Source organism: Streptomyces sp. NPDC004111, assembly GCF_042874215.1.
GTDB lineage: Bacteria > Actinomycetota > Actinomycetes > Streptomycetales > Streptomycetaceae > Streptomyces.
Genome location: NZ_JBIAMU010000002.1, coordinates 101,897 through 332,582, shown reverse-complemented (window position 1 = coordinate 332,582; position 230,686 = coordinate 101,897). Strand labels below are relative to the sequence as shown.

Genomic DNA, 230,686 nt, shown 5'->3' with positions numbered 1-230,686 from the left:
CGCTGCGCGGCGGCGACACCGTCGAGGTCGCGGTGACCCTCACCAACACCGGGGACCGCGAGGGCGACGAAGTGGTGCAGCTCTATGTGCACGACCGGTTCGCGAGCGTCGTGCAGCCGGTGCGCAAGCTGCGCGGCTTCCGCCGGGTGACGCTCGCCGCGGGCAGGAGCACGACCGTACGGTTCTCGCTCGGCGCCGACGACCTCGGCTTCTGGACCAACTCCGAGGACGGGAGGTTCGTCGTGGAGGAGGGCGACTTCGACGTGTACGCCGGGACGAGCGCGCTGGCCACGGCCAAGGCGACGCTGAAGGTCACCTGACCGGCCCGGAGGGGGACACGGAAGGGGCCCGGCCCGCAGGACGTCCTGCGGGCCGGGCCCCTTCCCTTGGCTTCCCGTCCGGGCGTCAGACCCCCGGCGGTACCCGCGAGGGGCGGCCCGAGCCCCGTGTCATCGCGTACCCGGCGACACCCGCCAGTGCGGCCAGCACCGCGCCGCCCGCGGTCCACAGCCACCGGTCCGACCAGTTCCCCGAAGCCCAGCCGTCCTCCGGGGCGGCGGCCACCGAAGCCTGCTTGGGCGGGTTCTGCGCGTCCTCCTTCTCCGGGGTCGTCGCACCGGGCACCAGCGGCGCGGTCAGCGAACCGTCGACCGCCTTCGACCCGCCCGCGTTCACCACGGACGGCCGCATCTCCGCGCGCACCGGGAGCCCGAGGTCGTCGTCGGCCAGCGAGGTCACCGTCAGCCGCACGAAGTAGGAGCCCGGCAGCGGGTCGTTGGACGACTGCTCGGCCCAGCTCCGTACCGTGCGCAGGTGGCAGGTCAGCGTCGCGTCGGCGGTCTCCTTCGGCACGGTCACGGCCGAGGAGCCGTAGGTGCAGGCCTGCCGGCGGCGCAGCCCGTCGTACACGTCCAGCCGCCAGGTCTGCGCACCGTGCCGCTGCGCGGCCGGGGGCAGTACGACCTTGGCCGTGACCGTGGCGTCCTGCCCGGCGTCCGCCGGGAACACCCAGTACAGGTAGTCACCGGTCGAGGCGCCCGCCGTGGCGAGCTGCCCGGTCTTCACGGCGGTGGCGGTACGGAAGTTGGTGCCCGCCTCCGTCGGAGCGGCACCGGCGCCGTCGGTCGCACCGGGCGACGGCGACGGCGACTCGTCCGCCACCGCCCCCGGGGCCGAGGTGAACAGAGCGGCGGCGGCGAGCAGCACGCCCGTCAGCACACGTGTCGTACGCATCAGTTGGTCCTCCAGACCGCAACGCGCCAGCGCGAGATCCAGCCGAAGAGCAGACCCGCGAGGAGACCGACCAGGACCATCACGCCCAGCAGCCACCATCCGTGCCCGAGCCCGAACGACGCCACGTCGGAGGCCCGCTTCGGCGAGTCCACCAGGTCGATCGCGAGCTCGACCGGCAGGCCGGGCTCGGTCTTCACGTTCGGGGGAGCCGAGAACGAACTGCTCACCTGGAGGCAGACCGTCTCCGTCGGAGCCTCCTGCTGCCCCTTCCCGGTGGCCACCTCTGCCTTCGGGTAGCGCAGCCCGGACGAGATCACGTCGGTGCGCCCGTCGCCGGACTCCTGGCCGCGCACGATCTCGCGCCCGCTCTTCGTGGAGGCCCGCACCAGCACGCCGTAGTCGTTGTTGACGGCCCGGTCGGCACCGATGCTCACCGAGGCGCGCAGCTCCTGGCCGGACTTGACCTCGACCTGGTACCAGCGGTGCTCGCCGAACCGCTCCCGGTCGGTGTACAGGCCGGCGGCCAGCTTGGGCGCGTTCACGCAGGACGCGCCGCCCTTGGTGGCGACGGGCGTGACGACCGGGTCGGCCGCCCGGTCCACCAGCTGCTTGACCCGCTTGGAGAGCTGGTCCTTGTGCTGCACGGCGGTGTAGGTGCCGCCGGTCGCCTCCGCGATGCAGGTCAGCTGCTGGCGGATCTTCGCGTTGGGCACCAGGCCGAGGGTGTCGATCACCAGGTGGGTGCCCTTGGCGGCGATCTCGCGCGCCACCACGCACGGGTCGAGCGGACCGCAGGTGTCCTCGCCGTCGGTGATCAGCACGATCCGGCGGGTCGCGTCACCGCCCTCCAGGTCCTTGGCCGCGCCGAGCAGCGCGGGCCCGACGGGGGTGAAGCCGGTGGGGGCGAGGGTCGCGACGGCCGCCTTCGCCTCGGTGCGGTCCAGCTTGCCGACCGGGTACAGCTGCCGGGTGTCCTCGCAGCCGAGCTTCTTGTCGTTGCCCGCGTAGTTCGCGCCCAACGTCCTTATGCCGAGCCGGACTTCCTCGGGGGTGGCGTCGAGGACGTCGTTGAAGGCCTGCTTGGCCGCCAGCATCCGGGACTGTCCGTCGATGTCGCGGGCCCGCATCGAGCCGCTGACGTCGAGGACCAGCTCGACCTTGGGGGATTCCTTCGGGGTGCCCTCGCCGGTTTCCGGCCCGGCGTCGGCGAGAGCCGGCGTCGGGAGCAGCCCGGCGGCCAGAGCGGCGAGCAGTGCGCCGCACGCTCCGGCCGCCAGTCGTTTCCGTGTGATCATCGCCGGATCCTATGAAGGATCGTCCGCCATGCACAAAACGAGGGGCGTGCGCTAGCTCTGAGGTGGTATCAGCTTCACCAGGAACTTCTTCGCGGCGCCGATGTTCCCCGCCGCGTCGATGGTCCGGTACTCGACGGTGTGCGTCCGGTACTCCGGTGCGGCGTCGTCCCACGGCACCACCCGCGGCGTGCCCAGCTTGCCGTAGACGAGGTCGTCGACGTTGGTTCCCGACGGGGTGAACAGCCACGGCTTGGCGGCGTCGGTCGGCCAGCCGTAGTAGGTGTACCAGCCGTCCCCGTTCACCCGGAACTGCGAGACCACCGAACCCTGCTGGTCGTCCTTCGCGCTCAGCTTCATCGTGAACGGACCGTCGAAGACGTACTCGACGGGCCTGCCCGGCCGCTCGACGGTCCGCACCGGCTTCGACAGCTGGTACGAGGTGGTGGCCCCGGTGGCGTCGACCTGCCAGGTCAGCGACTCGTCCGTACCGGCGATCCGGGCCTTGAGGGTGTGCGTACGGCCCGCCGCGAGCGGCAGCCTGCCCAGGTCGAGGTCACGGTCGTTGCCGGGGCCGGTGGTGACCGGCCACCCGTCCAGGGTCCAGCGGACGGCGGGGGCGCGTCCGGTGGTGGAGGGGTGCGAGGTGTCCGCGTACACCACCGACCCGGCGCCGACCGGCCGGTCCGTGGCGGTGTGGCCGGTGAACCGGGCCGCGCCCGCCGTGTGCGCGGCTGCGGCGCCGCGTTCCACGGTCCAGGCGACGGTACGGGTCAGCGCCGCCGAGGCCCGTACCTTCGGGTCCCGTACGAAGGGCGTCGGGTCGCTCACCGTCGCGGTCAGGGTGTGCGGGCCCCTGCCGATGCCCAGGCGCCGCAGCTCCAGACTCCGGCTGCCGAACGTGGCCGGAACGACCTTGCCGTCCAGCCGCCACACCACGTCGAGCGCACCGCCCACCGGATGCAGGGTGTCCACCCACACGGTGCGGTCGGTGCCGAGCGGGGCGGTGTTCGGGGTGTGGTCCTGGACGAGGTTCACCTTGTTCGAGATGGCCTGCGTCATCACCTCGCGCTCGATCTGGTCGAAGTCGTAGCCGAGGGTCTTCATCATGGAGTGCCTGCTCGGCCGCCAGACGCCCTTCGTGGCGTACATCCCGCCCTCGAAGCGGCCGATGCGCCCGCCGGACAGGCTCTCCTCGCCCAGCCAGCGCCACCATTTGCGCTGCTCGGTGCGCATCTGCTGCTCGGTGAGCAGGGTGTGGTGCACGGAGTTCGGCTCGCCGCCGGTGTACGTACCGCCGGGGACGCCGCGCCCGTAGTAGTCGTACTCGTCGGCGAGGCCGCCGAGCGAGTGGCCAATCTCGTGCGGGGTGATCAGGGAGGAGAGGGCGTTGCCGCCGGACGCGGTGGCCCAGGAGCCGCCCGCGCCGCCGTAGGTGCGGCTGTTGGCGAGGGCGACGATCTGCCGGTTGGCGGCCCTGGTGCCCGGTACGAGGTCGGCGGCGGCGGTCGCCTTCCCCGTGTCCACGGTCAGCAGCCGCTGCACGCTGTTCGCGTCGCAGCCGCCCCAGAAGGCCATGTCGAGCGGGGTGTCGCGGCGGGCGTCGGACAGCCCGGGGTCGCAGTCGACGCCCGACTCCGGGGAGGGCGTCTCGACCGCCCACACGTTGATGTAGGAGCGGTAGGAGGCGAACGGTTCGATGCTCCACAGCACGTTCATGTGCTTCTCGACGTCGGCGCGGAACCGGGGCAGCTCGGCCGCGGTGTACCCGTCGCCGAGGACGACGAGGTTGAAGCGCTTGTCGGCGGGGCCGGTCGTCTGGACGGGGACGACGGTGGCGGCGTCCGGGGCGGCGTCCGGAGCGGTGGGGGCGGCCGTGGCCGGCGGGGAGAGGGCCGCGGCGAGGAGTGCGCCTGCCAGGGCCAGGAGTGCGGATCTCTTCTTGGTGCGCGAGGATCGCATGAGTCGCATGGGCGGGAGCGTACGACCGGCCTCAACTGAGCGTAAAGAGGCCGGAGTTGCGCAAGGGTTGCCTTCCGGACGTGCTTCGCGCGCAGAATTCATCGTCTCGCAACACATTCCAGGATGCGGACGAACACCAATTCGACGTGGACAAGAGCGCCTGCTCACTGCCACTCTCGCGCCATGCCTCCTGCCTCCTTCAGCGGCCCCGTCCGCCGTGTCTCCCACCCCTTCGGCCGCGGCGCGATCGCCGTCGCCGTCGTCGCCTCCGCCGTCCTCGCGGCCGGCTGTGCCCCCCAGCCGGAGCCGGGAGCGAGCGCGTCGCCGGGAGCGGCCACGGCCAAGGGCGGCTCCTGCGAGCAGGGCAGGCTGACCACCGAGACCGCGGGCAAGCTGACGGTGGGCACCGACAAGCCCGCGTACGCCCCCTGGTTCAAGGACGACAAGCCGTCCAACGGCCAGGGCTACGAGTCCGCCGTCGCCTACGCGGTCGCCGAGAAGCTCGGCTTCAAGAAGGACGACGTGGTCTGGCAGACGGTCGCGTTCAACAACGCCTTCGCCCCCGGCGAGAAGAAGTTCGACCTCGACCTGAACCAGATCTCCATCAGCGACCAGCGCAAGAAGGCCGTCGACTTCTCCTCCGGCTACTACGACGTGCGCCAGACCGTCGTCGCCCTCAAGAACTCCAAGGCCGCGAAGGCCAGGTCGGTCGCCGACCTCAAGAACGTCAAGCTCGGCGCCCAGGTCGGCACCACCAGCCTCGATGTCATCAACGAGGTCATCAAGCCGGCCGAGAAGCCGGCCGTCTACCAGAAGAACGACTTCGCCAAGGCGGCCCTGAAGAACGGCCAGGTGGACGGCATCGTCGTCGACCTGCCCACCGCCTTCTACATCACCGGCGCCGAGGTGCCGGAGGCCTCGGTGATCGGCCAGTTCGCCGACACCCTCGGCAAGGCGGAGCAGTTCGGCGCCGTACTCGACAAGGGCAGCCCCCTCACCCCCTGCGTCACCGCCGCCGTCGACGCCCTCCGCAAGGACGGCACCCTGGCGAAGCTGGAGAAGCAGTGGCTGGCGGACGCGGTCGACGCACCGGTGCTCAAGTGACGGTCCACAAGACGGGACCGGTGGCGGTGGCGGACGACACGTACGTCCCCTCCGCCCGCCGCCTCGCCCGCGAACGCTACAAGCGCGGCCGTGCCCGCCGCGCCACCGCCATCGCCGCGATCAGTACCCTGGTCACGGCGGCGGTCCTGTACGTCGTCATCGTCAACTCCCCGGGCTGGCAGCGCACCCGCGAGACCTTCTTCGACCCCGCCTTCGCCGCCAAGGCGTTCCCGGAGGTCATGAAGGGACTGTGGCTCAACCTCCGCCTCCTGGTGGTCTGCGGGGCCGCGGTCCTGGTCCTGGGAATGCTGCTGGCCGTCGCACGCACCCTGAAGGGTCCGGCGTTCTTCCCGCTGCGCGCGCTGGCCACCGCGTACACGGACTTCTTCCGCGGCCTGCCGCTGATCATCAACCTGCTGATCGTGGTCTTCGGCGTCCCCGCGCTGCGCCTGACCGGTGTGACGACGGACCCGGTGGTCCTGGGCGGCATCGCGCTCACCCTGACGTACTCGGCCTACGTGGCGGAGGTGTTCCGCGCGGGCATCGAGTCCGTCCACCCCTCGCAACGGGCGGCGGCACGCTCGCTCGGCCTCTCCAACCGGCAGACACTGCGCCACGTCGTACTGCCGCAGGCGGTGCGCAGAGTGGTCCCCCCGCTGCTGAACGACCTGGTCTCGCTCCAGAAGGACACCGGTCTGGTCTCGATCGCGGGCGCGGTCGACGCCGTGTACGCGGCCCAGATCATCGCCAGCCGCGACTTCAACTACACGCCGTACCTCGTGGCGGGTCTCGTCTTCGTCGCCCTGACGATCCCGATGACGCGCTTCACGGACTGGGTGACGGCCCGGATGGACAAGCAGAGGGCGCAGGGCGGAACGGTATGAGCGACACCTTCGAGAAGCCCGCGGACGCGGTGGGCGCGGCCGAGGACCCCACGAGCCCCGTGCTCCGGCTGGAGTCGGTCCGCAAGACCTACGGCAAGGACACCGTCGTGCTGCGCGACGTGGACCTGGAGGTCGCCCCGCACACGGTGACCGCCCTCATCGGAGCGTCCGGCTCCGGCAAGTCCACCCTGCTGCGCTGCGTGAACCTCCTGGAGGAGATCGACGACGGCGCGATCCTCCTCGACGGCGAGGACATCACCGACCCGAGGATCGACCCCGACACGGTACGGCGGCGGATCGGCGTCGTCTTCCAGGCGTACAACCTCTTCCCGCACATGACGGTCCTCGACAACATCACACTCGCCCCCAGGCGGGTGCACGGGGTCGCGAAGGAGGAGGCGGAGGAGCGCGCGCGGGAACTGCTGGAGCGCCTCGGGCTCGGCGCCAAGGCGACCTCCTACCCCGACCGGCTCAGCGGCGGACAGCAGCAACGGGCGGCGATCGTGCGGGCGTTGGCGGTACGGCCACGGCTCCTGCTCCTCGACGAGATCACGGCCGCGCTCGACCCGGAGCTGGTGGGGGAGGTGCTGAACGTGGTCCGCGACCTGAAGGACGAGGGCATGACCATGGTTCTGGCCACCCACGAGATGGGCTTCGCCCGGGAGGTGGCCGACCAGGTCTGCTTCCTGGACGCGGGCGTCGTACGCGAACGGGGCACCCCGGCCGAGCTCTTCGGGGCACCCAAAGAAGCCCGAACCCAGCAGTTCCTCAAGCGAATTGTGGAGGCCGGGCGGCTCTGACAGTGCCGCGTGCTACATCTTGAGCATGCGGGGACGACGACTTCTGAGTTACCGGGACGCGGTGGCGATCCTGGGCGGCGACAGCGAGGCGCTGGCGGCGGCGGACCAGGTGGTGGGCGGGGCGCTGAACCTGGCCACCGGGGGAGCGAGCGACACGGTCCTCGGCCTGGTCGGCGCCCAGGGCCGGCTGCTGCGCGCCGGACGCGACGCCCTCGGCGGACTGCGCGGCCGGCTGGGCACGGCGGAGCGGGCCGCCCGCACGGAGAAGATCGCGGCGGCGCACACGGTCCTCGTCGTGGTGGCCTTCTTCGAGTCGCTGGCGGAGGCGGAACTCCCCTTCGACGTGGCCGACCTGGAGGTCACCCGCAGCGAACAGATCGCCCTGACCGGCGGCGACGCGGAAGCGTCCGGGCTGCTGCGGCTGCTGCTCTCCGTCGAGGTGCCGCTGCCCAGCCCCGCGGAACCCTACGAGACGATGCTCGACCGGCTGTGCGCCTGGTACATCCGGCCTTCGCTCCGGCTGCTCCAGTATCTTCAGGGGCTGTCGGTGTGGGACGGGCTCGATACGGGCGCACGCTCGGCGACAGAGGCCGTACTGCGGGACCTGGACCGGCGGGCCGCGGCCCGGTACGACGAGCTGTACGCGCAACTGGCCCTGGAAATACCGGAATTCGGCTACTGGTCCGGACAGGTGGAACACCAGGCCACCCGCAACGAGGTCCGCAGGGCGCTGGCCGGAGTGGAAGCCGCGCTGCTGGGGCTGTCGGCCGCCCTCCCGCTCGGCCATGCCGCCGCCGCTCTGACCGCCGCCTACCAGGCCGCCCTGGACAGGCCGATCCTCTCCGGGGGCAAGACCCCCAGCGGCATCACCCTGCCGACCCTCACCGAGGGCTATGTCGACCCGGACTTCCGCGTCGCCCGGGTGGCCGGGGAGAGCAGCGGCCCGGCCGGGGAGGACTGGTGGGACGGTACCTACGTACGCTCCGACCTCACCGAGTTCTTCGCCGCCGCCCTGACCTCCCTCGGCTCGACGACCGCGCCGCTGCTGGTGCTCGGCCAGCCCGGCGCGGGCAAGTCGGTCCTGACGAAGATCCTCGCGGCCCGGCTGCCGGAAACCGGCTATCTGCCCGTCCGGGTGGTTCTCCGGGAGATCCGCGCGGAGGACGAGGTGCAGGACCAGATCGAGCACGCGGTACGACTGGCCACCGGCGAGCGGGTCTCGTGGCCCGAACTGGTGCGGTCGGCGGCGGGTGCGGTGCCCGTGCTGCTCTTCGACGGCTTCGACGAGCTGCTGCAGGCAACCGGGGTCAGCCAGACCGACTACCTGGTGCGGGTCGCCCGGTTCCAGCAGCGCGAGGCCGATCAGGGGCGCCCGGTGTACGCCGTGGTCACCAGCAGGACAGCCGTGGCCGACCGGGCCCGCTGCCCGGAGGGCACGGTCGCCCTGCGACTGGAGCCCTTCCGCGAACCCCAGATCGAACGCTGGCTGGACGTCTGGAACGAGCTGAACGCACCCCACTTCACCGCCCACGGCCTCAGACCGCTCTCCGGAGCGGTGGCCGGGAGGCACGTCGAACTGGCCTCCCAGCCGCTGCTGCTGCTGATGCTCGCCCTCTACGACGCCAACGGCAACGCACTCCAGCAGGACTCCGGCAGCGGGGAACCGCTCGGCGCTGCCGACCTCTACGAGGAACTGCTCACCTCCTTCGCGGTCCGCGAGATCGGCAAGTCCGGCGACAATCTCGACGCACGCCAGTTGGCCGAGCACACCGAACGCGAACTCCAGCGGCTCTCCCTGATCGCCTTCGGCATCCTCAACCGCCGCCGCCAGTGGATCACCGCCGACGAGCTCGACCAGGACCTCGTCGCGCTGCTCGGCCGCCCCGACCTGCGGGGTGCCGATTTCCGGGCCCCACTGGGGCAGGCCGAGATAGCCCTCGGCCGGTTCTTCTTCGTGCAACGGGCACAGGCCCTCCAGGACGACCAGCAGCTGATCACCTACGAGTTCCTGCACGCCACCTTCGGTGAGTACCTGGCCGCACGGCTCGCCGTACAGGTGCTTGCCGGGCTGCTCGCCCAGCGTCCCGCGCTGGCGCTCGGCCGGGTGAGCGTGGACGACGACCTGTTGTACGCCCTGCTGTCCTACAACCTCCTGGCCACCCGCCAGATGCTGCGCTTCGTCGACGCCCGGCTGGCGAAGCTGCCGGAGACGGACCGGCAGCGGCTGGGCGACCTGCTCGTCAGCGTGATGGACGACGCGCGCGAGCGCGGGGCGCACCAGTACTCCGACTACCGGCCGATCCGGCGCGCGACGGCAGCCCGGCACGGCAAGTACGAGGCGAACCTCGTCCTCATGGCGGTGCTGCTGCGCGGGAGCGTCACCGCGAGCCGGCTCTTTCCGGAAGCGGAGGACCCGGCGGGCATCTGGTGGCACCGGACCCAGCTGTGGCGCTCCGCGCTGACGGAGCAGGAGTGGACGGAGTTCGCGCTCGCGCTGAAGGTGCGGCGCCGGTGGGAGGGCGAGCGGCGCGAGCTGACGGTGGAGCGCTGGACCGGAGACGAGTACGTCGCCGAGGACATCGATCCCTACTGGCTGTTCCGTCACCCGCCGGGCAGCGAGACCTACGAGCGGGACAGTTCGTGGTGGCGGTCGTACTGGCAGGAGATACAGCACAAGATGGAGGTGGCGGGCGGCACCAACGACTCCGTCGTCCGGCACGCGCTGGATCCGATGTTCCGCCACATCGGGGCGTCCGTCGCCGCCTTCCACGGCGGGCCCGACGGTGGTACGGCCACGTCGATCGCGCACGACCTGATGGAGCTGTGGCTCCGCAGCAGCCTGGGCGGCAGCGACGCCGAACTGGCCGAGCACTACCTGCGGTGCTCGCACGTGCTGGAGCACGCCCGCTTCTTCAACGAGCAGTTCGGGCACCGGGCCGCCGCGCTGGTGGTGGCGCAACTGGGGGCGGACGCGCACCGGTTACCGGTGGACGTGGTCGCGAAGGTGCTGGTGGAAGCGCTCCCGGCCATCCCGGCCGAACTCGCGGAGAGGTGCGCGAGAATCGCCGTGGACCGATTGGACAGGGTGGAGACGAACGGCCAGGAGGCGCTGGTCGAAGGCGTCCAGTCCCTCGTCCGGGCGCTCGTGCGCACGCTGACGATGCTCAGCGGCGCACAGCGTCCCACGGCAGAGGTGAACCAGTGGATGGCGGAGACCTCGACCGGCCCGGCCCTGCGCTTCCTGGAACAGGACGAACTGTTCACCGCCACGTTCAGATCACGCGTGTACGGCGCGGGCCAGGACTGATCCGCCCCGGCCCGCGCACCCCCTACCCCACGTCCAGCGCGTTGCGCAGCCCCAGCCGCCACCGCGTCCGGTCGTGCCGCTTCAGTGTCTCGACGGCCGGGATCTTGTGCATCCCCCGCACCTTCACCCGGGGCGCGCTCGAACCCTCACGGTCGAGGAGCGCGTTGACCGCAGCCCGCGCCGACGCGTTCGCGCCCTCCATTGTCGCCAGGTCGATGTCCACGGCGACGTAGTCACCGGCCAGGTAGAAGTTGGGGATGGTGGTGCCGGCCGACGGGCGGTTGTGCAGCGTCCCCACCGGGTGGATCAGCAGCTCGTCCTCATTGGTGGGGTTCGGGGTGCCGAGGCCGTCGACGCCCGGGTCGAGGAACCACGAGTGCAGGGCGGAGTCCCGCAGCACCGTCTTCCCCGTGTCGTTCAGCGCCGCCTTCAGCTGCGCCCACACCTCCTTGGCCACCTCCTCCCGCGTGCACTGCTTCGCCGTCTTTCCGTACAGCATCCCCGGCTTGTCCCACTCCGAGATGTCCACCGACAGGCACTCCACCGCGACCCCGTCCCCGTAGACGGCGGGGAAGTCGCGGTCCGGCCAGTGGCCGGCCTGGGCGATCCCGGTGAGGGACCACGGGGAGTCGATGAGATTCACATGCCCGTCGACCATCTTCGGACGTTCCGTCAGATAGAACTGGATGCCCGTCATCCAGTCCGTCTCCAGCTTGTCGGCGCGCACCAACTGCGGCTCCAGCGCCCGCATTTCGGCGTTCCAGGTGCGCCGCGCGTGCTCCACCGGCATCGCCGAGACGTAGTGGTCGGCCATCACGGACTGCCGGACGCCCGCCGGGTCCTCGATCACCGTCGCGCTGATCCGGCCGCCCGCCGTCCTCAGCTCGCGTACCGTCCAGCCCAGCTTGAAGTCGACTCCCAGGGACTTCAGATGGGTCACCCAGGGGTCGATCCACGCCTCGTTCGTCGGCGCGTTCAGGATGCGGTCGGGCGGGCCGTCGGCGCCCTGGCCGAGGAGGTTGAAGACGAAGGCCTCGCCGAGGGTGCCGACCGTGCGGGTGCTGGCCTCCTCCGCCTTGGTGGCGACGATGTTGCGGGTGACGCCGATGGCGAGGATGCGCTGGTAGTCCAGGGACATCTTCGCCGCGCGCACGAACTCCCACCAGGGGGTCTTCTCCCAGGTGCTGTTGCGGCGCTCGTCGCAGCTGGTGAGGAAGACCAGGGCGCGGTTCACGAAGTAGGCGACCTCGTGGAGCGGGAGGTTGAAGGCCGTGTCGATCAGCCCGGTCAGGGCCCGGCGGAGGTCGTCGAGGTCCAGTTCGGCGGGCTTGTGGCCGGGCCAGGGGATAGGCATCCGGATGTCCTCGCGGCCGGTGCGGGCGAACATCATCTCCGGCGGCGCGACCAGGTTGTCCCAGACGCCGTTCGCGTTCCCGGGGAAGGGGATGCGGCGCATGGTGTCCGGGAGGTTGTGGTAGATGCCGGGGATGAAGCGGAAGCCGTGCTCGGCGGGCAGCGGGCGCCGACCGCCCTTCGCGCTGCCCGGCACGTCCATGCTGCGGGCCTTGCCGCCGAGGGCGCGTCTCTCGTAGACGGTGACCTGGAAGCCGCGTTCGGCCAGTTCGTGCGCGGCGGTGAGCCCGGCGACACCGCCGCCGAGAACGGCGACGGACCTGCCGGCGGCGGGGACGGCCGGTGCCGCCGGTGCGGCGGCGTGCGCGGCCTGGGCCACCGGGAGCGCGCCGAGCGCCGCGCCGCCGCCCAGCGCCGCCGCACCGGCCACGAACGTACGCCGCGAGGCCTTTGTGGCGTTCGTGGCGTCCGAGGTGTCCGGAGCGCCCGAGGTGTGTGCGGACGTGCCGACCGTACGATCCATCTGCCCAGCCCCTTACCAGTGGTAACCGCAACCTGAGTCGCAGGAGCATAGGACGGGCCCGCCCGGCACGGAAGTCATCTGTACCCACAACTGGTGCGCGGGCAAAGGCAGTTGGCCGATATCGGTCGCTCAGTCGGTCGTCCGGTAGCAGTACGAGCCGGTCTCCGGCAGGGCCAGCTCGGGACGCCATGCGCGCAGCACCGCCGCCGAGGGCACGAAGAGCGGCCCCGGGATCTCCCCGGGGGCGAACCACTCCCACCGCGCGATCTTGTCCGGTTCGGTCACCCGGGCCGTTCCTTCGGCGGCCTCGGTCACCGCCGCCGCCGAGATCCGGTTCAGGCCGTACGCGGTGTCCATCAGCAGGGCCACCACCCGCACCGAGTCCGCGGGCGCCAACAGACCCGTCTCCTCGGCCAGTTCACGGACCCCCGCCGCCTCGAAGCTCTCGCCCGCGTCGACCTTGCCGCCGGGCAGCTCCCAGTTGCCGTTGTGCCCGAGACCGAGCAGCACCCGGCCCGTCCCATCGACGACGATCATGCCGACGCCGGTGAGGCAGTTGGGCGTGGGAGAGACGCGGGCGAGGGTGTCGAGCGGGGCGGGGGAGGAAGAGGGGGCGAGGGGGGCGGTCCGGCCGTCCTGGGGGCTTTGTGCGGTGCTCATGATCCTCGACAGTAACGCCCACGGAACACCCGAAGGTCCGGCCCCGGGCCGACGGGTGGCCCTTGCGGAGGAGTTCGCACCGGACGGTGGGCGACCCGTGCGGTGTCCACCGGCCGACCGTGCAGCGCTGCGCGGCGGCGTCCGTACCGCGCAGTGAGCGACCTGGGCGGTGTCCATCGAGCCGTGCGCGGAACGCCTTCGCTTGAGTGCGCGCCCGCCCGGTTGGCGAACGCGGGTGGTGCCCACAGAATTGCCCGCTGGGCGCCCTGCGGAGGGGGCCGGTCCACCCGTCGGCGACCCGCGCGGCGCCCCCGAACCGCCCGCGCAGCGCCATGCGGTGGAGTTCGCGGCGTCCGGCGCCCGGCCGGTGTGCGTGGGGCCGTGCCGTCCCGGCGCGTGCCCGTCGCCGTGCGCGAGGGGCGCGGGGAGGTGCCCGTTACTCTGGGGCCCGTCGTGACTGATGCGTGCCCCGTGGCACAACCCCCGTGGCACAGGAGGAGCAGACCGTGGCCGAGTCCGTCATACCCCCGCCGGACCCTCTCGCCCCCCGGGGAATCCCCCTCACCGGACTCCGCCGCCGCCTCTCCCGCACGGCCGTCGCCCTCGTCGGGCTTCTCGCGCTCGTCCACTCCACCATGCTGGTGCTCTACGTCGCGACGGACTTCCCGCCCTCGAAGACGTACGCCAAGCAGATCGACTGGTGGATGCGGCCGATGTTCCCCCAGGACTGGAACATCTTCGCCCCCGACCCCTCCCACTACAACCTCCACCTGGAGGTCCGTACCCGGGTCGACGGGAAGCTCGGCGCGTGGACCGACCTCACCGCGTACGACAACTCCCGCTACCGGGGCGACCTGCTCCCCAGCATCGAGGACCAGCTCGTGCTGCGCCGGGCGGTCTCCCAGTACCAGACCAGCGCCCGCAACCAGGACCGGACCCCGGCGGCCGACGAGGCCCGCAGCCGCAACGCCCGCTACCTCCTGAACGTGATCCGCGTCCGCCTCGACGCCATGGGCAAACCCCTCGGCGACGCCGTCGAGCTGCGCACCCGCTCCACCCTCATCCCCGCCCCCGACACCCCCGGCGCCACCGAGCGCCCCACCTACCGCACGCTCGGCTACTGGACGGTGACCCCGTGACCGCCCGCCAGGCACTCCGGCTCGGCGGCGACCGGATCGGCTCCCTCGGCAGCCGCGTCACCGCGGCGCTGCGCGACCTCACCGTGCGCCCCCTCTCGCTCTACAGCGCGGCGGCCATGCGCATCGGGCTGGCCGGGCTGTACGTCGTCCACCTGCTGCGCGAACTCCCGCACGCCGACCGCCTCTGGGGGCCCGGCTCGCCCCTCACCCCCGAACTCTTCGACGACACGCTGCGGGCGCGCGGCTGGGACGGCGCGTTCGGCTGGTGGTACGGGCTGCTGTCCACCGACAGCTCCCTGGTCTTCTACGCCTGGTACGCCGTCGCGCTCGCGGTCGCGGTGCTGTACGCGCTCGGCTGGCACACCCGGGCGATGTCCCCGCTCTTCGTCTTCGTCGTGGTCGCCTTCTACATCCGGGGCACCAGCGCCAACAGCGGATGGGCCCTGCTGAGCCTCCTGTTCGCCAACTACCTCGTCGCCGTCGCCTCCGGCCGCCGCTGGTCGCTCGACGCCCGCCGCCGGGCCAAGCGGGGCAACGCCCCGAGCAGGTACGTCTTCTGGGGCGAGGAGACCGAGGAACTGCGCCGCCGCGCGGTGACCGTCCTGCACAACGCCGGCCTGGGCGTCATCGCCCTCCAGGTGATGGTCATCTACACCTCGGCCGCGATGTACAAGATCCGGGGCGCCTCCTGGCGGGACGGCTCCGCGCTCTACTACGCGATGATGAGCGACGACTTCTCGACCTTTCCCGAGCTGTCGGCGTGGATCGTGAGCCACGGGACGTTCACGGCGGTCATGGCGTACGTGACGGTCTTCTCCCAGGTACTCTTCGCCGCCCTGGTGTTCAACCGCCGTCTCAAGTACGTGATCCTCGTCGTGATGCTCAGCACGCACCTGGGAATAGGCCTGTTCATGGCGCTCCCGATGTTCTCGGCGATCACCATCGTGGGCGACCTGGTCTTCCTGCCCACCTCGTTCTGGCTGGCGGCGACGGCCCTCGTACGGACCTGGCGGGAGCCGGCGGCGAAACCGGGGGAGCGGCAGCCGGATACCGCCCCGGACTCCGTGCCCGACCCCGGCCCGGACACCGGAGGAAGCGCCGGGAAGGCGCAGGCCGGCACCCGGGCGGAGGTTTCTTAGCGAGCCCCCGCACACGCACCCATCAGGGCCCCACCGCAGCACGCGGTGGGGCCCTGATGCGTGTGCACGAGGTTTCGGATACACAGATCATTCGGATGATGGCATCATGTGAACGAGATATTCGAAGGGGAGGCACTCGTGCAGGAACAGACCAGGGAACAGGCCGGGCAACAGAGCGGGCCGCACGGACGGGCAGAGGTGCCGGAGATCCAGCTCGCCGATCCGGAGGTGGTGCGGGACCCGTTCACCGTCTACGGACGCGCCCGCGAACAGGGCCCCGTCGCCCGCTTGGTGGCCCCGGGATTCGGCGGGATGTGGGCGGTCACCCGGTACGCGGAGGCCCGCGAGCTGCTGAGCGACGCGCGTTTCGAGATCCGCAGCGACAGCTTCCTGCGGCCCGAAGTGCCGGACGACTGCGAGCCGTACATGCGGACCATGGCGGAGATGAACGGCCCCGAGCACCACCGGCTGCGCCGACTGGTGTCCCCGGCGTTCAGCGCCCGCCGGGCCGCCGCCTTCCGGCCCCGTATCGAAGCGGTCGTCGACCGGCTCGTGGACGAACTGGACGAGCAGCTTGCCCGGTCCGGCGACGGCACGGCCGATCTGCTGCCGCACTTCGCCGTGCACCTGCCCATGGACGTCATCTGCGCGTGGGTGGGCGTGCCGGAGGAGATGAGGCCGCAGTGGCGGGAGTTCGGCCGGACCGTCGTCTTGGGGGCGGGGGCAGACTTCGCCGCGGCGATCCCCGGGATCGTCCGGGGCGCGCGCCGCACGGTCGAGCTGCGCCGCTGCGAACCCGGCGACGACCTGCTCACCGAGCTGATCCGGGTGCGGGACGAGGACGGCGACCGGCTCAGTGACGTCGAGCTGGTGACGCTGGTGTGGCACCTGGTGATGGCGGGTCAGTCTCCGACACCGCTGGTGGCCAACGCGGTCGACGCGCTGCTGGCGAACCCGGCCGAACTCGACGCGCTCCGGGAGGATCCGACCCTGCTGCCCGTCGCCATGGAGGAGCTGGGCAGGCTGGCCGGGCCGACGATCCTGTCCATCCCCCGGTACGCGACGCAGGACCTGGTGCTGCACGGGGTGCCGGTGGCGAAGGGGGAGGCGGTCACGGCGGTCGTCGCCGCCGCCAACCGCGACCCCCGCGCGTACGCGTCACCGGACCGGCTGGACGTACGCCGCACGACACCTGCCGCGCCCCATCTCGGCTTCGGCCACGGCAGCCACTTCTGTCTGGGCGCCTCGGTGGCCCGCGTCCAGACCGAGGTGGCGGTCGGCACCCTGCTCCGGCGCTACCCCTCGCTGGCACGGGCCGGGGAGGCCGGGCGGGCGATGGACCCGGGGGCGTGGCGGCTGGAGAGCCTGCCGGTACGGGTCTGACGGACCGTCGCGGCGAAGGGGCGGGCGGGGCCGGCGGGGCTGGCGGGGCCGGCGGGGGAGCGCACCGGGCGGTCTGCTCCGGGCGGTGCGTTGCCAGCGGACGTACCGGGCGGTCCCTAGCGGGCGGACGTGCCGGGCGGTCCGCAGCGGGCGAACGTACCGGCCGGACGCAGCGGGCGAACGCAGCCGGCGGACCGCACCGCCCTGCCGGGCCGACGAGCGCGAGCCCCCACCGGCCCTTCCCCGCCCCCCCGTACCGCCCCGGGCCGTGTCACCGGCTCGGGCCGGTCCGGCATGCGGGAACCGCCGCCGGGTGTGAAGGTGCAAGAGTGACCACTGCCAGCGACAACGCCCACGAGTCCGCGACCGCCGTGCGGGCCGCCGAGCCCGTGCCGCCCGTCCTCGAAGGACGCAGGCGCAACATCGTCTTCGGGACGATCATGCTCGGCGTACTGCTCGCGGCCCTCGACCAGACGATCGTGGGCACGGCGCTGCCGACCATCGTCTCCGACCTCGGCGGAGCCGCCCACATGTCGTGGGTGGTCACGGCGTACCTGCTGGCGGAGACCGTCGCGACCGTCCTGGTCGGCAAGTTCGGCGACCTGTTCGGCCGGAAGGTGGTCTTCCAGGTCTCGGCGGTCATCTTCATCACGGGTTCGTTCCTGTGCGGCCTCGCGACGAACATGACGCTCCTGATCGTCTGGCGGGGCGTCCAGGGCATCGGCGCGGGCGGGCTGATGGTCACCGCGATGGCGCTCATCGCCGATGTGATCCCGCTGCGGGAACGCGGCAAGTACCAGGGTGCGATCGGCGCGGTGTTCGGCGTCTCGACCGTGGTCGGCCCGCTCCTCGGCGGCCTGTTCACCGACCACCTGAGCTGGCGGTGGGCGTTCTACGTGAACGTCCCCATCGCCATCCTGGTCGTCGTCGCCGCGGCCCGCACGATCCCGTCCGTGAAGTCGGTGAACAAGCCGACCATCGACTACCTCGGCATCGCACTCGTGGCGATCGGCTCCAGCGCCCTCGTCCTGGCGACCAGCTGGGGCGGCAACGAGTACGCGTGGGGTTCGGCCGTCATCATCGGCCTCTTCGTCGGCGGCGTCGTCGCGCTGCTGCTGTTCTGCCTGGTGGAAACGCGCGCGGCCGAACCCATGCTGCCGATGAAGCTCTTCGCCAACCCGGTCTTCACGGTCTGCTCCATCCTCAGCTTCATCGTGGGCTTCGCCATGCTGGGCGCGATGACCTTCCTGCCCACCTACCTCCAGTACGTGGACGGCGACTCGGCCACCATCTCCGGCGTGCGGACCCTGCCCATGGTGATCGGGCTGCTCATCGCGTCGATCTTCAGCGGCAACGTGGTCAGCAAGACCGGCACCTACCGGATCTTCCCGATCGTCGGCTCGGCCGTCATGGGCCTCGGTCTCTATCTGCTCTCGCTGATGGGCCCCGCCACCAGCACCTGGATGGAATCCCTGGACATGTTCGTGCTGGGCGTCGGCATCGGACTGTGCATGCAGGTCCTCACCATCGCCGTGCAGAACACCGTGGACTACGCGGACCTCGGCACGGCCACCTCCGGCGTCACCTTCTTCCGTACCCTCGGCAGTTCCTTCGGCGCCGCCGTGTTCGGCACCATCTACGCGAACTCCCTCAAGCCGAACCTGGAGACCGGCGTCGGCGCGGCCGTACGGCTGGCCCCGCCCGGCACCGATCCGGCCGCGATCGTGAAGGCGGCGCAGAGCCCGCAGAGCCTGCACTCGCTCCCCGCGGCCGAGGTGGCGCCCATCGCGCAGGCGTACGCGGACACCCTGAGCACGGTCTTCCTGTGGACGGTGCCGGTGGCGGTGCTGGGCTTCGTGGTCTCGCTCTTCCTCAAGCAGGTCGAGCTGCGGGACACCGCGCGGGTCGGCTCCGCGGACCTGGGCGAGGGCTTCGCCCAGCCGCGGCCGGGCGGTTCGGCGGGCTCGTCGGGCGCCCTGGAACTGGCGGTCGCCAAGATCGTACGGGCCAAGGGGCCGATGACCGCCCGCCAGGTCGTGGCCGACTCCGACACCCGGCTCGACATCGCGGGCGCGTGGGCCGTCATGCAGGTGGACCTCTTCACCCGGATGGTCGGCCACGCCACCCTCGGCCTCATCGCGGGCCGCCGCCACCTGCCGCCGGAGGTACTGCTCCCCGTCTTCGACCGGATGGTGGAGGAGGGCTACCTGACCCGCGACGGCAACTTCCTCTCCCAGACACCGGCGGGCGTCCGCGAGGCACAGGCGATCGGGCGCGCCTGGTCGGACTGGCTCGGCGCACAGCTGGAGAAGGACGTGGGCAGGCCGCGCAGCGCCGAGCTGAAGGTGGCCGCGGACCGGATCGCGAAGCGGCTGCTCGCGGAGGACCTGGCCGAGAACCTGCCGGTCCCCGCAGAGGTCGGGACGGGCGCCTCGCTGGCCCGCTAGCACTGCCACGACACAACAGCCGGCACTGCCACAACAGAATCCGACTGTCCGGCACCAATTGCCGCACAGACCCTGGCCGTCGCCCCTACGGGTCAGTAGGTTGTCCCCTCCCGGGGGCTCGGGCGTGCTCCGGAGATCCGCATTCGCTGGATGATCCAGGGAGCCGTCATGGGCGTACGCAAGGATCTGCGCAGGGCGCGGCAGCGCACGGACCTGGCCGACCGGGTCAGAGTCGAGGTCACCCGCGAAGGGGACACGGTGCGCGAGGCGTACGTCGCCCCGCTCGCCGGCCCGGTCACCACCGGCAGCACCGCCGACATCCCCCACGACAACGCCGCCGAGGCACCGCACGCGGTGGTGGTGCGCCGCAAGGACCCGGGCTCCGCCCACTGGCGGCCGGTCACCGCGGCGGCCTTCGCTGCCGAGATCACCGCCACCGCCAAGGGCCTGGTGGCCGCCGGGCTCGAACCGGGCGATCGGGTCGCCGTGATGAGCCGCACCCGCTACGAGTGGGCCGTGCTGGACTTCGCGGTCTGGGCGGCCGGCGGCCAGGGCGTGCCCGTCTACCCGACCTCCTCGGCCGCCCAGGTCGAGTGGATCCTGCGGGACTCCGGCGCCCGGTTCGTCGTCGCCGAGACCGCGGCGCACACGGAGGTCGTCGCGCGGGCCGCCGCCGAACTCGGGGCGCCCCCGCGCACCTGGACCCTCGACGACGGCGCACTGGCCCAACTCGCCGAAGCGGGAGAGGAGGTGACCGACGAGGAGATCACCAAGCGGCGCACCGCCCTCACCCCCGACACCGTCGCCACCCTCTGCTACACCTCCGGCACCACCGGCAGGCCCAAGGGCTGCGTCCTCACCCACGCCAACCTCCTCGCCGAGGCGGGCAACACCGTCAAGCTCCTGCACCCCGTCTTCGAAGCCGTCACCGGGCAGGCCGCGTCCACCCTGCTCTTCCTGCCGCTCGCCCACATCCTCGGCCGCACCATCCAGATCGCCTGCCTCCGGGCGCGCATCGAGATCGGCCACTGCCCCAGCATCAGGCCCGACGAACTCCGCCCCGAACTCCAGGAGTTCCGGCCCACCTTCATCGTCGGAGTGCCGTACCTCTTCGAGAAGATCCACGACACCGGACGGGCCACCGCCGAGAAGATCGGCCGGGGCGCCTCCTTCGAGCGGGCCGACCGGACCGGTGTGCGGTTCGCCCAGGCGTACCTCGCGAAGTTCCTCGGCCGGGGCAAGGGGCCCGGCCCCGCCCTGTACACCGGATGGGCACTGTACGAACTGCTGGTCTACCGGCGCATCCGCAAGGAACTCGGCGGCCGGCTGCGCTACGCGATCAGCGGCGGCTCCCCGCTCGACCGCCGCCTCAACCTCTTCTTCTACGCCGCCGGAATCGTCGTCTACGAGGGCTACGGCCTGACCGAGACGACCGCCGCCGCCACCATCGTGCCGCCCCTCTCGCCCCGCCCCGGCACCGTCGGCCAGCCCGTCCCCGGCACCGCGATACGTATCGCCGACGACGGAGAAGTCCTGATCAGGGGCCCGATCGTGTTCGGCTCGTACTGGAACAACCCGACCGCGAGCGGCGAGGTGCTCAGCGACGGCTGGCTGGCCACCGGCGACCTCGGCAGCCTGGACGGCGACGGCTACCTCACCATCACCGGCCGCAAGAAGGACCTCCTCGTCACCTCCGGCGGCAAGAACGTCTCACCGAGCGTCCTGGAGGACCGGCTGCGCAGCCGCCCGCCCGTCGGGCAGTGCCTGGTGGTCGGCGACAACCGGCCCTACGTCGCCGCCCTCGTCACCCTGGAGCCCGACGCCCTGCGGCACTGGCTCGCCGTCCGCAAACGCCCGCAGGACACCCCGCTCGCCGAACTCCTCGACGACCCGGCACTGCGCGCCGACGTCCAGAAGGCCGTGGACTACGCCAACGAGGAGGTGTCGCGGGCCGAGTCGATCCGCCGGTTCCTGCTCGTGGAGGGCGAGTTCACCGAGGAGAACGGCATGTTGACACCGTCCCTGAAGGTGAAGCGGCGGGCCGTGGAGCGGGCGTACGAGAGCCGGATCGAGGAGCTGTACCCGGGGGAGTGAGGAGGGTGGTGCCTCACAGATCCCTGCGGTGCACGAGAGCGAGCGCCAGCCCCACCGCGAGCACCGGCCAGAGCCCCAGGACGATCCACGAGTGGAGGTGGGAGGCGGTGTGAGGGAGGGCCGGCATCCAGTCGGGCGCGATCTGCGACAGGTTCGTCCAGGAGTTCAGCGGCATCGCGTACTTGACCGCGGCGGTCCACGGGTCGTTCTCGTTGAGGAACGAGGGCCCCAGGATCAGCACCAGCGCACACCCCGCCACCGTCGCCGCGGCGTGCCGCAGCAGTACACCGAGGGCCATCCCGACCAGCGCGCCCACCGGAGCCAGCGCCGCCGAGGATGCCAGCGAACGCAGCACCTCCGGATCGCCCAGGCCCACGTTCGCGTCGCGCCCCGCCAGGATCGCCTGCGACACCGCGAAGGAGGCGGCCACCACCAGCACCCCGAAGACGGCCGTCACCCCCGTGAGGACCAGCGCCTTCGCGGCCAGGAACGAGCGGCGCGCCGGGACCGCGGCGAGCGAGGTGCGGATCATGCCGCTCGCGTACTCGTTGACCACGGTCAGCGCGCCCAGGGTGCCGACGACCATCAGCAGGACCATGCCCGCGGGCAGCGGAAAGGCGTCCCGGACGGCCCAGGTGGGGACGAAGGTCTGCTCCCGGATGCCCGCCGGGTAGTCGGGCCAGTTCCGGTAGTCGGCGAACGCCCCGTTGGCGGCGATGGCGACGAGGACCAGCGCGGTCAGCGGAAAGGCCCAGCGGTTCGCGCGCAGGGCCCACAGCCTGAGCCACTCGGCGGCCAGCAGGTCGCGGAAGCGGGCGGGCGGGGCGGCGCCCGCACCGACGGCGGAGGGCGTGGTGCGTACGGCGGTCATCGGGCTGCTCCGGATCCGGGAAGGGGTGTCGTGCCGGGGGCGTCCGCCGAGGCGGGGTACTCGACGCTGTCCGCGGTCAGTTCCATGAACGCCTCCTCCAACGAGGCGGTGCGCGTGGTGAGTTCGGACAGGGGGATGCGCCGGTGGGCGGCGAGTTCACCGATGCGGCCGGCGGCCAGACCGGTCACGACCAGCAGCCCCTCGGCGGCCGTCTCCACCGAAGCGCCCTCGGCGAGGAGCGCGGGAGCCAGCGCCCCGGGGTCGGCGGTGCGCACCGTCACGCTCAGCCGGGTGCCGCGCGCCGCGAAGTCCGCGAGGCTCTCGGCGGCGATCAGTTCGCCCCGCCCGATGACGACCAGCTGTTCGGCGGTGTTCTGCATCTCCGACATCAGGTGGCTCGACACGAACACCGTCCGCCCCTCGGCGGCCAGCCGCCGCAGCAGGGTGCGCAGCCACAGCACCCCCTCCGGGTCCAGGCCGTTGACCGGCTCGTCGAAGAGCAGCACCGGAGGGTCCCCGAGCAGCGCGCCCGCGATCCCGAGCCGCTGCTTCATGCCCAGCGAGAACCCGCCGATCCGCCGCCCCGCCGCGCGGGCCAGCCCCACCTCCTCCAGCACCGAGGCCACCCGTCGCCGGGGCAGACCGTTGCCGCGGGCCAGCACCGCGAGGTGGTCCCGGGCGGTGTACCCCTTGTGCACGTCCTGCGCGTCGAGGAGCGCCCCGACGTCCCGCAGCCCGCGCGGGCGGTCCCGGAACGGGCGGCCGTCGATCAGCGCCGTGCCGGAGGTCGGGTCGTTCAGGCCCAGGATCGTCCGCAGCGTGGTGGACTTCCCCGAGCCGTTGGGGCCCAGGAAACCGGTGACGTGCCCCGGGCGCACGGTGAAGGACAGACCGCGCACGGCGGTGGTCCTCCCGAAACTCTTCGTCAGTTCGTCTACTTCGATCACCCGGCCCACGGTGCCGGGGGCGCCCCGGGCCCGGCATCGGCCCGGCGGCCCCCTCCCGGCGGCCCGGGGCAGCCCGTGGGCGTACGCCCCGGGGCCCATGACCCGCCGCCGGGGCCGCCGTACGATCGGCCCCATGTACGACAGGAGCACCGCCCCGAGCGCGCCGGCACGTCCGGGCCGCGGCACCCCCGCGCTGCGGCCGGCCCTGGCCTGGGCCGGGGCGGCCGTCTTCCCGGTGGCGCTCTACTTCACCGTGTTCAGCAGCGGAGACCGCCCCGCGGGGCTGCAGTTCCTGCTGCCCGCCCTGCTCTCCCTGCTGCCCGTCGGACTGCTGCTCAGGCACCCGCTGCCCGCCCTGGTCCCGGTCCTGGCGGGCATCTTCGCGGCCGGGACGGCGGTGCCCCGCCGCTGGGTGGAGTTCCCGCGCGGTTACCCGGTCCAGGCGATCGAACTGGAAGCGGAGTGGGCGGCGTACGCCCTGCTGGTCCCCGGCGTCCTCGCCGTGGGCATCATCGCGGCCACCCGGATGCCGCGGGCGGCGATCGGCGCCGCCGTCGCCGTGTTCACGGCCCTGGCGGGCACCGCCACGTACTACACCTCGGGCCGGACGCACTACACCAGCACCCTCGTGCTGTTCGTCCTCGTGCTCCTCGTCGCGGGCGTGAGCGGGTACGCGGTACGCGAGCGCAGACGGCACGCCGCGGAACTCGGCGCGCAGGCCGCCGCCCAGGCGGTCACGGCCGAACGGCTGCGCATCGCAAGGGAGTTGCACGACATGGTCGCGCACAGCATCGGCATCATCGCCATCCAGGCGGGGGTCGGCGGCCGGGTCATCGACACCCAGCCGGTGGAGGCCCGCAAGGCGCTCGGCGCCATCGAGACCACCAGCCGCGAGACCCTGGCCGGACTGCGCAGGATGCTCGGCGCACTCCGGCAGGCCGGCCCCGAGGACGGCCCGGCCGGCGAGGCACCGCCGCTCGACCCCGCGCCCGGACTCGCCGACCTCGACCGGCTGGCCGCGACGACGACCGACGCCGGGGTACGGGTCGAGGTGACCTGGGAAGGGGAGCGCCGCCCGCTCCCCGCCGACCTCGACCTGTCCGCGTACCGCATCGTGCAGGAGGCGCTCACCAACGTCGTCCGGCACGCGGACACCCCCAGCTGCCGGGTGACGGTCACCCGGCGGGAGCGGGAGATCGCCGTGGAGGTGGTCGACGACGGGCGCGGCGGCGCAGCGCCCGGCGCCGGGTACGGGCTGGCCGGGATGCGCGAGCGGGTCGCCCTGCTGCACGGCGAGTTCAGTGCCGGAGCGCGCCCCGGCGGCGGCTTCCGGGTGGCCGCCCGGCTGCCCCTGCCGTCCGACGCGGCCCTCCCCGCGGGGACGGCGGGCCGATGACCGTACGGGTACTGCTCGCCGACGACCAGCCGCTCGTGCGGGCCGGGCTGCGCGTCCTGATGACCGACACCCCCGACCTCGTGGTGGTCGGCGAGGCCGGGAACGGCGACGAGGCGCTCGCCCTGGTGGCCGAGACGGGCCCGGACGTCGTCGTGATGGACATCCGGATGCCCGGCACCGACGGCATCGAGGCCACCCGCCGGATCACCGTCGGACATCCCGGGGTACGGGTGCTGATGCTCACCACCTTCGACGACGACGCCTACGTCCACGGCTCGCTGCGCGCCGGGGCGAGCGGCTTCGTCGTCAAGGACATGGCGCTGGAGGAGATCCTCGCCGCGATCCGCGTCGTGGCCGCCGGGGACGCGCTGATCGCGCCCGGGGTCACCCGCCGGCTGATCGCGGAGTTCGCGGCCCGGCCCGAGCCCGCCCCGCCGGCCGCCCTGCCGCCCGCCCTGGGCCAGATCACCGGGCGGGAGCGGGAGGTGCTGACCCACATCGGACGGGGCCTGTCCAACAGCGAGATCGCCGCCGCCCTGTTCATCAGCGTCGCCACCGTGAAGGCCCACGTGGCACGGCTGTTCACCAAGCTGGACGCCCGCGACCGGGTGCAGCTCGTGATCATCGCGTACGACACCGGGCTGGTGGCCCCGCCCCGCTGAGGGCGTCCGTGCGGCTCCGTAATCCCGTTGACGGCGCTGGGAGACTGGCCCGGTGGACGAGACGAAGCAGGTGCACGAGACAGACCGCTTCCGGGCGGCGATCGTCGGCTGGGCGGCCGGGGGCCCCGGCGCCCCGGCCGCCGAGGCGGCGGCGCGGGACGTGGCGGCCGGGTCCGGGGTCCGTACGGTCGTGGTCGTCGAGGGGGTGAGCGACCGGGCGGCGCTGGAGGCCCTGGCCCTGCGGCGCGGGCGCGACCTCGGTGCCGCGGGAGTGTGCGTCGTACCGCTGGGCGGCGCCACCAGCATCGGCCGGTTCCTCGCCCTCCTGGGGCCGCAAGGGCTCGGCCTGCGGCTCGGCGGGCTGTGCGACGCGGCCGAGACGGGCTTCTTCCGGCGGGCCCTGGAACGCGCCGCGATCGGCAGCCCGGACACCCACGAGGAACTGGCCCGGCTCGGCTTCTTCGTCTGCGACGCCGACCTGGAGGACGAGCTGATCCGGGCGCTCGGCCCGCGGGGGGTCGAGCAAGTGGTCGCCGAACAGGGCGACCTGCGGTCGCTGCGCACCTTCCGCAACCAGCCCGCCCAGCGCGAGCGCACCGAGCGGCAGCGGCTGCGCCGCTTCGTCGGCACCACCGCGGGGCGCAAGGAGGCGTACGCGCGGGCCATGGTCGAGGCACTCGACCTCGACCGGGTGCCCCGTCCGCTCGACGACCTGCTCGCCCACATGTGAGAGCCTCCAGGACAATCAGCCGGATCGGGGCGGCGGCCTGCCGGGCCGACCCGGCGGTCAGCGGGCTCGACCGAACCGGAAGGCGGAAACATGGGTGACGGTGGCGTGGGACACGGCGCGGAGGCCGCACGCGGCGGGCACGAGGACGAGATCCGGGAACTGATCGGCCGGATGACCGTCGCCGAGAAGCTCGGCCAGCTCCAGCAGCTCTCCTGGACCGGTGCGACCGGCCCCGGCGGCAGCCAGACCGCCGAGGCCGAAGAGGCCGCCAGACAGGGCCGGCTGGGGTCCGTCCTCAACATCGTCGGCGCCCGGCACAGCAACGCCCTCCAGCGGATCGCCGTCGAGGAGTCCCGCCTCGGCATCCCCCTGGTCTTCGGCCTCGACGTCATCCACGGCTTCTGGACCACCTTCCCGATCCCGCTGGCCCAGGCCGCCGCCTTCGACCCCGAGGTCGCACGGACCGACGGGGAGGTGTCCGCACGGGAGGCCCGCTCCCAGGGCGTCCACTGGACGTTCGCCCCGATGATGGACGTCAGCCGCGACCCGCGCTGGGGCCGCATCGCCGAGAGCTGCGGCGAGGACCCGTACCTGACCGCCGCCTACGCGGCGGCCAAGACGCGCGGCTACCAGGGCGAGCACCCCGGCGACCTGGCCACCGCCGAACGCGTCGCCGCCTGCGCCAAGCACTTCGTGGCGTACGGCGGTGCCGAGGGCGGGCGCGACTACAACACGGTCGACGTGTCGGAGTCCCGGCTGCGCAACCTCTACCTGCCCCCGTTCAAGGCCGCCCTGGACGCGGGCTGCGCCACCGTCATGGCCTCCTTCAACACCCTCAGCGGCATCCCCGCGCACGCCAACACCCACACCCTGACCCATGTCCTCAAGGAGGAGTGGGAGTTCACCGGACCGGTCGTCAGCGACTGGAACGGCGTCGGCGAACTCCTCCCGCACGGCTTCGCCGCCGACGGTGCGGACGCGGGCCGGATCGCGCTGGCCGCCGGGGTCGACATGGAGATGGTCAGCACCCATCTCGCCGACCACGGCGAGGAGTTGGTCAAGGCGGGCCGGATCGAGGAGGAGCGGCTCGACGACGCGGTGGCCCGGGTGCTGCGCCTCAAGTACGCCCTCGGGCTGTTCGCGCGGCCCTACACCGACGAGTCCGCCGCCGTCGACGTGCCGACGCCCGCCGCGCGCCGGGCGGCCAGGGAGGCCGCGGCGCGCTCCATGGTGCTGCTGAAGAACGAGGACGGGGTGCTGCCCGTCGCGCCGGGGAAGGCGGTGGCGGTGGTCGGCCCGTTCGCCGACTCCCGCGACCTGCACGGCACCTGGCAGGGGCCCGGCGGGGAGAAGTTCCCGCCGGTGACCGTCCTGCACGGCATCCGCGACGTCGCCGGGCGCGGCGCCCGCGTCACCTACGGGGTCGGCGCGACCAAGGCGGCCGACCTCGTCGTCGTGGTCGTCGGCGAGTCCGCGACGCTGAGCGGCGAGGCGGCCTCCCGCAGCGACCTGGGGCTCCCCGGCGACCAGGAGGAACTGATCGGGGCGGTGGCGGCCACCGGCATCCCCTTCGTCGTGGTCCTCCTCAACGGCCGCCCGCTGGTGCTCGGCGACTGGCTGGAACGGGCGTCGGCGGTCCTGGAGGCGTGGCACCCCGGCATCGAGGGCGGCAACGCCGTCGCCGACGTCCTCTACGGCCGGGTCAACCCGGGCGGCAAGCTCCCGGTGTCCTTCCCCCGGAGCGCCGGGCAGGTCCCGGTCCACTACAACCACGAGAACACCGGCCGCCCCTACGACCCGAGGACCCCCGGCAACACCTTCGTCACCGGCTACCTGGACGTCGAGCGCACCCCGCGGTTCCCCTTCGGCCACGGGCTGAGCTACACGGCCTTCGAGACCGGCACCCCCAGGGCGAGCGTGCCGGACATCACCGTCGCCGGGCTGGAACGCGGCGAGACCTTCGAGGTCGAGGTGCCGGTGCGCAACACCGGCGACCGGGACGGCGACGAGGTCGTCCAGCTGTACGTCCACGACCCGGTGGCCACCCTCGTCCAGCCGGTCCGCCGGCTGCGCGGATTCCGCCGGGTCACCCTCGGCGCGGGCGAGCGGACCACCGTCCGCTTCACGCTCGGCGCACCGGACCTCGGATTCTGGACGAACGCGCCCGACGGGCACTTCGTCCTCGAACCCGGCGAGATCGTGCTGTACGCCGGGAACAGCTCCACCACGACGGAACACTGCACGGTGACCGTGCGATGAGCAACCGGCCCAAGGAGCAGGCATCATGACCGAATTCGCAGTGATCGGCGGGGGCGTCGCGGGGCTCGCCACGGCCCTGCTGCTCGCCAGGCGCGGCCACCCCGTCACCCTCTTCGAACGGGACGCCCGCGCCCCCGGCGACGACCTCGACGCCGACTTCTTCGACTGGCCGCGCCCCGCCACCGTCCCGCAGGCCACCCAGCCGCACACCCTGGTCGGTGCGGCCCGCGCCGTCCTGCGCGACGAACTGCCGGACGTGTACGCGCAGTTGCTGCGGCGCGGGGCCGCCGAGTACCACGAGCTCGACTGGTACGCCGAGCGCCCGCCGGCCCGGCCCGGCGACGAGGACCTCGTCATGCTCCAGACGCGCCGGATCCTCCTGGAGTCCGTCCTCACCGACGCGCTGCGCGCCGAACCCCGCGCGAACCTGCGCTACGGGGCCCGCGTCACCGGCCTGGCCGTCGAGGACGCCGGCGACGGCACGGTGCCCCGGGTGACCGGTGTGCGCACCGGCGAGGAACTCCACCCGGCCGATGCCGTCGTGGACGCCGGCGGGCGGCGGGTGCCCACCGGGCAGTGGCTGGTGGAGGCCGGGTGCCGGCCGCCCGTCGTGGAGCGCCACCCCACCGGGGTCGCCTACTTCTGCCGCTGGTACCGGCGGCGCGAGGGGCAGCGCGAACCCGTGCAGGGCGCGCTCGCGCTGTCCGGCGGGGCCTTCGGCGGCTGCGCGGTCTTCCCCTCCGACAACCGGGTGTTCGGGATCGCGCTCTTCCTGCACACCGACGACCCGACCCGCACCGCCCTGCGGGACCCGGCGGTCTTCGAGGCCGCGGCCCGCAGCTTCCCCTCCGGCGCCGACTGGCTCTCGCTGGACGCCGAACCGCTCTCCGGGGTGCTCCCGATGGCCGGGCTCGACAACAGGTGGAGCGCGCTGGCCGACGAGCAGGGACCGGTCGTCAGCGGGCTGATCGCGGTCGGCGACAGCTTCACCCACACCAACCCCACGATGGCGCAGGGCATCTCGCTCTCGCTGTGGTGCGCCCGGTGGCTGGCGGAGCGGGTGGCGGCCGGGGACGACCCGGCCACCGCCGCGTTCGCGGCCGAGTACCACGCGTGGGCGCTGCGGGAGCTGCGGCCCTGGTTCGACGTACAGGTGCAGACCGACGACGCGATCGGCGAGCGGTACGCGCGGCGGTCGGCGGAGCCGCCCGCGGGCCAGGCCAGGCAGCGGGCCGCGATGCTGGTCTGCGGGCTGAAGGACCCGGTGGTCGGGCGGGCCAGGGCCCGGGTGCGGCACCTGCTGACGTCGCCCCGTCAGGCGTACGGCGACCCCGAGGTCGCCCGGCACCTGGAGGACTGGCTGGCCGCGCACCCGGACTGGGTGCCCGGACGGGTGGGGCCCACCCGGGAGGAGTGGGAGAAGATCACCTCCCGGTGAGGGACGCGGTGCGGCGGCCTCAGCCCGCCCCGTCGAGCCCCAGCACCTCGGACAGGTCGTAGCGAACCGGTTCGTCCAGCTGGTCGTACCCGCAGGAGGCCGGGTCCCGGTCCGGGCGCCATCTGCGGAACTGGGTGGTGTGCCGGAACCGGGTGCCCTGCATGTGGTCGTAGGCCACCTCGCAGACCAGCTCGGGGGCCAGCGCCACCCAGGACTGGTCCTTGCCGGAGTTCCAGCGGTTCTGGCTGCCGGGCAGCCGGTTCGCCGCGTGGGCCGACGGGTCCTCCCAGGCCGCCCAGGGGTGCTCGGCCGGATCGTCCAGCCGGTACGGCGCCAGCTCCGCCACGAGCTCCTCGCGGCGGCGCATCGTGAAGGCGGAACTGGCGCCGACGTGCTGGAGGGTGCCCTGCGCGTCGTACAGGCCCAGCAGCAGCGAGCCGACCACCGGGCCCGCCGTCTTGTGCGGCCGGTAGCCCGCGACGACGCAGTCCGCCGTCCGCTCGTGCTTGATCTTGTACATCAGCCGGGCGTCCGGACGGTACGGAAGGGTGAGCGGCTTGGCCATCACCCCGTCGAGACCGGCGCCCTCGAAGCGTTCGAACCACACCCGCGCGCGTTCGGGGTCGGTGGTCGCCGGCGCCAGGTGCACCGGTGGACCGGCGCCCTCCAGCACCTCGGTGAGCGCCCTGCGCCGCTGTTCCAGCGGTACGTCGAACAGGGCCAGGTCCTCCAGGGCCAGCAGGTCGAAGGCGACGAAGCTCGCGGGCGTCCGCTCGGCGAGCAGGGTGATGCGGGAGTCCGCCGGATGGATGCGGTCGGAGAGCCGCTCGAAGTCGAGACGGCCGTCCTGGGCGATCACGATCTCGCCGTCGACCACGCAGCGCGGCGGAAGCCCGGCGAGCAGACCGGTCACCAGCTCGGGGAAGTAGCGGGTCAGCGGTTTGCCGGTGCGGGAGCCGATGACCAGTTCGTCGCCGTCCCGGTGCACGATCGCCCGGAACCCGTCCCACTTGGCCTCGTACTGCATGCCCGGCGGGATCCTCTTCACGGACTTGGCCAGCATCGGCTTGACCGGGGGCATCACCGGGAGGTTCATCCGGTGCGCGGGCTCCGAGGGCTTCGACGGTTTTGGTGCCATAGGTCCGACCCTGCCTGATCCTCCGATATGCGGCATATGTAGGCTCGGCCTACCGTGGCGCACATGGGCAAGACGGGCGAAGCGATCGAGCTGGATGCGGGAGGGCGGGCCGTGCGGCTGTCGAGCCCGGACAAGATCTACTTTCCGGAGCGGGGCTTCACCAAGGCGGACGTGGCCCGCTACTACCTGGCAGTCGGCCCCGGCATCCTGCGCGCGCTGCGCGACCGGCCGACCACCCTGGAGCGCTTCCCCGACGGCGTGGAGGGCGAGTCCTTCTACCAGAAGCGGGCCCCGAAGAACGTCCCCGACTGGCTGCCCACGGCCAGGATCGCCTTCCCCAGCGGGCGCACCGCCGACGAGATCCGCCCCACCGAGGAGGCCGCCGTGCTCTGGGCGGCCAACCTGGGGACCCTCACCTTCCACCCCTGGGCGGTGCGCGGCGGACGTCCCGACCACCCCGACGAGCTGCGCATCGACCTCGACCCGCAGCCCGGCACCGACTTCAGCGACGCGGTACGGGTCGCCCACCAGCTGCGCGCGCTGCTCGGCGAGCACGGGCTGCGCGGCTGGCCCAAGACGTCCGGGGGACGCGGGGTGCACGTCTTCGTGCCGATCGAGGCGCGCTGGGACTTCACCGCCGTACGGCGTGCCGCCATCGCCGTCGGCCGGGAGCTGGAGCGGCGGGCGCCGGACGAGGTGACGACCGCGTGGTGGAAGGAGGAGCGCGGCGAGCGGATCTTCGTCGACTTCAACCAGACCGCCCGCGACCGCACCATGGCCTCCGCGTACTCGATCCGCGCCAGGCCGCACGCGCCGGTCTCGGCGCCGCTGCGCTGGGAGGAGATCGACGACGTACGCCCCGAGGACTTCGACCTGGCGACCATGCCCGCCCGGTTCGCCGAACTCGGCGACGTGCACGCGGACATGGAGCAGCACGCCTTCTCGCTGGAACCGCTGCTGGACATGGCGGAGCGGGACGCGCACGACAGGGGACTCGGCGACCTGCCCTATCCGCCGGACTACCCCAAGATGCCGGGCGAGCCGAAACGGGTCGCCCCCAGCCGTGCCAAGCACACGAAGCAGGAGCGCGCGGACGAGGCCGCGCACGAGGACGAGGGAGCGGGATGAGCAGCGAGATACCCAGCACCGGAGCGGAACCCGGCGCCGGGCAGGAACGGGAGCCGGAGCCGGCGGACGGCCAGGGCAAGGCGCACGGACAGGCCCCCGCGCACGGGGCGCACGGTCGGGTGCCGACCCGGGCCGAGAAGTGGGCGGCCTTCAAGGAGTCGCCGTTCCTGCCCGCGACCGTCCTGGTCCTCATCCTGGCGGTCGCCGCCGGACTCTTCGCCGGTTCCTACACGTACTCGATGGCCAACCCGACCCCGCACCGGATCCCGGTGGCCGTCGCCGGTGACCCCGGTGCCCCGCAGATCAAGGCGCTGGTCGCCGGGACCGACCTGGCGCTGCCCGGCTCGCTGACCGTCACCGACTACCCGACGTACGCACAGGCCCGCGAGGCGATGGACGAGCAGAAGGCCTTCGCGGTGCTGCGCGCACAGGGCCGCGACGGACTCGCCATGGACCTCTCCGGCGCGTCCGGCGCCTCGGTCGCCCAGGTGCTCGACGAGACGGCGGTGCAGGTCGGCAAGGAGGCCGGCATCAAGGTCACCGTCAAGGACGTCAGACCGCTCCAGAAGGGCGACCCGCGCGGACTCGCCCTCTTCTACATCTCGCTCGCCGCGGTCATCATCGGCTTCGTCGGAGCCATCCAGCTCAGCGTGCACGCACGGGGGCTGAACCCGGCCGAGCGGATCGGCTTCACCGCCGCCTACGCGCTGCTCGGCGGATTCGCCGTCGCCGCGGTGGTGGACTGGCTGCTCGGGGCGCTCGACCTGCCGTTCGTCGAGTCCTGGCTGATCCTGGCGCTGACCATGTTCACCTCGGGAATGGTCTTCACCATGTTCAACACCCTGATGGGCCGCTGGGCGATGCTGCCCACCTGGGGCGTCATGGTGCTGCTCGGCAACCCCTCCTCGGGCGGCGCCGTGTCCTGGCCGCTGCTGCCCTCGCTGCTCGGCCACATCGGGCAGTGGCTGCCGCCGGGCGCCTCCGTCAACGCCCAGCACACCGCCGTGTACTTCCAGGGCCACCAGCACCTCAAGCCGTTCCTGGTGCTCGCCGGGTGGGCCCTGGTCTCCAGCACGGTGTTCTGGGTCTGGCGCCACCGCCACCCGGGCGGCCGGGACAGGGCCCCGGCCCACGCCGCGGCGCCCGCCGCGGCCTGAGCGGGCCCGGCACCGCACGGCCGCGACACGAGGACACGGCGCAATGCCTTGGGAATCCGCCAGGGGGGTGCTGCAATGGCGCAGCACCCCCCCCGTCCGTGGCAGGTCCGGACGGAGCCGTTGAACCCGCGTTGATCGATTGTTGATCGACGAAGGGCAACGTGTGGGCCATGCCGATCGACACCGTTACCCGAAAGCTCAGCACCACCGGCAGCGCACTGTCCTGGCAGGACGGCGCACTGTGCGCGGAGACCGGACCGGAGTTCTTCTTCCCCGAGCCCGGCAGCTCCACCCGCGAGGCCAAACAGCTCTGCGGAGCCTGCGACATGAAGCGCACCTGCCTCGAATACGCACTCGCCCACGACGAACGGTTCGGCGTCTGGGGCGGACTCTCGGAGAAGGAACGCAACGAACTGAGGCGCGCCCGCCACGGCGGGTGAGCACCCCTGGTCACAGCGGCCCCGTACGGTCATGCTGGGGACACAGTCGACACCGTGTCCAACAGCCTGTCAGGGGAGCCGCGTTGAGCCGCCGCAAAGACTCGCGTACGCCGGGACCAGGGACCGCCCTCACCTACGACTACCTCGTGGTCGGGGCCGGTTCGGCGGGCTGTGTGCTCGCCGCCCGGCTCTCCGAGGACCCCACCGTGCGGGTGGCGCTCGTCGAGTCCGGGGGCCCCGACCGGCGCGGCAGGCCGGAGATCCGGATACCCGCCGCCTTCCCGAAGCTCTTCGGCACGCCGTACGACTGGAACTTCCGCACCACCGGGCAGGAGGCCCTCGACGGGCGCGAACTGTACTGGCCGCGCGGCCACCTGCTCGGCGGTAGTTCCTCCATGAACGCCATGATGTGGGTGCGCGGACACCGCGACGACTACGACGCCTGGGGCGAGGCCGCGGGCCACGAATGGTCCTACGCGGAGTTCGTACGCTACTTCCGCCGCGCGGAGCGGTGGACCGGCGACGCCCCCGCGCACAGCGTGTACGGCACCGAGGGGCCGCTGTTCATCGGGCCGCCGCGCGACCCCAACCCGGTCACCGGGGCGTTCCTGGACGCCTGCCGGGAAGCGGGCATCGACGAACTGACCGAACTGAACGGCCCCGACCACAGCGGCTGCTCCCTGACCCCCGTCAACCAGCGGCGGGGCCGCCGCTGGAGCGCCGCCGACGGCTATCTGGCGCCCGCCCGGCGCCGCCCCAACCTCGACGTCCTCACCGGCGCCCGGGTGCGTGCGCTGCGCTTCGACGGCGACACCCGCCGGGTGTGCGGGGTCGACGCCGACGGAGTCGCCGGCACGCTCACCGCCCGCCGCGAGGTGATCCTCAGCGCGGGCACCATCGGCTCCCCGTACCTGCTGATGCGTTCCGGCATCGGCGACCCCGACGCACTGCGCGAGGCCGGCATCGTCCCGCGCGTCCCCTCGCCGGGCGTCGGCAGGAACCTCCAGGACCACCTGTCGACCGCGGTCACCCTGCGCTGCCCCGACCCCGTCAGCCTGACCGGCGCCGACACCCCCGCCAACCTCGCCCGCTACCTCCTGGCCGGGCGTGGCCCGCTCACCTCGAACGTGGCCGAGGCGGTCGCCTTCGTCCGCAGCACGCCCGAACTGGCCGCACCCGACCTGGAGTTGATCTTCGCTCCGGTGCCGTTCGTCAACCACGGGCTCACCCCGCCCACCGAACACGGGCTCACCATCGGCGTCGTCCTCCTCCAGCCCGCCAGCTCGGGCCGCATCACCCTCGACGGCCCCGGGCCCGCCGACGGACCCCGCATCGAGCCCGGCTACCTCACCGACGAGGCGGACCTGCGCCGGATCGTCCGCGGCGTGCGGCGGGCGGAGAGCCTGTTCGCGGGGCGAGCCCTCGCCCCGTACACCAGCGGGCCGATGGGGCTCTACCCGGGCGTCGTGGACGACGACGCTCTCGTCGCGGCGCTGCGCGGCTCCCTGGAGACGCTCTACCACCCCACCGGCACCTGCCGGATGGGCCGCGACGAGGCCTCGGTCACCGACCCCCGGCTGCGGGTCAGAGGAGTGGAGGGGCTGCGGGTGGTGGACGCCTCCGTGATGCCGAACATCACGCGCGGCCACACCCACGCGCCGACGGTGGCGCTCGCCGAGAAGGCGGCGGAACTGATCAGGGCGGACGCCCGCTAGAATCCCCCCGGCCGTTCCGGGTCGTAGCGCAGAGGTAGACGCGCTCATTCAGCGGGTGAGGAGACGCCGGTTCGAATCCGGCCGCCCGGAGCGGCCCTCGGACGGCCCCGGGCCGTACGGTGCCGCCCTACGGCGTCGAAGAGCTCCGGTACGGTCCCGTCGTGGTCCGGCAGCAGCCGGGCCAGCCGCACCCATGCGGCGGTGTCCGCGCCGAGCCGCCCGCGCACCAGCTCCCGCAGGGGCCCGAGGGCCTCCCGGCGGCGGGGGAAGGCGGTCAGGCCCTGGTGCAGCACCCGCAGCGCGTGGACCGAAGGCCGGCACATGTCCAGCAGCTCCCGGGGGCTGTCGTAGACGCCGGCCTTCCGCAGCCGTGCGGCGAACACCGGATGGGCACCGAACTCGCCGCGCGCCCAGCCGGGGCGGTCGGGCCGCACCGAGAGCGCCCAGCGGGCGTAACCCGGCAGCGGGTCCTGGCGGTCGGCCCCGACGACGGCCTCCCAGTCGTCCCGGCCCACCCGCAGCGCGGCGGCTCGGGCCCGCCGCACGGTGACGCCCGCCCGGAGCGCGGCGACCAGCTGCGCCGGGTCCGCGAACCGGGACTCGTTCTCGGGGAAGCCGGTGTCCAGCCGCACCCGGTCCAGCACCGGCACCCGCCCGCGCGCCCCCGGTCCGAACGGCAGCCCCTGCCGGATCTCGGCGCGGACGACCCCGGTCAGCAGCCGCGCCCGGTAGACCTCGGCGTTCAGCTCGGGGTCGTCGTGCTGGAGCGTCCACAGATGGGCGGAGACCGGGTGGAAGCAGCTGAGGCGCGGCCAGGGAGTGGGCGGGTTCCGCCGCCACTCCTCCCCGATCCGCGCCCCGGCCGCCTCGGCGTGCTCGGGCTCCGCCAGGGACAGCAGCAGTTCCATCGCGGAACGGCCCCGCCAGTAGCCCCCCAGCAGTGCCGCCCCCGCGCCGCCCGTCATACCCGTCGCACCTGCCCCGCTCGTACCGCCGGTCCTGCTCGTGCCGCCGGTACTGTCCGTGCCGCCGGTCCGGTCCGTGCGGGGTCCCGGCGGCGGACCCGGGGGTGCCTCAGTGGGTGATGGTGAAGTCTTCCCCGTACATCTTCCACTCCAGCGGCGGCTTCAGGTTCATGTTCCCCTTCTTGAGGAACACCCGCTGGGCGGTGTCGATCCGGGAGGTGTCGTTGAGCGTCTTCTTCGTCCGGAGCACCTCGCGGGTCTCGTCCAGGAAGGCGTTCAGATAGACCTGCTCGGCCTTCGCCTTGGCCTTGCCCTCGACCTCGGAGGGGGCCTTGGCCTTCTTGCGGGCGGCGTCGCGGATGCCGTAAAAGCCGCGCTTGTCGGTGCCGGGGCCGTGCAGCACCATCGCGTCGTAGTAGATGAACTGGCCGAGCGTGCCCAGGCCGTCCATCTTGGCCAGGTCCACCGCGGGCTTGAAGTAGTACTTGTCGCGGGCGTCGTCCTGCGCCTTGCGGAAGTCCGGCTCCTTGGCCGCGTGCTTCCACGCCTTGGTGAAGCCGGGGTCCAGGCCCTCGTGCGAGGCCGTGCCGTCCACCTCGACCAGCGCGGGCAGGAAGCGGGCCAGCGAGTTGTTCGGGTGGGTCTTGGTGTAGTCCTGGATCAGCTGGAGCATGTCGTGGGTGCCCGAGGTGAAGCCGATGACGCCCGCCGTGTAGCCGTTGCCGTCGCCGACGTCACGGATCGAGGCGTACTGGCCGCGCCAGTTGAGCGTGGAGTTCTCCGCGGTGGAGATGATCTGCGCGGCCCGCTCCTTGACGGCGGGGTCCGCGAGACCGGGAGGCAGCTTGGCTATGAGCTCCTGGTCGGTTTTGGGCTTCTCGGCCGCCGGGCCGGACGCGGCGTCGCCGGACTCGGAGGACTCATCGTAGATCGGGTCGTCCCCGCCGGGCGTGCCGCCGAAGATTGCGGTCGCCACGATGGCCACCGGGGCGCCGATGAGGAAGAGACGGGTCAGAGGTTTCACGCCGGACAGATTACGTGGCCCCGGGGGGCTTCCGGTGGGTGCACCCCTCCCGGATTCACCCCGGGTCTTCGCGCGGGGCGGACGAAATCGCCACAGGTCCTCCACGGTACAGCACGGGGGTGCGGGGCGTGGGGTCCGGGGGTGGGGTGCGTGCGGCTCCGCCGGGGTGGGCGGGGCCGGGGGGTTCGGCTCCGCCGGGGGCCGCCCCCTTGCCCGCCCGTTCCGCCCCCGGGGGCGGCCCCGTCGCCCAAGGGAGCTCGGCGGGCGGCCCCGTCGCCCAAGGGGGTGGGGGAGCGGGCGGGCGGGCCCGCCGCCCAGGAGAGGGCGGCGGAGAGGTGGGTCAGGGGTTTTGGCGGGCGGCTTTGCGGGCGAGGCGGGCGGCGAGCTTCTCGTCGAACTTCTTCGCCTCCGAGTCGAGGCCGCCCATGTAGAGCCCCAGCTCCTCCTGGGCCTTCAGGCCCTCCGGGCCCAGGCCGTCGATGTCCAGCACCTTCAGGAAGCGCAGCACCGGCTGGATCACGTCGTCGTGGTGGATGCGGATGTTGTAGACCCCGCCGATCGCCATCTGCGCGGCGGCCCGCTCGAAGCCCGGCATCCCGTGGCCCGGCATCCGGAAGTTCACCACGACGTCGCGCACGGCCTGCATGGTCAGGTCGGGTGCGAGCTGGAAGGCCGCGCCCAGCAGGTTGCGGTAGAAGACCATGTGCAGGTTCTCGTCGGTGGCGATCCGCGCCAGCATCCGGTCGCACACCGGGTCCCCCGACTGGTGCCCGGTGTTCCGGTGCGAGATGCGCGTCGCCAGCTCCTGGAAGGCCACGTACGCCACCGAGTGCAGCATCGAGTGCCGGTTGTCCGACTCGAAGCCCTCGCTCATGTGCGCCATCCGGAACTGCTCCAGCTTGTCCGGGTCCACCGCCCGCGAGGCGAGCAGGTAGTCGCGCATGACGATGCCGTGCCTGCCCTCCTCGGCGGTCCAGCGGTGCACCCAGGTGCCCCACGCGCCGTCCCGGCCGAAGAGGGAGGCGATCTCGTGGTGGTAGCTGGGGAGGTTGTCCTCGGTGAGCAGGTTCACGACCAGCGCGATCCGCCCGATGTCCGTGACCTTGGACTGCGCCGGGTCCCAGGGCTCGCCGTCCTCGAAGAAGCCGGGGAAGTTCCGGCCGTCCGACCAGGGCACGTACTCGTGCGGCATCCAGTCCTTGGTGACCTTCAGGTGGCGGTTGAGCTCCTTCTCCACCACCTCTTCCAGCGCGAACAGCAGCTTGGCGTCGGTCCACGCCTCCGAGCTGCCGAGGTGGGGAGAGGTGATCGTCACGGGTACTCCAGGGGGAACGGGGACGAAAGGCTGTACCTACGGATTCGTAGGTTACGAGACCGTAGGTTAAGCGCGCCGTGAGCGCTGAGCCAAGTCCCCGTCCGTCCCGTACCGCTACGTACCGTTATGTATGCAGGTCGCGCAGGCGCACGGAGAGACAAGTCACGCAACCCTCCAGCTTCTCGAACTCACCGATGTCCACCGGAACAGGCGTAAAACCGAGGTCCGAGAAGAGTTCCGCCGACTTCGGGGCGCTCGCCGCCATGAGGACCGAGTTCCCGTCCAGCACCACCACGTGCGCTCCCGCCTCCTCCGGTACGGACAGGAAGCGCGGGTACGCCGCCGGGCTGTCCACCAGCGGTTCGTACCCGATCACGGTCCCGTCGGGCAGCGCGGTCACCGCCGATTTCAGGTGCAGCACCCGGCTCACCGGCACCGCCACCACGCGCGCCCCCAGCGGCTCGAACGCCGCGCGCAGCTGACGTACCCCTTCCGCGTTGGTGCGCCCGCCCCGTCCCACGTACACCGTGTCGCCCACCTTCAGTACGTCCCCGCCGTCCAGCGTGCCCGGCGCGCGCACCCGGTTCACCGAGCACCCCAGCCGCTCCACCAGTACCGATTCCACGCCCGGCGGCTCCGCCCTGCGCGACTCGGCGCCGGGGCGGGCGATCAGGGCGACGTTGCGGAACATCACCACCGTGTCCTCGACGAACACCCCGTCCGGACAGTCGTCGGCCGGTTCCACCTCCCGCACGTCCCACCCGTACCCCTGGAGGATCGAGACGTAGTTCTCCCACTGGGTGAGTGCCAGTGCCACGTCCACGGGGCGGCGGTCGAGACGGGTCACGATCCCCTCGGCGAGACGCGGGCTCGGACGGCGGACGAGAGCTTTCCTGCTGGGCATACGGCTGCTCCGATACGTGGGTGCCACTTGTGGTGCCGAATCGCCCACGAACGTACGCCGATCAGTCGCGCAGGCCCAGATCGCGCCGCAAGTAGGCGCCCGTGCAGGAGGTTTCGTGGCGGACCAGCTCCTGCGGCGTGCCCGCGAAGACGAGTTCGCCGCCGTGCTTCCCGCCGTCCGGGCCCAGGTCGATCACCCAGTCCGCCCGCTTCACCACATCGAGGTCGTGCTCCACGCAGATCACCGAGTTGCCCGCGTCCACCAGCCGGTCGAGCAGGTCCACCAGGCCCGTGACGTCCGCCATGTGCAGTCCGGTCGTCGGCTCGTCCAGGACGTACACGCTGCCGGTCCGGTGCAGCTGGGTCGCCAGCTTGACGCGCTGGCGCTCGCCGCCCGACAGCGAGCCGAGGGGCTGGCCGAGCGTCAGATAGCCGAGCCCCACCTCGTGCAGCGTCTCCAGCCGCCGCACCAGCGCGGGTTCGTCGAAGAACTCCAGCGCCCGGCCCACCGGCAGGTCCAGCACCTCCACGACGGACAGCCCGCTCAGCCGGTGCTCCAGCACCTCGTCCTTGAACCGGCGCCCCTCGCACACCGGGCACACCGTGGTCACCGGGTCCATGAACGCCAGGTCGGTGTGCAGGAGACCGCGGCCCGCGCAATTCCCGCACGCACCCGCCGAGTTGAAGGAGAAGAGCGAGGCGTCGACGCCGTTCTCCCGCGCGAAGAGCCTGCGGATCGGGTCCATGACGCCGACGTACGTCGCCGGGGTGGAGCGGGACGAGATCCCGATGGCCCCCTGGTCGATCACGATCGCCTCGGGGTACGCCGCCGTGAACACCTGCGACACCAGCGTCGACTTGCCCGAACCGGCCACCCCCGTCACCGCCGTGAGCACCCCTGTCGGGAACGCCGTGTCGAGGGCCTTGAGGTTGTTCAGGGCGGCGCCGGTGACCGGCAGCCAGCCGGTGGGGGAGCGGAAGGCCTCCTTCAGCGGGGTGCGCCGGCGCAGACAGCGGCCGGTCGGGGTGTCCGCCGCACGCAGCTGCTCGTACGGCCCCTCGAAGACCACCAGGCCGCCGTCGACGCCCGCACCCGGACCGATGTCCACGACATGATCGGCGATGGCCATCACATCCGGGTCGTGCTCCACCACCAGCACCGTGTTGCCCCTGTCCCGCAGCCGCACCAGCAGGTCGTTCAGCCGCCCCACGTCACGCGGGTGCAGCCCCACGCTCGGCTCGTCGAAGATGTACGTGAGCCCGGTCAGCGAACTCCCCAGGTGCCGCACCATCTTGATCCGCTGGCCCTCGCCGCCGGACAGCGAGGTGGTCTCCCGGTCCAGGCTCAGATAGCCGAGCCCGATGCCCGCCAGGCGCTCCAGCCGCTCCCGGGCCGCCGCCGCGATCGGCGCGCCCACCGGATCGTCGATCCGGCCGAGCACCTCCACCAGGTCGAGGACCTCCATCCGTACGAGGTCGTGGATCGTGTGCCCGTCGATCCGGGACTTGAGCGCGGCCTCGTTCAGCCGGGCGCCCCCGCACGCCTCGCACGCGCCCTCCACCGTCAGCGCGGCAGCCGCCTCGCGGGTCTTCGCCGACAGCGACCCGGTGTCCCGGTTGAGGAACAGCCGCGCGAAGCGGTTCACCACCCCCTCGAACTCCACGTCCGCCGTGCCCGACCGCATCCGCAGCGTCACCTTCGGACCGCCCGCTCCGCGCTCCCCGTACAGCAGCTGGGCGCGCTCCTCCGCGTCGTACTCGCCCAGCGGTTTGTCCGGATCGAAGAAGCCGGAATGGGCGTAGATCTTCCACTGCCAGCCGCCCACCGAGGAATTCGGCACCCGCAGGGCGCCCCCGTTGAGCGACTTCGACCAGTCGACCGCCCGGTCCAGGTCGAGCCGGACGGTGCGGCCGACGCCGTCGCAGGCCGGGCACATCCCGGCCGGATCGTTGAAGGAGTACGCGTTCGCGCCCCCCGCGCTCGGCACGCCGCACCGGGAGAACAGGACCCGGAGCACCGCGTAGATGTCGGTGGTGGTGCCGACCGTGGAGCGGACGTTGCCGCCGATCGGCTTCTGGTCGACGACGATCGCCACCGACAGGTCGTCGATGGCGTCCGCCTGCGGCCGTTCGTACTTCGGCATCCGGTTTCTGAGAAACCAGGTGAACGTCTCGTTCAGCTGGCGCTTGGACTCGACCGCGATGGTGTCGAAGACGACCGAGGACTTGCCCGAGCCGGACACGCCGGTGAAGACGGTGATATTGCCCCGGGGGACGGCGAGGGAGATGTCCCGCAGGTTGTTCTCCCGTGCGCCCGTGACCGTGATGTGCGTTGCGCTGATAGCCATGACACCGACGCTAGGGTTCATACCCGACAACCTCTGTCGGGTATGAACCGGGCATCGCCCGCCCCGCGTCACCCCCGTGCCGTCATGCGTCCTCCGTCCCGGTCTCCTCGGCGGGCCCGGTCTCCCCGGCGCCCAGGTGGAGCCGCCGGGTGATCCCGATCGAGGCCAGGAACGGCTCGTCGTGGCTCGCCACGATCAGCGCCCCCTCGTACGCCTGCAACGCCTCGGTCAGCTGCCGCACGCTCGCCATGTCGAGGTTGTTCGTCGGCTCGTCCAGCATCAGCAGCTGCGGCGCCGGGTCGGCGAGCAGCAGCGCCGCGAGGGTCGCCCGGAAGCGCTCGCCGCCCGACAGCGTCCCCACCGGCTGGTCGGCCTTGGCACCCCGGAACAGGAAGCGTGCCAGCCGGGCCCTGATCAGGTTGTTCGTCGCCGACGGGGCGAGCAGCGCGACGTTCTGCGCGACGCTCAGCGCGTCGTCCAGCACATCGAGCCGCTGCGGCAGGAAACGCTGCGGAACGAGCCGCTCCACCTGCCCCGACAGCGGTGCCAGCTGTCCGGCGAGGGTCCGCAGCAGGGTGGTCTTGCCCGCCCCGTTGCGCCCGGTCAGCGCCACCCGCTCGGGGCCGCGCAGCTCGAACTCACCGTCCAGAGAGGCCCCGTAGGGCATCTTCAGATCCCGTACGTACAGCACACCGCGCCCCGGATGGACCGTGGTGTACGGCAGCTCGATGCGGATCTCGGCGTCCTCCCGCACCAGCTCCTCCGCCTCGTCGAGGCGCTCCTTCGCGTCCTTCAGCCGCTCCGCGTGCATCGTCCGGTGCTTGCCCGCCGACTCCTGGGCGGACCGCTTGCGCATTCCCATCACGATCTTGGGCTCGCGCTTCTGCTCGTTCATCTTCTGGCCGTACTTCTTGCGCCGCGCGAGCTTGACCTGCGCCTCGGCCAGTTCGCGCTTCTGCTTCTGCACATCGGCCTCCGCGACCCGCACCATGCGCGTCGCGGCCTCCTGCTCGACGGCCAGCGCCTCCTCGTACTGCGAGAAGGTGCCGCCGTACCAGCGGACCCCGCCGTCGCGCAGATCGGCGATCTGGTCGACGCGCTCCAGGAGCTCCCGGTCGTGGCTGACCACGACCAGCACCCCGGACCACGCCGACACGGCGTCGTACAGCCGCCGTCGGGCGTGCAGGTCGAGGTTGTTGGTCGGCTCGTCGAGGAGGAGCACATCGGGCCGGCGCAGCAGCAGGGCCGCCAGCCGCAGCAGGACCGACTCGCCGCCGGACACCTCGCCGATGGTGCGGTCGAGGCCGATGTGGCCGAGCCCGAGGCCGTCGAGGGTGGCGCGGGCGCGCTCCTCCACGTCCCAGTCGTCGCCGACGCGCGCGAAGTTCTCCTCGCTCGCGTCACCGGCCTCGATGGCGTGCAGGGCGGCCCGGGTGGCGGCGATCTCCAGCGCCTCGTCGACCCGCAGTCCGGTGTCGAGCACCAGGTTCTGCGGCAGGTAGCCGACGCTGCCGGCCACCTTCGCCTTGCCGCCGGTCGGGGTGAGCAGCCCGGCGAGCAGCTTCAGCAGGGTGGACTTGCCGGAGCCGTTGACCCCGATGAGGCCCGTGCGGCCGGGGCCGACGGCCAGCTGGAAGTCGTCGAGCACGGTCGTGCCGTCCGGCCAGGCGAAGGAGAGGGCGGTGCAGGTGATCGAGGTGCTGTGGGACGGGGTGTGGGAATAGGTGGACAAGGTGGCGGCCTCCCGGTTGCGGTGAATGGAGCGGGGCAACTGGTGGAGACACCGAAAGGAGTGCGACCTCGCGCCGGTCGGAATCACTCGGGGCGGGCTTCGCGCGGCGCCGTCGACAACGACGGACCGCGGGAGAACCGTGGAGAGGAGAAAAGCCCCGGAGGAAGGAAGACGGCTCGAACGCCGAGGTCGCACGCGGCACGCGGAAAATCGCAGCACACTCAAACGGGTGGCTGCCTCGCAGCACACTCAGGAGGTGGCTGCCTCGCGGCACGGTGTCCCGGACCTCAGACGAGCAACGTCCTTCTCCAATTCGACGACAACAGGGCGAGAGAAACTCTACGCGGGCCGCGCCGGCGCGGGCAACCGGATTAATCGCGGCGATCTGTTTCGCACGTGCATCGGTACGGGCCTGCCTGCGGCGGCTCAGCTGCTGAGCAGCTCGGCCAGGTCCTGGTCCACGTCCAGGTACCGGTGCTCGGTGCCGTCGGGCACCAGCTCCTGCGTCTCCTTCAGGAAACGGCGCAGCTCGGTGGTGCGGATGTGCACCATGGCCACGCCCTCCGTGGCGTGGAACTCCAGCACGGTCCGCCCGTACCCGTAGGGCCGTACCAGTACGTCACCGACGCCGGCCGACTCGTCGAGACCGGCGGCCAGCAGCTCCCGGGAGAAGGTCCACACCACCTCGATGCCCTCCAGGGTGGCCGGGGGCGGGAAGGCCATGCGTACGGCGAAGGGATCCGCGCGGTCGTAGTGGAGCGTCGCGGGGACGTTCTCCAGCTGTGGTGCGGAGGAGATCAGTCGGGCCTGTACGGCCTGCTCGATGACGGTGGACAAGGCCAGCACCTCTCATGCTCGGTGGATGCGTCCTGCCGCCCTGTAGGACGCGGGAACGCGCAGATCCGTGCACACGGCAAGGGCGTGAGCTGCATCACCAGGAACCGCCGGGTGCTCCCGGCCCACCTGCCCACCACTGCTCATGTCCTGCCGCAGGCACCTGTGTGGTCGCAGTACGGCTGGTTCCCACTGGCACCGCAGCCACACAGCATCACTCGTGTCTCATGGTGCGGACCCTGTGAAGTCTCCACCGTCAGCTCGCCCCGTACCAGGAGTTGCCCGGCCGTGTTGCGGGAGATCACCGACGGCCGCTCCGCGCTCTCCGGCGGCCCGCCCGGCAGCCGGTACTGCAGAGCGCCGCTCGGACACCGCCGGACCACCTCCGTCACCAGCTCCGGCGTCGCCTCGTCCGGCGCGATCCACGGCCGCTTGGCCAGGTCGAAGACCTCGGGCAGCCCGCGGACGCACTCGGCGGCGTGCAGACAGCGGGCGGGCTCGAAGGTGACCGAGACCTGCTCGCCCCGGTACTCCTTCACCTTGCGCGCCCGCGGCTCGCGCACTTCCTCGGCCATGGCGTCTCCTCCGCTCAAGAAGGGGGACACGGCCCGCACGCGCGGGCCGTGTGCCGCTCCGTGGCTCCCCACCACCTTAGGAACACCGCTCCCTCGCCGCACTCTGGACGGCGGGAGTCCGGTGGGCTAGCTTCCAGCGCCATGAGGGGTATGGGGAACACGAGACGAATGGTGTCGGTGGGACTGGGCGCGGCCGCTGTGACGGCGGCGCTGGTCGCGGTACCGGCACAGGCGGCGGACGGCGCGGGCGCCGCGGGCGCCGTGTCCGCCGAGCGCGCGCAGTCCGCGGCGGGCTGGCGGCTCAAGGACACCGGAGTGACGGACGTACGTTTCAGGGGGCTCGCGGCGGTGAACCGGAACACCGCCTGGGTGGCGGGTTCCAAGGGCACCGTGCTGCGCACCGCCGACGGGGGCCGCAGCTGGCTGAACGTGTCGCCGCCCGGAGCGGCCGACCTGGAGTTCCGGGACGTCGAGGCGTTCGACGGACGCCGGGCGGTGGTGCTGGCCATCGGTGAGGGCGAGGCGTCGCGGACGTACCGCACGGAGGACGGCGGACGCACCTGGAAGGAAACCTTCCGCAACTCCGACCCCCGGGCCTTCTACGACTGCCTGACCTTCTTCGACAGCCGCAACGGGCTGGCCATGAGCGACCCGGTCGACGGCAAGTACCGCATCCTGTCCACCGGCGACGGCGGAAGGTCGTGGAAGGTGCTGCCGAACACCGGCATGCCGGACGCCCTGCCGGGCGAGGCGGGGTTCGCCGCGAGCGGCCAGTGCCTGGTGAGCAACGGCCCGCGGGACGTGTGGCTGACCACCGGCGGCGGGGAGCGCGGCCGGGTCCTGCACTCCGCGGACCGGGGCCGCACCTGGAAGGTCTCCGACACCACCATTCCGGCGGGCGACCCGGCGCGCGGAGTGTTCGGTGCGGCCTTCCGCGACCGGCACCACGGGATCGCGGTCGGCGGCGACTACCGGGCGGGCCAGGCGTCGCCGAACGCGGCGGCGCTCACCTCGGACGGCGGCCGGACCTGGCGCGCGGCGGCGGCGTCCCCGACGGAGTACCGCTCGGGCGTGACGTGGCTGCCGCACAGCCGCTCGGTGGCCCTGGCGGTCGGGCCGACGGGCACCGACATCACGGTGAACGGCGGCCGTTCCTGGCGCAAGATCGACGCGGGGTCGTTCGACACGGTGACGTGCACGGCCGACTTCGGCTGCTGGGCGGCGGGAGAGAAGGGCCGGGTGGCCCGCCTCGAACCCTGAGCGGACGCGGCTCCGCGGGAGGAGGTGACGGGCCCTCTTCGGGCGGGTGCGTATCCGCGGCTTTACACAGGGCCGCTCGCGCGGTTCCCCGCGCCCCTGACAGGGGCGCGGGGAACCGCGCGAGCAACCGACGACGCTCCCGCAGAAACCCCACCCGCCCCCGCGGCCGGCGGTTCAGGGAAGGGGCGAAGACCCGCCGCAGGCGCCTAGCCCACCGGCTTCTGCCGGTACTCCTCCAGCCCCCGCGCCGTCTTCGTCGCCACGAACTCCGTGATCCGGTACTCGCACACCCCGCCCGTCAGGAACGGGTCCTCCGCCGCCACCGCCTCGATGGCCGCCCGGGACTCCGCGACCGCGAGGATCACCCCGCCGTCGCGCGGCTGCTTCCGGCCGGAGGCCAGGAAGTGGCCCGCCGCGTACTGCGCGTCCAGCCACGTCACGTGATCGCTCATCAGCGCGTCCACCCGCTCGACGGGTGCCGTGTAGGTCAACTCAAGTACGAACATGATCGCCAGCGTACCGACCGCACACGCACACCAGTCCCGCCAGCCCCCGGCACCTCCCACTGTCGGACCCACCTCCTACAGTGGCGAGCACGATGAACACGACGCCGCACCCCACCCCCGCCACGCCGGCGGACGAAGCCGCCGCCCGCGCGGTGCAGGACGAACTGCGCGCACGGGTGGTCCTGGACGAGACCGGCCCGCCGCCGGGAACCGGCCACGTCACCGGCGTCGACGTGGCGTACGACGACGAGCGCGATCTCGTCGCCGCCGCGGCGGTCGTCCTCGACGCGGCGACGCACGTCGTCGTGGAGGAGGCCACGGCCACCGGCCGGGTCGCCTTCCCCTACGTGCCGGGCCTGCTGGCGTTCCGTGAGATCCCCACCGTGCTCGCGGCCCTCGGCAACCTCACCGCCGACCCCGGCCTGATCGTCTGCGACGGGTACGGGCAGGCGCATCCGCGCCGCTTCGGACTCGCCAGCCACCTCGGCGTGCTCACCGGCCGGCCCGTCATCGGCGTCGCCAAGAACCCGTTCGCCTTCACCTACGAGCAACCGGGCCCCCGGCGCGGCGACTTCTCCCCGCTGCTCGACGCGAGGGACGGCGCCGAGGTCGGCCGGGCCCTGCGCACCCAGGACGGCATCAAGCCGGTCTTCGTCTCCGTCGGCCACCGCGTCTCGCTCGACAACGCCTGTGCGCACACGCTCCGGCTGGCCGCCGGGTACCGCCAGCCGGAGACCACCCGCCGCGCGGACTCGCTGTGCAGACGGGCCCTCGCCGAGGCACTCGGCGGGACGCACGGATGACGAAGCACGACGCACGACGCACGGATGACGACGCACGACGCAGGCGGGCGCGGGCCGCGAGGGGCCGCACGGATCACCGGGCCGCGCGGCCGGGCACGCGCAACTGAGTACACGCACGGATGTGGAAAACGATCAGAACGGGACAGGGTCAAAGCATGAGCATGCTGACGATGAGGATCAACAAGGACCACACGGCCGCCACCAGCCCCGCCGTCCCCGAGTACTTCGAGTCCGTCACCGTCCACCGGGCGGGCCGCCGGATGGCGGTGACCGTCATGGTCGGCGTCCTCGCCATGGTCGGCTGGACGGGCGGCATGATCTACACCATCTCGGGCTGGATATCCGGCCACTGAGCGGCCCCTCACTCCGAGTGCGCCACCCGGAAGCGGATCCCCGCCTCCTGCAGCCGCCCGAGCAGCGCGTCCCCCATCGCCGTCGCGGGCGTCACCTGACCCGCCGTCGCGGGCAGTTCGTCGAAGGCCAGACACAGCAGTGACTCGGCGAGGATCTTCGCCGTCTCCCCGTAGCCGGGGTCGCCGCCCGACACCTCGGTGAACACCCGCCTGCCGCCGCCCTCGCCGACGAACCGCACGCTGAACCAGCTCTTCGCCCGCGTCGCCTCGTCGGGCCCGGTGCCCGGCGCCACCAGCGAGCCCAGCCACCGCCGCGCCGCCGGCAGCTGCGCGAGCGCGACCACCGAGCCCGCGGCCAGCGCCCCGCCCGCCGCGACGGGCAGCCACTTCACGGCCGCGTAGTGCCGGTAGCGGAAGTCGGGCCCGTAGCGCTTCAGGGCGGACGCCGACCGCTCCACCACCTTCCCGTCGATCGTCGGCAGCGGCACCGCCCACGCGCCGACCTCCCGGCTGCGGTGCGGGACGCCCGGCACCGACCGCGCCCGCCGCCCGCCCAGCGGCCCCGGCTCCACCGCGCGCCGCTCCCGTGCCGCCGCCAGCATCTGCCGCCCGCGGCCCATCGCCCCCAGCGCCGACGCCAGCGTGCCGCCGGAGAACCGCGCCCCGGTCCTGACGAAGCCCGAGAGGCGCAGCGGCACCCCCTCCGGCAGCTGCCGCACCGTGTAGTACGCCCCCAGGTCGTGCGGTACGGAGTCGAAGCCGCAGGTGTGCACCAGCCGGGCCCCGGTGCGCCTGGCCTGCGCGTCGTACGCCACGTACATCCGGTCGACGAACTCCGGCTCGCCGGTCAGGTCCGTGTAGTCGGTGCCCGCCTCGGCGCACGCGGCGACCAGGCCCTCGCCGTGTGCGAGGTAGGGGCCGACGGTGGACGCCAGCACCCGGGTGGCGCGGGCGAGTTCGCGCAGGGACGCCGGGTCGCCGGAGTCGGCGTGCAGCAACGGGAGTTCCGTACAGGCCGGGTGGGTCTTCGCCAGCCGTTCCCGCAGCCGGGCCAGCTTGTCGGGCGAGCGTCCGGCCAGGGCCCAGCGGCAGTCCTCGGGGGCGTGCGCCGCCAGGTACTCGGCGGTCAGTTCGCCCACGAAGCCGGTCGCGCCGTAGAGCACGATGTCGTAGGGCCTGTCTCCGGACTTGTCGTGCGGACGCGGCATGCCGTTCCTCCAGTCGTCGGGTCAACCCACCGAGACAGGCTAAGCGCTTGCTCGGTCACTCGCCCCGAAGGGCTTGTGCAGAGTGGAACACGTTCTTAGCATCACTGCTGTTACATCAGTTGTGTCACAGTGCTGGGGGCTTGATGGCAGGGACAGCAGGCACGAAGACCGAACAGCCCGGTGCGGCGCCCAGAGGCCCGCTCGCAGGGGTGCGCGTGGTGGAACTGGCGGGCATCGGCCCCGGACCGTTCGCCGCCATGTGCCTCGCGGACCTGGGTGCCGACGTGGTGCGGATCGACCGGCCCGGCGGCGTCGGACTCGGGGTCGACCCGGCCCGCGACCTCACCAACCGCAACAAGCGCTCGGTCCTCGTGGACCTCAAGTCGCCCGAGGGCCCGGGACAGGTGCTCGACCTCGTCGAGCGCGCCGACATCCTCGTCGAGGGCTACCGCCCCGGTGTCGCCGAACGCCTCGGCGTCGGCCCCGACGCCTGCCTCGCCCGCAACCCGAAGCTGGTGTACGGGCGGATGACCGGCTGGGGCCAGGAAGGACCGCTCGCCCCGCGCGCCGGACACGACATCGGCTACATCGCCGTCACCGGCACCCTCGGCATGATCGGCAGGCCCGACGAGCCGCCGACCGTCCCCGCCAACCTCGTCGGCGACTACGCGGGCGGCTCGCTCTACCTCGTCATCGGCGTGCTCGCCGCCCTCCAGCACGCCCGCACCCCCGGCGGCGCGGGCCAGGTCGTCGACGCGGCGATCGTCGACGGCGCCAGCCACCTCGCCACCATGCTGCACGGCATGCTCGCGGCCGGCGGCTGGCAGGACCGGCGCGGCTCCAACCTGCTCGACGGCGGCTGCCCCTTCTACGGGACGTACGAGACCTCCGACGGCCGGTACATGGCGGTCGGGGCGCTGGAGCCGCAGTTCTACGCCCGGTTCACCGAACTGCTCGGACTCGGCGACACCGCCCCCGACCGCGGTGACCTCGCCCGCTGGGGCGACCTGCGCGAGGCGATCACCGTCCGCTTCAAGGAGCGCACCCGCGACGAGTGGACCGCGGTCTTCGCGGACTCCGACGCCTGTGTGGCCCCCGTGCTGTCCATGCGCGAGGCCCCGGCGCACCCGCACCTCGCCGCCCGCGGCACCTACGTCGAGCACGGGGGAGTCGTCCAGCCCGCGCCCGCACCCCGCTTCTCCGCCACCCCCGGCAGCCTGCGCCGGGGCCCCGCACTGCCCGGGGCGGACACCGCCGAGGTGGCCGCCGACTGGGACGTACCGCACCTGCTCGACGACACGGCGCGACCGGAGCCCGCGGGCACCGCTCGGGCGCCGGAGCACGACCGCACCGCACGACCTCCGAAGACCGAGAACGGGGCCGAATAGTGGAAATCTCCCTGCCGTTGACGTACGCGGGTGACCCCCGCGAGGCCTGCGACCAGGCGGCGGCCCTGGAGTCCGCCGGACTCGACGCCGTCTGGGTCGCCGAGGCGTACGGCTTCGACTCGCCCACCCTCATGGGCTACCTCGCCGCCCGCACCTCCCGGATGCGGATCGGCGCGGGCATCCTCAACGTCTACTCCCGCACCCCCGCCCTGATCGCCCAGACCGGCGCCGGGCTCGACGCGATCTCCGGCGGCCGGGCGCTGCTCGGCCTCGGCGCGTCCGGCCCCCAGGTCGTCGAGGGCTGGCACGGCAAGCCGTACGACAAGCCGCTGGGCCGTACCCGCGAAACCGTCGAGCTCTGCCGGCGGATCTGGAAGCGCGAGGTCATCGACCACCACGGCATCACCGACATGCCGCTGCCCAGGGAGAAGGGCGGCAGGCTCGGCAAGCCGCTGAAGATCCTCACCCGCCCGGTGCGCGAGAGCGTCCCGGTGTACGTCGCCTCGCTCGGCCCCGCCAACGTGCGGCTCACCGCCGAGATCGCGGACGGCTGGCTGCCCACGCTCTTCCTCCCCGAGAAGGCCCACCAGGTGTGGGGGACCTCCCTCGCCGAGGGCAACGCCCTGCGCGACCCCTCGCTCGGCCCGCTCCAGGTCGTCGCGGGCGGCCTGCTGGCCATCGGTGACGACGCCGCGGCCGTACGCGACCTGGCCCGCCCGCAGATCGCCCTGTACGTCGGCGGCATGGGCGCCAAGGGCAAGAACTTCTACAACGACCTGGCCGTCGCCTACGGCTACGAGGAGGAGGCGGCCAGGATCCAGGACCTCTACCTCCAGGGCCGGAAGAAGGAGGCGGAGGCCGCCGTCCCCGACGAGTTCTGCGAACTGATGTCGCTGTGCGGTCCGAAAAGCTACGTGCGCGAGCGTGTCGAGGCCTTCCGGGAGGCGGGCGTGACCATGCTCAACGTCATCCCGGTCGGCCCCGATCCGGCCAGGCTCGTCGAAACCGTGAAGAACTGGCTGTGACCGGCCGCGGCCGACCGCAGGGGACTGGAGAGTGATGAAGCGTCAGATATTCACCGCCGAGCACGAGGCGTTCCGGGAGACCGTCCGCACCTTCCTCACCAAGGAGGTCCTGCCGCACTACGAGCAGTGGGAGAAGGACGGCATCGTCAGCCGGGAGGCCTGGCTGGCGGCCGGCCGGCAGGGCCTGCTCGGACTCGCCGTCCCCGAGGAGTACGGAGGCGGCGGCAACGCCGACTTCGTGTACAGCGCCGTCATCGCCGAGGAGTTCACCCGCGCCGGGGCAGCCGGACTGGCGATCGGCCTGCACAACGACATCATCGGCCCCTACCTCACCGGACTCGCCACCGAGGAGCAGAAGCGCCGCTGGCTGCCCGGCTTCTGCACCGGCGAGACCGTCACCGCCATCGCCATGACCGAGCCCGGTGCGGGCTCCGACCTCCAGGGCATCCGCACCACGGCCGAGGACAAGGGCGACCACTGGCTGCTCAACGGGTCCAAGACCTTCATCTCCAACGGCATCCTCGCCGACCTGGTGATCGTCGTCGCGAAGACCACTCCCCAGGGCGGGGCGCACGGACTGTCGCTGCTGGTCGTCGAGCGCGGCGCGGCCGGCTTCGAGCGGGGCCGCAACCTCGACAAGATCGGCCAGAAGGCGCAGGACACCGCCGAACTGTTCTTCCACGACGTGAAGGTCCCCAAGGAGAACCTCCTGGGCGAACTCGACGGCGCTTTCGTGCACCTGATGACCAACCTCGCCCAGGAGCGCATGGGCATCGCCGTCGCCGGGATCGCCGCCGCCGAGCACCTCCTGGAGATCACCACCCAGTACGTCAAGGAGCGCGAGGCGTTCGGCCGGCCGCTCGCCAAGCTCCAGCACATCCGCTTCGAGATCGCGGAGATGGCCACCGAGTGCGCCGTCACCCGGACCTTCCTCGACCGCTGCATCGTGGACCACAGCAACGGGGAACTCGACGCGGTGCACGCCTCCATGGCCAAGTGGTGGGCCACCGAACTCCAGAAGCGGGTCGCCGACCGCTGCCTCCAGCTGCACGGTGGCTACGGCTACATGACCGAGTACCGGGTCGCGAAGGCCTTCACCGACGGCCGCATCCAGACGATCTACGGCGGCACGACGGAGATCATGAAGGAGATCATCGGCCGCTCCCTCCTGGGATAGCCCCACCGCGTCCCCCTCACCTCCCTCTCCAACCCTCTGAAAGGCTGCTGTCTTGAGCACCGAAGCGTTTGTGTACGACGCGATCCGCACCCCGCGCGGGCGCGGCAAGGCCAATGGCGCCCTGCACGGCACCAAGCCGATCGACCTGGTCGTCGGCCTCATCCACGCCCTGCGGGAGCGCTTCCCGACCCTCGACCCGGCCGCCATCGACGACATCGTCCTGGGCGTCGTGGGACCGGTCGGCGACCAGGGCTCCGACATCGCCCGCACCGCCGCGATCTCCGCCGGACTGCCCGACACGGTGGCCGGCGTACAGGAGAACCGCTTCTGTGCCTCGGGCCTGGAGGCCGTCAACCTGGCGGCCATGAAGGTCCGCTCCGGCTGGGAGGACCTGGTGCTCGCGGGCGGCGTCGAGTCGATGTCCCGCGTCCCGATGGGCTCCGACGGCGGCGCCTGGTTCAACGACCCGATGACCAACTACGAGAACGGCTTCGTCCCGCAGGGCATCGGCGCCGACCTCATCGCCACCATCGAGGGCTACTCCCGCCGCGACGTCGACGAGTACGCCGCCCTGTCCCAGGAGCGGGCCGCCGCCGCCTGGAAGGACGGCCGCTTCAACCGCTCCGTCGTGCCCGTCCGCGACCGCAACGGGCTGCTCGTCCTCGACCACGACGAGCACATGCGCCCCGGCACCACCGCCGACTCCCTCGCCGCGCTCAAGCCTTCCTTCGCCGCGATCGGCGACATGGGCGGCTTCGACGCGGTCGCGCTGCAGAAGTACCACTGGATCGAGGCGATCGACCACGTCCACCACGCCGGCAACTCCTCCGGCATCGTCGACGGCGCCGCCCTCGTCACCATCGGCACCAAGGAGGTCGGCGAGCGCTACGGGCTGACCCCCCGGGCCCGGATCGTGTCCGCGGCCGTGTCCGGCTCGGAGCCGACCATCATGCTCACCGGGCCCGCCCCGGCCACCCGCAAGGCCCTCGCCAAGGCGGGGCTGACCATCGACGACATCGACCTCGTGGAGATCAACGAGGCGTTCGCGGGCGTCGTCCTGCGCTTCGCCAAGGACATGGGCCTCTCCCTCGACAAGATCAACGTCAACGGCGGCGCCATCGCCATGGGCCACCCGCTCGGCGCGACCGGCGCGATGATCCTGGGCACCCTCGTCGACGAACTGGAGCGCCAGGACAAGCGCTACGGCCTCGCCACCCTGTGCGTCGGCGGCGGCATGGGCGTCGCCACCGTCGTCGAGCGCGTCTGACCCCTCGTCCCGCCACCCCTGTTACGGAGAAGCCAGAACATGAGCGAGTCCACCACCATCCGCTGGGAGCAGGACGAGACCGGCGTCGTCACCCTCGTCCTCGACGACCCCAACCAGTCCGCGAACACCATGAACGCCGCCTTCAAGGCCTCCATCGCGGCGATCGCCGACCGCGCCGAGGCCGAGAAGGACTCCATCCGGGGCATCATCTACACCTCCGCGAAGAAGACCTTCTTCGCCGGCGGCGACCTCAAGGACATGATCCAGGTCGGCCCCGAGCACGCCCAGCAGGCCTTCGACACCGGCACCGCCATCAAGAACTCGCTGCGCCGCATCGAGACCCTCGGCAAGCCCGTCGTCGCCGCCATCAACGGCGCCGCCCTCGGCGGCGGTTACGAGATCGCTCTCGCCGCCCACCACCGGGTCGCGCTGGACGCCCCCGGTTCCAAGATCGGGCTGCCCGAGGTCACGCTCGGCCTGCTCCCCGCGGGCGGCGGCGTCACCCGTACCGTACGCCTCATGGGCATCGCCGACGCCCTCCTCAAGGTCCTCCTCCAGGGCACCCAGTACAGCCCGCTGCGCGCCCTGGAGAACGGCCTGGTGCACGAGGTCGCGGCCACCCCCGAGGAGATGCTCGCCAAGGCCCGCGCGTTCATCGACGCGCACCCCGAGTCGCAGCAGCCGTGGGACGTCAAGGGCTACCGGATCCCCGGCGGCACCCCCTCCAACCCGCGCTTCGCCGCCAACCTCCCGGCGTTCCCGGCGAACCTCAAGAAGCAGACGGGCGGCGCCAACTACCCCGCCCCGCGCAACATCCTGGCCGCCGCGGTCGAGGGCTCGCAGGTCGACTTCGAGACCGCGCTGACCATCGAGGCCCGCTACTTCACCGAGCTGGTGACCGGCCAGGTCGCGAAGAACATGATCCAGGCGTTCTTCTTCGACCTCCAGGCCGTCAACTCCGGGGCCAGCCGTCCCAAGGACGTCGAGCGGCGCAAGGTGCGCAAGGTCGCCGTGCTCGGCGCGGGCATGATGGGCGCCGGAATCGCCTACTCCTGCGCCCGCGCGGGCATCGAGGTCGTCCTGAAGGACGTCACCCCGGAGGCCGCCGCCAAGGGCAAGGCGTACAGCGAGAAGCTCCTCGCCAAGGCGCTCTCCCGGGGCCGCACCACCGAGGCCAAGCGCGACGAACTGCTCGGCCGCATCACCCCGACCGCGAACCCGGCGGACCTCGCGGGCTGCGACGCCGTGATCGAGGCGGTCTTCGAGGACACCGGCCTCAAGCACAAGGTGTTCCAGGAGATCCAGGACATCGTCGAGCCCGACGCCCTGCTCTGCTCCAACACCTCCACCCTCCCCATCACCGGCCTCGCCGAGGGCGTCTCGCGCCCCGACGACTTCATCGGCCTGCACTTCTTCTCGCCGGTCGACAAGATGCCGCTCGTGGAGATCATCAAGGGCGAGCGGACCGGCGACGAGGCACTGGCCCGCGCCTTCGACCTGGTCCGCCAGATCAGGAAGACGCCGATCGTCGTCAACGACAGCCGCGGCTTCTTCACCTCGCGCGTCATCGGCCACTTCATCAACGAGGGCGTCGCCATGGTCGGCGAGGGCATCGAGCCCGCGTCCGTCGAGCAGGCCGCGGCCCAGGCCGGCTACCCGGCGAAGGTCCTCTCCCTCATGGACGAACTGACCCTCACCCTGCCCCGCAAGATCCGCAACGAGACGAAGAAGGCCGTCGAGGAGGCGGGCGGCAGCTGGCCCGGCCACCCCTCGGACGCCGTCATCGACCGCATGGTCGACGAGTTCGGTCGCCCCGGCCGCAGCGGCGGCGGCGGCTTCTACGAGTACGGCGAGGACGGCAGGCGCACCCGCCTGTGGCCCGGACTGCGGGAGCACTTCACCAAGCCCGGCGTCGAGATCCCCTTCCGCGACATGCAGGAGCGGATGCTCTTCTCCGAGGCCATCGACACCGTCCGCCTCTTCGAGGAGGGCGTCCTCACCTCGGTCGCCGACGCCAACATCGGCTCCATCATGGGCATCGGCTTCCCCGCCTGGACCGGCGGCGTCCTGCAGTACATCAACGGCTACGAGGGCGGCCTGCCCGGATTCGTCGCCCGTGCCCGCGAGCTGGCGGCGGCGTACGGCGACCGCTTCCAGCCGACGGCGCTGCTCGTCGAGAAGGCGGAGAAGGGCGAGAAGTTCAGCGACAACTGAGCCGCGCCCCGGTGCCAACACCCTTACGGAAAAGGGGTGTTGGCACCACCCCCGGTGGGGGCCCGCCCCTCCTGCGCCCACCCGCTCATCTGCCGCAGCATCGTGCGTGAGAGGAACGCGCGAACGACGGAGACGAGAGTGGGGACGCACCATGAGCGGACACACACGAAGGACCGTGCTGCGAGGGGCGGCCGTCGCGGCGGCGACGGGCGCGCTCGGCGCGAGCGGACTGCGCGCCGCGGCGGCCGGCCCGGCCGCCGCGCCCTCGCGGCCGGCCGCCCGGACCGCCGCCCGCCACCCCTTCCTGGAGGGCGCGTTCGCCCCCGCCACCGAGGAGCTGACCGCCTTCGACCTGCCCGTCACCGGGCGCGTCCCGCGCGAGCTGAACGGGCGCTACCTGCGCACCGGCCCCAACGTCCTCGGCCTGGAGGACCCCAACGCCCACCACTGGATGATCGGCGAGGGCATGGTGCACGGAGTGCGCCTGCGCGAGGGCCGCGCCGAGTGGTACCGCAACCGCTGGGTCCGCTCGGCCGCCGTGGCGGGCAAGCTCGGCGAACCGTACCCGGGCCCGGTGCCCGCCGACGACTTCGCGTGCAACACCCACGTGGTGGGCTACAAGGGGCGGATCCTGGCGCTCCAGGAGGGCGGCGCCAAGCCCTACCGGCTCGACGACGAACTGGCCACCGTGGGCCCGTACGACTTCGGCGGCACCCTGAAGGGGGCCTTCACCGCGCACACCAAACTGGACGCCGCGGCCGACGAGCTGCACGCGCTCGCCTACCACCCCGCGCGGCCCGACCACATCCGGCACGTGGTGGTGGGCCGCCACGGCAAGGTCACCCGCTCCACCCGCATCCCCCTCGCCGGCGGACCCATGGTCCACGACTTCGGGCTCACCGAACGGCACGTCGTGATCTTCGACGTGCCCGTCACCTTCGACCCCGCGGCGGCCGGGCGCGGCGACCTCGTGCCCTACGTCTGGAACGAGAAGCACCCGGCACGGGTCGGGGTGATGAAGCGTGGGGGAGGCCCGGTCCGCTGGTTCGAGGTGCCGATGACGTCCTGGTACTCGCACACCCTCAACGCCTACGACGAGGGCTCCAAGGTGGTCGTGGACCTCACCACCTTCCCCGCGCCCTTCCTCGTCGCGGGACGCGGCTCCGGCGGCCCGTACGCCCCGGGCAGTCCCTCGCTCGACCGCTGGACGATCGACCTCGCGCGCGGCCGGGTCACCCGGCGGCGGCTCGACGACCGGCCCCAGGAGTTCCCGCGCGTCAACGAGACGCTGGTGTCCCGGCGGCACCGCTACGGCTACACGGCGGCTGCCGCCACCTTCTTCGAGGCGTACCGGTCCGTCGACGGGGTGCCCCCGGACGAGGCGTTCAGCAGTGCGCTCATCAAGCACGACCTGCTGCGCGGCACCTCCCAGGTGCACCGGCTGCCGCGCGACGCGGCGGCGGGGGAGGCGGTGTTCGTGGCGTCGGACGCGACCGACGCGCGGGCCGCCGAGGACGACGGCTACGCGCTGGCGTACGTGCACAACCCCGAGCGCGGCGCCTCCGACCTGGTGATCCTCGCCGCCCAGGACTTCACCGCGAAGCCGCTCGCCCGGATCCACCTGCCGGGCCGGGTACCGCTGGGCCTGCACGGGAGCTGGGTGGCGGACGCCTGACGGCCGCGCCCCGGGCCGCGCGCACTCAGCCCTCCTTGACGAACGCGGCCCGCAGCTCCTCCTTCAGCGACCGCTGGAAGGCCGTCACCAGGGCCTGGAGCACCATCGGCTGCATATGGGCCGACAGCGACTTCATCGCCTCCACGTGCTCCGGGTCCGTCTCCCGCTCCCGGTAGGGGCTCCACACCTCGTCGCGGAACAGCCGCGTCAGCTCGCGGGCCGCCTCCCGGGTGTGCTCCATCAGGATCGTGCGCGCGGCGAGGATCGTCTCGTGCGCGATGGGGACCCCCAGCAGCTGCACGCCCAGAGCCAGCAGCCCGGGGTCGACCCTGAAGGCGTCCGGGTCGTCGGCGCGCTCCAGCACGTTCATCGCGGCCAGCCGGTCGATGTCCGTGTCGGACAGCGGCCGGCCGGCCCGCCGCTCCAGCTCCGACCGGGTGGCGTCCTCCGCCGAGTCCGGCGCCCAGGAGGCCACCACCGCACGGTGGATGGCCAGGTCGTGCGCGCTGAGATCCGGCGGCAGCTGCTCCAGATAGCGCTCGATGGCGGCCAGCGTCATGCCGTGGTGCTGGAGCTCCTCGATGAGGGCGAGCCGGGAGAGGTGCGCGGGGCCGTAGAGACCGACCCGGCGCGGGCCGATCACCGGGGGCGGGAGGAGCCCCTTGGTGCTGTAGAAGCGGACGGTGCGGACGGTGACACCGGCGCGCGCGGCCAGTTCGTCGACGGTGAGCGCCGGCTCCCCGGTACCGGTGGTCGTCGTCATCCCTGTGCCCCGTTCTCCCCGTGCTGCACGTCCGTACCTCCCAGCCCGTACCGACGGTCGGTGCGGTGCAACAGTATTGCTGTCTCACCACTGATGTGAAAGCCTCCCGGGACGTCCGGGCACCGCCCGGCCGCGCACAGTCGACGTCACGCTCTTCCCTCACGACACGAGGCGGCCATGACCACGATCCTGCGCCTTCCCGCCGAACCGGCAGAACTCACCCTTCCCGCGCTGCTGGCGCGCAACACCGAGGACCACGGCGACCTGCCCGCCCTCTCCTGGCGCGAGGGCGCCGGCTGGACCACCCTCACCTGGCGGGAGGTGCGCAGAAGGACGGCGGTACTGGCCGCCGGATACGCGGCGCTGGGCGTGCGCCGCGGCGAGCAGGTGCTGATGATGATGGGCAACCGCCCCGAGCACTGGCTGAGCGACCTCGCCCTCACCCACCTCGGAGCGGTCCCGGTCTCGGTGTACGGCACCGCCGCCGCCGGGCAGATCGCGCACATCGCCCGGCACAGCGGGGCGCGCTTCGCCGTCGTCGGGGGCGCGGACGAACTCCCGCGCTGGGAGCCGTTGCTCGCGGACCCGGAGGCACCGCTGGAGAAGCTGGTCGTGGTGGAGCCCGCGGCGGCCGGAGCGCACCGCACCTACGGCTCCCTCCACGCCTCCGGCGCCCGCATCCACGACCCGGCCGCCTTCGAGAAGGCCTGGCGGGAGATCCGCCCCGACGACGTCCTCAGCGTCCTCTACACCTCGGGCACCACCGGCGACCCCAAGGCCGTCCCCGTCACCCACCGCATGGTGGTGGCCAACGCGCTCTCCCTGGACCGGGTGGTCGACCTGCCCGACCACGTCGACCACCTCTGCTACCTGCCCTTCGCGCACATCGCGGAGCGGATGCTAGGCATCTACCTCCCCGTCTTCCGCGCCTCCCACGTGCACCTGTGCGCGGACCCCGCCGAAGTGGCCGCCACGGCGCGGGAACTGCACCCGGCGCAGTTCTTCGGAGTGCCCAGGGTGTGGGAGAAGCTGGCCGCCTCGGTAGGGGCGGCGCTGGCCGCACTGCCCGCGGAGCAGCGGGCCGCGGTGGACGCGGCGGCGGAGACCGCCCGCTCCCACGTCGCCTGCCGCGAGCGGGGCGAGGAGCCGCCCGCCGCGCTGGAGGCCGCGTACCGGACGGCCAGGACCCACGTACTGGAACCGCTCCTGGCCCTCGCGGGCTTCGACGCACTGGTGTGGACGGCGAGCGCCTCGGCCCCCATGCCGCTCGAAGTGACCCGGTTCTGGGCCGGGTTCGGCATCGTGGTCATGGACGCCTGGGGGCTGACGGAGACGGTCGGCGTCTGCACCGCCAACAGCCCCACTCACGGCTTCCGGCTGGGCTCGGTCGGCCGCCCGCTGGAAGGAATCGAACTCAAGGTCGCGCAGGACGGCGAGATCCTGGTGCGCGGCGGGACGGTCTTCGCCGGATATCTCCGCGCCGACGGCACCACCGAGAGCGCCACGGACAAGGACGGCTGGTTCGCCACCGGCGACATCGGCCGCCTCGACGAGGACGGCTTCCTCTGGCTGACCGACCGCAAGAAGGAAATGATCGTCACGTCGACCGGCAAGAACGTCTCCCCGGCGCTCGTCGAGAACACCCTCAAGGAACACCCCCTGATCGGCCAGGCCCTGGTCCACGGCGACGGCCGCTCCTACCTGGTCGCCCTGCTGGTACTGGACGCGGAGGCCGCCCCCGCGTGGGCGGCCGGCCACGGCGTCGAGGGGCCGGCGAACGCCGCCGATCCGGCGGTACGGGACGAGGTCGCACGCGCCGTCGCAGCCGCCAACACCCGGCTGAACCGCACCGAACAGGTCAAGCGCTACCGGCTGCTGGACGAGGAGTGGGGCCCGGAGACCGGGGAGCTGACCCCGTCGCTGAAACTGCGGCGCAGGGTGATCCGCGAGAAGTACGCGGCGGAGCTCGACGGCCTGTACGAGGGCTGAGCCCCGGGGTGCGGAGCGGAGCCCCCGGCGCTCCGCTCCGCCCCCCGCGCGCCGCTGCCCGGCCCGTCGGGTCAGGCCGTCGCGGCCCGCCAGGTCCCCCCGCTGGTCACCGAGGCCGGGCGGCCCGCCTCCGCCGCCGCCAGTTCCCCCGCCCGCACCCCGCTGAACAGCGAGATCTCGCCCCGCATCCCTGGCGCCGCCACCATGTCCCCGGCCAGGAACACCCCGTCGCCGCGCGCGATGGCCGGGCGGTCGCGCCAGGTGCTCCCGGGCAGGTCGAGCGCGCCGGTACGGCCCTTGGCGGTGGCGGTCCTGCTCCAGGTCAGCCGGTCGTGCCGGCCCGGCACCGTCAGGTCCGCCAGCGCCTCCAGCCGCTCGCGCGCCTCCGCCGGACCCTCGTCCGCACGGACCGGCATGTCCAGCTGGAACAGCGACTCGCCACCGGGCGCGACGCTCCGGTCCTGCATCGAGTACGACTCGTGGAAGCCGCCGTGGTCCAGGTCGAAGGCGATGAACCGGTCCCGGCGCCCCTCCCGGCCGCCCCGCACCGCCACGTCCAGCAGCACCACGTGCCCGCTCTCCCACCGCAGCGATTCGTCGCCCAGCAGCCGCCGCGCGGAGGAGAGTTCGGTGGCCACCACCACCGGACGGTCCTCCGGCAGCTCGCTGACCCGCTCGCCCGGCCGGACCCGCACCCCCAGCTCCCGCGCCCGCTCCGCCATCCGGTCCAGCACCGCCTGCCAGCCGCCCACCACCCACCGCACGGTCGGCACCGTCGGCGCGAACACCCGGCACCACAGCCCCCAGACGAACGCGGCCGAGAGCCGGCCCGTGTCGGCGTCGTACGTGACCACCCCGATGGCCCGCGCCGCCGCCCGCGCCGCCTCCTCGCCGTACCTCGCCGAGGCCCACGCGTGGAAGGAGACGTCCACCGGCGCCGTGCGCGGACGCCCCGGCAGCATCATCCGCACCAGCGCCGCCGGGGGAGCGGCCCGCAGCCGGCCGTCCCGCACGAACCCGAACCGCAGGTCCCGCAGCGAGGGCCGGCCCAGCCCGCCCACCAGACCGCGGTCGGTCAGCCACTTCCAGTGGGCCAGGTCGGCGTAGAAGACGTGCGGACCCTCGTGCGCCCGGTACGGGCCCGCGGTCGCCCGGCCCCGGCCACCCAGGGTCGCGTGCGCCTCGTACAGCTCCACGCGCGCCCCGGCCTCCGCCGCCGTGATCGCGGCGGCCAGACCGGCGATTCCCCCACCTACGACGGTTACGTTCCCCTGCGCGGTCATGCCCGGCTCCTCGTGGCTGGACTGCGGCCACCCGCTGTGGCGCGCTCTCCACCCCTGGACGTACCGGACGCCCGCGGATGTGACATCGCCCCGCGCACCCGGCCCCCGAGCCGCCTCAGCCCCGCAGGTACGCCAGCACCGCCAGCACCCTGCGGTGGTCGTCCGGCGCCGGCGGCAGGTCCAGCTTCTGCAGGATGCCCGCGATGTGCTTGGCCACCGCCGCCTCCGTCACGACCAGCGCACGGGCGACCGCCGCGTTGGAACGGCCCTCCGCCATCAGCCCCAGCACCTCCCGCTCGCGCGGCGTCAGCCGCAGCAGCGGATCCCGGCGGCGGGCCAGCAACTGGCGCACCACCTCCGGGTCGACGACCATCCCGCCGTCCGCGACCCGCACCACCGCGTCCATGAACTCCTCGACGTCACCGATCCGGTCCTTGAGCAGATAGCCGGTGCCCGCCCCGCGCCGGGCCTCCAGCAGCTCCTCGGCGAAGGTCTGCTCCACGTACTGGCTCAGCACCAGGGCCGACAACCCGGGCAGCGCGGACTGGAGTTCCCGGATCGCGCGCAGCCCCTCGTCCCGGAAGCCGGGCGGCATCCGCACATCCGCGATCACCAGGTCGGGCCGGTGCTCGCACGCCGCGGCCACCAGCGAGGGACCGTCGCCGACGGCGGCCGGAACACGGTGCCCGAACCGCTCCAGCAGACCGACCAGACCCTCCCGCAGCAGCACCGCGTCCTCCGCCAGCACCACTCTCAGACTCCGCACGCCGCTCCTCCCGCCAGGTCCCCCGAACCCGGGGCCGCCACGTCCCCCGAACCCGGGGCCACCACATCCGCCGGTATCTCCACCCGCAGCCTGGTCGGCCCGCCCGGCGGGCTGGACAGCAGCATTCTGCCGTCGACCGCGGCCACCCGGTCGGCCAGCCCCGTCAGCCCCGACCCGGCCGCCGGGTCCGCACCGCCCCGCCCGTCGTCGTACACCTCGACCAGCAGCGTGCCCGACACCAGGCGGCCGGTGACCCGGGCCCGGGTGGCGCCGCTGTGCCGCGCGGTGTTGGCGAGGGCCTCGCACACCGCGAAGTACGCGGCGACCTCCACCGACCCGGCCAGCCTGCCGGGCAGCGGGAGTTCGGTGTCCACCGGGACCGGCGACCGGCCCGCCACGTCCCGCACGGCCGCCGGGAGCCCGCGCTCCGTCAGCACCTGCGGATGCACGCCCCGGATCAGCTCCCGCAGCTCCACCAGCGCCGCCTTCGCCATCGCGTGCGCCTCCGCCACCTCCCGCGCCGCCCGCGAACCGGGCGCCAGGTCCAGCCCCGCGAGACCCAGCTTCATGGTCAGCGCGACCAGCCGCTGCTGCGCCCCGTCGTGCAGATCCCGCTCGATGCGCCGCCGTTCGGCCTCGTACGCGTCCACCAGGCGGGCCCGGGACGCCCGCACCTCCGTCAGCTCGGCGTCCCGCGGCGCCAGCACGGCCCGCGACAGCGCGGCCCTGGCCCCCGCCCACGCGGCGATCGGATAGGCGGCCACCGGCAGCAGCAGCACCCCGGCCACCGGCCCGCCGACCGCCGCCCACGGCGCCGCTGCGGGCTGGAGCGGAGTGACGGCCAGCGCCCCCGGGATCCCCAGCGCGACCAGCACCAGCGCGAGATCGGCCGGACCCAGCGCCAGCACCGACACCACCCCGTACGCCGCCGCCCGCAGCCCCGCCGGGGAACGCGCCGGATGCCGCACCGGCGCCGCCTGCGGGTCCACCAGCCGCAGCCGCCACCGCTCCAGCGGGACCGCGAGCGCCCCCGCGAAGACCAGCACCAGCAGCGCGCACACCACCGAGGGCCCGAGCCCGAGCCGGTCGCTCGCGGCGACCGCCCCGCCCACCGCGAGCCACGCCCCCGCCCCGAGCAGCCCGCCCGAGAGCAGGTGCGCCAGCGCACGCCACGGCCACGACGAACCAAGGAAGCCCCAGGGGCGCCGGCTCAGCGCCTCCAGGACGTGACGAGCGATCATCCGCCCGACCCTAGCGGCAGCAGGAGGGCCGGACAGTAGTGCTGGGTGGAGTATCAGGACTAGTGGTGCCGCGCATGTGCCGTGCGCACGCCGCGAGTTGACTTTCCCCCATGCCGACGCACACACAGACCGCGAAGACGAAACGCCCGGCGGGCGCCGACCGCCCGGTACAACTGACCGACCTCACCAGGAGGTTCGGCACCGGCGACCGGGCGGTGACCGCCCTCGACGGCGTCACCCTCGGCTTCGACGCGGGCACCATGACCGCCGTGATGGGCCCCTCGGGATCCGGCAAGTCCACCCTCCTGCAGTGTGCGGCCGGACTCGACCGCCCCACCTCGGGAACCGTCACCCTGGACGGGACACCCCTCGACGGCCTCGACGAGACCGCCCTCACCCTGCTGCGCCGCGACCGGGTCGGCTTCGTCTTCCAGGCCTTCAACCTGGTCTCCTCGCTCACCGCCGCCCAGAACGTCGCCCTCCCGCTGCTGCTCGCGGGCCGCCGCCCCGACCCCGCCGCCGTCACTGCGGCACTCGACCAAATGGGCCTCGCCGACCGGGCCGCACACCGGCCCAGCCAGCTCTCCGGGGGCCAGCAGCAGCGCGTCGCCCTCGCCCGCGCGCTGATCACCCGGCCCGCCGTGCTCTTCGCCGACGAACCGACCGGCGCCCTCGACACCCGGTCCTCCCGGACGGTCCTCGGCCTGCTGCGCGGTCTGGCCGCCCAGCACGGACAGACCGTGGTCATGGTGACGCACGATCCGGCCGCCGCCGCCCACGCGGACCGCGTCGTGCTGTTCGCCGACGGCCGGATCGCCGAGGAGATCCCCCACCGCCCGGACGCCACCGCCGTCGCCGCGCGCATGGCGGCACTGGAGACCCGGTCATGAGCAACCGCAGCCGGTTCCGCACCCGGGTCCGTCCGCGCGCCCGCTCCGGGCGCCACCCCGTGTTCGCCTTCGCGCTCGCCGCCGTCCGCGCGCGCACGACCGCCTTCGCCGGGTCCTTCGTGGCGCTCGCCCTCGGCGTCGCCATCCTCTGCGCGAGCGCGCTCATCCTGCTGTCCGGCGGCAGCGGGGTCCCCGACCGGTACGCGGGCGGCCCCGTCCTCGTACAGGCGCCGCGGGGACCGGCCGGCAACGGCACCTTCCTCGACCGGGCACCCTGGTCACCGCAGCGCACCGAGCAGCTGACCCGCACCCTGGCCGCCCTGCCCGGGGTGCGCCGGGCGGTGCCCGACCGCAGCTTCCCCGCCCAGGCGCTGCGCGCCGACGGCACCCCGGCGGACGAGCAGCGGCCCGGCGAACGGCGCGGCCAAGCCTGGTCCACCGCGGCCCTCGCCCCCTACCCGCTGACGTCCGGCCACCCGCCGCGGCGGGCCGACGAGGTCGTGGTGCCCGGCGCCTCGGGGATCGCGGTGGGGGAGCGGATCACCGTCCGCACCGCCGCGGGGCCCGAGCCCCACACCGTCTCCGGAACCGCCGAAGGCCCCGGCTACTACGTCACCGACCGCCGCGCCGCCGCCCTCTCCGGCGGCGTACGGGTGATCGGCCTGCTCCTCGACGAGGGCGCGCGGCCGGCCGCCGTCGCCGCCGCGGCGACCCGGGCCGTCGGAGCCGCGGGCCTCGTCCTCACCGGGGACGCCCGCGACGCGCTCGCCCCGGCGGCGGACGAGAAGACCCGCTGGATCGGCGCCCAGGTGCTCGCCGCGATGGCCGCCCTCTCCGGGTTCGTCACCGTCTTCGTCGTGTCCTCCACCTTCGCCTTCGGAGTCACCCAACGGCGCCGCGAGATGGGCCTGCTGAGGACGCTGGGCGCCACCCCGCGGCAGCTTCGCCGGATGCTGTACGCGGAGGCGCTCTGCGTCGGCGCGGCCGGCGCCGCGACGGGCGCGCTCCTGGGCACCGTCCTCGCGCCCGCACTGGGCGCCGTCCTCGTCGACGCGGGCTTCCAGCCGCAGGGCTTCGCGGTGCGGACCGCGCTGTGGATCCCGGCCGCCGCGTGGGCCGCCGGAATCGCGGTCGCCCTGGCCGGGGTGTGGGCGGCGGCCCGGCGGGCGGCCCGGATCGCCCCGCTGGAGGCGCTGCGCGAAGCCGCCGTCGACGACCGGCCGCCCTCCCGGGCCCGGCTGTTCACCGGCATCGGCTTCACCACGGTCGGCTGCGCGGCGGCCGTCGCCTCCGCCCGTGCGGAGGCGGCCGACCTGATCTCCCTCGCCCTGGTGACCGCCCTCGGTCTGATCACCGGCCTCACCCTGCTCACCCCCACCCTCCTGCCCCCGCTGGTGCGGCTCGTCACCCTGCCGTGGGGCAGGCGCGGCGGAGCCACCGCGCTGCTGGTCCGCGAGGGCGTACGGACGTCGTTGCGCCGCACCGCCTCGACCGTGGCACCCGTGCTGGCCACCCTCGGCTTCGTGGTGCTCATCACCGGCAACACCCAGACGTCCGCGCACTCCTACCGCACCGAGGAAGCCGTGTCCGTACGGGCCGAGGCGGCCGTCGTGCCCCGGGGCGCCCCGGGACTCAGCGACGCCGCCGCGGCAAGGATCGAGGGCGCCGCGCTGCTGCCGACCACCGTGCACACCGCCGGCGGCCCGCTCCCGGCGGCCGGTGTCGACCCCGGTCCCTTCGCCGCCGCGCACCCCCGTCTGCGGGTCGTCTCCGGCTCTCTCGCCGGCCTCGGGGAACCGGGCACGATCGCGGTCACCGAGTCCGCGCGCGCAGGCCTGGCCGCCGGAGTGACCTACGAGGACGGCCGCACCGGGAAACCGCGGGTCGTGGCGGTGCTGTCCGACCGCTCCACCCCGTACCCGGTCCTGCTGGGCCGTGCGGCCGTCCGGGCGCACGACCCGGCGGCGCTCACGGAGGCCGTCTACCGCACCGGGCCCGAGGTCGCCCTCGCGGAGGCACGGGAGATCACCCCGGCGGCCTTCGCGGGCCGCGCCGACGCCGAGGAGGACCACCTCGTCGAGGTCTTCACCCTCCTCCTGGTCGCCATGTCGGCGGGCTACACCGGCATCGCGGTCGCCAACACCCTCCTCATGGCCACCGCCGACCGGATCGGCGACCTGCGGCTGCTGCGCCTCTCGGGGGCGACACCCCGTCAGGTGCTGGGGACGGTCGCGGGGGAGACCGTCTTCGTGGTCGCCCTCGGCGCACTGCTCGGCGGTCTGGTCGCGCTGCCCTCCCTGCTCGGCATCCGCGCCGGGCTGAGCGCCACCCTCGGCATCCCGGTCGACCTGGTGGTTCCGTGGCCGACGGTACTGGCGGCGGCCGGCGGCTGCCTGCTGCTGGCCCTGGCGGCGAGCGTGCTCCCTGCCAGGGCGGCACTGCGGACCCGGGCGGTCTGAGCAGCCCCCGGAACGCGCACGGGGCGGGCCGGGGGAATCCCCCGGCCCGCCCCGTGCGGCGCGATGCGTGCCGTGCTCCCGGGACCCGCCCCGGTCACTTGGCCGAGGCCACCAGCGGGTAGTGGTCGCTCAGGTTGGTGTACGTGTAGGACTTGCCCCAGCTGGAGACCGTCCAGGGCGCGCTCTGCTCCTTGACCACGTGGTTGTTCCAGCCCGCCGGGCGCGCGTTCCCGGTGCGGGGGAGCACGTAGTCGAGGTCCTCGCGCGGGTCGCTCGGGTAGCGCTCGGCCGCGATCGAGTTGTCCTTGGTGTCGAAGGAGTACGGGTGACCGGTGCGGGAGGCCGCGCCGTCGAGCCCGCCGTCCTTGAGCATCGAGGCGTACTCGGGGCTGTGCGAGTCCACGTTGAAGTCGCCCGCCACCAGGACCTGTTCGCCCGCCGGGACCTGCTTGGCGTCCAGGAACGCGTCGATCTGCTTGAACTGGGCGCTCCGCTTGGCCGCCGCCTCACCGGCCTTGCAGCCGGGGTCGGTGGACTGGAGGTGGGTGCCGACGATGTGCACCTTGGTGCCGTTGACGTCCAGGACGACGTAGGCGAAGCCCTTGTTGGAGAACCAGTCGCCGCCGCACGCCTCCTTGAAGACGAACTGTTCCTTGCGCACGATCGGCCACTTGCTGTAGACCGCGACCCCGCCGTCCTCGGGCGTCGTCGCGGAGTAGGAGCCGCCGGTGGCGTCCCAGCCGGTCTTGCTCCGGCCGACGACGGGGGTCTGGTGCGGGTACTGGGCGGCGGCGTTGCGGCCGAGCGCGTCGGAGGCGGAGTTGTCGAAGGCCTCCTGGAGGACGACGACGTCGTTGCCCTGGAAGAAGGGGGCCTCCGCGATGGCCTTCGCGCGGAAGTCCTGACCCCAGTTGGGGTAGAGGTTCTTGCTGAAGAGGAAGGCGTTGTACGAGAGGACCTGGAGGGCGGGGGTCGCGGCGGCGGCCGGTGCCGCCGGGGCGGCGGACGCGGCGGGTGCGGCCAGCGCGGCGGCCGCGGCGGTCACCGCGGTGACGGCGGCGACGAGGGCCGGTCGGCGCGAAGGGGTCGGCACAGAGTTCTCCCGTGGGTGATGTGGGGCGAGAGGGGCGTGAGTTGCTGCCGACGCACATCAAAGCAGCCCCGGTTACTTCCCGGTAGACAAAGCACACCCCCCACCTGTCCCCCTCACCAACTGTCCCCGCCCAGCCCCCAGCCCCCAGCCCGCCCCGCCCCCTTGGGCGGCGGGGCCGCCCCCCGGGGGCGGAACGGGCGGGCAAGGGGGGCGGCCCCCGGCGGAGCCGAACCCTCCGACCCCGCCCGGCCAACGCCCCGCCCCCGCACCCCCGCCGCCCCGCCCCCGCTCAACCCTCAGTGCTCGTGCACCGAATTCGTCTCAGCGATCTTCTTCCACGACTTCGGCTGCACCGGCGTCACCGCCCGCTCACCCGCCGCCCCCGCCGCGTACCCCCGCGCGATCCGCGACTCCGCCGCCGCCGGCGCAGCCGGCTTCTCCGGCTGGTACAGCCACGTGTCGAACAGCTCCGCCAGCGGCTTCTTCGACACCTTCTCCGCGTACTTCACGAAGTCCGAGACCTTCGCGTTGCCGTACGCGTACTGCTTCGGCCACCCCTTGAGGATCTGGAAGAACGCCTCGTCGCCGACCGCGTTGCGCAGCGCCTGGATGGCCAGCGCGCCCCGGTCGTACACGGCGATGTCGAACTGCTTGTCCGGACCCGGGTCACCCGGCTTGACCTGCCAGAACGGGTCGTCCGCCGTACGCGAGGCGTACGCGTAGTCGGCCAGCTCCTGCGCCGTGCCCTCGCCCTCCTTCTCCGACCACAGCCACTGGCTGTAGCGCGCGAAGCCCTCGTTGACCCAGATGTCCTTCCAGTGGTGCACGGACACGCTGTCGCCGTACCACTGGTGCGCCAGCTCGTGCACGACCACCGACACGTTCGCCCCGTTGGCGAACTGCTTGGGGCTGTAGAACGGGCGGGTCTGCGTCTCCAGCGCGTAACCGCTGGTCACGTTCGGGACGTAACCGCCGATCGCGTTGAAGGGGTACGGGCCGAAGACGCCCTCCAGCCACTCGGTGACCTCCGCCGAGCGCTCGATGCTCGCCCGCGCCGCGCCGTCGTTGTCGCCGAGGTCCTTGCTGTACGCGTTGAGGACCGGCAGCCCCGAGGACGTCTTGTCGGTGGTGACGTCGAACTTGCCGACCGCGAGGGTGGCCAGGTAGGAGGCCTGGGGTTTGTTGGAGCGCCAGGCGAAACGGGTCCACCCCAGCTTCGAACTCTGCGACTGGAGAACGCCGTTGGAGATGGCGGTCGAACCGTCCGGCACCGACACCGACACGTCGTACGTGGCCTTGTCGAGCGGGTGGTCGTTGCTCGGGAACCACCACGCGGCCGAGTCCGGCTCCTGCGCCGCGACGCCGCCGTCCGAGGTGCGGTGCCAGGCGGTGTACCCGCCGACCTTCACCTCGGAGGGCTTGCCCGCGTAACGCACCACCACGGAGAGGGACTTGCCCTTCTCCAGCGGGGCGGCCGGCGTGACGACGAGCTCCTGCTCGCCCTCCTTGACGAACTTCGCCACCTTGCCGTTCACCCGCACCTCGCTGACCTTCAGGCCGAGGTCCAGGTTGAAGCTGGACAGGTTCTGCTTGGCGGTGGCGAGGATGGTCGCCGTGCCCTCCAGCAGGTCCGTCGTCGGCTGGTACTTCAGCCGCAGGTCGTAGTGGGATACGTCGTATCCGCCATTGCCGCTGGCCGGGTAGTAGGGGTCTCCGATGCCCGGCGCGCCCGGGGTGAAGGACGCCGCGGATGCCGGGATCGCCAGCAGGAGGGTGGCCGCGGCGAGCACGCCCGGGGCGATGATTCTGCGGTGCACGAGTGCTCCAAGTGGTCAGGTGGAACGATCTGTTGGCACTCTATTCAGCCCCTCGGCCACCAGCCATGTCCATGGTCACTGCTGTCACACGATCGCCATACGGCCGACATGCGGGCCGGTATCCCTTTTGGCCGCACCGGGTGCGGGGCGCGGTGCGGGCGGGACGTCCCGCGCGGCCCGCCGGCCCCGTACGGCCCCCTGTTGCGCACGGGGCAGGGGCGTTACCGTCCCGCCATGTCGATACCAGCGCGGGCCAGGCGCCCGAAATGGAGAATGCTCGTCCCCACGACCGTGGCCGCGTTGACGGCCGTGCTGCTGGTCCCGGCGGGCACCGCCCAGGGCGCGGGCGAGGCCGCGTCGGCCAGGCCCACCGAGAGCAGACCCGTCTACGCGTACGACAAGGCCATCCGCGAGTCCGTCTGGGTCGACACCCGTGTCGACGGCGACAAGGACGGGAGGACCGACCGGGTCGCGGTGGACATCGTCCGCCCCCGCGAGACCGACCGCACCGGCCGCCGCATCCCGGTGATCATGGACGCCAGCCCGTACTACTCCTGCTGCGGGCGCGGCAACGAGAGCCAGAAGAAGACGTACGACGAGAACGGCAGACCCGTCCAGTTCCCGCTCTTCTACGACAACTACTTCGTCCCGCGCGGCTACGGCTACGTCGCCGTCGACTTCACCGGAACCAACCGCTCCGACGGGTGCGTGGACGTCGGCGGCAGCTCCGAGATCCAGTCCGCCAAGGCCGTGATCGAGTGGCTGAACGGGCGCGGCACGGGCTACACCAGCCGCACCGGCAACACCCGTGCCCGCGCCCACTGGACCAACGGCGACACCGGCATGATCGGCAAGAGCTGGGACGGCACGGTCGCCAACGGAGTGGCCGCCACCGGCGTCGAGGGCCTGCGCACCATCGTGCCGATCGGCGCCATCTCCTCCTGGTACGACTACTACTTCCAGCAGGGCGCCGACCTCTACGACGGCGGCCCCGACGACCTCGCCGGATACGTGGAGAGCCCCGAGGCGGGCGCCCGCTGCAAGGCGGTGAAGAAGTACCTCTCCGACGGCGCGCCGCTGAACGGCGACCGCACGCCCATGTGGCAGGACCGGGACTTCGTGCCCGACGCCCGCAAGGTGCGCGCCAGCGTCTTCGCCGTGCACGGCATGCAGGACCTCAACGTCCGCACCAACCACTTCGGCAAGTGGTGGGACGCCCTCGCCCAGCAGGGCGTCGCGCGCAAGGTGTGGCTGTCGCAGACCGGGCACGTGGACCCGTTCGACTTCCGGCGGGCCGAGTGGGTGAAGACCCTGCACCGGTGGTTCGACCACGAACTGCTCGGCTACGACAACGGCATCGACCGCGAGCCGATGGCCGACATCGAGCGCAGGCCCGACCGGTGGAGCACCGACCGCGTCTGGCCGCCGCGCGGCACCGACGCCACCGGGGTCCGCCCGCAGCAGGGCAGCTCCGCCGGGGTCGGCGTACTCGGCCTGCGGCGCGCCGAGCCCGGTACGACCGAGACCTTCACCGACGACCCGAAGCTCGGCGAGAACGCCTGGGCCGCGAAGATCGACACCGGCACCCCGGAGAAGGCCGGCTTCACCACCCGGCCGCTCTCCCGCGACCTGCGCCTCTCCGGCTCCGCCAAGGTCACCCTCTCGGTCACCCCCTCCACCACCAGCGCGAACCTCTCCGCGGTCCTCGTCGACCTGGGCCCGGACACCATCCGCGACTACGGCGCCTCGGGCGAGGGCATCAAGACCCTGACCGAGCGCACCTGCTGGGGTGCGAGCACCCCCGGCGACAGCGCGTGCTTCAAGGCGACCGCCGCCAACACCACCGCCGTCGACTTCCAGGTCTTCAGCCGCGGCTGGGCCGCCCTCGCCCACTACCGGGGCGACGGAAAGGCCCGTCCGCTGACCCCCGGCAAGGAGTACGAGATCACCATCGACCTCGCGGCGTCCGACCACGTCGTCCCGGCCGGCCACCGGCTCGCCCTGATCGTCGGCGGCACCGACGCCGGACTCGTCGAAGCGCCCGACACCCGTCCCACCCTCGGCCTCGACCTCGCGGAGACCTCGGCCAGGCTGCCCGTCGTGGGCGGCGAGCGGGCCTTCGCCCGCGCCACCTCCGGCAGCGCGGCGGCGGCCCCGCTGTCCCCGGGCGCCCCGGACGGCGTGCCGGTGCCGCAGAACCTGTCCCGGCTGCCCGGCGCGGCCTTCCTGACGGGGGACGTCCGATGAGGGCCCGCGCCCTGGTGGCGCTCCTCGGTACGGCGGCCCTCGCGGTGCCGCTGCTCGCCGCCCCCGCCCAGGCCGGGGACGGTGCCCGCACCGCACCCCGTACCGGATTCGAGACGTCGAACGGTGCCCGCTGGACCACCCAGCCCGAGGAACAGACCTTCCTGGCCGACGTCGACCGGGCCGCCTCCCGGGTCTCCGTCTCCGTCGTCGGCACCACCAAGCAGGGCCGTCCGCTCCAGCTCGTGCGGATCGGCGAGCGCCGGCGCACCGCGTCCACCGTGCTCCTGATCTGCAGTCAGCACGGCAACGAACCGGCGGGCCGCGAAGCCTGCCTGAGCAAGGTGCGCGACCTCGCGTACGCCACCGACCGCCGCACCCGGGACTTCCTGCGCGAGACCACCGTCCTGGTCGTCCCGACCGCCAACCCCGACGGCCGCGCCGCCGACACCCGGGGCAACTCCGACGGTGTCGACATCAACCGCGACCACATCGCCCTGGCCACCGCCGAGGGCCGCGCCATGGCCGCGGTCGTCCGCGACCACAAGCCCGATCTGGTGTACGACCTGCACGAGTACGGGGCCACCCCGGCGTACTACGACAAGGACCTCTTCGACCTCTGGCCGCGCAACCTCAACACCGACGCCCGGGTCCACGAGGAGTCCAGGAAGCTGTCCGAGAAGTACGTCAGGCCCGCCGCCCACGCCTCCGGGTTCAGCACCGGGACGTACGGCATCTGGACCGACCCCGTCACCGGGGAACCGGTCAAGCAGGTCGCGGGCGACGGGCAGGAGCGCATCCTGCGCAACGCGTCCGGCATCAAGCACGCGGTCGGTCTGCTGATCGAGAGCCGGGTGGACGCGCTGAGCGACGCCGAGAAGCAGGACCGGGCACTCAACCAGCGGCGCCGGGTCGCCTCCCACACCGCCTCGCTCGGCGGTGCGCTCGCCTATGCGGCCCAGCGGCGCGGCCCGATCGAGGCGGCCACCACCCGCGCCCGGCTCGCGGGCTTCGCGGACCGGGGGCCCGTCTATCTGGGCGGTGCGGACAACGAGGCGCCGAAGCCCGCCGACGTACTCGCCGACCCGCCCTGCGGCTACCGGCTGACCGCCAGTCAGATCGCCGAGGTGGGCGACGAACTCGCTCTGCACGGCGTGCACTTCAGGTCCGACCGTGGGGGTGCATACGTACCGCTGCGACAGTCCCAGCGGGATCTGGTCCCGCTGCTCCTCGACGAGAAAGCCGCGTATCACCTCGCAACCGGGCAACCCGACACGCGCTGTTAGCGGACCGTGACGTGCGTCACCTGTGATACCGGGTAGCGGCAGGGAATCCTCCCTACCCGAAAGGTGACCCACGTGTCCCAGGACGAACAGTCGTCGGACGACCGGGCAGCCTCGCCGCTCATGGCGGATCTGCCCGGAAGTCCGCACTCCACACATCGACCACAGACCGACCGCATCGTGTTCGGCGTCACCGCCGCCCTCACGCTCGCGTTCGTGCTCTGGGGCGCTCTCGCCACGCAGTCCCTGGAGGATGCCTCCACCTCGATGCTCAACGGCCTGATCCACAACGGCGGATGGGCCTTCATGCTGGCGGCGACCGGCTTCGTGGTCTTCGCGCTCTGGCTCGCGGTGAGCCGGTACGGGAAGATCACGCTCGGCGAGGAGGGCGAGAAGCCCGAATTCCGGACGGTCTCCTGGGTCGCGATGATGTTCAGCGCGGGCATGGGCATCGGTCTGATGTTCTACGGAGTCAGTGAGCCGCTCGGCCACTTCGGCTCCCCGCCGCCAGGCACCCACCCGGCCAACGCGTCGGAGGCCATGCAGACCGCCATGGCCACCACCCTCTTCCACTGGACGCTGCACCCGTGGGCGATCTACGCGGTGGTCGGCCTGGCCATCGCGTACAGCACCTTCCGCCGGCGCCGCCGCCAGACGATCAGCGCGGTCTTCACCCCGCTCATCGGCGAGAAGCGCGCCAACGGCGGCCTCGGCCGCTTCATCGACATCCTCGCCATCTTCGCGACGCTCTTCGGCTCGGCGGCCTCGCTGGGCCTGGGCGCGCTCCAGATCGGCAGCGGCATGAAGGAGCTCAACTGGATGGAGAAGGCGGGCACCGGCCTGCTCATCGCTATCATCGCCGTCCTCACCGTCGCCTTCGTCGCCTCCGCCGTCTCCGGCGTCGAGAAGGGCATCCAGTGGCTGTCCAACACCAACATGGTGCTGGCGCTGCTGCTGGTCGTGTTCGTCTTCATCGCGGGTCCCACGGTCATCGTCCTCGACCTCCTGCCCACGTCCATCGGCGCCTACCTCGGCGACCTCCCGCAGCTCATCGGCCGCACCGAGGCCACCGGCGGCGAGGACGTCGCGACCTGGCTGGGCAGCTGGACGGTCTTCTACTGGGCCTGGTGGATCTCCTGGACGCCCTTCGTCGGCATGTTCATCGCGCGGATCAGCCGGGGCCGCACCATCCGCCAGTTCGTCGGCGGCGTCATCCTCGTGCCGAGCACGGTCAGCCTGCTGTGGTTCGCCGTCTTCGGCGGCACGGCGATGAAGATGAAGGAGGCGGGCAGCCTCGCCGACGAGTCGACCCCCGAGGGCCAGCTCTTCGGCCTCCTCAAGGAGTTCCCGATCGCCACGGTCACCTGCATCCTGGTGATGGTCCTGGTCGGCATCTTCTTCGTCTCCGGTGCCGACGCGGCATCCATCGTCATGGGCACGCTCTCCCAGAAGGGCTCCTTCGAGCCGACCAAGATGGTCGTGATCTTCTGGGGCGTGGTCACCGGAGCGGTCGCGGCGATCATGCTGCTGATCGGCGACGGCGAGGACGACGCGCTCAAGGGCCTGCAGAACCTGACGATCCTCGTCGCGGCCCCGTTCGCGGTGGTCATGGTCGGCATGTGCGTGGCCCTGATGCGCGACCTGCGCAGCGACCCGCTGATCGTCCGCGGCGAGATGGGCGTCGAGGCCGTGGAGTCGGCGGTCATCGAGGGCCACAAGAAGTACGACGGCGACTTCGAGATCCGCATCGGTCCCGGCAACGGCACGGACCCCGAAACGGACCCGGACGCGGACGCGGACCCGGAGACCCGCGAGGGAGGAGACACCCGGGTCTCCTGACAGCACCGCGCCCGGCGACGCCCGTCGCAACCGGTCCCCGCGCCCTCCTGGGGGGTGCGGGGACCGGTGCGTGCGCCGGACACTCCGCAGCACGGGGCCGCACACGGAAGCAGGGGAGCGGGCCGGACCAGGGGAGCGGGCCGGACCAGGGGAGAGGGCCGGATCAGGGGAGCGGCCGGACCAGGGCGGGCCCACCGTCCCCCGCATGCCCGCATGCCCGCATGCCCGCATGCCCGCATGCCCGCATGCCCGCATGCCCGCATGCCCGCATGCCCGCATGCCCGCATGCCCGCATGCGCGCATGCCCCCATGCGCGGCTCAGGGGCCATCGGCCGCCACTACTCGCAGCCACCGTCCTCCGCACGGCCGCCCTGCCCGCCCGCACGCTCCGTATGCCCGCATGCCCCGTATGCGCGCCCGGCCGCCACTGCTCGCAGCCACCGTCCCCGCACGGCCGCCCCGTGAGCCCGCGCGCCCCGTAAGCCCGCACGCCCCATATGCGCGCCCGGCCAGTACACCCGCACGCCCACTCGTCCGGCCCGCACGCCCACCCGACCGGCCCGCACGCCCACCCGACCGGCTCGTACGTGCCGCTCGTGAGGGGAATTCGCGATCCGGTGCGCACAGCCCGCCCCGACTGGGGATACTCACCCCATGTCTGCCGCGCACGCGACCTTCGGGCTGGCCCCGGCGATACGGGCCGGTGGAGTTCTTGCCACCGGTGCCTACCAACTGCACCGCGACTTCATGGACTTCATCGTCGACGGCCGCCCCCTCCTCCATCAGCTGTCCGACCTCGACGCGGTCTCCCCGCTCGCCTCCGACGTCCCACCGGCCATCTTCACCACGCACGTCCGCAGACTCCTCCTGGACGCCGCGCCCCCGCTTCCCGGCGGGCGGTACGTGATCTACGGCTGCCCCGACTGCGAGAGCCTCGAATGCGGCGCCGTCACCGCCGTCATCGAACGCGAGGGCCCGGACATCGTCTGGCGCGACTTCGCCTGGCAGACCACCGACACCACCGACCTGGACCGCGACGGCTACCACGGGATAGGCCCGTTCCGCTTCGACGCGGACACCTACCGCACCGAACTGAGCCGCCTCCTCCCGGACGGGGCCACCGGCCCCGACGACGACGGCACGCCCGCGGCCCCGCCGCGCCGCCGCGTCCTGCTCATCGGGTCCCGCGTAGCCGTCCTCGCCAAGCTGGCGGCCGCCCTCCGTACGATCAACATCGGCGCGGAGATCGCCGAGAACGCCGACCGGGTCCCGCCGGACGAGATCAGGACGTACGGTGCGGTGGCCTTCGGCAGGTCGGTCGCCGAGCACGAGAAGGCGGCGGTACGCGAGGCCTTCGCGCGGGCGGGAGTCGAGCCCGCATACGTGGAGGGCCACGCACCGATGGTCCCCCTGCTGGTCGCACAGCTCGAACACGCCCTGGACCAGACCCCGCAGGAGCAGCGCCGGCTGGTCCGGCTGGTCGCGGCGGACGGCGAGGCGGGGGTCGAGGTCACCTCGACGTGCCGGGTGCAGCTGGTCGCGTACCGCCAGGACCGCCTGCACCGCACCCACGCGGAGGTGGTCTTCGAGGGCCTGCTGGAACCGGGCAAACACCGCATCCCCCTGGACGAGCGGGCGACCCGGGGCCGTTCCTACGTCGTGGCCCGCACGATGGGCGGCGTCCTGACCACCCCCATGGCCCGCTGACCCGACCACCCCGAAGAGCAGGTCACCGCCACCACCGCCCCCCACCGCTCCCTTCGTCCCGGTCCGCTCGCTTAAGATCGATCCCTCATGACTGCAACCCTCGTCGCCAAAGACCTCGCCGCCGGCCACGGCGACCGCACCCTGTTCTCCGGGCTCGACCTCGTCGTCGCCCCCGGGGACGTCATCGGTCTCGTAGGTGTCAACGGAGCGGGCAAGTCCACCCTGCTGCGCCTGCTCGCCGGCCTGGACACCCCGGAGGGCGGCGAGCTGCGGCTGTCGCCGCCCACCGCCACCGTCGGCCACCTCCCGCAGGAGCCGGAGCGGCGCGAGGGGGAGACGGTCCGCGAGTTCCTCGCCCGGCGCACGGGCGTGGCAGCCGCCCAGCTGGCGCTGGACACCGCCACCCAGGCCCTGGTCGACGGCGCTCCGGGCGCCGACGACGCGTACGCCACCGGCCTCGACCGCTGGCTCGACCTCGGCGGCGCCGACCTCGACGAACGGGCCGAGGAGGTAGTGGCCTCCCTCGGCCTGACCGTCGGCCTCGACCAGCCCATGACGGGCCTGTCCGGCGGCCAGGCCGCCCGCGCCGGTCTCGCCTCCCTCCTCCTCTCCCGCTACGACGTCTTCCTCCTCGACGAGCCCACCAACGACCTCGACCTCGACGGCCTCGACCGGCTGGAGAACTTCGTCACGGGTCTGCGCGCCGGCACGGTCGTCATCAGCCACGACCGCGAGTTCCTCACCCGTACGGTCACCAAGGTCCTCGAACTCGACCTCGCCCAGCAGCAGATCAAGCTGTACGGCGGCGGGTACGCGGCGTACCTGGAGGAGCGCGAGACCGCCCGGCGGCACGCGCGCGAGGAGTACGACGAGTTCGCCGACAAGAAGGCGGCGCTGGAGGGCCGGGCGCAGATGCAGCGCGGCTGGATGGACAAGGGCGTGCGCAACGCCCGCCGCAAGTCCACGGACGGCGACAAGATCGGCCGCAACATGCGCAGCGAGGCGAGCGAGAAGCAGGCCGCGAAGGCGCGCCAGACGCAGCGCATGATCGAGCGCCTGGACGTGGTCGAGGAACCCCGCAAGGAGTGGGAGCTGCGGATGGAGATCGCCGCGGCCCCGCGCTCGGGGGCGGTCGTGGCGACGATGCGCCACGCCACGGTCCGCCGGGGCGACTTCACCTTCGGGCCGGTGTCGCTGCAGATCGACTGGGCGGACCGGGTGGCCATCACGGGCGCCAACGGGGCGGGCAAGTCGACCCTGTTGGCGGCGATGCTCGGCAGGCTCCCGCTCGACGAGGGGGACTCGACGCTCGGCCCGGGGGTGGTGGTCGGCGAGGTCGACCAGGCCCGGGGCCTCTTCTACGGTGCCGAGACGCTCCTGGACGCGTTCTCCGCGGCGGTCCCGGACACGGAACCGGCCGAAGTACGCACGCTGCTGGCGAAGTTCGGTCTGAAGGCGGACCACGTGCTGCGTCCCGCCACCACGCTTTCTCCGGGCGAGCGCACACGCGCGGCGCTGGCCCTGCTCCAGGGCCGGGGCGTCAACCTGCTGGTCCTGGACGAGCCCACGAACCACCTCGACCTCCCGGCGATCGAGCAGCTGGAGTCGGCGCTGGATTCGTACGAGGGAACCCTCCTGCTGGTCACCCACGACCGCCGCATGCTGGACGCGGTCCGCACGACGAGGCGAGTGGAAGTCGCCGACGGCAAGGTCACCGAGAGCTGACCGCTGCGCTCGGCAGCACGACACGGGCCGTCGAGCCCGCCCCTGAAGGGGCGCGGGGAACTGCGCGAGCAACCAACGACGCTCCCGCAGACCCCCCAGCCCCGCGGCCAGCGGTTTAGGGAAGGGGCGGGGAGGGGCAAAGCCCGCCGCAGGCGCGACAGCCCCACCCCACCCCACCCCGCCCCACCCTCAGCCCCGCTTCCCCCGATCCACCAACCCCGCCTTCCGCAACGCGTCCGCCATCGCGCTGTTGGCCGGTGCGGGCGCCGGCCGCCCACCCTGGCCGGCCCCACGCCCCTTGCCCTGCTGGCCCTGGCCGCCCCGCCGCTGCTGAGGCGCCCGCCCGCCGGACCCGGACCCGCCACCGGAGCCGGAGCCCGATCCGGACCGGGACCCGGATCCAGCCCCGGACCCGGACCTGCCCCCCGAACCCTCACCACCGGACCGCGACCGCCCGCCACCGCCCCCCGCCGAAGCCTCGTCGTCCAGCCTCAGCGTCAGCGAGATCCGCTTGCGCGGTACGTCGACGTCCATCACCTTCACCCGGACGACGTCCCCCGGCTTCACCACGTCCCGCGGGTCCTTCACGAACGTCCTCGACAGCGCCGACACATGCACCAGCCCGTCCTGGTGCACGCCCACGTCGACAAAAGCGCCGAACGCGGCGACGTTCGTGACGACGCCCTCCAGGATCATCCCGGCGGCCAGGTCGCCGATCTTCTCGACGCCCTCCTTGAAGGTGGCCGTCTTGAACGCCGGACGCGGGTCCCGCCCCGGCTTCTCCAGCTCCCGCAGGATGTCGGAGACCGTCGGCAGACCGAACTTGTCGTTGACGAAGTCCTCGGCCCGCAGCCCCCGCAGCACATCCACGTTCCCGACCAGGGAGGCCACTCCGGCCGACTTCACCATCGTGCGCACCACCGGGTACGCCTCCGGGTGCACGCTGGACGCGTCCAGCGGGTCCTCGCCGTCGCGGATGCGCAGGAAGCCCGCGCACTGCTCGTACGCCTTGGGGCCCAGCCGGGCCACGTCCTTCAGCGCCCGGCGGGACCGGAAGGGCCCGTTCGCGTCCCGGTGCGCGACGATGTTCTCCGCGAGCCCCGACCCGATGCCCGACACCCGTGAGAGCAGCGGCGCGGACGCCGTGTTGACGTCCACCCCCACGCCGTTCACACAGTCCTCGACCACCGCGTCCAGCGACCGCGAGAGCTTCACCTCCGACAGGTCGTGCTGGTACTGGCCGACCCCGATCGACTTCGGGTCGATCTTCACCAGCTCGGCCAGCGGGTCCTGCAGCCGCCGCGCGATGGAAACAGCACCGCGCAACGAGACATCCATGTCAGGCAGTTCCTGCGAGGCGAAAGCGGAAGCCGAATAGACCGAGGCCCCGGCCTCCGACACCATCACCTTCGTCAGCTTCAGCTCCGGGTGCTTGGCGATCAGCTCACCGGCCAGCTTGTCGGTCTCGCGGGAGGCCGTGCCGTTGCCGATCGCGACCAGCTCGACCGCGTGCTCCTTCGCCAGCCGCGCCAGCTTGCCCAGCGCCTCGTCCCACCGGTTCGCGGGCACGTGCGGGTGGATGACGTCGGTCGCCACGACCTTGCCGGTGGCGTCCACGACCGCGACCTTCACACCGGTACGGAAACCGGGGTCCAGCCCCAGCGTCGCCCGCGTCCCGGCGGGCGCGGCCAGCAGCAGGTCGCGCAGGTTCGCCGCGAAGACCCGTACCGCCTCGTCCTCGGCGGCGGTACGCAGCCGCAGCCGCAGGTCGATGCCCAGGTGCACCAGGATCCGCGTCCGCCACGCCCAGCGCACCGTGTCCGCCAGCCACTTGTCGCCGGGGCGGCCACGGTCGGCGATCCCGAAGCGGCGGGCGACCATGTTCTCGTACGAGGACGGGCCGGCCTGCTCCGCGTCGTCCGGCTCCGGCTCCAGGACGAGGTCGAGTACGTCCTCCTTCTCGCCGCGCAGCATCGCCAGCACCCGGTGCGAGGGCAGCGCGGTGAACGGCTCCGCGAAGTCGAAGTAGTCGGCGAACTTGGCGCCCGCCTCCTCCTTGCCGTCGCGCACCTTCGCCGACAGCCGCCCGCGCGACCACATCCGCTCGCGGACCTCGCCGATCAGGTCGGCGTCCTCGGAGAACCGCTCGGTCAGGATCGACCGGGCCCCGTCCAGGGCGGCTGCCGCGTCCGCGACCCCCTTGTCCGCGTCGACGAACGCCGCCGCGGCGGCCGTCGGGTCGACCGACGGGTCGCCGAGCAGGCCCTCGGCCAGCGGCTCCAGACCCGCCTCGCGGGCGATCTGCGCCTTGGTGCGCCGCTTCGGCTTGAACGGGAGATAGATGTCCTCCAGCCGCGCCTTGGTCTCGGCGGCCAGGATCCGCGCCTCCAGGGCGGCGTCCAGCTTGCCCTGCTCCCGTACGGAATCGAGGATCGCCGAGCGGCGGTCCTCCAGCTCCCGCAGATACCGCAGCCGCTCCTCCAGGGTGCGCAGCTGCGCATCGTCGAGCATCTCGGTCGCTTCCTTGCGGTAGCGAGCGATGAACGGAACGGTCGAGCCGCCGTCGAGCAGCTCGACGGCGGCCCTGACCTGCCGGTCCTTGACGCCGAGTTCCCCGGCGATCCTGCTTTCGATGCTTTCGATGGACGTCGTCACGGTGTTACCGACTCGCCTTCTCCTGCGGGCAGTGCATGGTGCACCTCAACTTCGGTGCCCCTGCATTCTGCCGTGCGCGGCGGCGGAGCCACGCAGGGGATCGCCCGAAGCGCGGCGCCCGCTCACGCCCTGCGGGCCCGGCCACCGCGCGAGGCGCCGCCGAACAGCTTGGCCAGCAGGCGGAAGGGCAGGGTGACGACGGTGGCTACGGCGCCGCCGACCGTACGGAGCGCATCGGCAATGGCACGGAACACGGGGTCCTCCTCCTCGTCGGACGCTGCGGTCCCCGTGCGGGTGTCCGCACCCGCCCGGCCCAAACACCCGGCCCGAGCATCCGGCCCAAACGCCCGGCACGAGCACGGGGCCCGAGCACCCGCCCGGCGCGGTGTCCGCGCCCCGCACGCGCGTCGGCGTCCGCTCAGCCCTTCCCGACCAGCGAGTCCGGGAAGGCCCCCGCGGCGGCGGCCGTCATCAGGAAGCCGCGGCCCAGTTCCGTCAGCCGCTCGACGTCGGCGGCGCCCAGGTACGCGTACGGCGCCAGGTCGAGCCGGTCCGTGGTGTCCTCGATGTCCGCGCGCAGCGCGACGCCCGCCTCGGTCAGCTCGCCCTCGGCGTCGAGCACTCCGCGAGCGCGCAGCCGCTCCGCCGCCGCGTCCCAGTCGGCGCGCGACCAGCCACGGGTGCGGATCACCCAGCGCGGGTTCATGCCCTTGCCGGTGGCGGTGTGGCTGACCAGCGCCTCGACCGGGTCGAGCCCGGCGGTGAGCAGGGCGGCCAGGTGGCCGTCGCCGCGGTGCTCGCGCAGCAGGGTGGCCGCGTGCCACAGCGCGAGGTGCGGTACGTCGGGGGTCGGCAGGTCCGCGTGGGCGGCGTACAGCGGCCTGGCCTCCCGGGAGCAGGCCTCGGTGGCGCGCATCGCGAGCGCGGCGGCCTCCGCCATCTCGTCGGACGCGACGACCTCGTCACCGAGCAGCCGGCGCAGCGCCCGGTCGGCCGCCCGCAGCCGCGCGCCGAGCACGGCCTCCGGCGTCACGGTCTCCCAGAGCGCCGGCAGGACCTTGGCGATCAGGTCGTAGTTGTAGTTGTAGAAGGCGGCGGCGACCACGCCGGGCCCGACCGTGCCCAGGGCGGCGACCCGCCCCACGAAGAACGGCGCCTCGGGGTCGTCGATCCCGAGCGACGCCAGTTCCTCCGCGTACTCGGGGGAGAAGTAGACCGTCGAGTGGAGCGCGTTGAGGGGGCTGTTGCAGCGACGCCCGGCGCGTGCGGGCAGCGGTGAGGTCTCAGTCATACCCGCAGGTTACCGACTGGTTGGTACGCGGGTACAGCCCCTGCCGCGATGGCAGGAAAAGTGGGGAACTCGTCATTGCGGCCATGCGCCGCCTCGCGAAGCATGGAGGCATGACGCAGCAGCGCCCCGACCTCGTCCTGGCCGTCCTCTTCGACGGCGTGCAGAGCCTCGACGTGACCGGCCCGATCGAGGTCTTCGCGGGGGCGGGCCAGGCCACCGGAGTGCCGTACGACATCCGCACGGCCACCCTCGACGGCGCCCCGATCCGGACCTGCAGCGGGCTCCGTCTGACCCCGGACGCCTCCCTGGCGGCCTTCGCCGAGGAACTCGCCGCGGACCGGGACACCCGCGTCACCCTCCTCGTCCCCGGCGGCAGGGGGACCAAGGACGCCGATTCCGGCCTCGTCGACTGGCTGCGCCTCCACGCACCGCGCGCCGACCGCCTCGTCTCGGTCTGTACGGGGGCCTTCCTGCTGGCCGGGGCCGGACTGCTGGACGGGCGCCGGGCCACCACGCACTGGAACTTCGGCGAGCGCCTCGCCCGGCTGCACCCCAAGGTCGACGTCGACCCGGACTCCATCTACGTGCGCGACGGACACATCGCCACCTCCGCCGGGGTCACCTCCGGCATCGACCTCGCGCTCGCGCTCGTCGAGGAGGACCACGGCCGCCGGGCCGCCCTGACCGTCGCCCGGCACCTGGTCGTCTTTCTGCGCAGGCCCGGCAACCAGGCCCAGTTCAGTGCCCAGCTGTCCGCCCAGACCGCCGCGCGCGAACCGTTGCGCGACGTGCAGCAGTACATCTCCGAGCATCCGGACGCCGATCTGTCGGTGGAGTCGCTGGCCGCCCGCGCCCGGCTGTCGCCCCGGCACTTCGCCCGCGCCTTCCAGGCCGAGACCGGCGCCACCCCCGGCCGCTACGTCGAGCGGGTGCGCATCGAGCACGCCCGCCGCCTCCTGGAGGACAGCTCTGACGGCGTCGCCGGAATCTCCCGCGCCTGCGGCTACGGCACCCCCGAGGCGATGCGGCGGGCCTTCGTGAAGACGCTCGGCACGGCCCCGGCCGAGTACCGCCGCCGCTTCCGCCCCCTGCCCACCGACTGACCCGGCAGCACCGGCCGGCAGCTCTTCCCCGCACGGCTTCCCCGCACCACACACCCGTACCGCTGTCCAGCTGAAAACGGAGCGCACCATGCAGATCGCCATCGCCCTGTACGAGAACTTCACCGCCCTCGACGCCGTGGGCCCCTACGACACCCTCGGCCAGCTGCCCGACGCCGAGACCGTGTTCGTCGCCGCGCAGGCCGGGCCCGTGCGCAACGACCGGGGCGAACTCTCCTTCGTCGCGACCAGGTCCTTCGACGAGGTGACGCGGCCGGACGTCGTGGTCGTCCCCGGCGGCCCCGACCGGGCGAGCCAGCTGGAGAACAAGGCGCTGCACGACTGGCTGCGCGCCGTCGACCCCACCACCACCTGGACGACGTCCGTGTGCACCGGCTCCCTGGCGCTCGCCGCCGCGGGTCTGCTGGAGGGCCGGCGGGCCACCTCGCACTGGCTGGCCCTGGACACCCTGGCGGGGCTCGGCGTGGAGACCACGGGGGAGCGGGTGGTCTTCGACGGGAAGTACGTGACCGCGGCCGGTGTCTCCTCCGGCATCGACATGGGCATCACCCTGGCGGACCGGATCGCGGGCGAGTTCGCCGCCCAGAGCATCCAGCTGATGGTCGAGTACGACCCGCAGCCGCCGTTCGACGCGGGCTCCCCGGACAAGGCCCCGGCGGACCTGGTCGCCTACTGGCGCTCCCAGGACGCCGGCTGACGCACCCCCGCTCCGCCGACCCGCCGGGCCCCCGAACCGTACGGCCCGCTGCCGGGCCCGAAAGGCTCAGTGCCGCGGCGCGGTCCACCCGAAGCGCGGCGCACGCCGTTCCAGGAAGGCGGCGACACCCTCGGCGGTGTCGCCGCTGCCGGCCATCTGCTCCTCCCAGTACGCGTCCCGGTCGGTGCGTCCGTCCACGAACTCCTTGGCCGCCGCCTGGGTGAGCCCGGAGCGTCCCACCAGTACGCGGGTGAACTCGGCCACCCGCTTGTCCAGTTGGCCCACCGCGAGCACCTCGTCGACGAGACCGGTGCGCAGCGCCCGCGCCGTGTCGACCAACTCCCCGGAGAAGAGGAGGTACTTGGCGGCGGACGGCCCCACCAGCGCGGCCAGCCGGCGGGTGGAGGACGACGGGTAGACGATGCCGAGCTTCGCCGGGGTCACCCCGAACAGCGCGCCCTCCTCCGCGAACCGCAGGTCGCACGCCGCCGCCAGCTGGTTCCCGCCGCCCACGCAGTACCCGCGCACGGCCGCCAGTGTCGGCTTCGGGAAGGCCGCGAGCGCCTCCTCGGCGACCACCGCCAGCTCCTGCGGCGTACCTCCGGCGTCCCCGGGCCCGCGCAGAGTGGAGATGTCCACCCCGGCGCAGAAGGTGTCGCCCTCACCCGTCAGGACCAGCGCACGTACGCCCGGGTCGTCCGCCAGCGCGGCCAGCAGACCGGGCAGGGCCCGCCACATCCCGGCCGTCATCGCGTTGCGTTTGGCGGGGTTGGCCAGCACGACGGTGGCTACGGAGTCGACGACGGTGTGGGTCACCCGGGGTGGCAGCTGCATGCGCCGGATGCTATCCGTCCCCTGTGAACCTATGATCGGGGCATCGGGGGGCCGAGGCAGGCACGGGGGCCGACCGAGGAGTGCTCGCATGGTGGAACCGACCCGGACCGAACCGACCCGCGAGACAAGGAAGCTGAGCCGCAACTTCGGCTGGCTGGCGTTCCTGGGGATCCTGCTGGTCATCGGCGGAGTGGTCGGACTCCTCTACACGGGCTTCGCCACCCTCACCACGATGCTGCTGTTCGGCTGGCTGCTGCTGGCCGGCGGGCTGGTGGGGCTGCTCCAGTCGGTGCAGTCGCGGGGCACCAGCTTCTTCTGGCTCGGTGTCGTCGTCGCCGCCCTGAACATCGCCGCCGGTGTCGTCGTGATCCGCCACCCGGTCGTCAGCGCCGAGGCACTGACCATGTTCGCCGCCCTGCTCTTCCTGACCGGCGGGCTCTTCCGGGTCGTCGGCAGCGTGGTGGTGCGCGGCCCGCAGTTCGGCTGGACGCTGGTCCAGGGTGCCTTCGGGCTGCTGCTGGGCCTGCTGGTGCTGTTCGACTGGCCGCACAGCAGCCTGTACGTGCTGGGCACCTTCTTCTCGCTCGCCCTGCTCTTCGACGGGCTCGGCCTGATCTCGATCGGCCTCGGCGGGCGCCGGGTCGTCTCCATGGTCTCGGAGGCGATGCGGCCGGAGACCGCTGGAGCCCCGGACGCCCCCGGAGCCCCGGAGCCGCACGGCACCCCGGACGGCACCGAGGCCCCGTACGGCCCGGCCGACGCGCCCCGCCCCGGGAACCCCGGCGGCCCCGAGGGCTCCGCGCGGACCGACTTCCACAAGCCGGAAGATCAGGACCGGTCGCCCAACTGACGGCCAATCGGACCGCAATGGGCTACTCGGTGCACAGAAACAGTCAGAAAGCGTCTCTTGCTGCTGACTTGTGTTCAGTCTCCTGGTACGGACCTCACCGCCCCGAAGACTCGAACCGTGGTCATGACCGAGCGCGAGGGCGGGTGCCCGATGATGGAGAGCCGTGGGAGCGCCCCACCCCCCGACGGGGCCGTCGGCGCTCCGCCGGGCGACAGTGCCGACGGCACCGTGGGCCCGTCACGGGCGTACGAAGGGGTCTGGAGGTTCACGGCGCCCGCGGTGGACATCTCCGTCCCGCAGGCCCGGCACGCGGTACGGGACCTGATCCGCCGGCAGGGCGTACCGGTCACCGACGACCTGATGCAGGGACTCCTGCTGATCGTCTCCGAACTGGTCACCAACGCGGTAAAGCACGCGGCGCTGCTCTCCCCGGAACTGGCCGTCGAGGTCGCCATCGGCGCCGAGTGGATCCGGGTCTCCGTCGAGGACAGCCACCCCTACCGTCCCAAACCGCTGGAGACGGACTACGCGCAGACCGGCGGACGCGGACTGCTGCTCGTACGGGAGATCGCGGGCGAGGCCGGCGGGGTCTGCGACGTCGAGCACACCGCGAGCGGCGGCAAGGTCATCTGGGCGGCGCTGCCGCTGACCCCGCCCCCCGGCGGCTGACGCGCACACCCCCGCTGCGTCCGGCCGGGAGCCCCCGAAGTCCGGAGGCGTCCCGGCCGCTCGCTCCGGGGAGGGCGGCTCACCAGCCCGCCGAGTCCCCCGTCAGCTCGCGGATCGCCGGACGCGCCGCGTCCAGCACCGTCATGAACCACGCCGAGAACGGGTCCTTCGCGTGCTGCTCCGCCAGCTCCTGCGGCGTCACGAACGCGGTGTCCCCGACCTCCTCCGGGTCCGGCCGCAGCGGCGACTGGACCAGCCCCACGAAGAGGTGGTTGAACTCCTGCTCCACCAGGCCCGACGCCGGGTCCGGGTGGTTGTAGCGGACCGTGCCCGCCTCCGCGAGCAGCGTGGGGGAGACGCCCAGCTCCTCGTGCGTACGACGGGCGGCGGCGGCGAAGGGGCCCTCGGCGGGGTACGGGTGGCCGCAGCAGGTGTTGGACCAGACGCCGGGGGAGTGGTACTTGCCGAGCGCGCGCTGCTGGAGCAGCAGCCGGCCCGTCTCGTCGAAGAGGAACACCGAGAACGCCCGGTGCAGCTGCCCCGGGGGCTGATGGGCGGACAGCTTCTCCGCGGTGCCGATGGTATTGCCGCTCTCGTCGACCAGTTCGAGGAGGATCTCCGGGGATTCCCCCGCTGATCCGTTCTGCGTGCTGTTCGCCGCGGTGGCGGGTGTGGTCGGCATAACCATCCTTCGCTTCGGTTCCCGGCTGCCAAGTCTGCCGTACAAAAGCCGCTTGTCCGTACTTCAGCCGTATCGGGGTCGGCAAAAAAGTCCTGCCCCTGTCGCGGGTGCGACAGGGGCAGGACTGCCCACTTGCGAGCGGAATCAGACCCCGAACGCCCGGGGGTACTGGATCTCCCCGCGCGGCGGCTCGGCCGAATCGTCCAGTACGAGCGCCATCATGGCCTCGTCAGGTACGTCGAAACCCGGCCGGATATCGAGCCCGGAGGCGGGCGTGAAGCCGAACCTGGGGTAGTACTCCGGGTGCCCGAGCACCAGCACCAGTCGCTCGCCCCCGGCCCGCGCCGCGTCGAGCACCGCACGGGTGACCGCGGCCCCCGCGCCCTGCCGCTGGAACCGCGGCGAGACCGCGACCGGCGCCAGCGCCGTCGCCGGAGCGCCGTCCACGTGGCACCGGGTGATCAGGGCGTACGCGGCGAGGGTCCCGTCGGGCGCCTCGGCGACGTACGACAGGTCCGGCAGCCAGGCGCCGGGGTCCGCGCGCAGCGCCTCCACCAGGTCCGCCTCGCCCTCGGTGGGGAACGCGGCGGTGTTCACCGCGTGCACCGCCGCCCGGTCGGCCGCCCGCTCGGGACGGGTGCGCCAGCGCGGGTCGGCGGGCCGCAGGACGTAACCGGTGTACCCGTACTCGCCGCCGTGCTCCCGGCGCACCGCGATCTCCGCGCGGGACATCGCCAGGGCCTCGGCCATGCCGGGCAGGGCCGGATCGGCGGTCGCGGTGCGCTCGCCGAGCGGCCCGTAGTACTCGTCCCAGTCGGAGTCCGGCTGGAGGAAGGTGCCCAGGACGTTGTAGCCGGCGGCGACGGCCGCCGCGCTGTTCGAGGCCCGGGTGCCCATCGGGTACTGCGGGTCCCAGAAGGCGCGGGTCTGCTCCGAGGGGCGGTCGCAGGTCCACTCGACCTCGGAGACGACGAGCACGCCGCCCGGTGCGAGCAGGCGCTTCCACCGCTCCAGCGCGGTGGCGAAACCGATGTTGTACGCGGAGCCCTCGGCCCACACCAGGTCGAACGAGCCGTCCGTGAAGTCGGGCCCGTCGAGCGCGCCCATGTCGGCGCGGACGGTACGGACCGAGCCGGAGAGGCCGCGGGAAGCGGCGGCGGCGTCCAGCTCGTCGAGGAACGGCCGGTACAGGTCGACCGCGGTGACCCGGGCCCCGGCCTCGGCGGCCAGCAGCAGCGAGGCCCGGCCCGGACCGCAGCCCAGGTCGAGCACCCGCGGACGGTCGGGCAGCGGGCCCGCGAGGGAGAGGAAGCGCCGGGTGGTGGCGTCGGAACCGGGGCTCTGCCGGGGCAGGCCGCGGTGAAGGGTCATGAAGGCGTCGAGGACGACGTGGTCGGACAAGGTGGGTCCCTTGGTGTCAGGAAGGGCCCGGCCGGCAACCGGCGGTGCGGAAGAAGTCAGCCGAGGGCCCGGGAAACGAGGATGGTCCGTGTGCCGCACGAGGCAGCGCGCGCCGCGACCGTCATCAACTCATCTCCCCTTCTTCACCCGTGTCCATCGAGGCCGAACGCCTCTTCGATCACCCTAACAGCCCGCACCGACGGCCGCCCCCGTCCGTCGCCCCGCACCGGGCGGGCCTCAGTGGCAGAGCTTCGCCTCGTGCGCCGCGTGGCCGCCCGGCTCCAGCTGGAAGGTGCAGTGCTCGACGTCGAAGTGGTCGCCGAGGCAGTCCTGGAGTTCGTGCAGCACCTTCTCGTGCCCGACCGAGTCCAGCAGGTCCTGGCTGACCACCACGTGCGCGGACAGCACCGGCATCCCCGAGGTGATCGTCCAGGCGTGCAGATCGTGCACGTCCTCCACGCCGGGCGTCCGCAGGATGTGCTCCCGCACCTCCACCATGTCGACGCCCTTGGGCGCCGCCTCCAGCAGCACGGACAGGGTCTCGCGCAGCAGCTTGACGGTCCGCGGCACGATCATGAGGCCGATGACCAGGGAGGCGATCGGGTCCGCGTAGTACCAGCCGGTCGCCAGGATGATGCCCGCCGAGACGAGCACCGTCACCGATCCGAGTGCGTCCGCCAGCACCTCCAGATAGGCGCCGCGCACGTTGAGACTGTCCTTCTGGCCCTTCACCAGCAGCGACAGCGAGATCATGTTGGCGACCAGGCCGACCAGGGCGAAGACGATCGCCAGCCCGCCCTTGGTCTCGGCCGGCGTGACGAACCGCTGGACCGCCTCGATCAGCACGTAGCCGCCGACGCCGAGCAGCAGCAGGCAGTTGGCGAGCGCGGCCAGGATCTCGGCCCTGGCGTACCCGAAGGTGGCGTTGCGGGTGGGCGGCCGGTTGGCGAAGTGGATCGCCAGGAGCGCCATCGCCAGCCCGAGGGCGTCCGTCGCCATGTGGGCGGCGTCCGCGATCAGCGCGAGCGAGTTGGAGACCAGGCCGCCGACGATCTCCACGACCATGACCGAGAGCGTGATGCCGAGGGCTATTCGCAGCCGCCCCTTGTACGCGGCTGCCGCCGTGCCGGTGGGCGGCGGCCCCCCGTGCGCATGCCCGTGATCATGCCCTGCCCCCATGTGAAGCCGCCTCCTGGACGTGTTGACGAAAGTGCGGGAAGTGCCCCGCCCAAGGCCCCAGTGAACTACGGGTGGGGGGTATGGGCAAGCCGGGACTGAACACCGTTGTCATGTGCTCTGACCTGCGGAAATGACTGCAGGTCAGAGAGTCGGGGCGATCTTCGGAGCCCGCCTGCGGGAGTGCCGCGCCATGAGCGTCGCGTGCCCTTCTCCACACCTTCCATACGCGGTTTGTGGCGCGGGCCGGTGATCGACGATGATGATCGCGACGGCCCCGCCGTCCCCGGCCCGGCCCCGTCGGAGCGTGAACGGGCAGTGAAATCCCGCCTCCGTTCATCCGATAGCCTCTGCCGATGCCGCCCCGCCCGCCCGTGCGCGGGCGCACCGTGCGGCTTTTCGAAGCCCTGCTCAAGGAGTGAGTTCGTCTGTCGACCGCCATCCTCACCGGCCCGCCGGTACCCGGATCGTCGCTCGAAGGCGATCTGCGGTCGCTGGGCTTCGACGTGCGGTCCGCCGCCGACACCACCGAGGCCGTCAAGCTCCTGGACGAGACGCCCGCCGGTGACCGCGTCGCCCTCGTCGACCCCCGTTTCGTCGGCCACCTGCACTCGCTGCGGCTCGGCCTGACCGACCCCCGCTTTCCCGCTGCGGCCGTCCCCGGCGCGCTCACCGCACAGCCGGAGGCACGCGCGGCGCTCGGCCGTGCGCTGCGCACGGCGCCGGGCGGACCCGACGCGGTGGCCGCGGCCCTCGACGCCGAAGGCGTCGCCGTACAGCGGCCGGAACTCGGCTCGCTCGTCGCGGCCGTCCCCGCCGACCCGGCCGCCCGCGGTGAGAGCGAGCGGGCCGTCGCCGCCGTCGACGACGAGGCGATCCGGCTGCGCACCGCGGTGAAGTCCCGCGACGGCTTCTTCACCACGTACTTCATCAGCCCGTACTCCCGGTACATCGCCCGCTGGTGCGCCCGCCGCGGTCTCACCCCCAACCAGGTCACCACCGCCTCGCTGATCACCGCGCTGATAGCGGCCGGCTGTGCGGCGACCGGCACCCGGGGCGGCTACGTCGCGGCCGGTGTCCTGCTCCTCCTCTCCTTCGTCCTGGACTGCACCGACGGGCAGCTCGCCCGCTACTCGCTCCAGTACTCGACGATGGGCGCCTGGCTGGACGCCACCTTCGACCGCGCCAAGGAGTACGCCTACTACGCGGGGCTCGCGCTCGGCGCGATCCGCGGCGGCGACGACGTATGGGCACTGGCCCTGGGCGCGATGGTCCTCCAGACCTGCCGTCACGTCGTGGACTTCTCCTTCAACGAGGCCAACCACGACGCCACCGGCAACACCAGCCCCACCGCCGCCCTCTCCGGCAAGCTCGACAGCGTCGGCTGGACGGTCTGGGTGCGCCGCATGATCGTCCTGCCGATCGGCGAGCGCTGGGCCATGATCGCGGTGCTGACCGCCGTCACCACCCCCCGGATCGTCTTCTACGCGCTGCTCGTCGGCTGCGCCTTCGCCGCCTGCTACACCACCGCCGGACGCGTGCTGCGCTCCGTCACCAGGCGCGCGACCCGCACCGACCGGGCCGCCCAGGCGCTGGCGGACCTGGCCGACTCCGGCCCTCTCGCCGAGTGGTTCCGCAAGGGCGGCCCGCGCTTCTCGGGCGGCTTCCGCGCCCCCGTCATCGCCTTCCTCGCCACGGGACTGCTGCTCGCCGCCGCATTCGAGCGCGGCGGCAGCTGGAGCTTCGTGGGAGCCGCGGCGTTCTACGCGGTGCTCTCCGGGTTCGCCCTCAGCGGGAACCTCAAGGGCGCCCTCGACTGGCTGGTGCCCCCGTTCTTCCGGGTCGCCGAGTACTGCACGATCCTGATCCTGGCGGTCCGGGCGGACGTCCCCGGGGCCCTTCCCGCGGCCTTCGGGCTGGTCGCGGCGGTCGCCTACCATCACTACGACACGGTGTACCGCATCAAGGGCGGCACCGGAGCCCCGCCGAACTGGCTCGTGCGGGCGATCGGCGGCCAAGAGGGCCGCATCCTCCTGGTGGCCGTGCTCGCCGCCCTGTCGACGACGATCGACTTCCCCCTCGCGCTCACGGTGCTCGCCGTGGCCGTGGCACTGGTGGTGCTCGCCGAGAGCATCCGCTTCTGGGTCTCCTCGGGAGCACCCGCCGTACACGACGAAGGAGAGACCGCATGATCGGCCTGGTACTGGCAGCGGGCGCCGGACGGCGACTGCGCCCCTACACCGACACGCTGCCCAAGGCCCTCGTGCCCGTCGACGGCGACACCACCGTCCTCGACCTCACCCTCGGCAACTTCGCCGAGATCGGCCTCACCGACGTCGCGATCGTCGTCGGCTACCGCAAGGAAGCCGTCTACGAGCGCAAGGCGGCCCTGGAGGCCAAGTACGGGCTCCGGCTCACCCTCATCGACAACGACAAGGCCGAGGAGTGGAACAACGCCTACTCCCTGTGGTGCGCCCGTGACCAGCTGAGGCACACGGTCATCCTCGCCAACGGCGACACCGTGCACCCCGTCTCCGTCGAGAAGACCCTGCTGGCGGCCGCCCGCGGCGACGGCAGGAGGATCATCCTCGCCCTCGACACGGTGAAGAACCTCGCCGACGAGGAGATGAAGGTCATCACCGACGGGTCCGGCGCGGTCACCCGGATCACCAAGCTGATGGACCCGGCCACCGCGACCGGCGAGTACATCGGCGTCACCCTCATCGAGGGCGAGGCCGCCGACGAGCTGGCCGACGCGCTCAGGACCACCTTCGAGCGGGACCCCGACCTCTACTACGAGGACGGCTACCAGGAGCTGGTCAACCGCGGCTTCCGGATCGACGTGGCCCCGATCGGCGACCTCAAGTGGGTCGAGATCGACAACCACGACGACCTCGCCAAGGGCCGGGAGATCGCGTGCCAGTACTGACCCGCCTCATCCCCTCGCCCCTCACGGTCGACATCTCGCGCGGCGCCCTGGACGACCTGGCCGGCCTCCTCGCCGACCAGCGGATCTCCGGCTCCGGCTGCCTGGCCATCGCCATCAGCGGCGGCTCGGGACAGGCCCTGCGCGAACGGCTCGCCCCGGTCCTTCCCGACGCCGACTGGTACCCGGTCGCCGACGGCACCATCGACTCGGCGGTCAAGCTCGCCGACGACATCAAGGGCAAGCAGCGCTACGACGCGGTCGTCGGCCTCGGCGGCGGCAAGATCATCGACGTGGCCAAGTACGCGGCGGCCCGCGTCGGGCTGCCCATGGTCGCGGTCGCCACGAACCTGGCCCACGACGGCCTGTGCTCCCCGGTCGCCACCCTCGACAACGACAACGGGCGCGGCTCCTACGGCGTACCCACCCCGATCGCCGTCGTCATCGACCTCGACGTGATCCGCCAGGCCCCCGACCGGTACGTACGCTCCGGAATCGGCGACGCCGTCTCCAACATCTCCTGCGTCGCCGACTGGGAACTCGCCCACGAGGTGCACGGCGACCCGATCGACGGCCTCGCCGCCGCGATGGCCCGCCAGGCGGGCGAGGCCGTGCTCCGCCACCCCGGTTCCATCGGCGACGACGCCTTCCTCAAGGTGCTCGCCGAGGGCCTGGTCCTCACCGGCATCTCGATGACCGTCGCCGGGGACAGCCGACCCGCCTCCGGTGCCTGCCACGAGATCAGCCACGCCTTCGACCTGCTCTTCCCGCGGCGGGCCGCCCCGCACGGCGAACAGGTCGCCATCGGAGCCGCCTTCGCCATGCACCTGCGCGGCGCCCGCGAGGAGGCCGCGCTCTTCGCCGACGTCCTGCGCCGACACCGGCTGCCCGTGCTGCCCGGCGACATCGGCTTCACCGTCGACGAGTTCGTCCAGGCCGTCGAGTACGCCCCCCAGACCCGTCCGGGACGCTTCACGATCCTGGAACACCTCGACCTGTCCGCAGACCAGATCAGGGACGCTTACGCCGACTATGTCAAGACGACCATCAGTAGCTGAACTCCGTCCCGTCGTTCACCCCGCCGGCGTCAAGGACCGGCGCAGCGGTGAGCACTGGGGCGGTCGCCTGTACATGCGCGAGATCTCGCTGCGCGTGGACAGGTACCTGGTCAACACCAGGATCACCCCCAACCAGCTGACGTACGTGATGACCGTCTGCGGTGTCCTCGCCGCCCCGGCCCTGCTCGTGCCGGGCATCTGGGGCGCCGTCCTCGGCGTCGTCGCCGTCCAGCTCTACCTCCTGCTCGACTGCGTCGACGGCGAGGTGGCCCGCTGGAAGAAGCAGTTCTCGCTGAACGGCGTCTACCTGGACCGGGTCGGCGCGTACCTGACGGACGCCGCCGTCCTGGTCGGTGTCGGCCTGCGCGCCGCCGACCTGTGGGGGAGCGGGCGGATCGACTGGCTGTGGGCCTTCCTGGGCACCCTGGCCGCGCTCGGCGCCATCCTGATCAAGGCGGAGACCGACCTCGTCGCCGTCGCCCGCCACCAGGGCGGCAAGCCGCCGGTGCAGGAGTCGGCGAGCGTGCCGCGCTCCGCCAAGATGGCGCTCGCCCGCCGGCTGGCCTCCATGCTCCAGTTCCACCGGCTGATCCTCGGCATCGAGGCCTCGCTGCTGATCCTGCTCCTCGCGATCCTCGACGCGGTGCGCGACGACCTGTTCTTCACCCGGCTCGGCGTCGCCGTCTTCGCGGGCATCGCGCTCCTGCAGACGCTGCTGCACCTGGTGTCGATCCTCGCCTCCAGCAGGCTCAAGTGAGTGCCGCCCGGGGGACCGCCCCCCTGAGCACCAGGCCGCTGAAGGTCGGCGCGGTCATCATCACGATGGGCACCCGCCCCGACGACCTGAACGCGCTGATCGACTCCGTGCGCAAGCAGGAGGGCGCGCCCGTCGACATCGTGGTCGTCGGCAACGGCGCCCCGGTCACCGGGGTCCCGGCCGACGTCCGCACCGTCGACCTGCCCGAGAACCTGGGCATCCCCGGTGGGCGCAACGTCGGCATCGAGGCGTTCGGCCCGGCCGGCTCCGACGTCGACGTCCTGCTCTTCCTGGACGACGACGGGCTGCTGCCCCGCACCGACACCGCCGAGCTGTGCCGGCAGGCCTTCGAGGCCGACCCGGAACTGGGCATCATCAGCTTCCGGATCGCCGACCCGGACACCGGGGCCACCCAGCGCAGGCACGTGCCCCGGCTGCGTGCCTCGGACCCGATGCGCTCCTCGCGGGTGACGACCTTCCTGGGCGGTGCCAACGCCGCCCGTACGAAGGTCTTCGCCGAGGTGGGCGGGCTCCCGGACGAGTTCTTCTACGCCCACGAGGAGACCGATCTGGCCTGGCGGGCGCTGGACGCCGGCTGGCTGATCGACTACCGCGCGGACATGGTGCTCAACCACCCCACCACCTCGCCAGCCCGGCACGCGACGTACCACCGCATGGTGGCCCGCAACCGGGTCTGGCTGGCCCGCCGCAACCTGCCCGCCCCGCTGGTCCCCGTCTACGTGGGGGTGTGGCTGCTGCTCACGCTGCTGCGGCGCCCCTCCGGTGCGGCGCTCAAGGCGTGGTTCGGCGGTTTCAAGGAGGGCTGGACGACCCCCGCGGGTCCGCGCCGCCCGATGAAGTGGCGTACGGTATGGCGGCTGACCCGACTGGGCCGACCACCCGTCATCTGACAAGCTCGGGCGGACCGGCTCCGGGTTTTGTCTCCCGGGACCCGGATACCCGCGCCCAGCGCCCGACGGTTCGCGCATCTTTGAAGACGAAAGTTTCCACTTGTGAGTGACACTTCCCAAGACGGAGCGGTCGCTATGAGCGTCCCTCCCTCTCCCGACGAGGGGCTGACCCCGGCGCAGCTCGCCGCCAAGTACAACCTCGCGGTGAGCGGCGCCCGCCCGGGGTTCGGCGAGTACGTACGGCAGTTGTGGGGCCGGCGCCACTTCATCATGGCGTTCTCCTCGGCGAAGCTGGCGGCCCAGTACAGCCAGGCCAAGCTGGGCCAGCTCTGGCAGGTGGCGACCCCGCTGCTGAACGCGCTGGTGTACTTCCTGATCTTCGGGCTGATCCTGAACGCGGGGCGGGGGATGTCCAAGGACGTCTACATCCCCTTCCTCGTCACCGGCATCTTCGTGTTCACCTTCACCCAGAGCTCGGTGATGGCGGGCGTGCGGGCGATCTCCGGGAACCTGGGCCTGGTGCGGGCGCTGCACTTCCCGCGCGCCTCGCTGCCCATCTCGTTCTCGCTGCAGCAGCTCCAGCAGCTGCTGTACTCGATGGTCGTGCTGCTGCTCATCGTGGTGTGCTTCGGCAACTTCCCGACCTGGTCGTGGCTGCTGGTGATCCCGGCGCTGGTGCTGCAGTTCATGTTCAACACCGGGCTCGCGATGATCATGGCGCGGATGGGTGCCAAGACGCCGGACCTGGCGCAGCTGATGCCGTTCATCATGCGGACCTGGATGTACGCCTCGGGCGTCATGTTCAGCATCCCGGTCATGCTGGAGGACAAGCCCGCGTGGATCGCGGACATCCTGCAGTGGAACCCGGCGGCCGTCTACATGGACCTGATGCGCTTCGCGCTGATCGACGGGTACGGCTCGGAGAACCTGCCGCCGCACGTCTGGGCGGCGGCGGCGATCTGGGCACTGCTGTTCGGCGTGCTCGGCTTCGTGTACTTCTGGAAGGCTGAGGAGCGGTACGGCCGTGGCTGACGACAACAACCAGGGGCGCGTCCCCACGGTCATCGCCGACGACGTGCACATCGTGTACCGGGTGCACACCGGTGGCGGCGGCAAGGGCGGCGCCACCGCCGCCCTCAACCGCATCCTGCGCGGCAAGAAGGCCCAGGAGTCCCGCGGGGTCCGCAAGGTGCACGCCGTGCGCGGTGTCTCCTTCACGGCCTACCGGGGCGAGGCCATCGGCCTGATCGGCTCCAACGGCTCCGGCAAGTCGACCCTGCTGCGCGCCATCGCGGGCCTGCTGCCCGCCGAGAGCGGCAAGGTCTACACCGACGGCCAGCCCTCGCTCCTCGGTGTCAACGCGGCGCTGATGAACGACCTGACCGGCGAGCGCAACGTGATCCTCGGCGGTCTCGCCATGGGCATGTCGCGCGAGCAGATCCGCGAGCGCTACCAGGGCATCGTCGACTTCTCCGGCATCAACGAGAAGGGCGACTTCATCACCCTGCCCATGCGGACCTACTCCTCCGGCATGGCGGCCCGTCTGCGTTTCTCCATCGCGGCGGCCAAGGACCACGACGTCCTGATGATCGACGAGGCGCTGGCCACCGGCGACCGGAAGTTCCAGATCCGCTCCGAGGAGCGGATCCGCGAGCTGCGCAAGGAGGCCGGCACGGTCTTCCTGGTGAGCCACAGCAACAAGTCGATCAGGGACACCTGCGACCGCGTCCTGTGGCTGGAGAAGGGCGAGCTCCTGATGGACGGCCCGACCGAGGAAGTCGTCAAGGCGTACGAGAAGGAAACCGGCAAGTAGCCCGGAAATCTGTGCCAGGGCCTCCGCCGGAACCGGCGGAGGCCCTGGTGTGTGTATGGGATAAAGGCGCCGGAACCGAGGGGCCGTCAGGATTCGGCCGATCCGCCAACTGGCCCGGGATCGGGGAAGGTTGAACCGGATTGGAGTGTTGTTGTAATGCGCGCAACACCCCGCGGAGATGCTTCGCGTTGTACAACGTAAGCTGTACCGGTGCTGATTCGCGGCAAGTGGGGCGATACCCCCTCGGGTCCCCGCCTCAGAGCACTCCCCGCCCTTCGGACGACGGGCGGCGTGTCCGAAATGGGATGTTTTGATTTGGCAGTGTAGAACGGGAGGTGTGACGGCAATGGCTAAGGAATCTCTCCTGCTCCGAGATGCTCTCGCCGTCCTCGTGGAGGGCAGTCGGCGATGACTGAGGTCCGGGACATGCCCCCCGGCGCTCCCATGCGCTCCACCCTCGACAAGGCCGCGGACGAGAACTTCCCGGTGGCCCCCTTCTTCCTGCCGCGCGCCTGGCGCGACGACCTGATGGCGGTCTACGGGTACTGCCGCCTGGTCGACGACATCGGCGACGGCGACCTGGCCCCCGGCGGCCGGGACGCCGTCCTGCTCGGCCTCGACAAGGAACAGACCGACGACCGGCTCGCCATGCTGGACGCCTTCGAGGCCGACCTGCACCGGGTCTTCGACGCGACCCCCAGGCACCCGCTGCTCGCCGCCCTCCAGCCGGTCGTGCGCCGCCGTGACCTCACCCCGGAGCCGTTCCTCGGCCTGATCGAGGCCAACCGGCAGGACCAGACGGTCGGCCGCTACGCCACCTACGACGACCTGCTCGCCTACTGCGAACTCTCCGCCAACCCCGTCGGCAGGCTGGTCCTCGCCCTCACCGGCACCACCAGCCCCGAGCGCGTCCGCCGCTCCGACGCCGTGTGCACCGCGCTGCAGATCGTCGAGCACCTCCAGGACGTCGCCGAGGACCTCGGGCGGGACCGGATCTACCTGCCCGCCGAGGACATGCGGCGCTTCCACGTGTCCGAAAGCGACCTTGCGGCGCCGAGCGCGAACGCCTCCGTACGCTCACTGATCGCCTTCGAGGCGGAGCGGGCCGCTCGGCTGCTGAATGAAGGACCCCCGCTCGTGGGTAGCGTGCACGGCAGACTCAAGCTGCTGCTGGCCGGTTTCGTCGCCGGTGGACGCGCTGCCCTCAAGGCGGTGCACACCGCCGGATTCGACGTACTCCCTGGACCGCCCAAGCCCACCAAGCTCAGTCTGCTGCGCGAAGTGGGAGCGACTCTGCGAAGAGAGGGGTGAGCCGGACCGTGGAGGGACTTCATCAGGTGTCCGCACCGGTACTCGCCGCGTACAGCTACTGCGAGGCGGTGACCGGACAGCAGGCGCGCAACTTCGCGTACGGCATCCGGCTGCTGCCCACCGACAAGCGCAACGCGATGTCCGCGCTCTACGCCTTCTCGCGGCGCGTGGACGACATCGGCGACGGCACGCTGCCGCCCGAGGTGAAGGAGAAGCGGCTCGGCGAGACCCGGGCGCTGCTGGCCCGGATCAGCGCCGGTGACATCGAGGAGGACGACACCGACCCGGTGGCCGTCGCGCTCACCGATGCCGCACGCCGCTTCCCGATCCCGCTCGGCGGGCTCGACGAGCTGATCGACGGCGTCCTCATGGACGTCCACGAGGCGACGTACGAGAGCTGGGAGGACCTGAAGGTCTACTGCCGGTGCGTCGCCGGTGCCATCGGACGGCTCTCGCTGGGCGTGTTCGGCACCCCCTCCGGCGCGCCGGACGCCGCGCGCGCCCCGGAGTACGCCGACACCCTCGGTCTCGCGCTCCAGCTCACCAACATCCTGCGGGACGTCCGCGAGGACGCCGGCAACGGGCGGACCTACCTGCCCGCCGAGGACCTCGCCAAGTTCGGCTGCTCGGCGGGGTTCCATAGCTCCACCCCGCCGCCCGGCTCCGACTTCCCCGGCCTGGTCCACTTCGAGGTGCGGCGCGCCCGTGCCCTGTTCGCCGAGGGCTACCGGCTGCTGCCCCACCTCGACCGGCGCAGCGGTGCCTGCGTCGCCGCCATGGCGGGCATCTACCGGCGCCTGCTCGACCGCATCGAGCGCGACCCGTACGCCGTGCTGCGCGGCCGGGTCTCACTGCCGGGACGCGAGAAGGCGTACGTCGCCGTCCGCGGGCTCTCCGGCCTCGACGCCCGGCACATCTCCCGGCAGACCGCCAGGAGGCGTCCTTGAAAGGGGCAGAAAGAGCGTTTCACGTGAAACCGTGGAGTTCGTCGAACCGGTGCGCAACCCTCCACGGGGCTGACGCGTCCCTGACTGCAACGGCCTTCCGGGCCTGCTCAGCGTTTTGTTCGGGGGAGGGCGCATGACATACGACAGCCTGCGGTCCTCGCACACCTCGCCGCAGCAGGACCCGCGCCGGCAGAGCGCCGTCGTGATCGGTGGCGGGCTCGCCGGGATCACCGCCGCACTCGAACTCGCGGACGCGGGCGTGCGGGTCACCCTGCTGGAGGGGCGGCCCCGGCTCGGCGGCCTCGCGTTCTCCTTCCAGCGCGGCGACCTGACCGTCGACAACGGACAGCACGTGTACCTGCGCTGCTGCACCGGCTACCGCTGGTTCCTCGACCGGGTCCGCGGCGCGGAGCTCGCACCCCTCCAGGACCGGCTGGACGTCCCCGTGCTCGACGTCGGCGACCCGCGCGGCCCCCGCCTCGGACGGCTGCGGCGCACCGCGCTGCCGGTACCGCTGCACCTGGCCGCCAGCCTCGCCACCTATCCGCACCTCTCGCTCGCCGAGCGGGCGAGCGTCGGACGGGCCGCGCTGGCGCTCAAGGGGCTCGACCCGGCCGACCCGAAGCTGGACGACATCGACTTCGCCGGCTGGCTCGCCCGGCACGGCCAGTCGCAGCGCACCATCGAGGCGCTCTGGGACCTGGTCGGCGTGGCCACCCTCAACGCCACCGCCCCGCACGCCTCGCTCGGGCTCGCCGCCAAGGTCTTCAAGACCGGGCTGCTCTCGGAGCCGGGCGCCGCCGACATCGGCTGGGCCCACGTACCGCTCGGCGACCTGCACGACACGCTCGCCCGCAAGGCGCTCGACGAGGCGGGGGTGCGCACCGAGCTGCGCACCAAGGCCGACTCCGTCTCCCGCACCGACGAGGGGCGCTGGGCCGTCGAGGTGGAGGGGGAGCGCATCGAGGCGGACGCCGTCGTGCTCGCCGTACCGCAGCGGGAGGCCCACGGGCTGCTGCCCGAGGGCGCACTCGACGAGCCCGACCTGCTGCTGGAGATCGGCGTCGCCCCGATCCTCAACGTGCACGTGATCTACGACCGCAAGGTGCTGCGGCAGCCGTTCTTCGCGGCGCTCGGCACCCCCGTGCAGTGGGTCTTCGACCGGACCGAGGCGTCCGGGCTGACCGGCGGCGGACAGTACCTCGCCGTGTCGCAGTCCGACGCGGGCGACGAGATCGACGCCCCGGTCGCCCGGCTCAGGGAGCGCTACCTCCCCGAGCTGGAACGGCTGCTGCCCGCCGCCCGGGGCGCCGGGGTGCGGGACTTCTTCGTCACCCGGGAGCGGACCGCGACGTTCGCCCCCGCCCCCGGCGTCGGGCGCCTGCGCCCCGGGCCGCGCACCCGTGCGCCGGGGCTCTGCCTGGCCGGCGCGTGGACCGACACCGGCTGGCCCGCGACCATGGAAGGTGCAGTGCGCAGCGGCCTCGGTGCCGCAGGTGCAGCGCTCTCCGCCCTCGGTCGCCCCTATGAAATTCCGCCACTGGAGGCGGCATGAGCACCAGCACTGGAACAAGAGGAGAGCCTGTGACCCCGGCGAACCCGGCTGTCGACACCGTGGACATCGCTGCGCTGTTGGAGCGCGGCAGGGCCATGTCCGCCCCGGTGCTGCGTGCCGCCGTGGACCGGCTCGCGCCGCCCATGGACACCGTCGCCGCCTACCACTTCGGGTGGATCGACGCGCAGGGCAACCCGGCCGACGGCGACGGCGGCAAGGCCGTGCGCCCCGCCCTCGCCCTGCTGTCCGCCGAGGCGGCCGGTGCCACCCCCCAGGTGGGCGTGCCCGGCGCGGTGGCCGTCGAACTCGTGCACAACTTCTCGCTGCTGCACGACGACCTGATGGACGGCGACGAGCAGCGCCGCCACCGCGACACCGTGTGGAAGGTGCACGGACCCGCCCAGGCGATCCTGGTCGGCGACGCGCTCTTCGCGCTGGCCAACGAACTCCTCCTGGAGATCGGCACCGTCGAGGCCGGCCGGGCGACCCGCCGCCTCACCACCGCCACCCGCAAGCTGATCGACGGCCAGGCGCAGGACATCTCCTTCGAGCACCGCGACCGGGTCACCGTCGAGGAGTGCCTGGAGATGGAGGGCAACAAGACCGGCGCCCTCCTCGCCTGCGCGGTCTCCATCGGCGCCGTCCTCGGCGGCGCCGACGACCGGACCGCCGACACCCTGGAGGCCTACGGCTACCACCTCGGCCTCGCCTTCCAGGCCGTGGACGACCTGCTCGGCATCTGGGGCGACCCCGACTCCACCGGCAAGCAGACCTGGAGCGACCTGCGCCAGCGCAAGAAGTCGCTGCCGGTCGTCGCCGCGCTCGCCGCGGGCGGGCCCGCCTCCGAGAAGCTCGGCGAACTGCTGGCCGCGGACGCCAAGAGCAATGACTTCGACACCTTCTCCGAGGAGGAGTTCGCCACCCGGGCGGCCCTCATCGAGGAAGCCGGCGGACGCGAGTGGACCAGCCAGGAGGCCCGCCGCCAGCATGCGGTCGCCATCGAGGCGCTGCACGGTGTCGACATGCCGGAGCAGGTGCGGGCGCAGCTGACCGCGCTCGCCGACTTCGTGGTCGTACGAAAGAGGTGACGGCCGCCCGGCGCATATGACTCGCAGTCGCCGCCCGGTGTCCCCCGCGGACACCGGGCGACGGAAACCCCAGCACAGCAGAAGTCCAACTGCACGAAGGGGAAACCATGACAGCGACGACCGACGGAAGCACCGGGGCCGTGGACCCCGGAGCGACATCGGCCAGCCAGAGCACCACGAGCACCACCGCCGCGTCCGACGTCCGCGACGCCGCACGGCGGGCCACGGACCGGGCGGTCGGCCATCTGCTCGCCCGCCAGGACGCCCAGGGCTGGTGGAAGGGCGACCTGGCGACCAATGTGACCATGGATGCCGAGGACCTGCTGCTGCGCCAGTTCCTCGGCATCCAGGACGAGCGGACCCTGGCCGCCGCCGCCCTGTTCATCCGGGGCGAGCAGCGCGACGACGGCACCTGGGCCACCTTCTACAAGGGCCCCGGGGACCTCTCCGCCACCATCGAGGCCTATGTGGCCCTGAGACTGGCCGGGGACCTCCCCGACGAACCGCACATGACCCGGGCCGCCGCCTGGGTGCGGGCCCGCGGCGGCATCGCGGCGAGCCGGGTCTTCACCCGGATCTGGCTCGCCCTGTTCGGCTGGTGGAAGTGGGACGACCTCCCCGAACTGCCGCCGGAGCTGATGTTCTTCCCCAAGTGGGTACCGCTCAACATCTACGACTTCGGCTGCTGGGCGCGGCAGACCATCGTGCCGCTGACGGTGGTCTCGGCGAAGCGGCCGGTGCGCGCGGCGCCCTTCGCGCTGGACGAGCTGCACACCGACCCGCGCAACCCGAGCCCGCCCCGGCGGCAGGCCGGGCCCACCAGCTGGGACGGACTCTTCCAGCGCCTCGACAAGGCGCTGCACGTCTACCACCGGTTCGCCCCCCGGCCGCTGCGCCGGACCGCGATGAAGGCCGCGGCCCGGTGGATCATCGAACGGCAGGAGAACGACGGCTGCTGGGGCGGCATCCAGCCGCCCGCCGTCTACTCGCTGATCGCGCTCCACCTTCTTGGTTACGATCTTGAACATCCGGTCATGCGGGCAGGCCTGGAGTCCCTGGACAGGTTCGCCGTGTGGCGCGAGGACGGGGCACGGATGATCGAGGCCTGCCAGTCGCCCGTCTGGGACACCTGTCTGGCCACCATCGCGCTCGCCGACGCCGGCCTGCCCGCCGACCACCCCGCACTGGTGCAGGCGGCCGACTGGATGCTGGCGGAGGAGATCGTCAGGCCGGGCGACTGGGCGGTGCGCAGGCCCGGACTCCCGCCGGGCGGCTGGGCGTTCGAGTTCCACAACGACAACTACCCCGACATCGACGACACCGCCGAGGTCATCCTCGCCCTGCGGCGCGTCGCCCACCCCGACCGCGAGCGCATCGAGGGAGCCATCTCCCGCGGAGTGCGCTGGAACCTCGGGATGCAGTCGAAGAACGGTGCCTGGGCCGCCTTCGACGCCGACAACACCAGCGCCTTCCCCAACCGGCTGCCGTTCTGCGACTTCGGCGAGGTCATCGACCCGCCGTCGGCCGACGTCACCGCCCATGTGGTGGAGATGCTGGCCGTCGAGGGCAAGGCGCACCATCCGCGGACCCGGCGCGGCATCACCTGGCTGCTCGCCGAGCAGGAGGCCAACGGCGCCTGGTTCGGCCGCTGGGGCGTCAACTACGTCTACGGAACGGGCTCGGTGGTCCCCGCGCTCACCGCCGCCGGACTGCCCGGCTCGCACCCCGCGATCCGGCGGGCGGTCGCCTGGCTGGAGTCCGTGCAGAACGACGACGGGGGCTGGGGCGAGGACCTGCGGTCGTACCAGGACCCGGAGGGCTGGGCAGGGCGCGGGGCGTCGACCGCCTCGCAGACCGCCTGGGCGCTCCTCGCCCTGATCGCGGCCGGCGAGAGCGACTCCAAGGCCACCGAGCGGGGCATCGCCCACCTCGCCGAGACGCAGTTGCCGGACGGCTCCTGGGACGAGCCGTACTTCACCGGCACCGGCTTCCCCTGGGACTTCTCCATCAACTACCACCTCTACCGGCAGGTGTTCCCGCTCACCGCTCTGGGCCGGTACGTCCACGGGGAGCCCGTCTTCCCGCACACCCGGCCCGTCCAGGACCGGCCCAGGGCCGAGCAGGACCACTCCCGGTCCGTGCACGACACCCGCAACGCCCGCTGAGGGGGCTGCATGACCCGAAACCCGGGTTCGAACGGACCCGGCAGTTCCGCACCGCTGCTGATCGCCTGTGCGCTCGGCATCGAACGCTTCGCCCTGCGCGGCGGCGACCGCAGCGGTGCGGCCGGACCCGTCCTCGTACTCCGTACGGGAATGGGGCCGGAGGCCGCGGACTACGCGGTCGCCCGCACGCTCGCCGAGGGCCCGGCCAAGGACGCGGCGGTCATCGCCTCCGGGTTCTGCGCCGGACTCGCGGCGGGTATGCACCCCGGTGACCTGGTGGTCGCCACCGAGACCCGCGACCGGCGCGGCAGCACGCCCTGCACGGGCGCGGACGTCCTGGCCGACGCGGTGGCCAGAGCACTGCCGGAACGGGCGGTCCACACCGGGCCGCTGGCCGGCAGCGACCACGTCGTGCGCGGCACGGCCGAACGGGCCGCACTGCGCGCGTCCGGGGCGATCGGCGTCGACATGGAGTCGGCCGCGTCCCTGGCGAGCGCCCTGCGGACCGGACCGCGGCCCGTTGCCGCCGTCCGGGTGGTCGTGGACGCACCCGAGCACGAACTCCTCAGGCTCGGCACGCTCAGCGGTGGAATATCGGCTTTCCGCGTCCTCCGCCAAGTCCTGCCGGCGTTTTATGAATGGCACCGTTCTTTGCTGCTCCCCAGGAGGTGAGCCAGATGGCAATGCCGCTTCGTCAGACCATCCGGGTCGGTACCTATCTTCTCGAACAGAAAATCCGCAAGCGGGAGAAGTTTCCGCTGATCGTCGAGCTGGAGCCGCTCTTCGCCTGCAACCTCAAGTGCGAGGGCTGCGGGAAGATCCAGCATCCGGCCGGGGTGCTCAAGCAGCGCATGCCGGTGGCGCAGGCCGTGGGGGCGGTGCTCGAATCGGGCGCCCCGATGGTCTCCATCGCCGGCGGCGAGCCGCTGATGCACCCTCAGATCGACGAGATCGTGCGGCAGTTGGTGGCCCGGCGGAAGTACGTCTTCCTGTGCACCAACGCCATGCTGCTGCGCAAGAAGATCGAGAAGTTCACCCCGTCGCCGTACTTCGCCTTCGCGGTGCACATCGACGGGCTGCGCGAGCGGCACGACGAGTCGGTCGCCAAGGAGGGCGTCTTCGACGAGGCGGTGGAGGCGATCAAGGAGGCCAAGCGGCGCGGCTTCCGGGTCACCACCAACTCGACCTTCTTCAACACCGACACCCCCCAGACCATCATCGAGGTGCTCAACTTCCTCAATGACGAGCTGGAGGTGGACGAGATGATGATCTCGCCCGCCTACGCCTACGAGAAGGCACCCGACCAGGAGCACTTCCTGGGCGTCGAGCAGACCCGCGAGCTGTTCAAGAAGGCCTTCGCGGGCGGCAACCGCAAGAAGTGGCGGCTCAACCACTCGCCGCTCTTCCTGGACTTCCTGGAGGGCAAGGCCGACTTCGCGTGCACCGCGTGGGCCATTCCGAACTACTCCCTGTTCGGCTGGCAGCGGCCCTGCTACCTGATGAGCGACGGGTACGTGCCCACGTACCACGAGCTCATCGAGAAGACCGACTGGGACAAGTACGGGCGTGGCAAGGACCCGCGGTGCGCCAACTGCATGGCGCACTGCGGCTACGAGCCGACGGCCGTCCTGGCCACGATGGGCTCGCTCAAGGAGTCCATCAGGGCCGCCCGCGAGACCGTGTCCGGAAACCGCGGGTGACGTGATGGCCGCCGGGGTTCCGGTTCAGCTGGGGCTTCCCGTGCCGCCGGCCCGACCGCTCGCGACGCGCCGCATCTCGCGGCGCGTCCAGGTCGGGCCGGTGGCGGTCGGCGGGGACGCGCCCGTTTCGGTGCAGTCGATGACGACGACCCGTACCTCCGACATCGGTGCCACCCTCCAGCAGATCGCCGAGCTCACCGCGTCCGGCTGCCAGATCGTCCGGGTGGCCTGTCCGACCCAGGACGACGCGGACGCGCTCGCCACGATCGCGCGGAAGTCGCAGATCCCGGTGATCGCGGACATCCACTTCCAGCCCAAGTACGTGTTCGCCGCGATCGACGCCGGCTGCGCGGCGGTCCGGGTCAACCCGGGCAACATCAAGCAGTTCGACGACAAGGTCGGCGAGATCGCCCGTGCGGCCGGCGCGGCGGGCACCCCGATCCGGATCGGGGTCAACGCGGGCTCGCTGGACGCGCGGCTGCTGAGGAAGTACGGACGGGCCACCCCCGAGGCCCTCGCGGAATCGGCGCTGTGGGAGGCGTCGCTCTTCGAGGAGCACGGGTTCACCGACCTCAAGATCTCGGTGAAGCACAACGACCCGGTGGTGATGGTCAACGCCTACCGGCTGCTCGCCGCCCGGTGCGACTACCCGCTGCACCTGGGCGTCACCGAGGCAGGGCCCGCGTTCCAGGGCACCGTCAAGTCGGCGGTCGCCTTCGGGGCGCTGCTCAGCGAGGGCATCGGGGACACCATCCGGGTCTCGCTGTCGGCGCCGCCCGTGGAGGAGGTCAAGGTCGGCATCCAGATCCTCGAATCGCTGGGACTGCGGCAGCGGCGTCTGGAGATCGTCTCCTGCCCGTCCTGCGGGCGGGCCCAGGTGGACGTCTACCGGCTGGCGGACGAGGTGACGGCCGGGCTCGACGGCGTGCGGGTGCCGCTGCGGGTCGCGGTGATGGGCTGCGTGGTCAACGGGCCCGGAGAGGCGCGCGAGGCGGATCTGGGGGTCGCCTCGGGCAACGGGAAGGGTCAGATCTTCGTGAAGGGGCAGGTCGTGCGGACCGTGCCCGAGTCACGGATCGTCGAGACCCTGATCGAAGAGGCGATGAAGATCGCCGCGAGCATGGAGGACGCCGGGGTGCCCTCGGGCCGGCCCGACGTCACGGTGAGCTGAACAGTCATCCGAGAGGGGGCCGAACGTGGCGATCCTGGAAGGTATCAGGGGTCCGCGGGACCTGAAGGCGCTGGACGGACAAGAACTCGTCGAACTGGCCGAAGAGATCCGGCAGTTCCTGATCAACGCGGTGGCCAGGACCGGCGGTCACCTGGGGCCCAACCTCGGTGTGGTGGAGCTGACGCTCGCGCTGCACCGCGTCTTCGAGTCACCGGTCGACCGGATCCTGTGGGACACCGGCCACCAGAGCTACGTGCACAAGCTGCTGACGGGACGTCAGGACTTCTCGAAGCTGCGCGGCAAGGGCGGCCTCTCCGGCTACCCCTCCCGCGCCGAGTCGGTGCACGACGTCATCGAGAACAGCCACGCCTCCACCGTCCTCGGCTGGGCCGACGGCCTCGCCAAGGCCAACCAGGTGCTGGGACGCCACGACCACGTCGTCGCCGTCATCGGCGACGGCGCCCTGACCGGCGGCATGGCCTGGGAGGCGCTGAACAACATCGCCGCGGCCAAGGACCGCCCGCTGATCGTCGTCGTCAACGACAACGAGCGCTCCTACGCGCCCACCATCGGCGGCCTCGCCAACCACCTGGCCACCCTGCGCACCACCGACGGCTACGAGCGCTTCCTGTCCTGGGGCAAGGAGATCCTCCAGCGCACCCCCGTCGTCGGACGCCCGCTGTACGAGTCCCTGCACGGCGCCAAGAAGGGCTTCAAGGACGCCTTCGCCCCGCAGGGCATGTTCGAGGACCTCGGCCTCAAGTACGTCGGCCCCATCGACGGGCACGACGTGGCCGCGGTGGAGTCCGCGCTGCGCAGGGCCAAGCGCTTCCACGGCCCCGTACTGGTGCACTGCCTCACCCAGAAGGGCCGCGGCTACGCCTTCGCCGAGCAGGACGAGGCGGACCGCTTCCACGCGGTGGGCGCCATGGACCCGCTGACCTGCGAACCCCTCGCCCCCTCCAACGGGCCGTCCTGGACCTCGGTGTTCGGCGACGAGATGGTCAAGGTGGGGGCGGAGCGGCCGGACGTGGTGGCGCTCACCGCGGCGATGCTGCACCCGGTAGGCCTCACCAAGTTCGCGGAGGCCTACCCCGAGCGGGTCTGGGACGTCGGCATCGCCGAACAGCACGGCGCGGTGTCCGCGGCCGGGCTCGCCACCGGCGGCCTGCACCCCGTCTTCGCGGTGTACGCCACCTTCCTCAACCGCGCCTTCGACCAGGTGCTGATGGACGTGGCCCTGCACCGGTGCGGTGTCACCTTCGTCCTCGACCGGGCCGGGGTGACCGGCGCCGACGGCGCGTCCCACAACGGGATGTGGGACATGTCGATCCTCCAGGTGGTCCCCGGACTGCGGATCGCGGCGCCGCGCGACGCCGTGCAGCTGCGCGCCCAGCTGCGCGAGGCGGTGGCGGTGGACGACGCGCCGACCGTGGTGCGCTTCCCCAAGGAGTCGGTGGGCCCCGAGTACCCGGCGGCCGACCGGGTCGGCGGGCTCGACGTACTGCACCGCGACGAGGACCCCGAGGTGCTCCTGGTGTCGGTCGGCGCGCTCGCCGGGGTCTGCCTGCAGACCGCCGAGCTGCTGCGGGAGCGGGGCGTGCGGTGTACGGTCGTCGACCCGCGCTGGGTCAAGCCGGTCGATCCGGCGCTGCCGCCGCTGGCCGCGCTGCACTTGCTGGTAGCCGTCGTCGAGGACAACTCGCTCGCCGGTGGCGTGGGGGCGGCCGTCTCCCGGGCGCTGCGGGAGGCGGCCGTGGACGTGCCGCTGCGCACGTTCGGGATTCCCGAGCAGTTCCTCGCGCACGCCAAGCGCAGCGAGGTGCTGGCCGACATCGGGCTCACGCCCGTGGAGATCGCCGGGCGGATCGGCGCGGCGCTGTCCCCGTACGAGCCCGGCCGAAGTGTCGAGAAGGAGAGCTGAGGGATGACGAAGGACGCGCCCAAGGGCTTCGACCTGGCCGCACTGCTGGCCGATCGCGGCGGGGAGCGGTACGAGCTGCACGCCCGGTACCTCAACCACCAGCTGCCGCGGATGCTGCACACCATCGGCTTCGACCGGGTCTACGAGCGTGCCGAGGGCGCGTACTTCTGGGACGCCGAGGGCAACGACTACCTCGACATGCTGGCCGGGTTCGGGGTGATGGGACTCGGCCGGCACCACCCCGTCGTCCGCAAGGCGCTGCACGACGTGCTCGACGCGTCGCTCGCCGACCTGACCCGCTTCGACTGCCAGCCGCTGCCCGGTCTCCTCGCCGAGAAGCTCCTCGCGCACAGTCCGCACCTGGACCGGGTGTTCTTCGGCAACAGCGGTACGGAGGCGGTGGAGACCGCGCTCAAGTTCGCCCGGTACGCCACCGGCAAACCCCGCGTCCTGTACTGCGCGCACGCCTTCCACGGGCTGACCACCGGATCCCTCTCGGTGAACGGGGAGAGCGGGTTCCGCGACGGCTTCGCCCCGCTGCTGCCCGACACCGCGATCGAGCTGGGCGACCTGGCCGCGCTGGAGCGGGAGCTGGCCCGCGGCGACGTGGCCGGTTTCGTCGTCGAGCCGATCCAGGGCAAGGGGGTGCACGAGAGTCCGCCCGGCTTCCTGCGCGCCGCCCAGGAGCTGCTGCACCGGCACAAGGCGCTGCTGATCGCCGACGAGGTGCAGACCGGCCTCGGCCGGACCGGCGACTTCTACGCCTACCAGCACGAGGACGGGGTGGAGCCCGACCTGGTGTGCGTCGCCAAGGCGCTCTCCGGCGGCTACGTACCGGTCGGGGCGACGCTCGGCAAGGACTGGATCTTCAAGAAGGTGTACTCGTCGATGGACCGGGTGCTGGTCCACTCGGCCAGCTTCGGGTCCAACGCCCAGGCCATGGCTGCCGGGCTCGCGGTGCTCTCCGTCATGGAGGACGAGAACGTCGTCGCGAACGCCCGGCGCACCGGAGACCTGCTGCGGACCCGCCTGGCCGAGCTGGTCGGCCGGTACGAGCTGCTGCACGAGGTGCGCGGGCGCGGGCTCATGATCGGCATCGAGTTCGGCCGGCCGCAGTCGCTCAAGCTGCGCAGCCGGTGGACGATGCTCCAGGCCGCCCGCAAGGGCCTCTTCGCGCAGATGGTCGTCGTACCGCTGCTGCAGAAGCACCGGATCCTCACCCAGGTCTCCGGCGACCACCTCGAAGTGATCAAGCTGATCCCGCCGCTGACGGTGGGGGAGAAGGAGGTCGAGCGCTTCGTCGCGGCCTTCACCGCCGTGATGGACGACGCACACAGCGGCGGGGGACTGATGTGGGACTTCAGCAGGACACTGGTGAAGCAGGCGGTCCTCAACCGGTAGCGGGCCGGAACGCGGAGTTTTTGCCTCTGGGGCAAGTGGTTTGCCCCGGAGGCAACGCGTCTGGCTCAATGGACGTATGACGCCACGCCTCGAAGAGGCGGCCGAGGACTCCGGCGAGCTGCCTTCGGTCGCCCCCCACCTGCGAGAACTCCGCCGCCGCAGCGGTTTCACGCTGGAGGCCGCGGCCGGCCGTGCCGGGCTCTCGCCCGCCCACCTCTCCCGGCTGGAGACCGGACAGCGCCAGCCCTCGCTGCCGATGCTGCTGGCCCTGGCCCGTATCTACGGTACGACCGTCTCCGAGGTGCTGGGCGAGCGGACCGGCGACCGCGACGCCGTGCTGCGGGCCGGCGACATGAGCGCGCGCGAGGCCGACGGCTGGACCTACCGGCAGGCGGGCGGCTCGGGGCGGGCGATGCAGGCGCTGCGGGTCCACGTTCCGCACGCCGCGCAGCAGGACCTCGTGCGGGTGCACCCCGGCGAGGAGTGGCTGTACGTCCTCGAAGGGCGGCTGCGGCTGGTCCTGGGGGAGAGCGTCCACCTGCTGGACGCGGGCGACAGCGCCCACTTCGACTCGCTCACCCCGCACCGGATCACCGCGGTGAACCCGGGCGGGGCCGAGCTGCTTTTCGTCCACACACTGATGCAGAGCACCGTTGCCGGTCTCTGCCTGCCCCAGGAGTCATGAGATGGCGGAGCTCACCGAGTCCCAGAACGCCGCGATGGCCGCGATCGCCAGGGCCGCCGACGAGATGGCCCACTCCGGCCAGGTGGACAGCAAGAAGGCCGACTGGAACGACGGCGCGGGCCGCTCCTCCGGAGTGCTCGGCTTCGTGGAGGACCGGGCCCCGCGCGGCCTGGTCCTGCGGGTCTTCCTCTACGTCGCCGTCGGCCACGTCTTCGCGGCCTTCATCTACCTGCTCTTCACCCTCGGCGGCGAGGGCTGAGCCCTCCCGGGGGTCCGCCCCGCCGGACCCCGCCCCGCCGGACCCCGCGCTGCCGGGGCTACGCCGTGAGGCGCTCGCGCAGGGCCTCACGGGTTTCGGGCGCGAGCCCCAGCCCCCGGGAGAGGTAGGTCGCGGTGTCGCCCCAGGTCTCCTCGATGGTGTCGAACGCCGCGTCTATGTAGGCGGCGCGGGCGTCGAAGAGCGGTGCGAGCAGCCCCATCACCTCGTCGTTCATCGCCTCCGGCGAGTCACTGCCGCGGCGCACCTTGTAGCGGCGGTGCGGGTCGTTCGACTTCAGGTAGTCGGCGGTGATCGCCTCGCGCTCGACCCCCACGGCGAGCAGGGTCACGGCTATCGCCAGGCCCGCCCGGTCCTTGCCCGCCGCGCAGTGCATCAGCGCGGGGACGCTGTCCTCGGCCAGCGCGTGCAGCACCCGGCTGTGCTCGGCGGCCCGCTCCTTGATCATCCGCCGGTACGAGGCGGTCATCCGGGCGGCGGCCTTGCCCTCGGCGAGGATCTCGCGCAGCTGGTCGATGTTCCCGTCGCGCACCATCCGCCAGAACTCGGCGCCGTCGGCCGGGTCGCTCAGCGGGATGTTCACGTTCCGTACGCCGCTCAGCTCGACGTCCGGGCCCTCCAGCTTCTGGTCCGCCGCGTTGCGGAAGTCGAAGACCGTGTGCAGGCCGAGCGAGTCGAAGAACGCGGTGTCGGGCCCGGTGGCGTGCGCCAGGTGACCACTGCGGAAGAGCCGCCCGTACCGCGTCCGGCGGCCGTCCACGGTCGGCAGACCGCCCACGTCGCGGAAGTTCCGTACCCCGGCCAGCTCGGGTTCCGCGTCGGGGGACGTCGACGGGGCGGGGACCTGTGGCACCTGCTGGGTCACGAGTGCTCCTCAAGGGTCGTTCGCCGGCCAGCGGTGACCGACGAGGGGCGCGTTTCGACGATACGACATGGTCGGAGACGGGTTCCTGGGGCAACTCGGGGGGATTTGTTCGGCACTTGGGGCCAGGGTCGAGGGGCAGGCGGAGCCGTGGCGGCGAATTGGTTGATTTGTCGCTATGTAGGGAATTTGTAGGCACTGAATTCCGGTGTCGAGTGAGCAGAATCATAGGAACCGCGGGGCAACTGGTGCCGGTGCGTCAAATGGCAGGCCAGCAACGGAAAACGGGCACCGGGGCCGATGGGGGACGACCGCAGAACCGTGGAGAAGAGGTGCGCACGGGAAGGAGAAGACGGGAACGGCTTGTTCCGGCGGTCCGCACTCGCTTACGGTCACCGTCAATCCGGGTGGACCGCCGAATCCTGCCACCGCCCGGCATCCGCACCCATATTTCTTCGTGTGGCAGGAGCGGGGGACCCAGGTAGTACGCCGGCACCGGAGGACGCGAGTCCGCCGGTACGGCTAGGGGTGAAGCCGCGCTCGACAAGAGCGCGGCCGGGCATCTCCAGCCCGAACCCGACAGCTCACCTCGCAGGCGCCGGAGAGGAATCCGTCATGCCTGCAAAGGGTAAGCACCGCCGCCCGAAGCCCAGTTCCTCGCTCACCCGCGGCTTCGTCGCCGCCGGTACGGGCGGTGCGGCTCTGGCCCTCCCGCTGATCGGCGCCGCCGGGGCACAGGCCGCCGAGCCCGCCGCCGCCCCGGCCGTCGCTCCCGGCCACGCGGCCCAGCCGAAGGCCGAGCAGACCCAGCAGGTGCGGATTCCGCAGCAGCGCGCCGCGGAGCAGACCGCGGCCCCGCGCACCGACGCCGACCGCACGGCCACCCGTACGTACTCCGTGGTGACCGGCGACCACCTGTCGAAGATCGCCGCTGCCGAGAAGGTGCGCGGCGGCTGGCAGAAGCTCTACGAGGACAACCGGTCCGTCGTCGGCGGCGACCCGTCGCTGATCTACCCCGGTATGAAGCTCTCGATCGGCGCCAAGGCCTCCGGCGCCAAGACCTCCACGCAGGCCGCCCCGGCCGCCGGGAAGCAGTCCGCGCCCGTCGAGCGCAAGGCCGTCGAGCGCACCGAGGAGCGCAAGGAGCAGCGCACCGGGCACCGCACCGAGAAGCGCGAGCGCACCGGGAAGCAGGAGCAGCGCACCGAGCGCCGCAGCGAGACCCGCGAGCGGTCCACCGGCTCGGGCACCGGCTTCACCGCCCCCGTCTCCTCCGGCGTCTCCACCTCCTACCGGGCCTCCGGCGGCAGCTGGTCCAGTGGCTACCACACCGGCGTCGACTTCCGCGCCTCCTCCGGCACCTCGGTCAAGGCCGTCGGCGCGGGCACCGTCGTCTCGGCCGGCTGGGGCGGCGCGTACGGCAACGAGGTCGTCATCCGGCACAACGACGGCCACTACTCGCAGTACGCCCACCTCTCCGCGCTGAACGTCCGCTCCGGCCAGAGCGTCACCGGCGGCCAGCAGATCGGCTACTCCGGCTCCACCGGAAACTCCACCGGCCCGCACCTGCACTTCGAGATCCGCACCGGCCCCGGCTACGGCTCCGACATCGACCCGCTGAGCTACCTGCGCCAGAAGGGCGTCTCCCTCTGACGCACGGGCCCGTCGCCCCGTCCTCCGCGCCCCCGTACCGGCACCGGTACGGGGGCGCGGACGCGTCCCGAGAGGCCCGACCTGCGTATTCCGGGTTGAATGAATCTTGACCGGTGGCATATCTCACCCCCCGTCAACCCCTCCCTACGGTGGCGTAGGTCACTTGAGAAAGTGAAGGATGTGTCGACGTGGCAGACGATTCGAGATTCTTCAGCGCAGGCACCATCGGGTCGTACGCGGCGATCGGGGACAGCTTCACCGAAGGGGTCGGCGACCCCGGGCCCGACGGCGCGTACCTCGGCTGGGCCGACCGACTGGCCGTCCTTCTGGACGACCGGGTACCCGAGCACACCTTCCGTTACGCGAACCTCGCCGTGCGGGGCAAGCTCCTCGACCAGATCGTGGCGGACCAGGTCCCGCGGGCCAAGGAGCTGGCCCCCGACCTGGTCAGCTTCTGCGCGGGCGGCAACGACATCATCCGGCCCGGCACCGACCCCGACGACGTGGCCGAGCGGTTCGAGAAGGCGGTCGCCGACCTGACCTCGGCGGTCGGCACCGTCATGGTCACCACCGGCTTCGACACCCGGGGCGTCCCGGTGCTGCGCCACCTGCGCGGCAAGGTCGCCACCTACTCGGCGCACGTGCGGTCCATCGCGGACCGCTACGACTGCCCGGTGCTCGACCTGTGGTCGCTGAAGTCCGTCCAGGACCGGCGGGCCTGGGACTCCGACCGGCTGCACCTCTCGCCCGAGGGCCACACCCGGGTCGCCCTGCGGGCCGGGCAGGTGCTCGGCCTGGAGATCCCGGCCGACCCGGACGAGGCGTGGCCGACGCTGCCCCCGCGCGGCACGCTCGAAGCGCGCCGCGACAACATCCAGTGGGCGCGCGAGCACCTCGTGCCGTGGATCGGCCGCAGGCTGCGCGGCGAGAGCTCGGGCGACCACGTCGAGGCGAAGCGGCCGGACCTGCTGCCGCTCTGACGGCCCGTCGGGCCCCGGTGCGGCTCCGTCCGGGCGTCAGGCCGCGGGCGGGGCCGGAGCCAGGTCCGCCGGGCCGGCCAGGGAGGTGTTCCCGTGCACGGTGCAGGCGTACGCCCCGGCGAGCGCCCCGAGCCCGGCGCACTCCTCCAGGCTCCGGCCGGCCAGCCGCCCGTACAGGAACCCGGAGACATAGGCGTCGCCCGCTCCGTTGGAGTCCACCACGGGGGCGGGCGGCGGCGTCGCGGGGACGTGGCGCGGGGTGCTGCCGCCGTCGCGGGTCAGCAGGTACGAACCGCCCGCACCCGCCGTCGCCACCACCGTCGCGGCCCGGCCCTCGCGCAGGATCTCCCGCATCACCTCGCCGATCCGCGTCCCGGCGCCCGCCGCGCTGAGGAACACCAGGTCCGCCCGGAGGGCGAACGCCCGGTGGTGGTCGGCCAGGCCGTCCCAGTCGTGCAGATCGGTGGAGAACGGCACACCGGACTCCACCACGTCGTCCAGCAGGTGCCGAGCGAACCCCATGATCGACACGTGGACGTGCCGGGCCCGGCGCAGGTGCGGCAGGAAGAAGTCACCGGGCATCCGCAGGTCCTCGGGGTCGCGGGCGTCGTAGAACGACATCCGGCGGCCCGTCGGGTCCACCAGGTTCACCGCCCGCCGGGTGCCCGCCGCCGACACCAGCGGTTCGAAGTCCACACCGCCCTTGGCCATCCGCTCCCTGACCTGGCCGCCGATCCAGTCGTCGCCGATGACGTCCAGGAACTTCACGTCCAGCCCCAGCGCCCGGCAGCCCAGCGCGACGTTGCCGCCGGTGTGGCCCGGCCACTCGCGGATCGGCGCCACCCCGACGGAGTCGGCCAGCGGCACCGGCAGCGCGTCGACCCGCACCACCGTGTCCACACCGCTGCCGCCGATCACCAGCACGTCGATACCGTCGCCGCTGTCCTGCTGGTCCTGCCGCCCGTCGGCCCCGGCCGCCTGCTCCTGCTGCGCCACCGCGCTCCCCTTCCCTCGCCCCGGACTTCCCACGACGGGCCCAGTATGCGGGGTGCCGGTGGGGGCGGAGCCCTGCCGCGGGGCGGGAGTGGCCGCAGGGGACCGGAGGTCCGCGAGTGTGTTCGCGAGGTGAAGGGTCGAAGTAAATTCCGTGAGGTGAATTTCGCACCGGTGCGGGAGTGGCGCGGCCCCTCGGCGGCCGGGCAGTGCTGGGATGTTCCCGCTTTGTACCGATCCGAGTTGTGCCGGACGGCCCTGGGCCGACCGGTCTGCGAAAGGACCACCCCGTGTCCGTACCTCCGCCCGTACTCTCCCGGGCCCTCACCGTGGCCGCCCTCGCCGGGGGGCTGCTGGTGACGGCGGCGCTGCCCGCCGCCGCGCTGCCCTCCCTCGCCCCGGAAGCCGCGGCCCCCGCCGTCGCCCAGGCCGCCCGCCCGGTGCCGACCACGGTCACCGTCACCGGTTCGGGCGCGGCCTCCGCCGCCCCGGACATGGCGGTCATCGGCATGGGCGTCGAGACCACCGCCCCCACCGCGAAGGCCGCCCTGGCCGCGCAGTCCAAGGCGGCCAAGGCGCTGCTGGCCGCCGTCCGCAAGCAGGGCATCGCCGACCGCGACGTACGCACCGAGAGCCTCTCGCTGAACCCGGTCAACGAGTACGAGAACGGCGTCACCAAGCTGGTCGGCTACCAGGCCGGGCAGAACTTCTCGGTCCGGGTGCGCGACATGGACCGCACCGGGAGCGTCATCCAGGCGGCGATGGACGCGGCGGGCAACGCCGGACGCATCGGCTCCATCAGCTTCGACGTCTCCGACCCCGCCCCGCTGCGCACCGAGGCCCGCAGGGCCGCCCACCACGACGCCCGCACCAAGGCCGAGCAGTACGCGAAGCTCAACGGGCGCAGGCTGGGCCGGCTCGTCTCGGTCAGCGAGTCGGACGGCGGGCGTCCGACCCCGGTGGCGCTGCCGCCGGGCGCCGCCGCCGACGAGCCGGTGCCGGTGGCGCCCGGCGAGGTCCAGGACCAGGTCACGCTGACCGCGGTCTACGAGCTGGACTGACCCGACGGGCATCCGGCCCGGGTACCGCGCGCACCATCGGCCACCGGCGGAAAAGTGCGGCCCGGCGGGCATAGGGCGGGGCCCCGGCACGTTCTCGTAGTGCGTCTTCGCGATGCGCCGTGGACGGCCGGGGCCCCGCTGCCGTCCGTTCCCGCAACCGACCGCCGCTGTGCCGCCCACGGTCACGGGCCCGTGACCACGGCGTCGCACGGGGTGCACATAATGAAAATGAAGCCGAACCCCTTGGAGGTGCCGTGACCAGTGCGGATTCCCCGCTGAAGCCGTTGCGCGAGAGACTGCGCGGGCTGCGGACCGCGGCCTTCGGAGCCGACCCCGCGGGTGAGCGGATGGAGCGCATCCGGCGCTCGCCCCAGTTCGCCGACGGCGTCTTCCAGAACCCCGAGGGCACCCGCAGCAGGCCCAGCTCCAGCTCCACCCGCGAACTGCTCGCCACCTACTTCCGCAAGGAGGAGCGCGTCCTGCGCGCCCCCTCCGGAACCGTCCCGGTGTACGCCACCACGCTCGCCGACACCGCCGAGCCGCCCTCCTCCGGGCTCCGCATCACCTGGATGGGCCATTCGACGGTGCTCGCCGAGATCGACGGCAGCCGGGTGCTCTTCGACCCGGTCTGGGGCGAGCGCTGCTCCCCCTTCGACTTCGCCGGTCCCAAGCGGCTGCACCCCGCGCCGGTGCCGCTCGCCTCGCTCGGCGCGGTCGACGTCGTCGTCATCTCGCACGACCACTACGACCACCTCGACATGCCCACCATCAAGGCCCTGACCAGGACGGACACCGTCTTCGCGGTGCCGCTGGGGGTCGGCGCGCACCTGGAGCACTGGGGAGTGTCCCCGGACCGCATCCGGGAGCTCGACTGGAACGAGTCCGCCGAGGTCGCGGGCCTCACCCTCACCGCGACCCCCGCCCGGCACTTCTGCGGACGCGGTCTGCGCAACCAGCAGCACACCCTCTGGGCCTCCTGGGCCGTCCGGGGACCGGAGCACCGGATCTACCACAGCGGGGACACCGGCTACTTCCGGGGCTTCCGTGACATCGGCGCGGCCCACGGCCCCTTCGACATCACGATGATCCAGATCGGCGCGTACAGCCCGCACTGGCCGGACATCCACATGACCCCCGAGGAGGGGCTGCGCGCCCACCTCGACCTCCAGGGCGGCAGCCCGCACGGAGTGCTGCTGCCGATCCACTGGGGCACCTTCAACCTGGCCCCGCACCCGTGGGCGGAGCCGGCCGAGTGGACCCGGGACGCCGCGCGGGACGCGGACCAGGGGGTGGCCTTCCCCTGTCCCGGCGAGCCCTTCGAGCCGGCCGGGAAGCTGCCGTCGGCGCCGTGGTGGCGAGGCGTCTCGGGGCCGGTCGCCCGGCACTGGCGCGGGACGGCCGAGCCGTCCGCCGTCCTGCAGGAGGTCCGCGGCGAACGGAACCTCGCGTCGAGCTCCGAACGCTGAGAACCCGTCCCTTCCTCGGGCCGCTCCTCGCCGCGCGGTGACGGAGTCCCGCTCCGCGCAGCTCCGTTGCCCCGCCGGTATGTCCCAGGGCCCCGGCCTCCCTCACGCAGGGAGGCCGGGGCCCTGTGCGTAGTTGTTGAGTAATCGTTCAGTAAATGCCGCTGTCTTGAGGCGAGTTGGCCGTTCAAAGGAACTCAACCGGTCTATGGACAGTGCCCGAGGGGCACGTCTACCTTGTCGCCAGGCCCGGCGCTCCGCCGCGGAGCCGCCCGCGATCACCTGGAACGGAGCAGGGTTCATGAAGGACGTCACCGACCTGACCGAAGGCTGGACGCTGCGGTACGACGGCGCGGCGATACCCGCCCGGGTGCCCGGCTGCGTCCACACCGACCTGCTCGCCGCGGGCCGCATCCCCGACCCCTACCTCGGCGACAACGAGCACGAGGTCGCCTGGATCGGCCGCACCGACTGGACGTACGACCTCCGGCTCGCCGCGCGCGACACCCACCACGAGCGCACCGACCTCGTCCTCGACGGCCTGGACACCGTCGCCGAGATCACCCTCGGCGGCGCACGGGTCGGCCGCACCCGCAACATGCACCGCGGCTACCGCTTCGACGTCACCGGGCAGCTCGCCGCCCCGGACGCGGACGGCGCCCTGTCGGTCCGCTTCACCTCCGCCCACACCGAGGCGGAAGCCGTCCGAGCCGCGCTCGGCGACCGGCCCAACGCCTATCCGCAACCCTTCCCGTTCATCCGCAAGATGGCCTGCTCCTTCGGCTGGGACTGGGGCCCGACCCTGGTCACCGCCGGCCTGTGGAAGCCGGTGCGGCTGGAGCACTGGTCGACCGCCCGGCTCGCCTCCGTACGCCCGCTGGTCACCGTCGAGGACGGCACCGGACGCGCCGAACTGCGCATCGAGGTGGAGCGCACCACCGACGGCCCGCTCACCGCCCGCGCCCGCGTCGACGGCCGCACCGCCGACGTCACCTTCGACACCGACGAGGCCGTCCTGACGGTCGAGGTGCCCGACGCCGAGCTGTGGTGGCCGCGCGGCTACGGCGACCAGGTGCTGTACGACGCCGAACTGGAGCTCCTCGACGCCGAGGGCACCTTGCTGGACCGCTGGGAGCGCAGGATCGGGTTCCGCACCGTCGTGCTCGACACCGGGGCCGACGCGCACGGCACCGGCTTCACCCTGGCCGTCAACGGCGAGCGGATCTTCGCCCGCGGCGTCAACTGGATCCCGGACGACGCGCTGCCCTCGCGCGTCACCCCCGACCGCTACCGCACCCGCCTCACCCAGGCGGCCGACGCCGGGGTCGACCTGGTCCGCGTCTGGGGCGGCGGGATCTACGAGTCCGACGCGTTCTACGACGTCTGCGACGAACTCGGCCTGATGGTCTGGCAGGACTTCCTCTTCGCCTGCGCCGCCTACCCCGAGGAGCAGCCGCTGCGCGCCGAGATCGAGGCCGAGGCCCGGGACAACGTCCGCAGGCTCATGCCGCACCCCTCGCTGGTCCTGTGGAACGGCAACAACGAGAACCTCTGGGGCTTCCGCGACTGGGGCTGGGAGGAGGAGCTCGCGGGCGACTCCTGGGGCGAGGGCCTCTACCTGGGCCTGCTGCCGCGCGTCGTCGCCGAGACCGACCCCACCCGCCCCTACTGGGCCGGCAGCCCGTGGTCCGGCAGCTGGGACCACCACCCCAACGACCCCGCCCACGGCACCGCGCACTCCTGGGAGGTGTGGAACCGCACCGACTACGCCGACTACCTCGACACCGTCCCCCGCTTCGTCGCGGAGTTCGGCTGGCAGGCGCCCCCCACCCACGCCACCCTCCGCCGCGCCCTGCCCGGCGAGGACCTGCGCCCCGACTCGCCCGGCATGCTCCACCACCAGAAGGCCGAGGACGGCAACGGCAAGCTGGCCCGGGGACTCGCCCGCCACTTCACCGCCCCCGACGACTTCGACCGCTGGCACTACCTCACCCAGGTCAACCAGGCACGGGCGGTGGCCACCGGCATCGAGCACTGGCGCTCGCACTGGCCGCGCTGCGCCGGCACCGTCGTCTGGCAGCTCAACGACTGCTGGCCCGTCACCTCCTGGGCCGCCGTCGACGGCGACGGCCGCCCCAAGCCCCTCTACCACGAACTGCGCAGGCTCTACGCGGACCGGCTGCTCACCCTCTCCGTGCGCGACGGACGCCGGTCCGTGGCCGCCGTCAACCAGTCCGCGACCGGCTGGGACACCGTCGTCACCCTGCGCAGGACCACCGCGGACGGGCACACCCTCGCCGAGACCAAGTGCGCACTGCGGGCCGAAGCCCGATCGGTCGGCCTCGCCGAGGTGCCCGGGGAACTGCTGCCGGCCTCCGGCCGGGAGTTCCTGGTGGCCGACGCGGACGGGCTGCGCGCCCTGTACTTCCCCGTACCGGACAAGGAGTTCGACTACCCCGAGCCCGCCCACGACGTGGACGTGGTGCGCCACCCGGACCGGGTCGAGATCGTGGTGACCGCCCGCACCCTGCTGCGCGACCTGCTGCTCCAGGCCGACCGGCTGGCCCCCACGGCAGTGGCGGACCGAGGCCTGTGCACCCTGCTGCCGGGGGAGCGGACCGTGATCACGGTACGGGGCTGGGAGCCGGACCCCGCAACGGCGGACGAGCGGGCCGCGGTCCGGGCGGCCCTCTTCGCGGTGCGCAACGAGACCGCCGGGCCCGGCGCGGGGGAGAGCGCGTGAGCGAGCGGCGGGTGACCATCAGGGACGTCGCGGCGGGCGCCGGGGTGTCCCGGGCCGCCGTGTCGCTGGCCTTCAACAACAAGCCGGGCGTCTCCGAGGCGACCCGCGCCCGGATCCTGGAGGTCGCCCGCACCCTGGGCTGGGAGCCGAACCTCTCGGCCCGCGCGCTCAACAAGCGGGGCACCGGCACGATCGGGCTCGCCATCTGCCGCCCGGCCCGCCAGCTCGGCCTGGAACCCTTCTACATGGAGTTCATCTCCGGCCTGGAGAGCGTCGTCTCCGACCACTCCGGCGCCCTGCTGCTGCGCCTGGTCACCGGCATGGACGAGGAGATCGAACTCCAGCGCCACTGGTGGCGCTCCGGGCAGACCGCCGGTTCCGTCCTGGTCGACTTCCACGAGCAGGACCCCCGCGTCCCCGCGCTGTCCCGGCTCGGGATACCGGCGGTCGCCGTCGGCCACCCCTCGCTGACCGGTCCCTTCACCTCGCTGTGGACCGACGACAGCACGGCCGTCACCGAAGCGGTCCGCTACCTCGCCGCACTCGGCCACCGGACCGTCGCCCGGGTCGGCGGCACCGCCGAACTGGGCCACAGCCGGATCAGGCGCGCCGCGTTCGCCGCCGCCATGGCCGCACTCGGCCTGGACGGAGAGCGGCAGGTGGACACCGACTTCTCCGGCGAGTCCGGGGCCAGGGCCACCCGCTCGCTGCTCAGCGCCGCCGAGCGGCCCACCGCGATCCTCTACGACAACGACCTGATGGCCGTCGCCGGACTGTCCGTCGCCGCCGAGATGGGGCTGCGCGTCCCCGCCGACCTCTCCCTGCTCGCCTGGGACGACTCCCAGCTCTGCGCACTCACCCACCCCACCCTGTCCGCGATGGGCCACGACATCCACGCCTTCGGGGCCGAGGTCGCCCGCGCCCTGTACGGGCTGCTGTCCGGCGAACGGGCCACCGCCCGCCTGGCGGCCACCCCGACCCTCACCCCGCGCGGCTCCACGGCCCGCCCGTCCGGACGGGGGAGCGCCGCCGTACCCGGGTGAGCCCTTCGAACCCACGTCGCAACGCCCCGCACGCTGGCCGAACACGATCGGGTGACATCCGGCGGACGCCGGACGGGATCCCGGCAGCGCCGCCCCGGCCCCGGAGGCGCAAGAACCCCCTCGGTACCGGCCGCCCCCGCTTCCCAGGGGCGGCCGGTTTCGTATCCCCGTACGAGGCCTCATACCAGAGCGGGACCCCGCGCGGGGAAGTTTGGCAACTGCCCATCACCCATGGAATGTTCCCGACTACTGTGAGTGCCCGGTGATCAACGGGGGCCCGCATCACCCGAGTTGAGTCCAGCTCCGCATCCGGCCCGGAAACGGTCCGGCAGCGGGACCCTCCGCAGGAGGGCCCCGCCCCGTCGAATCCCTGGGGCCCCACGTACCGAGGACGCTGATGTCTCAACTTCGCGCACCCTCCGCGCGAGCAGACCGCCGCGAGGGCGGGCGGCACGGCCGGCCGGGGGTCCGCCCCCCGGCGGCGTCCGCCCCCGAGGCGCACGTACGTCCGCAGATGCTCCGCGCGGCCGTGCTTCCCGCCGTGGTCGTCGCCATGAGCGGGGCCGCCGCGGTGCTCTACACCTTCCGCTCCACCGGCGCCCGGCCGACCCAGAGCTTATGGGCGGGCCTCGCCGTGGCCGCCGTACTCGCCGCACTCGCGGTCGGCACCGCCGCGCTGGCCGCCCACCGCACCGCCAGGACCGTCTTCGCCCGGTGCAACGAACTGCGCCGCGGCAGCGCGCGCAGCCAGGACGAACTGCGGGCCCTCGTGGACCGGCTGCGCCGGGGCGAGACCCCCGACACCAGGCGCACCGTGCCCCCCGGCCTCGCCCGCACCGGCGACGAGTTCGACCTGCTGGGCCAGGAACTGGGGCGCGCGCACGACGCGGCGGTGACCGCCGTCGTCCAGGCCTCCCAGTTCTCCAGCAGCGCGGGCACCGACCAGAAGGTCGAGGTCTTCGTCAACCTGGCCAGACGGCTCCAGTCGCTGGTGCACCGCGAGATCCAGCTCCTCGACGAGCTGGAGAACGAGGTGGAGGACCCCGACCTGCTCAAGGGCCTCTTCCAGGTCGACCACCTGGCCACCCGAATCCGGCGGCACGCCGAGAACCTCGCCGTGCTCGGCGGAGCGATCTCCCGGCGCCAGTGGAGCAACCCGGTCTCCATGAGCGAGGTCATGCGCTCCTCGATCGCCGAGGTCGAGCAGTACTCCCGGGTCAAGCTCGTGCCGCCGATCGACGGCACGCTGCGCGGCCACGCGGTCGCCGACATCATCCACCTGCTCGCCGAACTGGTGGAGAACGCGACGGTGTTCAGCGCCCCGCACACCACCGTGCTGCTGCGCGCCCAGTTCGTCACCGCGGGCCTGGCGATCGAGGTCGAGGACCGCGGCCTGGGCATGCCGGTCACCGAACAGAACAAGATGAACGCCCTGCTCACCGACCCCGACCAGGTCAATGTGCAGAACCTGCTCCAGGACGGCCGGATCGGCCTCTTCGTGGTGTCCGCGCTGGCCCGCAGGCACGGCATCGCCGTCCGCCTCCAGAACAACATCTACGGCGGCGTGCAGGCCGTACTCGTCCTCCCGGAGGGCCTGTTGGGCGACGACCACGACAGCGCGGGCGCCGGCGCGGCGCGCCGCCAGGGCGGCGCCGCACCGGGCGCCGTACCCGCGCAGCAGCAGGGCGAACGGCCCCCGATATCCGGCGCGGCCCCCGACGGGCGGCAGCCCGTACCGCCGCCCCGCCCGGCCCCGTCCGACCCCGGCGCAGCGCCCGCCGAGGACCTGCCGCGCACCCCGTCCCCGACCGGGACGACCGGTACGAAGGCGGCGCCCGGCACCCCCGGCCACGTCCCGCTGCCCGTCCGGGGTGCCCGCGGCGACCGGCCCACCCCGGCCGCCGCCGTCCCCGGCGTCACCCACGGGCTCACCGCACCCCCCGAGTTCGTGGTCCCGGCCGAGCCGGTGCACAGCGCGGCCCGGCCCGCCGCGGAGAGCTCCGTGCGCGGCCGGGTCAGCAAGCCCCGCCTGCCCAGGCGCCGCAGCCAGGAGAACCTCGTACCGCAGCTCAAGGACGGTCCCGCCCCGCGCAAGGACGACGAACAGCCCGCCCTGCACGACCCCGGGCTGATGGCCGCCTTCCAGCGCGGCATCGGCCTGGCCGAGGCGGCCGACGTCCGCACCGAGGAAGCACCGCGCGAGGACGACGGCCTCCTCCGCCCCGACCTGCCCCAGCGCGCCGAGCGCACCGGACACCACCCGGTCGTCCCGGAGCACCCCGGCGAGCAGGGACCCCGGGCCGCCGCGGAGCCCACCGACATCCCCTTCGCCGACGCCGCCCGCCCCGACGACACGAACTTCCCCACCCCCAAGGAGTAACCCCATGGTGAGCGATGCGCCGACCGGCCAGGCGGCCGACCTCGACTGGCTGCTGAGCGGCCTCGTCCAACGAGTGCCGTACACCCGCAGCGCCGTCCTGCTCTCCTCCGACGGGCTCGTCAAGTCCGTGCACGGCCTCGACACCGACAGCGCCGACCACATGGCCGCCCTCGCCTCCGGGCTGTACTCGCTGGGCCGCAGCGCCGGCATGCGGTTCGGCGACGGCGGCGAGGTCCGGCAGGTGGTGGTCGAACTCGACTCCACGCTGCTGTTCGTCTCGACGGCGGGCTCCGGGACCTTCCTCGCCGTGCTCGCGGGCCGCGAGGCCGACGCCGCCGTCCTCGGCTACGAGATGGCGATGCTGGTCAAGAGCGTACGACCGTACCTGGCGACGCCCGCACGGCAACGGGCGGGCAGTGCGCCGAACGCCCCGGGGCAGTGACCGTGGCGGCCCCGCAGGACGGGCCCTGGCTCGACGACGCGGCCGGCCGGCTGATCCGCCCGTACACCGTGAGCGACGGCCGCACCCGACCCACCGCCGAACTCGACCTGCTGACCCTGGTGATGGCCACCGGAACCACCCTCCCCGTACACCTCGGACCGGAGCACGTCACCGCGCTCGGACTGTGCGACGACCCGATGTCGGTGGCCGAGATCGCGGGGCACCTGCGGCTGCCCGCGGTCGTCACCAAGGTCGTGCTCTCCGACCTGGTGGACTGCGGCGCGGTCGTCACGCACGCACCGGTCCTCCAACACACCCCGACCGACCGCGACTTGCTGGAGGCAGTGCTCGATGGTCTACGACGACAACTCTGACTACGGCTACGGAGACGGCAGCTGGGCGGGCGACGGCCACGGGGGCCAGTACGCGGGCGACCACGGCGGCGGGGAGCAGCCGGGCCCCGAGGTCTTCCCCACCGCGCTCAAGATCCTCGTGGCGGGCGGCTTCGGCGTCGGCAAGACGACCTTCGTCGGATCGGTCAGCGAGATCGACCCGCTCAGCACCGAGGAACTGCTCACCCAGGCCGGCGCGCACACCGACAGCCTGGAGGGCATCGAGAACAAGTCCATGACCACCGTCGCCATGGACTTCGGCCGGATGACCCTCGACGAGCAGCACGTCCTCTACCTCTTCGGCACCCCCGGGCAGGAACGGTTCTGGTTCATGTGGGACGAGCTGTCCAAGGGGGCGCTCGGGGCCGTCGTGCTCGCCGACACCCGCCGTCTGGAGGACTGCTTCGCCGCCGTCGACTTCTTCGAGCAGCGCGGCATCGGATTCGTCGTCGCCGTCAACGAGTTCGACGGCGCCTTCCGGTACGAACCCGAAGAGGTGCGCGGCGCCCTCGACCTCAGCCCCCAGATCCCCGTGGTGATCTGCGACGCCCGGCTCGCCAGCTCCGGCATCGCCACCCTGGTCACCCTCGTCAAGCACCTGCTGAACAACGCGCCCGCGATTCCCACCACCCACGGAGCCCACCCATGACGGGAGCCCACCCATGACGAACGACAGGATCGGACACCTGCTGCTCACCCCCGCGGATCGGGAGGGGCCCGAACGGGCGCGCAGGCTCAGGCAGTTGGGGGTGGGCGGCCGGCCCGACCCGATGCTCGACGCGTTCGCGGTCCGGCTCGCGGAAGCCGTCGCCGCGCCGTACTCCATGGTCAACTTCATCGACGAGAACCGGCAGTTCTTCGCCGGGCTGCACACCCCCTCCGGCACGCATTCCGGCAGCGACCTCGGCGCCGCCGCGGCGGCCGGGCGGATGGGCCGGGCGATGGCCCGCGACCACGGCTACTGCCCGCACGTCGTGGCCCGCCGCAAGGCCCTCGTCCTGGAGGACGTCTGCGACTACCCGCGCTTCGCCGGGAACCCGGTCGTCGACGAGATCGGCATCCGCTCCTACCTCGGTGCCCCGCTGATCGACCGCTCCGGCATCGCGCTCGGCGCCATCTGCGTCGTCGACACCAAACCCCGCCAGTGGGGACGCGAGGGACTGGAGACCATCAAGGCGCTGGCCGCCGAGCTGATGGCGGAGATCGCGCGACGCGAGGAGGGCGCCGGCTGACGGGCCGCCGCGGCCGGTGGGCGCTCGGCCCGGCCCCGGCTGCCGGGGCGTTACCGTCGACCCCGGTACGAGGCAGCCGGCCGCCCGGACCGGCCGGGCCCAGCGAGGGAGTGCACACCATGACGGACCAGAGCGACCTGCGCCTCGGCGTCCTCGGCTACGGGCTGCGCGGCAGCCTCGCCCGTACGGCCCACCGGCCCGGGGCCGGAGCCCGGGTGACCGCCCTCGCCGACCCCGACGACCGCGCCCGCGCGCTCGCCGCCGGGGACTTCCCCGACGCGGCCCTGGCCGCCGACCACCGCAAGGTCACCGAGGACCCCGCCGTCGACGCCGTCCTCGTCCTCACCCCGGACCACACCCACGCCGACCTGGCCTGCCAGGCACTGCGGGCCGGGAAACCGGTCTTCGTGGAGAAGCCGCTGGAGACCTCCGTCGAGGACTGCGACACCGTCCTGCGCACCGCGTACGAGACCGGCACCCGGCTCTACGTCGGCCACAACATGCGGCACATGCCGGTGGTCCGCCTGATGCGCGACCTGATCGCGGCGGGCACGATCGGCCGGGTCCGCACCGTGTGGATCCGGCACTTCGTCGGCTACGGCGGCGACTGGTACTTCAAGGACTGGCACGCGGAACGCCGGCACACCCACGGACTCCTCCTCCAGAAGGCCGCCCACGACATCGACGTCCTGCACTGGCTGGCCGGCGGCTACGCCCGCGACGTCCAGGCCATGGGCGACCTGATGGTCTACGGCGACAACCCGCACCGCCGCGCCCCCGGCGAGCCCAAGACCGACGACTGGTACACCAAGGACGGCCACTGGCCGCCGCACACCCAGCGCGGCCTCAACCCGGTCATCGACGTCGAGGACGTCTCGCTGCTCAACATGCGCCTGGACAACGGGGTCCTGGCCGCCTACCAGCAGTGCCACTTCACCCCCGACTACTGGCGCAACTACACGGTCGTCGGCGACGCGGGCCGCCTGGAGAACTTCGGCGACGGCCCCGGCGGCCACGTCAAGGTGTGGAACAGCCGCCGCTCCGGGCACCGCTTCGACGCCGACGAGGTCCACGAGATCCCGGCGGCCGAGGACGGGGCGGGCCACGGCGGCGCCGACCCGCTGCTGATCGACGAGTTCCTGCGCTTCGCGCGGCACGGCGGCGTCACGGACACCTCGCCGGTCGCCGCCCGGATGGCGGTCGCCGCGGGCTGCGGGGCCACCGATTCGCTGCGCGACGGCGGAACCCCGCGCACTGTTCCCGCCCCCGACCCCGAGATCGCCGCCTACTTCGCCCGGGGGCAGCGGCGGGCATGAGGCGGGGCGCGCCGGGGGAGGGGCAGGACCGTACCCCCGTAGCAGCGGCGAAGAGAGGCAGGCCCCACCGATGACCACGACGAGCACGGCGACCGCGCACGACGGCATCCAGCTCGCGACGTACACCTGGCTGCCGGAGAGCGGACGCCAGCGGGCGTTCGTCCAGATCGCGCACGGGGCGGCCGAACACGCCCAGCGCTACGACAGGTTCGCCCGCCACCTGGTCTCGCACGGGTACGGAGTGATCGCCTCCGACCACCGCGGGCACGGCGCGACCGCCACCGGCACCGGCGGATTCGGTGTGACCGGGGAGGGCGACGCGGACAGCTGGCGGGCCATGGTCGAGGACCTGCGCACGGTCGGCGGCCAGGCGCGGGCGCTGCACCCGGGCGTGCCGGTGGTGCTGCTCGGGCACAGCCTCGGCGCGATGCTGGCCCGCGACTACGCGCAGGAGTACCCGGACGACCTCGCCGGGGTGATCCTCTCGGGGGTCTTCCGCAGCCTGCCGGGGACCGACCTGGAAGCGGCGGCGGCCCGGCTGGAGCGGGAGGTCGCCGAGCAGGGGCGCACGGCGGTCTCCGGCTTCGTCCCCGAGCGGTTCGCCTCCTTCAACGACGCCTTCGCGCACCGCACGGGCAGCGAGTGGCTCTCCCGCGACGAGGCCGAGGTGGACGCCTACGCGGCGGACGAACGCTGCGGTTTCGCCTTCAGCGCGGGCCTGGCCCTGGACTGGGTCCGCGGCATCCGCAAGCTCAACGACCCCGCGAACATCGCCCGCATCCCCGCCGACCTGCCCTTCCACCTGGCGGTCGGCACCGAGGACCCCTGCAACCAGGGCCTGACACTGCTGTACGAACTCCTGGAGGACCTGCGCTACGCGGGCATCGAGGACCTGACCTGGAAGGCGTACGAGGGCGCCCGGCACGAGATCCTCAACGAGACCAACCGGGACGAGGTGCAGGACGACCTGACGGCCTGGCTGGACAAGCACGTCTGACCGCGCGGGCGCGGGGGCGGAGCCGCCCGGCCGGTCCGGTCCCGCCGCCGCGGCCGGGTGCGCTCGCCGGGCCGGCTGTCAGTGGTGGCCCGTACGGTTCTTCCATGACCGCTTCGACCACTTCCGAGGACGTACGCAGGGTGGCGCTCGCCCTGCCGGACACGACGGAGAAGCTCGCCTGGGGGCAGCCCACCTTCCGGGTCGCGGGCAAGGTCTTCGCCGCACTCGGCGACGACGACAGCACGGTCGCCTTCAAGTGCCCGAAGGAGGAACGGGCGGAGCTGATCGCCGCCGAACCGCAGAAGTTCTTCCTCCGCGCGGGCCACGACGACAACTACAACTGGCTGCGGGCCCGGCTGGCCGCCGTGGAGGACGAGGAGGAGCTCCGCGCCATCCTCCTCGACTCCTGGCGGCAGGCCGCCCCGCGCCGGCTGCTGGCCGCCCACCCGGACCTGGCCGCACCAGGCCCGGAGCCGGGGGGTGCCGTCACGGCGTCCTGACAGCCCCGGCGAGGAAGCCGGAGATCCGCTCGCGCAGCGAGGCCGCGTCCAGCCCGTGCGCGGCGAGGTGCTCCTCCAACTGGCCGTAGCGGCGCAGCTCCCGCCGTCCGACGCCCAGGCCGAGGACCCGGTGCGGCAGATCGGCGAGCGCGTCGTTCGCGGCGGCGGTCGAGGTGCCCGCGAGGTACGGCTCGACGAGCACCACGTCCGGGTGCCCGGCGGCCCGCAGCGCGGCCCCGTCGAAGGGGCGCACGGTGGCGGCGTACAGCACCGTCACGTCGAGGTCCGCCACGGCCGCGAGCACCTGGCCGAGCATCGGCCCGACCGCGACGACGGTCCCGCCCCGGCCCTCCCGCACCGTGACGAACCCGCTGTCGCCGCGTACCGGCAGGGGGTGTGCGTTGCTCTGCAACGACAGCCGTACGTACACCCGGTCGTCCCCGGCGGCCACCGCGTGCCGCAGCAGTGTCTCCGCCTCGTCCGGATGGCCCGGCACGTGCACCGTCCACCCGTCGAGGGTGTCGAGGAGCGCCACGTCCCCCGGCGCCATGTGGGTGAAGCCGCCCGCCGGCCAGTCGTAGCTGCCCCCCGCGCTGACCAGCACACCGCCCACGTCCTGATGGCCGAAGTCGAGCTTCACCTGCTCGAAGGGCCGCTCCACCAGGAAGCTCGCGAAGGTGTGCACCACCGGCCGCAGCCCGGCGAGCGCGAGCCCGCCGCCGACGCCCACCAGCAGTTGCTCCCTGATCCCGACGTTGATCACCCGCTCCGGGTGCCGGTGCCGGGCAGGCTCGAAGCCGTCCGCGCTGATGTCGGCCAGCACGACCGCCACCCTCGGGTCCTCGTCCAGCAGATGCCCGGTGGTGGAGATGAACCGGTCCCGCATGGTGTCCATGTCACGTTCTCCTGTTTCTGTGCGTGTGGGGGAGGGGTTTCTGTGTGCGTGGGGGAGGGCCGCCCGTCCGTGGTGAGGCCCGCCCGTCCGTGGCGGGAGGGTCAGAGGGCTTCGGACTTCGGTTCGACGCGGGCCACGACCACATGGGGCCGGCCCGGGTGCGGGGCGGTGAACGCGGCGTACAGCGCCTCGTGGCCCCGGCCGTCGACGGTCCGCGCCGACCAGCCGGCCGCCTCGAAGCGGGAGGCGATGCCGCCGGGCCAGCCGTGCGTGGCCGAGGAGTTGTCGACCACGACCACGTTCAGCCGCTCCAGCCCGGCGGGTCCGGCGTACGCGATCGCCTCGTGGTTGCTGCCCTCGTCCAGTTCCGCGTCGCCGACCAGGACCCACACCGCGGGCCCGGTCCGCCGCTGCGCCCGCAGCCCCAGCGCGGTGCCCACCGCCAGCGGCAGCCCGTGCCCGAGCGACCCGCTGCCGATCTCCGCGCCCGGCACCAGCACCCGGTCCGGATGGTGCCCGAGCGGCGAGTCGTACGATCCGAACCCCGGCAGCACCTCCTCCCCGAAGTAGCCCTTCGCCGCGAGCACCGCGTAGTACGCCATCGGCCCGTGCCCCTTGGACAGCAGGAACCGGTCCCGCTCCGGGTCCGCCGCGGTGCCCGGTGACACCCGCAGCACCCGGTCGTAGAGCACCCACAGCACGTCCAGGGTCGAGGTCGCGGCGGGCCCGTGCTTCTCGTCGCCGGTCATCAGCCCCATCAGGCGCCGCAGATCGGAGTATCCGTAAGCCTCTGTCCGGGTCTGTTCCTTCGTTGTCGTCATGGATACGACCGTGCAACGTCAACCAGACTTGAGGTCAAGCGGACATCGGGGAAAGGCGTTCGCAACCACGTCCTGATGTGCGGTATTGTTCTCAAGCGCGCTCAGCCAGGGGAAACCCCAGGTCAGGCGGGCATCGGGACGTGGCGCAGCTTGGTAGCGCACTTGACTGGGGGTCAAGGGGTCGCAGGTTCAAATCCTGTCGTCCCGACTCGAAAGAGTCGTAGATCGAGGGCCGCACCGGAGGAATCCGGTGCGGCCCTCGGCCGTTCTCACCGCTCGCGCCGGAACGCTCGCTCTCACCCGACGCCCCGCGGCGGTCCGGGCGAAGGCCGGGCGGAACGGGCGGGCTGACGGGGAGTCACTCCTCCGGGAGCTCCACGATCAGCAGGGTGCCGCCGCTCCCCGGGCGGACCGTGTGGGCGGCTCCCGCCCCGACCATGAACAGCTCGCCGGGCCCCACCGACACCTCGACACCCTCCACGGTGAGCTCCAGCCGGCCGTCGAGCACGAGAAGCGCCTCGGCGGCACCGTGGCTCTCCTCCGCCACAGGCGTCCCGTCCATGCGCAGCACCTTCACACAGGCCGCCCCCACCCGGCCCAGCCGGTGGGAGCGCCACGCCTGCGGCAGTCCGGCAGCGGCTTCCAGCAGATCGATCGCACTCATGGCACACGCCTCCAGAGGGCCCCGGCCGGTCGTGTCCGGCGGGCCCGTCGAGAACTCGATGAATGCCTCGAAACCTATCTGACCTGCGACAACAGCTGGTCGACCATTTGGCAAAGAGTGCGGGCGGGCCGGGCGGCGGTACCCCGTTCCGGCAGGTGACGCGCATTCAGCCGGCCGCGGGACCGCGTACCCTCGTTCGCACATACGGACGTACCGGGACAGCCCGGTTCCCAGCTGCGGAGATGATCAGGCGCATGTCGGCGTACCCCGCCCGAAGTCTGAGCCGGGTGCTCGACGATTTCGGCCCCACCCTGCTCGACCTGCTGTACGGCGCCCCCGAGGCGGCCGCAGAGCTGGGCGGGGTCGGGATCCACGATCCGTACGACGAACAGCACTATCCGGACAACGCGCTCGTGCTCGGTGTCGGGGTGCAGGGGGCGGAGCAGGTGGCCGGGCTGCTGCGGGAGCTGGCGGGGCGGGCCGCCGCGCTCGTCGTGCGCGGGCCGGTGGCCGACGCCCGGGTGCTGGAGCCGGTCGTCGCCGAGACCGGAGTGGCGCTGCTCGCGCTCACGCGCGGCGCCTCCTGGGCCCAACTGGCAGCGATGCTCCGGACGTTGCTCGCCGAGGGCGACTTCGGCGGGGCGGACGAGCAGACCCTGGGCGGGGTGCCGTCCGGCGATCTCTTCGCGCTGGCCAACGCCATCGCCACGCTGCTGGACGCCCCCGTCACGATCGAGGACCGGCGCTCCCGCATCCTCGCCTTCTCCGGCAGGCAGGACGAGGCGGACGCCGCCCGGGTCGAGAGCATCCTGGCCCGGCAGGTGCCCGAGCGGTATCTGCGCATCCACGAGGAGCACGGGGTCTTCGCCCGGCTCTACCGGAGCGAGGGGCCCGTGCACGTGCCGGCGCCGACCTTCGGGGACGAGGTCGCGCTGCCCCGGGTCGCCATCGCGGTAAGGGCCGGCGACGAGATCCTGGGCTCCGTGTGGGCGGCGCTGCGCGAGCCCCTCACCCCGGAGCGGGAGCAGGCGTTCCGGGAGGCGGCGGGGCTGGCCGCACTCCACATGCTGCGGTTCCGCGCCGGCACCGACGCGGAGCACCGGCTGCGCGCCGATCTGGTGGCGACCGCGCTGGAGGGCGGGGCGGGAGCCACCGAGGCACTGGGCAGGCTCGGGCTGAGGGACGAGCCGATCCTGGTCATGGCCATGGGGCTCGACCCGGCGCCCGGCGAGCGGGGCGCGGCGGGGGAGGAGGGCGAGGACCACGCCCGGGTCACCGCCGAGCGGCAGCGTCTGGCGAGCGCGCTGGCGCTCCACCTGGGCGCCGTCCGGCCGCGGGCCGCCGTCGCGCTCCTCGGCGAGGTGGCCTACGCGCTCTTCCCGGTGTCCGGGGACCCGGCCGCCGCACGGGAGCGGGCCGTCCAGGTCGCGGCGAACTTCCTGCGGCGCACCGGCGACCGGGGCGGCGCCGTCATCGGCATCGGCTCGCTCGCCCAGGAACCCGCCGCCCTGGCCCGCGCGCGGGCCAACGCGGACCGGGCGCTGCGGGTGCTGTCCGAGGGCCGCACGGGCAAGCAGGTCGCCTCGATCGCCGACGTGTACACCGACGCCCTGCTCATCGAGATGCGCGACCTGGCCGCCGCGCACCGCGACGAGCTCTCCGGGCCGCTCGCCCGGCTCGCCGCGTACGACGCCAGGAACAACGCCCACCTGGTGGAGACGCTGCGGGCCTGGCTGGACGCCTTCGGGGACGTGGTCGCCGCCGCCGCGAGCCTGTTCGTCCACCCCAACACCTTCCGCTACCGGATCCGCCGGGTTTCCGAGGTGGGCCGGCTCGACCTGTCGGACCCGTCGGAGCGGTTCGCGCTCATGCTCCAGCTGCGGTTGACGGGGAGGTACGACGGACCGCAGGGCGGGCGGCGCGGCGCCGGCGGCGGGCCCGCCGAGGCCGCCCCGGCGCTCGGTCCGTCCTCCGGCTGACGTAGCGGGGACGTAGGGCTCCGCGTACGGACGGCGCGCGGCGCCGCGTAGGGAGTGCGGGACCTGCGGGGTCGTCCGCAGGTCCAAGTGGCGGCTGCCCGCTTCGTGCCCGCGGACCAACACCTACGTCCCGTGGTCTGCCTACGCTGCCTGCCCGGCCGCATTCCCCCACCCGGAGGCAACCACCCATGCAGTCCGACCGCACGAGCCCCGCATCCCCGCCCGCAGGCGCCGCGTCCGGGGCACCAGGACCGGGCCTTCCCGCCCTCGACGCCATGCTCGCCGACCTCGAAGAACTCGTGTGCTGCGAGTCGTTCTCCGCCGACCACGAGGCGGTGGCGCGCAGCGCGCGGGTCGTGGGCGAGCAGGGCGCCCGGCTGCTCGGGGCCCGGCCGGAGAACCTGGTCGTCGGCGGAGTGAGCCATCTGCGGTGGACCTTCGGCACCCCGCGCGTCCTGCTGCTCGGGCACCACGACACCGTCTGGCCGATGGGTTCCCTCGCCACCCACCCGTGGTCCGTGCGGCAGGGCATCGCCCGCGGGCCCGGGGTCTTCGACATGAAGGCCGGGCTGGTCCAGATGTTCCACGCACTGGCCTCGCTGCCCTCCCTCGACGGGGTGTGCGTGCTGGTCACCGGCGACGAGGAGGTCGGCTCGGACACCTCCCGCACACTCATCGAGGACGCCGCCCGTGCCTGCCGGGCCTCCCTCGTCCTGGAGGCGGCAGCCGCCGGGGGAGCCCTCAAGACCAGCCGCAAGGGCGTCTCCAACTACGAACTCACCGTGCACGGCCGCGCCTCCCACGCCGGTCTGGAACCCGAGAAGGGCGTCAACGCGGGGCTGGAACTCGCCCACCAGCTCCTCGCCCTCGAAGACCTCACCGCCCGGGTCACCGCACGCACCGGTACGGGCACCACCGTCACCCCCACCCTGATGCAGGCCGGCACCGCCACCAACACCGTGCCCGCCCGCGGCGAACTGAGCGTGGACGTACGGGTTCCCAGCAACGCGGCACAGACGGCCGTCGACGAGCTGATGCGCGCGCTCGCCCCCCGGCTGCCGGGTGCCCGGCTGGAGGTCACAGGCGGCCCCAACCGCCCGCCGCTGGAGGCGGACGCCTCGGGCAAGCTCTTCGAGCTGACCGCCGGGCTCGCCGGACGGCTCGGCATGGAGCCGCTGCGGCAGGCCGCCGTCGGCGGGGCCTCCGACGGCAACTACACGGCGGGCGTCGGCTGCCCCACCCTGGACGGACTCGGCGCCGTCGGTGACGGCGCCCACGCCGACCACGAGCACGTCGAGACCGCCTTCATGCCCGAGCGCGCCAGGCTCCTCGCCCACCTCGTCGGAGCACTGCGATGAGCGGCCACGACATCCGCGAACTGCACACCATGGCCGAGTTCGAAGAGGTCAGCCGGCTCTTCTGCGCCGTCTGGGGAACCGACCCCGCCAGCCCCGTCGTGCCCGCCGAGATCATGCGCGCCCTTTCCCACGCCGGGAACTACGCGGCCGGAGCGTACGAGGAAGGCCGGCTGACGGGCGCCTCCCTCGGCTTCTTCGCCGAGCCCGCGGGCACCACCCTGCACTCCCACATCACCGGCACCACCGGAGCGGGCCGCGGGACCGGGCTCGCCCTCAAGCTCCACCAGCGGCAATGGGCCCTGGACCGCGGGCTCAAGCGGATCACCTGGACGTACGACCCGCTCATCCGCCGCAACGCCCACTTCAACCTCACCAAGCTCGGCGCCCGCCCCGAGGAGTACCTCCAGTCGTTCTACGGCGCCATGGACGACGCCATCAACGGCGGCGACGAATCCGACCGGGTGCTCGCCGTCTGGGACCTCGGCCTGCCGGTCGGCCCCCGGCCCGCCCCGCACACCGGGCAACCGCACACCGCACACGCGGGAAACCCCGCGGCCCTGCCCGCAGACGTCGCGCACGCCGTCCGCGACCACGACGGACATCCCCGGCTCGGGCCGATGGACGCCGAGTTCGTCCTCGTCGAGCTGCCCGACGACATCGAGGCACTGCGCAGGACCGACGCGTCCGCCGCCCGCGACTGGCGGCTCGCCGTCCGCCAGACCCTCGGCGAACTGCTCGGGGAGGGCGCGCGGGTGGTCGCCATGCACGACCGGCGCGGCTACCTCGTCCGCCGCCCCGCCACCCCCGCGGCCTCCGGCCCGAACCCCACCCCCGTCAACGCCCACCACCCCGGGAGCCACCTGTGACCAGCCTGAAGATCTCCGGCGTCGAACTCCGCCGGATCGCGATGCCCCTCGTCTCGCCCTTCCGCACCTCCTTCGGCACCGAGACCAGCCGGGACGTGCTGCTGGTCAGGGTCGTCACCTCCGAGGGCGAGGGCTGGGCCGAGTGCGCCGCCATGTCCGAGCCGCGCTACTGCTCCGAGTACGTCGACGGGGCGCAGGACGTCCTGCGCAAGTTCCTGGTGCCCGCCCTGCCCAAGGACGGGGTGGACGCCGCCGCGGTCGGCCGCGTGCTGGAGCCCTTCACCGGGCACCGGATGGCGAAGGCGGCCCTGGAGACCGCCGTCCTCGACGCCCAGCTCCGCACCGGCGGGGAGTCGTTCGGCTCCTACCTCGGCGCCGCCCGCGACCGGGTGCCGTGCGGCGTCTCGGTGGGCATCATGGACTCGATCCCCCAGCTCCTCGACGCGGTGGAGGGCTACGTCGCCGAGGGGTACGTCCGCATCAAGCTCAAGATCGAACCCGGCTGGGACCTGGCCCCGGTCCGCGCCGTCCGCGAGCGCTTCGGCGACGACCTCCTCCTGCAGGTCGACGCCAACGCCGCGTACACCCTGGTGGACGCCCAGCACCTCGCCAAACTCGACGAGTTCGGGCTCCTGCTGATCGAGCAGCCGCTCGCCAACGACGACATGGTGCAGCACGCCCAGCTCGCCAAGCTGCTGCGCACCCCCGTCTGCCTGGACGAGTCCATCGAGTCCGCCGCCCACGCCGCGGCGGCCATCTCGCTGGGCGCGTGCTCCGTCATCAACATCAAGCCGGCCCGGGTGGGCGGCTATCTGGAGGCGCGCCGCATCCACGACCTCGCCCGCGCCCACGGCATCCCCGTCTGGTGCGGCGGCATGCTGGAGACCGGAATCGGCCGTGCCGCCAATGTGGCGCTCGCCGCCCTGCCCGGCTTCACCCTGCCCGGCGACACCTCCGGCTCGCACCGCTACTTCGCCACCGACATCACTGCGCCGTTCGTCCTCGACGACGGGCACCTGGACGTCCCCACCGGCCCCGGCCTGGGCGTCGAGCCGCTCCCCGACCTGCTCGACGAGGTGACCACCTCCACCGAGTGGATCACGCTCTGAGCCGTCCGCCCAGCAGCTCCCGGCCGGCGGGGGGGGGGGGGGGGGGGGGGGGGGGGGGGGGCGGGGGGGGCGGGGCCGGGGGGGGGGGGGGGGGGGGGGGGGGGGGGGGGGGGGGTGCGCCCCCGCGGCCCCCCCGCCCCCCCGCCCCCCCGCCCCGCCCGCCGCCCCCCCCCCCCCCCCCCGCCCGCCCCCCCCCCCCCCCCCCCCCCCCCGGCCCCCCCCCCGGGCCCCCGACCGGCTTGATTTCGACTGCCTTTGGATGCCTTGACAAGGGTTTGGGGCCGTCCCACACTGACGTTGCGTTTCCCGAGACCCGTTTCGCCATACGCACCGAGGTGTCATGATGATTCCCGCGTGCCCTCTCGTGGATCTGCCGCGAGGCGAGGCCCACCGGCTCGACATCGAACCCCCGATCACGGTGTTCCACACCGAGGACGGCGAGCTCTACGCCGTCGATGACACCTGCACCCACCAGGACGCCTCGCTCGCCGACGGCTGGGTGGAGGACTGCGCGGTGGAATGCCCGCTGCACGCCTCGAAGTTCGACCTGCGGACCGGCGCCGTGGACGCGCCGCCCGCCAAACGGCCGGTCCGCACCCACGAGGTGTTCGTCGAGAACGGCACGGTCTACGTCCGGCCGTCGGCCGAACCGGTGCCGCACGTGCCGCCCTGCGTCCTGCCCCGGCTCGCCGGAGAACGCGCCTGAGGCGCTCCGCCCGACGCGATGCGCTCCGTGAGAACCCCTGCCGTTGACGCGATCTGACGTTCTGTCAGCTGCTTTGCGTACTCGCTGCCCGACCCGGGCGCGGCCCCGCCTCCCACCCCGGCACCACCCGCCCCCGAGGAGCGCACCGTGACCTCGAACAGCCTGCCGGACTGTCTGATCGCCACCCTCCCCGGTCCCGCCTACACGGACCCGGCCGTCTTCGCCCAGGAGCAGGAGCGCATCTTCGAGGCCCTGTGGGTGTGTGCCGTGCGCGCCGCCGACCTCGACGTGCCCGGCGCCTTTCGGACCGTGCAGGTGGGCCGCGAGAACATCCTGGTCACCCGTGCCGGGGACGGCTCCGTGCACGCCTTCTTCAACGTCTGCCGGCACCGCGGCGCCAGGCTGTGCGCCGACGCCGCGGGCCGGGTGGAGCGGGCCTTCCGGTGCCCGTACCACGCCTGGACGTACGGCCTGTCCGGCGAACTGGTCGCCGCCCCCAACCTGACCCGGATGACCGGCATCAGCCGCACCGGGTACGGCCTGGTGCCGGTCGCCACCCGCCAATGGCTCGGCTACGTGTGGGTGTGCCTCGCCCCCGAGCCGCCGCCGTTCGACGACGTGGTGGGGGAGGTCGCCGCGCGCCTCGGCGGCGCCGGGGCCGTCGAGCGCTACGACGTCGCGGGCCTCGGGCTCGGCAGGAGGATCCGCTACGACGTCGCCGCGAACTGGAAACTGATCGTCGAGAACTTCATGGAGTGCTACCACTGCGCCACGATCCACCCCGAACTCACTGAAGTGATACCGGAGTTCGCGAACGGCTACGCGGCCCAGTGCTTCGTCGGCCACGGCGCCGCCTTCGACGACGGGGCCAAGGGATTCACCGTCGACGGCTCCGAGGGCCTGGAGCGGCTGCCCGGCATCTCGCCCGGCCAGGACCGCCGCTACTACGCCGTCACCGTCAGGCCGCAGGTGTTCGTCAACCTCGTCCCCGACCACGTGATCCTGCACCGGCTGTTCCCGCTCGCCCCGGACCGCACCCGCGTCGAGTGCGACTGGCTCTACCTTCCGCACGTCGTCGACAGCGGCCAGGACCTCGGCCGCTCCGTGGAGCTCTTCGACCGCGTCAACCGGCAGGACTTCGCCGCCTGCGAGCGCTGCCAGCCCGCGATGGACTCCCGGACCTACGCCACGGGCGGCGTACTGGTGCCCAGCGAGCACCACATCGGCGAGTTCCACGACTGGGTGCGCGCACGGCTCAGCCCAGGAACCCCATCCGATGACTGATCTCCGCCGCACCCGTGACCAGCACCGGAGCCAGCCGGTGCATCCGCTCCTCGGTGAACCGGTACGAGGGACCCGACGCGCTCAGCGCCGCGATCACCACCCCGTCCCGGTCGCGGACCGGCGCGGCGATCGCGTGCAGCCCGACCTCCAGCTCCTCCACGGTCCACGCGTACCCGCGCCGCCGCGCCTGCGCGAGGTTCCGCTCCAGCTTCGGAGCCGAGGTCAGGGTGCGCGGCGTCAGCCGCTCCAGGCCCGCCTCGGCCAGCACCGCGGCCCGCTCCGCGGCCGGCAGGTGGGCCAGCAGGACCTTGCCGCTGGAGGTGGCGTGCAACCGGGTCAGCTGCCCCACCCAGTTGTGCGCGGCCACGGCCCCGGGGCCGCGCACCTGGTACAGGTTGATCGCGTAGGTCTCCTGGAGCACCGCGATGTTGACCGTCTCGCCCAGCTCCTCGGCGAGCCGCTCGCAGACCGGCCGCCCCTGCTGGGTGATGTCGATGCGCCCGGTGACGGCACCGGCCAGCCGCACGATGCCGAAGCCCAGCCGGTACTTGCCCCGCTCGCCCGTCTGCTCCACCAGGCCCCGCGCCTCCAGTGCGCCCAGCAGCCGGAACGCGGTGGACTTGTGCACCTCGATCTCGGCGGCCACCTCGCTGACCCCGGCCCTGCCGCGGCGCGCCAGGATCTCCAGCACGCTGATGGCGCGGTCGACGGACTGCACTCCGCCGGACTGCCCGCCCGAACTCCCGCTCTCTGGGCTGTAGTTGCTCACGGCGGAACTATAGGCGCAGGACACAACGGCCGGGCCGGCCACCGGGCGGCCCGGCGGAGAAGCCCAACAAAACAGACGAGGACCCCAACACCGGTCGAGCAGGAGGTGCGGCGATGACGGGACCCCGCGTGGTCGTCATCGGAGCGGGCGTGGTCGGAGCGGCGCTCGCCGACGAGATCTCCGCACGCGGCTGGACGGAGGTGACGGTCGTCGACCAGGGCCCGCTGCCCGCCACAGGCGGATCCTCGTCGCACGCCCCCGGCCTGGTCTTCCAGGCCTCGCCGTCCAGGACGATGACCGAGCTGGCCCGCAGCACCGTCGAGAAGTTCCGCACCCTCGACGTCGCGGGACGGCCCTGTTTCCTCCCGGTCGGCGGCCTCGAAGTGGCCACCGGCCCCGGACGCCTCGCGGAACTGCACCGCCGCCACGGCTGGCTCACCTCCTGGGGCGTCGCCTCCCGGGTCGTCGACGCGGACGAGTGCGCCGCCCGGCACCCGCTGCTCGACCGGGACCGCCTCCTGGGCGGACTCCTGGTGCCCACCGACGGCCTGGCCAGGTCCGTACTCGCCGTACAGGCACAGCTCCGTGCCGCCGCCGGACGCGGCGTGCGCCTGCTCGCCCGGCACGAGGTCCTCGACGTGCGGCACACCGGAGGCCGGGTGACCGGGGTGCGCACCGACCGGGGCGACATCGCCGCCGACATCGTGGTGTGCTGCGCCGGCATCTGGGGCCCGCGGATCGCCCGGATGGCCGGGACGGACCTGCCGCTCACCCCGCTGGCCCACCAGTTCGCCTGGACCCGGCCGCTGCCCGCCCTCGCGGGCCGCACCGCGGAGGCGGTCCACCCGGTCCTGCGCCACCAGGACGCCGACCTGTACTTCCGGGAGCGCTACGACCGGCTGGGCATCGGCTCCTACGGGCACCGCCCGATGCCGGTGAGCGCCGACGACATCCGCCCCCTCGACGCGGCGGACGGCATGCCCTCGGTGCTGAAGTTCACCGGGGACGACTTCGCCGACGCGTGGCGCGAGACCCGGTCGCTGCTGCCCGCGACCGGCGCCGCCGGGATCGAGGAGGGCATCAACGGCCTGTTCTCCTTCACCACCGACGGCCTGCCGCTCCTCGGCGAATCCCCGCAGCTGCGCGGATTCTGGGTGGCGGAGGCCGTCTGGGTCACCCACTCCGCGGGCGTGGCACGCGCCATGGCCGAGTGGCTGGTCGACGGCCACTGCTCCTCCTTCGACCTCCACGAGTGCGCCGTCGACCGCTTCGAGCCGCACCAGCTCGCCCCCGCGTACGTCCTGGCCCGCGGCTGCCGCAACTTCGCCGAGGTCTACGACATCCGGCACCCCCTCCAGCCCTCCGGACCCCCGCGCCCGGTCCGCACCAGCCCCTTCCACCCCCGCCAGCACGAGCTGGGCGCCCGCTTCCTGGAGGCCGGCGGCTGGGAACGCCCCCAGTGGTACGAGTCCAACTCGCCCCTCCTGGAGGGACTTGGGATCCCCACGCCGAACGACTGGGCCGCCCGCCACTGGTCGCCGGTCGTCGGCGCCGAGGCGCTGACCACGCGCCGGACCGTGGCCCTCTACGACATGACGGCCCTCAAGCGGCTCGAAGTCGCCGGACCCGGTGCCGCCGCCTTCCTGGAGCGGATGTGCACCGGCCGGGTCGACCGGCCGGTCGGCAGTGTGACGTACACCCTGCTCCTGGACGTGCACGGCGGCATCAGGAGCGACATCACCGTCGCCAGGACCGGCCCCGAGCGCTTCCAGGTCGGTGTCAACGGTCACACCGACCTCCAGTGGCTCACCCGCCACCTGCCCGCGCAGGACACCGTGCGGATCCGCGACCTCACCCCCGGCACCTGCTGCGTCGGCCTGTGGGGACCGCTCGCCCGCGAGGTCCTGCAACCCCTCACCGACACGGACTTCTCCGACCGGGGCCTGGGCTACTTCCGCACCCGGAGCGCGTACATCGGCTGCGTGCCGGTCACCGCGATGCGGCTGAGCTACGTCGGTGAACTCGGCTGGGAGCTGTACACCACCGCCGACCTCGGCCTCGCGCTGTGGGACACGCTGTGGCGGGCGGCCCGGCCGCTGGGCGGCATCGCGGCGGGCCGCAGCGCCTTCCAGAGCCTCCGGCTGGAGAAGGGCTACCGGGCCTTCGGCACCGACATGACGTACGAGCACGACCCGTACGAGGCCGGGCTCGGCTTCGCCGTCAAGCCGGACAAGGGCGACTTCATCGGCCGGGCGGCGCTGGAGAGGCGCAGGTCCGAGGTCCGCCGCAGACTGACCTGCCTGACCGTCGAGGACCCGCACGACATCGTCATGGGCGGCGAACCGGTGTACGAGGGCGGACGCCCGGCCGGGTACGTCACCAGCGCGGCGTACGGCTACACGATCGGCCGGGGCATCGCCTACGCCTGGCTCCCCGCCGAACTCACCGCACCCGGCACCACCCTCCACATCGGCTACTTCGACCGGCGCGTCGAGGCGGTCGTCGCCGAGGAGCCCCTGTTCGACCCGGCCATGTCCCGGCTCCGTGGCTAGCGCGCGGCCCGGCCGGCTGTGGCGCTCGCCCGAGCCCCGGCGGTCGTACGAGGTGGTGATCGTGGGCGGCGGCGGACACGGCCTGGCCACCGCCCACTACCTGGCGAGGAACCACGGCATCACGGACGTCGCCGTCCTGGAGAAGGGCTGGCTCGCGGGCGGGAACATGGCCCGCAACACCACGATCATCCGCTCCAACTACCTCCTCGACGCAAGCGCGGGCATCTACGAGCACGCGCTCACCCTGTGGGAGGGACTGGAGGCGGAACTGGACCGTCCGATCCTCTTCTCGCAGCGCGGAGTGCTCAACCTCGCCCACAGCCTCCAGGACGTCCGCGACGGTGTCCGGCGGGTCGGGGCGAACCGGCTCAACGGCATCGACGCCCACTGGCTGGACCCGGCACAGGTCAAGGAGGTCTGCCCGATCGTCGACATCTCACCGGACGTACGGCATCCGGTCCTGGGCGCCACCTACCAGCCGCGCGCGGGCATCGCCAAGCACGACCACGTCGCCTGGGCACTGGCCCGGTCCGCGGACGCCGCCGGCGTCGACCTGATCCAGGACTGCGAGGTCACCGGCCTCGACATCACCGGCGGGCGGGTCGTCGGCGTGCGGACCACCCGGGGCCGGATCGCGGCGGGCAAGGTGGCGCTGTGCGCGGCCGGGCACACCTCGGTGCTCGCGGCCATGGCGGGCATCGAACTCCCCCTGCAGAGCCACCCGTTGCAGGCACTGGTCTCCGAACTGCTGGAACCCGTGCACCCGACGGTCGTCATGTCCAACGCGGTGCACGTGTACGTCAGTCAGGCGCACAAGGGGGAACTGGTCATGGGGGCGGGCATCGACCCGTACACCTCGTACACCCAGCGCGGCGCCTTCCACGTCATCGAGGACCAGATGGCCGCCGCGGTGGAGCTGTTCCCGGTCTTCGCCCGCGCCCATGTGGTGCGCACCTGGGGCGGCATCGTCGACGTCACCCCCGACGCCTCGCCCGTCGTCGGGCTCTCCCCGGTGACCCACCTCTACCTCAACTGCGGCTGGGGCACGGGCGGGTTCAAGGCCACCCCGGGCGCCGGCGCGGTCTTCGCGCACACCATCGCCCACGACGCGCCGCACCCGCTGAACGCCCCCTTCTCCCTGGACCGTTTCACCACCGGCGCGCTCGTCGACGAACACGGCGCCGCCGCGGTGGCCCACTAGAGACCGCCAGGGACCACGAGGGTCACGAGGGACACGAGGGAGCCGACCGGATGCTGCTGATTCCCTGCCCGTGGTGCGGGCCGCGCGACGAGACCGAGTTCAGGTACGGAGGCCAGGCGCACGTCCCGTACCCCGAGGACCCCGCGGCCCTGACCGACGAGGAATGGGCCCGCTACCTCTTCTTCCGCGCCAACCCCAAGGGCCCCTCCGAGGAACGCTGGAGCCACACGGCGGGCTGCCGCCGCTGGTTCCCCCTCCTCCGCGACACCACCACACACCAGATCCTCACCCCCCACCCGACCCCCCTTGGGCGGCGGGGCCGCCCCCCGGGGGCGGAACGGGCGGGCAAGGGGGCGGCCCCCGGCGGAGCCGAACCCCCCACCCCCGCCCAGCCCCATACCTCCCGCACCCCCCTCCACTTCCACTTCAACGGCACCCCCTTCACCGGCCACCAAGGCGACACCCTCGCCGCCGCCCTCCTCGCGAACGGCCTCATCCACACCTCCACCAGCATCGAACTCCACCGCCCCCGCGGCATCTTCTCGGCCGGCCCCGAGGAGCCCAACGCCCTCGTCCAGATCGAAGCCCCCTTCCCCGAACCGATGCTGCCCGCCACCACCGTCGAGCTGTACGACGGCCTCGTCGCCACCGGTCTGCCCGGCCGGGGCCGCCTGGCCACCGTCCCCGACCCGGCCCGCTACGACGCGATCCACACCCACTGCGACCTCCTCGTGGTCGGCGCCGGACCCGCCGGTCTCGCCGCCGCGACGGCCGCCGCCCACAGCGGCGCCCGCGTCGTGCTCGCCGACGACGGCCCCGCCCCGGGCGGCAGCCTCACCGGCACGGGGCGCCTCCCCGGCTGGGCGGAGGAGACCACGGCCCGCCTCGAAGCCGCCCCCGAGGTACGCGTCCTGCGCCGCACCACCGTCTTCGGCCACTACGACGACAACCACCTCCTCGCCGTCGAACGCCGCACCCCCCACCTCGGCGCCGCCGCCCCCGCCGCTCTCTCCCGCGAACGCGTCTGGCGGATCCGGGCCCGCCGGGTCGTTCTGGCCACCGGCGCCCACGAGCGCTCGCTCGCCTTCCCGGACAACGACCGCCCCGGCGTGATGCTGGCCGCGTCGGCCCGGACCTACGTCAACCGCTTCGGGGTGCTGCCCGGCCGCCGGGCGGTCGTCCTCACCACCAACGACAGCGCCTACGCCGCCGCGCTCGACCTCGCCGGGGCCGGCGCGCGGGTGGCGGCGATCGTCGACACCCGCCCGGACGCGGGGGAGTGGGCCCGGCGCGCACGCCGGGCGGGCATCGAGGTACTCACCGCGCACGCCGTCATCGGCACGGCGGCCGACGCACCCGACACCCCCGACGGAGACCGGCAAGACCTCTCCGGCCACACCCCCACCGGCCGTACTCCCTCCGGCCCCGCTCCCGCCCTCGGCACCCGCCTCACCTCCGTCACCGTCGCCCCCTTCGGCCGCTCCTCACCCACCCGGGAGTTCCCCGCCGACCTCCTGCTCGTCTCCGGCGGCTGGAACCCCGTCACCCACCTCTACAGCCAGGCGGGCGGCCGGCTCCGGTACGACGAGGTGCTCGGCTGCTTCGTGCCCGACGGCTGCCGGCAGGCCGTCGAGGCCGTCGGCGGCGCGGACGGCGTGTTCGACCTGGCCGAAGTGCTCGCCCAGGGAGCGGCGGCGGGGGCCAGGGCGGTGGAGGCGGAGGGCCACCCGGCCGCCGCACCCGTGCTGCCCCGGGTGGCCACCGAGCCGTACACCCCGCCCATGCACGTCTTCCGCGTGCCGGGCACCGCGGGCGGCGACAGCGCGCCGGAGTTCGTCGACCTCCAGCGGGACGTCACCGTCGCCGACCTGGCCCGTGCGACGGCCGCCGGGCTGCGCTCCCTCGAACACACCAAGCGCTACACCACCGCGGGCACCGCCAACGACCAGGGCAAGACCTCCGGAGTGCTCGCCGGAGGCGTGGTCGCCGAACTCCTCGGTGTCGAGGTCTCCGCGCTCGGCACGACCACCTTCCGCCCGCCCTTCACCCCCGTCGCCTTCGCCGCGCTCGCGGGCCGCAACCGCGGCGCCCTGCTCGACCCGGTCCGTGTCACGGCCCTGCACGAACGGCACGTCGAGCACGGCGCCGTCTTCGAGGACGTCGGCCCGTGGAAGCGCCCCCGCCACTATCCGCGCGACGGCGAGGACATGGCGGCGGCCGTGCTGCGGGAGTGCACGGCCGCCCGCGGGGCCGTCGCCCTGCTGGACGCCTCCACCCTCGGCAAGATCGACGTCCAGGGCCCGGACGCGGCCCTCCTCCTCGACCGGCTCAGCACCCGGACGCTCAGCACCCTGCGGACCGGTGCGATCCGCTACCACGTCATGTGCCGCGCGGACGGCATGGTCCTCGACGACGGCACCGCCGCCCGCCTGGCCCCGGACCGCTTCCTGCTCACCACCACCACGGGAAACGCGGCGGCCGTCCTCGACTGGATCGAGGAATGGCTCCAGACGGAGTGGACCGAGCTGCGCGTCCACTGCACCTCGGTCACCGAACAGTGGGCCACCCTGGTCCTGACCGGCCCCCGCTCCCGGTCCGTACTGGCCTCGCTGGCACCGGAGTTGGCGTGCGACAACGAGAGCTTTCCGTTCATGACCCTGCGGGAGACCTCCGTCGCGGGCATCGCGGCCCGCGTCTGCTTCTCCGGCGAACTGGCCTATGAGCTGAACGTGTCCCCCTGGCACGCGGTCGCCCTCTGGGACGCGCTGCGCGAGGCCGGGGCACCGTACGGCATCACCCCGTACGGCACCGAAACCATGCACGTACTGCGCGCGGAGAAGGGCTACCCGGTCATCGGGCAGGACACCGACGGCACCGTCACCCCGTACGACCTCGGCCTCGGCTGGGCGGTGTCGGCCAAGAAGCGCGACTTCCTCGGCAAACGCTCCTTCACCAGGCCCGACACCGCGCGCCCCGACCGCAGGCAGCTGGTCGGACTGCTCCCCGAGGACCCCGCCACCCTGCTGCCCGAGGGGACACAACTGGTGGCCCGGAGCCCGCTGCCCGCCCCGCCGGTGCCGATGCTCGGCCACGTCACCTCCAGCTACCGCAGCGCCGCGCTCGGCCGGACCTTCGCGCTCGGCCTGGTCGAGGGCGGACGCGGGCGCGTCGGCGACCGGCTCTACGCCCCGGTGGCGGACCGGCTGGTCCCGGTGACCGTGGTGGACCCTGTCCAGTACGACCCCGAAGGAGCCCACCGCGATGGCTGACACCACCCCCGGCCGCAGCCCCCTGGCGGGCGCCGCCGCACGGCTGGCCGCCGCGTCCCGTGCCTCCCGGGGAGCGGTCCGGCTGGCCGAACTGCCCTTCCTCGCCCAGCTCGACGTACGTACGGACGCCAAGGGCGCGGCGGCGGACGCCGTCGGGCTCGCGCTGGGCGTTCCGCTGCCGCTCGAACCGAACACCGCCGTCCGGGCGGGGCCTTCGGCGGTGCTGTGGCTCGGCCCCGACGAGTGGCTGGTGGTGGGGCCGCCGGGCACCGGGGGCGGCCTGGAGCACCGGATCAGGGCGGCGGCCGGCCGCGGGGTGGTCGCCGTCACCGATGTCTCCGCCCGGCGCACCACCCTCCTCGTCGGCGGCCCCCGCGCCCGCGACCTGCTCGCCCACGGCTGTGCCCTCGACCTGCATCCGCGCGCCTTCGCCGACGGGCAGTGCGCGCAGACCACCCTGGCCCGCGTCCAGGTCGTGCTGGTGGCCGGGCCGGGCGCCGGGTGCCGGGTCCTGGTGGGCGCGTCGTACGCCGGTCACCTGGCCGACTGGCTGCTGGACGCGGCGACCGAGTACGCCGGTGGCCTCAGCGAACCCGGGCGGGCAGTACGTGCGTACCCTCCCGGTCCGTCGACAGGCACAGCGAGCAGATGATCCCGCCCCGGGCGCTGGCCAGCACGTCGGGACGCTCGAAGGGCTGCTCGCACACCCCGCAGTCGTACACCGTGCCGCTCGGGTTGCCGTCCGCGTCGAGCAGCGGCTCGGCGATGCCGTCGTCGGTGCGGCGCAGGTAGTAGCGGCCCCGGGTGAGCACGGCCGTCGCGGGCGTCAGGAGCACCGCGACGACCACCGCGACCACCGGCGAGTACGGCTGGAGCGCCCGGCCGAACAGGCCGAAGTACACGGCGATGGACAGCAGCGACGACGCGAGGAAGGAGACCAGCCCGACCGGGTTGACCGCGTACAGCATCCCGCGCCGGAACTCCGGCTGCTTCGGCGACAGCTTCAGCAGGTACTTGTTGACCCCGATGTCGGTGGCGACGGTGACCACCCACGCCATGGCGCAGTTCGCGTAGAAGCTGAGCACGCTGTTGAGCAGGGCGAACATGTCCGCCTCCATCAGGACCAGCGAGATCGCCAGATTGACCAGGACGAAGACGGTGCGGCCCGGGTAGTGCTTGGTGACCCGGGTGTAGGAGTTGGTCCAGGCGAGCGAGCCCGAGTAGGAGTTGGTGACGTTGATCTTCACCTGGCTGAGGACCACCAGCAGCAGCGCCAGCGGCACGACCAGCCACCCCGGCATCAGTTGCTTGAACGCCGCGGTGAACTGCTCGATCGGCTCGACGGCCGCGGCGACACCCACCGCGTCCACGATGTACACGGCGAGGAAGACGCCGATCGCCTGCTTCAGCGCGCCGAAGACCACCCAGCCGGGTCCGGCGAGCAGGGTCGCGGTCCACCAGGAGCGCTTGTTGGCCTCCGTCCGCGGCGGCATGAACCGCAGGTAGTCGATCTGCTCGCCGATCTGTCCCATCAGGGAGAGGCAGACACCGGCGCCCAGCACGACGGCCGCCGTCGAGATCCCGCCGTCGCCCGAGCCGCCCCCGTACGCGAGGAAGCGCCCGACCGCGTCCGGCTCGGTCGCCACGACGTACACCAGGGGCGCGACGATCAGCACGATCCACAGCGGGTTCGTCCACGACTGGAGCTTGGTGAGCGCCTTCATCCCGTAGATCACCAGCGGGACGATGACCAGGGTGGACAGGGCGTAGCCCGCCCACAGGGGCATCCCCAGGGCGAACTTGAGGCCCTGCGCCATGATGGCGCCCTCGGTGGCGAAGAAGATGAAGGTGAAGCTGGCGAAGATGACGCTGGTGAGGACCGAACCGTAGTAGCCGAAGCCCGAGCCGCGGGTGATCAGGTCCAGGTCGAGGTTGTAGCGCGCCGCGTAGTAGGCGAGCGGGATGCCGGAGACGAAGATGACGGCGGCGGCGACCAGGATGGACAGCAGGGCGTTCCCGGTGCCGTGGGCCATGCCGATGCCCGCTCCGATGGAGAAGTCGGCCATGTACGCGATGCCGCCCAGCGCGGAGGCACCGACGACGGCCGGGGTCCAGCGGCGGTAGCCGCGCGGCGCGAAGCGGAGGGTGTAGTCCTCCAGGGTCTCCGAGGCGGGGGACCGGGTGGCGGACCGCGGCGGGGCGCCCGGCGGCCGGGGCTCGACGGCGGGCGTCTGATCGACCGTCACGGATGCCTCCAAGGGGGTGGGGGTGGGGACCGTGACGGGTGACAGTAGGGAGCCGGTGTTTCCGGCCGCACTCCCGTGTGTAACGCACGTATTTCCCCGGCCGGTTGGCGGTCACCGGCCGTCCGCCCCGCGGCGGCCCCCGCCTACCCGGTGACGTCCTTGGTGGTCAGCGGGCTCCCGCCCTGTGCCGACACCGCGAGGGTGGACACCGAACCGTCCTTGCCGATCTCGATGATCGGCACCGCCTTCCGCTCCGGCGACCCGTCGCTCCCCAGCGAGATCAGCCCGCTCGCGCCCTGCACGGCCTCGGTGCCGTGCAGCGAACCCCATATCTGGATGACCTCCGAACCGGACACCGCACCGTTGTTGTTCACGGAGTTCTCCGCGACGAGACGGATCCCGGCGACCGCGGTGAGCACCGCGTCGTGCCCCATGATGGCCTGCCCGTCGTCCAGCGCCTCCTCCTTGAACGTCGTACGGAACCGGCCGCCCTCGCCGAACGACGGCTTCGCCGCCCCCGGATACGCGGTGGGCCGCAGCTTCCAGCTCCCCGGGTGCGCGAGCCCCGTGTAGACCAGCCGCACGTTGCCGTCCCGCAGGGTGTCCTTGATGTCCTGGAAGCCGGCCGCCTGCGCGGTCTGCGAGGCGTCGTCGCCGGAGATCACCAGCACCGGCCGGTCGTTGGCGCAAGGGCGGTCCTTGAGCGGTGCCAGGAAGCGGGGCAGGTCGATGCCCCGGCCCGCGAAGTAGACGACGTCCGGCTTGGCCGCGCAGATCGTCGACATCCGGGTCTTGAACGCGGTGGCCACCCCGGCCTGCGACGAGTCGTACTTCTCGGTCTTCGCCGCCAGCCGCTCGGGCGGGAGGGCGGCCAGGAACCTGTCCCCGAGCGTCTTGGTGTAGTGGTCGTCCGCCCGCTGGTCCTGCACCACCAGCACCCGCTTGCGGACGTTCTCCTTCTGCCGCAGGAACGCGGCGGCGGCCGACGCCTCGTCCGAGTTGACCGGCGCGACCCGCACCAGGCCCGGCACCTTGCTGAGGGTGTCGGCGGTCAGCACCGAGCCCACCGCGGCGAGCTGCAGCCCCTTCTCGGCCGGCGGGGCGGTGATCCGGCGGATCACTCCCTCGGTGGCCCGGGTGCTGGTGCCGAGCCCGGCGACCGCGACGATGCGCTCCGGTGCCGTACGCAGCCGGATCTGCTCCAGCGTGGTGTCGGCCTGCGCTGCGCCGTTCCCCAGGTGGCCGAGGAGCAGCTTGATCTTCGGGGTGTCGCCGTACTTGTTGGTGTGGTTGGCCTCCATCTGCGCGGTGTACGCGCCCTGGAGCTCGTGGCGCACCGAGTCGGGGGTGTTGGTGTCCTTGGCGTCCGGGACCATCGACATCAGATAGACGATGCCGACGTGGCTCACCCCGCCCTTCTTCGCCGACTCCTCGTCCACCGTGTCGTTCTCCGCCTTGATCCGCTCGAAGAGGGGACCGAGGTTCTTCTCGTCGAAGTGGTACGAGCCGTCGGTGAGGCCGACGCACACACCTTCGACCCGCACCACGCCCTCGGCGCACGAGGTGTCCACCGGCGGATCGGGCCGCAGTATCCACACCAGAGCGCCCGCCACCACGGCCAGCACGGCCACGAGGGAGATCGCGTTGCCCGGCCAGCGCCGCCACCACGGCGGCAGCTCTCCCACCCAGCCGGAGCGGCGCTCCCGGTTCCCGCGCAGCCACCCCATGTGCGGCCCCCTCTTCCTCAAGCGATAGACCCAGCAGTGGAGTTGATGTGTCGTCAGTCCGTGTAGCGGGCGGCCTCGTCCAGCAGGGTGTCCGCGTCCGCGTCGGCCACCGCGGCCACCTGCCGCAGCTTCGCGGCGACCTTGTGATGGAGCTCGGGGCGGCCCAGCGGCAGCCGGTTGCGCGGATCGCCCGCGAGCCACAGCGCCGCGCACAGCTCGGCCAGCGGTCTGCCCAGACGCTCGTCGGCGTACGCGGCCGGGGCCAGCTCGCGGGCCAGCTCGGAGGACTGCCGCTGCGGGGTCTCGTCGGAGAGCCACGCGGCGTACATCGGCGCGGCCGTCACGTGGTACAGCTCCCGCAGCCACGGCACCAGGTCCGCACGGGACACCCCGGTGGCGAAGTGGTCGACGACCGCCTGGAGTTCGCCCTGGGCGAGCCGGTGGTAGAGGCCGTCCAGGGGCTGGTGGTGCCGCTCGTGCCAGGTGGCGAGCACCCCGTGCAGCCGCCGCCACTCCTCCAGCGACCCGTTCGCCGGATCCGTCAGCCGCTCCAGCAGCAGCAGCCGCAGCCAGGGGTGCAGCACCGGCTGGGTGTCGAAGGTGGAGTCGACGGCGCTCTCGCCCCGGCTGTTCGGCTGCGGCAGCAGATAGCCCGACGGGCCGCGCCCGCCCCGGGTGTGCGCGTCCTCGGGGACCCGCCGCGACAGCCACAGCCGCTCCCGCAGCTCCCGTATCACGGTGTCCCTGGCGTGCTCCGGCTGGTCGTTCAGCAGCCCCGCGTTCACCGCGGACCTGGGCGTGCGGGCCGCCGCCATCAGCAGTGCCGCAGCCTGCTGGTCCTCGGTGAAACCGGCGAGCAGCCTGGCCCGTACGACGTCGGAGAGCGGAACCCCGGCACCCGGCGGGCGCACCGCGAGCACGCCCCGCAGATCGCTCTCGGCCGGGCCGCCCGCGCGCAGCGCCGCCAGCACCTCGTGCAGGGTGCGCACGCTCCACGGATGCCCGTAGGTGAGCCGGTGGATCAGCGGGGTGGTGGCGGGCAGCACCCAGGGCTCCGGGGGTCCGGTCCGCCCGGCGGCGCGCTCCTTCTCGTAACGGGTGGCCTCCAGACCGACCTCGATCTCGTCCAGGTCGCGCAGCCGCACCGGGCACCACCAGTCCGGCGGGGCCGCGTCCCCGCGCGGGTGCCACGCCGCGTAGGTCAGGTCCTCCGGCAGCCGGATGTGGGGATCGCCGGGCGTGCCGTCACCGGGGCCCGGCACCCCGCGGGTGGAGGCGGCCGTGGCGACGACCAGCAGCGGGTCGCAGGAGCCGGAGCGGGCCTTCTCCGCGCGCAGCCGGACCAGCGTCTCCAGGAAGGCGGTGACGTCGGGGCGGTCGACGTTGTCCAGCAGGGCCAGGCAGTTGTAGAGCCGGCCCCGGCTGCCGAAGGAGGCGGTGAGGTCGTCCAGGAACACCTCGCACAGCCCCCGGTCCACCAGCTCCGCGTCCGCCCCGATCCCGGTGCGGTGGCGCCGGTTCAGCTCGATCAGCGCGTCGATACCCTCCTTGGCGCTGCCCCGGCCGTAGGAGACCAGTGCCCGGTTGAGGGCGGTGGCCGGCGGCAGGTGGGTGAAGCCCCGCACCAGCAGTCCGGCGGCCAGCTCCAGGTTCGGCACGGGGGACAGGCCCAGGTTGTCGATGAGACCGCCCGCCGCCTCGGCCGCCTCGACGGCGGCGCTGCTGCGGGCACTGCTCAGCGCCGCCTTGAGCTGCTTGCGGGCGGCGTCCCGGTTGTCCAGCGGCAGATCGCTCAGATTGAGTGCCAGCAGCCCCAGCATGAGGCGGGGGAAGCGCGGCGGGCGCACCCGGGAGTGCTTGCGGGCCAGCAGGAACGCCAGGTGCACGGCCATCTCGTAGGGCCGCTGCACGGGCAGCGGGGCGTAGTCGATCCGCGCGGTGATGCCGCCCGCGGCCTCGTGCGCGAAGTGGTCCAGCGCGTACGTCTTGCCGCTGCCGGGCCGCCCGAGCAGCACGACCACCGGCAGCGGCCGTGCCGTCTCCCGCCGCCAGCAGTCCCGCACGAACGCGGCGATCTCCGCCTGGCCGGCGGGGGTGGTGCTGGAGCCCTGCGACATCCGGTCTCCCTGGGGCAGGAGTGATCGCGGAGGCAGCATCCTTTCACGAACTCCCGGGCACGGCACGGGAAATCGACCGCTTCACGACCCTGCGACCGCACGATGCCAGCCTCGTCGCGACCCCTTCCGGGGCGCGCCCCGGTCAGGCACACGAATGCCGCCCCGGCCCAGGCGCCCGGCCCGCCGCCGACGCGCGGGGCGCGCTCCGGCGCGGGTCCGAGAGCACCGGCGGCTCCCGTGCCCCACGACCCCCGCCCGCCGATGGCCTACCGTGTGGCCGTGAACAGGCAGCACCGGGAGAGCACCCCCGGCAACCCCTCCGACCCCACCCGCACCCTGCGCATACGCATGGCCGCGTCCGCCCTGGTCGCGGCGGCGATGGCCGCCGCGGGCAGCTGGGCGTACCTGCGCGTGGGCGGCACGGCCCTCGACGTGGGCCGGGACCTCGCCGTCGGCCTCGCGTACGCGGGCGGCGGGCTGGTCGCCTGGTGGCACCGGCCCGCCAACCGCACCGGCCTCCTGATGGTCGCCGAGGGCATCAGCTGGTTCGTCGGGAACCTCCAGGGCACCGGGGTGCCCGCCCTGTTCGCCGTGGGCGCCTGGTGGGAGGCGCTCAACATGGCCGTCCTCGTCCACCTCGTGCTCTCCTTCCCCGACGGCCGCCTCGGCTCCGCGCTCGCCCGCCGCCTCACCTTCTTCTCCTACGGCCTCGTCGCCTTCGGCGGCCTGCTGCGCGCCCTCACCTACGACCCGGCCAAGGTCGCCGTCGAAGCGACGTACCTCTCGTGCACCGACTGCGGCCCCAACCTGCTGCACGTCCCCGCGCTCGCCGACCTCTTCACCCCCTTCGACACCGTCTACCGGTCGCTCGGCTGGGTGCTGTCCGTGGTGCTCGTCGTCGCGATCCTGCGCCGCTGGCAGCAGGCCTCCGTGGCCCGCCGCAGGGCCCTGCTGCCCGCCTGGATCGCCATCGCCATCGCCTCCGCGTTCCTGCTGTGGGACCTGCTGCTCCTGCTGCTCCCCGAGCCGCCGTCCGGCCCCCTCCAGGAGGTCGTCTTCCTGCTCTCCGACCTCGCCCAGGTCGCCGTCCCCGTCGCCTTCCTCACCGGTCTGCTGCGGATGCGGCTGCAGCGAGCCGAGGTCGGCGACCTCGTCATCGACCTGGGCACCGATCCAGACCAGGACCGGCTGCGGGACGTCCTGGGCCGGGTGCTGGGCGACCCCGGGCTGCGCCTGGGCCTGTGGCAGGAGGAGCGGAACAGGTACGCCGACGGGGCGGGCGAGGCGGTGCGCGGCACCGGCCCCGGACGCACCCGGGTCGACTCCTCCCGGGGCACCCCGCTCGCCCTCCTCCAGCACGACCCCGCACTCGACGAGGACCCCGAACTGCTCGAAGCGGTCGGCGCCGCCCTGCGGCTCGCCCTGGAGAACCTCTCGCTGCGCACCCAGGCCAAGGAGGTCACCTCGCGCATCGTCCGGGCCGCCGACGCCGAGCGCGGCCGGCTGGAGCGGGACCTGCACGACGGCGCACAGGCCCGCCTCGTCTTCGCCCTGATGGCGCTGCGCCGCGTCGACAAGGGCCTCACCGGCCACCCGGACCCGTCCCTGCGCCGCTCGGTCGCCGAGGTCGAGGAGAGCCTGAAGCTGGCCCTCGAAGAACTGCGCGGCATCGCCCACGGCATCCACCCCGCCGTCCTCACCCGCGAAGGACTCGGCCCCGCGCTCGCCGCCCTCGCCCAGCAGGCCGCGCTGCCCGTCGTCGTCGCGGCCGAACCCCGCCGCTACGACCCGGTGGTGGAGTCCACCGCGTACTTCACCGTCTGCGAGGCCCTCGCCAACGCGGCCAAGCACGCACAGGCCCGCGCCGTCAGCGTCTCCGCCCGGTACACCGGGGGCCGCCTCGTCGTGGAGACCGTCGACGACGGCATCGGCGGCGCCGACACCGCGCGGGGGAGCGGACTGCGGGGGCTGGCGGACCGGCTGGCCGCCGTGGACGGGATACTGCACGTGGAATCTCCCGCAGGTGGCGGGACCAGAATCAGGGCGGAGCTCCCGTGCGGGTGATAGTGGCCGAGGACTCGGCGCTCCTCAGACAGGGCGTCGTACGACTCCTCACCGACGCGGGCTTCGAGGTCCCGGCAGCACTCGGGGACGCCGAACGGCTGCCCGCGCTGGTCGCCGAGCACCGGCCCGACGCCGTGCTCCTGGACATCAGGATGCCGCCCACCCACACCGACGAGGGGCTGCACGCCGCCGCCCGGATCCGCCGCAGCCACCCCGGCACCGGGGTCCTGCTGCTGTCGCAGTACGTGGAGACGACCGACACGGTACGGGCGCTGGCCGAGGACCCGCGCGGCTTCGGCTACCTGCTCAAGGAGCGGGTGGCCGACATCGACGAACTGGCCGGCGCGCTCAAGCGGGTCGCGGCGGGCGAGAGCGTCCTGGACCCCGAGGTGGTGACCAGGCTCCTGGACACCCCGCGGGCACCGGGACCGCTCGACGAGCTGACCGCCCGCGAACGCGAGGTGCTGGGCCTGATGGCGGAGGGCCGCAGCAACGACGCCATCGCGGGCAGCCTGGTCATCGGCGCCAAGACGGTGGAGACGCACGTCCGCAACATCTTCGCCAAACTGGCGCTGGAGACGGACCTGCACGACCACCGCAGGGTCAAGGCGGTGCTCACCTATCTCAGGGCCTGATCAGCCCGCGTGTGTGAGCGGCCCGCGGGCGTGATCAGCGCAACTGAACACGGCAAACCGTTCCGGGACGACGTCTCCCCCGAGATCCCCCGTACTTCCCCCGTCGTCGTCCCCGGAACGGTGCCGGTGAGAACACGATATGCAGGCCGCCGGGGTCTGACATCAGGGCTGGCCCTGAGATCCGGAACCCTTGCGTCCCAGCGCGATCGTCCCAGGTGGGAGCTGTGGGACGGGTGTGGTCAGACGGACCCGAGGTCCGCGGTCAGCCAGCGCTCCGGGCGCATCGTGATGATCGCCGGAGCGTCGTCCTCCTTCCACACGGAGTCCACGTACGACGCCACCCGCCCGGCCGGGAGGTAGCGGGCCGACATCTCGGTGAGCTGTTCCAGCGTCGCCCGCCGCTCGTCCACCACCGGGCCCTCCACCGACACGTACCGGATCGTCGGATCCACCCGGTCGGCCATCAGCGTGAACCGCTTCGCGGCCCGGATCAGCTCCGCCTTCCGCGAGCCGGAACCGGTCAGGATCCACAGGTCGCCGCCGGGCGTGTACTGGTACCAGATCGGCACGGTGAGCGGGGCCCGGCCGGGCCCCGCTTCGACGGAGAGCGCGCCGATGTGCGGTTCGGCCAGGAATTCCTCGCGTGCGTCGCGGGAGAGTGCCACGGGTGCTCCTTCTGCTGTCGCTGTGTGCTCGGCGGTACGGGCCCGTGCTCCGGGAGACACGGAGTGCCTGCCGTACCCGGTGCCCGTACGCGGTCCAACACCCGCCCCCGCACGCCCGATTCCCGCCCGGCCGCCTCAGCAGAGCGCCGTACGGGTGAACCGCCCGGCCACCGCCAGGTCCTCCTCGATCAGGGCCGCCGCGGCGCGCAGCTCCGGCAGCACCACCGTGCGGCACTCCCCGGCGGTACGGCGGCTGGTGTGCATGGCGATGTTGACGGCCGCCACCGCACGCCCCGTGCGGTCGCGCACCGGTACGGCCACGGACCGCAGGCCCTCCTCCAGTTCGCCGTCGGTCAGCGCGAACCCCTCTTCGCGCACCCGCTCCAGCAGCGCGGTCAGTTCCGGCTCCGAGGTGACCGTGTGCCGGGTCAGCGCCCGCGGCGGTGTCGCGGCCAGACGCTCCGCCCGTACGGGCGCGGGCAGATCGGCGAGCAGCACCCGGCCCATGGAGGTGGCGTACGCGGGGAACCGGGTGCCCACCGTGATGTTGACGTTCATGACGCGGCTGGTGGCGATCCGGGCCGTGTACTGGATCTCCCCGCCGGTCAGCACGGACAGCGACGCCGAGTCGTGCACCCGCCGCGACAGGTCCGCGAGGTGCGGCTCGGCGATCTCCGGCAGGGTACGGCGCGACAGCGGCGGGAAGCCCAGCCCGAGCACCCGTGGCGTGGGCCGGAACAGGCCGCCGTCCGACTCCACGTACCCCAGGTGCGCGAAGGTGATCAGCGCCCGGCGTGCGGTCGCCCTGGCCAGCCCGCACGCCTGAGCCACCGCCGAGAGTGTCAGCGCCGGAGCGCCCTCGCCGAACGCGGTCAGCACCGTCAGCCCGCGCGCCAGCGACTCCACGAAACCGGCGCCCAGTTCCTGCTTCGACGCGGTCGTCCAGCTCGCCAGCGCCCGGTCCCGATCGGCGGGGGCTTCGGGCGCCTCGCGCAGCGCGCGCTCCATCGTGGCCACCGCCGCGCGCAGCCGGGGCAGCATCGCCCCGCGCAGCGAGCCGGCCCCGTGCCTGCTGGTGTGGCTGACCACGCTCACCGCGCACACCGGCCGCCCGTCCGGGTCCCGTACCGGCAGCGCCAGCGCGACCAGACCCGGTTCGATCAACTGGTCGTCCAGCGCCCACCCCTGCTCCCCGGCGGCCCGGACGCGGTCGATGAAGTGCGCCTCGTCGGGGGAGTCGGGGCCCGGCGGTACGGCGTGGAAGGCGAGCCCCTGCGGGTCGGCCGCGCGCCGCTCCCGCCAGCGCGCCCACTCCCGGGCGTCCCAGCCGGCGGCGAACAGGGCGCCGGGGGCGGTGCGTTCGGCGGGCAGCAGGTCGCCGATGCGGAAGCTCAGCGACATCGCCCGGCGGCGCGTGGACTGGTGGACGAAGCGGATGCCGTCCCGGTCGGGCACCGCGAGCGACACCGACTCGTCGAGCGCGTCGGCGAGTTGCTCGGCGTGCGGGCCGAGCAGGGCCGGGACGCGGATCGAGGCGAGAAAGGCGTTGCCCAGCTCCATCAGGCGCGGGGCGAGGACCGCGTCCCGGCCGTCCAGCCGGAGGTGGCCCATCCGGGCCAGGGTGCCGGTGACGCGGTCGACGGTGGAGCGGGCGAGGCCGGTGGCGCGCACCAGGTCGCCGAGGCTCAGCCGGCCTCCGGCGTCGGTGAGCCTGCCCAGCACGTCGAGGCCGCGCAGCAGCGGGCCGACGGCCTCTGCGGGCGGTCCGGCGGCGGGCGCCTCGTCCTGCTCCCCGGTGCCGGGGGGCGGGGTGGTGCGGGTGGTGTCGGGGGTGGTGCTGCGGTTCATGTCGGGCATCGGCTCTCCGTGGGGCACGTCAGGGCAACCGTAGCCGGGCATTGACAGGCCGGACGGGTCGAAGCAGACTCAGGCCGAGTCAAGTGTGAACTCTAGTTCATCAGGCGAACAGCCTGGGGTCAGGAATTCCTTCATGGACAAGGTCAGGGCCACCGCCGCCGAAGCGGTCGCCGACATCCCCTCCGGAGCCTCCCTCGCCGTCGGCGGCTTCGGCCTCAGCGGCGTACCGAACGTGCTGATCCGGGCGCTCCACGACAGCGGCCCCGACCGGCTGAGCGTGGTCTCCAACAACTGCGGCGTCGACGGCGGCGGCCTCGGCATCCTCCTCGCGGCGGGCCGCATCGTCCGGGTCACCGGCAGCTACATCGGCGACAACAAGGAGTTCGCCCGCCAGTACCTGGGCGGCGAACTGGAGGTCGAGCTGGTTCCTCAGGGCACCCTGGCCGAACGGCTGCGCGCGGGCGGCGCCGGCATCCCCGCCTTCTTCACCCCCGCGGGCGTCGGCACCCAGGTCGCCGACGGCGGACTTCCCTGGCGCTACGCCCCCGACGGCACCGTCGCCCTGCCCTCCCCGGCGAAGGAGGTCCGCGTCTTCGACGGCCGCGAGTACGTCATGGAACGCGGCATCACCACCGACTTCGCCCTGGTGCGGGCCGCCCGGGGCGACCGGCACGGCAACCTCGTCCTCCACCGCTCCGCCCGCAACTTCAACCCCCTCGCGGCGACCGCCGGACGCATCACCGTCGCCGAGGTCGAGGAACTCGTCGAGCCGGGCGAACTGGACCCCGACAACGTGCACATACCCGGCGTGTTCGTGCAGCGCGTCGTCGCCCTCACCCCCGAACAGGCCGCGGACAAGCCGATCGAACGGCGCATGGTCCGCACGGCCGCCACGCAAGGAACGGTGCCCGCCTGATGGCCTGGACCCGAGCGGAAATGGCCGCGCGCGCCGCCGCCGAACTGACCGACGGCTCCTACGTCAACCTCGGCATCGGACTGCCCACACTGGTCCCCAGCCACCTCCCGGCCGGCGTCGACGTGGTCCTGCACTCCGAGAACGGGCTGCTGGGTGTCGGCCCCTACCCGACCGAGGACCAGCTCGACCCCGACCTCATCAACGCCGGCAAGGAGACCGTCACGGTCCTGCCCGGCGCCTCCTTCTTCGACTCCGCCCTCTCCTTCGGGATGATCCGCGGCGGCCACATCGACACCGCGATCCTCGGCGCCATGCAGGTGTCGGCGGGCGGTGACCTGGCCAACTGGTCCGTCCCCGGAAAGACGGTCAAGGGCATGGGCGGTGCCATGGACCTCGTGCACGGCGCCCGCCGCGTCGTCGTCCTCACCGAGCACACCGCGAAGGACGGCACCCCCAAGATCGTGCCGGAATGCACCCTGCCGCTCACCGGCAGGGCCTGCGTCCACCGCGTCATCACCGACCTCGGCGTCCTGGACGTCACCCCGGGCGGACTCCTCCTGGTCGAAACCGCCCCCGGCGTCGACGCCGCGGAGATCGCCCGGCGGACGGGCGCGCCCGTCGCCCTCGCGGGGGCGGTGACCCGGTGAACCGGCTCCGCGACGTGTACGTGCTCGACGCCGTCCGCACACCCATCGGCAGGTACGGCGGCGCACTCGCCCGGGTCCGCCCCGACGACCTGGCCGCCACCGTGCTGCGTGCGCTCCTCGACCGCACCCCCGCCCTGGACCCGGCCCGGATCGACGACGTCTGGTTCGGCAACGCCAACGGCGCCGGAGAGGAGAACCGCGACGTCGCCCGCATGGCCGTCCTGCTCGCCGGACTCCCGGTGACCGTGCCCGGCGTCACCGTCAACCGGCTCTGCGGCTCCGGCATGGAGGCCGTGGTCCAGGCCGCCCGCGCCGTCGCCGTCGGGGACGCCTCCGTCGCCGTCGCGGGCGGCGTCGAGTCGATGAGCCGCGCCCCCTGGGTCCTGCCCAAGCCCGAGCGCGCCTTTCCCGCCGCACACCCGCAGATGTACTCCACCACCCTCGGCTGGCGGATGACCAACCCGAGGATGCCCGAGGAGTGGACGGTCGCCCTCGGCGAGGGCGCCGAACTGGTCGCCGACCGGTACGGCATCGGCCGCGAGGCACAGGACGCCTTCGCGCTGACGAGCCATCAAAAAGCCGCCGCCGCATGGCACTTGGGGGAGTACACCGACGAGGTCGTCCCCGTGGAAGGAGCGGACCTCGCCCGCGACGAGTGCATCCGCGCCTCGACCCCCGAGGCACTCGCCGAACTGCGGCCGGTCTTCCGCCCGGACGGCACCGTCACCGCCGGCAACTCCTCCCCGCTCAACGACGGCGCCGCGGCCCTCCTCCTCGTCGACGAGGACGGCCTGCGCGCCACCGGCCGCGAACCCCTCGCCCGGATCGGCGCCGCAGCCGTCACCGGCATCGAACCGAAGTACTTCGGCGCGGGCCCCGTCGAGGCCGTCGCCCGCGCGCTGAAGAAGTCCGGCCGCGACCTCGCCGGGCTGGGAGTCGTCGAACTCAACGAGGCCTTCGCCGCCCAGGCCCTGGCCTGCCTGTCCCAGTGGCCCGACCTCGACCCCGCCGTGGTCAACCCGCGCGGCGGCGCCCTCGCCCTCGGCCACCCGCTCGGCGCGTCCGGCGCCCGCATCACCGGAGCCGTCGCCCATCAGCTCGCGGCGGCCGGCTCCGGCACCGGGCTCGCCACCCTGTGCATCGGCGTCGGCCAGGGCCTCGCACTCGTACTGGAGAGGTGACCCACCCCATGCCCACCACCCCACAGCCCACCGCCGAACCGACCCAGCGGCAGATCAGCGCCGAGATCGCCGACCGGCACGCCGCCGTCGCGAAGGCGGTCCTCGACGGCGCCCCCGCCCCGCACCACCCGCCGCGCGACTTCACCCCGTACCGCAGCAGCCGGTTGCGCCACCCCCGGCAGCCGCTGGTCGCGGTGACCGGCGGCGGCGACCCGGAGGCCGCCGAACTGCACGGCCCCGTCTTCGGCGTCACCGACGTCACCGAACTCGACGCCGACCTCACCCGGCAGCACCCGGGCGAACCGCTCGGCGAGCGCATCACCGTCAGCGGGCGGGTGCTCGACCGCCACGGCCGCCCGGTGCGCGGCCAGCTCGTCGAACTCTGGCAGGCCAACGCCTCCGGCCGGTACGCCCACCAGCGCGACCAGCACCCCGCCCCGCTGGACCCGCACTTCACCGGCGTCGGCCGCTGCCTGACGGACGAACAGGGCACCTACGCCTTCACCACCGTGAAGCCCGGCGCCTACCCGTGGCGCAACCACCTGAACGCCTGGCGCCCCGCACACCTCCACTTCTCGCTGTTCGGCACCGCCTTCACCCAGCGCCTGGTCACCCAGATGTACTTCCCCGGCGACCCGCTCTTCCCCTACGACCCGATCCTCCAGTCGGTCACCGACCAGGCCGCCCGGGACCGCCTCGTCGCCACCTACGACCACACCCTCTCCCGCCCCGAGAGGTCGCTCGGCTACCGCTGGGACATCACCCTCGACGGCCCGGCCGCCACCCTGCCCGACCCCGAGGAGGACCACTGATGACCACCGTGCTCCCGCCCACCCCCTCACAGACCGTCGGACCGTTCTACGGGTACGCGCTGCCCTTCACCGGCGGCGGCGACATCGCCCCCGCCGGGCACCCGCGAACGGTCACCGTCCACGGGTACGTCCACGACGGGCAGGGCGCCCCGGTCCCGGACGCGGTGATCGAGACCTGGCAGGCCGCCCCGGACGGCTCGCTGGCAGGGCGGCCGGGCTCGCTCCGCCGCGACCCGGTGACGGGCGGCTTCCTCGGCCGCAACGGGGTGGACTTCACCGGCTTCGGACGCGTGGCCACCGACGCCGACGGCCACTGGGCGGTCCGCACCCTGGCCCCGCCCGCCCGGCTCCCGTACCTCTGCGTCTGCGTCTTCGCACGCGGACTGATGCACCACCTCTACACCCGCGCCTACTTCGCCGACGACACGTCCGGGATCACGGACGGAGCCCTGGCGGCTCTTCCCGAGGAGCGCCGTGCCACCCTGCTCGCCCGCCGGGAGGCCGACGGAACCCGTCGCTTCGACATCCGGCTCCAGGGGGAGAGGGAGACGGTCTTCCTTGACTTCCGCTGAGAATCCGCCGCTGGGGCCTTCGGGCGACGAGGCTTCGCCGGTCGGGACTCCGCCCAACGAGGCTTCGACGGTCGGGAATTCGGCCGACGAGGCTCCGTCCGCAGTGCCTTCGGCCGACGAGCCCCGGGCCGCTGGGGCGCCCTCCGCTGGGACTCCGCTCGCCGGTACCTCGGGCGACGAGCCCCGGGCCGCTGGGGTGCCCTCCGCCGGGACTCCGCTCGCCGGGACTTCGTCCCACCGGACTCCGCCCGCCACGGCATCCCTCGCAGGGGCCGCTCCTGCCGGGGTGCCTGCCGTCGAGCCCTGCGGGGGCGGGGGTCTCTTCGCCCCGGTGTCCGTGGGCAGTCCCGCCGAGGAGGCCACCGGTGACAGGGCCTTCCTGCGGGCCATGCTCGACGCCGAGGCGGCGCTGACCCGGGCGCAGGCCCGGCTCGGCACCGTCCCGGCCGACGCGGCCCGGACGGTCACGGCGGCGGCGGACCCCGCCCGCCCCCGCTACGACGTCCGCGACCTGGCGCTGCGGGCCAGGGCGGGCGGCAACCCGGTGATCCCCCTGATCGCCGACCTGACTGCCGAGGTGGCCCAACTGGAGCCAGAGCACGCGGAGTTCGTGCACCGAGGAGCCACCAGCCAGGACATCCTCGACACGGCCCTGATGCTGCTCGCGTCCCGGACCCTGGACCTGCTGACCGCCGACCTGGCACGCACCGCGACCACCCTCGCGGCCCTGGCCGCCGCCCACCGCGCCACCCCGATGCCCGCCCGCACCCTCACCCAGCACGCCGTCCCCACCACCTTCGGCCTGAAAGCGGCCGGCTGGCGGGCCCTGCTGCTGGACGCCCACGACCGGCTGACCGTGGTACGCGACTCGCTCCCTGCCCAACTCGGCGGCGCGGCCGGGACGTTGGCCGCGTTCGCGGTGGGAGAGGGGAGCGGTGCGGACGGAGAAGCGCCGCTGCGGCTGGCCGAGGCGTTCGCCGACGAGGTCGGCCTGTGTGCGGCCCCGTTTCCGTGGCACACCCGGCGCACCCCCGTCGCCGACCTGGCGGGGGCGCTCGCCTTCACGGCGGGGGCACTCGGGAAGATCGCGGCGGACGTCCTGGTGCTCTCCCGTACCGAGATCGGCGAACTGGCGGAGGGGACGGGCGGCGGCTCCTCGGCGATGCCGCACAAGAGCAACCCGGTACGGGCGACCCTGATCGCCGCGAGCGCCCGGCAGGTGCCCGCGCTGGCGGCCGTACTGTACGGGTCCCTCGCGGCCGAGGACGAACGGCCGGCCGGTGCCTGGCACGCCGAGTGGCAGCCGCTGCGCGACGCACTGCGCCTGACCGGCGGCGCGGCGCGGGACGCGGTGGAACTCTGTGCCGGACTGGAGGTGCGCCCCGACCGCATGCGGGAGAACCTGGACCGCACCGGCGGCCTGATCACCTCGGAACGCCTGATCGCCGAACTGGCCCCGCTGCTGGGCCGTTCCGCCGCCAGGGACCTGCTCTTCCGGGCCGCCCGGTACGCGTCGGAACACGCAACGGACCTGCCGGAAGCCCTCCACCGGCAGCCCGAGGCCCGGCTCCTGCCCTCCCGGGACCGCCTCCACGAACTCCTCGACCCCACCACCTACCTGGGAGCCGCCCCCACCCTCACCACCAGAGCCCTCACCCGCCCCCTCCCCTGAACCCCACCCCGATCACCCCCACCCCTGCCCCACCCCCACCCCCGCCCCTGCCCCTGCCCCACCCCCGCCCCATGGGCAGCTGGGCCGCCCAGAGGGCGGAACGGGTGGGCATGGGGCGGCCCCCGGCGGAGCCGCACCACCCCGCCCCGCCCCGGCCCACCCCCGCACCCCCGCACCCCCGCACCCCCGCACCCGCACCCCCGCACCCACCCACGCCCGAACCCCACCCCACCCTCCCCAGAACACCCAGGACCCCCATGCCCCTCCACCACCACACCACCGGCCCCACCACCGCCCCACCCCTCCTCCTCGGCCCCTCCCTGGGAACCCCCCTCTCCGTCTGGGACCCCCAAATCCCCGCCCTCTCCGCACACTTCAACGTCACCCGCTGGGACCTCCCCGGCCACGGCGCTTCCCCCGCCGCCCTCCTCAAGCCCGGAGCCACCGTCGCCGACCTGGCCCACCTGGTCCTCGACCTCGCCGACTCCCTCGGCATCACCCGCTTCGCGTACGCCGGAATCTCCCTCGGCGGCGCTGTCGGTTCCTGGCTGGCCGTGCACCACCCCGACCGGATCGCCTCCCTGGCGCTCGTCTGCACGTCCGCCCGCTTCGGCACCCCCGACATGTGGGCGGACCGGGCCGCCCTGGTGCGGCGCCAGGGCACCGCACCGCTCGCCGAGTCGGCCCCCTCCCGCTGGTTCACCACCCGCTTCGACGGGCCCGCCGTCGAGCGGCTGCGCGCCGGGCAGCGGGCCGCCGACCCCGACGCGTACGCGGCCTGCTGCGACGCCCTCGCCGCCTTCGACCTGCGCGGGGACCTCGGCAGGATCACCGCCCCGACCCTCGTCGTGGCGGGCCGCGAGGACCGGGCGACCCCGCCCGCCGACGCCCGCCTCCTCGCCGACGGCATCCCCGACGCCGCCCTCACCGAGATCCCGCGCGCCGCGCACCTGGCCAACGTGGAGCGCCCTGAACCCGTACTGGCCGCGCTCCTCGGCCACTTCACCGCCACCGGAGCCCCTGACCAAGCCGCCCCCGACCAAGCCGCCCCGGACCGAGTCGGCCCTGACCAAGCCGCCCCGGACCGAGTCGGCCCTGACCAAGCCGCCCCCCGCCCCACCAAGCACGCCACCGGCACGTCCGTCCGGCGCCAGGTCCTCGGTGACGCCCACGTCGACCGTGCCGTCGCCCGCACCACCCCCTTCACCGCCCGCTTCCAGGACTTCATCACCCGCTACGCCTGGGGCGAGATCTGGAACGGGGACATCCTGGACCGCCGCACCCGCAGCTGTATCACCCTCACCGCACTCGTCGCGGGCGGCCACCGCGACGAACTCGCCCTGCACGTCAGGGCCGCCGTCCGCAACGGCCTCAGCCCCGACGAGATCGGCGAAGTGCTCCTCCAGTCGGCCGTCTACTGCGGCGTCCCGGCAGCCAACGCCGCCTTCGCCGTCGCCGACGCCGTCCTCCGGGAGATCGCGGCCGAAGAGACCGACCGCTCCCGACCGGACCACACCGAAACGGACAACTGACCCCATGCACACCACAGTCGGCATCATCGGCGGCGGACCCGCCGGACTCCTCCTCGCCCGCCTCCTGCACCGCGCCGGCGTCGACAGCGTCGTCCTGGAGAGCCGTGGGAGGTCCTACGTCGAACAGCGCCAGCGCGCCGGAATCCTCGAACAGGGCACCGTCGACATCCTGCGCGCCGCCGGGGCGGGGGAGCGCATGGGCCGCGAGGGGATGCCCCACGACGGCATCGAGCTGCGCTTCGACGGCCGCGCCCACCGCCTCGACTTCCCCGCCCTCACCGGCGGCAGGCGGGTCATGGTGTACGCCCAGACCGAGGTCGTGAAGGACCTGGTGGAACTCCAGCTGGCCGACGGCGGGCCGCTGCTCTTCGAGGCCGAGGTCACCGCGGTGACCGGCGCCGACACCGGCCGACCCACGGTCACGTACCGCCACGAGGGCCGCGAGCAGACCCTCACCTGCGACTACGTCGTGGGCTGCGACGGATTCCACGGAGTGACCCGGCTCGCCGTCCCGGAGCCGGTGCGCACCACGTACGAGCGCACGTACCCGTACTCCTGGCTCGGCATCCTCGCCGACGCGCGCCCGGTCCACGACGAGCTGGTCTACGCCCATCACGACCGCGGCTTCGCCCTCGCCAGCATGCGCTCGCCCACCGTCAGCAGGCTCTACCTCCAGGTGCCCAACGGCACCGACCCCGCGGACTGGTCCGACACGCGGATCTGGGACGAGCTGGACACCCGGCTCGGCACCGGCACCGGCCGGAAGCTGGAACGGGGTGCCGTTACCGCCAAGTCGGTTCTGCCGATGCGGAGCTGGGTGACGGAGCCGATGCGGTACGGGCGGGTGTTCCTGGCCGGGGACGCCGCGCACATCGTCCCGCCGACCGGGGCCAAGGGCCTCAACCTGGCCGTCGCCGACGTGGCCCGGCTGGCGGCGGCCTTCACCCAGCTGCACACCACCGGCTCGGACGCACTGCTCGACGCGTACTCGGACGCGGCGCTGCGCCGGGTCTGGCGCGCCGAGCACTTCTCGTACTTCATGACGACGACGCTGCACACGGACCCGGAGCAGTCCCCGTTCCTGACCCGGCTCCAGCTCTCCCAGCTGGACCGGATCGCCTCCTCGCCGCACGCGGCGGCCGAACTGGCCGCCAACTACGCGGGGTTGCCGTTCGAGGAGTGAGCCCGTAGGGCAGGCCCGCCGGTCGTCGGGCGGGCCCGCCGGTCTAGGAGGCGCCGGTGGGGGCGAGCGCGGGGCGCCGGGACGGCCGTGCGGCCAGCGGCACCAGGGCTATCGCGACCGCGCCGACCAGCCCCGCCAGGGCGAACGAGGTGAACCCCCAGCCCTGGTTGCCGCTCGTGGCCAGCACCCCGCCGAGCCACGGGCCGACCACCGCGCCGGTGCGGCCGACCCCGGTCACCCAGCCGAGCCCGGCGGCCCGTTCGCCGGACCGGTAGACCGAGTTGCTCGCGGCGTACACCATCACCTGCGCGCTGAACAGCACGACACCGGTCAGCGCCACCACCGCATAGGTCAGCCCCAGCGGCAGGTGCGACCTGAGCAGCAGCGCTCCGGCCGCCGTCAGTACGAACCAGAGCGCGGACACCCGCACCGCGCCGAACCGGTCCGCGGTGCGGCCCGCGATCAGCATGCCGACGATGCCGCCCGCGTTGATCACCATCAGGAAGCTGACCGAGGAGGTGAGCCCGTACCCCGACGCCCGCATCATCTGCGGCAGCCAGGTCGACACCCCGTACACCAGCAGCAGTCCGCAGAACGAGGCCAGCCACAGGAGCGGTGTCGCCCACCGCGACTGGGGGCCGAACAGGGCCCGGACGGCGGCCAGCCGGCCCTTGGCCCCCGCGGCGGGCGCGGCCACCTCGGGCAGCCGGGGCAGCCCGTACCGGTCGGCGACCGCGTCCGCCCGTACCCGCTCGCCCCGCGCCAGCAGTACGCCCGGCGACTCCGGCATCAGCTTGAGCAGCAGCGGTACGGCGACCACGGCGGGCAGCACCCCGGCCCAGAACACCCAGCGCCAGCCCGCCGCGGGCGCCAGGGTCAGCCCGAGACCCGTGGCGACCATGCCGCCCGCGTGGTACGAGGTCATCAGCAGGCCGGTGGTGAGCGCGACCCGGCGCGGCGGGGCGAACTCCATCACCATCGCCAGACACAGCGGCATCAGCCCGCCGAGGCCGAGCCCGGCCACGAACCTGCCCGCACCGAACAGGCCGGGCGTCGCCGCCAGCGCGCACACCGCCGAACCCAGCGAGAACAGGGTGACGCTCCCCGCCAGCATCGGGCGGCGGCCCAGCCAGTCGGTCAGGTTCCCGGCGGTGAGCGCGCCGATCAGCATGCCGAAGGTGGTCCAGCTGCCGATGGTGCCCGCGGTGGATTGGGTGAGGCCGAGCCCGGGGTCGTCGAGCATGTGCGGCATGACGGCGCCGTAGATGTTCACGTCCATGCCGTCGAAGAAGACGGCCAGCCAGCACAGGGCGAGGACGGGGAGTACCGAACGGAAGGTGTGGGCGGGCCGGGGCGTGCGGGCCCGTGCGTCGGAGGCAGCCATGGAAGTCCTAGGGGTCGGGGGCCCGTCGAGGAGCGTTCGCCTGGTGAACATTGCTTCGTTGGGGAGTGGCAGCAGTGTCCGGCCGGCACGGGTGGGTGTCAATGGAAGTCCCGCGCCCGAATCTCCGTACCCCCGCACCCCGCACCCCGCACCCCGCACCGCGGGGTACGCATCGCCCGGCCCGGCCCCCGCCCCGGGCCCGCTCCCCGGCTCAGCCCAGCAGCCGCAGTGCCGTGTCCGCCCGTCCCAGCCGTACCGACTGACCCCAGGTCAGCTCCAGCGCGTCCGTCTCCATGCCGTCGCCGAAGACCACCAGCCGGTCGGACTCCACGGTCAGCCGCAGCCGGGCGTCCCCCTCAAGCACCCCCTCCACCAGGGAGGTCCGGGTGTCCGGCGAGGGCCAGGCCTCGCGTACGAACCACATCAGCCGCGGGTCGCAGGGGCCCGGCAGCGGCAGGGCGGAGCCGCGCTCCAGCCACAGCGACCGCAGCCAGCCGGTCGCACCGGTGCCCGTGCCGACCAGCACGCCGGACGAGGCCTGCGGCTCCGGGGCGGACCGGCCGGAGTCGGGGCCTATCCGGTAGCGGGCGGTCTGGTGGGACGGCGGGCCCAGGAAGATCTCGTTGAGGGCCAGCAGCCGCTGGGTGTCGTCCGCGACCGCCTCCACCATGGTCAGCTCGTCGGCGCCGCCACCGGTCACCGCGGCCCGCAGCAGTTTCGCCGCGTCGGCCGGCCGGTGGCGCACCAGCACCCCCGGGTTGCGGCCGGGGTCGGTGTCGATGCCCAGCACCGGCTGCCCGTCGAGGTACTTGGCGACGTTCGCGACCAGACCGTCCTGCCCGACCACCACCACGACGTCCTCCGGGGCGAACAGGAAGCGGTCCAGGTCCGCCCGCTCCACCCGGGCCTGCCGCCACTGCAACGGCACCGCCCCCGCCACCTCCGCCAGGGCCCGCCGGGTGCGCAGGTGCCGCTCCTCCACCTCCCGGATCCCGCGCCCCCGCGAGGACAGGAAGAACTCCGCCTGGCCGCGCGTGCCGTGCCGGGCCAGCAGGTCCTCGTACTCGCTGGTGCGGTGGACCAGTACGGCGCGCGGCGCGAGACTCACGACGGCTCCCCGCCGCCCCTGCCCAGCCTGGCCAGCAGCCCGGTCAGCACGTCGGGCGACAGGGTCAGGCTCTCGATGCGCGGCACGTTCTCCGCGAGCCGGGTGGTGGCCAGGGCGTGCAGGGTCGCCGCGTCGACCTCGCCGTGCACCCGCAGCCAGGCCGCCTGCGCCTGGGCGCGCGCCTCGCCGACCTCCCGCGCCGCCTCCGCCTCGGCGCGGGCGAGCCGCACCGTGCGGGCCGCTTCGGCCTCGGCCCGCACGCCGTCGGCCGCCGCCTGCTCCTCCGCCTCGCGGCGGGCGTTCACGCCGCGCTGGTCGACGAGCTGCTCCTCCTGGCGGGCCAGTTCGATCCTGCTGGCCAGCTCGTTCTCCGCGATGGCCCGCTCCCGCTCGACCGCCACCGCCCGCCGCTGGTAGGTCGCCCGGTCCGCCTCCTGCTGGATCTGCTCGCGCGCCGGGGTTCGCAGCGCCCGCTCCACCTCCGCCTCCGGCCGGATCGCCACCACCCGCACCGCGACCACCTCGATGCCGGTGGCGGGCAGCCGGGGCTCCGCCGCGAGACCGGAGGCGATCCGCTCCCGTACCGCCGCCACGCCGTCCACCAGGGCCTCCGACAGGGGGATGCGGGCCAGTGTGTCCAGCGAGTGCTGCTGCGCGGTCTCGGTGAGCAGCGTGGCCAGCTGCTCCAGCGGGGAGCCGCGCCAGGCGCCGGTGTCCGGGTCGACGGAGAAGTCGAGGCGGGCGGCGGCGACGGCCGGATCACTGATCCGGTACGTCACGGTGGCCTGCAGCGCGACGTCCTGGAAGTCCGCCGTGCGGGCCCGGAAGGACATCGCCAGTTCGCGGTCGCTGGTGGGCACTTCGGAGAGTGCGGCGGTCAGCGAGCGGAACCAGAAGCTGAGGCCCGGTCCGTCGTGCACCAGCTTGCCGTGCCGGTGGTGGCGGACGTGGGCGGTGGGCGCGGAGCGCAGATGGCGCCAGCCGAGGCGCCGGGTGATGTCGGCCATGAACAGGCCCCCTCTTTCTCGTCTCTATGACGATAAGAGGGGGCCGTCCTTTTCGTCAATACGACGAAAGGGGGTTGGCGCGACGAAGGGAAGGGGTCTGGAAGGGCCGTCGGCGGGCCCGGGGGACGGCCGGTCACCGGAAGGGCCGTCGGCAGGCCGGGAGGGCGGTCGGTCAGACGATGCCCTCCGCGATCTCCTCCCGCTCCCGCTTGGTGCCGTACGCCGCCTCCGACGGCACCCCGTACGTCTTGCGGGCCGCGTACCACCACGCCGTCGCCAGGATCAGCACCACCGCCAGCGCGATCACCGCGTAGTTCATCGACTCCCAGTTGACCGGCGCCTTCTGCGGCAGCAGGAACAGCACCGTCACGATCGCGACCCACGACACCGCGATCCAGCCGACCGGCTTGCTCCACCGCCCGAGGTGCCACGGCCCCTTCTGGAAACGGTCGCCCGCCCGCAGCCGCAGGAAGATCGGGATGGCGTACGCGGGGGTGATGCCGATGACGTTGATCGCGGTCACCGCGCCGTACGCGGTCGCCGAGTACAGCGACGGCACGGCCAGCAGGCAGGCGACACCCACCGACAGCCACACCGCGGGCACCGGCGTCTGGGTGCGGCTGCTGACCCGCCGCCACAGCTTGGAGCCCGGCAGCGCGTTGTCCCGGCTGAACGCGAACACCATCCGGCTCGCCGCCGCGACCTCCGCGTTGCCGCAGAACAACTGCGCCACGATCACCACGAGAAGCAGCGCCGTCGCACCGCCCGAACCCAGCGCGTCCAGCAGGATCTGGGCCGGCGGCACCCCCGTCTCGCTGCCCACCGTGCCCGCGTAGTCCTGGATCGCGAAGGTCAGCCCGGCCAGCAGCGCGAAGCCCGCCAGCCACGACACCCAGATGGCCCGCACGATGCCCCGCGCCGCGGCCACCGACGCGTTGGAGGTCTCCTCCGACAGGTGGGCCGATGCGTCATAGCCGCAGAAGGTGTACTGCGCGAGCAGCAGGCCGATCGCCGCCACGTAGATCGGGCTGTCGATGCCCGTGTCGTTCACGAACTCGGTGAACACGAACTTCGTCGACTGGTGGTGGTCCGGAACGATCGCCAGCGCACCGACGATCACCGCGACACCGGCGAGGTGCCACCACACGCTGATCGAGTTCAGCACACTGACCAGCCGCACACCGAACAGGTTCAGCACCGCGTGCAGCAGCAGGATGCACATGAAGATCAGCATGGTGGAGCCGGGCGTCGGCTCGAACCCGAACCGCAGGTTGAGGAACGCCCCGGTGAACAGCGCGGCACCGTAGTCGATGCCCGCGATGGCGCCGAGCAGACCCAGCAGGTTCAGCCAGCCCGTGTACCAGCCCCACTTGCGTCCGCCGAGCCGGTCGGCCATGTAGTACAGCGCGCCCGACGTCGGGTACGCGCTGGTCACCTCGGCCAGCGCCATGCCCACCGTCAGCACGAACAGCCCGACGCCGATCCAGCCCCACATCATCACGGCGGGACCGCCGGTACCCAGGCCGAACCCGTACAGCGTCATGCAGCCGGACAGGACGGAGATGACCGAGAAGCTGATCGCGAAGTTGCCGAACCCTCCCATCCGGCGCGCCAGAACCGGCTGATAGCCCAGTTCCCGCAGCCGGGCCTCCTCGTCCTGCTGCACCGGCGGACCGGAACGGCCGCCCTTCCTGAACGACTGCGCGGGTATGGACATGAGTCTTCCTTCTGCGAGAGAGCCTGCGGGGGAGAGCTGGGTGGTGCGGGAACTGCCGCGGGTGACCGGGGGCGGTCGCCCGGCAATCGGGCTGTGGCGTGCGACGTGGTACGTGGCGTGCGACGCCGTACGTGCCGGGAGGTGCGGTACGTGGCAAAGGGCGCGGCCCTCAGGAGAGTTCGGGTCCGGACGCGTCGAGGGACCGCGAGCGGGCCCGGAGGAACAGCTCCTCCGCCCCCTGCACGAGATCGCCGTGGTCGTCACGGATCCGGTACGTCCACGGCACCGGCGCGTAGTACGGCCCCAGCGCCCGGAACACCCGGGCCGCGTCGGTGAACTGGTGGGCGCCCCACAGGGCGTGCGCGAGATGGCTCAGGTCGAGCAGCGAGGAATCTTCCAGGTCGGCGAAGTCGAACCAGTCGCGCAGCGCCGCCAGGGCGTCCCGGATCGCGTCGTCCGTCACCCAGTGCAGGTCCAGCGCCCGCTCCTGGCCGCGCTCGCGCCGGTAGCGCTCCGCCCGCACGTACAGCGGCAGAGTGTGCGCCGCGGACCCCGGCGGCGCGGAAGAGGCCGCCCAGCGCGAGTAGTTGACCGCCTCCGGTAACGCGCCGTGCGGACTGCGCGCATACACGAACTGGAGCATCCGCTGATGCGCCTCCCGGTTGTCGGGATCCCGCTTGGCGACCTGTTCGAGCAGCCCCCACGGGCCGGGGAAGAGCATCGGACCCGGCGGCGGCAGCCGGTGCTCCGGCATCCGCTGGCCCCGGTCCAGCGGGGACAGGGCCAGCAGACAGACCCACGGCACCGGGTCGTCCGGCACCTCCTCGGCGTAGATCCGGCACGCCCCCCACGCCTCGTGCCACAGCGCGGAGGTCTGCGGGTGGTCCTCCCGGTGCGCCCTGGTCGCCCGCTCCACCGCGACCCGGGCGTGCATCGCGGTCACCGCCACGCTCCGCGGCTCCTCGGCCCGCCAGGCGCGCACCGTGTCCGTACCGGCCGCGACGGTCGCCAGGACCTGGGTGCGCCGGGTCCACGCCGACCAAGTCCGCGTACCGTGCAGTAGGTTCCGCATCGCCAGCCATCTGCCCGCCCGTAACTCCTGCACGACGGAGCGGAGTTCGGCGTCGTGGCCTGCGGGATGGTACACCGGTAGGAAGTCGTCGCTGGGCATCGTCGCTGGTCCTCGGGTGCGGTCGTGGGTACGGGGATGTGGGGGGAGGTGGCTGCGCCGTCTGTGCGCACCTTGCGTAACTCCCGTATGCCGCCGTGTAGTTGACCATGGATCGCAATTCCGGTCCAGCCGAACGGAGGATATGGGAACGGCCGGGTCCGGCCGCGCTTGACGGCGGCGGTGCGGCTGGAAGAGGCTTTGGCCGGACTTCGGCAGGCGGGCGGGCGAGGGGACACGGCGATGAACGGGGCAGTCGGCGGCGCGGCGCGCGGGGCGTCGCACAGCGGGCCGGTGCTGGCCGTGGACCAGGGCACCTCCGCCACCAAGGCGCTCGTGATCTGCCCCGAACGTGGAGTGATCGGCAGCGGCAGGGCCCCCGTGCACCCCCGCCACCTGCCCGGAGGTCGCGTGGAGGTGTCACCCGAGGAGCTGTACGCGTCCGTGCTCGCGTCCGGAAACCAGGCCCTCGCGGCGGCGGGCGAGCCCGTCGCCGCCGTGGGCCTGGCCAACCAGGGGGAGACGGTGCTCGCGTGGGACCCGGCCACGGGTGCGCCGCTCACCGAGGCGATCGTCTGGCAGGACCGCAGGGCCGCCGACCTCTGCGAGGAACTCGCAGCCCACGACGACGAGTTGAAAACCCTCACCGGACTTCCGCTGGATCCCTACTTCGCCGCCCCCAAGATGGCGTGGATACGCCGCCACCTCACCCGCGACGGAGCCGTGACCACCAGCGACTCCTGGCTCGTCCACCGGCTCACCGGCGCGTTCGTCACGGACGCCGCGACGGCCGGGCGCACCCAGCTCCTCGACCTGGAGAGCGCCTCGTGGTCCCCGGCCGCACTCGCCATCCACGGACTGCGCGACGAACCGCTGCCCGAGGTCGTCGGCTCGGACCGGCACGTCGGCACGACGACGGCCTTCGGCGGCGAACTCCCGCTCACGGGACTCCTGGTGGACCAGCAGGCGGCCCTGCTCGCCCAGCGCGCGCTGACCCCCGGCGCCGCCAAGTGCACCTACGGAACGGGGGCGTTCCTCCTGGCCCAGGCGGGCCGCAGCCCGGTCCGCCCGACGACCGGACTCGTCGGCTGCGTGGCCTGGCGGCTGCGCGACCGTACCGACTACTGCCTCGACGGCCAGGTCTACACGGCGGCCTCGGCGGTACGGTGGCTCACCGACCTGGGTGTCGTCGCGGGCGCGCACGACCTCGACCGGGTCGCCGCACAGGTCCCCGACGCCGGGGGAGTCGTCTTCGTACCGGCCCTGGCGGGCCTGGCCGCACCGTGGTGGCGCAGCGAGGCACGCGGAACGCTGAGCGGCCTCGGCCTGGACACCACGGCAGGCCACCTGGTGCGGGCACTGTGCGAGGGCCTGGCGGCGCAGGTGGCGGAACTGGTGGAGGCGGCCGGCACGGAACTCGGCAGCCCCCTCACGGAGTTGCGGGTCGACGGCGGCCTGACGGCGTCGGCGGCGCTGATGCAGACACAGGCGGACCTCCTCCAGATGCCGGTGGTGGTGGCGGAACTGCCGGACGCGACGGCGCTCGGCGTCGGCGCGGCGGCCCGGCTGGGCCTGGGCGCATCCCTGGCGGAGGCACTGCCCCCGGAGGGGAAACCGTCGGCGGTGTACGAACCGCGCGTCTCCCCGGACGAGGCCCGGGACCGGCGAGCGGCGTTCCGCGCGGCCGTCGGCTGACAGCCCGCCCCGCGAGGCACGAGGGCGATCACCGCCCCGTGGAAGGGCCGGCCCCGCGCGCACCACCCGCCCACCGCTGCCAGCCCCCACTCGCCCTCCGAAGGAGCCCCATGCCCGCCCCCGCCCCCTACGACGTCACCGTGATCGGCGCCGGTGTCGTCGGCACCGCCATCGCCCGCCACCTCGCCACCCACACCGACCCTCGCCACCCACCCCTGCGCCTCGCTCTCCTCGACGCCTCCGACGACATCGGCAACGGCACCTCCAAGGCCAACACCGCCATCCTGCACACCGGCTTCGACACCACCCCCGGCACCCTCGAATCGACCCTCGTCCGGGACGGGCACCGCCGGCTCCTCGCCTACGCCCGGCAGACCGGCATCCCCGTCGAACCCGTCGGCGCGCTCCTCGTCGCCTGGACCGAGGACCAGCTCGCCGCCCTGCCCGCCCTCGCCGCGAAGGCGGTCCGCAACGGCACCCACGACACCCGCCCGCTCGGCCCCGCCGAGCTGTACGCCCGCGAACCCCACCTCGGCCCCGGCGCCCTCGGCGCGCTCGAAGTGCCCGGCGAGAGCATCATCTGCCCCTTCACCACCCCGCTCGCATACGCCACCGAAGCCGTCCGCTCCGGAACCGAACTCCACCTGAACACCCGGGTGGAGCGCATCACCCCCACCCCCGACGGCCACCTCCTCCACACGAGCCGCGGCCCCCTGCGCACCCGCCGCCTGGTCAACGCGGCCGGTCTGCACGCCGACACCGTCGACCGGATGCTGGGCATCGACGACTTCACCGTCACTCCGCGCCGGGGCCAGCTCCTGGTGTTCGCCAAGGAGGCCAGGGCCCTGGTCCGGCACATCCTGCTCCCCGTCCCCACCGCCCTCGGTAAGGGCGTCCTGGTCACCCCCACGGTCTTCGGCAACGTCCTGCTCGGCCCGACCGCCGAGGACCTCACCGGACCCGACGCCAGAACCGCCCACCACACCACGCCCGAAGGCATCGCCCACCTCCTGGAGCACGGTCGCCGCCTCATGCCCCCGCTCCTCGACACGAAGGTCATCACCTCGTACGCGGGTCTGCGCGCGGCCACCGGGCACGACGACTTCCGCATCCGCGCCCACCCGGGCCTGCGGTACCTGACCGTGGGCGGCATCCGCTCCACCGGTCTCAGCGCGTCCCTGGGCATCGCCGCCCACGTCGCCGGGCTCCTCGCCGAGGACGGCCTGCCGCTGAACCCCGAACCGAGCCAGTCCCGACCGCCGCGCATGCCCAACCTCGGCGAGGCCTTCCCCCGCCCGCACCAGCGCCCCGACCTCATCGCCCGGGACCCCGCCTACGGCGATGTCGTCTGCCCCTGCGAGAGCGTCACGCGCGGCGAGATCCGCGACGCCCTGACCTCCACCGTCCCCGCCCGCACCCCGGGCGGCCTGCGCCGCCGCACCCGTGTCGAATCCGGCCACTGCCGGGGCGAGCGCTGCGCCGCCGCCGTCCGCGCCCTGACCGCCGAGCACACCCCGCGGCCTCCGAAGGACCTCCAGGACACGCGGGGCGGGCAGGGCGGCCCGGACATCGGCCCCGGGGGTTCCGGGACCCGTTAGGGCACCAGCCCCCGGACCTCCTCCGCCACGAACCGCACGAAGCCCGCGGGGTCCGGCTCGTCCGCCGTCGGCTGGAGTACCACCGTGTCGGCCCCGGCCGCCGCCAGCTCCCGTACCGCCGCGGCGACCGCCTCCGCGTCCCCGGCGGCGCCCAGTTCCGGCGACAGCACCCGGCGGTCCGAAGCGAGTTCGGCCCGTACCCGGTCGGCGGCGCCGGGCCCGGTCGCGGCCAGCAGATAGACCACGACCTTGTGCGGCGCGTCCGCGTCGCGTCCCGCCGCGGCCCGGCCCTCCTCGATCAGCCTGCGCGCCGCCCGCATCCCGTCCGGCGAGGTGGACGCGTCGAGCACCGTGCCGTCCGCCGCCTCACCCGTCAGCCGCAGCGTGCGCGGCCCGACACCCCCGGCGAACACCGCGGGCGCCCGGTGCGGGGGCCAGTCCAGCGCCACCTTGTCCAGCCGTACGTACTCCCCGTCCGCGGACACCTCCTCGCCGCGCAGCAGCGAGCGCATCGCCCCCAGGTACTCGCGCAGCAGCGTCAGCGGCGAGTCCGGCCGCGCACCGACCTGCCCCATCCAGTCCTGCACGCCGTGCCCGACGGCCAGCGTCACCCGCTCCGGGAACAGCCGGTACAGCGTGGCCGCCTCCATCGACGCCAGTGCCACATTCCGCAGCGGCACCGGCAGCAGCCCCACGCCCACGTGCAGCCGCTCCGTCCAGGCCAGCGCGGCGGAGGCGGCGGCGATGCCGCTCTCCAGGAAACAGTCCTCCCAGAGCCACAGTTCCTCGACGCCTGCCGCGTCCGCCAATCGCACCAGCGGTCGGAGCTGCTCAGGGGGCAACTGGGGGCGGAACACCACGCCGAGAGTAGTCATGCCACCCATTCCTACCGGCCCGCCCCCGCACCGGCAACCACTCCTGACGCCCCCGCGGCAACTCCGCGACCAGGCCGCTCACCGGCAGCGCAGCTGCTCCCCGGTGGCCGGCGCACCCTCCACCATGCTGCGGTCGTAGGTCACCGCGGCCACGTCCCGCCCCTTGGTCCCGACCGTGACCCGGAGCAGGTCCCCGTGCCCGGCCACCGGGCGCAGCTCCGCACCCGGCAGCGCGGCGGCCAGCGCGGCGGCGTACCGCTCCCGGCGCGGGTCGTAGACGATCACCGTGGGGCCCTCGGCCCGCACCGCCGGGGCCGGTGTCGCGGTCACGGCGAAGCCGCTGCGCCGCAGTGCCTCCGCGACGTCCGCGTCGTCCACCTGCACCGCCACCCGGCTCGGCTCCATCGCCACCGGCACCGCCTGGAGGGTGGCCTCCGCGGTGATCGACCGGTCCTCGCGCAGCGCCGCGAACAGCCGGGCGGCCCTGGCCCGGTCCCACAGCAGCGTCGAGCCCCAGTCCGGCACCCGGTGGTCGAAGGCCGACATGGGCACCGTCGCGAACTCCATGTCCGCGGGCGTCAGTTTGCGCATCGACCAGCCCAGCGAGAAGAGCGTGCCGAGACCGGTGCCGCTGTCGGTGCGCACGTACGGGGCGAGGGCCTGCGCGGCGTTCACGAGGGCGAGAGGATCGCGGAAGGTGCCGGCCCGCGCCAGCCGGTCGACCATGCCGAGCAGCAGCCGCTGCTGACGGCGCACCCGGCCCAGGTCGCCGGGCGGCGACACCTTCCTGGCCCGCGCGTAGCGCAGCGCGCCCCGGCCGTCGAGCAGTTGGGTGCCGGGGGCCAGACGCAGCCCGGACTTGGGGTCGGTCAGGGGGCGGTCGGTGCACACCTCGGCGCCGCCGAGCCGGTCGACGGCGGAGGCGAAGCCGCCGAAGTCGGTCTGCAGATAGTGGTCCACCCGGACCCCAGTGGCCCGCTCCACGGTGCGTACGGCCAGATCGGGGCCGCCGTGCTGGAAGGCACCGTTGATCTTCCCGGAGTGCGCGGGGTGCGCGTGCGGGGCGAACGGCACGTAGGAGTCGCGGGGGACGGAGACCACACTCAGGCGCCGTCCGTCCGGGGCGAGGTGCACCAGCATCATCACGTCCGTGCAGTCGCACTCCTTGCCCCCGACGTGCAGGTCCCGGATCTGTTCGCGCGTCAGCCCTGACCGCCGGTCGATCCCGGCCACCAGCAGGTTGGTGCCGGGAGCCGTCCGCGCGGCGGCGGACAGGGTGCTGTCGTGCTCCAGGGCGAACGGAGCCGGGGCGGTCGCCTGCGCGGGGGCCGGGCCGGCCCCGAGCGAGGCCACGAGCAGCGTGGCGAGCACCAGACGGCGGCGGGCGGACAGACGACGGCGTGAGCGGCTGGACGGCACAGCGACCTCCGGGAAGCAGCCGAGAGATAGTTATAAATACCGACAAACTACGCAGATCTCCGCCGGGAGGTGGGTGCGACCCGCCGGGAAACCGATTGCGGACCCGGCGATCTTCGAACTAGCCTCCGCGCATGCTGCCCGAGGTGAACGACGACGCCCAGTGGGACGCAGTCGTCCCCGACGAGACGGTCATGCGGCCTGCGGTGACCGACCTCCTTGCCCGGCTGGGCCTGGCCGGAGCGCCCGTGACCCGCTACTCCGGCGGCTCGATGCCGGTCTACGCGGCCGGCACCGGGCACGTCCTCAAACTCTTCCCCACCTGCGACGCCGAGGACGGCATCACCGAGGCACGCGTGCTGTCCCACCTGCACGGCCGACTGCCGGTCCCCACCCCCGAACTGCACGCCTCGGGCGCGTACGGGAACGGCTGGCGGTATGTCCTGATGGCCCGGCTCCCGGGCGAGGACCTCTCGGTGGCCTGGCCGCGCATCCCGGCCGCCGACCGCGAGCGCCTGGTCACCGAGGCCGGCGAGGCGCTCGCCGCACTGCACGCGCTCGACCCCGCCCCGCTCGCCGACGTCCTGGGACCCGAGGACTGGGACGCCTTCCTCGCCCGGCAGCGCGCGGGCGCCGTCGAGCGGCAGCGCAGCCGCGCACTGCCCGAGGAGTGGACCGCGCGGATCCCCGCCTTCCTCGACTCCGTGGAACTTCCGGCCGGTGGCGAACGGGTGCTGCTGCACACCGAACTGATGCGCCAGCACCTCGTGGTCGACCCGGCGACCTGGCGGCTGACCGGGCTCTTCGACTTCGAGCCCGCCATGATCGGTGATCCGGCGTACGACCTGGTGGCGATCGGTCTGTTCCTGACCCGGGGCGAACCGGGGCTGATGGCCCGCTTCCAGAAGGCGTACGGCCGCACCTTCGACCCCCGCCAACTCCTCGCCTACGCCCTGCTGCACGTCTATGCGAACTTCGTGTGGTACTTCCGCGAACTCCCGGCGCCTTCCGAGCAGAGCTGGGAATCGGTCGCGGAAGCGTGGTTCGGCGGCTGAGCGGCCGTCGCCGGAGCGTCCCGCTGTTGACACCCGCACGGGCATATCCGTGGCCCCCGCCGGTGAATATTCAGGGAGCATAGGTCAATTGCCAAGGCGGCCGGGGACGGGAATTCGAACGGGGCCGGAAAGGGAAAGGGCTCGTTCCGGGCGCTCTCGGCGTGCAATGAGGCGTGCGTACGGCGCAAGCCCGTACGACGCCCCTCGGTAAGGGGCGGGCGATTTCGAACGCGAGGTGCGGACAAGGGTGAAATCCGCCAGATCGTAACGGTGTTGACCTGGGTGGACGCTATGCGGAGTCGCACCGTTGTGCGTTTCCGGGACATCGGGCGGTACTGCCGGATTCAGCAGGGTATTTCCGTCCTTTGGCAAGAGGCCGGCACGTAAAGATCCGCACCGATGGCCCCGCCCGCCCCCCAGGGATCACGCCGGGAGTATTCTCGGCGGGAAATTCGGCCGACCGACTACTGTGAACAAGCGTTGCTCAACTTGCGTCAGGTGATGGGCAGTTGCATTGTTATTGACGATCGGACATGGGCATATAGGCCCCAGCACAGAGCAGAACACCGCACTGCACGTTGAAACCTGGACTCCAGGGGGAAATCCCATGACCGTGGCTTCGGAACACCGGCTGATTCAGCAACTGCCCCACGTCCCGTTCTACTGCCCGGTGCCTGCCGCCGTGCATCCGGCGGCGCGGGTACTGAACGAGCTGACCGTCGACTGGATGCTCCGGCAGCAACTGGACAGTGATCCGGAACAGCGCCGACGGCTGGCCCTCTGCGACTTCGGCGGCCTCACCGCCTCGACCATGCCCTACGGCAGCCTCGCCCCGCTCACCCTGATGGCCAAGTTCCACGCCGTGCTCTTCTCGCTCGACGACGGCGTCTGTGACGAGGCGCAGCCGAGCGCGGGCCAGCTGGCGCAGGAGACCTCCCGAATAATGCGTGCCGTGGAAGCCCCCGGAGCGTTCGTGCCCGGAGAGTCGCGGCACGCCGCGTCCCTGCGCGAACTCCGCCAGGAACTGGAGACCTACGCCACCCCCCGGCAGCTGCGCCGCTGGGTCGACGCCATGCGCGTCTACACCTCGGGACTGGTCTGGGAGGCACAGTGCCGACGCAGCCCGGGACTTCCGTCCCTCGACGACTACGTCACCCTGTGGATGCGGGCCATCGGCATGGCTCCCTCGACGGCCATGATGGAGATCGTCGCCGGCTACTCGGTGCCCGACGAGGACCTGGAGGACCCCCGGGTGCGGGCCCTCACCGAGATCACCTGGACCCTGGTCAGCTGGGACAACGACCTCTACTCGCGCAACAAGGAACTGCTGCGGGCGGACGACGACCTCAACCTCATCGACGTCCTGCGCCACGAACTGGGCTGCAGCACCCAGCAGGCCCTGGAACGGGCCGTCGAGATGCGCGACCGCGTCATGATCCTCTTCCTGCGGCTGCGCGCCCAGGTGCTGCGCGACGGCGGAGCCGAAGTGCGGCGCTACGTCCACGACTTGGGCCAGTTCGTGCGCGGCCACCTCGACTGGGCCTCCCGCTGCCCGCGCTACACGGTCCCGGCACCCCCGGGCACCTCCGCGCGGCCGGCCAGCTGGTGGAAGCACCGGCCCGCCGACGAGAGCGGCGAACCCCTGCCGCTGCCGACCATCGCCTGGTGGTGGGACCAACTGGAGCCCGACCACGGCACGGTGCGCCGCGCCGCATAGCACGCGCGCACCGGCCGGGCGGACGGCGGCTCAGTAGCCGCGCCACCAGGTCACCAGCTGCCGCCACATCCGTACCGGTGCGGAACCCCGTCGCTGCGCCGGCACGGTGACGACGGGCGGCGGCGCGTCCGGCGCCTGCGGAACCGGGCCCGGCCGGTCGGCCGCGGGCTCCCGAGCGCTGTCCGTCCGGTCGGGCAGCGGCTGCGCCCCGTTGCGGGACGCCGAGCCCACTTCCCAGTCCCGGCGCGGCGCACCTTGGCGCTCCGGGGTCGTCGGCCCCGCCACCTCCTGCGGCGGACGCGGTGCGAACGTCACCGGAAGCTCGATCAGGTGCCGCGCCATCAGGGTGCTGCGCCACCTCAGCTCGTGCTCCTCGACGGCGAGCTGAATGTCCGGCAGACGCATCAGCAGGGCGTCGATGCCGGTGTCGGCGATGGCACGCCCGATGTCCTGCCCCGGACACTCGTGCGGCCCGCCGCTGAAGGCCAGATGGGCCCGGTTGCCCTGCATGGAGGCCGTCGGGTCGGGGCGCACCACGGGGTCCACGTTGGCCGGCGCGATGCCCACGATCAGCGCGTCGCCCGCCTTGATCTTCTGCCCGCCCAGCTCGGAGTCCCCGGCCGCCCACCGGCCGAGGATGTTGGTGAACGGCGGCTCGTCCCACAGGGTCTGCTCGACCGCCTCCGGCAGCGTCATGTGACCGCCGCTCAGCTGGGCCCGGAACCGCGGGTCGGTGAGCACCATGCGCAGCACGTTGGCGATCAGGTTGGCGGTGGTCTCGTACGCGGCGATCAGCACGAGGCGCAGGTGCTGGGCGATCTCGTCGTCGCCCAGGGCCGCCGGGTGCTCCACCATCCAGGTGGTGAAGTCCTCCTCGGGCTCCGCGCGGCGGCGGGCCACCAGGCGGATCAGTGCCGCCATCACGTACTCGTTGCTCGCGATGGCGGTCTCGGTGCCCTTGATCATGTCGCGGGCGGCCTGCACCAGGCGCTCGTCGTACTCCTCGGGCATGCCGAGGATCTGGCACATCACCATCATCGGCAGGTGCTCGGCGAAACTGCTGACCAGATCGGCCCGCCCGGCCTCGCAGAAATCGTTGACCAGGCGGTTACTGAACCGGTTGATGAAGCGGCGCACGCCCCGGTGGTCGATCCGCGAGATCGAGTCGGTGACCGCGCCGCGCTGCCGCTCGTGCTCGGCGCCGTCCGCGAAGACGCAGATCGGCTGGTACGCGAAGATCGGCGCGAGCGGGTTGTTCATCCCGACCGTGCCCTCCTGCAACAGCCGCCAGCGCCGCGAGTCCCGGGAGTACAGGGAGGGGGTGCGGGTCATGTGCAGGTTCTCGCTGTGCCCGAGGACCAGCCAGGCGGGCACGTCCCCGTTGATCAGGACGGGGGCCACCGGGCCGTGCTCGGCGCGCAGCTTCTCGTACAGGCCCATCGGGTCCTTCTCGTGCGCGGGACCGTAGATCCTGCGCAGACCACCGGGGCCGAACTCGCTCGTGTCGGCGTGCGCCGGGCATTCCGGCGGGGGGACGGGCGACGGGTCGAAGGGGGAGGTCAAGGCAACTCCTGGGGGAGGAAGCTGAGGGGGAGGGGCGGCAGGTCGCCGGGCGCGGGGCGTCAGGCGCGCTGCGCGGCGAGCGAATGCAGGTAGTGCATCAGCGTCATCAGCACGTCGCGGCTGGAGGCCCGGAGCCGGGCGTCGCAGTCCACCATCGGTACTTCGTCGGGGAGGTCGAGGGCGTGCCGCAGGGCCTCCATCGGGTGGCTCGGCGCGTCCGGGAAGGTGTTCACGGCGACCACGAAGGGGACCCCGCGCTCCTCCAGGCGCCCGATCACGTCGAAGCTGACCTCCAGCCGGCGGGTGTCGACCAGCACGACCGCACCGAGCGCGCCCTCGAAGAGCCCGTTCCACAGGAACCAGAAGCGCTCCTGGCCCGGTGTGCCGAACAGGTAGAGGATCAGCTGCTCGCTGATGCTGATCCGGCCGAAGTCCATGGCGACCGTGGTGGCGGTCTTGCCCTCGATCCGCGAGTTGTCGTCCACCCCGATGCTGGCCTGGGTCATGGTCTCTTCGGTGGTCAGCGGACGGATCTCGCTGACCGAGCCCACCATCGTCGTCTTGCCGACACCGAAGCCGCCGACGATCACCACCTTGACCGCGGCGGTGGCCGTGGCGGGCAGTACGTCCTCGGAGCGGGGGCCCGCGAGGGTGTCAGAGCCGTTGAAGTCCATGCATCACCGCTTCGAGGAGGGACCGGTCGGGGAGTACGGCGCGGACGATGGGCGCGCGGGACTCGACCAGTTCGGTAGCGAGCAGATCGGTCAGCAGCGAGGTGACCACGCTGAACGGCAGCCGCAGATACGCGGAGATCTCCGCGACCGACAGCGGAGCCCGGCACAGCCGCAGGATCGCGGCCTGCTCGGGCTGCACCGTCGGCGTCGGGGTGGAGCAGGCGACGACCATGGTGACCAGGTCGAGGGAGGCCCGCTCGCCGCCGTCCGGGCCGCCGGTGATCACGTAGAGCCGTTCGGGGTCCCCCTTGGCCGAGCCCGGATCGGGGGCCGGTGCGTCGGGGGCGGGCAGTTTCGCCCGTCGTTCTCGCCGGGATGGGTGCTTCATACGGTGCGCTGCCCGTCGTGCCGGGGCGGACTGGTCAGGTGGGCTCCGATCCGTACGACGAGGTCGCGCATCCGGGCACCCACCATTCCCGCGTCCACCGTCTCGTCGGCGAGGACGGCGAGGTAGGCCCCGGCCCCCGCCGCCATCAGATAGAAGAAGCCGCCGTCGACCTCGATGACGACCATTCTCATCCGGCCGTCGCTGTCGGGGATCTCCGAGGCGACCGCGGCGGCCAGGCTCTGGAGTCCGGCGCAGGCCGCGGCGAGGCGGTCGGCGACATCGGGGTCCCCGCCGTGCCGGGCGATCCGCAGGCCGTCCGCGGAGAGCACCACGATCTGGTGGATCTGCGGTACCCCGGTGGCCAGGTCCTTGAGAATCCAGTCCAAGTTGGCCCGCTGCTGGATCACTTCAGATCTCCTTTGTCCCACGTGTTGTCCAGATCGCCGTCGGCCGGTTGCGTGTGCGGACCGTCCGTCTCGGCCGGCGGATCCAGCGGCACTCCGTTGGCCGCCTTGGTGAATGCTTCGAGCCAGATGCCCGGCTCGGGTTCTTCCTTGCGGGGCTGCCCGGTTGCCGCTGCCGCCGCTCCTGCGGCTGCCGCGGCCTCCGCGGCGGCCTGGCGCTCCTGCGCCGGAAGGTTGTGCGAACCGAGGGGGGCGCGGCCCCGGCTGCGGCGCTGCGGCAGCCCGTTCTCGGTCCATTCGGTGACCACGGGGACGTCCTCCTCCATGGCCGACATCGGCATCGACACCGGCCGGGGCGCGGGCGCCGGGGCGGGCGCGGGCGTCGGCGCGGCGGGCGCCGGCGCGGCCGGGCGGGGCTTGCGCTGGGGGGCGCGGGCCTCCTCGGGCGTCATGCCCTCGCTCCTGCCGCCGCGCGGAACGGCGGAGGCGCCGATGCCGTGCGCGATGCCCGGGGCGGGCCCGGTGGTGACGATGTCGCGCGGCACGATCAGTACCGCCCGCACGCCGCCGTACGCGGACTGCCGCAGTGACACCTGGAGGTTGTACATCTGGGACAGCCGGCCGACGACGGCCATGCCGAGGCGGGGGGTGTCGCCGAGCTCGTTGAGGTCGATGCCGGCCTGGGCCTGCGCGAGCATGTTCTCGGCCCGGTTGCGGGCCTCCTCGCTGAGGCTGACGCCGCCGTCCTCGATCTCGATGGCGATGCCGGTCTGCACCTCGACCGCGGTGACGTGCACCCGGGTCTGCGGCGGTGAGTAGCGGGTGGCGTTGTCCAGCAGTTCGGCGCAGGCGTGGATGAGCGGCTCGACGGCGGTGCCGATGATGGCGACCTTGGCGATCGAGTGCAGATCGACGCGGCGGTACTCCAGGATCCGGGACATGGCACCGCGCAGCACGCTGAACAGCGGTACGGGGCGCGGCCACTGACGGCTCGGGCGGGCGCCGCCGAGCACCGAGATGGAGTCCGCGAGGCGGCCGATCAGGGCCGTGCCGTGGTCGATCCGCAGCAGGTCGTCGAAGACCTCGGGGTTGCGCCCGTGGTCCTCCTCCATCTGCCGCAGCTCGCTGGACTGCTGGTGCACGATGGCCTGCACCCGGCGGGCGATGTTGACGAACGCGCGCTGCGCGGACTCACGCCGGGCCTCTTCGAGGTCGATGATGTCCAGCACCGTGCGGAGCAACTCGCGCTGCGCGTACGGCAGATCGCGGTACCGCTCGTCGGCGTCGACGACGTCCCGCATGGTCTCGGCCGGGGACTCCCCGGAGCGCAGCCGCCGGATCGCGGCCGGCATCAGTTCCTTGGCGAGCCGGACGGTCTCGTCGTCGTGCTCGGCGAGCCGCCGCTCCAGCGACGCCAGCCGCTGCGCGTGATCGGCCCGCGCGCGGCGCAACGCCCGTCCGCGCCGCACGATTTCGGAGGTGAGCAGGGCGACGACGACGGTGGCCACCGCACCGCACCAGACGACGGGTATCCGGGCGGACTCCGCGACGACGACCGCGGCACCTGCCGTCGCGGCGACGGTGAGGACGACGGCCAGTGCGATCGCCCGCACGAACGGCGACTCCTGCTGGCGCGCCTGGTGCGCCGGATGCGGCGGACGGTTCTGCCGTGCCTGGTGTGCTGCCTGACGTGGGGGGGATTCAACCCGAACCATGGAGAGCCTCTGGCGTTGTCTCGGGGGGCGTGTGGTCTTAGGGGGTGTTTCCAAACAAGTGCCATGAAAGGGAACAAGTGGATGAATTCACATCAACTCGGCTCGTTGGGCAGCGAGCTTAGCCCGGTCGCGTCCGCGCATCGGCCGGTTCCTCCAACCCCCTGCACCGATCGTCGTCCCAGGCATAGACTCACCGACTTTGCACGTTCGGCGCTCGGTTGTGCACACCGAGTCACCGGATGGGGGGAAATTGCCGAGAGTGCCGGACGGATATGCGTGGGGCTTGATACGGGGTGTGGGACGGGCCCGGAAGCACGAAACCGGCCCGCCCGCCCCGGAGGGGCGAACGGGCCGGTGACGGCGTGCGGGGGAGCGGCCGGGCCCGGTGCGCCGCGCGGAGCGGACCGGGCTCCCGGTGGGCGGGGTGCTAACGCCCCCGCGTCAGCATCGGCAGCAGCAGCGCGGCCGACCAGCTGAAGTTCGGGGAGTTCAGCGGAGCCCCGGTCGTCGGGTCGTAGTTCTCCATGACCGGCCCGTTGCCGGACAGCCCGCCGGCGTTCGCCACGAGCCGCTCCGTCAGCGCGTCCGCGTCCCTGCCGTACCCGTAGCGGCGCAGCCCGCCGAGTGCGAAGTACGCCTGGTCGAACCAGACCGGGCCCCGCCAGTACCGGGTCGGCGCGAAGTACGGCGAGCTCTTGGCGACGGTCGGGAACGGCACCTTCGTGGCGAACTCCGCGGGGTCGTTCAGCTTCGCCCGCACCGCCGCGGCCTGCCCCTTCGACGCGCTGCCGCTCCACACCGGGATCGCCCCCTCGATGCCCCGGCCCCGCGCCGTCAGCAACTTCTCGCTGCCTAGCGCCTTGTCGTAGAACCACCCGGAAGAGGCGTCGTACATGGACTCCCGTACTGCCGTGTGCGTCGCACGCGCCTTCGCCGCCCACCTGCCCGCCTCGGCAGGCTTGCCCAGTACGGCCGCGATCCTCGCCAGGTACTCCTGGTCGGCGGCCAGATAGGCGTTGAGGTCCACCGACTCCTGGTTGACGGAGTAGCCCACGACCCGGCCGGCCGCGTCCTTGTTGGCGACCACCGCGGTGCCCAGCGCCTTGTCGAAGCGCGGCGCGTTGTCCATGCCGCTCTCCCACGCCGCCGCCAGCCGCTGGTCCTCCGGCGTCGCGTTCAGCGGATCGACCGTCGCCCCGTACTCGGCGAGCCCGTTGCCGTCGTGGTCCCGGTTGCGGTACCACCACGCCTGGTACGCGGCCAGCTTCGGGTACAGCTCGCGAAGGAAGCGCGTGTCGCCCGATCTGGCGAACACCTCCCACACCGACCAGGCCGCCAGCGGGGGCTTGGAGTTGCGCTCGTTCCAGTTGCCGCCGCCCTGCGCGGTGTCGTTGTAGAAGATCGCGTCCGGGATCATCCCGGCGTCCTGCGGGCGGTCGGCGGAGTCCGCGCGTATCTGGTGGTCGAACATCGACCGGATCTGCTCCTGCGCCAGCGCCGGTTCGAAGCGCGCCGTGCCCACCGCCTGCTTCCAGGTGTCCCAGGACCACACGCCGCCGGTGAACCACTTGTACGAGATGGACGGGGTGATCCCGTCGTGCCGGATCCGGCCCGCCGCCCCGCGCCAGTTGGTGACCAGCGTCTCCAGCGCCTTCACGGCGGTACGGCGCTCCCGCCGCGGCACCCCACGGGTCACCGAGTCGACATAGCGACCCCACCGGGCGTCACCCGAACGGGCCGCCGCCCCGGGGTTCGCGAGCGCGGACCGCACCGCGGGGGCCTCCCGCGCGCGCTCCGCGGCGGTGAAGGTGTACGACTCGGTCCAGTCGAAGGAGTGACCCCGGCCGGGCCGCAGGGTGACGGGTGCGGCGGCCCGGGTGCGGTAGGTGTCCCCCTCGACGGTGGTGCGGACCGGCTCCCGGTGGGTGATCTCGAAACGTTCGGTGCCGTCGGTGAGGTAGTCCCAGGTCTCCCGCACCTTCGCGAAGTCGACACCGACACCGCGCCCGGTGGCCTTCAGCGCCGGGGCGTCCTTCATGGGGGCGTCGGCGGGCCGCAGCAGCGAGCCCGTCCAGTCCGCGTCGAGCGTGCGCACCTCGCGGCCCTCGTTGCGCACCTCGGCCCGCACCAGCGCGGTGCGCTCCGAGGAGAACCGCAGTTCCAGCGTCAGCCGCAGCCCGCGCCCGAGGTCGTAGGACTGGAGCAGCCGGCCCGGCTGCGAGGTGAAGCGCGGGGCACCGCCCGCCGCGAGGTCCAGCACCGTGCCGGACTCGCTGAGCCGGATCCGGCTGAACGCCTTGCTCAGCCACCACGGGTACTCCTGCGCGATGTACAGCGGTCCGGTGAAACCGCCGTACGACGCGGTGTCGCCCGCCCTCGGGAGCGCGTAGGCGTGCCAGGCGCCCCGGTCGGCGAAGACGTTCACCGGGTTGTTGTCGCCGCCGACACCGGGCAGGGCGGCCGTGGGGGATCCCTGCCGGTCGAGCACATCGGCGTAGTCGGTGCGCGCGGCTCCGGGCCGGTCGGCGGATCTCGGCGGCGCCGAGGAGGCGGGGGCACTCATCGCTCCGGCGAGCAGGGTGCCGGAGAGCAGGGCCACCGCGAGGGCGCGGGGACGGGGACGGACGGACATGGTCACCTGGCTTCTTTGCGTGGACGTGGACGTGGACATGGACGGGGTCGTGGACGCGGACGGAAACGGGGACTGGGACGTTGGACGGAGACCCGGGCTGTGAGATGCGGGCCCTGGACGTGCGGGCGGGCCGGGTTGGGTCCGGCCCGCCCGCGACGGCGTCAGCTCTTCGGCGGGAGGCGGACCACTGCCGCGCCGCGCGGACCGAGGCGGACCCGCAGGCCCGTCTCCGTACCGGTGAGCAGGTCGTGGCCGGGGAAGGACGGGGAGTCGACCTCCTCGCCGGTGTGGTTGAGCAGGAAGAGGTGACGGCCGCGCAGCACCGCCTCCACCCCGTCGGGGGCCGGCTGCCCTAGCACGGGCCGCACTCCCGCCTCGGAGAGCGCGCCGTCGAGCACCCGGCCGATGCCCGCCCCGAGGTGGCAGCCGACGTACCGGGCGCTGCCGCGGCCGTAGCTGTGGCGGGTGACGGCGGGCAGTCCGGCGAGCACGCCCGAGGTGTAGGAGTCGAGGGTCACCGCGCCCTCCGGTACCAGCCACTCGCTCCACAGGGTGGCCTCGGCGTCGGCCCCCACCCCGACCCGTTTGCCGTCGGGTATCGGCCAGAACTCGTCGACGACCAGACCGAGCACCTCGCGCAACGGCCCCGGCGCACCCCCGTCGTGCAGCTGGTCGTGCGCGTCGACGACCCCGCTGAACGGCCCGCACACCAGCCGCCCGCCGTCCCGTACGAACCCGGCGATCCGCTCCGCGTCCTCCTCGCGCAGCAGGTACAGGTTGGGGGCGAGCAGCACGCGGTACGGGGAGGGATCGGCGGACGGCGGTACGAAGTCCACCGTGACGCCGCGCGCGTACAGCGCCTCGTACCAGGGGCGCAGCAGATCGCGCCAGCGCATCCGGGCCGAGGGGTGGTCGGTGCCCTCCAGCGCCCACCACGACTCCCAGTCCAGCACGATCGCGACCCGTGCGGTGATCCGGCCGCCCGCCACCTCCGCGAGCCGCGCCAGCTCCGCCCCGAACCGCACGGTCTCCCGCCAGCCGCGCGACTCGGTGCCCCGGTGCGGCAGCATCGCGCTGTGGAACTTCTCCGCGCCCGCCCGGGACTGCCGCCACTGGAAGTACATGATCCCGTCGGCACCCCTGGCCAGCGCCTGGAGCGACCAGAGGCGTTGCAGACCGGGGGGTTTGGGGGTGTTCACCGGCCGCCAGCTCACCGCTGACGGGGCCTGTTCCAGCAGCAGCCACGGCTTGCCGCCCTTGAGGGAGCGCATCAGGTCGTAGTTCAGCGCGGCACCGATGTGCGCCCGCGGATCGGCCGGGTCGGGGTAGGCGTCGTCCGACACGATGTCCTCGTGCTCGGCCCACTCCCAGTAGTCCAGGGACTCCATCATCGACATGAAGTTCGTGGTGGCCGGGATTCCGGGGGACAGCTCGCGCAGCGTGGACCGCTCGCCGCGGTGCAGCCTGAGGAGGGCGTACGAGCAGAACCGCCGCCAGTCGAGCACCTGGGTGGGATTGACCGGCCCCGGCGCGGTGCGCGGCGGCTCGATCTCGTCGAAGGAGGAGTAGTGCTGGGACCAGAAGGCGGTGCCCCAGGCGTGGTTGAGCCCTTCGAGGGTGCGGTAGCGGTCCTTGAGCCACTGCCGGAAGTGGGCGGCCGAGCGCGGGCAGAAGCACGCGGTGACGTGGTCGCCGTACTCGTTGTGGATGTGCCACAGGGCCAGCGCCCGGTGGTCGCCGTACCGTTCGGCCAGTTTGCGCACCAGCCGCAGCGCGGCCGTGCGGTACGCGGGCGAGGAGGGGCAGTAGTGCTGCCGCGAGCCGAACTCCAGCCGTACGCCGTCGGCGGTCACCGGCAGGATCTCCGGCTCGGCGCGCACCAGCCAGGCGGGCGGCGACGCGGTCGCGGTGGCCAGGTCGACGGCTATCGAGTGGTCCGCGAGCAGGTCGAGCAGCCGGTCCAGCCAGCCGAAGTCCCAGGTGTCCGGGCCCGGTTGCAGCTTCGCCCAGGAGAACACCCCCACCGTGACCATGGTGACCCCGGCCTCGCGCATCAGTTCGGCGTCCTCGGCCCAGACCTCCTCGGGCCACTGTTCCGGGTTGTAGTCGCCGCCGTACTGGATCACTGCTTCACCGCCCCGCCGAGCAGCCCGGAGACGAACTGCCGCTGGAAGCAGAGGAAGAGCACCAGCAGCGGCAGGGTGGCGAGCAGGGAGCCGAGCATCAGCCCGGAGTAGTCGACGCGGGAGAGTCCGGTCAGGGTGTTGAGCGCGACGGGCACGGTGTACTTGTCCTCCGAGTTCAGCATCAGCAGCGGCCAGATGAAACTGTTCCACGCGCCCATGAAGGTGAAGATCACCAGGGCCCCCAACTGGGGCCTGACGCAGGGCAGTACCACCGTGTAGAAGGTGCGCAGCTCGCCGGAGCCGTCGATCCGCGCGGATTCGAGGAGTTCGTCGGGGAAGTCGAGGAAGCCCTGGCGCATCAGCAGGATGCCGAACGAGCTGGCCAGGAAGGGCAGGACGACCGCCTGGTAGGAGTTGACCCAGCCGAGGTTCGCCATCATCTGGAACAGCGGCACCAGCAGCACCTGGAACGGGATCATCATGGTCGCGAGGATCACCCCGAGCAGCATCCCCCGCCCCCGGAAGCGGAACTTGGCGAGCCCGTAGCCGCACATCGCGGAGACCAGGGAGCTGAGCACGGTGTGGACGAGGGCGATGCCGAGGCTGTTGAGCATGACCCGGCCGAACCCGATGGTCTCCTCCAGCCGGGCCAGGTTGTCCAGGAGTTCGCCGCCGGGGAGGAAGGGTGGCGGCGAGCGGAACAGCTCCGAGGTCGAGCGGGTGGAGGCCACCGCCATCCACACGAACGGCACCAGGCTCACCACCGCCCCGCCCACCAGGACCAGCAGCACCCCGGCCCCGGCGAGCCGGCGCAGCGGATCGCGCGCCCTCCTGGCGGGGGCCGCGGGGGTTTCCGCGACCGCCCTCGGCGGGTTCTTCTCCTTCACGAGGGAGGTGTTCATCGGCGCCGCTCCCGTCCGAACAGGAAGTACTGGGCCAGGGACAGCACCGCGATCAGCGCGACCACCACCCAGGCGATGGCCGCCGCGTAGCCGAAGTCCAGCTGCTCGAAGCCGGTCTTGTAGAGGTACACGACGGGGGAGAGGGTGGCGTTGTCGGGGCCGCCCCGGGTGAGGACGTAGTTCTCGTCGAAGAGCTGGAGGGTGCCGATGGTGGAGGTGACCGCGCAGAACAGGATCACCGGCCGCAGCTGCGGGACGATCACCCTGCGGTACGTGGTGAACGTCCCGGCACCGTCCAGCGCCGCCGCCTCGTACTGCTCCTTGCCGATCGACTGGAGTCCGGCGAGCAGGATCACCGCGTTGTAGCCGGTCCACCGCCAGGTCAGCGAGCCGATGAGGGAGACGCGGGCCCAGGTGGGGTCGTTGAGCCAGTCGACGGGGGCCATGCCGAGGGCGCCCAGGAACTGGTTCGCCAGCCCGCCGTCGGTGCGCAGCAGCACCTGGAAGACGACCGCGTACGCGACGAGCGTCGTCACCGCGGGCAGGAAGTAGACGGCCCGCCAGGTGCCGCGGAAGCGCAGCCAGGACTGGTTGAGGATGCCCGCGAGGACCAGCGCGAGAGCGACCATCACCGGGACCTGGACGACGAGGATCACTCCGATGTTGAACAGCGACTCCAGGAAGGCGGGGTCGCCGGCCATCCGCCGGTACTGCTGGAGCCCCACCCACACCGAGGTGCCGTCGTGCTCGGCGGTGAAGCTCTGGAAGAGGCTCGCGCCCAGCGGGTAGGCGAAGAAGACCGCGAACAGGACGGCGGCCGGCCCCGCGAACAGCCAGGGGACGGTCCGGTGGCCCCGCCTGCGCGGGGGCGCCTTCGGCGGCGGGGGCCCGGCGGCGGGAGCGGCGGGGAGAGTGCTCGTGGGTGCGGCCATGGGGTGATCAGCCCGCGATCCGCGCCCGGCCGGTGGCCGCGGAGATCTGCCCGGCGGCCGTCCGCAGCGACTGCGCGGGGTCCTTGCCGCGCAGCAGGATGCCGGTGATCGCCGAGTACATGATGTCGGACGCCTTGGCGCCGTCCTTGTTGTACTCGACGGGCGGTGTGGAGGGAGCCAGGTCCGCGAACAGCTTGAGCGCGCTCTGCCCGCCGAAGTACTCCTGGGGGCTCTTCAGGTACGGGTCGGCGAGTGCGGGCAGATAGGCGGGGAAGAGGCCCTCCTGCTTGAGCATGGACACCTGGTTCGGCGCGTTGGCGAGGAGGAACTCGACGAACGCCCAGGCCAGTTCGGGGTTCTTGCTCTGCGCGGGCACCGCGAGGACGGAGCCGCCGCTGTTGGAGGTGCGGGTGCCGCCCGCCGTGAAGGCGGGCAGCGGCATCACCCCGAACCGCCCCTTCAGCTCGGGCATGTCCGTCGCCAGCGTGCCCATCCACCAGGCGGCGGTCGGGCAGGTGGCCCCCTTGCCCTCCTTCGTGCCGGTGACCAGACCGTCCCACTGCTTCCGGTAGTCGACCAGGCCCTTGTCGGCGAGCGTCTTGAGCAGGGTGGCCGCCCTGACGCCCTCGGGGGTGTCGACGGCGACCTTGCCGTCCTTGTAGAAGTGCTGGCCCTGCTGCTGGAGCAGCATCGCGAAGGTGGAGTCCTCGACCGGGTCCAGGATCAGCATCTTGCGGCCGGTGCGCTTCTTCAGCTGCTCGCCCGCCGCCACGAAGTCGTCCCAGGTCTTGATCGACCCGGCCTTGATGCCCGCCTGCCGGAAGTAGTCGCTGCGGTAGAACAGGCCGCACGGGCCGATGTCCCACGGCAGGGCCACCACCTTGCCCTGCGGGTTGACCACCATCTTCCAGGCCGCCTTGTCGAAGTCCTTCTCGTGCGGGCCGGCGAGCTTCGACAGATCGTAGAAGCCCTGCGGGAAGGTGCCCATGTACGTCGCCATGCGCGGGCCCTCGACGGTCAGCACGTCAGCCAGCCCCGACCCGCCGCGCAGCCCCACGGTGATCTTGTCGTAGGCGCTGTCGTAGCCGATGTCGGTGATCTTGACGGTGACCCCGGGGTGCTTCCTGCGGAAGTCGGCCGCCAGCCGTGTCATCGCCTTCGCGGCGACGTCCCAGGACCAGACGGTGATCGACCCCTGGAGCTGTCGGCCGGCGTCTCGCTTCACCTCCGGCGCCGGTCCGCCGCCGTTGCCCCCGGCGCCCCCGGTGGCACAGCCGCCGAGCGCGGCCGTGGCTCCGGCCGCCAGCCCGGATGCCAGAAGTGCCCGTCGTCCAGGTCGAGTTGACACCCTTGTCTCCTGCCCTCGGAATGCTTAATGCTGTATACAGAACACTGAATGACGCCTCGCTGCGTCAAGAGGTCGTACGTCAACTGCCCCTGAAATCACCGGAGTCCGCTCCGGGATCTCACCGCACGCGGAAGGCGCGGCATGACCCCACCCGAGCAGTTCCCCCAGGTCACGACCGAGCGGGCGGCCCCGCCCGTGGCACACCCGTACATCCCCAACTCCCACCCCGACGTCCGGCGCGCGATGCTGGCGGAGATCGGCGCCACGAGCGTCGAGGACTTCTACGCCGACATCCCCGACGGCATCCGGCTCCACCGGCCCCTCGACCTGCCCGCCCCGCTGCGCTCCGAGGCCCGGCTCGCCCGCCACATGGAGGAGCTGCTGCGGCGCAACACCCCCGCCTCGCGGACCCTCAGCTTCCTCGGCGGCGGCTGCTACCCGCACCACGTGCCCGCCGTCGTCGACGAGGTGATGGGCCGCTCCGAGTTCCTCACCGCGTACGCGGGCGAACCCTACGAGGACCACGGCCGCTTCCAGACGATGTGGGAGTACCAGTCGCTGATGGCCGAACTCCTCGACGTGGACGTCGTCAACGTTCCCGTGTACGACGGCTTCCAGGCGGCCGGCACCGCCCTGCGCATGGCGGGCCGCGTCACCGGCCGCCGTACGCTGCTGATCAGTGGTGACGTCGACCCGGACAAGCTCTCCAAGATCCGCGACTACGTCCGCCCCGACCACGACGTGCTCCTCGTCCCCGCCGACGCGGCCACCGGGCGCGCCGACCTCGCGGCCGTGCGCGACGCCCTGGCGGACGGGGGAGTGGCGGCCCTGTACGCGGAGGCCCCGAACCGGCTCGGCCTGGTCGACGAGACGCTGCCGGAGCTGGGCGAACTCGCCCGTGCGGCGGGCGCGCTGTACGTCGTCGGCTGCAACCCGATCTCGCTGGGTGTGCTCGCACCCCCCTCCTCGTACGGCGCCGACCTCACCTGCGGCGACATCCAGCCGCTCGGCATCCGGATGAGCTACGGCGGCGGCAACGCCGGCTTCATCGGGGCCAGGGACGAGGAACGCCTGGTCGCCGAGTACCCCACCCGGCTGTTCGGGCTGGTGCCCACCGACGTCGCGGGCGAGTACGGCTTCGGCGACGTCGCGTACGAGCGGACCTCCTTCGCGCTGCGCGAGGAGGGCAAGGAGTGGGTCGGCACCGCCGCCGCCCTGCACGGCATCGGCGCCGGGGTCTACCTCTCCCTGATGGGACCGCAGGGCATGCGCGACATCGGCGAGACGATCCTCGCCCACACCGCGTACGCCAAACAGCGCCTCGCCCGCGTCCCCGGCGTGGAGATCCCGCAGGCCGACGCCGTCCACTTCGCGGACTTCCCGGTGCGCTTCACCGGCTCGCGCACCGTCGCCGAGATCCACGCCGACCTGCTGGAACGGCAGGTCCACGGCGGCATCCCGCTCTCCTCGGACCGGGCCCTGTACTGCGTCACCGAAGTCCACACCAAGGCCGACATCGACGAACTGGCCGACGCCCTGGAGGAGATCGTCAAGTGAGCGCCCACCCCGCAGCAGCACCGGTCGCCGTGCCGGCCGAGGACGCCCGGATCGCCGACAAGCCCGCCCTGCGCCGCTTCCACCAGGCCTCCTGGGACGAGAAGCTGATCTTCGAACTGGGCGCGCCCGGCGAACGGGGTGTCCTCGTCCCACCCGTCGAGGCGGCCATCACCGAGGAACTGGGCGGCCCCGTCGAACTCCCCGCCGCCCTGCGCCGCCGCACCCCGCCCGCACTCCCCGAGATCGGCCAGCAGCAGGTCCTGCGCCACTACCTGCGGCTCTCCCAGGAAACCCTGGGCGCCGACCTCAACGTCGACGTCGGCCAGGGCACCTGCACCATGAAGTACAGCCCCAAGGCCAACGACCGCTTCGTCACCGACGAACGCGTCGCGGGCCTGCACCCCCACCAGGACCCCTCCACCGTCCAGGGCGTCCTGGCGATCCTGCACCGCCTCGAAGGCCTCCTCAAGGAGGTCTCCGGCATGGACAGGGTCTCCCTCCAGCCCGGCGCGGGCTCCGCCGCCATCTACACCAACGTCGCCATGATCCGGGCCTACTTCGCCGACCGGGGCGAGGCCGGGCAGCGCGACGAGATCATCACCACGATCTTCTCCCACCCCTCCAACGCCGCCTGCGCCAAGACCGCGGGCTTCAAGGTGATCACCCTCCACCCGGACGCCGACGGCTACCCCGACATCGAGGCACTGAGGGCCGCCGTCGGCCCGCGCACCGCCGCCCTCCTCATCACCAACCCCGAGGACACCGGCATCTACAACCCGCGGATCGCCGAGTTCGTCGACATCGTCCACGAGGCCGGCGGGCTCGCCGCGTACGACCAGGCCAACGCCAACGGCATCCTCGGCATCACCCGGGCCCGCGACGCCGGCTTCGACCTGTGCCACTTCAACCTGCACAAGACCTTCTCCACCCCGCACGCCTGCGGCGGCCCCGCGGCCGGCGCCTGCGGAGTGACCGAGGCGCTCGCCCCCTTCCTGCCGCGCCCCACCGTCGAGTCCGACGGCGAGCGCTACTGGCTGGACGACGACCGGCCCGACTCGGTCGGCAAGATCCGCCCGCACCACGGCGTCGTCCCCAACCTGGTCCGCGCCTACGCCTGGATCATGTCGATGGGCGCGGAGGGCCTGCGCGAGGTCGCCGAGACCGCCGTGCTCAACAACAACTACCTCCTGCACAAGGTGCGGCAGATCCGCGGCGTGTCCGTCCCGTACGCGGCCGGCCGCCCCCGGGTGGAACAGGTCCGCTACAGCTGGGAGCAGCTGAACGCCGACACCGGCATCCACAGCGAACAGATCGGCCTCCGCGCCGCCGACTTCGGCACCCACTACTGGACCAGCCACCACCCCTACGTCGTCCCCGAGCCGATGACCCTGGAGCCCACCGAGTCCTACTCCCGGGCCGACCTCGACGAGTACGCGGCGATCCTCGCCGAGGTCGCCCGCGAGGCGTACGAGGACCCCGAAACGGTCCGCACCGCCCCCCACCGCTCCACCATCCACCGGGTGCGTCCCGAAGCGCTGGACGACCCCGCCCGCTGGTCCCCGAGCTGGCGCACCTACCGCCGCAAGGTCGTGAACGCGGAATGACCGGTGCCGCCCCGAGGTCCGGCCGTCCGGCGGCCGGACCCGGCCCGGTCGGCCTCGTGGTCAACCCGGTCGCCGGACTCGGCGGCCGGGTCGGCCTGGAGGGCAGCGACGGCCGGGACACCCAGCGACGCGCCCTGGCCCTGGGCGCGGTACCGCACGCGGGCGACCGCGCGACCACGGCCCTGCGCGAACTGGCCGCCCGCGCGGACGTGCGCGAGGTCCTGACGGCGGCCGGACCGATGGGCGAGCACGCGGTACGGGCGGCCGGCCTGCGACCTCGGGTGGTGTACGGGCCCGGGGGCATCGGGTCCGGGCGCATCGGGTCCGGTGGGGGCGGGGCCGAGGGGGCCGGACGCGAGCGGACCGGGCTCGCGGAGGCAGGGCCCGGGGAGTCTGCGCCCGGAACGTCCGGGCCGGAGGAGGCCGCGCTCAGGGAAGCCGCGCTCAGGGAGGCCGTGCTCGGGGAGGCCGGGCCCGCGGGGTTCGGAGCCGGGGCCACCGGGGCGTACGACACCATCCGGGCCGTCCGCGCGCTGGCCGCGCGCGGTGCCGGGCTCATCCTGTTCGCGGGGGGAGACGGCACGGCCCGCGACGTACTCACCGCGATGGGCGGCGGTCCCGACCCGGGGACATCGGTGCTCGGCATCCCGACCGGGGTCAAGATGCACTCCGCTGTGTTCGCCGTCAACGCCCGCGCCGCAGGCGAGGTCGCCTCCGCCTGGCTGCACGGCCGGGACACCGTCGGGGTGCGGGACGCCGCGGTCATGGACCGGGACGAGGAACGGCTGCGCGCGGGCCACCTCACCTCCCGGCTCTACGGGTGGCTCCCGGTGCCGCACGTGCCCGTCCGGATCCAGCAGCGCAAGGCGGGCAGCACCGCGACCGCCCCGGACGCGGTGGGCGGCATCGCCGCCGAACTGGCCGTCCGCCCGGCCCCCGGCGAACTGCTCGCCCTCGGCCCCGGCAGCACCACCCGCGCGGTGGCCGCGGCCCTCGGCGTGGAGATCCCGCTGACCGGTGTGAGCCTCCTGCGGCACGAACCCGCCGCCGGGCACCGGCCCGCCGCACCGGACCCGGCCCACCCGCCCGCGCCCGCCCCGCCCTCGTACCGCCTCCTCGCCACCCACCTCTCCGCCGACCGCCTCCTCGCCCACCTCTCCCGCCGTCCCGCCCACATCGCCCTCTCACCCATCGGCGGTCAGGGGTTCCTGCTGGGGCGCGGCAACCAGCAGATCTCCCCGGAAGCGCTGCGGGCCGCCGGTACGCACCGGCTGCACGTCCTGTGCACCGAGGCCAAACTGGCCGCCCTGCACGGACGGCCCCTCCTCGTCGACACCGGTGACGACGGCCTGGACGCCGAACTCTCCGGGTACCGCAAGGTGATCACCGGTCACGGCCGCACCGCCCTGTACCGGATCGCCCACTGACCCCGCGCACCACGCACACGTCCCACCGCGCACACGTCCCACCCCGTACCCACCCCACCACCACAGCCCAGGGAGCCCCCATGATCGACCTCACCGGCAAGCGCGCCCTCGTCACCGGCGGCGGCGCCGGCATCGGCAGGGCCACCGCCGTCCTCCTCGGCGAACTCGGCGCCCGCGTCGTCGTCGCCGACATCGACACCGACGGCGGCGAAGCGACCGCCAAGGAGGCGGGCGGCACCTTCGTGCGCTGCGACGTGTCCCGGCGCGCCGACTGCGAACGGGCCGTGGCCACCGCACAGGACGAACTCGGCGGTGTGGACGTGCTGTTCAACAACGCGGGCATCATCCGCCGGTCCACCGTCTGCGAGATCACCGACGACGACTGGGACCTCGTCATGGCCGTCAACATCCGCTCGATCATGCTGATGTCGCGGCTGGTCATCCCCGCAATGGCCGCCCGGGGCGGCGGCTCCATCGTCAACACCGGCTCCGGCTGGGGGATGTCGGGCGGGGGCCGCGCCGTGTCGTACTGCGCCTCCAAGGGCGCCGTGGTCAACATGACCCGGGCCATGGCCATCGACCACGGGCCCGACCGCATCCGCGTCAACTGCGTCTGCCCCGGCGACACCGCCACCGGGATGCTCGCCGAGGAGGCCCGCCAGCTCGGCGAGAGCGCCGAGGTCTTCTACGAGGACGCCGCCGACCGGCCCCTGGGCCGCATCGGCCAGCCGCGCGACATCGCGCAGACCGTGGCGTTCCTCGCCTCCGACGCCGCCGCCTTCATCAGCGGCGCGATCATCCCGGTCGACGGCGGCGGCACGGCCTGACACCGGGACGGGGTGCGACCGCCGTCGGGGTACGGCGACCGGGGCGCGGCCGGGTGGCCGAGGGGCCGGGGCCCGGCCACCCGAAGTACGGCCGCACCCCGGTGGGCCGATAATCTGAGCCGAACGAGGGGAAGGGCCGCCGACATGCCAATCGAGAACCGCCCGCTGCGCGAGCAGGTCAAGGAAGAGCTGATCAGACGGCTCGGGCGCGGCACCATCCCGACCGACGAGCCCCTCAACGAGGGCCGTCTCGCCACCGAACTCGGCGTCAGCCGCACCCCGTTGAGGGAGGCCCTGATCTCCCTGGAGCGCGAGGGGCTCATCACCAGCGAGCGCGGCAAGGGCTTCAGGTTCGCCCCCATGAGCGCCCAGGAGTTCCGCGACCTCACCACCATCGTCGCCAACCTCGAATCGCTCGCCCTCGAATCCAGCGACCCGGCCCAACTGGCCGCCCTCGCACCGAAACTCCTGGAGGAGGCACGGGCGTTCTCCGCCCCGCAGGCACCGCACGACGTCATCGAGCGGTACGACGACGCCTGGCACGACCTGCTGCTCTCCGGCTGCCCGAACGTCCGCCTGATGGACCTGATCGCCTCGCTCAAACTGACCATGCACCGCTACGAACAGGTGGCCCTCGGCGACCAGGACGTATTGGAGCGGTCGGCGGAGGAGCACGAGCGGATCGCCGCGTGCCTGGTGCGCGGCGACGTACCGCAGGCCGTGCGCGCGCTCAAGGAGAACTGGAACAGCGGCATGGAGCGGATCCTGGAACGCCTCGCCCCCTGAGCGGCGGGCGAGGCGTTCGAAGCGCGGCGGTGCGGTGGTCCGGCTCGGTGGCGGTCCGGGGCCGTGGAGGCGAGGAGCGCGGCGCGGCGGGGGACGGTGCGGGGGTCAGGCGATCGACGCCGAGATGATCGCCGCCACCGCGATGTTGCAGGACGCGGTCACCCACACCGCCGGGTGCGGCTCCTCCTCCACCAGCGTGGCGCCCAGCTTCCCGGGCGTGATCACGTCGACCACCCAGAACGCCACCGCCATCATCACCAGGCCGAGGACACCGAAGACGGCCGTCGAGACCAGGCCCTTGCCGAAGTCGTTGTAGGTGGTCCAGATCGACGTGAAGACGATGCCGCCGATGCCCAGCAGCGCGGAGCTGAGCAGCAGCGCGCAGTTGCGGTTGCGCTCCTGCCAGATCTGCTTGCCGAGCTTGCCCGGAGTCAGCGCGTCCACCAGGAAGATGCCGAGGGTCAGCAGTACGACGCCGAGAGCACCGTAGGCGGCGGTACGGCCAAGTCCATTGACGATGTCGTCCATTGAGAAGTCAGTCTCCGGGAGTGAGTGAAGATGCATGTGTTAAAGGAGACGCAAAACCTATCGCACGGGTGACGAGGAGCGGCATGGGCCCGACAGAACCGTGCCCTGACCGTTCTCCGACCGTTCCCGAGCCCTGACGGAAAGGCGAGAGCGCATGCAGGAACAGCGAGACCCCGTGCCGGAGCAGCGGGAGAGCACGCCGGGGGAGGAGGAGCGCGCGAGCACCACGGCCGAGAGCGATCCCTTCCTCGCCGGTCTGCCCAAGTGCGAGCTGCACCTCCACATCGAGGGCACCCTGGAGCCCGGCCTCAAACTGGCCCTCGCCGCCCGCAACGGCATGGTGCTCCCATACGCCGACGAGGCCGCGGTCCGCGCCGCGTACGCCTTCGACAGCCTCCCCTCCTTCCTCGTCCAGTACTACGAGGGCATGTCCGTGCTGCGCACCGAGCAGGACTTCTACGACCTGGCCGCGGCCTACGCCGCCAGGGCGCACGCTCAGAACGTCCGGTACGCGGAGATCTTCTTCGACCCGCAGGCCCACACCGCCCGCGGCGTCGCCTTCGACACCGTCGTCCGCGGCCTGACCCGCGCCCTGGACGACGCCCGCCGCGCCACCGGCTTCCGCGGCCATCTCATCCTGTGCTTCCTGCGCGACTTCCAGGCCGAGTTCGCCATGGCCACGCTGGTGCAGGCCCTCCCGTACAAGGACTGGATCCTCGGCGTCGGCCTCGACTCGGACGAGAAGGGCAACCCGCCCCTCAAGTTCGCCCAGGTCTTCGCCCGCGCCCGCGCCGAGGGCTTCCGGCTGACCATGCACTGCGACATCGACCAGGAGAACACCACCGAGCACATCCGTCAGGCCCTCGACGTGATCGGGGTGGACCGCATCGACCACGGCACCAACGCCGTCGAGGACCCGGAACTGGTCGAGAAGCTCCTCGACCGCGGCATCGGCCTCACCACCTGCCCGATCTCCAACGGCGTGGTCACCGAGGGAATGAAGGCAGCCGAGATCAAGCAGCTCCTCGACCTGGGCGTCAAGGTCACCGTGAACTCCGACGACCCCGCCTACTTCGACGGCTATGTGACGGAGAACCTGGCCGCCCTGCGCGACGCGCTCTCCCTCACCGACGCCGAACTGGTGCGGCTGGAGCGCAACGCCGTCGAGATCTCCTGGGCGCCGCCCGCCGTGAAGGACGCCCTGCTCGCCGAACTGGACGCCTACGGCGCCTGATTTCGGCCGCAGTGTCCCGCCCTCTCAACTCCGTTCGTGACTGAGGGAGTTGAGAGGGCTCCCGTGTGTCACCATGGTGCCGCCCCGCCCGAAGGGGCGGGCGTGACCACAGGGGGGCCTGTATGCACATGACGCACATGCGTGCCACGAGGACGACGAGATCCCGCAGAGCGGTCGCGGGAGCCGCACTGGCGGCCGGAGCGCTGCTGACGACGCTGGTGGGCGCGCAGCCGGGCGCGGCACAGGAAGCGACGTCCGGAACCAGGGCCGCCGGAGCCGCGGCGTCCGTGACCACGGCGCCCGGGACCACGGCCTCCGGGAGCACGGCCGCCGGAGCCGCGGCTCCCGCCGCCGGACCGCAGCTGGACGTACGGCGCACCACCGGCCTGCGGGACGGCGACATCGCCACCTTCCGCATCACCGGAGGGCCCGCCAAGCAGTACGTGTGGGTGATGGTGTGCGGCGCCCGTGCCGCGACGGCGACCTGCGACGACGACACCCGGCGGCAGTTCCGGGTGCTCCCGGACGGCACGTACGGCCCCTCGCCGAAGAAGCTCTACGCCCAGTTGGAGACCCCGTCGGGCAAGGTCGACTGCCGGGCCGCGGCCGAGCCGTGCGAGCTGGCCCTGTTCGACAACAGCGGCAACGTCCTCACCTCCACGCGGCTGGACTTCCTGCCGGACGCCCTGCTGGAGGCCGCGCCGACCTTCCGGATCAGCCCCAACCGCGACCTGCTGGACGGCGGGAGCGTCACCGTCACCGGACGCGGCTACGAACCGCAGTACCACTTCCTGGTGGTCCAGTGCGCCGCCGGCGCGGTCGGCTACGGGGACTGCACCGGTGGCGGCCGGCCGCCCGCCACCGACGACAAGGGCCGCCTCAAGCGGGAGGTGACGGTCCGGGCGGGCTTCCGCACCCAGGCGGGACGGGACATCGACTGCCGCCCCAAGGGGGCCTGCGAACTGGTGTCCTTCGCCTCCCGGGTACGGGGCCCCGAAAGCGTACGGTCCACCCTGCGCTTCGACCCGTCCCAGCCGCTGCCCACCCCGGCACCGTAACGAGCGATCAGGCAATCACGGGCCGGGGGCGGGGGCCGGGGGGCCGGGCAACCGGGGGATGTGACGGGTGTGGTGCGTGGTCTTGACGTGTCATCGCCAAGTGCCGGACGCTGTCCAAGAACCCACACATCCCCCCACGACCCCCCACACCCAACCACCCACCCCACCCGGCTCCCCCGCTCCCTCGGGCGGCGGGGCCGCCCCCGGGGGCGGAACGGGCGGGCAAGGGGGCGGCCCCCGGCGGAGCCGAACCCCCTCGCTCCCGCCCGCCGCGCGCCCCGCCCCGGCCCACCCGAACGGCCCACCCGCACCCCCACCCTGGAGGCCGAATGCCCCGCACTCACTCACACCCCAACCCCAACCCCCACCCCCGCCGCCCCCGGCACACCCTCGCCCTGTCCCTCGCCCTCGGCTCCCTGACCCTCTCCCTCCCCGCCGCCACCGCCACCGCCGCAGCCCCCACACCCCCAGCAGCCACAACCCCCGCAGCCCCCACCCCGACCCCCGCGTCCCACCCCCTCCCCACCATCTCCCCGACCCCCCAACACCTCACCCGCACCGGCCCCGACATCGTTGTCCCCGACCGGGTCGACCTGATCGTCGGCAAGGACACCGATGCGGCGGCCCGCACCCTCCTCACCGAAACCCTCCGCGCCCACGGCGTCCGGCACGTCGACGTCCGCGACAGACCTGCCGCCCACGCCCGCCTGAGCATCCTGCTCGGCCCGGCCGCCCGTACGGACATCGCCCGAGCCCTCACCGGCACCGCCGTCCCGCAGCACGCCGAGGGCTACGCACTGCGCGTCGGCCGCAGGACGGTCGCCCTGGGCGGCACCGACGCCACCGGCCAGTACTACGCCGTGCAGACCCTGAGGCAACTGCTGATCCCCGCAACGGCACCCAGGGCCCAGGCGGGCCCGCACGCCCAGGCGGACCCCTCCGCCCGCACGAGCCCCCGCTCCCGGCCCGCCGCGAACCCCCGTACCGCCACCGCCACCCCGCGCCTCTCCTCAGTCTCCGTTTCCGACCACCCCTCCATGCCCCTGCGCGGCTCCATCGAAGGCTTCTACGGGCCGCCCTGGACCCGTGCCGAGCGCCTCGACCACATGGACTTCCTCGGCCAGGTCAAGTCCAACACCTACGTCTACGCGCCCAAGGACGACCCGTACCACCGGGAGAAGTGGCGCGAGCCCTACCCCGCCGAGACCTTCGCGGAACTCGGCGAACTGGTGGAGCGCGCCACCGCGAACCACGTCCGCTTCACCTTCGCGGTCTCGCCCGGCGCGTCCATCTGCTACTCCGACCCGGCCGACACCAAGGCGCTGACCGCCAAGCTCCAGGCGATGTACGACCTGGGCGTGCGCACCGTCTCCGTCCCGCTGGACGACATCAGCTACACCAAGTGGAACTGCGACGCGGACCTGGCTGCCTTCGGCGCCCCCGGCCAGGCCGCCGCGGCCAGGGCCCAGGTCAGCCTCCTCAACACGCTCCAGAAGGACTTCGTCGCCACCCGCCCCGGTATGCGACCGCTCCAGATGGTGCCCACCGAGTACGGCGACCTCAAGGACTCCCCGTACAAGCAGGTCCTGCGCGACACGCTGGACAAGCCGGTCGAGGTGATGTGGACAGGCACGGACGTCGTGCCGCCCGCGATCACCGTCGACCAGGCGAAGAAGGCCTCCGAACTGTTCGGCCGGAAGGTCTTCGTCTGGGACAACTACCCGGTGAACGACTTCGGCCGCACCGCGGGCCGCCTGCTCCTCGCCCCGTACGACAAGCGCGAGCCGGGCCTCTCCGACCATCTGACCGGGCTGATCTCCAACCCGATGAACCAGGAGGCCGCGAGCAAGCCGGCCGTCTTCACCATGTCCGACTTCGCCTGGAACGACCGGGGTTACGACCGGACCCGCTCGGCCCGGCAGGCCGCGCTCCACCTCGCGGGCGGCGACGCACGGCTCGCGGACGCCGTCCAGAGGTTCGTCGACCTGAACCACCTGGCACCCACCTTCGGCACCACCCCCTGGCAGCCGCAGTCCCCGGTGTTCGGCCCGAAGACCACCGCCTTCTGGGAGCGGTACGCGAGCGATCCGCGCGGTGCGATCCGCGCGTTCCGCCCGGCCGTCCGGGAGATCGCCGACCTCCCGGACACCCTCCGGCGCGGCCTGCCCGACAAGCTCTTCCTGAGCGACGCGTCGAACTGGCTGGACGCGACGAAGCTCTGGGGCCAGTCCATGGCGTACGGGCTCGACGCGCTGACCGCCATCGGGCGGGGCGACGCGGCGGCAGCGGAGACGGCCCGCCGGGCGATGGACGCGCGGGCCGGGGCGGCGGTGAAGATCACCGTCGATCCCAAGGAGCACCACCAGCTGGGGCGGGTCCGGCTGGGTGACCCGTTCATCGAGGACTTCGTCACGAAGGTGCGGGCGGTGCACGACGCGGCCAAGGGCGAGTAGCCCGAGCCGGTGCGCGTCCGGCCGCCCGAGGCGGGTTCCCGCGCTCCCCAGGGGTGCGGAACCCGCCACGGCCGGCCGCATCGGCAGCCGCGGATACGGACCCGCTTCGGGAAAGGGTTCCGCAAGCTCCCTCTCCTCGGGCACGATGATCCCGTGGACTTAAGCGAACACCGCGACCTCGACGCCTGGCAGCGCGACCCCTACCCGCACTACGGCCGCGCCCGCTCCGCCGAAGGCCTCACCTTCGTTCCGGAGCTGGACGCCTGGCTCGTCGCCCGGGACGCCGACGTCCGCGAGGTCCTGCGGCGGCCGGAGGACTTCTCCTCGGCCAACGCCCTGCGCCCCGACGTCGCCCCCGGCCCCGCCGCCCTCGCCGAACTCGCCCGGGGCATCGGCCGCCACCGCACCGTCGTCACCTCCGACGGCGACGCCCACCGCACCTACCGCGCGCCGCTCAACAGCGGCCTGTCCACGGCCCGGGTCAACGAGGTCCTCCCGTACGCCACCGCCCGCGCCGGACAGCTCCTGGACGCCTTCGCGGCGCGCGGGCACGTCGAACTGATGGGGGAGTACGCCGAGAAGCTGCCCGGCGACGTCATCGGCCGGCTCCTCGGCATCGACGAGGCCGACGTCCCGCTCGCCGTGCACGGCGGCCGGCGTGCCGAGGAACTGCTGTTCCGGCCCCTGCCGGAGGAGGAACAGGCCGCCGCGGCCCGTGACGTCGTCGCCCTCCAGCACCTGCTGGACAACTACGTCCGCGACCGCCGCGCCCACCCCCGCGACGACCTGATCTCCACGATGACGGCGGCACTGATCCCCGGCACCGGCGACCTCACCCGCGAGCAGCGCGGCGAAATGGTCTCCCACCTGCAGAACCTGCTCCTCGCCGGGCACCTCACGACCACCGCGCTCATCGGCACCGCGTTCTGGCACCTGCTGCGCGACCGGGCCCAGTGGGAACTGCTGTGCGCCGAACCGGACCGGATCCCCGCCGCGGTCGAGGAGGCCGTCCGTTATGACGGGCCGGTCCAGGGCTTCCGCCGCCGCACCACCCGCACGGTGACCCTCTCCGGCACGGAACTTCCGCCCGGGACCGCCCTGTTCGTCGCGTACGGCTCCGCCAACCGCGACCCGGCGCAGCACCGCGACCCCGACACCTTCGACATCACCCGCCAGGAGCGGTCCCGGCACGTCGGCTTCGGCCACGGCTCGCACGGCTGTCCGGGATCGCAGCTGGGCCGCGCCCAACTCAGGATCACGCTGGAGCTGTTCACCCGCAGGCTGCCCGGGACGCGCCTGGGGCGAGCGGCGGACCAGCGGGTCGTCGTACGACCCACTCTGATCCACCGCTCGCCCCAGGCACTGCACCTGACCTTCTAGGCCGCGAGGCCCACCCGGTCTAGTCCAGGTAGTCGCGCAGGACCTGCGAGCGCGACGGGTGACGCAGCTTCGACATGGTCTTGGACTCGATCTGGCGGATGCGCTCGCGCGTCACGCCGTAGACCTTGCCGATCTCGTCCAGCGTCTTGGGCTGGCCGTCCGCCAGACCGAAGCGCATCGAGACGACGCCCGCCTCGCGCTCGGAGAGGGTGTCCAGCACCGAGTGCAGCTGCTCCTGGAGGAAGGTGAAGGAGACGGCGTCGGCCGGAACGACGGCCTCCGAGTCCTCGATGAGGTCACCGAACTCGCTGTCGCCCTCCTCACCCAGCGGGGTGTGCAGGGAGATCGGCTCGCGGCCGTACTTCTGGACCTCGATGACCTTCTCGGGGGTCATGTCGAGTTCCTTGGCCAGCTCCTCCGGGGTGGGCTCGCGGCCCAGGTCCTGGAGCATCTGGCGCTGGACACGGGCCAGCTTGTTGATGACCTCGACCATGTGCACCGGGATGCGGATGGTGCGGGCCTGGTCGGCCATGGCGCGGGTGATCGCCTGCCGGATCCACCAGGTCGCGTACGTCGAGAACTTGAAGCCCTTGGTGTAGTCGAACTTCTCGACCGCACGGATCAGACCGACGTTGCCCTCCTGGATCAGGTCCAGGAAGAGCATGCCGCGGCCGGTGTAACGCTTCGCCAGGGAGACCACCAGACGGAGGTTGGCCTCCAGGAGGTGGTTCTTGGCGCGGCGGCCGTCCTCGACCAGGATCTCCAGCTCGCGCCGGAACTGCGGGGTGAGCTCCCCCTCGCCGGCGCCCTCCTCGTCCTCCAGCTTGTGCTCGGAGAAGAGACCGGCCTCGATGCGCTTGGCCAGCTCCACCTCCTGCTCGGCGTTGAGCAGCGGCACCTTGCCGATGAGCTTGAGGTAGTCCTTGACCGGGTCGGCGGTGGCGCCGGCCACCGCGACCTGCTGCGGCGGGGCGTCGTCCTCGTCCTCGTCGGACAGGACGTAGCCGGCGGTGCCGGGCTTGGGGGTCTCCTCTTCCTCCTCGCCGTCACCCGCCCACTCGTCCGTCTGCTTCTTCGCGGCGGTCTTCTTCGCCGCGGTCTTCTTGGTGGCCCGCTTCTTCGGCGCGGGCTTGTCCGCGACGGCCGTGGCGGTCGTCTCGTCGAGCTCGTCGTCCGGGGCGGCGGCCACCGGCTCGGCGGGGGCCGCGGTCCTGACGGCGGTCGTCGTCTTCTTGACGGCGGCCTTCTTGGCCACGGTGCGCTTCGCGGCGGGCTTGGCCTCGCCGCTCGCGGCAGCGGTCTTGCGGGGGGCGCGCTTGGCGGCCTTCGCGGGCTTGGCGGCAGCTGCCGCCGTCACCATCAGCGTCACACCCTCTTCGTCGAGGACCTGGTTCAGGCTGCGCAGGACCCGCTTCCACTGGTCGACAGGGATGCTGTCCGCTTCGAAGGCATGGCGCACGTCGTCGCCATTGATGTGGCCCTGGTCCCTGCCGCGCTCGATGAGCGAGACCAAGGACGGCGATTCGGCGATCTCCTGTGGGAACGGGCGGGACGGACTGAGCGACACGAAGAGCCTCTCGTAGCGAAAAATACAAGTCTGAAGGGCGGGAGCGAGGCCGCAGCAGGCCTCTCGGTGGAGCGATGAGCCTGGCTGCGCGACGGCACCTGTCGGTTCATCGCGCGCCCGCGCTGTTTCGTTACGCCTTTTCTGAAGTGACCTGAGCCACTCTTGCTGCCCCGGTCCGACCCCGTCGGGCGAGGGGGTCTCCCGACAGAGTGACGACCCGGTGTGCGGGGCGCCCCACGGGCGGAGTTGAATCCCCAAGGGTACCCCCGGGTGACATGTCTCCCCGTGGCGCGGCGCCGTCGCGCGTATTTCGCCCTCCCAGGTGAGCGGCGGTGGGCCGGACAGCGGATCCCCCGCCCCTTCCGCACGAGCCGGCGCGAACTTGATCATTGCCCTATCCGGGCGGCCCCGGTCCCGCATATCCTCCGACCTATGCGCGTCGCTCTCTTCGTCACCTGCGTCAATGACGCGGTCTTTCCGGCCACCGGGGTCGCCGTAGTGAAGCTCCTGGAGCGGCTCGGTGTCACCGTGGACTTCCCCGCGGCACAGACCTGCTGCGGGCAGCCGCAGTACAACACCGGATACCGCCGCGACACCGAACCCCTCGTCCGCAGGACCGCCGCGGCCTTCGAGGGGTACGACTTCGTCGTGACCCCCTCCGGTTCGTGCGCGGCCATGATCCGCGACAACTACCCACGGATCGGACGGCTCCAGACCAAGGAGGGGCGGGGTTCCGACCTCGCCGACGCCGCCGGGTCGCTGGCCCCGCGGACGTACGAGCTGACCGAGTTCCTGGTCGACGTGCTGAAGGTCACCGACGTCGGCGCGTACTTCCCGCACGCCGTCACCTACCACCCCTCCTGCCACGGGCTGCGGATGCTGGGCCTCGGCGAGCGCCCGAGGAGGCTGCTGGAAGCGGTCCGCGGGCTGGAGCTGAGGGAGCTGCCCGGCGCGGAGGAGTGCTGCGGCTTCGGCGGTACCTTCGCGGTGAAGAACTCCGATGTTTCCGCCGCCATGGGCGAGGACAAGATCCGCAACGCCGTCTCGACCGGCGCCGATTTCCTGTGCGGGGCCGACAACTCTTGCCTGATGCACCTCGGCGGCATGCTCCGCCGTCAGGACGCCCCGATGCGCGCACTGCACCTCGCCGAGATCCTGGCGAGCACCGAAGAGGAGCCCCTGCTGTGAGCGGTACGTACCTCGGTATGCCGTCCTTCCCCCGGGCGGCCCATTCGGCCGTGCGGAATCCGACCCTGCGTGCCAATCTCCGGCACGCCACCCACACCATTCGCGACAAACGCGCCAAAGCGGTGGCGGAGCTGGACGATTGGGCCGAACTCCGCGAAGCGGGCAAGCAGCTCAAGGACCGCACCCTGCGCCACCTGGACACCTATCTCCTCCAGTTGGAGGAGGCCGTCACCGCCGCGGGCGGCACCGTCCACTGGGCGGCCGACGCGGCGGAGGCCAACCGCATCGTCACCGACCTCGTGAAGGCCACCGGAGAGCGCGAGGTCGTCAAGGTCAAGTCGATGGCCACCCAGGAGATCGGCCTCAACGAGGCACTGGAGGCGGCGGGCATCGCCGCGTACGAGACCGACCTCGCCGAACTGATCGTCCAGCTCGGCGACGACCGCCCCTCGCACATCCTGGTCCCGGCCATCCACCGCAACCGCGGCGAGATCCGGGAGATCTTCGCCCGCACCATGAGCGAATGGGGCCGCCCCGCCCCCGACGACCTCACCGACCGCCCCGCCGACCTCGCCGAGGCCGCCCGCCTCCATCTGCGCGAGAAGTTCCTGCGCGCCAAGGTCGGCATCTCCGGCGCGAACTTCATGATCGCCGAGACCGGCACCCTCGTCGTCGTCGAGTCCGAGGGCAACGGCCGGATGTGCCTGACCCTCCCCGAGACCCTGATCTCCGTCGTCGGCATCGAGAAGACCGTCCCCACCTGGCAGGACCTCGAAGTCTTCCTGCAGACCCTGCCGCGTTCCTCCACCGCCGAGCGGATGAACCCGTACACCAGCACCTGGACCGGCACCACCGACGGCGACGGCCCGCACACCTTCCACCTGGTCCTCCTCGACAACGGCCGCACCGACGTCCTCGCCGACGAGGTCGGCCGCCAGACCCTGCGCTGCATCCGCTGCTCGGCCTGCCTGAACGTCTGCCCGGTGTACGAGCGGGCCGGCGGCCACGCGTACGGCTCGGTCTACCCGGGCCCCATCGGCGCCATCCTCACCCCGCAATTGCGCGGTACGACGACGGAGTTGGACGCCTCCCTCCCGTTCGCCTCCTCGCTGTGCGGGGCGTGCTACGAGGTGTGCCCGGTGGCCATCGACATCCCCGAGGTGCTGGTCCACCTCCGGGAGAAGGTCGCCGACCAGGGCGGCAAGGGACACCGGCTGGAGAAAGCCGCGATCAGGGCGGCGGGCTGGGTGCTCAACCACCCCTCGGCCCTGGCCACCGCGGAGCGGGCCGCCTCCCGCACCCGCAGGCTCCACCCGAAGAAGCTCCCCGGCCGCCTCCCGGGCGGCGCCGCCTGGACCAACACCCGAGACCTCCCCGACATGCCGGCGGAGCCGTTCCGCGACTGGTGGAAGAGGACCCACGCATCATGACCACTCCCCTCCCGCGGCCCGGCGCCGCCCCGCAGCCGGACCCCGCGTCCGCCCGGCCGCCCGCGGCCACCGCGCCGTCCGGCAGCCGCGACCGCATCCTCGCCCGGATCCGCGCGGCCGTCGCCGACGCCCCCGAGGTGCCCGAAGCCACCCGCGGGTACGCCGCCAGCCACACCCCCGACGACCCGGCGGCCGTCCTCGACCTGCTGCACGAGAACCTCGCCGACTACCGGGCGGTCGTCCACCGCACCACCGAGGACGGCATCGCCCTCCTCCTGACGCGCCTGCTCGCGGAACGCGGCTCGCAATCCGTCCTCGTACCGCCGCGGCTGCCCCCGCACTGGCTCAAGGCCGCCGACCCCGTCCGCGTCCACGACCGGGCGGCGCTCACCGCCGCCGACCTCGACCAGGTCGGGAGCGTCGTCACCGGCTGCGCCCTCGCCATCGCGGAGACCGGCACGATCGTCCTGGACGGAGGCCCCGAGCAGGGCCGCCGCCGCATCACCCTGGTACCCGACCACCACATCTGCGTGGTCCGGGCCCCCTCCCAGGTCGTCGCCTCGCTCCCGCAGGCGATGCCCCGGCTGGACCCGGCCCGCCCGCTGACCTGGATCTCGGGGCCCTCGGCGACCAGCGACATCGAACTGGACCGGGTGGAAGGGGTCCACGGCCCGCGCACGCTGGAGGTGGTCCTCCTCACGGAAGGCTGAACGGAAGGCCGAGCGGAAGACCGGGCGGAAGGCCGAACGGAAGACCTGGCGGCCCCGGGGCTCCGGCAGTCACGGCTGGACGCGGGCCGCTCAGCGGCGGCCCGCCAGCGCCGGCGCCTCGCCGACCGCGTCGACCGCGCCCGCCCCCGGCACCCGCTCCGCCAGCTCCCGCGCCCAGCGGACCAGCCCGTCGAGGTCGAGCCCGTGGGCCGGGCCCCGCTCCGCCGACCCGTAGGCGGCGAGCCCCGCCGCCCCCCGCAGCAGCAGCCGCGCCCCGCCCGTCGCGTTGCCCCGCGCCGCGTGCGTCAGCCCGACGGCCAGCTGGGCCATGGCCCGCCACAGCGCGGCCTCCTCCTCGGGGCCGGACTTCCACGCGTCCTCGAACACCTCGTGCGCGTGGAACGGCATCCCCGCGTCCAGCAGCCGCTGCGCCTCGCGCACCGTTGCGTCGGGGGAGCGCACCACCCCTTCGGGCTGCCGCTCCACCCCGGCACTTCCGTACGGCAACGGCCGGCCGAGCCCGTCACGGGGGCGGGCACTGCGCGCCCGCCCTTCGGTATCGCGGTCCCGTTCCCTGTCCATGCCCACCATTGTGCTGCCGGGCCAACGGACCGCGATGACCGCCCCGCGCCACGCTCCAGGGCCGGACGAACGCGGAAAAGGCCGTATCAGATTTCTCTGATACGGCCTCCGACCTGCGAAAACGCTGGTCGGGACGACAGGATTTGAACCTGCGACCCCTTGACCCCCAGTCAAGTGCGCTACCAAGCTGCGCCACGTCCCGGTGCGCGCTGACCTGGGGTTTCCCCTGGCTGAGCGCGCATGAGAACAATACCGCACCCTGAGGGGGAGTCCGAACCGCCCGCCCCGGTCTCAGGCGGACGGGCGCGCCGGGGCGTCGTCCGCGGCTCCGGCCGCCCGGCGCTGCCGGGGAATCCCCGGCACCACCTTCTCCAGGACGTCCCCCTGGTCACCGGGGGCCTCTCCCTGGATCACGGTCACGTTCCGGGCCGGGGCCGGGACCCGGATGCCCTCCGCCAGGTACCGCTGGTGCAGCCGTTTGATGAACTCGTGCTTGATCCGGTACTGGTCGCTGAACTCGCCGACGCCCAGGATCACCGTGAAGCCGATCCGGGAGTCCCCGAAGGTGTGGAAGCGGACCGCGGGCTCGTGCTCGGGCACCGCACCGGTGATCTCGCGCATCACCTCCTGCACGACCTCCGTCGTCACCTGCTCGACCCGCACCAGGTCGCTGTCGTAGGACACCCCGACCTGGACGTTGATCTGGAGCTCCTGCTCGGGGCGGCTGAAGTTGGTCATGTTCGTCCCGGCGAGCTGCACGTTCGGGATGATCACCAGGTTGTTGGAGAGCTGGCGCACGACCGTGTTGCGCCAGTTGATGTCCACGACGTACCCCTCTTCGCCGCTGCTGAGCCGGATGTAGTCGCCGGGGCGCACCGTCTTCGAGGCGAGGATGTGGACGCCCGCGAAGAGGTTGGCGAGCGTGTCCTGGAGGGCCAGCGCCACGGCCAGACCACCGACGCCGAGCGCGGTGAGCAGCGGGGCGATGGAGACCCCGAGGGTCTGGAGCAGGACGAGGAAGCCCATGGCCAGCACCACCACGCGCGTGATGTTGGCGAAGATGGTCGCCGAGCCCGCCACCCCGGACCGCGACTGCGCCACGGACCGCACCAGGCCGGTGGTGATCCTGGCCGCGGTGACGGTGCCCGCCATGATCAGGACCGCGATCAGCACCCGGTTGACGTTCTGGCCGGTGCGTTCGGTCAGCGGCAGCGCCGCCGCGCCGACGGCGAGACCGGCGGAGACCGCCGCCACCGGGATGAGGGTGCGCACCGCGTCGACGATGATGTCGTCGCCGCTCCACCGGGTGCGGCTGGCCCGCTCGCCCAGCCAGCGCAGGATCGCCCGCAGCAGGACCGCCGCGAGGAGACCGGCCGCCACGGCGATGCCGGCGACGATCAGATCGCCCAGTTCGAGGGAGCGCTTCATCGGCGTGCCCCCTGCGGCGACGGGAGCTGACGCACCGGCAGGATCCGCGCGCGCGTGCCGTGGGGCGGTCGGCCGGGTTCGCGCGAGGCGGGGGAGAAACGCCCCTGGGGGCGGCATATGTGAGGTGTCGTCACCTTGGTCACCTGCTCATTGAAGGTTGTGCGGGCACGTCGGGACACGGACGTGCCTGTGGCGCGAGCGTCATCCTGCCGCATGGGCCGCCCGTCGTATTCCGCCGCCCCCGCCGCACGCCCTTCACACCCCTCACACTCCGGTCACGGCCTGGTGTACAGCGGTGGGCCCGGAGTGGTACGCCGATGGCGGAGCGTGGAATTCCGGGAGTCGGCCGTCCGTGGGCGCCGTACTGCCCGCTGTACGGGGCGACAGGCGTCGTACGGTTTCGCCATGACCCAGACCGGTTCCGGGACGGCCCGGAAGCTCCGCCTGGCGGAGATCACCGCCGAGAACATCGATGCCGCGCTCTCCCTCGAAGTCCGCCCGGAGCAGGCGCACTTGGTGGCACCCGTGGTGAAGTCGCTCGCCGAGGCGTACGCCTTCCGGGAGCAGGCCTGGCCCCGGCTCGTCCTCGACGGGGAGCGGCCGGTGGCCTTCCTGATGGGCTTCTTCGACATCGACTTCGCCGACGGCGAGGGCACCACCGACCTCCGGTCCGGACTCTGGCGCCTCAACGTGGCCGCCGGTGAACAGGGCCGCGGATACGGCCGGTTCGCGGTCGGCGCGGTGGCCGACGAGATCCGCCGCCGCGGCGGCACCCGTCTGGTCACCTCCTGGGAACCGGGCGAGGGCGGCCCCGAGGGCTTCTACCTGGCGCTCGGCTTCCGGCTCACCGGCGACGAGAGCGAGGGGGAAGTGGTCGGCGAGCTGGATCTGGAGCAGTTCGCCCGATCGGGCCGCTGACCGGGGGCAGGCCGTCCGCGCACCGGAAATCCGGTGCGCGGGCCCGTCACAGGAGAGGCGCCTCGGCGCGTTCGGCCGGGGCGGTGTCCTTGGCGGGGGCCGGTGCGGCGGGGCGGCGCGTCCACAGCAGGGATCCCGCCGCCAGCGCCACGCCGCCGATCAGCCAGGGCAACGGCCCGACCCGAAGGGCGCCGAGCACCGGTCCGGCCAGCGCGAAGGACAGCTGGAGGGCCAGCGACTGCACGGACAGGGCGGTCGTGCGGCCCGCGCTGGTGACCCGGCGGTGCAGGAGTTCGTTCTGGTTGGGGCCGGCCGCTCCGATGCCGAGGTAGAGCAGGACGTACCCCGCGGCGGCGAGGGCCAGGGACAGCGGGCCGGTGGACCTCGCGGTGACCGCGAGCAGCAGCAGGCCCGCGGCGCCCGTGCCCAGGCTCACCAGGACCGCGCGCTCGCCGCCGCGGACGATGCGGGCGGCGAGCGGGGCCAGGGAGCTGCCGAGCGCGGAGGCGGCGAAGCCGGCGCAGGCGAGGACGGCGTAGAGTGCGGCCCCGGACTCTGGGGATCCGGTGATGAGAGCGGCCCGGTTCGGGGTGAGCAGTTCGATCGCGGAGAGTGCGACACCGCCCGCCGCCGCGGTCAGCAGGATCCGGCGTACCGTCACTTCGCGTACGCCCAGGCGCAGTCCGCCGCTGATCGTGGCCGGGACGCCGCGCAGGATGCCGCCCAGGGTCGCGGGCGCGCGGGGCGGTTCGCGCAGTGCGGACAGGACGTACAGCACGTAGATCGCGGTGACGGCCGCGCCGAGCAGCACCGGTACGGAGAGCGGGAGGACGAGCCCGCCGGTGGCGGTTTCCAGCCGTCCGGCGAGGCCGGGGACCAGATCGAGGAGCCATGGCGCAGCTCCGCCGCTCAGGGTGCCCACCGCCAGGGCCGCCGAGGTCGCGGCGCTGCCCCGGGAAAGTCCGCTGCGCAGTTCGCCGCCGGGGCCCGCGTGGGCCTGGACCGTGTCGACGTACCAGGCCTCGGCGGGGCCGCTGGACAGGGCGCGGGCGGTGCCCTTGAGCACCATGCCGACGACCAGCACCGCGTAGTTCGTACCCAGGGCGAGGAGGGTGAGGGCGGCCACGTTGAGCAGCCCGGAGGCGGCCAGTACGGGGCGACGGCCCAGGACGTCGGAGAGCCCGCCGGTGGGCAGTTCGAGCGCCGCGGCGGTGAGGGAGTGGACGGCGAAGAGGGCGGCGATGGCGGCCAGACCGTGGCCGCGGTCGGCGAAGAGGAGGATGCCGGAGACGGACAGCCCGACCGGCAGCCAGAACAGCACGCAGGCGAGGACGTAGCGGCGGGAGGCGGAGCGCAGCGCGGCAGAGGTGGCGGCGTCCGCGGTGTCCGGCGGGGCGGTCGCGGTCATGCGGCACCGTCCGGCAGGGCGGGGGCGGTGCTGCCGGGGTCGCCGCCGTCCCCGCCCTCTCCGTCGCTGTCGTCCGTTTCTCCCGCCGCGTCGCCCGGCCGGGTGCCGTGGGGTGCGAGCGGCAGCGCGGCGACTGCGATGACGACCTGCTCGGCCCCGGGGGCTCCGTCGTCGCGGGCCGTCAGTTCCGCCAGCTTGGCCTCGAAGGCCCGCCGCAGTTCCGTCAGTGACGCGGGGGTCAGCCGGGAGAACGAGTCGCTGATGCCGGACGGCTCGACCCACTGGGGGCCGAGCCGGCCCTCGGCCAGGTCGGCCTCGTTCTGGACGAGCGTGTTCTGCAGGTGTTCGAGCTGCCGCCGGTGGGCGAACGACATGAAGGCGCGGCCCTCGGAGGTGGCGCCCAGGGCGCTGTTGCTCCAGCTGGTGATCGCGTGCACGGATCGCCAGCGGCGCTCCCGCCCGTCCCGGTGCTCGGCCTCCGTGACGAACGCGTACTTCGCCAGGACCCGCAGGTGGTAGCTGGTGGAGGCGGACGACTCCCCGGTCCGCACGGCCAGCTCGCTCGCGGTTGCCGGTCCGTGCTGCCGCAGCAGGCCGAGCAGCCGGATGCGCAACGGGTGGGTGAGCGCCTTGAGGGCCGCCGCGTCCTTCGTGGGGTCGAGGACGCGGCGCGGGGGCTTTCCGGGGATCTCTTCCTTGGCCATGTTCCGGAGCGTAGGGCGGCCGGAGACTTTCCAAAAGTATTTTTGCAGAAGTTTTTTTGGAAAGTTCTGAGTAGGGTCGGCGGATGCGTATCTACGGGCCGGACGTGGCCGAAGTGGCGGCAGGGCTGGTCGACGCCTACGACGAGATCTTCTCCGCACCGCCCTGGAACGAGAGCGCCGGAGCCGCCGAGGAGTACGCGCGGCGGCTCGACGCCGACCGGCTGCGCCCGGGGTTCCTGGCGGTCGTCGCGGGCCGGGGGGAGGCCGTGGACGGTTTCGCCACGGGCTGGACCACCCCCGACCCGTTCCCGGCCGAGCGCTCCTTCGGGCGGGTCGCGGCCCAGCTCGGACCCCGCAGGACGGCCCGCCTCCTGACGGGTGCCTTCCAGATCGACGAACTCGCGGTACGGGAGCGGGCCCGGCGCACCGGACTCGGCCGCCGCCTGCTGGACGCCGCCCTGTCGGCCGCGGCCACGGCTTCCGGCGGTGCGGCCGCGCCCACTGCGGTCACTGCCCCCGGCGGCCCGCCCGCTCCGGCCCCGGCTCCCGGCGGCCCGCCTGCTCCCGCTCCGGCCCTGGCCCCCGGCGCGCCGCCGGCCGCCTCCGCCGACCGGCGCGCCTGGCTGCTCACCGACCGCAAGGCGGATGCCGCCGTGGCCTTCTACCGGCGGTGCGGCTGGCACGAAGTGGTGCCGCTGCCGGGCGCCGAAGGCGGCAACGTCGTCGTCTTCCTCGCGCCGGGCCACCCGGACGCCGCACTGGCCGGGGACGCCCGGTGACCCCTCCGCGACCGCTCAGCCGGTGAGCACCTTCCGCAGCGCGTCGGCGAAGTCCCGCGGTGCGCCCAGGAACCCGCCGTGGTCGCCCGGGAACTCGACCGGCTGCGTGCCGAGCCGGTCCGCCAGCGCCGTCGAGGTCCGGTACGTCGCCAGGTGCCCCGACTCCGCGCCGATCCCGACGACGATCCGCGACGGGCCGGACGTCAGGGCCGGAATGTCGGGCAGATAGCGGGTGGTGCCGAGGAGCTCGTGCGCGAAGAAGCGCTCGCTGTTGGCCAGGTCCTGGGCGGACGGCTGGGCGGACGGCTCAGCCACCGGCGCTCCGTCGTCCTCCCCGTCCCCGGTGTCGAAGCCCGCGGCGGACATGAACTTCGCCCAGGCGGCCCCCACTCCGTCCCGGTGGTAGGTGGCGACGATGTCGTCCACCTCGGCGTGCCTGGCCGCCGCGTCGGGGAGCAGCCCGAACAGCGGCGGCTCGTGCGCGACCAGCGTCCGCACCCGGCCCGGGTGCCGCACCGCCAGGGCCAGCCCGGTGACCGCGCCCCCGCTGCTGCCGAACACGTCGGCGGAACCGGCGCCGAGCGCGACCAGCAGCGCGGCGACGTCGTCCGCGCGCAGCTCGGGGGTCGAGTCCTGGGCGGGGTCGTCCAGGGCGCTGCGGGAGATGCCCCGGGGGTCGTGCGTGACGACGGTCCGGTCGCTCGCCAGCGCGTCGGCGAACGGAGCGAAGTGCGAGGCGTCCATGGGTGATCCCACCACGAGCAGCAGCGGCCCGTTGCCGCGCACCTCGTAGTACAGGCGCCCGCCGGAGACGGGCAGCGTGTGGGTGGAGGGAGAAGGCATGACGGAGAGTCCTTCCGTGAGAGCCGGCCGCGCGGGTGCGGCGGCCAAGGGTGGACCGCGCGAGCCGCCGGAACTCATCGGTGCACTGCCAACTGGCTTCGATCCAGCGGCTGTTGTCCTGTCAGGGTGGCACGGGGGACGGTCCTCGGCCCTGGCGGTGGGCCGGATTTCGGGGGGTGCCCGCCGCGCCCGCTGCGTAGGCTCCCGCCCATGCCGCACCCCGAGCTCGCCCGCATCTACGCCTTCCTGGTGGCCTTCGACCGCCGCCGGGCCGGCCGCACCGTCGACGTTCCCGGCGCTTTCGCCGTGTTCGACGAGGAGTTTCCCGCCTCCCACGGGGACAACCACCTGGTGCTCCCCGGCCCCGTCGCCGACCCGGAGCGGCTGCCGGTCCTCGCCGACAAGGTGCTCGGCCATCTGTCGCACCGCACCGTGTACGTCTACGACGAGGAGAGCGGCGCCGCGTGCGTGGATCCGATGACCCGGGCCGGGTACGAGCACTCACGCGATCTCGTCATGCTGCACACCGGCCCCGTGCCCGACGGGCCGGACGCGCGACGGGCCGGGCCCGTGGGCCTCGACGACCTCCGGGACCCGCTCACCGACAGTCTCCACAGCTTCCTGCCGGGCGTGGGCGCCGAGGTGGTCCGCCAGCTCGTCGAGCGCCGCGAGTCCCGCCGCCGGGGCGCCGACACCGTCCACTTCGTGGCCTCCCGTACGGCCGCGGGCGAGGTCGCCGCCTGGGCCGACCTCTATCTGGACCCGGCCGGGGGCATCGCCCAGATCGAGGACCTGACCACCGCGGAGGCCCACCGCCGGCGCGGTCACGCGGACGCGGTCGTCGCCACCGCCCTGCGGACGGCCGCCGAAGCGGGCTGCCGCACCCGGTTCCTGATCGCCGACGCGGACGACTGGCCGCGCGACTGGTACGTCCGCAGGGGGTTCACCGTCATCGGCCTCTGGCGCTGCTTCCAGCGCGACTGAACGGAAGCGGCCGATCCGGTGCGCCCGCCCGGTGCGAGCGGCCCGGCACCGCCGGTCAGGCCCCCGTACGATCACAAAGTCGCCGCGACACCTCCGCCGGTTGTTCGCTCTTTCGTCGCCCTACCTACCGGTCACTTGTGGGAAAACGCTCCCATGTGCGATGACGAGCTGATCCCGCCCCGGGCGGACCTGACCGAAGAGCAGTGGCTGCGGGCCGACCCGGATCTGGCCCAGGGGCCGGTGGGCGAACGGGTACGGGCCATGAGCGCGGTTCGCCGCCGGGCCCTGCTGGGCGGGGCGGTGGCCGGAGCCGCGCTGGCGGTGCTGCCCGGCGCGGGCACCGCCGAGGCCCGCCCGGCCGGAGCGCCGAGGGCCGGGGCACCGGACGCGGAGAAGTACCCGTTCCCCGAACACCCCAACGCGGCGGGCGAGTTCACCGTACTGATCACCGGGGACGCGGGCACCGGCGAGGAGGCCCAGCACGCCGTGGCCACCGCCGCCCGGGAGATCTGCCGCACCGAGGGCATCGGCCTGGCCGTCGGACTCGGCGACAACATCTACGAGAACGGCCCCGAGTCCGACCACGACTCCGAGTTCCAGAGCAAGTTCGAGGAGCCCAACACCGGGATCGACATCCCGTGGCTGATGGTCCTCGGCAACCATGACTGCTCGGGGCTGTTCCCCGGCAGCGGCGGCGACCCCTCGCGCGGCGACCGCGAGGTCTCGTACGCCAGATCCTCCCGGCGCTGGTACATGCCGAGCCGCTACTACCGCGCGGCACTGCCCGCGGGCGGCGCCGACCCGCTCGTCGAGTTCTTCGCCCTGGACACCAACCCGGTCGCCTCCACCGTCACCCAGGTCGACCCGTACTACCAGTGGAACGGCCCCTACATGAAGGCCCAGCGCGAGTGGCTCGACGGTGCGCTGGCCGCCTCCGGGGCGCGCTGGAAGGTGGTCCTCGGCCACCACCCGTACCTCAACAACGGGAAGCACGGCAGCGCCGGTTCCTACGACGGCTTCCTGGTCGGCCACTACACGCGCGGCATCCACCTCAAGGAGCTGTACGAGGAGGTGGTGTGCGGGCGCGCCGACCTGATCCTCTCCGGCCACGACCACACCCTCCAGCTCCTGGAGCCCACCGCGCGCACCGCCGGCACCCGGCAGATCGTCTGCGGCGCCGCCGCCAAGTCGGGCGACGGCAAGGCGCATTCCAGCCACCCCGCGACGTGGCAGAACTTCTCGGACCACGGCTTCATGGTCCTGCGGGTCTCCGACCGGGCGATGACCGTCGACGCGTACACGGTCGACGTCCCCACCCGCACCGCACGTCTCGCGCACCGCACCAGGACCACCGCCCCGGTGGCGGCCGGGCGCACGGCGGTGGGCGCCGGGAAGTAGCGGAATCCGGCCGATGCTTTTCGGCACAAGTGTGCGAACGATGCGCAACTGCGCGGGACTTGCGCGTACAGTCCGGCGGTGTTCCGACACACAAGTGGCGAGGAGTGCCTCCCGTGACGTCCGTGGTCCAGCACATCACCATCGGGTGCACCGATCCGTACGAGCCGTACGAGATCGCCGAGTTCTGGAGCGAGGCGCTCGGGACCGGGGTCGACGCGCTGGACGCACCGGGTGACGACAGCGTGGCACTGGTGCCGGCGGCGGGGCTGCCGGCCCTGGTGTTCGTACGCGGCACGGAGAAGAAGTCGGAGCGGGGCGGGGTGCTCCTCAGCCTGCGGCCGACGGGCACGCGCGACGAGGAGGTCCGGCGGCTGACCGCGCTCGGGGCCGGCGTCGTCGCCGGGTGCCCCGAGGCGGCGGACAGCGGCTGGGTGCTCCTCGCCGACCCGGCGGGCAACGAGTTCCGGGTCGGTCCGGGGACGCGGGAGCGGGCGGGCGGCGGGCAGCCGCGGTCCGCGGCCGAGGGGGCGCCGGGGGGCGTCGCCGTCGGGGACGCCGCCGCGCGCCCCGCGACCCCGCACGCGGCGACGGCGGGCCCCGTCGTCGAAGGGGCCGCCACTGGCGCGGAGCGTGCCGTCGGAGGTTCCGGCGTGCCGCGCGCCGTCGTGCTGCGCCGTACCGAAGAGGGCTACCGGGGCGTGCAGGGCGGCACCTTCACCCAGGGAGTCTCCGCCGAGACCGTCGACACCGAGGCGCTCTGCCTGCACGAGGTGCGGATCCCGCCGTACACCCGCGGCGAACCGCACGTCCACGCGGGCCACGAGTCCGCCATCTACGTCATCAGCGGCCGGCACGAGATCCACCACGGCGAGGGCCTCGCCGCCCGCGACGAACTCGGCCCCGGCGACATGGTCTTCATACCGGCCGACACCCCGCACATGCCGGTCACCGGCGACGAACCCGTGCACTGCATCGTCGCCCGCACCGACCCGCGCGAACAGGAGTCGGTCCACCTGCTGAGGGACGCCCTGCGCGCCTGACCGCCCCCGCCGCACGACCCCGCTCCACCGCACGCGCGGGCGCATGGCAGAGTGCGGACCCATGCCCGCGAACATCACAGCACCCGCGACCACCCCCGGGACCGGCACCGTCCACCAGGTGCCCTACCACTCCCAGTGGGCCTCGCCCGGACTCGTCCCCGCGATCCTCGCGGGCGACCTGCCCGCCGCCGAGGACCCGCGGTGGCGGAGCTACGGAGCCGCCTCGCCCGAGGAGTACGAGTGGTGGTCCTGGCGGTTGTGCGGCGTGGCCTGCCTGCGTATGAGCCTGGGCCACTGGGGGCTGCCCGTCCCCTCCGCCATGGAGCTGGCCGCCGCGTGCGAGGCCGCGGGGGCGTACGTGCGCCGCGCGGACGGCGGGCTCGACGGGCTGATCTACGCGCCGTTCGCCCGGTACGTCGAGGCCAACTGGCCCCTGACCGCCGAGTGCCGGCCCGAACTGCCCGCCGCGGAACTGCCCGCACTGCTCGCCCAGGGGCACCTGGTGATGCTCTCGGTGCACCCGTCGGTCCGCGAACCGGCCTCGGCCGACCCGCCCCGCCGCGGCGGCCACCTCGTGCTCGCGGTCGGTGCCACCCCCGAGGCGGTACTGGTGCACAACCCGTCCGGCTTCCCCGGCCACTCGCAGGAGTTCGCCCCCGTCCCGTGGACCGACCTGGACCGCTTCTACGCGGGCAGGGGCGTGGTCCTCGGCAAGGCGTAGGCACCGCCCGCCCCACCGCCCAGCCCTGCCCGGTCCGCCCCCGCCCTGCCCGGTCCGCCGCGCCCGCCGGGGGAGGGCCGGGCCCGCGCTCCCCGCCCTTGATGATCAGCCTTCGTGCAGCACCAGGCGGGAGCCCAGCGTGTCGACCTCGCGATCGGTGTTCGACAGGACCGCGACGGCGCGCCCCCGGGCCCGGTCGAAGCCGACGAAGGACCGGGAGCCGCCGGTCGCCCCGTTGTGCCAGGTCATCTGCCGGCCGTCCCGGTTCAGGGTCAGCCAGCCCAGACCGACGCGGTTCGCGCCCTCCGCGGCGAAGCGCGGCCGGGCGGCGTCCGCGCCGGGCGCCCGCCCCTCCAGTACGGCGCCCAGCAGCCGGGCCAGATCCCGCGCGGTCGACAGCACACCCACCCCCGCGGGCGCGTACCCCGGCGAGACCCAGGGGGCGACGGCCCGCCCGTCCTGCCGGTGCGGCACCGCGCACTCGGCGTCCACGCCCGCCCGGCGCACCACCGTCGCCGCCATCCCGAGCGGTTCGAGCAACTCCCGCTCCAGCAGCACGGCATAGCGCTCCTCACCGTTCCCCGTGGGCGCCGCCGCCTCGGCCAGCGCGTGGCCCAGGAGGGCCATGCCCATGTTGGAGTAGGCGAACTCGCCGCGCGGACCGGCGGGCGCCGCGCGCAGTGCCCGCCGCAGGAAGTCCTCCCGGCCCATGCCCCGGTACGGGTCCCGGCCCCGGGCGACATCGAGGGAGAGACGCAGGTTCGCGACGGGGGAGCCGCGCAGCAGCCTCGGCAGCCCCGAACGGTGCGAGGCCAGCTCGGCCGGCGTGACCGAGCCCGTCGTGCCGTTCGTGAACCTGCGGCCGGCCAGCAGCTCGGCCACCGGCTGCTCCGGCGAGACGGTCCCCGCAGCGGCCAGCGAGGCGAGCAGCATGCCCGTGAGGACCTTGGTCGCCGAGCCGATCTCGAAGGCGGTGTCCGGCGAGACGGCCGCCCCGGCGCGCCCCGTGCCGAGCCCCGCGAACCGGACGCCGTCCGTCTCCACCAGGGCTACGGACAGCGAGTGGTGGCCGCCGGGGCCGCCCGACTCCCGCTCGACCAGCTCGGCGAGTTCGGGGTCGCCGCTGCGCAGCTCCGGTGTCCAGCGGGCGTCCTCGTCCGCGGCGTCGTTCATGTTCCCGTGCTCCCGTTCCGGTACTTCCGCGGCCGTCGCGGAACACCTGCGCGTACGGGCGGGCCCAAGAACCGTTCTCCCGGGCCCGCCCCTTCGCACCGAAATCCTAGGCACGGGCGGCGACGCACCCGCCGCCCCGGTCCTCCCCGCTTCCCGGTCTTCCCCGCTTCCCGGTCCTCCTCGCGTCCGGGTCTCCCCGCGGGCTCAGCTCTCCCGGTGGAGCACGTCCGCGACGACACAGCTGACGTTGTCGGGCCCGCCCGAGGCGTTCGCCCGGGAGACGAGGGCGCGCACCGCCGCCTCCGGGTCCTCGACGGTGCCGAGCACCTCGCGGATCACCTCGGCGGGCACCACCGAGGACAGGCCGTCGGAGCAGAGCAGATAGCGGTCCCCGGGCAGGGCGTCCCGCAGCCGGGTGTCGGCGACCGCCGCCGTGTCCGCGCTGCCCGTCAAAGCCCGCACCAGTATGGCCCGTTGGGGATGGGACGCGGCCTCGGCCGGAGTCAGCCGGCCCTCGTCGACCAGCGACTGCACCACGGAGTGGTCGTGGGTGATCTGGAACAGGCCGCCGCCGCGCAGCAGATAGGCGCGCGAGTCCCCGATGTGCACCAGGGCCAGCTGCGACCCGGTCCACAGCAGCGCCGTGAGGGTGGTGCCCGCCGGCCCGCTCGTCTCCTCGCCCTCCGCGTCCCGGTTCACCCCGCGCACTGCCAGGTCCGCCCGCCGGACGGCCTCCTCCAGTGCGTTGAGCAGATTGCCCGCCGGGACGGTGCCGCTCTCCAGCGGCCTGAGCGCGTCGACGGCGGCGGCCCCGGCGGGCGCCCCGGCCGGCCCGTACCCGTCGGCGACGGCGAACAGCCGTCCGCCCGCGTGCACGGTGTCCTGGTTGGTCTCCCGAACCAGGCCGGTGTCGGACAGGGACGCGTAACGGATCTCCAGGGGCGGTGCGGTACTCATCACGGTTTCCTCCTGCGAGAGATGACCGATCAGGAAGGAGGCGAGGTCCCGGCGGGCCGCGGTGTCGGACTCGACGCCGGCCCAGTACTCCCGCACCTCCGCGGCGGCACCGGCCGCGTCCAGGGCACAGACGTGCCGGATGCGTGCCAGCGGCATCCCGAGCCTGCGCAGCCAGGCCACCAGCCGCGCCCGGTCCAGCTGCTCGGGGGCGTAGAAGCGGTAGCCGGTGTCCGGGTCGACCCGGGCGGGCGGCAGCAGCCCCAGCTCGTCGTACAGGCGCAGCGCCTTGGGCGACAGCCGGGACGCCTTCGCGAACGCGCCGATGGGCAGCAGCCCCATGCCCGTCCCCTCCCGTGCCGCGGTCCCCGCACCCGTTTCCCTCTCGGACCGGGCGTGCCGCCCGGCACGACCGATGCTGGGGTCTGCCCCAAGGGCAAGGTCAAACCCTCCGCACCGGCCAGTCTCCCCCGGTGGGGGAGCGGCGGGCCGGCGGGGGCCGCAGCACGGTCCCGCCGCCCCGGGGCGGGCCCCCGCGCGGTTCCTCGTTAGGGTGAACGTCCGTCACCCGAGGAGTCCCGCCGTGCCCGCCCGTCCCCGCCTGCTGTACGTCACCGATCTCAGCTACCCGGCCCGTGGCCGCCGCTACTGCGACGAGGACATCGCACTGTCCGCACGCCTGCGCGCGGACTTCGACATCGCCCTGTGCCACCCGTTGGACGCCGCGGCGCTGATGGGCACCTTCGACGCGGTCGTGGTCCGCAACAGCGGCCCCGTACTGCACTACCAGCAGGAGTACGAGGCCTTCCGCGCCCGCGCCCTGCGCGACGGCGTGCCGGTCTACAACCCGCTGCACGGCCGGGGCGACATGGCGGGCAAGCAGTACCTCCTCGACCTCACCGCCGCCGGGCACCCGGTCATCCCCACCGTCGACAGCCCCGAGCAGGTGGCCGCGCTGCCCGACAGCGAGCTGTACGCGGTCAAGCCGAAGGCCGGGGCGGACTCGGTCGGCCTGGAGTTCCTCCCGCGCGCACGGCTGGCCGGGCTCGACGGCGGCGACCTGCTGATCCAGCCGCGCGTCGACTTCCGGTACGAGGTGTCGTTCGTCTACGTCGACGACGCCTTCCAGTACGCGCTGCACGCCCCGGACCCCGAGCGCCGCTGGGAACTCGTACCGTACGAACCCACCGGGGCCGACCTCGACTTCGCCGGGCGCTTCATCGACTGGAACACCCTCGACCACGGCATCCAGCGCGTCGACGCCTGCCGCACCCGGGACGGCGAACTCCTGCTGGTCGAACTGGAGGACCTCAACCCCTACCTCTCGCTCGACCGCCTCCCCGACGACCGGGCCCGCGCGTCCTTCGCCACCGCGCTCGCCGGTTCCCTGCACCGCTTCCTGGACGCCGGGTGACCTGGTGATCCGGGTACCGGAGGAGTTCGCACGGGCCACCGTCGCGCGCGAGGGCGAGGCGGGCCGCGACTGGCTCGCCACCCTGCCCGGCCTGCTGTCCGCGCTCCTGGAACGCTGGAACCGCGTGCCCGCGGCCCCGGCCACGCACGGCCAGGTCGGCGTCGTGCTGCCGGTCCGGCGCGCCGGGGCGGACCGGCGCGGTGGAGCGGGCACGAACGGGGAGCGCACCGGGGAGGAGGGGGCCGACGCCGTCCTCAAGGTCTCCTTCCCGCACCCCGGCAACGACCACGAGCCGGACGCCCTCGCCGCCTGGGCCGGCCACGGCGCCGTCACCCTCCTCCGGCGGGACGACGCCCACTACGCGATGCTCCTGGAGCGGGCCGGACCCGCGTCGCTGGCCACCCTTGCCGACACCGAGGAGGCCATCACCCGGGCCGGACGGCTGGCCCGCCGCCTCGCCGTCCCCGCACCGCCCGGACCGCCCCGGCTGAGCGACGCGACGGGGGAGTGGGCCGAGCAGCTCCGCAAGGACGCCGACCGGCTGCCCGACCCGCTGCCGGCGTACCTCGTCGACGCCGCCCTCGCCACCCTGGACGAACTCGGCCCCGACCAGCCGGACACCTTCGTCCACGGCGACCTGCACTTCGCCAACGTGCTGCGCTCCCACCGCGAACCCTGGCTGGCCATCGACCCCAAGGGCCTCGTCGGCGACCCCGCCTACGACTCGCTCACCCTGCTGCGCACCCGACCCGCCGAACTCCTCGCCGCCGCGGACCCGGGGGCGGCCGTGCTGCGCAGGCTGGCCGTCTTCGCGGACGCCGCCGAGGTCGACCGCGAACGGGCCCGCCGCTGGGCGCAGTTCCGCGCGGTCGAGGCCGCCCACTGGGGCAGGGCGCACGGGGAGCCGGCCGAACTGGTCCGGCTCACCGACGCGCTCGCCGCACTCCTCACCTGACCCCCACCAGCCACCGGGCCGCGCCGCCGGTCAAGGGGCCGGACCCCCGCTCACCGGGCCACGGCCCCGCCGTCCAGCTCCGTGCGGACGAACCGCACCCGCGCGCCGACGTCCACGCAGGGCAGCTCCACCGGTTCGTACCCGTACCGCGTGTACGTCTCCACCATCGCCTCGTACGTGCGGACCGCCTCGGCGAACGACTGCCTGCGCTCGGCGTCCCGTACGTAGATCTCCTCCCACGGCGGGGCCACCAGCACCCGTCCGCGGTAGCGGAACCGCCGTGCGGCGGCGTCCAGATGGGCCGGCACCGGCAGCCCCTCCAGACGCAGGTATCCCACCGTGTCGGGGACGCCCCGGTCGAACACCACCGGTCCCGCGAGCCGCCCCGCCAGTTCGTAGCTGCGCAGCTCCCAGCCGAGCATCAGTTCCGCGAACAGCGCCCGGTCCGCCCACGGCAGCCCCGGCCCGCCGATCGCCGACTGCCCCTGGATGACCCCGCGTCCCGCCTCCTGGGAATGGGCGAACCCCTCCCGCGCCAGTGCCTCGATCAGGGTGCTCTTGCCGGAGCCCGGCCCACCGGTGACGACGACGTACCGGTCCGGGTCCACCGGAGCGCCGTCGCCGGACGCGGGGTCGACACGTGTGCTGCCCGCGGGTGCGGTCGTGGAGGAAGTCATGCCCCGAACATAGGGCGTGGCACAGGGCGCTTCAGAGCGCGACCACCGTCCATAGGGCGTGGCACAGGGCGCGTCAGAGCGCGACCACCGTCACCTCGGTCGCCTTCACGCTCGTCCAGACCGGCACCCCGTCCACCAGCCCCAGCTCGGCCGCGGCCTGCGGGGTGACCTCCGCGACCAGGTCGGGGGCCTCGTCCGAGGCGATCAGCAGACGCAGCCGGCTGCCGCTGGAGGTGACCTCGCGGACCGTTCCCGGCCACACGTTGCGGGGGCTGCCCGCGGGCTTCTCACGGTGCACGGAGACGGCCTCGGGCGCGATGATGGCCAGCGCCTCCGCACCGCCCGGCGGCGGATCGGCCACCACCAGCAGACCGCCCCCGGGCAGCCGCAGCCCGCCGTCCGACGCGGTGCCCGGCCAGGCGTTGCGGCCGAGCATCCGGGCCACCCACGGCGAGCGCGGGTGACGGGCCACCTCGGCGGGCGGCGCGTCCTGGAGGACGACACCCGCGTCCAGGACCAGGATCCGGTCGGCCAGCGACACCGCCTCGACCGGGTCGTGGGTGACGATCAGACAGACCCCGCCGAACCCCTCCAGATGCCTGCGCAGGGTGTGCCGCACCCGGCCCCTGGTGGTCTGGTCCAGGGCGGAGAGCGGCTCGTCCAGCAGGAGCAGCCGGGGCCGGGACGCCAAGGCCCTGGCGAGCGCGATCCGCTGGGCCTGACCGCCGGACACCTCGGCGGGCCTGCGGTGCGCCAGCGAGCCCACCCCGAGCCGGTCCAGCCACTCCTGGGCGCTGCGCCTGGCCTCCGCGCGCGGCACGCCCCGGGCCCGCAGCCCGTACGCCGTGTTGCCCAGCGCGCTCAAGTGCGGGAACAGCGCCCCGTCCTGCGGCACCCACGCGACCCCCCGGCGGTGCGGCGGCAGCGCGGTGACATCGGTGCCGCCCAGGACCAGCGGGGCCGCGGTGGCGCGGGAGGTGAGGCCGAGGAGGGCGCGCAGGAGGGTGGTCTTGCCCGCCCCGTTGGGGCCGACGACGGCGATGGTGGTGCCCGCGGGGGCGTCCAGGGTGAGCCGGTTGAAGCCGGTGACGGCGGTGTGCAGCGGCCAGTGCCCGGTGGCCGGGGGCGCGGGGGGAGCGGCCGTCGCCACCGAGGTGTCCGGCTCGGGCGGGGCGGCCCTGCGCGCTGCCGGGGCCTGCGGGGTTCCCGTCCAGCGCCCGCGCAGCGCGATCAGCACCGCCATCGCGATGACGAGCAGCAGCAGGGACACCGAGGTCGCGGCCTCGGGACGTTCCTGGAGCAGCAGATAGACCTGGAGCGGCAGCGTCTGGGTGGAGCCCGGCAGATTGCCCGCGAAGGTGATCGTGGCGCCGAACTCGCCCAGCGCCCGCGCCCAGGTGAGCGCCGCTCCCGCGATCAGTCCCGGGGCCACCATGGGCAGCGTCACGGTGAAGAACACCCGCACCGGCGAGGCCCCCAGCGAGGCCGCCGTCTCCTCGTACCGGGGCCGCAGCCCGCCCAGCGCCCCCTCCAGGCTGATCACCAGGAACGGCATCGCGACGAACGTCGCCGCCACCACCGCCCCCGTCGTCTGGAACGGCAGGGTGAGCCCGAAGGTGTCCTCCAGCCACGGCCCGAGCACCCCCCGCCGCCCGAACGCGAGCAGCAGCGCCACCCCGCCCACCGTCGGCGGCAGCACCATCGGCAGCAGCACCAGCGACCGCACGAACGCCTTGCCGGGGAAGTCCGTCCTGGCCAGCAGCCAGGCGAGCGGCACCCCGAGCAGCAGGGAGAGCCCGAGCGCCCAGAACGACACGACGAGCGAGAGCTTGAGCGCCTGGACGACCTCCGGGCTCGACAGGTGCGCGCCCAGTTCGCCCCACGAGGTACGGGTCAGGATCCCGATCAGCGGCAGCAGCAGGAACGCCACGGCCAGCAGGGCCGGGACCGCCAGGGCCACGGGGGTACGGGCGCCCGCGGTGCGGGGGCGGGGGCGAAGACGTGTCATCGGCGGTTCCTGGATTCGTCGGACGTACGGGTCCTGCCGGCGTCCACTCTCGTACGTCCGCGGGGGAGCGCCGTGCACCGCGCGCCGGGGCGGACGGACCCCGGCGCACGGCGGCCGGTGGGGCGGGACGGTGCCCGCGCGGCCGGTGGGGCGGGACGGTGCCCGCGCGGCCGGTGGGGCGGGACGGTGCCCGCGCGGCCGGTGGGGCGGGACGGTGCCCGCGCGGCCGGTGGG

At 73.0% G+C, this 230,686-nt stretch carries 186 protein-coding genes, 3 tRNA genes and 1 riboswitch (1 of these 190 only partly in view); of the genes, 119 read left to right on the top strand and 70 right to left on the bottom strand.

The genetic code is table 11. The features are described from left to right. Positions 1–320 carry the 3' portion of a glycoside hydrolase family 3 N-terminal domain-containing protein gene (locus tag ACFYVL_RS05890; protein ID WP_389241568.1) on the top strand. 2,017 nt of this gene lie to the left of the window's left edge, so 320 of the gene's 2,337 nt are visible here — the last part of the coding sequence; its start codon lies off the left edge, out of view; its stop codon occupies positions 318–320. Between the two features lie 85 nt (positions 321–405). On the opposite strand, the gene ACFYVL_RS05885 is transcribed toward ACFYVL_RS05890, so the two are convergent. The 3 genes from ACFYVL_RS05885 to ACFYVL_RS05875 are packed head-to-tail and all read right to left on the bottom strand — an operon-like array spanning position 406 to position 4,496. Further along, the gene (locus tag ACFYVL_RS05885; protein ID WP_389241567.1) at positions 406–1,233 is read right to left on the bottom strand and encodes a hypothetical protein; all 828 of its coding nucleotides are present in this window, start codon (positions 1,231–1,233) and stop codon (positions 406–408) included. Then, the gene (locus ACFYVL_RS05880; RefSeq protein ID WP_389241566.1) at positions 1,233–2,528 is read right to left on the bottom strand and encodes a VWA domain-containing protein; all 1,296 of its coding nucleotides are present in this window, start codon (positions 2,526–2,528) and stop codon (positions 1,233–1,235) included. Before ACFYVL_RS05880 ends, ACFYVL_RS05885 begins: the two co-directional genes overlap by 1 nt. A 51-nt stretch (positions 2,529–2,579) precedes the next feature. Further along, positions 2,580–4,496: a M64 family metallopeptidase gene (locus tag ACFYVL_RS05875; protein WP_389241565.1), complete on the bottom strand. Its 1,917-nt coding sequence runs from the start codon at positions 4,494–4,496 to the stop codon at positions 2,580–2,582. 174 nt (positions 4,497–4,670) lie between these two features. Here ACFYVL_RS05875 and ACFYVL_RS05870 point away from each other — a divergent pair, with 174 nt between their 5' ends. The 4 genes from ACFYVL_RS05870 to ACFYVL_RS05855 are packed head-to-tail and all read left to right on the top strand — an operon-like array spanning position 4,671 to position 10,582. Then, positions 4,671–5,591 (top strand): ABC transporter substrate-binding protein, encoded by a 921-nt coding sequence (locus ACFYVL_RS05870; protein WP_389241564.1) that lies wholly within the window; start codon positions 4,671–4,673, stop codon positions 5,589–5,591. Further along, a complete protein-coding gene (locus ACFYVL_RS05865; protein ID WP_389241563.1) occupies positions 5,588–6,475 on the top strand; it encodes an amino acid ABC transporter permease in 888 nt (295 codons plus the stop codon). Before ACFYVL_RS05870 ends, ACFYVL_RS05865 begins: the two co-directional genes overlap by 4 nt. Beyond that, complete coding sequence (locus tag ACFYVL_RS05860) at positions 6,472–7,275, top strand: amino acid ABC transporter ATP-binding protein (RefSeq protein ID WP_389241562.1); 804 nt, start codon at positions 6,472–6,474, stop codon at positions 7,273–7,275. Before ACFYVL_RS05865 ends, ACFYVL_RS05860 begins: the two co-directional genes overlap by 4 nt. Positions 7,276–7,300: 25 nt before the next feature. Further along, positions 7,301–10,582 (top strand): NACHT domain-containing protein, encoded by a 3,282-nt coding sequence (locus ACFYVL_RS05855; protein WP_389241561.1) that lies wholly within the window; start codon positions 7,301–7,303, stop codon positions 10,580–10,582. 22 nt (positions 10,583–10,604) lie between these two features. Here the strand turns inward: ACFYVL_RS05855 and ACFYVL_RS05850 are convergent, their stop codons facing one another. Both ACFYVL_RS05850 and ACFYVL_RS05845 read right to left on the bottom strand, forming a co-directional pair. Further along, a complete protein-coding gene (locus ACFYVL_RS05850) occupies positions 10,605–12,458 on the bottom strand; it encodes an FAD-dependent oxidoreductase (protein ID WP_389241560.1) in 1,854 nt (617 codons plus the stop codon). A 129-nt stretch (positions 12,459–12,587) separates the two neighbouring features. Beyond that, entirely contained in the window at positions 12,588–13,118 is a 531-nt protein-coding gene (locus ACFYVL_RS05845) for an NUDIX hydrolase (RefSeq protein WP_389241559.1), read from the bottom strand. A gap of 506 nt (positions 13,119–13,624) precedes the next feature. Here ACFYVL_RS05845 and ACFYVL_RS05840 point away from each other — a divergent pair. The 5 genes from ACFYVL_RS05840 (at position 13,625) to ACFYVL_RS05820 (ending at position 21,320) form a co-directional block, all read left to right on the top strand. Next, positions 13,625–14,257, top strand: a complete 633-nt coding sequence (locus ACFYVL_RS05840) for a DUF5819 family protein (RefSeq protein ID WP_389241558.1) — start codon at positions 13,625–13,627, stop codon at positions 14,255–14,257. Then, positions 14,254–15,396: an HTTM domain-containing protein gene (locus tag ACFYVL_RS05835; protein WP_389241557.1), complete on the top strand. Its 1,143-nt coding sequence runs from the start codon at positions 14,254–14,256 to the stop codon at positions 15,394–15,396. Before ACFYVL_RS05840 ends, ACFYVL_RS05835 begins: the two co-directional genes overlap by 4 nt. Before the next feature lie 108 nt (positions 15,397–15,504). After that, positions 15,505–16,779 (top strand): cytochrome P450, encoded by a 1,275-nt coding sequence (locus ACFYVL_RS05830; protein WP_389241556.1) that lies wholly within the window; start codon positions 15,505–15,507, stop codon positions 16,777–16,779. Positions 16,780–17,108: 329 nt separating this feature from the next. Next, positions 17,109–19,226, top strand: a complete 2,118-nt coding sequence (locus tag ACFYVL_RS05825) for an MDR family MFS transporter (RefSeq protein WP_389241555.1) — start codon at positions 17,109–17,111, stop codon at positions 19,224–19,226. Positions 19,227–19,394: 168 nt separating this feature from the next. Continuing rightward, positions 19,395–21,320, top strand: a complete 1,926-nt coding sequence (locus ACFYVL_RS05820) for an AMP-dependent synthetase/ligase (protein ID WP_389241554.1) — start codon at positions 19,395–19,397, stop codon at positions 21,318–21,320. A gap of 13 nt (positions 21,321–21,333) precedes the next feature. On the opposite strand, the gene ACFYVL_RS05815 is transcribed toward ACFYVL_RS05820, so the two are convergent. Next, positions 21,334–22,191, bottom strand: a complete 858-nt coding sequence (locus tag ACFYVL_RS05815) for an ABC transporter permease (RefSeq protein ID WP_389241553.1) — start codon at positions 22,189–22,191, stop codon at positions 21,334–21,336. Then, entirely contained in the window at positions 22,188–23,138 is a 951-nt protein-coding gene (locus tag ACFYVL_RS05810; RefSeq protein ID WP_389241552.1) for an ABC transporter ATP-binding protein, read from the bottom strand. The genes ACFYVL_RS05815 and ACFYVL_RS05810 overlap by 4 nt, the downstream gene beginning before the upstream one ends. A 133-nt stretch (positions 23,139–23,271) precedes the next feature. Between ACFYVL_RS05810 and ACFYVL_RS05805 the strand changes: the two genes are divergently transcribed. The 5 genes from ACFYVL_RS05805 (at position 23,272) to ACFYVL_RS05785 (ending at position 29,623) form a co-directional block, all read left to right on the top strand. Then, positions 23,272–24,534, top strand: a complete 1,263-nt coding sequence (locus ACFYVL_RS05805; protein ID WP_389241551.1) for a sensor histidine kinase — start codon at positions 23,272–23,274, stop codon at positions 24,532–24,534. Further along, positions 24,531–25,196, top strand: coding sequence for a response regulator (locus ACFYVL_RS05800; RefSeq protein ID WP_389241550.1), 666 nt, complete (start codon positions 24,531–24,533; stop codon positions 25,194–25,196). The genes ACFYVL_RS05805 and ACFYVL_RS05800 overlap by 4 nt, the downstream gene beginning before the upstream one ends. Before the next feature lie 70 nt (positions 25,197–25,266). Then, a complete protein-coding gene (locus tag ACFYVL_RS05795; RefSeq protein WP_389241800.1) occupies positions 25,267–25,926 on the top strand; it encodes a TOPRIM nucleotidyl transferase/hydrolase domain-containing protein in 660 nt (219 codons plus the stop codon). 90 nt (positions 25,927–26,016) lie between these two features. After that, entirely contained in the window at positions 26,017–28,185 is a 2,169-nt protein-coding gene (locus ACFYVL_RS05790) for a glycoside hydrolase family 3 N-terminal domain-containing protein (RefSeq protein WP_389241549.1), read from the top strand. A gap of 25 nt (positions 28,186–28,210) precedes the next feature. After that, a complete protein-coding gene (locus ACFYVL_RS05785; protein WP_389241548.1) occupies positions 28,211–29,623 on the top strand; it encodes an FAD-dependent oxidoreductase in 1,413 nt (470 codons plus the stop codon). A 19-nt stretch (positions 29,624–29,642) separates the two neighbouring features. On the opposite strand, the gene ACFYVL_RS05780 is transcribed toward ACFYVL_RS05785, so the two are convergent. Next, on the bottom strand, positions 29,643–30,719 hold the full coding sequence (locus ACFYVL_RS05780; RefSeq protein WP_389241799.1) for an ATP-dependent DNA ligase: 1,077 nt from the start codon (positions 30,717–30,719) through the stop codon (positions 29,643–29,645). A 105-nt stretch (positions 30,720–30,824) separates the two neighbouring features. Here ACFYVL_RS05780 and ligD point away from each other — a divergent pair, with 105 nt between their 5' ends. From ligD to ACFYVL_RS05755, 5 genes are all read left to right on the top strand, one after another. After that, positions 30,825–31,889, top strand: a complete 1,065-nt coding sequence (gene ligD, locus ACFYVL_RS05775) for a non-homologous end-joining DNA ligase (RefSeq protein ID WP_389241547.1) — start codon at positions 30,825–30,827, stop codon at positions 31,887–31,889. Then, a complete protein-coding gene (locus ACFYVL_RS05770; RefSeq protein WP_389241546.1) occupies positions 31,886–33,046 on the top strand; it encodes an ABC transporter permease in 1,161 nt (386 codons plus the stop codon). Before ligD ends, ACFYVL_RS05770 begins: the two co-directional genes overlap by 4 nt. A 170-nt stretch (positions 33,047–33,216) precedes the next feature. Further along, positions 33,217–33,486 carry a WhiB family transcriptional regulator gene (locus tag ACFYVL_RS05765; protein WP_389241545.1) on the top strand — a complete coding sequence of 90 codons (270 nt, stop codon included), beginning with the start codon at positions 33,217–33,219 and terminating at the stop codon, positions 33,484–33,486. Between the two features lie 83 nt (positions 33,487–33,569). Beyond that, the gene (locus ACFYVL_RS05760; RefSeq protein WP_389241544.1) at positions 33,570–35,201 is read left to right on the top strand and encodes a GMC family oxidoreductase; all 1,632 of its coding nucleotides are present in this window, start codon (positions 33,570–33,572) and stop codon (positions 35,199–35,201) included. 16 nt (positions 35,202–35,217) lie between these two features. Continuing rightward, positions 35,218–35,291 (top strand) — tRNA-Leu (locus ACFYVL_RS05755). 984 nt (positions 35,292–36,275) lie between these two features. On the opposite strand, the gene ACFYVL_RS05750 is transcribed toward ACFYVL_RS05755, so the two are convergent. The 7 genes from ACFYVL_RS05750 to ACFYVL_RS05720 all read right to left on the bottom strand — a co-directional run bounded on the left by ACFYVL_RS05750 (position 36,276) and on the right by ACFYVL_RS05720 (position 44,897). After that, positions 36,276–37,181 carry a chitosanase gene (locus ACFYVL_RS05750; protein WP_389241798.1) on the bottom strand — a complete coding sequence of 302 codons (906 nt, stop codon included), beginning with the start codon at positions 37,179–37,181 and terminating at the stop codon, positions 36,276–36,278. A gap of 349 nt (positions 37,182–37,530) precedes the next feature. Continuing rightward, entirely contained in the window at positions 37,531–38,505 is a 975-nt protein-coding gene (locus ACFYVL_RS05745) for an acyl-ACP desaturase (RefSeq protein ID WP_389241543.1), read from the bottom strand. 124 nt (positions 38,506–38,629) lie between these two features. Then, the gene (ddaH, locus tag ACFYVL_RS05740) at positions 38,630–39,409 is read right to left on the bottom strand and encodes a dimethylargininase (RefSeq protein WP_389241542.1); all 780 of its coding nucleotides are present in this window, start codon (positions 39,407–39,409) and stop codon (positions 38,630–38,632) included. Between the two features lie 61 nt (positions 39,410–39,470). Beyond that, on the bottom strand, positions 39,471–41,756 hold the full coding sequence (locus tag ACFYVL_RS05735; protein ID WP_389241541.1) for an ATP-binding cassette domain-containing protein: 2,286 nt from the start codon (positions 41,754–41,756) through the stop codon (positions 39,471–39,473). Between the two features lie 82 nt (positions 41,757–41,838). Then, the gene (locus ACFYVL_RS05730) at positions 41,839–43,488 is read right to left on the bottom strand and encodes an ABC-F family ATP-binding cassette domain-containing protein (RefSeq protein ID WP_389241540.1); all 1,650 of its coding nucleotides are present in this window, start codon (positions 43,486–43,488) and stop codon (positions 41,839–41,841) included. A gap of 426 nt (positions 43,489–43,914) precedes the next feature. Continuing rightward, on the bottom strand, positions 43,915–44,325 hold the full coding sequence (locus ACFYVL_RS05725) for an SsgA family sporulation/cell division regulator (RefSeq protein ID WP_389241539.1): 411 nt from the start codon (positions 44,323–44,325) through the stop codon (positions 43,915–43,917). Positions 44,326–44,465: 140 nt separating this feature from the next. Continuing rightward, entirely contained in the window at positions 44,466–44,897 is a 432-nt protein-coding gene (locus ACFYVL_RS05720) for a (4Fe-4S)-binding protein (protein ID WP_389241538.1), read from the bottom strand. 168 nt (positions 44,898–45,065) lie between these two features. On the opposite strand from ACFYVL_RS05720, the gene ACFYVL_RS05715 reads away from it, so the two are divergent. Further along, the gene (locus ACFYVL_RS05715) at positions 45,066–46,157 is read left to right on the top strand and encodes a WD40/YVTN/BNR-like repeat-containing protein (RefSeq protein ID WP_389241537.1); all 1,092 of its coding nucleotides are present in this window, start codon (positions 45,066–45,068) and stop codon (positions 46,155–46,157) included. Positions 46,158–46,363: 206 nt separating this feature from the next. Here the strand turns inward: ACFYVL_RS05715 and ACFYVL_RS05710 are convergent, their stop codons facing one another. Continuing rightward, on the bottom strand, positions 46,364–46,663 hold the full coding sequence (locus tag ACFYVL_RS05710; protein ID WP_389241536.1) for a YciI family protein: 300 nt from the start codon (positions 46,661–46,663) through the stop codon (positions 46,364–46,366). Positions 46,664–46,755: 92 nt separating this feature from the next. Here ACFYVL_RS05710 and ACFYVL_RS05705 point away from each other — a divergent pair, with 92 nt between their 5' ends. Continuing rightward, positions 46,756–47,466, top strand: coding sequence for an endonuclease V (locus ACFYVL_RS05705; protein ID WP_389241535.1), 711 nt, complete (start codon positions 46,756–46,758; stop codon positions 47,464–47,466). 155 nt (positions 47,467–47,621) lie between these two features. Continuing rightward, positions 47,622–47,819, top strand: coding sequence for a morphogenic membrane protein MmpA (gene mmpA / locus ACFYVL_RS05700; protein ID WP_389241534.1), 198 nt, complete (start codon positions 47,622–47,624; stop codon positions 47,817–47,819). An 8-nt stretch (positions 47,820–47,827) separates the two neighbouring features. Here mmpA and ACFYVL_RS05695 read toward each other — a convergent pair whose 3' ends face one another. After that, entirely contained in the window at positions 47,828–49,027 is a 1,200-nt protein-coding gene (locus tag ACFYVL_RS05695; protein ID WP_389241533.1) for a saccharopine dehydrogenase family protein, read from the bottom strand. Between the two features lie 143 nt (positions 49,028–49,170). Here ACFYVL_RS05695 and ACFYVL_RS05690 point away from each other — a divergent pair, with 143 nt between their 5' ends. The 6 genes from ACFYVL_RS05690 (at position 49,171) to ACFYVL_RS05665 (ending at position 57,773) form a co-directional block, all read left to right on the top strand. Beyond that, positions 49,171–50,415 (top strand): CaiB/BaiF CoA transferase family protein, encoded by a 1,245-nt coding sequence (locus ACFYVL_RS05690; RefSeq protein ID WP_389241532.1) that lies wholly within the window; start codon positions 49,171–49,173, stop codon positions 50,413–50,415. Then, on the top strand, positions 50,415–51,440 hold the full coding sequence (locus tag ACFYVL_RS05685) for an LLM class F420-dependent oxidoreductase (protein ID WP_389241531.1): 1,026 nt from the start codon (positions 50,415–50,417) through the stop codon (positions 51,438–51,440). The genes ACFYVL_RS05690 and ACFYVL_RS05685 overlap by 1 nt, the downstream gene beginning before the upstream one ends. 34 nt (positions 51,441–51,474) lie before the next feature. Continuing rightward, on the top strand, positions 51,475–52,617 hold the full coding sequence (locus ACFYVL_RS05680) for an acyl-CoA dehydrogenase family protein (protein ID WP_389241530.1): 1,143 nt from the start codon (positions 51,475–51,477) through the stop codon (positions 52,615–52,617). 52 nt (positions 52,618–52,669) lie between these two features. Continuing rightward, a complete protein-coding gene (locus ACFYVL_RS05675) occupies positions 52,670–53,884 on the top strand; it encodes an acetyl-CoA C-acetyltransferase (RefSeq protein WP_389241529.1) in 1,215 nt (404 codons plus the stop codon). Positions 53,885–53,923: 39 nt separating this feature from the next. Continuing rightward, a complete protein-coding gene (locus ACFYVL_RS05670) occupies positions 53,924–56,098 on the top strand; it encodes a 3-hydroxyacyl-CoA dehydrogenase NAD-binding domain-containing protein (RefSeq protein WP_389241528.1) in 2,175 nt (724 codons plus the stop codon). A gap of 151 nt (positions 56,099–56,249) precedes the next feature. Next, positions 56,250–57,773, top strand: a complete 1,524-nt coding sequence (locus ACFYVL_RS05665; RefSeq protein ID WP_389241527.1) for a carotenoid oxygenase family protein — start codon at positions 56,250–56,252, stop codon at positions 57,771–57,773. Positions 57,774–57,798: 25 nt separating this feature from the next. On the opposite strand, the gene ACFYVL_RS05660 is transcribed toward ACFYVL_RS05665, so the two are convergent. After that, positions 57,799–58,536: a MerR family transcriptional regulator gene (locus ACFYVL_RS05660; RefSeq protein ID WP_389241526.1), complete on the bottom strand. Its 738-nt coding sequence runs from the start codon at positions 58,534–58,536 to the stop codon at positions 57,799–57,801. A 177-nt stretch (positions 58,537–58,713) separates the two neighbouring features. On the opposite strand from ACFYVL_RS05660, the gene ACFYVL_RS05655 reads away from it, so the two are divergent. Continuing rightward, positions 58,714–60,525: an AMP-dependent synthetase/ligase gene (locus ACFYVL_RS05655; protein ID WP_389241525.1), complete on the top strand. Its 1,812-nt coding sequence runs from the start codon at positions 58,714–58,716 to the stop codon at positions 60,523–60,525. 71 nt (positions 60,526–60,596) lie between these two features. On the opposite strand, the gene ACFYVL_RS05650 is transcribed toward ACFYVL_RS05655, so the two are convergent. The 3 genes from ACFYVL_RS05650 to ACFYVL_RS05640 form a co-directional block, all read right to left on the bottom strand. Further along, a complete protein-coding gene (locus tag ACFYVL_RS05650) occupies positions 60,597–61,808 on the bottom strand; it encodes an NAD(P)-binding protein (RefSeq protein WP_389241524.1) in 1,212 nt (403 codons plus the stop codon). Positions 61,809–61,923: 115 nt separating this feature from the next. Further along, entirely contained in the window at positions 61,924–62,574 is a 651-nt protein-coding gene (locus tag ACFYVL_RS05645) for a response regulator (protein ID WP_389241523.1), read from the bottom strand. Next, entirely contained in the window at positions 62,562–63,815 is a 1,254-nt protein-coding gene (locus ACFYVL_RS05640) for a sensor histidine kinase (RefSeq protein ID WP_389241522.1), read from the bottom strand. The genes ACFYVL_RS05645 and ACFYVL_RS05640 overlap by 13 nt, the downstream gene beginning before the upstream one ends. Before the next feature lie 110 nt (positions 63,816–63,925). Between ACFYVL_RS05640 and ACFYVL_RS05635 the strand changes: the two genes are divergently transcribed. Both ACFYVL_RS05635 and ACFYVL_RS05630 read left to right on the top strand, forming a co-directional pair. After that, positions 63,926–64,705, top strand: coding sequence for an ABC transporter ATP-binding protein (locus ACFYVL_RS05635; protein WP_389241521.1), 780 nt, complete (start codon positions 63,926–63,928; stop codon positions 64,703–64,705). Further along, positions 64,702–67,164 carry an FtsX-like permease family protein gene (locus ACFYVL_RS05630; protein WP_389241520.1) on the top strand — a complete coding sequence of 821 codons (2,463 nt, stop codon included), beginning with the start codon at positions 64,702–64,704 and terminating at the stop codon, positions 67,162–67,164. The genes ACFYVL_RS05635 and ACFYVL_RS05630 overlap by 4 nt, the downstream gene beginning before the upstream one ends. A gap of 94 nt (positions 67,165–67,258) precedes the next feature. Here the strand turns inward: ACFYVL_RS05630 and sph are convergent, their stop codons facing one another. Both sph and ACFYVL_RS05620 read right to left on the bottom strand, forming a co-directional pair. Next, the gene (gene sph, locus ACFYVL_RS05625) at positions 67,259–68,257 is read right to left on the bottom strand and encodes a sphingomyelin phosphodiesterase (RefSeq protein ID WP_389241519.1); all 999 of its coding nucleotides are present in this window, start codon (positions 68,255–68,257) and stop codon (positions 67,259–67,261) included. Between the two features lie 296 nt (positions 68,258–68,553). After that, on the bottom strand, positions 68,554–70,074 hold the full coding sequence (locus ACFYVL_RS05620; RefSeq protein ID WP_389241518.1) for a M1 family metallopeptidase: 1,521 nt from the start codon (positions 70,072–70,074) through the stop codon (positions 68,554–68,556). Positions 70,075–70,308: 234 nt separating this feature from the next. On the opposite strand from ACFYVL_RS05620, the gene ACFYVL_RS05615 reads away from it, so the two are divergent. The 5 genes from ACFYVL_RS05615 (at position 70,309) to ACFYVL_RS05595 (ending at position 78,872) form a co-directional block, all read left to right on the top strand. Further along, positions 70,309–72,321 (top strand): Xaa-Pro dipeptidyl-peptidase, encoded by a 2,013-nt coding sequence (locus ACFYVL_RS05615; protein WP_389241517.1) that lies wholly within the window; start codon positions 70,309–70,311, stop codon positions 72,319–72,321. Beyond that, complete coding sequence (locus ACFYVL_RS05610) at positions 72,318–73,604, top strand: M14 family metallocarboxypeptidase (protein ID WP_389241516.1); 1,287 nt, start codon at positions 72,318–72,320, stop codon at positions 73,602–73,604. Before ACFYVL_RS05615 ends, ACFYVL_RS05610 begins: the two co-directional genes overlap by 4 nt. 120 nt (positions 73,605–73,724) lie before the next feature. After that, the gene (locus ACFYVL_RS05605; RefSeq protein ID WP_389241797.1) at positions 73,725–75,440 is read left to right on the top strand and encodes a BCCT family transporter; all 1,716 of its coding nucleotides are present in this window, start codon (positions 73,725–73,727) and stop codon (positions 75,438–75,440) included. A gap of 654 nt (positions 75,441–76,094) precedes the next feature. Then, positions 76,095–77,147 (top strand): oxidoreductase, encoded by a 1,053-nt coding sequence (locus ACFYVL_RS05600; RefSeq protein ID WP_389241515.1) that lies wholly within the window; start codon positions 76,095–76,097, stop codon positions 77,145–77,147. An 87-nt stretch (positions 77,148–77,234) separates the two neighbouring features. Beyond that, positions 77,235–78,872 carry an ABC-F family ATP-binding cassette domain-containing protein gene (locus ACFYVL_RS05595; RefSeq protein WP_389241514.1) on the top strand — a complete coding sequence of 546 codons (1,638 nt, stop codon included), beginning with the start codon at positions 77,235–77,237 and terminating at the stop codon, positions 78,870–78,872. Between the two features lie 189 nt (positions 78,873–79,061). Here ACFYVL_RS05595 and ACFYVL_RS05590 read toward each other — a convergent pair whose 3' ends face one another. The 3 genes from ACFYVL_RS05590 to ACFYVL_RS05580 all read right to left on the bottom strand — a co-directional run bounded on the left by ACFYVL_RS05590 (position 79,062) and on the right by ACFYVL_RS05580 (position 82,818). Continuing rightward, on the bottom strand, positions 79,062–81,527 hold the full coding sequence (locus ACFYVL_RS05590) for a Tex family protein (protein WP_389241513.1): 2,466 nt from the start codon (positions 81,525–81,527) through the stop codon (positions 79,062–79,064). Positions 81,528–81,649: 122 nt separating this feature from the next. Continuing rightward, positions 81,650–81,781: an LPFR motif small protein gene (locus ACFYVL_RS05585; RefSeq protein ID WP_389241512.1), complete on the bottom strand. Its 132-nt coding sequence runs from the start codon at positions 81,779–81,781 to the stop codon at positions 81,650–81,652. 164 nt (positions 81,782–81,945) lie between these two features. Next, complete coding sequence (locus tag ACFYVL_RS05580; RefSeq protein ID WP_389241511.1) at positions 81,946–82,818, bottom strand: hypothetical protein; 873 nt, start codon at positions 82,816–82,818, stop codon at positions 81,946–81,948. A 110-nt stretch (positions 82,819–82,928) separates the two neighbouring features. Here ACFYVL_RS05580 and ACFYVL_RS05575 point away from each other — a divergent pair, with 110 nt between their 5' ends. Together ACFYVL_RS05575 and ACFYVL_RS05570 are read left to right on the top strand one after the other, a co-directional pair. Continuing rightward, positions 82,929–83,921: a GlxA family transcriptional regulator gene (locus ACFYVL_RS05575; RefSeq protein ID WP_389241510.1), complete on the top strand. Its 993-nt coding sequence runs from the start codon at positions 82,929–82,931 to the stop codon at positions 83,919–83,921. An 88-nt stretch (positions 83,922–84,009) separates the two neighbouring features. Beyond that, positions 84,010–84,636 carry a DJ-1/PfpI family protein gene (locus ACFYVL_RS05570; RefSeq protein ID WP_389241509.1) on the top strand — a complete coding sequence of 209 codons (627 nt, stop codon included), beginning with the start codon at positions 84,010–84,012 and terminating at the stop codon, positions 84,634–84,636. 66 nt (positions 84,637–84,702) lie between these two features. Here ACFYVL_RS05570 and ACFYVL_RS05565 read toward each other — a convergent pair whose 3' ends face one another. Then, positions 84,703–85,470: an enoyl-CoA hydratase/isomerase family protein gene (locus ACFYVL_RS05565; RefSeq protein ID WP_389241508.1), complete on the bottom strand. Its 768-nt coding sequence runs from the start codon at positions 85,468–85,470 to the stop codon at positions 84,703–84,705. A gap of 88 nt (positions 85,471–85,558) precedes the next feature. Between ACFYVL_RS05565 and ACFYVL_RS05560 the strand changes: the two genes are divergently transcribed. Both ACFYVL_RS05560 and ACFYVL_RS05555 read left to right on the top strand, forming a co-directional pair. Beyond that, a complete protein-coding gene (locus ACFYVL_RS05560; RefSeq protein ID WP_389241507.1) occupies positions 85,559–86,320 on the top strand; it encodes an HdeD family acid-resistance protein in 762 nt (253 codons plus the stop codon). Between the two features lie 153 nt (positions 86,321–86,473). After that, complete coding sequence (locus ACFYVL_RS05555) at positions 86,474–86,989, top strand: ATP-binding protein (protein WP_389241796.1); 516 nt, start codon at positions 86,474–86,476, stop codon at positions 86,987–86,989. Positions 86,990–87,068: 79 nt separating this feature from the next. Here the strand turns inward: ACFYVL_RS05555 and idi are convergent, their stop codons facing one another. The 3 genes from idi to ACFYVL_RS05540 all read right to left on the bottom strand — a co-directional run bounded on the left by idi (position 87,069) and on the right by ACFYVL_RS05540 (position 90,251). After that, positions 87,069–87,671, bottom strand: a complete 603-nt coding sequence (gene idi / locus ACFYVL_RS05550) for an isopentenyl-diphosphate Delta-isomerase (RefSeq protein WP_389241506.1) — start codon at positions 87,669–87,671, stop codon at positions 87,069–87,071. 144 nt (positions 87,672–87,815) lie between these two features. Continuing rightward, positions 87,816–89,042 carry a GNAT family N-acetyltransferase gene (locus tag ACFYVL_RS05545; protein ID WP_389241795.1) on the bottom strand — a complete coding sequence of 409 codons (1,227 nt, stop codon included), beginning with the start codon at positions 89,040–89,042 and terminating at the stop codon, positions 87,816–87,818. Between the two features lie 267 nt (positions 89,043–89,309). Next, positions 89,310–90,251 carry a cation diffusion facilitator family transporter gene (locus tag ACFYVL_RS05540; RefSeq protein WP_389241505.1) on the bottom strand — a complete coding sequence of 314 codons (942 nt, stop codon included), beginning with the start codon at positions 90,249–90,251 and terminating at the stop codon, positions 89,310–89,312. Positions 90,252–90,676: 425 nt separating this feature from the next. Between ACFYVL_RS05540 and ACFYVL_RS05535 the strand changes: the two genes are divergently transcribed. The 19 genes from ACFYVL_RS05535 (at position 90,677) to ACFYVL_RS05445 (ending at position 111,919) form a co-directional block, all read left to right on the top strand. After that, entirely contained in the window at positions 90,677–92,440 is a 1,764-nt protein-coding gene (locus ACFYVL_RS05535; RefSeq protein WP_389241794.1) for a DUF5941 domain-containing protein, read from the top strand. Then, positions 92,437–93,177 (top strand): sugar phosphate nucleotidyltransferase, encoded by a 741-nt coding sequence (locus tag ACFYVL_RS05530; RefSeq protein WP_389241504.1) that lies wholly within the window; start codon positions 92,437–92,439, stop codon positions 93,175–93,177. The genes ACFYVL_RS05535 and ACFYVL_RS05530 overlap by 4 nt, the downstream gene beginning before the upstream one ends. Then, entirely contained in the window at positions 93,165–94,232 is a 1,068-nt protein-coding gene (locus ACFYVL_RS05525; protein WP_389241503.1) for an iron-containing alcohol dehydrogenase family protein, read from the top strand. The genes ACFYVL_RS05530 and ACFYVL_RS05525 overlap by 13 nt, the downstream gene beginning before the upstream one ends. Next, positions 94,207–94,989 (top strand): CDP-alcohol phosphatidyltransferase family protein, encoded by a 783-nt coding sequence (locus ACFYVL_RS05520; RefSeq protein ID WP_389241502.1) that lies wholly within the window; start codon positions 94,207–94,209, stop codon positions 94,987–94,989. The genes ACFYVL_RS05525 and ACFYVL_RS05520 overlap by 26 nt, the downstream gene beginning before the upstream one ends. A gap of 38 nt (positions 94,990–95,027) precedes the next feature. Next, positions 95,028–95,900 carry a glycosyltransferase family 2 protein gene (locus ACFYVL_RS05515; protein ID WP_389241793.1) on the top strand — a complete coding sequence of 291 codons (873 nt, stop codon included), beginning with the start codon at positions 95,028–95,030 and terminating at the stop codon, positions 95,898–95,900. 102 nt (positions 95,901–96,002) lie between these two features. After that, positions 96,003–96,932 carry an ABC transporter permease gene (locus ACFYVL_RS05510; protein WP_389241501.1) on the top strand — a complete coding sequence of 310 codons (930 nt, stop codon included), beginning with the start codon at positions 96,003–96,005 and terminating at the stop codon, positions 96,930–96,932. Next, entirely contained in the window at positions 96,925–97,713 is a 789-nt protein-coding gene (locus tag ACFYVL_RS05505; RefSeq protein ID WP_389241500.1) for an ABC transporter ATP-binding protein, read from the top strand. Before ACFYVL_RS05510 ends, ACFYVL_RS05505 begins: the two co-directional genes overlap by 8 nt. A gap of 408 nt (positions 97,714–98,121) precedes the next feature. Then, positions 98,122–99,024, top strand: coding sequence for a squalene synthase HpnC (gene hpnC / locus ACFYVL_RS05500; RefSeq protein ID WP_389241499.1), 903 nt, complete (start codon positions 98,122–98,124; stop codon positions 99,022–99,024). Further along, on the top strand, positions 99,021–99,971 hold the full coding sequence (gene hpnD / locus ACFYVL_RS05495) for a presqualene diphosphate synthase HpnD (protein WP_389241498.1): 951 nt from the start codon (positions 99,021–99,023) through the stop codon (positions 99,969–99,971). The genes hpnC and hpnD overlap by 4 nt, the downstream gene beginning before the upstream one ends. A gap of 133 nt (positions 99,972–100,104) precedes the next feature. Next, positions 100,105–101,526 (top strand): hydroxysqualene dehydroxylase HpnE, encoded by a 1,422-nt coding sequence (gene hpnE / locus ACFYVL_RS05490; protein WP_389241497.1) that lies wholly within the window; start codon positions 100,105–100,107, stop codon positions 101,524–101,526. Further along, positions 101,523–102,614 (top strand): polyprenyl synthetase family protein, encoded by a 1,092-nt coding sequence (locus ACFYVL_RS05485; RefSeq protein ID WP_389241496.1) that lies wholly within the window; start codon positions 101,523–101,525, stop codon positions 102,612–102,614. The genes hpnE and ACFYVL_RS05485 overlap by 4 nt, the downstream gene beginning before the upstream one ends. 107 nt (positions 102,615–102,721) lie before the next feature. Further along, positions 102,722–104,779, top strand: coding sequence for a squalene--hopene cyclase (gene shc, locus ACFYVL_RS05480; RefSeq protein ID WP_389241495.1), 2,058 nt, complete (start codon positions 102,722–102,724; stop codon positions 104,777–104,779). Between the two features lie 9 nt (positions 104,780–104,788). Continuing rightward, positions 104,789–105,451 carry a 1-hydroxy-2-methyl-2-butenyl 4-diphosphate reductase gene (locus ACFYVL_RS05475; protein ID WP_389241494.1) on the top strand — a complete coding sequence of 221 codons (663 nt, stop codon included), beginning with the start codon at positions 104,789–104,791 and terminating at the stop codon, positions 105,449–105,451. A gap of 5 nt (positions 105,452–105,456) precedes the next feature. Beyond that, a complete protein-coding gene (gene hpnH, locus ACFYVL_RS05470; protein ID WP_389241493.1) occupies positions 105,457–106,479 on the top strand; it encodes an adenosyl-hopene transferase HpnH in 1,023 nt (340 codons plus the stop codon). 4 nt (positions 106,480–106,483) lie between these two features. Next, the gene (gene ispG / locus ACFYVL_RS05465; protein ID WP_389241492.1) at positions 106,484–107,650 is read left to right on the top strand and encodes a flavodoxin-dependent (E)-4-hydroxy-3-methylbut-2-enyl-diphosphate synthase; all 1,167 of its coding nucleotides are present in this window, start codon (positions 106,484–106,486) and stop codon (positions 107,648–107,650) included. Between the two features lie 25 nt (positions 107,651–107,675). Continuing rightward, positions 107,676–109,574, top strand: coding sequence for a 1-deoxy-D-xylulose-5-phosphate synthase (dxs, locus tag ACFYVL_RS05460; protein WP_389241491.1), 1,899 nt, complete (start codon positions 107,676–107,678; stop codon positions 109,572–109,574). 3 nt (positions 109,575–109,577) lie between these two features. After that, positions 109,578–110,975, top strand: a complete 1,398-nt coding sequence (locus tag ACFYVL_RS05455; protein ID WP_389241490.1) for an aspartate aminotransferase family protein — start codon at positions 109,578–109,580, stop codon at positions 110,973–110,975. A 76-nt stretch (positions 110,976–111,051) separates the two neighbouring features. Further along, entirely contained in the window at positions 111,052–111,660 is a 609-nt protein-coding gene (locus ACFYVL_RS05450) for a helix-turn-helix domain-containing protein (protein ID WP_389241489.1), read from the top strand. Between the two features lies 1 nt (position 111,661). Next, a complete protein-coding gene (locus ACFYVL_RS05445; protein ID WP_389241488.1) occupies positions 111,662–111,919 on the top strand; it encodes a DUF6126 family protein in 258 nt (85 codons plus the stop codon). A gap of 58 nt (positions 111,920–111,977) precedes the next feature. Here the strand turns inward: ACFYVL_RS05445 and ACFYVL_RS05440 are convergent, their stop codons facing one another. Continuing rightward, positions 111,978–112,802 carry a tyrosine-protein phosphatase gene (locus ACFYVL_RS05440; protein WP_389241487.1) on the bottom strand — a complete coding sequence of 275 codons (825 nt, stop codon included), beginning with the start codon at positions 112,800–112,802 and terminating at the stop codon, positions 111,978–111,980. 400 nt (positions 112,803–113,202) lie between these two features. Beyond that, positions 113,203–113,410: riboswitch (cyclic di-AMP (ydaO/yuaA leader) on the top strand. Positions 113,411–113,414: 4 nt separating this feature from the next. Here ACFYVL_RS05440 and ACFYVL_RS05435 point away from each other — a divergent pair. Further along, entirely contained in the window at positions 113,415–114,452 is a 1,038-nt protein-coding gene (locus ACFYVL_RS05435) for a peptidoglycan DD-metalloendopeptidase family protein (protein WP_389241486.1), read from the top strand. A 188-nt stretch (positions 114,453–114,640) separates the two neighbouring features. Next, on the top strand, positions 114,641–115,432 hold the full coding sequence (locus ACFYVL_RS05430) for an SGNH/GDSL hydrolase family protein (RefSeq protein ID WP_389241485.1): 792 nt from the start codon (positions 114,641–114,643) through the stop codon (positions 115,430–115,432). Between the two features lie 36 nt (positions 115,433–115,468). On the opposite strand, the gene ACFYVL_RS05425 is transcribed toward ACFYVL_RS05430, so the two are convergent. Next, positions 115,469–116,353, bottom strand: a complete 885-nt coding sequence (locus ACFYVL_RS05425) for a carbohydrate kinase family protein (RefSeq protein ID WP_389241792.1) — start codon at positions 116,351–116,353, stop codon at positions 115,469–115,471. 362 nt (positions 116,354–116,715) lie between these two features. Between ACFYVL_RS05425 and ACFYVL_RS05420 the strand changes: the two genes are divergently transcribed. From ACFYVL_RS05420 to ACFYVL_RS05365, 12 genes are all read left to right on the top strand, one after another. Beyond that, a complete protein-coding gene (locus tag ACFYVL_RS05420) occupies positions 116,716–117,486 on the top strand; it encodes an SIMPL domain-containing protein (RefSeq protein ID WP_389241484.1) in 771 nt (256 codons plus the stop codon). 254 nt (positions 117,487–117,740) lie between these two features. Beyond that, complete coding sequence (locus ACFYVL_RS05415; RefSeq protein ID WP_389241483.1) at positions 117,741–118,952, top strand: MBL fold metallo-hydrolase; 1,212 nt, start codon at positions 117,741–117,743, stop codon at positions 118,950–118,952. Between the two features lie 298 nt (positions 118,953–119,250). Next, a complete protein-coding gene (locus ACFYVL_RS05410) occupies positions 119,251–121,692 on the top strand; it encodes a glycoside hydrolase family 2 protein (protein ID WP_389241482.1) in 2,442 nt (813 codons plus the stop codon). Beyond that, the gene (locus ACFYVL_RS05405; RefSeq protein WP_389241481.1) at positions 121,689–122,735 is read left to right on the top strand and encodes a LacI family DNA-binding transcriptional regulator; all 1,047 of its coding nucleotides are present in this window, start codon (positions 121,689–121,691) and stop codon (positions 122,733–122,735) included. Before ACFYVL_RS05410 ends, ACFYVL_RS05405 begins: the two co-directional genes overlap by 4 nt. Before the next feature lie 397 nt (positions 122,736–123,132). Continuing rightward, positions 123,133–125,115 carry an ATP-binding protein gene (locus ACFYVL_RS05400; RefSeq protein ID WP_389241480.1) on the top strand — a complete coding sequence of 661 codons (1,983 nt, stop codon included), beginning with the start codon at positions 123,133–123,135 and terminating at the stop codon, positions 125,113–125,115. A 4-nt stretch (positions 125,116–125,119) separates the two neighbouring features. Then, entirely contained in the window at positions 125,120–125,557 is a 438-nt protein-coding gene (locus ACFYVL_RS05395; RefSeq protein WP_389241479.1) for a roadblock/LC7 domain-containing protein, read from the top strand. A 2-nt stretch (positions 125,558–125,559) separates the two neighbouring features. Beyond that, positions 125,560–125,931, top strand: coding sequence for a DUF742 domain-containing protein (locus ACFYVL_RS05390; protein ID WP_389241478.1), 372 nt, complete (start codon positions 125,560–125,562; stop codon positions 125,929–125,931). Continuing rightward, on the top strand, positions 125,909–126,598 hold the full coding sequence (locus tag ACFYVL_RS05385; RefSeq protein ID WP_389241477.1) for an ATP/GTP-binding protein: 690 nt from the start codon (positions 125,909–125,911) through the stop codon (positions 126,596–126,598). The genes ACFYVL_RS05390 and ACFYVL_RS05385 overlap by 23 nt, the downstream gene beginning before the upstream one ends. A 13-nt stretch (positions 126,599–126,611) precedes the next feature. Next, the gene (locus ACFYVL_RS05380) at positions 126,612–127,181 is read left to right on the top strand and encodes a GAF domain-containing protein (RefSeq protein WP_389241476.1); all 570 of its coding nucleotides are present in this window, start codon (positions 126,612–126,614) and stop codon (positions 127,179–127,181) included. Positions 127,182–127,300: 119 nt separating this feature from the next. Next, entirely contained in the window at positions 127,301–128,497 is a 1,197-nt protein-coding gene (locus tag ACFYVL_RS05375; protein WP_389241475.1) for a Gfo/Idh/MocA family protein, read from the top strand. 70 nt (positions 128,498–128,567) lie between these two features. Beyond that, positions 128,568–129,494: an alpha/beta fold hydrolase gene (locus tag ACFYVL_RS05370; RefSeq protein ID WP_389241474.1), complete on the top strand. Its 927-nt coding sequence runs from the start codon at positions 128,568–128,570 to the stop codon at positions 129,492–129,494. A 104-nt stretch (positions 129,495–129,598) separates the two neighbouring features. After that, positions 129,599–129,994 carry an MmcQ/YjbR family DNA-binding protein gene (locus ACFYVL_RS05365; RefSeq protein ID WP_389241473.1) on the top strand — a complete coding sequence of 132 codons (396 nt, stop codon included), beginning with the start codon at positions 129,599–129,601 and terminating at the stop codon, positions 129,992–129,994. Here the strand turns inward: ACFYVL_RS05365 and ACFYVL_RS05360 are convergent. Further along, complete coding sequence (locus ACFYVL_RS05360; protein ID WP_389241472.1) at positions 129,981–130,889, bottom strand: transketolase family protein; 909 nt, start codon at positions 130,887–130,889, stop codon at positions 129,981–129,983. The two genes, ACFYVL_RS05365 and ACFYVL_RS05360, sit on opposite strands and share 14 nt — an antisense overlap. A 101-nt stretch (positions 130,890–130,990) precedes the next feature. Then, the gene (locus ACFYVL_RS05355; protein WP_389241471.1) at positions 130,991–131,710 is read right to left on the bottom strand and encodes a transketolase; all 720 of its coding nucleotides are present in this window, start codon (positions 131,708–131,710) and stop codon (positions 130,991–130,993) included. Positions 131,711–131,844: 134 nt separating this feature from the next. Between ACFYVL_RS05355 and ACFYVL_RS05350 the strand changes: the two genes are divergently transcribed. Beyond that, positions 131,845–131,918: transfer RNA gene (locus tag ACFYVL_RS05350), tRNA-Pro, on the top strand. Between the two features lie 150 nt (positions 131,919–132,068). On the opposite strand, the gene ACFYVL_RS05345 is transcribed toward ACFYVL_RS05350, so the two are convergent. Further along, positions 132,069–132,374, bottom strand: coding sequence for a cupin domain-containing protein (locus tag ACFYVL_RS05345; protein WP_389241470.1), 306 nt, complete (start codon positions 132,372–132,374; stop codon positions 132,069–132,071). 254 nt (positions 132,375–132,628) lie between these two features. On the opposite strand from ACFYVL_RS05345, the gene ACFYVL_RS05340 reads away from it, so the two are divergent. The 6 genes from ACFYVL_RS05340 to ACFYVL_RS05315 all read left to right on the top strand — a co-directional run bounded on the left by ACFYVL_RS05340 (position 132,629) and on the right by ACFYVL_RS05315 (position 139,676). Beyond that, a complete protein-coding gene (locus ACFYVL_RS05340; protein WP_389241469.1) occupies positions 132,629–134,353 on the top strand; it encodes a PucR family transcriptional regulator in 1,725 nt (574 codons plus the stop codon). Between the two features lie 275 nt (positions 134,354–134,628). Beyond that, positions 134,629–135,711: a M20 family metallopeptidase gene (locus ACFYVL_RS05335; RefSeq protein WP_389241791.1), complete on the top strand. Its 1,083-nt coding sequence runs from the start codon at positions 134,629–134,631 to the stop codon at positions 135,709–135,711. Beyond that, positions 135,708–136,577, top strand: a complete 870-nt coding sequence (locus ACFYVL_RS05330) for a GNAT family N-acetyltransferase (protein ID WP_389241468.1) — start codon at positions 135,708–135,710, stop codon at positions 136,575–136,577. The genes ACFYVL_RS05335 and ACFYVL_RS05330 overlap by 4 nt, the downstream gene beginning before the upstream one ends. Positions 136,578–136,582: 5 nt before the next feature. Next, entirely contained in the window at positions 136,583–137,686 is a 1,104-nt protein-coding gene (gene menC, locus ACFYVL_RS05325) for an o-succinylbenzoate synthase (protein ID WP_389241790.1), read from the top strand. A 340-nt stretch (positions 137,687–138,026) separates the two neighbouring features. Continuing rightward, entirely contained in the window at positions 138,027–138,392 is a 366-nt protein-coding gene (locus tag ACFYVL_RS05320) for a bifunctional 3-phenylpropionate/cinnamic acid dioxygenase ferredoxin subunit (RefSeq protein ID WP_389241467.1), read from the top strand. A 147-nt stretch (positions 138,393–138,539) separates the two neighbouring features. Next, positions 138,540–139,676, top strand: coding sequence for an aromatic ring-hydroxylating dioxygenase subunit alpha (locus ACFYVL_RS05315; protein ID WP_389241466.1), 1,137 nt, complete (start codon positions 138,540–138,542; stop codon positions 139,674–139,676). Here the strand turns inward: ACFYVL_RS05315 and ACFYVL_RS05310 are convergent. Then, complete coding sequence (locus tag ACFYVL_RS05310) at positions 139,648–140,394, bottom strand: IclR family transcriptional regulator (protein ID WP_389241789.1); 747 nt, start codon at positions 140,392–140,394, stop codon at positions 139,648–139,650. The genes ACFYVL_RS05315 and ACFYVL_RS05310 overlap by 29 nt on opposite strands. Before the next feature lie 164 nt (positions 140,395–140,558). On the opposite strand from ACFYVL_RS05310, the gene ACFYVL_RS05305 reads away from it, so the two are divergent. From ACFYVL_RS05305 to ACFYVL_RS05290, 4 genes are read left to right on the top strand one after another with little or no spacing between them, the layout of a single operon-like run. Further along, entirely contained in the window at positions 140,559–142,997 is a 2,439-nt protein-coding gene (locus ACFYVL_RS05305) for an FAD-dependent oxidoreductase (protein ID WP_389241465.1), read from the top strand. Then, positions 142,990–144,198 carry a sarcosine oxidase subunit beta family protein gene (locus tag ACFYVL_RS05300; protein WP_389241464.1) on the top strand — a complete coding sequence of 403 codons (1,209 nt, stop codon included), beginning with the start codon at positions 142,990–142,992 and terminating at the stop codon, positions 144,196–144,198. Before ACFYVL_RS05305 ends, ACFYVL_RS05300 begins: the two co-directional genes overlap by 8 nt. A gap of 50 nt (positions 144,199–144,248) precedes the next feature. Further along, positions 144,249–147,467: a sarcosine oxidase subunit delta gene (locus tag ACFYVL_RS05295; RefSeq protein ID WP_389241463.1), complete on the top strand. Its 3,219-nt coding sequence runs from the start codon at positions 144,249–144,251 to the stop codon at positions 147,465–147,467. Then, positions 147,460–148,119 carry a sarcosine oxidase subunit gamma gene (locus tag ACFYVL_RS05290; protein ID WP_389241462.1) on the top strand — a complete coding sequence of 220 codons (660 nt, stop codon included), beginning with the start codon at positions 147,460–147,462 and terminating at the stop codon, positions 148,117–148,119. The genes ACFYVL_RS05295 and ACFYVL_RS05290 overlap by 8 nt, the downstream gene beginning before the upstream one ends. On the opposite strand, the gene ACFYVL_RS05285 is transcribed toward ACFYVL_RS05290, so the two are convergent. The 3 genes from ACFYVL_RS05285 to ACFYVL_RS05275 form a co-directional block, all read right to left on the bottom strand. Beyond that, entirely contained in the window at positions 148,052–149,713 is a 1,662-nt protein-coding gene (locus tag ACFYVL_RS05285; RefSeq protein ID WP_389241461.1) for a purine-cytosine permease family protein, read from the bottom strand. The genes ACFYVL_RS05290 and ACFYVL_RS05285 overlap by 68 nt on opposite strands. 143 nt (positions 149,714–149,856) lie before the next feature. Continuing rightward, complete coding sequence (locus ACFYVL_RS05280) at positions 149,857–151,440, bottom strand: ABC transporter substrate-binding protein (RefSeq protein ID WP_389241460.1); 1,584 nt, start codon at positions 151,438–151,440, stop codon at positions 149,857–149,859. 53 nt (positions 151,441–151,493) lie between these two features. Next, on the bottom strand, positions 151,494–153,557 hold the full coding sequence (locus ACFYVL_RS05275) for a hypothetical protein (RefSeq protein WP_389241459.1): 2,064 nt from the start codon (positions 153,555–153,557) through the stop codon (positions 151,494–151,496). A 279-nt stretch (positions 153,558–153,836) separates the two neighbouring features. Here ACFYVL_RS05275 and ACFYVL_RS05270 point away from each other — a divergent pair, with 279 nt between their 5' ends. Together ACFYVL_RS05270 and ACFYVL_RS05265 are read left to right on the top strand one after the other, a co-directional pair. Then, positions 153,837–155,621, top strand: a complete 1,785-nt coding sequence (locus tag ACFYVL_RS05270; RefSeq protein WP_389241458.1) for a sensor histidine kinase — start codon at positions 153,837–153,839, stop codon at positions 155,619–155,621. After that, a complete protein-coding gene (locus tag ACFYVL_RS05265; RefSeq protein WP_389241457.1) occupies positions 155,612–156,256 on the top strand; it encodes a response regulator in 645 nt (214 codons plus the stop codon). The genes ACFYVL_RS05270 and ACFYVL_RS05265 overlap by 10 nt, the downstream gene beginning before the upstream one ends. 239 nt (positions 156,257–156,495) lie before the next feature. Here ACFYVL_RS05265 and ACFYVL_RS05260 read toward each other — a convergent pair whose 3' ends face one another. Beyond that, positions 156,496–156,921 (bottom strand): pyridoxamine 5'-phosphate oxidase family protein, encoded by a 426-nt coding sequence (locus tag ACFYVL_RS05260; protein WP_389241456.1) that lies wholly within the window; start codon positions 156,919–156,921, stop codon positions 156,496–156,498. Between the two features lie 135 nt (positions 156,922–157,056). Further along, positions 157,057–158,769, bottom strand: coding sequence for an IclR family transcriptional regulator C-terminal domain-containing protein (locus ACFYVL_RS05255; protein ID WP_389241788.1), 1,713 nt, complete (start codon positions 158,767–158,769; stop codon positions 157,057–157,059). 142 nt (positions 158,770–158,911) lie between these two features. Here ACFYVL_RS05255 and ACFYVL_RS05250 point away from each other — a divergent pair, with 142 nt between their 5' ends. The 8 genes from ACFYVL_RS05250 to ACFYVL_RS05215 all read left to right on the top strand — a co-directional run bounded on the left by ACFYVL_RS05250 (position 158,912) and on the right by ACFYVL_RS05215 (position 167,293). After that, positions 158,912–159,694: a CoA transferase subunit A gene (locus ACFYVL_RS05250; protein WP_389241455.1), complete on the top strand. Its 783-nt coding sequence runs from the start codon at positions 158,912–158,914 to the stop codon at positions 159,692–159,694. Next, a complete protein-coding gene (locus ACFYVL_RS05245; RefSeq protein WP_389241454.1) occupies positions 159,694–160,341 on the top strand; it encodes a 3-oxoacid CoA-transferase subunit B in 648 nt (215 codons plus the stop codon). Before ACFYVL_RS05250 ends, ACFYVL_RS05245 begins: the two co-directional genes overlap by 1 nt. Beyond that, positions 160,338–161,522 carry a thiolase family protein gene (locus tag ACFYVL_RS05240; protein WP_389241453.1) on the top strand — a complete coding sequence of 395 codons (1,185 nt, stop codon included), beginning with the start codon at positions 160,338–160,340 and terminating at the stop codon, positions 161,520–161,522. The genes ACFYVL_RS05245 and ACFYVL_RS05240 overlap by 4 nt, the downstream gene beginning before the upstream one ends. An 8-nt stretch (positions 161,523–161,530) precedes the next feature. Next, positions 161,531–162,334, top strand: a complete 804-nt coding sequence (pcaH, locus tag ACFYVL_RS05235; RefSeq protein WP_389241452.1) for a protocatechuate 3,4-dioxygenase subunit beta — start codon at positions 161,531–161,533, stop codon at positions 162,332–162,334. Beyond that, complete coding sequence (gene pcaG, locus ACFYVL_RS05230; protein ID WP_389241451.1) at positions 162,334–162,906, top strand: protocatechuate 3,4-dioxygenase subunit alpha; 573 nt, start codon at positions 162,334–162,336, stop codon at positions 162,904–162,906. The genes pcaH and pcaG overlap by 1 nt, the downstream gene beginning before the upstream one ends. Before the next feature lie 331 nt (positions 162,907–163,237). Beyond that, positions 163,238–164,578, top strand: coding sequence for a 3-carboxy-cis,cis-muconate cycloisomerase (gene pcaB, locus ACFYVL_RS05225; RefSeq protein ID WP_389241450.1), 1,341 nt, complete (start codon positions 163,238–163,240; stop codon positions 164,576–164,578). Between the two features lie 257 nt (positions 164,579–164,835). Continuing rightward, the gene (pcaD, locus tag ACFYVL_RS05220; RefSeq protein ID WP_389241449.1) at positions 164,836–166,110 is read left to right on the top strand and encodes a 3-oxoadipate enol-lactonase; all 1,275 of its coding nucleotides are present in this window, start codon (positions 164,836–164,838) and stop codon (positions 166,108–166,110) included. A 4-nt stretch (positions 166,111–166,114) separates the two neighbouring features. Beyond that, entirely contained in the window at positions 166,115–167,293 is a 1,179-nt protein-coding gene (locus ACFYVL_RS05215; protein WP_389241448.1) for a 4-hydroxybenzoate 3-monooxygenase, read from the top strand. A gap of 43 nt (positions 167,294–167,336) precedes the next feature. Here the strand turns inward: ACFYVL_RS05215 and ACFYVL_RS05210 are convergent, their stop codons facing one another. The 5 genes from ACFYVL_RS05210 to ACFYVL_RS05190 form a co-directional block, all read right to left on the bottom strand. Then, on the bottom strand, positions 167,337–168,677 hold the full coding sequence (locus ACFYVL_RS05210) for an MFS transporter (protein WP_389241447.1): 1,341 nt from the start codon (positions 168,675–168,677) through the stop codon (positions 167,337–167,339). A gap of 211 nt (positions 168,678–168,888) precedes the next feature. Continuing rightward, positions 168,889–169,785, bottom strand: a complete 897-nt coding sequence (locus ACFYVL_RS05205) for a hypothetical protein (RefSeq protein ID WP_389241446.1) — start codon at positions 169,783–169,785, stop codon at positions 168,889–168,891. Further along, positions 169,782–170,792, bottom strand: coding sequence for an SPFH domain-containing protein (locus ACFYVL_RS05200; RefSeq protein WP_389241445.1), 1,011 nt, complete (start codon positions 170,790–170,792; stop codon positions 169,782–169,784). The genes ACFYVL_RS05205 and ACFYVL_RS05200 overlap by 4 nt, the downstream gene beginning before the upstream one ends. Positions 170,793–170,964: 172 nt before the next feature. Next, positions 170,965–172,509, bottom strand: a complete 1,545-nt coding sequence (locus ACFYVL_RS05195) for an amino acid permease (RefSeq protein WP_389241444.1) — start codon at positions 172,507–172,509, stop codon at positions 170,965–170,967. A 169-nt stretch (positions 172,510–172,678) separates the two neighbouring features. Then, a complete protein-coding gene (locus tag ACFYVL_RS05190; RefSeq protein ID WP_389241443.1) occupies positions 172,679–173,680 on the bottom strand; it encodes a hypothetical protein in 1,002 nt (333 codons plus the stop codon). Between the two features lie 240 nt (positions 173,681–173,920). Between ACFYVL_RS05190 and ACFYVL_RS05185 the strand changes: the two genes are divergently transcribed. Continuing rightward, positions 173,921–175,372, top strand: a complete 1,452-nt coding sequence (locus ACFYVL_RS05185; protein ID WP_389241442.1) for an FGGY family carbohydrate kinase — start codon at positions 173,921–173,923, stop codon at positions 175,370–175,372. 110 nt (positions 175,373–175,482) lie between these two features. Further along, positions 175,483–176,970 carry an NAD(P)/FAD-dependent oxidoreductase gene (locus tag ACFYVL_RS05180; protein WP_389241441.1) on the top strand — a complete coding sequence of 496 codons (1,488 nt, stop codon included), beginning with the start codon at positions 175,483–175,485 and terminating at the stop codon, positions 176,968–176,970. Here ACFYVL_RS05180 and ACFYVL_RS05175 read toward each other — a convergent pair. Next, the gene (locus ACFYVL_RS05175) at positions 176,967–177,845 is read right to left on the bottom strand and encodes an LLM class flavin-dependent oxidoreductase (RefSeq protein WP_389241440.1); all 879 of its coding nucleotides are present in this window, start codon (positions 177,843–177,845) and stop codon (positions 176,967–176,969) included. The genes ACFYVL_RS05180 and ACFYVL_RS05175 overlap by 4 nt on opposite strands. Before the next feature lie 78 nt (positions 177,846–177,923). Then, a complete protein-coding gene (locus ACFYVL_RS05170) occupies positions 177,924–179,264 on the bottom strand; it encodes an LCP family protein (protein ID WP_389241439.1) in 1,341 nt (446 codons plus the stop codon). 131 nt (positions 179,265–179,395) lie between these two features. Here ACFYVL_RS05170 and ACFYVL_RS05165 point away from each other — a divergent pair, with 131 nt between their 5' ends. Beyond that, entirely contained in the window at positions 179,396–180,316 is a 921-nt protein-coding gene (locus ACFYVL_RS05165) for a phosphotransferase family protein (RefSeq protein ID WP_389241438.1), read from the top strand. Positions 180,317–180,923: 607 nt separating this feature from the next. Further along, the gene (locus ACFYVL_RS05160; RefSeq protein WP_389241437.1) at positions 180,924–182,033 is read left to right on the top strand and encodes a hypothetical protein; all 1,110 of its coding nucleotides are present in this window, start codon (positions 180,924–180,926) and stop codon (positions 182,031–182,033) included. Positions 182,034–182,063: 30 nt separating this feature from the next. On the opposite strand, the gene ACFYVL_RS05155 is transcribed toward ACFYVL_RS05160, so the two are convergent. From ACFYVL_RS05155 to ACFYVL_RS05110, 10 genes are all read right to left on the bottom strand, one after another. Continuing rightward, on the bottom strand, positions 182,064–183,596 hold the full coding sequence (locus ACFYVL_RS05155; RefSeq protein WP_389241436.1) for a cytochrome P450: 1,533 nt from the start codon (positions 183,594–183,596) through the stop codon (positions 182,064–182,066). Between the two features lie 59 nt (positions 183,597–183,655). Further along, entirely contained in the window at positions 183,656–184,270 is a 615-nt protein-coding gene (locus ACFYVL_RS05150; protein ID WP_389241435.1) for an ATP/GTP-binding protein, read from the bottom strand. After that, positions 184,251–184,658 (bottom strand): DUF742 domain-containing protein, encoded by a 408-nt coding sequence (locus ACFYVL_RS05145; protein ID WP_389241434.1) that lies wholly within the window; start codon positions 184,656–184,658, stop codon positions 184,251–184,253. Before ACFYVL_RS05145 ends, ACFYVL_RS05150 begins: the two co-directional genes overlap by 20 nt. After that, positions 184,655–185,065, bottom strand: a complete 411-nt coding sequence (locus ACFYVL_RS05140; protein WP_384353316.1) for a roadblock/LC7 domain-containing protein — start codon at positions 185,063–185,065, stop codon at positions 184,655–184,657. The genes ACFYVL_RS05145 and ACFYVL_RS05140 overlap by 4 nt, the downstream gene beginning before the upstream one ends. Continuing rightward, a complete protein-coding gene (locus ACFYVL_RS05135; RefSeq protein WP_389241433.1) occupies positions 185,062–186,777 on the bottom strand; it encodes an ATP-binding protein in 1,716 nt (571 codons plus the stop codon). Before ACFYVL_RS05135 ends, ACFYVL_RS05140 begins: the two co-directional genes overlap by 4 nt. A 427-nt stretch (positions 186,778–187,204) precedes the next feature. Further along, positions 187,205–189,409, bottom strand: coding sequence for a trehalase family glycosidase (locus tag ACFYVL_RS05130; RefSeq protein ID WP_389241432.1), 2,205 nt, complete (start codon positions 189,407–189,409; stop codon positions 187,205–187,207). 161 nt (positions 189,410–189,570) lie between these two features. Beyond that, the gene (locus ACFYVL_RS05125) at positions 189,571–191,535 is read right to left on the bottom strand and encodes a beta-galactosidase (protein ID WP_389241431.1); all 1,965 of its coding nucleotides are present in this window, start codon (positions 191,533–191,535) and stop codon (positions 189,571–189,573) included. Continuing rightward, positions 191,532–192,437, bottom strand: coding sequence for a carbohydrate ABC transporter permease (locus ACFYVL_RS05120; RefSeq protein ID WP_389241430.1), 906 nt, complete (start codon positions 192,435–192,437; stop codon positions 191,532–191,534). Before ACFYVL_RS05120 ends, ACFYVL_RS05125 begins: the two co-directional genes overlap by 4 nt. Beyond that, positions 192,434–193,369 carry a carbohydrate ABC transporter permease gene (locus ACFYVL_RS05115; protein WP_389241429.1) on the bottom strand — a complete coding sequence of 312 codons (936 nt, stop codon included), beginning with the start codon at positions 193,367–193,369 and terminating at the stop codon, positions 192,434–192,436. The genes ACFYVL_RS05120 and ACFYVL_RS05115 overlap by 4 nt, the downstream gene beginning before the upstream one ends. A 7-nt stretch (positions 193,370–193,376) precedes the next feature. Further along, positions 193,377–194,717 (bottom strand): ABC transporter substrate-binding protein, encoded by a 1,341-nt coding sequence (locus ACFYVL_RS05110; protein WP_389241428.1) that lies wholly within the window; start codon positions 194,715–194,717, stop codon positions 193,377–193,379. A gap of 141 nt (positions 194,718–194,858) precedes the next feature. Between ACFYVL_RS05110 and gcvPA the strand changes: the two genes are divergently transcribed. The 5 genes from gcvPA (at position 194,859) to ACFYVL_RS05085 (ending at position 200,918) form a co-directional block, all read left to right on the top strand. Further along, entirely contained in the window at positions 194,859–196,274 is a 1,416-nt protein-coding gene (gene gcvPA, locus ACFYVL_RS05105; RefSeq protein ID WP_389241427.1) for an aminomethyl-transferring glycine dehydrogenase subunit GcvPA, read from the top strand. Next, positions 196,271–197,878: an aminomethyl-transferring glycine dehydrogenase subunit GcvPB gene (gene gcvPB, locus ACFYVL_RS05100; RefSeq protein WP_389241426.1), complete on the top strand. Its 1,608-nt coding sequence runs from the start codon at positions 196,271–196,273 to the stop codon at positions 197,876–197,878. The genes gcvPA and gcvPB overlap by 4 nt, the downstream gene beginning before the upstream one ends. Continuing rightward, positions 197,875–199,305: an ATP-NAD kinase family protein gene (locus ACFYVL_RS05095; RefSeq protein ID WP_389241425.1), complete on the top strand. Its 1,431-nt coding sequence runs from the start codon at positions 197,875–197,877 to the stop codon at positions 199,303–199,305. The genes gcvPB and ACFYVL_RS05095 overlap by 4 nt, the downstream gene beginning before the upstream one ends. 80 nt (positions 199,306–199,385) lie before the next feature. Then, entirely contained in the window at positions 199,386–200,132 is a 747-nt protein-coding gene (locus ACFYVL_RS05090; protein ID WP_389241424.1) for an SDR family NAD(P)-dependent oxidoreductase, read from the top strand. A 144-nt stretch (positions 200,133–200,276) separates the two neighbouring features. Beyond that, entirely contained in the window at positions 200,277–200,918 is a 642-nt protein-coding gene (locus ACFYVL_RS05085) for a GntR family transcriptional regulator (protein ID WP_389241423.1), read from the top strand. A gap of 105 nt (positions 200,919–201,023) precedes the next feature. On the opposite strand, the gene ACFYVL_RS05080 is transcribed toward ACFYVL_RS05085, so the two are convergent. After that, the gene (locus ACFYVL_RS05080) at positions 201,024–201,446 is read right to left on the bottom strand and encodes a DUF350 domain-containing protein (RefSeq protein ID WP_389241422.1); all 423 of its coding nucleotides are present in this window, start codon (positions 201,444–201,446) and stop codon (positions 201,024–201,026) included. A gap of 154 nt (positions 201,447–201,600) precedes the next feature. Here ACFYVL_RS05080 and ACFYVL_RS05075 point away from each other — a divergent pair, with 154 nt between their 5' ends. From ACFYVL_RS05075 to ACFYVL_RS05060, 4 genes are all read left to right on the top strand, one after another. After that, on the top strand, positions 201,601–202,680 hold the full coding sequence (locus ACFYVL_RS05075; RefSeq protein WP_389241421.1) for an adenosine deaminase: 1,080 nt from the start codon (positions 201,601–201,603) through the stop codon (positions 202,678–202,680). 128 nt (positions 202,681–202,808) lie between these two features. Beyond that, positions 202,809–203,738, top strand: a complete 930-nt coding sequence (locus ACFYVL_RS05070; protein WP_389241420.1) for a neocarzinostatin apoprotein domain-containing protein — start codon at positions 202,809–202,811, stop codon at positions 203,736–203,738. Positions 203,739–204,067: 329 nt separating this feature from the next. After that, positions 204,068–206,191: a beta-N-acetylglucosaminidase domain-containing protein gene (locus ACFYVL_RS05065; RefSeq protein WP_389241419.1), complete on the top strand. Its 2,124-nt coding sequence runs from the start codon at positions 204,068–204,070 to the stop codon at positions 206,189–206,191. A 153-nt stretch (positions 206,192–206,344) separates the two neighbouring features. Further along, positions 206,345–207,571, top strand: a complete 1,227-nt coding sequence (locus ACFYVL_RS05060; RefSeq protein WP_389241418.1) for a cytochrome P450 — start codon at positions 206,345–206,347, stop codon at positions 207,569–207,571. A 19-nt stretch (positions 207,572–207,590) separates the two neighbouring features. Here the strand turns inward: ACFYVL_RS05060 and ACFYVL_RS05055 are convergent, their stop codons facing one another. Beyond that, on the bottom strand, positions 207,591–209,138 hold the full coding sequence (locus ACFYVL_RS05055) for an RNA polymerase sigma factor (RefSeq protein WP_389241417.1): 1,548 nt from the start codon (positions 209,136–209,138) through the stop codon (positions 207,591–207,593). Between the two features lie 432 nt (positions 209,139–209,570). On the opposite strand from ACFYVL_RS05055, the gene ACFYVL_RS05050 reads away from it, so the two are divergent. The 3 genes from ACFYVL_RS05050 to ACFYVL_RS05040 are packed head-to-tail and all read left to right on the top strand — an operon-like array spanning position 209,571 to position 212,466. Then, on the top strand, positions 209,571–210,326 hold the full coding sequence (locus ACFYVL_RS05050) for a (Fe-S)-binding protein (RefSeq protein ID WP_389241416.1): 756 nt from the start codon (positions 209,571–209,573) through the stop codon (positions 210,324–210,326). After that, positions 210,323–211,756, top strand: a complete 1,434-nt coding sequence (locus ACFYVL_RS05045; protein ID WP_389241415.1) for a LutB/LldF family L-lactate oxidation iron-sulfur protein — start codon at positions 210,323–210,325, stop codon at positions 211,754–211,756. The genes ACFYVL_RS05050 and ACFYVL_RS05045 overlap by 4 nt, the downstream gene beginning before the upstream one ends. Then, complete coding sequence (locus ACFYVL_RS05040) at positions 211,753–212,466, top strand: lactate utilization protein C (protein WP_389241414.1); 714 nt, start codon at positions 211,753–211,755, stop codon at positions 212,464–212,466. The genes ACFYVL_RS05045 and ACFYVL_RS05040 overlap by 4 nt, the downstream gene beginning before the upstream one ends. 90 nt (positions 212,467–212,556) lie before the next feature. Here the strand turns inward: ACFYVL_RS05040 and ACFYVL_RS05035 are convergent, their stop codons facing one another. The 3 genes from ACFYVL_RS05035 to ACFYVL_RS05025 all read right to left on the bottom strand — a co-directional run bounded on the left by ACFYVL_RS05035 (position 212,557) and on the right by ACFYVL_RS05025 (position 214,476). Next, entirely contained in the window at positions 212,557–213,048 is a 492-nt protein-coding gene (locus ACFYVL_RS05035; protein ID WP_389241413.1) for a DUF309 domain-containing protein, read from the bottom strand. Positions 213,049–213,173: 125 nt separating this feature from the next. Beyond that, positions 213,174–213,250, bottom strand: a tRNA-Pro gene (locus ACFYVL_RS05030). An 89-nt stretch (positions 213,251–213,339) separates the two neighbouring features. Continuing rightward, positions 213,340–214,476: a mechanosensitive ion channel family protein gene (locus ACFYVL_RS05025; protein WP_389241412.1), complete on the bottom strand. Its 1,137-nt coding sequence runs from the start codon at positions 214,474–214,476 to the stop codon at positions 213,340–213,342. 405 nt (positions 214,477–214,881) lie between these two features. On the opposite strand from ACFYVL_RS05025, the gene ACFYVL_RS05020 reads away from it, so the two are divergent. Further along, positions 214,882–215,394, top strand: coding sequence for a GNAT family N-acetyltransferase (locus ACFYVL_RS05020; RefSeq protein ID WP_389241411.1), 513 nt, complete (start codon positions 214,882–214,884; stop codon positions 215,392–215,394). Between the two features lie 46 nt (positions 215,395–215,440). Here the strand turns inward: ACFYVL_RS05020 and ACFYVL_RS05015 are convergent, their stop codons facing one another. Together ACFYVL_RS05015 and ACFYVL_RS05010 are read right to left on the bottom strand one after the other, a co-directional pair. Then, the gene (locus ACFYVL_RS05015) at positions 215,441–216,802 is read right to left on the bottom strand and encodes an MFS transporter (RefSeq protein WP_389241410.1); all 1,362 of its coding nucleotides are present in this window, start codon (positions 216,800–216,802) and stop codon (positions 215,441–215,443) included. Beyond that, complete coding sequence (locus ACFYVL_RS05010; RefSeq protein ID WP_389241409.1) at positions 216,799–217,506, bottom strand: ArsR/SmtB family transcription factor; 708 nt, start codon at positions 217,504–217,506, stop codon at positions 216,799–216,801. The genes ACFYVL_RS05015 and ACFYVL_RS05010 overlap by 4 nt, the downstream gene beginning before the upstream one ends. An 83-nt stretch (positions 217,507–217,589) precedes the next feature. Here ACFYVL_RS05010 and ACFYVL_RS05005 point away from each other — a divergent pair, with 83 nt between their 5' ends. Continuing rightward, positions 217,590–218,285: a GNAT family N-acetyltransferase gene (locus ACFYVL_RS05005; RefSeq protein ID WP_389241408.1), complete on the top strand. Its 696-nt coding sequence runs from the start codon at positions 217,590–217,592 to the stop codon at positions 218,283–218,285. A gap of 15 nt (positions 218,286–218,300) precedes the next feature. Here ACFYVL_RS05005 and ACFYVL_RS05000 read toward each other — a convergent pair whose 3' ends face one another. Continuing rightward, complete coding sequence (locus tag ACFYVL_RS05000; RefSeq protein WP_389241407.1) at positions 218,301–219,128, bottom strand: alpha/beta fold hydrolase; 828 nt, start codon at positions 219,126–219,128, stop codon at positions 218,301–218,303. Positions 219,129–219,338: 210 nt separating this feature from the next. Between ACFYVL_RS05000 and ACFYVL_RS04995 the strand changes: the two genes are divergently transcribed. The 4 genes from ACFYVL_RS04995 to ACFYVL_RS04980 all read left to right on the top strand — a co-directional run bounded on the left by ACFYVL_RS04995 (position 219,339) and on the right by ACFYVL_RS04980 (position 223,271). Further along, positions 219,339–220,112, top strand: a complete 774-nt coding sequence (locus ACFYVL_RS04995; protein ID WP_389241406.1) for a GNAT family N-acetyltransferase — start codon at positions 219,339–219,341, stop codon at positions 220,110–220,112. A 153-nt stretch (positions 220,113–220,265) separates the two neighbouring features. After that, on the top strand, positions 220,266–221,510 hold the full coding sequence (locus ACFYVL_RS04990) for a metallophosphoesterase (RefSeq protein WP_389241405.1): 1,245 nt from the start codon (positions 220,266–220,268) through the stop codon (positions 221,508–221,510). A 113-nt stretch (positions 221,511–221,623) separates the two neighbouring features. Then, the gene (locus ACFYVL_RS04985) at positions 221,624–222,550 is read left to right on the top strand and encodes a VOC family protein (RefSeq protein WP_389241404.1); all 927 of its coding nucleotides are present in this window, start codon (positions 221,624–221,626) and stop codon (positions 222,548–222,550) included. A 61-nt stretch (positions 222,551–222,611) separates the two neighbouring features. Further along, the gene (locus ACFYVL_RS04980; protein WP_389241403.1) at positions 222,612–223,271 is read left to right on the top strand and encodes a C39 family peptidase; all 660 of its coding nucleotides are present in this window, start codon (positions 222,612–222,614) and stop codon (positions 223,269–223,271) included. Between the two features lie 105 nt (positions 223,272–223,376). Here the strand turns inward: ACFYVL_RS04980 and ACFYVL_RS04975 are convergent, their stop codons facing one another. Both ACFYVL_RS04975 and ACFYVL_RS04970 read right to left on the bottom strand, forming a co-directional pair. After that, on the bottom strand, positions 223,377–224,444 hold the full coding sequence (locus ACFYVL_RS04975; protein ID WP_389241402.1) for a serine hydrolase domain-containing protein: 1,068 nt from the start codon (positions 224,442–224,444) through the stop codon (positions 223,377–223,379). A gap of 204 nt (positions 224,445–224,648) precedes the next feature. Continuing rightward, a complete protein-coding gene (locus ACFYVL_RS04970; RefSeq protein ID WP_389241401.1) occupies positions 224,649–225,740 on the bottom strand; it encodes a MerR family transcriptional regulator in 1,092 nt (363 codons plus the stop codon). 241 nt (positions 225,741–225,981) lie between these two features. On the opposite strand from ACFYVL_RS04970, the gene ACFYVL_RS04965 reads away from it, so the two are divergent. Together ACFYVL_RS04965 and ACFYVL_RS04960 are read left to right on the top strand one after the other, a co-directional pair. Further along, the gene (locus ACFYVL_RS04965) at positions 225,982–226,812 is read left to right on the top strand and encodes a hypothetical protein (protein ID WP_389241400.1); all 831 of its coding nucleotides are present in this window, start codon (positions 225,982–225,984) and stop codon (positions 226,810–226,812) included. Positions 226,813–226,816: 4 nt separating this feature from the next. Beyond that, entirely contained in the window at positions 226,817–227,767 is a 951-nt protein-coding gene (locus ACFYVL_RS04960; RefSeq protein ID WP_389241399.1) for an aminoglycoside phosphotransferase family protein, read from the top strand. A 50-nt stretch (positions 227,768–227,817) separates the two neighbouring features. On the opposite strand, the gene ACFYVL_RS04955 is transcribed toward ACFYVL_RS04960, so the two are convergent. Both ACFYVL_RS04955 and ACFYVL_RS04950 read right to left on the bottom strand, forming a co-directional pair. After that, positions 227,818–228,444, bottom strand: a complete 627-nt coding sequence (locus tag ACFYVL_RS04955; RefSeq protein WP_389241398.1) for an AAA family ATPase — start codon at positions 228,442–228,444, stop codon at positions 227,818–227,820. 73 nt (positions 228,445–228,517) lie between these two features. Then, complete coding sequence (locus ACFYVL_RS04950) at positions 228,518–230,452, bottom strand: ABC transporter permease (protein ID WP_389241397.1); 1,935 nt, start codon at positions 230,450–230,452, stop codon at positions 228,518–228,520. Between the last annotated feature and the right edge of the window lie 234 nt (positions 230,453–230,686).

Coding starts and splice junctions, on each gene's coding strand:
- ACFYVL_RS05885 (WP_389241567.1), bottom strand. CDS start 1,233: ATGCGTACGACACGTGTGCTGACGGGCGTGCTGCTCGCCGCCGCCGCT.
- ACFYVL_RS05880 (WP_389241566.1), bottom strand. CDS start 2,528: ATGATCACACGGAAACGACTGGCGGCCGGAGCGTGCGGCGCACTGCTC.
- ACFYVL_RS05875 (WP_389241565.1), bottom strand. CDS start 4,496: ATGCGACTCATGCGATCCTCGCGCACCAAGAAGAGATCCGCACTCCTG.
- ACFYVL_RS05870 (WP_389241564.1), top strand. CDS start 4,671: ATGCCTCCTGCCTCCTTCAGCGGCCCCGTCCGCCGTGTCTCCCACCCC.
- ACFYVL_RS05860 (WP_389241562.1), top strand. CDS start 6,472: ATGAGCGACACCTTCGAGAAGCCCGCGGACGCGGTGGGCGCGGCCGAG.
- ACFYVL_RS05855 (WP_389241561.1), top strand. CDS start 7,301: ATGCGGGGACGACGACTTCTGAGTTACCGGGACGCGGTGGCGATCCTG.
- ACFYVL_RS05850 (WP_389241560.1), bottom strand. CDS start 12,458: ATGGATCGTACGGTCGGCACGTCCGCACACACCTCGGGCGCTCCGGAC.
- ACFYVL_RS05845 (WP_389241559.1), bottom strand. CDS start 13,118: ATGAGCACCGCACAAAGCCCCCAGGACGGCCGGACCGCCCCCCTCGCC.
- ACFYVL_RS05820 (WP_389241554.1), top strand. CDS start 19,395: ATGGGCGTACGCAAGGATCTGCGCAGGGCGCGGCAGCGCACGGACCTG.
- ACFYVL_RS05815 (WP_389241553.1), bottom strand. CDS start 22,191: ATGACCGCCGTACGCACCACGCCCTCCGCCGTCGGTGCGGGCGCCGCC.
- ACFYVL_RS05805 (WP_389241551.1), top strand. CDS start 23,272: ATGTACGACAGGAGCACCGCCCCGAGCGCGCCGGCACGTCCGGGCCGC.
- ACFYVL_RS05800 (WP_389241550.1), top strand. CDS start 24,531: ATGACCGTACGGGTACTGCTCGCCGACGACCAGCCGCTCGTGCGGGCC.
- ACFYVL_RS05790 (WP_389241549.1), top strand. CDS start 26,017: ATGGGTGACGGTGGCGTGGGACACGGCGCGGAGGCCGCACGCGGCGGG.
- ACFYVL_RS05785 (WP_389241548.1), top strand. CDS start 28,211: ATGACCGAATTCGCAGTGATCGGCGGGGGCGTCGCGGGGCTCGCCACG.
- ACFYVL_RS05780 (WP_389241799.1), bottom strand. CDS start 30,719: ATGAACCTCCCGGTGATGCCCCCGGTCAAGCCGATGCTGGCCAAGTCC.
- ligD (WP_389241547.1), top strand. CDS start 30,825: ATGGGCAAGACGGGCGAAGCGATCGAGCTGGATGCGGGAGGGCGGGCC.
- ACFYVL_RS05770 (WP_389241546.1), top strand. CDS start 31,886: ATGAGCAGCGAGATACCCAGCACCGGAGCGGAACCCGGCGCCGGGCAG.
- ACFYVL_RS05765 (WP_389241545.1), top strand. CDS start 33,217: ATGCCGATCGACACCGTTACCCGAAAGCTCAGCACCACCGGCAGCGCA.
- ddaH (WP_389241542.1), bottom strand. CDS start 39,409: ATGCCCAGCAGGAAAGCTCTCGTCCGCCGTCCGAGCCCGCGTCTCGCC.
- ACFYVL_RS05735 (WP_389241541.1), bottom strand. CDS start 41,756: ATGGCTATCAGCGCAACGCACATCACGGTCACGGGCGCACGGGAGAAC.
- ACFYVL_RS05720 (WP_389241538.1), bottom strand. CDS start 44,897: ATGGCCGAGGAAGTGCGCGAGCCGCGGGCGCGCAAGGTGAAGGAGTAC.
- ACFYVL_RS05715 (WP_389241537.1), top strand. CDS start 45,066: ATGGTGTCGGTGGGACTGGGCGCGGCCGCTGTGACGGCGGCGCTGGTC.
- ACFYVL_RS05710 (WP_389241536.1), bottom strand. CDS start 46,663: ATGTTCGTACTTGAGTTGACCTACACGGCACCCGTCGAGCGGGTGGAC.
- ACFYVL_RS05705 (WP_389241535.1), top strand. CDS start 46,756: ATGAACACGACGCCGCACCCCACCCCCGCCACGCCGGCGGACGAAGCC.
- mmpA (WP_389241534.1), top strand. CDS start 47,622: ATGAGCATGCTGACGATGAGGATCAACAAGGACCACACGGCCGCCACC.
- ACFYVL_RS05695 (WP_389241533.1), bottom strand. CDS start 49,027: ATGCCGCGTCCGCACGACAAGTCCGGAGACAGGCCCTACGACATCGTG.
- ACFYVL_RS05690 (WP_389241532.1), top strand. CDS start 49,171: ATGGCAGGGACAGCAGGCACGAAGACCGAACAGCCCGGTGCGGCGCCC.
- ACFYVL_RS05680 (WP_389241530.1), top strand. CDS start 51,475: ATGAAGCGTCAGATATTCACCGCCGAGCACGAGGCGTTCCGGGAGACC.
- ACFYVL_RS05670 (WP_389241528.1), top strand. CDS start 53,924: ATGAGCGAGTCCACCACCATCCGCTGGGAGCAGGACGAGACCGGCGTC.
- ACFYVL_RS05665 (WP_389241527.1), top strand. CDS start 56,250: ATGAGCGGACACACACGAAGGACCGTGCTGCGAGGGGCGGCCGTCGCG.
- ACFYVL_RS05660 (WP_389241526.1), bottom strand. CDS start 58,536: ATGACGACGACCACCGGTACCGGGGAGCCGGCGCTCACCGTCGACGAA.
- ACFYVL_RS05655 (WP_389241525.1), top strand. CDS start 58,714: ATGACCACGATCCTGCGCCTTCCCGCCGAACCGGCAGAACTCACCCTT.
- ACFYVL_RS05650 (WP_389241524.1), bottom strand. CDS start 61,808: ATGACCGCGCAGGGGAACGTAACCGTCGTAGGTGGGGGAATCGCCGGT.
- ACFYVL_RS05640 (WP_389241522.1), bottom strand. CDS start 63,815: ATGATCGCTCGTCACGTCCTGGAGGCGCTGAGCCGGCGCCCCTGGGGC.
- ACFYVL_RS05635 (WP_389241521.1), top strand. CDS start 63,926: ATGCCGACGCACACACAGACCGCGAAGACGAAACGCCCGGCGGGCGCC.
- ACFYVL_RS05630 (WP_389241520.1), top strand. CDS start 64,702: ATGAGCAACCGCAGCCGGTTCCGCACCCGGGTCCGTCCGCGCGCCCGC.
- ACFYVL_RS05615 (WP_389241517.1), top strand. CDS start 70,309: ATGTCGATACCAGCGCGGGCCAGGCGCCCGAAATGGAGAATGCTCGTC.
- ACFYVL_RS05610 (WP_389241516.1), top strand. CDS start 72,318: ATGAGGGCCCGCGCCCTGGTGGCGCTCCTCGGTACGGCGGCCCTCGCG.
- ACFYVL_RS05605 (WP_389241797.1), top strand. CDS start 73,725: ATGGCGGATCTGCCCGGAAGTCCGCACTCCACACATCGACCACAGACC.
- ACFYVL_RS05600 (WP_389241515.1), top strand. CDS start 76,095: ATGTCTGCCGCGCACGCGACCTTCGGGCTGGCCCCGGCGATACGGGCC.
- ACFYVL_RS05595 (WP_389241514.1), top strand. CDS start 77,235: ATGACTGCAACCCTCGTCGCCAAAGACCTCGCCGCCGGCCACGGCGAC.
- ACFYVL_RS05580 (WP_389241511.1), bottom strand. CDS start 82,818: ATGACTGAGACCTCACCGCTGCCCGCACGCGCCGGGCGTCGCTGCAAC.
- ACFYVL_RS05575 (WP_389241510.1), top strand. CDS start 82,929: ATGACGCAGCAGCGCCCCGACCTCGTCCTGGCCGTCCTCTTCGACGGC.
- ACFYVL_RS05570 (WP_389241509.1), top strand. CDS start 84,010: ATGCAGATCGCCATCGCCCTGTACGAGAACTTCACCGCCCTCGACGCC.
- ACFYVL_RS05565 (WP_389241508.1), bottom strand. CDS start 85,470: ATGCAGCTGCCACCCCGGGTGACCCACACCGTCGTCGACTCCGTAGCC.
- ACFYVL_RS05560 (WP_389241507.1), top strand. CDS start 85,559: ATGGTGGAACCGACCCGGACCGAACCGACCCGCGAGACAAGGAAGCTG.
- ACFYVL_RS05555 (WP_389241796.1), top strand. CDS start 86,474: ATGGAGAGCCGTGGGAGCGCCCCACCCCCCGACGGGGCCGTCGGCGCT.
- idi (WP_389241506.1), bottom strand. CDS start 87,671: ATGCCGACCACACCCGCCACCGCGGCGAACAGCACGCAGAACGGATCA.
- ACFYVL_RS05545 (WP_389241795.1), bottom strand. CDS start 89,042: ATGACCCTTCACCGCGGCCTGCCCCGGCAGAGCCCCGGTTCCGACGCC.
- ACFYVL_RS05540 (WP_389241505.1), bottom strand. CDS start 90,251: ATGGGGGCAGGGCATGATCACGGGCATGCGCACGGGGGGCCGCCGCCC.
- ACFYVL_RS05530 (WP_389241504.1), top strand. CDS start 92,437: ATGATCGGCCTGGTACTGGCAGCGGGCGCCGGACGGCGACTGCGCCCC.
- ACFYVL_RS05520 (WP_389241502.1), top strand. CDS start 94,207: ATGTCAAGACGACCATCAGTAGCTGAACTCCGTCCCGTCGTTCACCCC.
- hpnC (WP_389241499.1), top strand. CDS start 98,122: ATGACTGAGGTCCGGGACATGCCCCCCGGCGCTCCCATGCGCTCCACC.
- hpnE (WP_389241497.1), top strand. CDS start 100,105: ATGACATACGACAGCCTGCGGTCCTCGCACACCTCGCCGCAGCAGGAC.
- ACFYVL_RS05485 (WP_389241496.1), top strand. CDS start 101,523: ATGAGCACCAGCACTGGAACAAGAGGAGAGCCTGTGACCCCGGCGAAC.
- shc (WP_389241495.1), top strand. CDS start 102,722: ATGACAGCGACGACCGACGGAAGCACCGGGGCCGTGGACCCCGGAGCG.
- ACFYVL_RS05475 (WP_389241494.1), top strand. CDS start 104,789: ATGACCCGAAACCCGGGTTCGAACGGACCCGGCAGTTCCGCACCGCTG.
- hpnH (WP_389241493.1), top strand. CDS start 105,457: ATGGCAATGCCGCTTCGTCAGACCATCCGGGTCGGTACCTATCTTCTC.
- ispG (WP_389241492.1), top strand. CDS start 106,484: ATGGCCGCCGGGGTTCCGGTTCAGCTGGGGCTTCCCGTGCCGCCGGCC.
- ACFYVL_RS05455 (WP_389241490.1), top strand. CDS start 109,578: ATGACGAAGGACGCGCCCAAGGGCTTCGACCTGGCCGCACTGCTGGCC.
- ACFYVL_RS05450 (WP_389241489.1), top strand. CDS start 111,052: ATGACGCCACGCCTCGAAGAGGCGGCCGAGGACTCCGGCGAGCTGCCT.
- ACFYVL_RS05445 (WP_389241488.1), top strand. CDS start 111,662: ATGGCGGAGCTCACCGAGTCCCAGAACGCCGCGATGGCCGCGATCGCC.
- ACFYVL_RS05435 (WP_389241486.1), top strand. CDS start 113,415: ATGCCTGCAAAGGGTAAGCACCGCCGCCCGAAGCCCAGTTCCTCGCTC.
- ACFYVL_RS05410 (WP_389241482.1), top strand. CDS start 119,251: ATGAAGGACGTCACCGACCTGACCGAAGGCTGGACGCTGCGGTACGAC.
- ACFYVL_RS05400 (WP_389241480.1), top strand. CDS start 123,133: ATGTCTCAACTTCGCGCACCCTCCGCGCGAGCAGACCGCCGCGAGGGC.
- ACFYVL_RS05395 (WP_389241479.1), top strand. CDS start 125,120: ATGGTGAGCGATGCGCCGACCGGCCAGGCGGCCGACCTCGACTGGCTG.
- ACFYVL_RS05385 (WP_389241477.1), top strand. CDS start 125,909: ATGGTCTACGACGACAACTCTGACTACGGCTACGGAGACGGCAGCTGG.
- ACFYVL_RS05380 (WP_389241476.1), top strand. CDS start 126,612: ATGACGAACGACAGGATCGGACACCTGCTGCTCACCCCCGCGGATCGG.
- ACFYVL_RS05375 (WP_389241475.1), top strand. CDS start 127,301: ATGACGGACCAGAGCGACCTGCGCCTCGGCGTCCTCGGCTACGGGCTG.
- ACFYVL_RS05370 (WP_389241474.1), top strand. CDS start 128,568: ATGACCACGACGAGCACGGCGACCGCGCACGACGGCATCCAGCTCGCG.
- ACFYVL_RS05365 (WP_389241473.1), top strand. CDS start 129,599: ATGACCGCTTCGACCACTTCCGAGGACGTACGCAGGGTGGCGCTCGCC.
- ACFYVL_RS05360 (WP_389241472.1), bottom strand. CDS start 130,889: ATGGACACCATGCGGGACCGGTTCATCTCCACCACCGGGCATCTGCTG.
- ACFYVL_RS05355 (WP_389241471.1), bottom strand. CDS start 131,710: ATGACGACAACGAAGGAACAGACCCGGACAGAGGCTTACGGATACTCC.
- ACFYVL_RS05345 (WP_389241470.1), bottom strand. CDS start 132,374: ATGAGTGCGATCGATCTGCTGGAAGCCGCTGCCGGACTGCCGCAGGCG.
- ACFYVL_RS05340 (WP_389241469.1), top strand. CDS start 132,629: ATGTCGGCGTACCCCGCCCGAAGTCTGAGCCGGGTGCTCGACGATTTC.
- ACFYVL_RS05335 (WP_389241791.1), top strand. CDS start 134,629: ATGCTCGCCGACCTCGAAGAACTCGTGTGCTGCGAGTCGTTCTCCGCC.
- ACFYVL_RS05330 (WP_389241468.1), top strand. CDS start 135,708: ATGAGCGGCCACGACATCCGCGAACTGCACACCATGGCCGAGTTCGAA.
- ACFYVL_RS05320 (WP_389241467.1), top strand. CDS start 138,027: ATGATGATTCCCGCGTGCCCTCTCGTGGATCTGCCGCGAGGCGAGGCC.
- ACFYVL_RS05305 (WP_389241465.1), top strand. CDS start 140,559: ATGACGGGACCCCGCGTGGTCGTCATCGGAGCGGGCGTGGTCGGAGCG.
- ACFYVL_RS05295 (WP_389241463.1), top strand. CDS start 144,249: ATGCTGCTGATTCCCTGCCCGTGGTGCGGGCCGCGCGACGAGACCGAG.
- ACFYVL_RS05290 (WP_389241462.1), top strand. CDS start 147,460: ATGGCTGACACCACCCCCGGCCGCAGCCCCCTGGCGGGCGCCGCCGCA.
- ACFYVL_RS05280 (WP_389241460.1), bottom strand. CDS start 151,440: ATGGGGTGGCTGCGCGGGAACCGGGAGCGCCGCTCCGGCTGGGTGGGA.
- ACFYVL_RS05275 (WP_389241459.1), bottom strand. CDS start 153,557: ATGTCGCAGGGCTCCAGCACCACCCCCGCCGGCCAGGCGGAGATCGCC.
- ACFYVL_RS05255 (WP_389241788.1), bottom strand. CDS start 158,769: ATGAACCGCAGCACCACCCCCGACACCACCCGCACCACCCCGCCCCCC.
- ACFYVL_RS05250 (WP_389241455.1), top strand. CDS start 158,912: ATGGACAAGGTCAGGGCCACCGCCGCCGAAGCGGTCGCCGACATCCCC.
- ACFYVL_RS05245 (WP_389241454.1), top strand. CDS start 159,694: ATGGCCTGGACCCGAGCGGAAATGGCCGCGCGCGCCGCCGCCGAACTG.
- pcaH (WP_389241452.1), top strand. CDS start 161,531: ATGCCCACCACCCCACAGCCCACCGCCGAACCGACCCAGCGGCAGATC.
- pcaG (WP_389241451.1), top strand. CDS start 162,334: ATGACCACCGTGCTCCCGCCCACCCCCTCACAGACCGTCGGACCGTTC.
- pcaD (WP_389241449.1), top strand. CDS start 164,836: ATGCCCCTCCACCACCACACCACCGGCCCCACCACCGCCCCACCCCTC.
- ACFYVL_RS05215 (WP_389241448.1), top strand. CDS start 166,115: ATGCACACCACAGTCGGCATCATCGGCGGCGGACCCGCCGGACTCCTC.
- ACFYVL_RS05210 (WP_389241447.1), bottom strand. CDS start 168,677: ATGGCTGCCTCCGACGCACGGGCCCGCACGCCCCGGCCCGCCCACACC.
- ACFYVL_RS05200 (WP_389241445.1), bottom strand. CDS start 170,792: ATGGCCGACATCACCCGGCGCCTCGGCTGGCGCCATCTGCGCTCCGCG.
- ACFYVL_RS05195 (WP_389241444.1), bottom strand. CDS start 172,509: ATGTCCATACCCGCGCAGTCGTTCAGGAAGGGCGGCCGTTCCGGTCCG.
- ACFYVL_RS05190 (WP_389241443.1), bottom strand. CDS start 173,680: ATGCCCAGCGACGACTTCCTACCGGTGTACCATCCCGCAGGCCACGAC.
- ACFYVL_RS05185 (WP_389241442.1), top strand. CDS start 173,921: ATGAACGGGGCAGTCGGCGGCGCGGCGCGCGGGGCGTCGCACAGCGGG.
- ACFYVL_RS05180 (WP_389241441.1), top strand. CDS start 175,483: ATGCCCGCCCCCGCCCCCTACGACGTCACCGTGATCGGCGCCGGTGTC.
- ACFYVL_RS05175 (WP_389241440.1), bottom strand. CDS start 177,845: ATGACTACTCTCGGCGTGGTGTTCCGCCCCCAGTTGCCCCCTGAGCAG.
- ACFYVL_RS05165 (WP_389241438.1), top strand. CDS start 179,396: ATGCTGCCCGAGGTGAACGACGACGCCCAGTGGGACGCAGTCGTCCCC.
- ACFYVL_RS05160 (WP_389241437.1), top strand. CDS start 180,924: ATGACCGTGGCTTCGGAACACCGGCTGATTCAGCAACTGCCCCACGTC.
- ACFYVL_RS05150 (WP_389241435.1), bottom strand. CDS start 184,270: ATGGACTTCAACGGCTCTGACACCCTCGCGGGCCCCCGCTCCGAGGAC.
- ACFYVL_RS05145 (WP_389241434.1), bottom strand. CDS start 184,658: ATGAAGCACCCATCCCGGCGAGAACGACGGGCGAAACTGCCCGCCCCC.
- ACFYVL_RS05135 (WP_389241433.1), bottom strand. CDS start 186,777: ATGGTTCGGGTTGAATCCCCCCCACGTCAGGCAGCACACCAGGCACGG.
- ACFYVL_RS05130 (WP_389241432.1), bottom strand. CDS start 189,409: ATGTCCGTCCGTCCCCGTCCCCGCGCCCTCGCGGTGGCCCTGCTCTCC.
- ACFYVL_RS05120 (WP_389241430.1), bottom strand. CDS start 192,437: ATGAACACCTCCCTCGTGAAGGAGAAGAACCCGCCGAGGGCGGTCGCG.
- ACFYVL_RS05115 (WP_389241429.1), bottom strand. CDS start 193,369: ATGGCCGCACCCACGAGCACTCTCCCCGCCGCTCCCGCCGCCGGGCCC.
- gcvPA (WP_389241427.1), top strand. CDS start 194,859: ATGACCCCACCCGAGCAGTTCCCCCAGGTCACGACCGAGCGGGCGGCC.
- ACFYVL_RS05095 (WP_389241425.1), top strand. CDS start 197,875: ATGACCGGTGCCGCCCCGAGGTCCGGCCGTCCGGCGGCCGGACCCGGC.
- ACFYVL_RS05090 (WP_389241424.1), top strand. CDS start 199,386: ATGATCGACCTCACCGGCAAGCGCGCCCTCGTCACCGGCGGCGGCGCC.
- ACFYVL_RS05085 (WP_389241423.1), top strand. CDS start 200,277: ATGCCAATCGAGAACCGCCCGCTGCGCGAGCAGGTCAAGGAAGAGCTG.
- ACFYVL_RS05080 (WP_389241422.1), bottom strand. CDS start 201,446: ATGGACGACATCGTCAATGGACTTGGCCGTACCGCCGCCTACGGTGCT.
- ACFYVL_RS05075 (WP_389241421.1), top strand. CDS start 201,601: ATGCAGGAACAGCGAGACCCCGTGCCGGAGCAGCGGGAGAGCACGCCG.
- ACFYVL_RS05070 (WP_389241420.1), top strand. CDS start 202,809: ATGACGCACATGCGTGCCACGAGGACGACGAGATCCCGCAGAGCGGTC.
- ACFYVL_RS05065 (WP_389241419.1), top strand. CDS start 204,068: ATGCCCCGCACTCACTCACACCCCAACCCCAACCCCCACCCCCGCCGC.
- ACFYVL_RS05050 (WP_389241416.1), top strand. CDS start 209,571: ATGCGCGTCGCTCTCTTCGTCACCTGCGTCAATGACGCGGTCTTTCCG.
- ACFYVL_RS05040 (WP_389241414.1), top strand. CDS start 211,753: ATGACCACTCCCCTCCCGCGGCCCGGCGCCGCCCCGCAGCCGGACCCC.
- ACFYVL_RS05035 (WP_389241413.1), bottom strand. CDS start 213,048: ATGGACAGGGAACGGGACCGCGATACCGAAGGGCGGGCGCGCAGTGCC.
- ACFYVL_RS05025 (WP_389241412.1), bottom strand. CDS start 214,476: ATGAAGCGCTCCCTCGAACTGGGCGATCTGATCGTCGCCGGCATCGCC.
- ACFYVL_RS05020 (WP_389241411.1), top strand. CDS start 214,882: ATGACCCAGACCGGTTCCGGGACGGCCCGGAAGCTCCGCCTGGCGGAG.
- ACFYVL_RS05015 (WP_389241410.1), bottom strand. CDS start 216,802: ATGACCGCGACCGCCCCGCCGGACACCGCGGACGCCGCCACCTCTGCC.
- ACFYVL_RS05010 (WP_389241409.1), bottom strand. CDS start 217,506: ATGGCCAAGGAAGAGATCCCCGGAAAGCCCCCGCGCCGCGTCCTCGAC.
- ACFYVL_RS05005 (WP_389241408.1), top strand. CDS start 217,590: ATGCGTATCTACGGGCCGGACGTGGCCGAAGTGGCGGCAGGGCTGGTC.
- ACFYVL_RS05000 (WP_389241407.1), bottom strand. CDS start 219,128: ATGCCTTCTCCCTCCACCCACACGCTGCCCGTCTCCGGCGGGCGCCTG.
- ACFYVL_RS04995 (WP_389241406.1), top strand. CDS start 219,339: ATGCCGCACCCCGAGCTCGCCCGCATCTACGCCTTCCTGGTGGCCTTC.
- ACFYVL_RS04990 (WP_389241405.1), top strand. CDS start 220,266: ATGTGCGATGACGAGCTGATCCCGCCCCGGGCGGACCTGACCGAAGAG.
- ACFYVL_RS04980 (WP_389241403.1), top strand. CDS start 222,612: ATGCCCGCGAACATCACAGCACCCGCGACCACCCCCGGGACCGGCACC.
- ACFYVL_RS04975 (WP_389241402.1), bottom strand. CDS start 224,444: ATGAACGACGCCGCGGACGAGGACGCCCGCTGGACACCGGAGCTGCGC.
- ACFYVL_RS04970 (WP_389241401.1), bottom strand. CDS start 225,740: ATGGGGCTGCTGCCCATCGGCGCGTTCGCGAAGGCGTCCCGGCTGTCG.
- ACFYVL_RS04955 (WP_389241398.1), bottom strand. CDS start 228,444: ATGACTTCCTCCACGACCGCACCCGCGGGCAGCACACGTGTCGACCCC.
- ACFYVL_RS04950 (WP_389241397.1), bottom strand. CDS start 230,452: ATGACACGTCTTCGCCCCCGCCCCCGCACCGCGGGCGCCCGTACCCCC.